The sequence below is a fragment of the Tsukamurella conjunctivitidis genome, assembly GCF_007858475.1.
GTDB classification, from domain to species: Bacteria; Actinomycetota; Actinomycetes; order Mycobacteriales; family Mycobacteriaceae; genus Tsukamurella; species Tsukamurella conjunctivitidis.
This window is the reverse complement of record NZ_VIGX01000001.1, coordinates 506155-733522: the sequence shown is the minus strand read 5'-3', so window position 1 is coordinate 733522 and position 227368 is coordinate 506155. Positions and strand designations below refer to the sequence as shown.

The window sequence follows — 227368 nt, the reverse complement described above, 5'->3', positions numbered from 1 at the left end:
ACTGCGGAAAGGCGCGCTGCGCGCACCGCGGACGGCTGCACACCTTGCACCCCGCCCCGATCGGAACGAAGGACTCGGGATCGTCGAGTGCGAGACCGCGCGAGTACACCAGCCGGTGGGCGTGCGCGAGGTCGCACCCCAGTCCGACCGCGAAATCCCTCCCCTGCCCGAGGTATCCGGCCGCGGCCCGGTCGGAGGTGGTGCGGGCGATCCAGAGGTAGCTGCGGCCGTCGGGCATCTGGGCCGCCTGGGTGCGGATCCGCCCCGGCGTGGCGAAGGCGTCGTGCACCACCCAGAGGGGGCAGCTTCCGCCCGCGCGTGAGAAGTGGAACGCGGTGGCCGACTGCCGCTTCGAGATGTTCCCGGCGCGGTCCGTGCGGACGAGGAAGAAGGGGACACCGCGCCGGCCCGGGCGCTGAAGGGTCGACAACCGGTGGCACACCGTCTCGAAGCCGACCTCGAACCGGGCACACAGGAGATCGATGTCGTACCGCAGTTCCTCGGCCGCCCGCAGGAACCGCTCGTACGGCAGCACGAGGGCACCGGCGAAGTAGTTCGCGAGTCCGATACGCGCCAGTTCCCGCGACTGCGTCGGTAGCGACGACGCCGTGCCGACGATCCGGTCCATCTCGGCGGCCTGCGTCAGGAAGCCGATCTGCGTGGCGATCTGGAACGCGCGCTGCCCGTGATCCAGCCGGCGCGCGAGCGTGAGCACGCGCGTCTCCGGATCGAAGGCGCGGCGCGGTCCGGGCCGGTCCGGCTCCCCTCCCGCGATCCGGACGGTGACGCCGTGCTCGTCGCGCAGCAGCCGGGCCAACTGGAGGTCCATGCCTCCCACGGTGAGCCCGTGGCCGTCGAACATCTCCTCCGCGGCGAGATCGAGCGATGCCACGTGGTTGCGCCGGTCGTAGAAGAAGTCCCGGACGTCCTCGTAGGGCGTGGGCACCGCTCCGCCCGCGCCGCCGGCGAGACCGCTGGACAGCCGCTCGACCTGTTCGGAGGCACCCCGCAGCTGCCGGTGCATCGCGACGACGGCCCGCGCGACGGCGGGCGAGCGCGCGACGATGTCGTCGAGTTCGGCGGCGCCGACCTCCCCGGCGTCACCGCTCTCCGCCAGGGCGTCCTGCAGATCGGCGACGAGCCTGGCGTCCGACTCCGGCGCGAAGAACGCCATGTCGAGGTCGAAGGTGGCGTTCAGCCGCATGAGCACCGGCACCGACAGCGGCCGCTGATCGTTCTCCAGCTGGTTGACGTAGCTGACCGACAGGTCGAGCGCCTTCGCCAGCGAGGTCTGGGTGAGGCCGCGCTCCTCCCGGAGACGCTTGATGCGCGCACCCACGTACAGCCTCTGCATGGGGCGAATCTAGCACCGGAGACTTTCACAACTTTCGCAAGATTGCCGTCCCGCTTTCACAGAGATCCGCATCTGCAAGTGGTTTCGTGTCCCGGAACCGATGCATAGCGTGTGAATCGACCCCGTTCCCGACTCCAGAGGAGCCCCCTCCCGTGCAGACGCACACCGTGCGCACCCGTCGCTCAGCCGAGATCTTCCCCCGCGAGGAGCACCTCGCCTGGAAGATCGCGCGGGTCGCCGCCGACCCCGTCGCCGTGCCGGACGACACGGCGGAGATGGTGATCAACCGGATCATCGACAACGCCGCGGTCGCCGCCGCGTCCGTGACCCGCCGCCCCGTCGCGAACGCGCGGGCGCAGGCCCTCGCGCACCCGGTCGTACCCCGCCCAGGAGACGTTCCCGGCATCGTCCCCGGCGCACCTTCCGACCCTGTCCAACGCCCCGGGAGTTCCGTCTTCGGCGTTCCCGGCCGGTTCTCCCCCGAGTGGGCGGCGTGGGCCAACGGCACCGCGGTCCGCGAGCTCGACTTCCATGACACCTTCCTCGCGGCCGAGTACAGCCACCCCGGCGACAACATCCCGCCGATCCTCGCCGCCGCGCAGCACACGGGGTCGACGGGCGCCGACCTGATCCGCGGCCTCGCCACCGGCTACGAGATCCAGATCGACCTGGTGCGTGCCATCTGCCTGCACGAGCACAAGATCGACCACGTCGCGCATCTCGGCCCGTCGGCCGCCGCCGGCATCGGCACGCTGCTGGGGCTGCCGGGCGAGACGATCTACCAGGCCATCGGGCAGGCGCTGCACACCACGACCGCGACGCGCCAGTCCCGCAAGGGCGAGATCTCCAGTTGGAAGGCCTATGCCCCGTCGTTCGCGGGCAAGATGGCCGTCGAGGCCGTCGACCGTGCGATGCGCGGCGAGGGCGCACCGTCGCCCATCTGGGAGGGTGAGGACGGCGTGATCGCGTGGTTGCTCGGCGGCCCCGAGGCCTCGTACGAGGTGCCGCTGCCCGGTCCGGGCGAGGCCAAGCGCGCCATCCTGGACTCGTACACCAAGGAGCACTCCGCGGAGTACCAGAGCCAGGCGCCGATCGACCTGGCCCGCCGGATGCGCGAGCGCATCGGCGATCTCGAGCAGATCGAGAAGATCGTCCTGCACACCAGCCACCACACGCACTACGTGATCGGCACCGGCTCGAACGACCCGCAGAAGTTCGACCCGCACGCCTCGCGCGAGACGCTGGACCACTCGGTGATGTACATCTTCGCCGTCGCGCTGCAGGACGGCGGGTGGCACCACGAGCGGTCGTACGCCCCCGAGCGCGCGCAGCGGCCCGACACCGTCGAACTGTGGAAGAAGATCTCGACCGCCGAGGACCCCGAGTGGACGCGGCGCTACCACTCGACCGATCCCGCCGAGAAGGCCTTCGGCGCCCGCGCCGAGATCACCCTGCGCAGCGGCGAGGTCATCGTCGACGAACTGGCCGTGGCCGACGCGCACCCGCTCGGCGCACGCCCGTTCGCCCGCGAGCAGTACATCGAGAAGTTCCGGATCCTCGCGGACGGCGTCATCGACAAGTCCGAGCAGGACCGCTTCCTGGACGTCGCACAGCGCACCCCGGCCCTCGCGGCCGGCGAGCTCGATCAGCTCACCTTCACGGTCTCCGACGAGGTGCTCTCCCGCACCCCGAAGCTGAACCCGGGGCTCTTCTGATGAGCGGCGGCGACACCGGCGTCGGCGGCCTGCTGGCCGCCCGCGCGTCGGCGAACGACAAGCGCAAGGCCTTCCGCGCCGCGCTCGCCTCGGAGCGGATCGCCCGGCTGCCCGGCGCGTTCAACCCGTTGACGGCGAAGCTGATCCAGGAGATCGGCTTCGAGGGCGTGTACGTCTCCGGCGCCGTGGTCGCCGCCGATCTCGCCCTGCCCGACATCGGCCTGACGACCCTCACCGAGGTCGCGGCCCGGGCCCAGCAGATCGCGCGGGTGACGGACCTGCCCACTCTGGTCGACGCCGACACGGGCTTCGGCGAGCCGATGAGTGCGGCCCGCACCGTCACCGTGCTCGAGGACGCGGGCCTTGCGGGCCTGCACCTGGAGGACCAGGTGAACCCCAAACGGTGCGGTCACCTCGACGGCAAGGCCGTCGTCCCCACCGACGAGGCCGTCCGCCGCCTCCGCGCCGCCGTCGCGGCCCGCCGCGACGAGGACTTCGTCATCTGCGCCCGCACCGACGCGGCGGGCATCGAGGGCGTCGACGCCGCGATCGAGCGGGCCCAGGCCTACGCCGACGCGGGCGCCGACCTGATCTTCACCGAGGCGCTGTACACGACAGCCGATTTCGAGCGCTTCCGTGCCGCGGTCGACGTCCCGCTGCTGGCGAACATGACCGAGTTCGGCAAGTCCGATCTGATCGACGCGGGCACGCTCGAGTCGATCGGCTACGACGCGGTGATCTACCCGGTCACCACGCTGCGGTTGGCGATGTTCGCGGCGGAGGAGGGGCTGCGCGAGATCGCGACGCAGGGCACGCAGAAGGAACTGCTGTACCGGATGCAGCACCGCAGCCGCCTGTACGAGCTCCTCCAGTACGAGCGTTACAACGACTTCGATTCCGGCATCTTCACCTTCGATCTGAGCAGGAGCCAGTGATGACACCTGAAACATCCCCCGGTCGGCCTGCGGCCTCCAGCTCTCCGGACATCAAGAAGGGCCTCGCAGGCGTCGTCGTCGATACGACCGCCGTGTCGAAGGTCGTCCCCGAGACCAACTCCCTGACCTACCGCGGATATGCCGTGCAGGACCTCGCCGAGCACTGCTCCTTCGAGCAGGTCGCCTACCTGCTGTGGAACGGCGAGCTCCCGACCGAACCGCAGCTCTCGCTGTTCACGCAGCGGGAGCGGGCCGCGCGACGCGCCGACCGCTCGCTGCTGGGCCTGGTCGCGAAGCTGCCCGAGAGCTGCCACCCCATGGACGTCGTCCGCACCGCCGTGAGTTATCTGGGCGCCGAGGACACCGACGAGTGGAACCGCGACCCCGTCGCGCTCCAGGCCAAGGGACTTCGCCTCCTGGCCGTTCTTCCCACGGTCGTCGCGGCGGATCAGCGCCGCCGGCACGGCCTCGAGCCGATCGCCCCCGACCACACGCTCGGCTTCGCGGCGAACTTCCTCACCATGTGCTTCGGGACGGTGCCGGAGCCCGAGTTGGTCAAGGCCTTCGAGGTCTCGCTGATCCTCTACGCCGAGCACGGCTTCAACGCCTCGACCTTCGCCGCGCGCGTCGTCACGTCCACCCTGTCGGACATCTACAGCGCCGTCACCGCCGCGATCGGCGCGCTCAAGGGCCCGCTGCACGGCGGCGCGAACGAGGCCGTCATGCACGACATGGAGGAGATCGGCGATCCGGCGCGCGCCGAGGCCTGGATGCGCGGGAAGCTCTCCCGCAAGGAGAAGGTCATGGGCTTCGGTCACCGCGTGTACAAGAACGGCGACTCGCGGGTCCCGACGATGAAGCATGCGTTCGTCGAGATCGCGGAGCGGACCGACGGCGGCCGATTCGTCGAGATGTACGACATCCTCGAGAAGACGATGGTCGACGCGACGGGGATCAAGCCGAATCTGGACTTCCCGACCGGCCCCGCGTACCACCTGCTGGGATTCGACACCGAGGTCTTCACGCCGATCTTCGTGATGTCCCGGATCACCGGCTGGACCGCCCACATCATCGAGCAGACCGAGGCCAACGCCCTCATCAGGCCGCTCAGCGAGTACGTCGGAGTGGCGCAACGCCCCGTCGTGGCCTGACACCGACACCGCGCCGCCGGTGATCCGCGAAACGCACCGATCATCCCGTTCGCGCGATCACCTGTGACACCGGCCGCGCGGTCAATATCATCGTCAGCAACGGCGGCGGGGCAGACAGTCCCGGCCGCCGATGAGTACGTCGTCCAGTCCCACGAAGACCGGTGGTAGCACAACATGTTCAATAAAGTCCTGGTGGCGAACCGCGGCGAGATCGCGATCCGCGGATTCCGTGCGGCCGTGGAGAGCGGCGCTCGAACGGTGGCCGTCTACCCGTACGAGGATCGCAACTCCCCGCACCGCCAGAAGGCGGACGAGGCCTATCAGATCGGGGTCGAGGGGCATCCGGTCCGTGCGTACCTCAGCGTCGACGAGATCATCCGGATCGCCGAGAAGGCGGGCGCCGATGCGGTCTACCCGGGCTACGGATTCCTCTCGGAGAACCCGGATCTGGCGGCGGCGTGCGCGGAGCGCGGCATCACCTTCGTGGGTCCCCCGACCGAGGTGCTCGAGCTGACGGGCAACAAGGCGCGGGCGATCGCGGCGGCCCGGGAGGCCGGCCTGCCGGTCCTGACGTCGACGGCGCCGTCGTCGGACGTCGACGGGCTGCTCGCCGCCGCGCAGGACATGCACTTCCCCGTCTTCGTCAAGGCCGTCGCGGGCGGCGGAGGCCGCGGCATGCGCCGAGTCGCCGAGATCGCCGAGCTGCGGGATGCGATCGAGATCGCCTCGCGGGAGGCGGAGTCCGCGTTCGGCGATCCGACGGTCTTCCTCGAGGAGGCCGTGATCGATCCGCGCCACATCGAGGTGCAGATCCTCGCGGACGGCGCCGGCAACGTGATCCACCTCTTCGAGCGGGACTGCTCGTTGCAGCGGCGGCACCAGAAGGTCATCGAGATGGCGCCCGCGCCGAACATCTCGGAGGAGCTCCGGGAGCGCCTGTGCACCGACGCGGTGAACTTCGCCAAGGCGATCGGCTACAGCTGCGCGGGCACCGTCGAGTTCCTGGTGAACCCCGAGGGCCGGCACGTCTTCATCGAGATGAACCCGCGGATCCAGGTGGAGCACACGGTGACCGAGGAGGTGACCGACGTGGACCTGGTCGCCGCGCAGCTCAAGGTCGCCTCGGGCTCCACACTGCCCGAGCTGGGCCTGACCCAGGACGCGATCCGGCTCAACGGCGCGGCGCTGCAGTGCCGCATCACCACCGAGGACCCGACGGACGGCTTCCGGCCCGACACCGGCCGGGTCAGCGCGTACCGCACGCCGGGCGGCGCGGGGATCCGCCTGGACGGCGGCACGTCGGTGGGCGCCGAGATCAGCCCGCACTTCGATTCGATGCTGGTCAAGCTGACCGCCCGGGGGCGCGACCGGGAGACCGCGATCGTCCGCGTCCGGCGCGCTCTCGCCGAGTTCCGGATCCGCGGCGTCGCCACCAACATCCCGTACCTGCAGGCGGTCCTGTCCGATCCGGCGTTCGTTGCGGGCGAGGTGACCACCTCCTTCATCGAGCAGCGCCCCGAGCTGCTCACCGCGCGCGGCTCGCAGGACACGGCGTCGAAGATCCTGCGCTACCTCGCGGACGTCACCGTGAACAAGCCGCACGGCACCCGGCCGACCAAGGTGTACGCCTCCGACAAGGTGCCCGCCCTCGACCTCGGCGCCGCTGCGCCCGACGGCTCCAAGCAGCGCCTGGCCGCGCTGGGCCCGGCCGGGTTCGCGGCGGACCTGCGGGCGCAGACCGCGCTGGCCGTCACCGACACCACCTTCCGCGACGCGCACCAGTCGCTGCTCGCCACCCGCGTGCGCACCTCCGCGCTCGCGACGATCGCGCCCTACGAGGCGCGGCTGATGCCGCAGCTGCTCTCGGTCGAGGCGTGGGGCGGTGCGACCTACGACGTGGCGCTGCGCTTCCTGCACGAGGACCCGTGGGAGCGACTCGCCACGCTGCGGGAGGCCATGCCGAACATCTGCCTGCAGATGCTGCTCCGCGGCCGGAACACCGTGGGCTACACCCCGTACCCGCAGCAGGTGACCGATTCCTTCGTGGCCGAGGCCGCCGCGACCGGTGTGGACATCTTCCGGATCTTCGACGCGCTCAACGACGTCGAGCAGATGCGGCCCGCGATCGAGGCCGTCCTCGCCACCGGTACCGCCGTCGCCGAGGGCGCACTCTCCTACACCGGCGACCTGTCGAACCCGGGCGAGCAGCTCTACACGCTCGACTACTACCTCGGCGTCGCCGAGAAGATCGTGCAGGCCGGTGCGCACGTCCTCGCGATCAAGGACATGGCCGGCCTACTCCGCCCGTCCGCGGCGACCACCCTGGTGACCGCACTGCGCAAGGAGTTCGACCTCCCCGTGCACGTGCACACGCACGACACCCCGGGCGGCCAGCTGGCCACCTACCTCGCCGCCTGGACCGCGGGCGCGGACGCCGTCGACGGTGCCGCCGCTCCCCTCTCCGGCACGACGAGCCAGCCCTCCCTGTCGTCGATCGTCGCCGCCACCGCGCACACGGAGCGCGACACCGGGATCGACCTCGACGCGGTCTGCTCGCTCGAGCCGTACTGGGAGGCCGTCCGCGGCGCCTACGCCCCGTTCGAATCCGGCCTGCGGGCCCCGACGGGCCGCGTCTACCACCACGAGATCCCGGGCGGGCAGCTGTCGAACCTGCGCCAACAGGCGGGTGCGCTGGGGCTCGCCGAGCGGTTCGAGGACATCGAGAACGCCTACGCCTCGGCCGACCGCATGCTCGGCCGCCTGGTGAAGGTGACCCCGTCGTCGAAGGTGGTCGGCGACCTCGCGCTCGCCCTCGTCGGCACGGGCGTCTCGGCGGAGGAATTCGCCTCCGACCCCGGCAAGTACGACATCCCCGATTCGGTGATCGGCTTCCTGCGCGGCGAACTGGGCACCCCGCCCGGCGGGTGGCCCGAGCCGCTGCGCACCCGCGCCCTGGAGGGGCGCGCCGGGGCGACGCCCGTCAGCGATGTCCCCGCCGACGAGGCCGCCGAACTCGAGGGCTCCTCGGAGCAGCGCCGCGCGGCGCTGAGCCGGCTGCTGTTCCCCGGCCCGATGCGCGAGTTCACCGAGCACCTGGCCGAGTTCGGCGACGTCTCCAAGCTCTCGACCAACCAGTTCCTGTACGGACTGCGGCAGGGCGAGGAGCACCGCGTGCAGCTGGCGACCGGCGTCGAGCTGCTGATCAAGCTCGAGGGCGTCGGCGAGCCCGACGAGCACGGTAACCGCACGCTCGTCTGCACCCTCAACGGCCAGCTGCGCACGGTCTCCGTGCGGGACCGCGCCGTGCAGGCCGAGGTGCCCGCCGCCGAGCGCGCCGACAAGAGCAACCCCGGCCACGTCGCTGCGCCCTTCGCCGGCGTCGTGACACCGACGGTGCACGCCGGATCGACGGTGGCCGTCGGCGATCAGATCGCCACCATCGAGGCCATGAAGATGGAGGCCGCGATCACCGCGCCGGTCGCCGGTACCGTGACCCGGGTGGCGCTCGCCGGCGCCACCCAGGTGGACGGTGGCGACCTCGTCGCCGTCATCGACGCCTGACCCGCGCGGACGGGCGGAGCGGGGCCGGGCGCACACTGCGCCCGGCCCCGCCGCTGTTCCACTACAGCGAGGCGCGTACCGCCTCCGCCGCAGCGACCATGTTCCGCAGCGCGGCCACCGTCTCCTCGGTACCGCGCGTCTTGAGGCCGCAGTCCGGGTTCACCCAGAGGCGGTCCGCGGGAACGGCGCCCAGGGCCGCGCGCAGCGAGGCCTCGACCTCGTCCTGCGTGGGCACGCGGGGCGAGTGGATGTCGTAGACGCCGGGCCCGACCTGGTTCGCGAAGCCCGCCCGGTTGAGGTCTCCGAGGATCTCCATGCGGGATCGCGCAGCCTCGATCGAGGTGACGTCGGCGTCGAGGTCGGCGATGGCACCGATCACGTCGCCGAACTCCGAATAGCAGAGGTGCGTGTGGATCTGGGTGTCGTCGTCGACGCCCGAGGTGGACAGCCGGAAGGAGGCGGTGGCCCAGTCCAGGTACGCCGGACGGTCCGCGGCAAGCAGCGGCAGGAGCTCGCGCAGCGCGGGCTCGTCGACCTGGATGATCCGCACTCCCGCCTCTTCGAGGTCGACGGTCTCGTCGCGGATCGCGAGCGCCACCTGATCGGCCGAGTCGGCGAGCGGCTGGTCGTCGCGCACGAAGGACCACGCGAGGATCGTGACCGGCCCGGTGAGCATGCCCTTGACCGGCCGGTCGGTGAGGTTCTGCGCGTAGGTGATCCACGAGACGGTCATCGGCTCGGCGCGGCGCACGTCGCCGAACAGGATCGGCGGCCGCACGCAACGGGTGCCGTAGGACTGCACCCAACCGTTGTCGGTGGCGAGGAAGCCGCCCAGGCGCTCGGCGAAGTACTGCACCATGTCGTTGCGCTCGGGCTCGCCGTGCACCAGCACGTCGATCCCGAGGTCCTCCTGCAGCTTCACCACATCGGCGATCTCGGCCCGCATGCGCCGCACGTACTCCGCCTCGTCGATCCGGCCGGCGCGCAGGTCGGCACGGGCCACGCGGATCGCCCCGGTCTGCGGATAGGAGCCGATGGTCGTGGTCGGCAGGGGCGGGAGCCCCAGTCGTTCCCGCTGTACGACAGCGCGTTCCCCCGCGGCCGCGCGGCCGGAACCGGTCGCACGGATGTCGCGCAGGCGGTCGCGCACGGCGTCGTCGTGCAGGCGCGGATCGCCCTCGCGTGCGGCGCGGACAGCGGCGCTCCGGCCGAACTCCGCCGAGACGGCGGGGCGGCCCTCGGTGAACGCGCGGGACAGGACGACGACCTCGGCGACCTTCTCCTCGGCGAACGCGAGCCACGCGCGCACGCCCTCGGCGCCGGTGGGCTCGGGTGCCGTCTCGGCGGAGACCGCGTACGGGACGTGGAGCAGCGAGCAGGACGTGCTCACGGCGAGTGCGGCGGCCGACCCGGACAGCGTCCCCAGCGTGGCGAGCGCCTTCTCCAGGTCGGTGCGCCAGACGTTGCGCCCGTCGACGACGCCCGCGAGCAGGAGCTTGTCCTGCAGCGCGGGCGCGGCGGCAACGGCGTCGACCGCGGCCGGGTCGGTCACGAGGTCGACGGCGACGGCCTCGATCCGGGTGCTCCCCAGGGCCTCCAGCGACGGCCCCGGCGAGCCGAAGTAGGTCGCGACGAGGATCGACGGGCGGTTCGCGGCCGCGGAGAGGTCGCCGTACACCCGGGCGACCTCCTCGGCGAGGCCGAGTCCGGCCTCCGTCACCAGCACCGGCTCGTCGAGCTGGACCCACTGCGCGCCCCGGTTCGCGAGCCGCCCGAGCAGCTCGCGGTAGAGGGGCAGCAGCTCGTCGACGCGGGCCAGCGGGTCGCCGGCGCCGTCGACCGCCTTGGACAGCGCGAGGAACGTGAGCGGGCCGACCACGACCGGGCGGGCGGGAACACCCTGCGCGAGGGCCTCGTCGAGGTCGCCGAGGACCTTCTCCGGGTGCAAAGCGAAGGAGGTGGCGGCCGAGATCTCGGGGACGAGGTAGTGGTAGTTCGTGTCGAACCACTTGGTCATCTCGAGCGGCGTGACGGTCGCGGTGCCCCGTGCGGCGGCGAAGTAGCGGTCCACCGGGTCGGCGATCTCCGCGACGCGGGGCGGCAGCGCCCCGAGCATCGCGGCGGTGTCGAGGATCTGGTCGTAGTAGCTGAAAGTATTGGTGGGCACTGAGTCCAGGCCTGCGCCGACCAGGCGCGCCCACTCTTCCCGTCGGAGGGCGGCAGCGGTGGCTTCGAGGCCGGCGCGATCGACGGCGCCCTTCCAGTAACCTTCGATCGCGCGTTTGAGCTCGCGGCGGGGGCCGATGCGGGGAACACCGAGGACGGTGCGGGAGAAGTTCGGTGCGGTCACGGTGGGACCGTTCCTTTCGTGCGTAGCCAGGGCGGGCCACCCGTCCGGACGCACGTACCATTCACGGATCGTCGACGAGCGAGATCCGTTCAGCGGTACGGTCGCACGCCCGGTCCGCGAGGCGGCACACCACCGGACGCGGCGCGTCCGGTACAGCGGGCAGGTATTCGGACTCGCAGGCCCCGTTCTCACTCCTACCGGTCGCTGCTTCCCGGACCGAGGGTCCAGTGCATTCGTCGCGACTTTCGTTCCTGCTCACCGCTGCGGGACAGTCCCGGATTCCCACCGGGTTCCCTCGAGGTGCCACGGACCACCGCGGCACCGAGATGCCGCGGCCCGAGGCTTCGGCGCGACATACCAGCTGCACCGTCCAGCATGCCACGCTCGTCCGTGCCCGGCGAACGGCACCTCAGGCGTCGACGGCGAACCGCTTGAACCGGCTCGTCTGCCCCGCGATCAGCCGCACGCGGGACTTCGGCACACCGAGGTGGGCGGCGAGCAGGGCTACGGCCGCCGTGTTCGCCCTCCCCTCGGTCGCGGGCTCGCGCACGAACAGGGTGAGGGCGCCGGCGTCGTCGACCTCCACCGCGGGCCCCTTGCGGCTCCCCGGCTTGATCGTGCAGGTCACGGTGCGCGAACTCATCAGCCCATGATGTCAGGTTCACCAGTGAGTACCATTGATTCATGGTGTTGAGGAAGACCGGACTCGTCGTCTCCGCGGTGCTCGCCGCCCTCATCGTGCTCGCAGGCGGGGCGGTATGGCTGTCCACCGCGTATCAGACGCCACTGTCCCGGCACCTGCCCGCGGAGCTCAAGCCGCGCGTCTTCCCGGCGGTCGAGACCACGGGACTCGACCCGGCCCGCGTGCGGATCCTCGAGAACGTGCGCCGGGAGTTCGACGCGAACCGGCCGGGCACCCATTACTCGGAGGGCGTCGACGAGCCGTGGTGCGCCGATTTCGTCTCGACGGTGCTCCGCGATTCGGGACTGCCGCTGCGTAATCCGAACTCGGGCACCTGGCGCATCCCGGGGGTGTACACGCTCACGGAGTACTTCCAGTCCCAGGGCCGGTTCCGGGGGCCGGAGCACGTCCCGACGGCGGGCGACGTCGCCCTGTACGCTCCCGGCCACCCGCTCGGTCAGCACACCAACTTCGTCGTCGCGGTGGCGGACGGTACCGTCAGCACGGTGGGTGGCAACCAACCGGGAGGCGTCTCGGCGTACACGTTCCGGCACTCCGACAGCTCCGGCGTCGTCGGCTACGGGGTGCCGGTCGGATGACGGTGCTCGGCGCACTGCGCGCCCGCATCGCCTCGGGCAGCGTCCCGGGTGAGCGATCCGACGGCCTGCGGATCGCCGTGTGCATCGAGGGCGGCGGGTCCCGCTCCGCCTATTCCGCGGGGATGGCGATGGCCATCGACGAACTCGGCCTCCTCCCCGCCGTCGATGCGGTGTACGGGACGTCGGGCGGCGGCCTGAACGCCGCGTGGCTCGTCTCGGGCGAGGGCCGGCAGTGGTTGCCCTCGTGGGGCTGGGAGGACGTCCTGGCGGAGCGGGTGGTGCATCCGCGCCGGGTGCTGCGCGGCGGGGTGGTCGTCGACACGCGTCACCTCGTGGAGCGCGTCTACTCCGATGTCACGCCGATGAACTTCGCGGCCATCCTCGCGAACCCGGTCACCCTGCACCCCTTGGCCGTCGACGCACACACCCGTCGGGTCGCGGACCTGGCGCCGTTCGTCACGGACGCCGCGAGCCTGCGGGCCGCGCTGCGCGCGACCACCGCCCTCCCCCTGCTCGCAGGCCCACCGGTGCGGCTCGCGGGCCGGGAGTTCCTCGATGGCGGCCTCGCCGAGAAGGTCCCGCTGGCGACCCCGATCGAGCAGGGCGCCACACACCTGCTCGTCCTGCGCACCGTCGAGGCGGAGGCCGCGCCCCGTTCGTCGCGCGCGGAGCAGTGGATCCTGGACGCCTATTTCACCGCGCGCCGGGCTGCACCCGCGCCGGATCCCGTGGCGCCGGGCGCCGCGGAGGTGCTGCAGGTGTGGGTCCCCGCCGGGAGCCCCGCCGTCGGTCGGCTCTCGAACGACGGCCCGCTGATCTCCCGCGCCGTCGAGATCGGCCGGGACGCTGCGTACGCCGCTCTCGCGTCGTGAAACCGGTCGTTGTCGGGCCGGCGGTCCGCTGAGCGGAGCGCGGCTCAGCGATCCGCCGACCTCTCGACGACCGTGCCCTGGTGGAACATCACGGACCACCTGTTCTCGCGGCGCCGCCAGACGGTGAGCCGGCGAGTGACGCGCCCGCCCTGCGCCAGCGTGTAGGTGAGGAGGTAGACGGAGGCGCCCATCGCCCGGACCTGGAACTCACTGGTCTCCCAGTCCGATTCGTCCGGCGGCGAGGTCAGGCGTTCCTCGATCGTCGCGCGGACGTGCTCGCGGCTGTACCGGCTCCCCGAGGCGCCGACCTCCCAGAAGTCCGGCGCGACAGCGTCGTCGAAGTCGGCGAGCGAACGCCACGCCGGGCCGTGGAAGACGGGTTCGCGGCGCCGGAGCTCCGCGAGCACCTCGCGCAGCTCCGGCGCCGTGGTGCGGTCCGGTTCGTACGCCTCCTCCATCACTTGCCTAAGGCTACCCTCACTGCCAATCCCGGGATCGCGAGGGCACCGACAGGTCCATCCGCTGCAGCCGGTCGGCGACGACGGTGACGGCGCCCTCTGCGTTCTGCAGCTTTCCCCGCACCAGGAGCGCCGGCGCCGACTGCGCCAGCCGGCGGTAGCGCGCCCACAGCCCCTGACTGCACACCACGTTCACCATTCCGGTCTCGTCCTCCAGGTTGATGAAGGTGACGCCGCCCGCCGTGGCCGGCCGCTGCCGATGTGTGACGGCCCCGCCGACCAGGACGCGGTCCCCGTCGGGCAACCCGAGCAGACGATCGGCCGGGACGACGCCGAGCTTCTCGAGCGTGGGGCGGAGGAACTCCGTGGGGTACTTGCCGACGGTGACCGACGTGGCCCACACGTCCGCGGCGGCGAGCTCCGTCTCGCTCATGCCCGGCAGGGCGGGCGGCGCCCCCGCGGTGGCGGTGCCGGGCAGCCGGCCGGGGCGCTCCCGCGCCGCGGCGCCGGCCTCCCACAGCGCCTGTCTGCGGTCCCGGCCGAAGCAGTCCAGGGCGCCCGAGGTGGCGAGGGCCTCGGACTGCGCCACGGTGAGCTCGACGCGGCCCGTGAGATCGGTCAGGCCCGCGTACGGGCCGTGGGTGTCGCGCTCGGCGACGATGCGCTCGGCCAGATCGTCGCCGATGGTGCGGATCGCGGCGAGCCCCAACCGAACCTCCGTGCCGGCGTTCTCCAGGTCCGCCCACGGCAGGCTGCGGTTCACGCACGGCCCGTGCACGGTGACGCCGTGCCGCCGCGCGTCGGCGACGAGGGACTGCGGCGAGTAGAAGCCCATGGGCTGGGCCCGCAGCAGCGCGGCGCAGAAGGCCGCCGGGTGGTAGAGCTTGAACCACGAGGAGTAGAAGACCAGCGACGCGAACGACTGCGAATGACTCTCGGGGAAACCGAAATTGGCGAACGCCGCGAGCTTCTCGAAGATCCGGTCGGCCACCGCCCCCTCGATGCCGTGCGTGTGCCGCGCACCGTCGTAGAAGCGCTGCCGCAGCTGTTCCATCTTCTCGGTGGAGCGCTTCGACCCCATGGCGCGGCGCAGCTGGTCGGCCTCCGACGGACTGAAACCGGCGACATCGGTCGCGAGCTGCATGAGCTGCTCCTGGAACAGCGGCACCCCCAGCGTGCGATCGAGCGCCTTGTTCATCGACGGGTGTTCGACGGTGGGCGCCTCCTGCCCGTTCCGGCGGCGGATGTACGGGTGCACCGAACCGCCCTGGATGGGACCGGGACGGATGAGGGCGACCTCGACGACCAGGTCGTAGAAGTTCCGCGGCTTGAGCCTGGGCAACGTGGCCATCTGGGCGCGGGACTCCACCTGGAAGACGCCGACGGAGTCGGCGCGGCAGAGCATCTCGTAGACCTTCTCGTCCGTGAGGTCGAGCTGCGCGAAGTCCACGTCGACGCCCTTGTGCGCGGCGAGGAGGTCCTTCGCGTAGTGCAGCGCGCTGAGCATGCCGAGGCCCAGCAGGTCGAACTTCACCAGGCCCGCGGCCGCGCAGTCGTCCTTATCCCACTGCAGCACACTGCGATCCTCCATGCGGGCCCACTCGGTGGGGCAGACATCGGCGATCGGGCGGTCGCAGATCACCATGCCGCCGGAGTGGATGCCGAGGTGCCGCGGCAGGTCCGCGATCTGCGCGGCCAACTCGACCACCCGTTCCGGGATCCCCTCGGGCACCGGATCGTCCCGCCATCCCCAGCTGGAGATCTGCTTGCTCCAGGCGTCCTGTTGCCCCTGCGAGTAGCCGAGCGCGCGAGCGGTGTCGCGCACCGCGGACCGGCCCCGGTAGGTGATGACGTTCGCGACCTGCGCGGCGTACTCGCGGCCGTACTTCCGGTAGACGAACTGGATCGCCTCCTCGCGGCGATCGGATTCGATGTCGACGTCGATATCGGGCGGGCCGTCGCGCTCGGGGGCGAGGAAGCGCTCGAACAACAGCTGATTGCGCACCGGGTCCACCGCGGTGATCCCGAGCGCGAAGCAGACCGCCGAGTTGGCGGCACTACCTCGTCCCTGACACAGGATGTCGTTATCCCGGCAGAAGCTCACGATGGAGTGCACGATGAGGAAGTATCCGGGGAAGGTGAGCGTCTCGATCACGTTCAACTCGTGCTCGATCTGCCGGTAGGCCTTCGGGTTCCGCTCCGGAGGTCCGTAGCGCTCCAGCGCGCCGCGCCGGGTCAGCTCACGCAGCCACGTGGCCTCGGTGTGCCCGGGCGGGACGTCGAAGGGCGGCAGGTTCGGCGCGATCAGCTTGAGACTGAAGGCGCACTCGGCGCCGAGCTCGGCGGCGGCGGCGATGGCACCGGGGTGCTCGGGCAGCAGGAGCGCCATCTCGTCGCCCGAGCGCAGGTGCGCCCCACCCGCGGCGGGGAGCCAACCGTCCAGCTCGTCGAGGCTGCGGCGGGCGCGGATCGCCGCCAGCGTCGACGCCAGGCGCCGCTGCCCGGGCCGGGCGAAGTGCGCCCCCGTGGTGGCGACGGTGCCGACTCCCATCCGGGCGGCCACGCCGGCCAGGAGGTGGTTGCGTTCGTCGTCCTCGGGGACGCCGTGGACGGTGAGCTCCATGCTCACCCGGTCCTCGCCGAACCGGTCGACGAGCTGCGCGAGGGCGGCGGCGGCACCGTCGGGCCCCCGGGCGGCGAGGCCGCGCCGCACCGCGCCCTTCCGGCAGCCGGTGAGGATCTGCCAGTGGCCGCCGGACCACTCGGCGAGCCGATCCGGATGGAACCGCAGCAGCCCCTTCTCCCCCGCCTCCATGTGCGCCTCTGCCATCGCGCGCGAGAGGCGGCGGTAGCCCTCCTGCCCGCGGGCGAGCACGAGCAGATGCTCGCCGGACGGATCCTCGGCACCGGTGCGTTCCGCGTCGTGCTCCAGGGACAGCTCCGCCCCGAAGACCGTGGGGACGCCCAGTTCCAGCGCGGCCTCGGCGAACCGGACCACCCCGTAGAAGCCGTTGTGGTCGGTGACCGCGAGGGCCTTGAGGCCGAGCGCATGGGCCTGTTCGACCATCTCCTCCGGCAGCGCGGCACCGTCGAGGAAGCTGAATGCGGTGTGCGCGTGCAGCTCCGCGTAGGGCACGCGGGAGGCTCCGGGGGCGCCGCCCGCCGGCGGGACGTAGGGCTCCCGCTTGCGGGACCAGGCCGGGGAGTCGCCCCCGTCGCCCGGCGGCTCCTCCGCCCGGCGCACCGGCGCCCGCCCGGAGAGCACCCGCTCCATCTCCGACCAGCTCGGCCCGTTACTCCATCCCACGCCCCGATTCTACGCGCATGTGTTCGATTGATCCATCGCGATCGAACGATCGCCGGAGCGCCCGCCGAGCCCGACTGCTCTGCGGCGGATCACCCCCGGCGGCGCAGAGCGTCGACAGTCAGGGCGAGCGCAGGGAGCGGATCGAAGGCCGGGTCGGGGAACGCGAGCTGGCGGGTGATCAGAGCGTCGGTGACGTCCATGAGCAGCGCCGACTCCGCGGCGCCGAGGCCGATCGCCGCGCCGATGGCCTCCCCCATCCGTTCGACCGCCGCGCGCCCGCGACGCAGCGGCTCCTGCAACTCGGGTTCGACGGCCGCGGCGGCGAACAGGTTGAGCCGAGCGACGCTGCGCACGCGCCCCTCCCCGACCGACCACCGCACATAGGCGGCCGCCCGCGGCAGCACGTCGGCGGCCGCACCGGGGTCCGCGGGGGCCGCACCGTCGAACCCGGCCCAGAAGGCGAGGTCCTGCTCCACCATCCGCTCGACGACACCCTTGACCAGCGCGGACCGCGAGCGGAAGTGGTTCGACGCGGTGCCCTGCGGGACGGCGGCGACCTCGTCGACGGCGCGATGGGTGAGGCCGCGGAGTCCGCGCGTGCCGAGCACCTCGATCGCCCCGTCGAGCACCTCTTCCCGCCGTCCCATGAGACCGGAGCCTACCTTTCACTACATTTGTAGTACGGTGGCCGGCATGACGACGGCAGCGATCATCGGCGGCGGTATCGGCGGACTCGCCACCGCCGCACTCCTCACGCGACAGGGCTGGGAGGTGGAGGTCTTCGAACGCGCACCGTCCCTGCCCACGACCGGGACGGCCCTCGGGATGTGGCCCGAGGCGATGGCGGTGCTCGAGCAGGTGGGCGCGGCGGACGCGGTGCGCAGGATCGGCATCGACCAGCGGATCGCGGAGATCCGCAGCGCCGGCGGGCACCGGCTCGGCCCCGAGATCCGGGCCAAGGGTGCGACCGTCCTCATCTCCCGCCCGCGTCTGCTTGAGGCGCTCGCGGCGTGCGCACCGGGGGTCCGGTTCGGCGACCGCCGCGCGGACCTCTCCGGCCTCGACCACGATGTGATCGTCGGTGCCGACGGCATCGGCAGCATCGCCCGCGCGCACGTCGTCGGGCACGACGTCGCGCCGCGGCCGCTGGGCGTCGACGTGCTCATCGGCCGCTGCCCGGGCGAGACCGACACCTTCACCGAGTACTGGGGCCCGGGAAGACTGTTCGGGGTGACGCCCCGCGACGGCGGCTGCATCAACTGGTACTCGGAGTTCGATCCGCGGGCGGTGCCGGCCGGCACGCCGGACCCGGACACCGATCCGCGCGGCTTCCTCCGCGCGATGTACCGCGGCTGGGACCCGCGGGTGACGCGGACCATCGAGGGCGTCGAGGTGGAGACGGCTCTGCACTACCGCTCGCGCGACCTGCCGCGACTACCGCGGATCGTGCGCGGCAACGTCGCTCTGATCGGCGACGCCGCCCACGCCATGGCGCCCAACCTGGGCCGCGGCGCGTGCGAGACGCTGCTGGACGCGGCCGCCCTTGCCGACGCCCTCGGCGCGGCAGCGGCTTTCGGCGGCGACGCGGGCCCCGCACTGCGGGCCTACGAGTCGGCGCGGCGCCGCGCCGGGCAGCGCACCATGCTGCTCTCACGGGCGATGCGGCACACGGCCCTCACGTCGCGACTCCGCACGCCGCGGGACCTGCTCCTGCGCGCCGTGGCCGCGGTGGCGTGACGCCACCGCGGGTCAGGCGTCGTCGCCGAGGCCCGGGGTGATCTTGGAGAGGGCGGCCCGCAGGGCCGTGACGTCGCGCGCCGTGAGGTGGTCGAAGACCAGGCGGCGCACCTCCTCGACGTGGCCGCGGGCCGCACCGTCGAGCGCGGCGAAACCCTCGTCGGTGAGCTCGGCGTAGGCGGAACGCCCCTCGGCGCGGCGCACCAGCCAGCCCCGCTCGCCGAGCTTGCGCAGCACGTGCGACAGGCGCGAGGGCGAGGAGTTGGCGGCCTCCGCGAGCGCCGACAGGCCGAGCGTCCGGTCGGGTGCCTGCGACAGCTGCGCGAGCACCATGAACTCGTAGTGGGTGATGCCGGCGTCGGCACGCAGTTGCGTGTCCAGCTTGGCGGGCAGCCGCATCGCGACGTGGATGAGGGGCAGCCACGCCGCCATCTCCTCGTCGGACAACCACCGGGTGCTTCCCGCGTCCACCGTCACACACCCCCGAACGTCACATCGCCCCTCGAGTTTACCGGCTCCGCATTTCGGTGAACGACGCCTCACCGACGTGGGTACATTGACCGGTATGAGCAGTCCGAGCACCACGACGGGACCGACCTCCGACGAAGAGATCCCGGCGTATCTTGAGGCCCTCGGAATCCCCGGCCTCGCCGACATCCACGTGCACTTCCTGCCCGAGCCGATGCTGGTCAAGGTGTGGGACTTCTTCGACCGGGCGAGCACCGAGTACGGCCGCGAGTGGCCCATCCGCTACCGGTTCGACGAGAACACCCGGCTGGAGCTGATCCGCGGCATGGGCGTGACGGCGATCCCCGCTCTGACCTACCCGCACAAGCCCGGGATGGCGGTGTGGCTCAACGAGTGGTGCACCGAGTTCGCCCGCCGCGTGCCGGACGGCATCCACTGCGCCACGCTCTACCCCGAACCCGGCGTGGGCGAGTACGTCGCGCGGGCCGTCGCCGACGGCGCGCGCCTGTTCAAGATGCACGTCCAGGTGGGCGTCTTCGCGCCCGACGATCCACTTCTGGATCCCGCCTGGGAGGTGCTCTCGGCCGCGCGGATCCCGGTGGTCATCCATGCCGGCTCCGGTCCCGTCGAGGGGCCGTACACGGGGCCCGACCGCGTCGCCGAGGTGCTGCACCGGCACCCCGAGCTGACGCTGGTCATCGCGCACCTCGGCATGCCGGAGTACGACCGGTTCGCCGACCTCGCGGAGCGCTTCCCGAACGTCCACCTCGACACCACCATGGCGGCGACCGACTTCACCGAGCGCACCGCGCCGATGCCGCCCGGGTACGTCGAACGGCTCGGCGCGCTCGCCGACAAGGTGGTGCTGGGCAGCGACTTCCCCAACATCCCCTACGAGTACGCGCACCAGCTGTTCGGGCTCGCGCGGTTGGGCCTCGGCGACGACTGGATGCGCAAGGTGCTGTGGCACAACGGCCGCGCCCTGCTGGAGCGCGCGGGCGCCTGAGCGCGGGCCGTACGATGGCCCTCATGCAGATCCGGCGCGCCGTGACGGCGCTGTTCGTCGCGGGAACCCTCGCGGCGTGCGGCGGCGCGCCGTCCGCACCGGAGACCCTCTCCCTCGAACGGTCCAAGACCGCCTTCGAGCAGGTGGGGATCGACGAGACCCGGGGCGACGTGACCGCACTGGTGTCCGCCGCCACCCGCCTCGGTGCACGGCTCGCCGCGGGCGATCCGCGGGCCGGGAGCACCGCCGTCTCCCCCTGGTCCGTCCTGAGCCTGCTGGGCATGCTCCGAGAGGGAGCGCAGGGCGAGACCGCCGCGCAGCTCGACGGTGCCGGACTCGGCGCCGCGAAGGACCTGCCGCGGGCGATGGCGGCCCTCACCGGCCAGACCGCGCAGTGGGCCGGCGACCCCGGCACCGTGCCCACGGGCACACCGCCCGCGACCCCGCTCTTCCAGTCGCAGGTCGCCCTCCTGACGGCGAAGCAGCCCGAGGACCGGCGCGTGCGCCCGGAGTACCTGGACGCGCTCGCCGCGAGCTACGACACCGGCGTCTACCCCGTGGACTTCGGCCTCGGCGTGGGTCGGCCGCTGGGCGAGTGGGTGGCGGTGAACACCGGGAGCAGCCTCACCTCCGCACCGCTGCGCACGGACTCCGGCACCCGCCTCGCCGCCGCGACCACCGCCTACCTCGCGGCCGCGTGGCGCATCCCGTTCGACGCCGCCCGCACCCGGCCCGCGCCGTTCACCGCCGCCGACGGTGCCGTGCTCGACCCGCTCACCATGCGGGGCACGGTGCCCGCGCGGGTCGCCGCGGGCGAGGGCTTCACGGCGCTGCAGCTCGATTACGGCACCACGCTCGCCCTGCAGATCGTGCTGCCCACCCCCGGGACGCCGCTCGCCGACGCGGCGAGCGAGGGCCGGTTCACCGCGGCCCGGATCGCACTGTCGGGAGCACCGTCGACCCCGCACGAGGTGAGCCTGCCGAAGTGGCGCACCGCCACCTGGACCGGGCTCGCGGATCCGCTCCGCGACGCCGGTCTGACGGCGCTGTTCGCCGGCCCGGGTCTCGACGGCGTGGCACCGGGCTCGCCGTTCCTGTCCGACGCCCGCGCCGCCGCCGTGCTCACCGTGGGCGAGAAGGGCACCGCGTCCGACACCGCCACCACGGCGCCGACGCCCGAACCCGCACCGGGCCCCGCCCCCTTCCTCGTGGACCGGGCATTCGCGTACTCGGTGGTGGACACGGCCACGGGGCTGCCCCTGATCATGGGTACCGTCAACCGCCCGGGTGGATAGGCTCCACCTCGACAGCGTGGCATTGCAATCTCGAATTCGTTCCGCCGGTGATCTTTTCACCAAAGTCTCGACTTCACGTTAAGGTTGAGGCATGACCTCGACGTTGACCCGCCCGCTCCGCGCGGCGGCCCGTTCGGCGTGGGCCCTCACCGGCACCGCGCTGCTCGCCGTGCTGATCGCGCTCGTCGCGGGCGGCGCCACCTTCCTCCTCGCCGCGGGGACCACTCCGCCCGCGCCCGCCCAGGAGCGGGAGAACGCCGAGAACACGCGCGTCGCCCTCACGGCCGCCGACGAATCGCGCGCGCTGTTCGGCCTGCTGTCCAACGCCGTGGTCTCGGCGGGGAACGGGCTGAACACCTCGGCGAGCTCCGTGCCGCAGATCTTCGACAGCGTCGACACCGCCAAAACCGGTGCCGAACAATTGGTCTCGGGCCTCGACGAGGCCTCCTCCCTCTCCGCCGCGCTGAGCCAGGTGAACCGGGCGACCGCGACCCTCGGCGGCGCGCTCGAACGCACTCAGGGCCTGCAGCAGGTGGCCGCAGGTACCCGCGCGGCGCTCGTGGCACTGCGGGGGCGGCTGATCGAGCACCCCTCGCCCGGCTCGGCCGAAGCGGTCGCGCAGCTCGATCGCGCGCTCGCGGGCTCGAAGGGTGTGGGTGCGCTCGACGACGTGGCGGGGCTGCGCGGCACGCTGTCGACCATGACGAGCAGCCTGAACAGCGCCTCGGCCAACGCCGACGCCTCGCTCACCTCCGCCCGCAGCGCCGCCCGGCAGCTGCGCGACGGGCTGACCAAGCTGGCCTCGGCGCGCAAGGACGTCAACGCCTCCGTCACCAACCTGACCACCGGTGTGGGACAGCTGAAGACGGCGCTCGGCGCCATCGACGGGCAGCTCGCCCTGACCCAGACCCGGCTGCGCTCCGTGACCAGCGCGCCCGCCCCGGCACCGGATCCCGGCATCGCGCGCCCGCTCGCCTGGGCGCTCGTCGTGGGCGGCGCGGCGGGCACCGTGACCTACCTGGTCTCGCTCGCGGTCGCGCACCGGCTGCGCCGGCGAGCGGACGCCGCTGAGGGCGCGATGGTCGCCGAGACGTCGGCCGAGGCCGTGGACGACGAGGCAGTGGGCACGGAGTCCGTGGACGCCGCTCCGGCGGAGACCGCCGAGACCGGGCACCGTCGCGTGCTGCCACCCCTCGCGGTGGAGGACGACGCGCCTGCCGAGGACGTCCCGGCCGACGAGTCCGGGGCCACCGTTCCGGCGGAGGACACGGCCGCGGCGCCGGCGGAGCCCGAGGGCACGGCGCTCACGCCCGGGAAGCGGGCGAAGCACCGTCGCAACCGGTTCCGTCCCGCCCCGGCGGACGACACCAATCCGTACCTCTCGGTCGCCTTCTCCGGCAGCGCGGGCTGACTCGCCGGGCCGCGCGCCTACTCGTACACGCCCTCCACCTCCCAGCTCCCGGCGTACTGCAGCAGCAGCGCCCGGCCGTCGTCACGGCCGGGCGCGGGCTCGAGCAGCACCTGCGCGCGGGCCCGGGGCTCGACGGCGCCGTCGGAGGCCCACCACCGCTCGTCGATCAGCCACGGCCCCGCCCACCAGCTGAGCGACCAATCGCGCGAGCCCCACGCCAAGTGCGTGGGCTCGCCGGTGAAGGCGCCCCGGTCGGTGACCCGCACGGCGACGCCCGCGGCGTCGGTCATCGTGACCGCGGCACCCGTGACCAGTACCGACGGCGCGGGCTCCGGCATCCGCCCCGGCCACGGCGCGGACGGATCGCGGTCCGCGAGCACCTCGTCGCCCAGCGGCACCCAGGTGACCCGCTCGGCCGGGCCGCGGCCGCCGCTGCGCACGCCCATCCGCACCGCCTCTCCCCCGAGCAGGCCCTGCACCCGGACCAGGGCCCGGCGGAACCGGGCGGCGGTGTCGGCACCGTCGCCCCACATGCCCGCCTGCAGCGCGCCGGCGTCGACCACCTCGACGGGTTCCAGCCGCAGCAGGGAGATCGGGGCGCCCGGGCCGCCCTCCCCGCCCCGCTTGGCGGACCGGCCGCCGGTGAGCCAGCCGTCGATCTGCCAGCGCACCCTGTCCGCGGTGCCCTCGGGGGTGAGCGGCTCGGCGCAGCGCCAGATCCGGCTGTGCCGCGCGCCGTTCTCCGCGATCGCGGAGACCTCCAGGCGCAGGCACGCGACGCCCGCCGCCGATAGCTTCGCGTGCAGCTCCGAGGCGAGGGCGCGACCGGCGAAGGCCGCCGCATCGACCCGGTCGAGGGGCGGGTCCGGTCGCAGTTCGACCTCCAGCCCGGGCGGTAGCGCCGCGGTGGACGGCGGACGGTCCGGCACTGCGCGGGCCTGCCGGTGCGCGGCGATCGCGTCGGTCCCGAAGCGGGTCGCCACGTCGGTCGCGGAGAGCGCCGCGAAGGCGCCGACGGTGCGCAACCCCAGCCTGTGCAACAGGTCGAGGAGCTCGGTGCGGTCGCCGCCGGCCAGCGCCGGCTCGGCCCCCAGTTGGCCGATGGGCTGCGGGGCGAGGAAGGCCGCCGACTCCCCGGGCGGAACGACGATGCCGCGGCGGGCGGCCAGGGCCGCGGTGAAGACCTCGTCCGCGATGCCGGCGAGCGACTCCGCGCCCACCGAGGAGGCCGCGTCCACGAGACGCTCGGCCGCCTGCTCCTCACCGCCGAAGAAGCGCGCAGCACCCCGCGCGGGGATCACCACGAGGCCCGGGCGCAGCACCTCGATGAGCGGGATCAGCGCGGCCACGGCGCTCGCCACGGGCTCGAAGAGCCGCGCATCGCGGCCCTCGTCGGCCTGGGCCACGTGCAAACCCGGGCAGCGGGCCTGCGATTCGCGGCGCTTCATGCCGCGGCGCACCCCGTCGGACCGGGCCGCGGCGTTGCAGGCGACCACCCGGTTGCCGTGCAGGACAGCGACGGGGCGGTCGGGCGGCAGGTCGACGTCCGCCGCCGCGGCCGCCGCCGGCCAATCCGGGCACCACAGCGCGAGGATGCGCTGCTCCTTCACGGCGGTCGCGGTCACCGGGCCACCGCCAGTCCGGTGTTCGACGGTGCCGCACCCCGGTAGGGGTTCACGCAACCGCGGCCGCGGGCGGAGAAGACCAGGTCGATCCCGCGGATCCGGCCGCGGCCCGGGCGCCCGCCCAGACCGGTGTACCCCTGCACGCGCGCGCCGAGGTGCAACGAGGCGCCCTCCCAGCGGCCGCCGGTGACGAGCAGCACCGAACCCCGGGAGCGGGCCCGGGCGGCGATGGCCCGGCCGCGGCTGGGCGGCACCGCGATGCCGCCGAGCTCGCACAGCACCACGTCGGCGCCGTCGAGCAGGATCGAGGCGACGGCCACCGGGTCCGCGAGCGGGCCCTCGATGAGCGCGATGCGCTCCGGATCGGCCCCCTGTTCGAGTGCGGCGGCCATGCCGAAGCCGGACACGCCGCACAGTGCGACGGTCGCCCCCGCCCGCGAGACGGTGGCCACCAGCGAGACCGCGAGCGAGCCGGCACCCGCGACCTCCGCGACCGTGCCGCGGGGCAGGCCGCCGCCCGGCAGCAGCCGGGCCAGCTCCTCGTGGACCGGGAGTACACCCATGCCGAGCTGCGCCGATTCGTCCTGCAGCGGCGCCTCCACAGGCGCCTGTGCCTTCGCCGGACGATGCTTTTCCGGCAGCGCCGCGAGCCGCTTGCGCAGCTCCGCCAGCTTCTCCTCGCGGCCCCCGGCCAGCGCCTGAACACGTGCGGACACTTGTCACACCCCTCCCCTACCTTCGGATCCCGCGTCACCGATCAGTGCGGAAGCCGAGTCACGGGGAAGACATGACTAGAACTTCTGTTCGATCTACTCTCAGCGTAGATCCGCGATCCTAACGCCGTCAAGCGTCGAGGTAGGAGAGGTTTCGGAACGGCGATGCACCCGGCGCATCACGCGATCGTCGCAGCTCACAGCCGTTTTCCGCGGTGAGGTGATGCGCCGTGCTCGGGCGACGACTATCAGCCCACGCGATCCGGATCGTGGTGCGCCGAGGCGGCGGCGACGGGCGAGAGGTCCGCGGTCGCCGGGTCGACGGTCGGCGCCTTGGTGATCAGCTTGTGCCCCCACCACAGCCCGACGAACAGGATCAGCGCGGCGTAGGTGGTGAGCAGCAGGCCGAGGCCGCCGCTCTCGCCGCCGCGGACCGCGACGTAGTACTGGCCCGCGATGACCGCGACGGACATCAGGAGCGCGACGATCGGTCCCGCGGGGTACAGCCACGCCTTGTAGGGCAGCTCGTCGAGCGAACGCCCCTGCGCATTCCAGGCCCGGCGGAACCGGTAGTGCGCCCACGCGATCCCGATCCAGGTGACGAAACCGGCCACGGAGGACGCCGCGACCAGCGCGGTGTACGCGGCGCCGTCGCCGACGAAGTTCGTCAGGAAGCACAGCGCACCGATGGCCACCGTCGCCGCCGTGGCCACGAAGGGCACGCCCGACCGGGACACCTTGGCGAAGACCCTCGGGGCGTTGCCCTCGACGCCCAGGCCGTACAGCGCGCGGGTGGCCGCGAACAGGCTGGCGTTACCTGCCGAGAGGATGGCGATGAGGATGACCGCGTTCATGATCGACGCCGCGGCATCGATGCCGGCCAGCTTGAAGACCAACGTGAACGGCGCCACCGCGACGTTCTCCTCCGAGGCGTCCAGCAGCTCGGGGCTGGTGTACGGGATGAGGAAGGCGATGATCGTCAGCGTGCCGATGTAGAAGACCAGAATGCGGAAGAAGACGGTGCGCACCGCGCGCGGGATGGCGCTCTTGGGCTCGATCGCCTCACCCGCCGCGACGGCGATCATCTCCGTGCCCTGGAAGGCGAAACCCGCGATGAGGAAGACCGAGAGCATGCCCAGCGGCCAGTCCACGAAGGGCGCGTCGCCGATGGTCCAGTTGGAGAAGCCGGGGGCCGGGCCGTCGCCGACCACGCCCAGCACCATGAGCACGCCGACGATGAGGAAGATCACCACGGCGATCACCTTGATCGAGGCGAACCAGAACTCGGCCTCACCGAAGGCCTTCACCGCGAACAGGTTCAACGCCAACAGGCCGGCGAGGAAGATCAGCGACCAGATCCACGAGGGCACGTCGGGCAGCCAGAACTTCATGATCAGGCCGGCCGCCACCACCTCCGCGGCCAGCGTGATCGACCAGTTGAACCAGTAGTTCCAGCCGGCCGCGAAACCGAAGGACTTGCTGACGAACCGGGTGCCGTACTCCTCGAACGGGTTGCTGCACGGCATGTACGCCGACATCTCGCCGAGGCTCTGCATGAGGAAGAAGACCATGACGCCCATGAGCGCGTAGGCCAGGAGGGCGCCACCGGGGCCGGCCTTACTGATCGTGGCGCCGGACGCCACGAACAGGCCGGTGCCGATCGCGCCACCGAGCGCGAGCATGCTGATGTGGCGACTCTGCAGTCCCTGGCGGAGGGAGTCGTCTGGGGTGATTCCAAGCGGGCTGGACACCCGATGAGAGTAGCGACCCCGACACCACTCCGGTTAGCATTCGCAGCGTCATGTTCTCCTACGACACCCGATCCGCCCTCGCGAGCGCCGCCGATCTGGTGAACACCGCTCCCGACACGCGCACGGAACGCCCCGAGCGGCTGCCCGACGTGGCCGCACTCCGTGCGTTCGTCGAGCGCTGGGGCTGGACCGGCCCCATCCCCCTGCGCGAGGACGAGCTGGATCGCGTGCACGCCGTGCGCCGCGTCCTGCGCGGCCTGTGGGATCTGGCGGGCGACGAGGCCGGCACCGTCGACCTGGTGAACCGGATGCTGCGCGACGCGGCGGTCCTTCCCCAGCTGGTGCGCCACGACGACTGGCCGTACCACCTGCACGGCTGGAACGACGCGACGCCGATCGCGGAACGCTTCCTCGCCGAGCCCGCGATGGGCATGGTCGACGTGGTCCGCGCGGGCGCCCTCGACCGGCTGCGGCGCTGCGCCGCGCCGGACTGCGCCGGAGTGCTCGTGGACTTCAGCCGCAACAGCTCCCGGCGATTCTGCGACGACGGTTGCAACAACCGCTTGAACGTGGCCGCGTACCGCGCGCGCCGGGCCTGACCCTTAGGATCAACGGCGTGGCGGAATCGACGGGTGCGGGCGGAGCGATCAGGGGCGTTCCCGGGCCCGATTACCTGGTCGCCGGGCGGTACCGCCTGACCTCCAAGATCGGCGGCGGCGGCATGGGCGCCGTGTGGCTGGCACGCGACGAGCGCCTGGAACGCGACGTGGCCGCCAAGCAGGTCATCTCCACCGAGGGCCTCTCCCAGGAGGAGGCCGACGAGCTGCGCCGGCGTGCCCTGCACGAGGGCCGGCTCGCGGCCCGGTTGCAGCACCGCAACGCCGTCGCCATGTACGACGTGGCCCTCGACCGCGGCGAGCCCTGGCTGGTGATGGAGTACCTGCCCTCGCGCTCGCTCGCCCAGGTGCTGCACATGACCGGCACGATGCCCGAGCGGCAGGTCGCGCAGATCGGTGCCCAGATGGCCGACGCCCTGGTCGAGGCGCACGAATCGGGGATCATCCACCGCGACATCAAGCCCGGCAACATCCTCATCGCGAACCGGGGCCGCGCGTCGGGCACCGTCAAGCTCTCGGACTTCGGCATCGCGCGGGCCAAGGGCGACGATGCGGGTCCGACCGGGATCATCACCGGCACGCCCGCCTACTTCGCGCCCGAAGTTGCCCGCGGCACCGAGCCCTCCGAGGCCTCCGACCTGTACTCGCTGGGTGCCACCCTGTACACCGCGCTCGAGGGCGCGCCGCCCTTCGGCGTCGACGAGGACTCGATCGCCCTGCTGCACAAAGTGGCTCTGGGGCAGATCAATCCGCCCAAGAGCGACGGCCCGCTGATCCGCGTGATCCTGGACATGCTGCAGCCGAGCCCCAAGCGGCGGCCCTCGCTCGCCGAGGCACGGGACCGGCTCGCCGCGGTGGCGGCGGGCGGCGGCAACCCCGCGGCGATCCTCACCGCACCGCTACAGGCGACCGAAGGGGCGCCCGCGGTATGGCTCCGACGGTCCGCTGGCGAGCGGTCCGCGGCCTCGCCCTCCGAGCGCGGTTCGACGGTGCGATCGGCCTCCGGTCCGATCGAACGCAAGCGCCCGATCCCGCCCGCACCACGGCCCAGCACCTACGTGCCGCCGCCGGTGGCGCCCCCGTCGGGGATGTCGAACACCGTTCTCGCGGCGTGGATCCTCGGCGGCTTCATCGTGCTCGCCGCGATCATCGCGGGCGTCATCATCGCGCTGGGCTGACGCCGGGCGCGGTCAGTCCGCGAGGTGGCGGGTGTGCGCCCACCGGGTGAGGGCGTTCCGGTTGCTCTGCTGCGTCTTGCGGAGCACGTTCGAGGCGTGCGTCTCGACGGTCTTGACCGAGATGAACAGATCCTCGGCGATCTCCCGGTAGGTGTAGCCGCGGGCCAGCAGCCGCAGCACCTCCAGCTCGCGCGGGGTGAGCGAGTCCAGCTCCGGGTCCAACGCGGGTTCGGGCACCGGCGAGCGGCCGGTGAAGGAATCGAGGACGAAACCGGCGAGCCGCGGCGAGAAGACCGCGTCGCCCTCCGCCACCCGGCGCACCGCATCGGCCAGCTCCTCGCCCGAGATGGTCTTGGTGACGTAGCCACGGGCGCCCGCGCGGATCGTGGCGATCACGTCCTCCGCCGCGTCGGAGACGCTGAGCGCGAGGAAGACCGGCGCCTTCTCCAGCTTCGCGCGCGGCGCACCGTCGGCCACACCGCGCAGGACGGCGACACCGCCTCCGTCCGGCATGTGCACGTCCAGCAGCACCACGTCGGGGGCGGCCGAGAGGATCCCCGCCACGGCCTCGCCGACGGTGCCGGCCTCGCCCACCACCTCGATGGAATCCTCACGGGCCAGTTCGGCGCGCACGCCGGACCGGAACACGCCGTGATCGTCGACCAGGAACACCCGGTAGCTCACGCACTCTCCTCCGCTGTCTCCGGCGCGACCGTCTCGTCGCCCTCGGCGAGCCTCGCCATCGACAGCCGCACCTCGGTGCCCCGGCCCGGGGCGGTACGGACCGCGACGCTGCCGCCGCGACGCTCCATCCGGGACCGGATCGACTTGGCCAGGCCCTGCCGGTCCGACGGTACCCCGTCCGGGTCGAATCCGACGCCGCGGTCACGCACGTAGACGCTCACCGAGGTGTCGTCGACCTCCGCGTAGGTGTCGATGCTCTCGCAGCCGGAGTGCTTGGCCGCGTTCACCATCGCCTCCTTCGCGGCGCCGAGCAGGGCGGTGAACCGATCGTCGACCCCGAGTTCGGCCCCCTCGATGTCGCCGACGGTGATGACGTCGACCGCCACGGAGTGCGCATCCTCGACATCGGCCGCGGCCGCCTTCAGCGCCGCGGCCAGGGACTGCGCGGGCGCCTCGGACCCGCCGAACAACCACTCACGGAGCTCGCGCTCCTGGCTGCGGGCGAGCCGCTTGACGGCGGCGCCGTCGGCGGACTGCTTCTGGATGAGGGCCAGGGTCTGCAGCACCGAATCATGCAGGTGCGAGGCGATCTCCTCGCGCTCGATGGTGCGTACGCGGGCGGCGCGCTCGGCGCCGAGATCGCGCCACATGCGCACCCAGATCGGCACGGTGAGCAGCGCGACGCCCACCAGGGTGAGCACGACGGCGGCCAGCGCCGTCGGGATCGCGGCCACGTCGACGCGGCCCAGGAAGACCACGGCGAGGCCCACGATCACCAGCGTGACGCCGCCGAGCATCCGCAGCCAGGTGATGAGCCGGGAGCCGGCGCCGATCGTGGCCGTCGGTGTCCGGGCGGAATCCGCCTCCCTCCAGACGAGAGCGGCGCCGATCCCGATGACGAGCACGGGGACCACGAAACCGGCGCTGGTACTGCTCGCGACGGAGGCGAGGGTCGCTGCGCCGACCACGCCGAGGACGGCGAGCGCGAGGCCCTGGCGGCGTTCGGCCGGGTCCGGGTGCTGCGTGTCGGTGCCCGGGCGGCACATGAACCACAGCAGTGCGTACATCACCACGCCCGCGCCGAGCAGCGCGAGCAGGGTGAAGGCGATGCGGACCTTGGTGGCGTCGACGCCGAGGTGATCGGCGATGCCGCCGCACACGCCGCCGATCACCGCGCCGCCGTTGCGGCGCTGCAGACGGGGATACGACGGTGCCGGGGCGGGCTGCACCGGCGGCGGGACGACCGAGGGACGGGTGACGGCGGGCCGGGCTGCGTTCACAGCACCGGGCGCGGGCGCGCGGAGGCCGGCGGCAGACGCCTGTTCCGCGCCCTGCTGCCACCCCTGCTGCCAGTTCTGCCAGCCCTGCTGCCACGCCTGCTGGCGAGCCTGCTGCCGCGCCCACCGGCGCTCCGCTCGTCTGCTCATGATCCCTCGATGGTGGCACGGATACCCGGCCGCCGGTATCGGGGAAGCCCCTGAAAGTTCACCCCGACCCCGAGGCCGCGCCCTGCGATTTCAGGGTAGATCCCGATGGACCGGGGCCGCCGGGGCCCGCAGGATCAAAGGCATGGATACGACAACCCTCTCCAGCCAGCTCCGGCAGATGTGGGAGACCAGGCCGCTCCGGGCCCGCAACGCGCCGATCGCCGGCGTGTGCACGGGCTTCGCACGCCGCTACCAGGTGGACGTCGCGCTGGTCCGCGCGGCCTTCATCGGTGCGACGGTGCTCGGCGGGCTCGGTTTCGTCGCCTACATCGTCGGCCTGTTCGTGCTCCCGAAGGAGTCCGAGTACGCCTACGGCACCCCCGTGCAGCGCTCGGGCCCGCCGACCTTCGTCCTCATCATCGCGGCGGTCCTCGCGGTGACCATGGGCAGCGGCATGAGTTCCTCCTGGCCCGGCGCCGGGCTCATCAGCCTCGCACTGCTCCTGGCGGGCTGGTACGCGCTGCATCAGCGCCTCCCCGTGCCCCCGCCCGGCACCGCCGTCTCCGCGCGGCTCGCGCCGCAGGCGCCCGTCGGGGCCTGGCAGCCGCCCGCGGCGCAGTTCCCGTGGCAGCCCGTGTGGTCGCCGCCCGCCGGCGCGGAGCCGACGGCGCCGCCGCAGGCGCCGGAGGGCGACGAGACGCCGAGGCCCGCACCGGAGCCCGGCCCCGCGACCGAATCGGCGGCACCGTCGACGCCCCTGAACCTGCAGAAGGCGCCCGCCCCCGAGCCCGCGCCGCGCGTGCAGACGCAGGTGACCGAGGAGATCCACCCGCCCCGCTGGGACCCGTTGGGCGCTGCGCCCTTCGCGTGGGACCTGCCCGAACCGGCGGCGGCGCACGCTCCGGTACCCGTGCAGCCCAAGCGCCGCACCCGGGTCACCCCCGTGACGCTCGGTATCGCGCTGCTCACGGCGGCGGCGATCGCCACCGTCAACCTCGTTCTCGGCGTATCGATCTCGCCCGTCGTGGCCGCAGCCATCGTGCTCGCCGTCGTGGGCGCCGGGCTCGTCGCCGGTGCCTTCCGGCGCAGCGGCTACGGCCTGCTCGCCGTCGCGATCCCCCTCGCGGGTTTCGTCGTCGTGGGCACGATGGCGCAGAACGTGATGAGCGGCTTCGCCGACGCGCCGCGGGGCGACCGGCAGTTCACCGTCGCCGACCCGAACTCCCTGCAGGAGCAGTACATCCTGCAGGCGGGCACGCTGTCGCTCGATCTGCGGGGACTCGCCCTGGACCACGACCGCACGCTGACGACCCGCGTCGGCGTGGGCGAGACCAGGATCCAGGTCCCGCAGGACATGAACGTCAAGGTGCGCTGCACCGTCACCGTGGGTGATGCGCAGTGTCCCGACGGCCTCAACGCGACGCCGAAGCCCGGCGCCCCGACCCTGACAATCGACGCCCAGAACAACGTGGGCAGTGTGGAGGTGGACCGTGTCCGCTGAGAAGACCACGGCCGGTAAGACATCCGCCTCACCCGCCCTGCTCGTCGCCGGGATCGCCGCGCTCGCCATCGCCGCCTGGGCGATCGTGGGCGGCCCGCGCCTCGTGGACGCGGGCACCCTGCTCGGGATCCTCGCGATCGGTGCGGTCGTGGTGGCCGGGGTGACGCTGATCAGGCCCCGAAGAGGCTCCGATTCCGCTCCGCCCACTGCGCCAGGCTCATCGGCGGACGGCCACTGAGTTCCTCGACCAGCGAGTTCGCCTCCTGCCGGTACCGGCGGGAGGCGTCTTGCAGGTCCAGGTACCAACTCGCCATGTCGCCCATCTCGGGCCGCAGCGCCTCCTCCGCCTCCTCGCGGCTGATCTGCTCGAAGGCCACCTCGCGGCCGATGCCCTCACCGATCTGCGCGGCCATGTCCACCCGGGTGAGGAAGCTCGGCCCGGTGAGCTCGTAGACCTTCCCGACGTGCGGCGCCCGCTCGTCGGCGGCGAGGAGGGCCGCGGCGACGGCGGCGATGTCCTGCATGGCGATCGGCGCGCTCCCCGCATCCGGGTAGGGCTCACGGACGACGCCGCCGGAGACCTGCCCCGCCCAGCCCGCGAAGTTCTCCATGAACTCGCCGGGGCCCAGCACCGTCACGTCGATCCCGCTCGCGAGGATGGTGTCGGTGAGCGCCTGCCAGTGGGCGCTGCCCGAGGTGGCGACCACGTACTGCACACCCGCGTCCTTCGCCCGCTGCAGCACCTCCGCCGCCGTCGGCTCGTAGGGCGCGAGGTACATCCCCGTCACGCCCTCGAAGGCACCGTCGAGCGTCTCGGGCTTGCCGATGAAACCGCAGAACGCCTCCACGCCGCTCGGTAGCGCCGCCTTCGCGGGGTCGTTGGTGAGCGCGCGGATGTCCGTGACACCCCTCGCCACCAGCTCGTCGACCACTTTCCGCCCGATGTTGCCCGTTGCACCCGTCACCAGAATCGTCATGGCGTCGACGGTACCGAGACCAGCGGTCAGAACGTGACCGTTATTCCCATTCGATGGTCCCCGGCGGCTTGCTCGTCACGTCGAGCACCACGCGGTTGACCTCCTCCACCTCGTTGGTGATGCGGGTCGAGATGATCTCGAGCGTCTCGTAGGGCACGCGCGTCCAGTCCGCCGTCATCGCATCCTCGGAGCTGACCGGGCGCAGCACGATCGGGTGGCCGTAGGTACGGCCGTCACCCTGCACGCCCACGCTGCGGACGTCGGCGAGGAGCACGACGGGGCACTGCCAGATCGTGCCGTCGAGCCCCGCGGCGGTGAGCTCCTCACGCGCGATCGCGTCGGCCTTGCGCAGCAGGTCGAGCCGGTCCTTGGTGACCTCGCCGACGATGCGGATCGCCAGGCCCGGCCCGGGGAAGGGCTGACGGCCGACGATCTCCTCCGGCAGTCCCAGCTCGCGGCCGACCGCGCGCACCTCGTCCTTGAACAGCAGGCGCAGCGGCTCGACGAGGGTGAACTCGAGGTCCTCCGGCAGGCCGCCGACGTTGTGGTGGCTCTTGATGTTGGCGGTGCCCGCGCCGCCGCCCGACTCCACCACGTCGGGGTACAGCGTGCCCTGGACCAGGAACTCCACCTTCGTGTCCGCGTTGCCGACGACCTCGCTGACCGCGCCCTCGAAGGACCGGATGAACAGCTCGCCGATGGTCTTGCGCTTGGTCTCCGGATCGCTGACGCCCGCCAGGCGGTTGAGGAAGGTCTCCTCGGCGTCGACGGTGACGAGGCGTGCGCCGGTCGCCGCGACGAAGTCGGTCTGCACCTGTTCGCGCTCGCCCTGGCGCAGCAGGCCGTGGTCGACGAAGACACAGGTCAGGCGGTCACCGATGGCCTTCTGCACCAATGCGGCCGCCACAGCCGAGTCGACGCCACCGGACAGGCCGCAGATCGCCAGGCCGGTCTCGCCGACCTGCTCGCGCACGTCGGCGATGAGCTGCTCGGCGATGTTCGCCGCGGTCCAGGTGGGGGTGAGCCCGGCGACCTCGTAGAGGAAGCGCGTGAGCACCTCCTGGCCGTGCGGGGTGTGCAGCACCTCGGGGTGGTACTGGACGCCGGCCATCCGCTTGTCGACGTTCTCGAACGCGGCGACCGGGGCGCCGGGCGTCGACGCCACCGTCGAGAAGCCCTCGGGCGCGACCTGGACCGCGTCGTTGTGGCTCATCCACACCGGCTGCTCGGCCGGAAGTCCCACGTGGAGGACACCGTCGCCCGTCGGCGTGAGCGTGGTGCGCCCGAACTCGCGGCCGCCCGTGTTGGCGACGGTGCCGCCCAGGGCCCGGGCCATCATCTGGAAGCCGTAGCAGATGCCGAAGACCGGGACGCCGAGATCGAAGACCGCGGGGTCGAGGTTGGGTGCGTCCTCCGCGTACACCGACGCGGGACCGCCCGACAGCACGATGGCGGCGGGGTTCTTGGCGCGCACCTCCTCGGCGGTGATGGTGTGCGGCACCACCTCCGAGTAGATCCGCGCCTCGCGGACGCGGCGCGCGATGAGCTGCGCGTACTGCGCGCCGAAGTCGACGACTAGAACGGGGTTGGGTGAGGAGTCCGTCACCCGGCTCAGTCTAGTCGCGGTCGGCGGCGCGCTCCGACATCAGGGCCGGTCGTCAGGGCACGTCCACCAGCTCCCACAGCGGCACGTGGGCGTACCAGGGGAACTCGTCGGGCGTCACTCGAACCGCACGCCCGGCGAGGATCGCCTCGTTCTCGCCCCGCGCATGCGGCGAGAGGACGTCGATCGCGGCCTCGGCGACGCGCTGGAGGTCCACCCCGTCGAACCGGGCCCAGAGCACCCGGCACCGTCGGTCCGCGGGCGGTGTGCCGGGGTGTTCGACCTCCCACTGCCGCAGCAGCGAGGGGTCCTCCGGGGAGCCGGCGAACTCGAACAGCGCCGCGCTCGCGCCGAGCCGCTCGCCGATCGACGCGGTGACGCGGTGTTCGTCGTCGGGCCGGATGAGGACGGTGACGAGGGGGAATCCTGCGGACATGCGATCACGCTACGGCGCAGGGGCCGCCCGGGTCATCAGGGTTTTTCCGGGTTCCGCCCCTGATGACGCCGGTTCTACGCCTCGCGGCGACGGACGATCTCGGCGATCCAGACCGGCGCGAAGGGCGAGGTGCACCCCTTCGACACCGGGTAGTCCGCGAGCACCCGCAGGTCCTCCCCGATCGCGATCGCGCGGGCGCGGCGGGCCTCGTCCTCGATGCCGATGGTCGCCAGGGTCTCGTTCATGGCCCACTGCAGCTTCGGCTCGGCGCCCCGCATCTCGCGCTCGATCTCGTCCAGGAGCTCGTCCCGGTCGAGGTCCGCGGTGGTCACCGCGTGCGTCGTGAGCGTCCAGCCCGCCGCCCGGACCCGCGGGTCCGCGTCCTCGAACCAGCGCGTCCGCAGCGCGGCGGCGTGCGGCGACTTCTTCACCAGGTAGTTCAGCAACCAGTCGTGCGCCTTGTCGCTGCGGGTGGAGCGCAGCATCGCGTCGAGCTCGTCGGCGGTGAAGGCCTTCGGCTTCGCGATGAGCAGGGCCACCAGCTGGGCCGCCACGTCGCCCGAGTCCCACAGCTCGCCGGCCAGCTCGCGGTCGGTGCCGAGCGACTTCGCGATCGCCCGCAGCTTCGTCAGGTTCACGCCGTGCGGGTCGCCGTGCCGCTCGTTGACGGCCCGCGCCCTCGGGTCCTCCAACGCAGCCAGCTCGGCCACGACCTCCTCGACTCGCGTCATGCCCCGAGGTTAGCGCTGCCGAGATTCGGGTTCCACGAGTGCTCGCGGCAAGATCCCGCCGCGAAGCGCAGTAGAACCCGAAACTCTGAAACCGCGCCGATCAGGCCTGCGAGTCGGCGTCCTGCGCGGCCCGCGCCGGCCGCACCGTGGGCAGGGGCAGCAGCAACTGGCCGGGCGCGCCCGCGGGCACCGCCGGCGACGTCGGCGCGACCGGCGCGATCCGCTGGTAGCCGGTGCCCTGCGCGGGGCGCGGGTCCTGCTCGCCCTTGTTCGGCCACAGCGACGCGGCGCGCTCGGCCTGCGCCGCGATCGACAGCGACGGGTTGACGCCGAGGTTCGCGGAGATCGCGGCGCCGTCGACGACGAACAGCGACGGGTAGTTGTGGATCCGGTGGTACGGGTCGATGACGCCGGTCTCCGGAGTATCCGAGATCGCCGCGCCGCCCAGGAAGTGGGCGGTCATGGGGACGTTGAAGATGTCGCCCCAGGTACCGCCGGCGACGCCGTTCAGCTTCTCCGCGCCGATCCGGGCGGCCTCGTTGCCCGCGGGGATCCAGGTCGGGTTCGGCGCGCCGTGGCCCTGCTTGGAGACCATGCGCCGCTTCTTCGACCCCGGAATCTTCTTGGTGTACGTGGTGATCGAGTTGTCGAGGCTCTGCATCACCAGCAGGATCAGCACCCGCTGGCCCCAGTTCTTCTGGGTGAGCAGCAGTTTGAGGTCCGAGGGCTTCTTCGCGAGCCCCTTCACGAAGCCGCCGAGGCGGGTGCGCCCCTCGCCACCGTCGACGAGCAGGGTCTGCAGCAGGCCCATCGCGTTGCGGCCCGGGCCGTACCGGACGGGCTCGATGTGGGTGTCGGGCGTCGGGTAGAAGGAGCTGGTGATCGCGACGCCGTGCGAGAGGTCCTGGGACGGGTCGGCGACCGTGCGCGCCGAGCCGAGGATCGACTCGGAGTTGGTGCGGGTCAGCACGCCGAGCCGGTCCGAGAGCTTCGGGAGCGCGCCGGTGTCCTTGAGCGAGTGCAGCAGCGTCTGGGTGCCCCAGGTGCCGGCCGCGAAGACCACGTTATCGGCGGTGTAGACGGTCCGGTTCTTGCGCGCGACGGCACCGGTGCGCACCGTCGAAACCTCCCAGACGCCCTTGCGGCCCTCGCGCAGCCCGGTCACCGTCGTCATCGGGATGAACCGCGCGCCGCCGGCCTCGGCGAGGTGGATGTAGTTCTTCATCAGCGTGTTCTTCGCGCCCACGCGGCAGCCCGACATGCACTGGCCGCATTCGGTGCAGCCCGTGCGGGCGGGGCCCGCGCCGCCGAAGAAGGGATCGGCGTCGGTGCGGCCCGGCTGGTTGAAGTACACGCCCACCGGGGTCTCGGTGAACGTGTCCGCGACGCCCATCTCCTCGGCGATCTGCTTGATCACCCGGTCCGACGGGGTCTCGTGCGGGTTCTTCACCACGCCCAGCATCCGGCGGGCCTGATCGTAGAACGGGCTCAGCTCATCGTCCCAGTCCGTGATGTCGCGCCACTGCGGGTCGTTGAAGAACGGCGCCGGCGGCTTGTACAGCGTGTTCGCGTAGTTCAGCGAGCCGCCGCCGACACCGGCGCCGGCGAGGACCACGGCGTCGTTGAGCAGGTGGATCCGCTGGATGCCGTACAGGCCCATCTTCGGCGCCCACACGAACTTCTTGAGGTTCCAGGTGCTCTCGGCGAAGTCCTCGTCCTCGAACCGCTGCCCGGCCTCGAGCACGCCGACGCGGTAGCCCTTCTCCGTCAGGCGCAGCGCCGTGACGCTGCCGCCGAACCCGGAGCCGATCACGAGCACGTCGAAGTGATCGCCCGACTTCTGCTTGACTGCCTTGGCCATCTGGCACCCCTCACCCGTCCGTGGTGGACATGTGTCACCGGGCCGCGGCTGAAGCGGCCCTACTGACGGGTAACGGTACTACTAAACTCCACTCAATAACAGGCCTTCGCGCTCAGTACGCGACGTTGAGGCCCACCTTCTGGAACTCCTTGAGCTCGCTGTAGCCGGCCTTCGCCATCGACCGACGCAGGCCACCGACCAGGTTCATCTGCCCGTTCGGCTCCGTCGACGGGCCCGTGAGGATGGTGGACAGCGACGGCGCGGTACCCGCGGCGGCCCCCTCGCCGGCGTCGAGCCCTCCGAGCTGCGCCGGTGCGACGGCGCCGCGCGGCATCGACGGGTGCGCGGCCACGGACGGCCAGTACCAGCCCTTGCCCGGCGCCTCGGCGGCGATCGCCAGCGGCGCGCCCAGCATGGTGGCGTCGGCGCCGCACGCGATCGCGCGGGCGACGTCGCCGGAGCTGTAGATGTCGCCGTCGGCGATCACGTGGACGTACCGGCCGCCGGTCTCGTCGAGGTAGTCCCGGCGGGCCGCCGCCGCGTCCGCGATCGCGGTCGCCATCGGCACACCGATGCCGAGCACCTCGCGGGTGGTGGTGGCGCCCTCCGCGGAGCCGTAGCCGACGATGACGCCCGCGGCGCCGGTGCGCATGAGGTGCAGCGCGGTGCGGTGATCGCTCACGCCGCCCGCGACCACCGGGACGTCCAGATCGCCGATGAAGGTCTTGAGGTTGAGCGGCTCCCCCGCCGAGTCCTCGGCCGAGACGTGCTCGGCGGAGATGATCGTGCCGTGGATGACCAGCAGGTCGATGCCCGCCTTCACCAGCACGGGCGTCAGCTCGCGGGCGCGCTGCGGCGAGACGCGCACGGCCACCGTCACGCCGGCGTCCCGCACCCGGCCCACGGCCGCGGCCAGCAGCTCGGGATCGAGCGGCGCGGCGTGCAGTTCCTGCAGCCGGCGGATCGCCGCGATGCCGGTGATGTCGGACGCCGCCAGGTCGACGACCTGCTCCAGCTGCGCCTCCGCGTCGCGGTGCCGCGAGAACAGGCCCTCCGCGTTGAGCACGCCCAGGCCACCGAGCTTGCCGAGCTCGATCGCGAAGTCGGGCGAGCCGATCGCGTCCGTCGGGTGCGAGAGGATCGGGGTGTCGAAGCGGTACGCGTCGAGCTGCCAGGCGGTGGACACCTCCTTCGAGGAGCGGGTGCGCCGCGAGGGGACGATGTTCACGTCCTGCAGCTCGTAGGTGCGCCGGGCCGTGCGACCCATGCCGATCTCAACCATGTCGCGCAACGCGCTCAGTCCTTCCGGTTCCGGAGCGGCCGCTCCGAATGTGCCTGTTCAGCAGGATGTGCCTGTTCAGCAGGTCTAGCGCGTGGTGTAGTTCGGCGCCTCGACCGTCATCGTGATGTCGTGCGGGTGCGATTCTTTCAGACCCGCGGCGGTGATCTGCACGAACTGGGCGCGGTTGAGGTCGGCGATGGTCTGGCTGCCGGTGTAGCCCATGGCCGCACGGAGGCCGCCGGTCAGCTGGTGGATCACCGAACCGAGGGGGCCGCGGAAGGGCACGCGGCCCTCGATGCCCTCGGGGACCAGCTTGTCCTCGGAGAGGACGTCGTCCTGGAAGTAGCGGTCCTTGGAGTAGGACTTGCCCTGGCCACGGCCCTGCATCGCGCCGAGGCTGCCCATGCCGCGGTAGCTCTTGAACTGCTTACCGCCGACGAGGATGAGCTCGCCCGGGGACTCCGCGGTGCCCGCGAGCAGCGAGCCGAGCATGGCCGTCGAGGCGCCGGCCGCGAGGGCCTTGGCCACGTCGCCCGAGAACTGCAGGCCGCCATCGGCGATCACGGGCACGCCCGCCGCAGCGCACGCCGCGGTCGCCTCGAGGATGGCCGTGATCTGCGGCGCTCCGACGCCCGCGACGACGCGGGTGGTGCAGATGGAGCCGGGCCCGACCCCGACCTTCACGCCGTCGACACCGGCCGCGACCAGGGCCGCCGCGCCGGCGCGGGTGGCGACGTTGCCGCCGATGAGCTGCACGTCGTCACCGATCTCGTGCTTGAGCTTCTCGATCATGTTGAGCACGCCGCTCGAGTGGCCGTGCGCCGAGTCGACCACCAGCACGTCGACGCCGGCGTCGCGCAGGGCCATCGCGCGCTCCCACGCCTCGTCGCCCGCGCCGACCGCCGCACCGACCAGCAGGCGGCCGTCGGAGTCCTTGGTGGCGTTCGGGTGCTGCTCGGTCTTGACGAAGTCCTTGACCGTGATGAGCCCGGTGAGCTTCCCGCTGCCGTCGACGATGGGCAGCTTCTCGATCTTGTGCCGGCGCAGCAGGCCCAGTGCGGCCTCGGCGGTGACGCCCTCCTGCGCGGTGATCAGCGGCGCCTTGGTCATGACCTCCGCGACCGGGCGGTCGAAGTCGACCTCGAAGCGCATGTCGCGGTTGGTGATGATGCCGACCAGCGTGCCCTTCTCGTCCGTGACCGGCAGGCCCGAGATCCGGAACCGGGCGCACATCTCATCGACCTCGCGCAGCGTGTTCGATGGGCTGCAGGTGACCGGGTCGGTGACCATGCCGGCCTCGGACCGCTTCACGGTCTCGACCTGCTGGGCCTGCGCATCGACGGAGAGGTTGCGGTGCAGCACGCCCATGCCGCCGTTGCGGGCCATCGCGATCGCCATCCGCGCCTCCGTGACGGTGTCCATCGCCGAGCTGATGAGCGGCACCTTCAGCGTGATCTCGCGGGTGAGCTTGGTGGAGATGTCGACCCCCGACGGGATCACGTCGGAGGCGGCGGGAACGAGGAGGACGTCGTCGAAGGTGAGGCCGAGCATGGCCACCTTGGCAGGGTCGTCGCCCCCGATGAAAACGTTGCCGGATGCGGGCGCGGAAGAGGCGGAGCGCGTCATGTATCCATGGTACGCGGCGGATTCCTGCGCTCGTACAGCGCGTGTGACTGGCCTTCCCCCGGCATTCCTGCGTACCGTGGGGGCGTGCGCAACAATCTTCCCCCCGGCCTCCCGCCGGACCCGTTCGCCGACGATCCGAGCGACCCGACGGCCGCGCTGGACTCCCTCGACCCCGGTCAGCCGCTCGATCCGGCCGAACGACTCGCCGTCGAGGAGGACCTCGCGGACCTCTCCGTCTACGAGGCCCTGCTCGCGCACCGCGGCGTCCGCGGCCTGGTGATCTGCTGCGACGACTGTCAGGAAGATCACTACCACGACTGGGACATGCTGCGCGCGAACCTGCTGCAGCTGCTCGTCGACGGCACCGTCCGGCCGCACGAGCCCGCCTACGATCCGGCGCCCGACGCGTACGTCACCTGGGACTACTGCCGCGGTTACGCCGACGCGGCGATGAACCTCGCGAACGAGGAGTGACAGGGCCCTAGCGCACCCGAAGACGACGAAGGCCCCCACCGCTGCGGTGGGGGCCTTCGTCGTGCGGTTGCCGCCTACCGGGGAAGGAAGTCCTCCGGCACGATCGTCAGCACCGACGTGGCCGCGGCCGTCGTCGTGGTGGCGGACGGCCGGGGCGGCGTCGTCGTGGTCGTCGTCGGCTCCGTCGTGCTCGTCGCCGACGTGGTCGTGGTCGGCGGCGTCGTCGTGGAGGTGGGCGACGGCGTCGTCGTCGTCGTGGGCTCCGGCGTCGTGGTCGGCACCGTCGTCGTCGGCGAGGTCGGGCGCGGCGTCGTCGGCCGGGTCGGCTCCGTCGTCGGCACCGGGACCGTGGTGGTCGGCTCCGGCGTCGTCGGCGGGACCGACGGCGACGGCACGGGACGGGTCGAGGTGGGCAGGTCGGTGGAGCCGACCGGCAGCCCGGCGCGCGCCTCCGCCGCCCGGATCCGCTCCTCGAGCGCGGCGCGGTCCTTCTCGTTCTTCACCTTCGCCGCCTGCTGCCGGGCGCTGACGAGCGCGGACTGCGCCGCCGACTGGTTGCTGGCGTCGATCTCCCGGTCCGCGTTCTCCAGCTGCTCGTTCGCCTCCGAAGTGGCGAGGGTCTGCGAGGCCGCGTCGGAGAAGACGACCTCCTTGACGCTCCACAGCGCGCCGTCGCCCGGGCTCGCCGAGTTCACGAGCACCGTGCCGCCGCCGAGGATCGCCACGGCCGCGGCGGCCGCACCGGCCACGAGGCCGAAGCGCCGTCCGCGCCGCGAGGGCGCGTCCCCGATGGGGGTGACGTCGCCGTCACCGTCGTCCGACGGTGCGCCGCCGGCCGCGGGGGCAGGAGGCGGGGACACCGGACGGGCCGGGCGGGAGGGACGGAAGCCGCGTCCGCGGCGCCCCGTCTCAGTGGCGGCCAGCATCGCATCGATCGAGGGGCCGGACGGGACCGGTGTGGTGACGATCTCGTCGCGCCAGTCCGCGAGGAGCGATGCCAGGGCGAACTCGGTCCGGTCCGCGGTCGTGACCGCGCCACCGGCGGCGAGCGCCTCGATCAGATCGTCGTCGCGGCGGACCGCGGCCACGTCGACGGGCGCGCCGTCGTCGGTGACCCGGTCGACGAACCCGGTGTCGTCGGCCCCCAGCTCGCGGGGTGCGCCGGGTCGCATCGGACGCATCGGCGGACCCAGACGGTGAGCGGCCGTCCGCTCGGAATCGTTCGGGTCGAAACGCCCTTGGTTGGCGCCCCGCTCGTCGTTGTCGTCGGCCATGTCAGTTCTCACCTTCTTTCGCGATCTGGTTCTTCAGCTTGGTCAGCGCGCGGTGCTGAGCGACGCGGACGGCACCTGCGGTACCGCCCACGGCCTCCGCGGTCTCCTCGGCCGACAGGCCGACGACCACGCGGAGGATCAGGATCTCGCGCTGTTTCTCGGGGAGCGTGCTGAGCAGCCGGGCCATGTCACGGCTCGCCTCAGTGGCGAGCGCGTGGCTCTCGGGCCCGCCTTCCAGCGACGCTCTCTCTGGAATCTCGCCCACGGGGTCGGATTTGTTACGCGAGGCGTTCCGGAAGCCGTCCGCGACCTTGTGCGCGGCGATGCCGTACACGAACGCCATGAACGGACGCCCCTGGTCCTCGTAACGGGGCAGAGCCGTCATCACAGCCATGCACACCTCCTGCGTGAGATCCTCAGCCGACAGCGAGTGACGCTCGCCGCCCCCGACCCGCGCGCGGCAGTACCGCACGACGAGAGGTCGGATGGTGTCGAGAACATCTGCGAGCGCAGACCTGTCCCCGCGCGATGCTTCGCGCACGGCTCGGTCGAGCTCCTCACCTGTCAGATTCATCGCCAGCCTGCATTCCGCCGTTACACCCCTGCCAGATCCGCGCCATCACGAATCCATTCCTCCTCCAGAGCGGCGACGATCCGCGCCGTCGCCACCCCCCGTTCCTCTCCTGACGTGCCGCTCATCATTTTCGCACCGGCCCACCTTAGAGGATTCAACACGGACTCGGTGGCGACCTGGTACGCCTTCCCGACAAGTTCCCCGGCCCGCTCGACCTCCCCGGACGCCATCGCCGCGGCGCCCGCGATGAGGAGAGTCTTCGCGTGGTGGCGCGGTCGCCCGGCGCCCGGATCGGCCGTGAGCAGCGCGTCAACGGCGGCGGCCGCGCCCGCGGTGTCCCCCGAGTACACGGCGAGCTCGGCCGCGACCCAGTCCCTCCGCAGGCGCGCGCGCGGCACCGTCCACCACGGTCCGCACTCCCCCGGATCGCCCGCTCCGGGGGCCTTCGCCGCCGTCGTCGCCGCCCCGGCGTCGTGCGCCGCGAGGTGGCCGTCGGCGCGCGCGAGCAGGCGCGCACTGAGTGCGAACCGTCCGGTCCCCAGGGCGTCGGCCGCGAGTCCCACCGTCGCATCGACCGTCAGGGCCACGCTCAGACCGTAGCCGGGTTCTTCGCGCTGTGCGGACGCAAGGGCGAGCGCGGCGCCGTCGGGGACGGTGGCGGCACGGTGCCGGCCCGACTGCCGCAGCATCGACGCCTCGAGACACCGGGCCGCCGAGGCGAACACGCCGTCGGTGATCCCCGCCGTCGCGGACCGTGCGGCGGCGAACCTGCCGGATCCCGCCAGCGCGACGGCCCGCAACCACGACCGCCCGGCCGCCCCCTCCAACGGCCCGACAGGACCACAGCCGGCACCGAACGCCGCGGCGAGGAGCTGCTCCGTGGAGGCACCCGATTGTCCAGTTTCCAAAGATTTAACCTTCCAGAATTTGCAGCCGTGACAATGGAGCGCCGGGGCCGTTCACGGGTGTCGACGTTACCGTCATGTAAGACGATTCCCGTGCACAGTTCGGCCTCGATCGCCTCAGCGTTACGGCGTACGATAATTCAAAACATAGCACTACCTGCATGGACGTCGGGACGGGTGTTGGATTCGCGGTCGCAATTCCTCAGGTGCACATCGACCCGATGAATGAACACGACGTTAATTCTCACGCTGATCGAATCACCCCCCGGATACCCCGGAACGGGTTGACCTTCGTCTAGCGAACTGCCTACGGTGAGGACGCGAGAGGAACAACGACGTTTCCACGCCCGCGAGAACGCCGAGTGTCTGGAGAATGCGCATGCCTCAACCCAACGAGCTCCCCGGTCCCAACTCGGACTTCTGGGATTGGCAGATGCACGGCGTGTGCCGCGGGGTCGACAGCTCGGTCTTCTTCCATCCCGATGGTGAACGCGGACGGGCACGCGCCCAGCGCGAACGTCGCGCGAAGGAGCTGTGCCGCACGTGCCCCGTTCTCACCCAGTGCCGCGCGCACGCCATCACCGTCGCGGAGCCCTACGGCATCTGGGGCGGCCTGTCGGAGTCGGAGCGCGCCGCGCTGGCCTCCAAGGCGCGGGTGAAGACGAGCCGCATCGCGGGCTGAGCGGCCCGGCGGCAGCTGGAACGCGGGAGCGCCCCCGACCGGATGGTCGGGGGCGCTCCGCATTGCTACGACGCTCGGGGCTCCTAGTGGGAGTGCCCCGCGTGCGCGTCCTCCGGCTCGTCGGCCGGCTTGTCGACGACGGTGGCCTCGGTGGTGAGGATCATCCGCGCCACGGACGCGGCGTTCACCACGGCGCTGCGGGTGACCTTCACCGGGTCGATGACGCCGTCGGCGATCAGGTCGCCGAAGGCCAGCGTGGCGGCGTTGAAGCCCTTGCCGGTCTCGGTCACCTGGTTGACGATGACCGCGCCGTCCTCGCCGGCGTTGGTGGCGATCCAGAAGAGCGGGGCGGTCAGCGCGCGACGGAACGCGCGCACACCCAGCTTGTAATCGCCCTCGGCGCCGTCCTCGAGGTCGGCCAGCTGCGCGCTGACCTTGACCAGGGCGGTGCCGCCGCCGGAGACGATGCCCTCCTCGACCGCGGCGCGCGCGGCGGAGACGGCGTCCTCGACGCGATGCTTGCGCTCCTTGAGCTCGGTCTCGGTGTGTGCGCCGACGCGGATCACGGCGACGCCGCCGGCGAGCTTCGCGAGGCGCTCGGAGAGCTTCTCGCGATCCCAGTCGGAGTCGCTGTTCTCGATCTCGGACTTGATCTGCGCAGCGCGCTGCTTGACGTCCTCCGAGGAGCCCGCACCGTCGACGATGGTGGTGGCGTCCTTGGTCACCTCGACGCGGCGGGCGCTGCCCAGCAGGTCGATCCCGGCCGTGGCCAGCGAGAGGCCCAGGTCCGTGTTGATGACGGTGCCGCCGGTGACGATGGCGAGGTCCTCGAGGAAGGCCTTGCGGCGATCACCGAAGAACGGCGCCTTCACGGCGACGGCGCGGATGGTCTTGCGCAGGGTGTTCAGCACCAGGGTCGACAGGGGCTCGCCCTCGACGTCCTCGGCGACGATGAGCACCGGCTTGCCGGTCTCGACGATCTTCTCGAGCAGCGGCAGGAAGTCGGGCAGCGACGTGATCTTGTCGCGGACCAGCAGCACCAGGGCGTCGTCGAAGACGACCTTGCGCTCCTCGAGATCCGTGACGAAGTTCGGGGAGATGTAGCCCTTGTCGAACTGCACGCCCTCGGTCACGACGACGTCGGTCTCGACGCCCGAGCTCTCCTCGACGGTGACGACGCCGTCGGCGCCCACCTTGCCCATCGCGGCGCCGATCATCTCGCCGAGCTCGGCGTCGCGCGAGCTGACGGTCGCGACCTGCGCGATCGCCTTCTCGCCGTCCACCGGGGTGGCCTGAGCGATCAGGATCTCAGCGGCCTTGTCGGCCGCGGCGCCGATGCCCTTGCCGAACTCCATCGGGTTGGCGCCGGCCGCGACGTTGCGCAGGCCCTCCTTGACGATCGCCTGCGCGAGCACAGTGGCGGTCGTGGTGCCGTCGCCGGCGATGTCGTTGGTCTTGGTCGCGACGGACTTGACCAGCTGGGCGCCCAGGTTCTCGACCGGGTCCTCCAGCTCGATCTCCTTGGCGATGGTCACACCGTCGTTGGTGACGACGGGGCCACCGAAGGCCTTCGCCAGCACCACGTGGCGGCCACGGGGGCCGAGCGTGACCTTGACCGCGTCGGCGAGCTCGTCGACCCCGGCCTCCAGGCTGCGGCGCGCCGACTCGTCGAATGCGATTTGCTTAGCCATGTTTCAAAGCTCCTCAGCTCTGCGGAAACGGCCGGACCGCCCCGACCCCGGTATCCCAGGGGGCGGGGCGGTCCGGAATTCGCACGTGTGCGCCGTTACTTGCCGATGACGGCCAGGACGTCGCGCGCGGAGAGCACCAGGTACTCCTCGCCGTTGTAGTTGAACTCGGTGCCGCCGTACTTGCTGAACAGCACGGTGTCGCCCTCGTTGATGCCGGTGGGAACCCGGTTGCCCTGCTCGGTCACGCGGCCCTCGCCCACGGCGACGACGGTGCCGGTCTGCGGCTTCTCCTTGGCGGTGTCCGGGATGACCAGGCCCGACGCGGTGGTGGTCTCGGCCTCGGTGGCCTTGACCAGGATCTTGTCGTCAAGCGGCTTGATGTTCACGCTCGCCACAGTTCGCCTCCATGTGTGGAATCTTCTGTCATGTTGGGTGGCCCGAAAGTCACAGCCGTCGTCGCGGGTGCCGGCGTCACCTTGTGCGCCCGAGTCACCCCGGCCGCACGAACCACTTAGCACTCTACCGATGGGAGTGCTAGCACTCAAGGGCGGCGTTGCGACAATTCAGTGAGTGAGGTGCTCCACCATCAGAACCTGCAGTTCACCGACCAGGAAGCCGAGGATCGCGCCCACCATGATGAGCGTCTTCTCGTCCGCCTGGAAGGCGGGCCGCAGCACGCCCTCGAACTCGTCGGGGGTCATCGCCGCCATCTTCTGCACCATCGTCGTGCGGATGTCGAGCTTGGCGTCGAGGTAGTCGTTCGCGTCGGCCAGCATGACCGGCATCGAGGCGACGAAGTCATCGGCACCCGCCCGGGACATCGGGCCGATCTGCGTCATGTCGAGGCCGCCCGCGACCTTCCCGACCTGCCCGCCGACGGCGCCGCCCACCTTCCCGACGGCGTCCGCGACCACGCCGACGAGGTTGCCCGCGGTCAGTGGCCCGAGACCGAGCCGGTCGAGCCCGAGGTTCTCGGAGTTGCTGCGCAGCGCCTTCTCGACGCTGGGGATCTCGTCCTCCATCGCCTCGCGCAGCACCCCCGCGACGACCACCACCAGCTGATCGCGCTGGGGACCGGTGAACAGCGACCGCACGAGTCGCTCCGCCGTCAGCACCCGGGTCGCGATGAGCGCGCCGTACTCCTCGGAGACCGGGAGGCGATGCTTCTGGAACAGGCCCTGCCACGGGAGGAAGCCGAGGTACTTCTTCGGCTCCTTGGGATTGAAGATCAACCGCAGCGCCGCCCAGTCGGTGAACCAGCCGGTGAAGAGGCCGAACAGCGGCATGATCCACGGATTGCGGAAGAGCGCCCAGCACGCCGCCTGCAGCAGGCCGATGACGAAGCCGAAGACCAGGCCGCTGTTGCGGATGAAGGCGAACTCGCGCCGGCCGACGTCGAGGAACATCCGCTCCAGCACGTCGGGATCGGCCAGCACCTCGCGCGTGACCATCTCCTTGAGATCGAAGACCTCGTCGATGTTCTCCCGGATCGCCGCGACGAGCTTCGGCACGAGGTCCCGCGCGATCACCTGCGCGCGCTGGATCACCAGGTCCCGGGCCGTCGCCGGGAGCAGGTTCCACAGGGCGGGCTGGTACTCGGCGGCGACCTCGGGCACGATGCGCGCCACCTCGCGCCGCAGCTGCCGCTCCATCCGGTCGCCCAACTCGTCGGCGTCGACCTTCTCGAGGATGTCCGACGCCGAGACCAGCCGGTCGGTGAGGGTGTCGCACAGCACCTCGACCATCTGCGGCGCCCGCTTGGGGATGATGCCCTGCCAGCCGAGCTTGCCGACCCCCTTGAAGGTGTGCGGCCGGAACATCATCCGGATGGCCACGACCTTGGTGCCGTAGCCGATGAGGGCCGCGATGATCGGCATGGACAGGTAGATGAGCCAGTTCCGCTGAACGTCTGCAGTGATCTCGGCCCAGGTCTGCATGGCGTCACACTACGCAGTGGGCACGGTCCGGCGGGGCCGATCCGCGCAGGTCATCCCACGGTGCGGCGGCCCCGCTCCGACCGGGCGGCGTAGGTCGCGCCCACCGCGAGGAGGGCGACACCGACCAGCAGGAAGGCGATCACGCGCACCGCACCGTCGAGCGCGGCGAGGTCGAACAGGAAGAGCTTCGCGACGGCGCCGCCGATGAGGGCCAGCCCCGCGACGGTCCCGGCGGTGCCCCAGTCGCGGCGGCGCTGCAACAGCAGGTACGCGCCCGTCGTGATCCAGGCGACGGTCGCGACGCCGTGGCCCCAGCGGGCGCCCTCCGCGCCGCCGAGGGCCCAGCCGACGTTCGCGAACAGCGCGGTGGCCGCGCCGAGGGCGGCGACACCGCAGACCACCACCACGAGGTTCCGCGCCTCCTCGGGAACCTGCGGCAGCAGGCGCCACACCGCGACAACGGCGAGGGTCAGGGCGAGCGCCGCGGTCGCGAGAGCCGGTGCAGTGCCCGCGCCGCGGCCGACGGCGGAGTCGAGCAGGGTCACCGTCGGGCGGTACTGCTCGAGCGCGATCGCGAGACCCACGCCGCCGAGGGCTGCGCCCGCCCAGCAGGCCGATGGTTCGCGGCCGGCCGCGAGGAGCGCGCCGATGCCGAGCGCGAGCACGACGGCCGGCAGCGACGCGGCGGGCGTGGACACGAGTGCGCCGATCAGGGCGGCGAAGGCTGCGAGGCCGAACCACACGCCGCGGACGGCGGGAACGGTGCCCGGCACCAGGCCGAGGGCGATCGTCGCCGCGACCAGCGCGAGGGCGGCGAAGGCCGCCGCCCAGTCGGGAGCGCCGATCGTCGCCAGCAGGACGGGCGCCGACGAGACGATACCGGCGGCGACCAGCGCCCAGGACCGGCCTGCGCGGGCCTCCGGATCGGCGGCGGCGAGCAGGCCGACGACGGCGCCGAGCACCGTCGCACCGAGGATCGGCAGGGCGTCGGCGGGGCCGGCTGCGAGGGTTAGCACTGCGAGGGTGAGCGAGGTGCCGGCCGAGCGGACCACGTGCAGCCGGGGCCAGGCAGCCGGGCGGGAGACGCCGATCGAGGCGATCGCGAGGATCAGGGTGAATCCGCCGAGCAGATAGGCGTTGTCGGCGAGCGGCGGCGCCAGCAGCTGGACGGGCGCGTACAGCGCGATCCCGAGCCATTGGCTGCGCCACCGCATCGCGAGCGCGAGACCGCCGAGGGCGATGAGCCCCGACAGCGTGAGGCCGACCACCGGGGGCACCCAGCCGTAGATCCCCGTGACGGCGACGGTGTCCAGGTAGGCAGCGGCGATGCCGGTGGCGGCGAGCGCCGCGGACCCGATGCGGCCGCCGGGGCGGCCGTGGAGCCACAGCGCGGCGCCGAGGAGGCCCGCGGCGAGCGCGGTGCCGAGGCCGACGCGGACCGCGGGCCCGAGCAGGCCGGCCTGCGCGGCGAGGACGAGGAGCAGCGCGACGCCGATGAGCGTGACGAGCACGCCCGCGCCGGCGAGCACCCGCGCGACGGTGAAGACCGGCGGCCGGGCGGGAGTCGGCCGGGCGGGAGCGGGGAACGGCACCGGCGCCGGCGGCACGGGCCGCGGGTGCTGCACCGGAGTGCGTGCGTACGCCGGCCGCTGCGCCTGGGTGAGGACGGGGGCGGCCACCGGCCGCTGCAGTGCACCGAGCTCGGCCTGCATCCACTGCAGCCGCTGGACGGTGATGGCGAGTTCGGTGGCGAGACGGGCGATCCGGGGATCGTTCTGCGGGGCTGTCGGAGGCATGCCCCTACGCTGCCGCGCCGGGGAACGGCGCGGCAGCGTAGGACTACTCAGTCGACGGCGGTACTTCCCACCTCGGCCTTCGCCCCGGGAACGGAAGCGACGGCACCGTCGGACTCGCGACCGCGGGCGAGGGCGAGCACCGAGACCGTGCCGGCGAGGCCGACGAGGGTGAGTCCGACGACGACGGCGATGGCGGTGGTCATGCCCGGCAGCAACTGCCCGGGCAGGGCCTGCGCCCCCGTACTGGTGGTGATCGCGGTGACGACGGCCATCATGACCGCGCCGCCGACCTGGATGAAGGTGTTGAGCAGGCCGGAGGCGAGGCCCTGCTCGTCGTCGTCCACACCCTCGGTGGCCTGCGAGTTCACGGCCGGGAATGTGAGGGCGAAACCCACGCCGAGCAGCAGGATCGTCGGGAACAGGAACAGCCAGTAGCTGGCCCCGGCCTCCGCGCGGAGGAACCAGACGTACGCGCCGAGGAAGGCGGTCAGGCCGATCGCGACGAGCACGGTGCTGTTCACGCGGTCGAGCACGGCGTCGATCTTGGTCGCCGAGGCGACGACGAGCAGACCGGCGGGCAGGAAGGCGAGCGACATGGCGACGGGACTCCAGCCCAGCGAGTCCTGCACGTACAGGGTCACCAGGAACTGGAAGGCCGCGTACCCGCCGAACATCACGAAGCCGGCGAGGTTCGCGTGCACCAGGCGGACCGAGCGAAGGATGCCCAGCCGGACCAGCGGGTGCCGGTGCTTGGCCTCGATGACGACGAAGGCCACCGCCAGCAGCGCGGACACGGCGAACAGGGTCAGCACGGTGGGCGAGGCCCAGCCGAGGTGGGGCGCCTGGACCACCGTGTAGACGAGGATCAGCAGCGCACCGGTCGAGGTGAGGGCCCCGGCCACGTCGAACCGCTTGAACGCGAAGGTCTCCGACGGTGCGGTGCGCGGGATGACCTTCCAGCCCAGGAGGACGAGCGCGAGCGCGACCGGGCCGGGGAAGAGCAGGGTCAGCCGGTAGGAGACCTCGGTGAGCAGGCCGCCGAAGACCAGGCCCATCGAGAAGCCGGAGGCACCCGCGACGGTGTAGATGGAGAAGGCCTTGTTCCGGGCCGGCCCCTCCGCGAACGTCGTGGTGATGATCGACAGGCCCGCCGGGACGGTGAAGGCCGCGGCGACGCCCTTGATGAAGCGCAGCGCGATGAGCGCAGTGGGCACGTCGACGAACGCGGTGGCGACGGAGGCCACGCCGAAGACGAGGACGGCGCCGAGGAAGACCGGGCGCCGGCCGATCAGGTCCGCCGCGCGGCCGCCGAGCAGCAGCAGGCCGCCGTAGCCGAGCACGTAGCCGGAGACGATCCATTGCAGCGCCGACGGTTCCATGCCGAGCGCGGATTTGATGGAGGGCAGCGCCACGCCCACCATCGAGATGTCGAGGGCGTCCAGGAACAGGGCGCCGCAGAGGACGAGCAGGAGCAGCCAGGTGGTCCGGGTCCAGCCGGACGCGGTGGTGACGTGGAGTTCTTCCCGCCCGGAGTTCGGGGTCGACGGTGCTGTCGGGGGTTCGTGTGTCGTGGTCACTCCGAGGACTCTATGCGCATGCATTAAATGTGTCTACATTTAATGCGCAGGAATATTTTGCGCCGGTCCGGTGTAGACTGCGGACATGAGCGCCCACGGCGACGTCGCGACGGCAACGAAGCCGCAGCCGACGACCTGCACCCCCGCCGACGACGCGTTGGCCGAGCAGTGGCACCGGCTGATGCGCGACTACTCCCGAATGACCTGCGCCCTCGACCGCGCGCTGTCGGCGCACGAGCTGACCTCGTCGGAGTTCGAGGTGCTCGAGCAGCTGGAACGGGCCCGCGCACACGAGGCCGACGGCGGCGGCAAGGTCCGCATGGCCGATCTCGCCGAGCACGTGCATCTGTCGCAGTCCGCGCTGTCCCGGCTCGTGGCCCGCCTCGAGAAGGACGGGCTCGCCACCCGCAGCATGTGCCAGAGCGACCGGCGGTCGGTGTTCACGGCGATCACCGACGAGGGCCGCCAGCGCTACGACGCGGCTCGGCCGACCCAGCGCGCCGTGCTGCGCGCCGAGTCGGCCGAGTGCGAGATGCGGGAGTACCTCTGCAGCGACGAGTGATCAGTCGGCGAGCGCGGCCACCGCACGGTCGATGAGGTCGGCGATCTCCTTCGGGTGCGACGCCAGCGAGGCGTGGCTCGCCTCGAGCTCGATCACCTCGCGCGCCTCCATGCGCTGCGCCATGCGGCGCTCGTTGTCCGGGTGGATCATCCGGTCCTGCGTGGAGACCTGGTACCAGCTGGGCTTGTGCCGCCAGGCCGGATCCGTCACGGCGTCACCGAAAGTCGAGCCGAGCGGCGCCTTCTGGGTGACGGCCATGACGAGCGCGGCGTCCTCGCTGAGGTCCTGGGCGAAGCTCTCCCGGAACCGGTCCTGCGCGATCCAGAGGTAGCCGTCGGAATCGGGCGCGATGGCATCGAACGCCGCGGGCGGGTGCTGCTCACTGATCGCGCCGGGGCTCTCGCCGGCGTCCGGGGCGAAGGCCGCGACGTAGACCAGGCCCACGACGTTGGGCTGATTCCCGGCCTCGGTGATCACTGCGCCGCCGTACGAGTGCCCGACCAGCAGCACCGGACCGTCCACCTGGGCCACCATCTTCCGCGTGCGCTCGGCGTCGTCGGCCAGCGAGGTGAGCGGGTTCTCCACCGCCCGCAGCTCGGGGTAGCCGCGGCGGCGGAGCTCGAGGATGAGCTCCCCCCAGTGGGCGGCGCCGCCCCAGAATCCGTGGACCAGGACGATCGTGGGCTTCTCCGTCATCGTTCGCGACCTTTCATGCAATGGCTTACCCTGACCTTGTCCACACTAAGAGGATGCAGAGTCAATTCCCATGCCTGAAACACTCGCTTTCTTTGCCGATCGTCCAACGGACAGGCCGGATGCTCTCAGCGCGCTGCTCCGCGCCGTCCGCCTGCGCGGCGACCGCGTGCGCCGCGGCTCCTCCGCGGAGCCCGTGACCCTGAGCGTCAGCGGCCGGCGCGTCGTCCACCTGGCGGTCTCCGGCGGGATGACGGTGCGCGTCGGCGGCGAGACGGTGCCGCTCGGCCCGTCCGACATGGCGCTCCTTCCCCGCGGCGACGACCACGTGCTGTCGGGCCCGGCGGGCGCCGACTGGGTCACCGGGGAGTTCACCGCCGATCACACCGCCGCGGACCCGGTACTCGCGGTGCTGCCATCGGTCATCCACTGCTCCGGTGCGGCTCCTGACGCGCACTGGCTGCGCGCCAGCCTGGAACTGCTGCTCGCCGAGACGGATTCGCCGAGCCCCGGCAGTCACGTCATGGCCGCACGGATCCTGGATCTGTTGTTCATCCACGCGCTACGACAGTGGGCCGCGGAGTCCGACACGGGCCCCGGCTGGCTCACCGCCGCGATGGACCCGCGGCTCGGCCCCGTACTCACCGCCGTGCACGCGCACCCCGAACACCCTTGGAGCATCGACGAACTCGCACGCGCCGCGAATCTCTCGCGATCCGCTCTCGCGGCGCGTTTCGCCCGCTCGCTCGGTATGCCCCCGGCGGCGTACGTCGCGGCGCAGCGCCTCGATCGGGCCGCGGAACTGCTGCGCGACACCGACTCCCCGGTCGCCGAGATAGGCCGCGCGGTGGGCTACGCCTCGGAGGCGGGCTTCAGCCGCGCCTTCCACCGCCGGTTCGGCGCACCGCCGCTGCGCTGGCGCGGCGCGGCCGGGTGAGACCGGTCCGGCGGGTGGCCGGGCCGCCTACTGCGCGTCGGCCGGTGCGGGCTTCGGGATCAGCAGGGCGATGACGCCGGCGAGCAGCGCAGCGACGGCGGCGACCACGAAGATCGTCTCGAAGGCACCCTGCGTCGGGATCACGTGGCCGGCCATGGTGACCGACTTGGCGGAGATGATCGCCGCGGCGACCGCCGAGCAGATCGTGGTACCGAGTGAGCGCATGAGCGCGTTGAGGCCGATGGCCGCGCCGGTCTCGTTCTGCGGCACCGAGGACATGATGATCGTCGGCATGGCCGCGTAGGCGATCGCGACGCCCACGGTGCCGACGATCGAGGCGAGCGAGAGCTTCCACGCCGCGTCCATCAGGAAGTAGGCGAGCACGTAGCCGCCGGCCACCACGAAGGCGCCGATCGCGAGGGTCACGGCGGGGCCGACCTTCTTGATCAGGATGCTCGACACGGGCGCGAAGATCATCATCATGATGCCGCCCGGCATCATCCACAGCCCCGCCTCGAGCATGCTCTTCCCCAGACCGAATCCGGTCGACGTGGGGTACTCCATGATCTGCGGGACGCACAGCATCATCGCCATCATGCCGAAGCCGATGGTGACGGTCGCGATGTTCGTGATGAGTACGCGGGGCCGCGCGGAGGTGCGCAAATCGACGAGCGGATCGTCGTGGCGGAGTTCGTAGGCGCCCCACGCCACCAGCACGACGAGCCCGCCGACGAGCAGGCCGAGCGTGGTGCCGGAGGTCCAGCCCCAGTCGTTGCCCTTGGAGACGGCCACGAGGGTCGCGACCAGGCCGACGGCGAGGCCGATCGAGCCGATCACGTCGATGCGCCCGCCCACGCCGGGGGCACCGTCGGGCAGGACGAACAGGACCGCGGCGAGGATGAGCCCGGCGAGCACCGTCGAGACCCAGAACAGCATGTGCCAGTCGTAGGTCTGCGCGATCCAGGCCGACAGGGGCAGGCCGATGGCGCCGCCGACGCCGAGCGTCGCGCTCATGGCGGCGACAGCGGTCGCGGTCATCGCCGGCGGCGTGACCTCGCGCATCATCGAGATGCCGACGGGGATGAAGGCCATCGCCAGGCCCTGCAGCACGCGACCGAGGAGCATGAGCAGCAGGCCGGTCGACAACGCCGCGGCGAGCGAACCCGCCACGAGCAGCGCCGCGCTGAGAACGAGGACGCGGCGCTTGCCGATCATGTCGGCGAGGCGGCCGCCGATGGGCATCGCGACGGCCGCGGCGAGCAGCGTGGCGGTGATCACCCACGAGGCGTTGGCCGTCGAGGTGTTCAGCAGCTGCGGCAGTTCGGGCTGGATCGGGATCACGAGCGACTGCATGAGCGCGGCGACCATGCCGCCGAAGCACAGGATGATCACGGTCACGAGTGGGTGGTTCCGGCGGGAGCCGCTCGGTGCGAGCGCGCCCTGCTCGGTAACAGTGCTGGTCACGAGGACCGCCTCTCTACGCGGGGGAACGACTGAATGTGTGTAACATACATATCGTTGAACTGTGCAACCATATGCCTCGGCCCCGCACCGTGCAACACGGACATTCCGCCGGCCTGACAGAATCGGCGGATCGATCCTCGAGGAGGAAGCATGGACGATGCGGCGCGCCGCCTCGAACGGGAGATCAACGCCCTCGGGCGGCACATGCGGGCGCGCCCGCGGTCGATGGAACTCCATCTCGACCGCTCGGCCTACCTCGTGCTCCTGCTCCTCGACTACGCCGGTCCCAGCACTCTCAAGGAGATCGCCACCGAGCTGGAACTCGAGCAGTCGACCGTGAACCGGCAGGTCAACAAGGCCATCGAGCACGGTCTCCTCGAGGCCGATGGTGCCGTGTCCGGCCCGAAACGCATCCGCGCGACCGCGGCAGGACGGGCCGCCTTCCAGCGCGACCGGGACGTGAAGCTGCGCGGGATCGGCTCCATCATGGCCGACCTCGACGAGACCGACCGCGAGGCGCTCATCTCCGGCCTCACCGCCCTCAACGCGGCGCTCGCCGCCCGGGCCGGGGAGGCCTGACGCTCGCGCCTAGAGCTTCGTCAGGGTGACCGACAGCCCCGGGTCGGTGGCCGCCCCGAGGTCGGTCGGCGTCGGGTCCGCATCGATCACGTGGGCGCCCAGCGCGGCGATCATCACGCCGTTGTCGGTGCACAGCCGCGGCTTCGGCACGCGCAGCTCGATCCCCGCCGCGTCGCAGCGCTCCTGCGCGAGCGAGCGGATGCGGGAGTTCGCGGTGGCGCCCCCGCCGAGCACCATCGTCTCGACGCCCACGTCCTGCGCGGCGCGGATCGCCTTGAAGGTCAGGACATCCGCGACGGCCTCCTGAAAGGAGGCGGCGATGTCCGGCACGTTCAGCGGGCGGCCGGCGGCGTTCTCCGCCTCGACGTGCCGCGCGACCGCCGTCTTGAGGCCGCTGAAGGAGAAGTCGTGCCGCGCATCCTGCTGCCGGGTCATGGCGCGCGGGAAGCGGATCGCGGTCGGATCGCCCTCGCGCGCCAGCTCGTCGATGACCGGGCCGCCGGGGTAGCCGAGCCCGAGGAGCCGGGCCACCTTGTCGAAGGCCTCGCCCGCGGCGTCGTCGACGGTGGTGCCGAGCTCGACGATCGGCGCGCCCAGGTCGGTGACGTGGAGCAGATGCGTGTGACCGCCGGAGACGAGCAGCGCCACGCACGGCGGCATCGGCCCGTGCTCCAGGGTGTCGACGGCGACGTGTCCGCCCAGGTGGTTGAGGCCGTAGAAGGGCACGTCCCACGCCGCCGCATAGGCTTTCGCGGCAGCGACGCCCACGAGCAGGGCGCCGGCGAGGCCGGGGCCGATCGTGACGGCGAGCGCGTCCGGGCGGTCGACGCCCGCGGCGGCGAGCGCGCGGTGCATCGTCGGGACGATCGCCTCGAGGTGCGCGCGCGACGCGACCTCGGGCACCACTCCCCCGTACCGGGCGTGCTCGTCCTGCGACGAGGCGACCTCGTCGGCGAGCAGCCGCGCCGTCTTCGTCTCCGGATCCCAGTCGACGATGCCCACGCCGGTCTCGTCGCACGAGCTCTCGACACCCATGACGATCATCGCTGTCCCTGCGCTTCCCGCTTCATCGTGTAGGCATCCGCCCCGGAGGGCCGGTAGTAGTTCTTCCGCACCCCGACGGTGGCGAATCCGTTCCGCTCGTACAGCGTCCGGGCCGTCTCGTTGTCCGTGCGGACTTCGAGGAAAACGGCACCGCCGTGCCGGTCGGCCGCGTCGAGCAGGGTGCGCAGCAGCGCGTACCCCACTCCCCTGCCCTGGTACTCGGGGTCGACGCCGATGGTGAGGACCTCGGACTCGGGGAAGAAGGTGTTGCCCAGCAGGCCGATCCCGGCGTAGCCGACGAGCCGGTCGCCGTCGCGCGCGGCGAAGAATCGGGTGTGCCGTTCGGGCGTGAACGCCGATGCGGGCCAGGGGCTGTCACCGTCGAAGAGGATCTTCTCCAGTTCGGCGCAGCGCCCGGCCTCGTCGGGACGCAGCGGTCCGATCGGGATGTCAGGCACGCGCGGCCATTTCGACGGCGTCGGGGCGGCGCAGGTACAGCGGCACGAGCGGCTGCGGCGCGGTGCCGAGCAGGCGCTTCCCGACCGCGACGAGGCTCGACGGGGTGGGCGAGCCCTCGACGACGCGCGCGCCGGCGGTATCCAGCTCGGCGGGCTTGATCACGCCGGGGCCGTCCGTGCGCACGCCGTCGGAGTACCGCGCCCAGTAGACCTCCTTGCGGCGGGCGTCGGTCACCACGACCACGTCGCCCGCCTCACCGTGAGCGATGGCGTCGAGGCTGCACACACCGTGCACCTCGATGCCGAGCGCGTCGCCGAAGGCCGCGCCGGTGGCCATGCCGACCCGCAGGCCGGTGAACGGCCCGGGACCGCAGCCGACGATGACGGCGCCCAGGTCCTCGCGGCGCAGTCCCGCCTCGGCGAGGCATTCGAGCAGGTAGGGCACGAGTACCTCGGCGTGGCCGCGGGCGTGCGTGCGATCGCGGCGGGCGAGCACGGCGCCGGTCTCGGAGTCGACGATCCCCACCGTGAGCGCCGGGGTGGCGGTGTCCAGGGCGAGCACGTACATACCTGCAGGTTACCGCCTCACCGGCGACCGCCCGAATCCGCTCGGGGCGGCCGCGCGACTACTCGGGCACGACCAGAGCGCGGACGAACTGCGCGATCACGGCGCGAACCTCGGCCAACGCCTGCGCGTGGTCGTCAGCACGAGTGACGTACAGCGCCGACTCGTCGAGCATGCCGAGGAGCGCGTGCGCGAGCGGGCGCACGGGCTGCGGCGCCATCGTCCCCTGCTCCACCGCCTGCGTGATGAGGCCCTCGATCACGGCCAAACCGTACTTCTCGCCACGCTCGCGCCAGGCGTCCCAGCCGAGGACCGCGGGCGCGTCGATCATGGTGATCCGGGTGATGCCGGTCGCGGCGATCGCCTCCATGAAGGTGTCGACCGCGAGCAGCATCGCGTCGACGGGCCCCAGCTCTCCCGCCTCGAGCACCGCCCGTGCCGCGCCGCCGATCGTCTCCTCCTCGACCGCGTCGAAGACGGCCTCGAAGAGGCCCCTCTTGTCGCCGAACTGGTGGTAGAGCGCGCCCCGCGTCACGCCCGCGGCCTCGACGATCGCCTGCGTGCCCACGCCTGCGTAGCCGTGCTCGGCGAACAGCTCGCGGGCCGCCCCGATCAGGGCGGCCCGGGTCGCGGCGGTGCGCTCCGCCTGCGTCCTCCGGCCGTGTCCGGCGGCACCGTTGACTTCCATACAGGTTGCACGTAACTTTCATACCGAGTGTTCGTAACTACGCTCCGACCTTAGCCCCCGACTCCCCGGACGGTGCGCCATGCGGTGGTTCTACCTGGTCATGATGGTCATCGGCACCGTGGTGCCGTGGGTCTTCTTCGGCGGCTTCTTCGCCGCCGAGGGACCCGATCTCCCCCTCTTCCTGACGAGCCTGTTCCCGAACGGGGCGGCGTCGGGCTTCACCGCCGACGTCCTGCTCTCGATCGTCGTCTTCCTCCTATGGTCGGCGACGGATGCGCAGCGGGTGGGAGTGCGGCGGTGGTGGCTCGTGATCCCGGCGACCTGCCTCGTCGGGCTGTCACTCTCATTGCCGCTGTACCTCTACCTGCGCGAGGCCCGTGCCGTTCGGCGGACCGCCCGCGACGCGGCGACCGCACCGTCAGGAGCGCCCGCATGAGTCTCGCCTCCCTCCCGTCCGGCACCGTCGACTTCCACGTCTACGGCCCTGAGACCTCCGACCACCCGCCGGTGCTGTTCGTGCACGGAGTGCTCGTCGACCTGCAGCTGTGGGACCGCGTCGCCGGCGCGCTGGGTGCTGCGGGGCACCGCTGCTGGTCGGTCACCTGGCCGCTCGGCTCGCACCGCATCGCCTGCCCGGACGCCGTGGCCGACGGTCCGCCCGGCGTCGCGCGCATGGTCGCCGACTTCATCGAGGACCAGGGCCTGCAGGGGTGCACGCTCGTGGGCAACGACACGGGCGGCGCGATCTGCCAGTACCTGCTGCGGGACCGGCCCGAACTGGTCGGGCGGGTGGTCCTCACGAACTGCGACGCCTTCGACACCTTTCCGCCGCAGCCCTTCGCCGCACTCTTCGCGCTGCTGCGACATCGCGCGCTGATCAAGCCGATCATGTCGACTCTGAAGTGGCCGGCGCTACGCCGCTCGCCGATCGGCTTCGGCCTGTTGGTCACCGACCCGGATCCGGCCCTCACCGCCTCCTGGGCGAAGCCGACGCAGGTGGCGGCGAAGATCCGCGCCGACCTCGCGACGCTGCTGGCCGGACTCGATCCGTCGGATCTCGCCCGCGTCTCGCCGGCCATGCGGGGCTACCCCGGCCCGGTGACGCTGGTCTGGGGTACGGCCGACCGCGCCTTCACTCCCGCACTGGGGCGCAGGCTGGCCGCCGCCTTCGGGCAGGACCGGCCGGGCGGCACGCGGTTCCTCGAGGTCGACGGTGCCCGCACCTTCGTCTCCCTCGACGAGCCGCAGGCCGTGGTGCGGGCGATCACCGAGATCGCCACGGTCCGCTGATCTTCCGTTGAGCCGCCGAGAGCACCGCCCGTGTTCGATCGCACAAGTGCCGGGTTCTACTGCACGAGCAGAACATGGCGGAACACTCGAACTTGTCGGCGCTGGGGAGCACGATGGAGTCATGAGCGAGAACACCGAAACCCACCCCGACTGGGCGCCGCTCGTCCGCGGCCTGCACACCCGGTTCCGCACCCGCGACTTCACCGCCGGCCTCGAGCTGGTGACGGCCTTCGCCGCCGAGGCGGAGGCCGCCAACCACCACCCCGATCTCACCCTGCGGTACGGCACCGTCGACGTCCTGCTCTACAGCCACGACGCCGGCGGAGTCACCGACCGGGACCGACGGCTCGCGGCGCGATTCTCGGAGATCGCCCGCGAGCGTGACGTGAGCGCCCACCCCGGCGAATCGTCGGTGGTCGAACTCGGCCTGGACACCGCGGACGCGGCGGAGATCGCACCCTTCTGGTCGGCGGTGCTCGGCGCCGAGGTCCAGGACGACGACGGCGACCTCGAGATCCGCTCGCACGGTGCCGACGCGATCCTGTGGTTCCAGCGCACCGAGCCCCACGAGACGCCCCGGCAGCGCTTCCACGTCGACGTCTGGGTCGACCCGCGCGAGGCACGGGGCCGGATCGACGCCGCGGTGGCCGCGGGCGGGCGGCTGGTCTCCGACGAACGAGCACCGAGCTTCTGGGTGCTCGCAGACGCCCAGGGCAATCACGCCTGCATCTGCACCGCGACCGGCCGGTCCTGACGATCAGGCCCCGTCGGCCCACTCCCAGGTGACGGTGCGGACGTCGGTCCCCTCGGCCCGCCGGAGCCGGACCATGAGGTGGCGGTCGGTGAGTCGCTCCGCGACGCCCTCGCCCCACTCCACGACGACGACGCAGTCCTCGAGGTCGGTGTCGAGGTCGAGGGCGTCCAGTTCGTCGAGGCCGCCGAGCCGGTAGGCGTCCACGTGCACGAGGCCGGGCCCGCCCGACGGGCCGGGGCGGTGCTCGCGGGCGATGATGAACGTGGGCGACGAGACGCGACCGACGACGCCGAGCCCCGCGGCGATCCCCCGGGTGAGCGCGGTCTTGCCCGCGCCGAGGGGTCCGTCGAGGATCACGAGATCACCGGCGGTCAGCTGAGCGGCGAGCTCGCGCCCGAGTGCCTCGGTGTCCTCGACCTCCGGCAGGACGCGCTCGCCGCGGGCCGGCCCGGCGCTCACGCGGGCACCGCCCGCGCCACGAGGTCGGCGATCGCCCGCGCGACCCGCGGGGCGGACTCGAGGATGAGCATGTGTCCGGTCTCGGCGAGCACGATGAGCTCGGAGTCGAGCTCCTCGGCGAGCGCCTTGGACTTGCGCAGCGGGGTCATCCAGTCGTGGTCGCCGCAGACCACCGACGTGGCGATGCGCCGCAGCACCGGCAGGGCGCCGCGCTCGTCGTAGTCCTCCAGCGCGGGCATGAATCCCGCGTACGTGCCGAGCGGCGCCGACAGGCTCATGGTCGACGAGAAGTCCGTCATCGTGGCACTGCGATCGCCGGGGGCGTACGCACCCGCGGTGACGAAGGGGGTCGCGAGCGGCGTGATCATCTCGCGGCCACGACCCACCACGGAGGGGAGGAAGCGGATCGCGGCCCGGACCACGTCGAGCACCGGATTACGCAGGGCTGCAGCCAGTCCCACATCGGTAAGCGCGTGCGACGCGGTTCCCAGCAGCGAGGCGCCCACCACGCGCGGACCGATCAGCTCCGGGTACCCCGTGGCGAACGCGCAGATCGCCATGCCGCCCATCGAGTGTCCGACGAGGACGACCGGCCCCTCGGGCACGAGGGCGCGCAGGACCGTGCCGATGTCGTCGCCGAGCAGTGCGACGGTGCTCTGCTCGGGCGTGCACGATCCGGAGTCGCCGTGGCCACGGCAATCGGGGAAGACCATCCGCACGTCGTCGCCCCAGCGCGCCCGCAGTTCGTTCCGCACCAGCACCCACGACGCGGTCCGCAGCGTGAAGCCGTGCACGAAGAGGACCGTCACGGGAGCGGTCCGGGGGCCGACCTCACGCACGTGCAGCGGCACCCCGTCGGGGCTCATGACGATGGACTCGCGGTCGGATCGGAAGACCAGGTCGGCGGGCGCGACGGGATCATCGCCCGCGCCGCGCACGCCGAGAACGCGTGCCGCGGCGGCGATCCCCGTCAACGCGGCGACCGCGACACCGGTGCCGAGCCCGGCGAGCAGCGCTGGGCCGGGAAGGCGTTCGGGAATGTGGACGCGGCCCCGGTTCTCGTCGTTCACTGCTCCCCCGTGTACGTCCGGACGGCGCGCCCGCGCACGCCGGTGAGGACCTCGTAGTCGATGGTGCCGAGCCGCTCCGCCCAGTCGGACGCGCGGTCGGCGGCGGGCGCGTCGCCGAAGAGGACGGCGGTGTCGCCCTCCGTCACGCCGCCGCCGTCGGGGCCGAGGTCGATCACGCTCTGGTCCATGCAGACCCGGCCAACCTGCGGGAAGCGCCGGCCGCCGATAGCCACCTCGATGCGGCCACTGAGCGGCCGCCAGACCCCGTCTGCGTACCCCGCGGGGATCAGCCCGACGACCGTGTCGCGCGGCGCGATCCAGCTGTGCCCGTAGCTGACCCCGTCACCCTTGCGGATCCGCTTGATCAGGATCACCGGCGCGGCGAAGGTCATCGCCTGCCGCAGCCCGAAGTCCCTGCCGGGCACCGGGATCCCGCCGTAGAGGGCGATCCCGGGTCGGACCAGGTCGAAGTGCAGGTCGGGGCGGGTGAGCGCGGCCGCCGAGTTCGCGGCGTGCACCTGCGTGGGCGCGAGGCCGTGCGACCGGGCGTCGGAGACGGTGGCCGCGAGCGCATCGCGCTGCACGTCGAGGAACGGGTGCTCGGGCTCGTCGCCGTGCGCGAGGTGGGTGAAGACGCCCTGCAGGCGGACGTGTCCGGCCCGCTCCGCGTCGCCGAGGGCGTCGCGGACCGCGACCCATTCGGCGGCGGAGACGCCGTTGCGACTGAGTCCGGTGTCGACCTTGACGTGCACCACCGCGGGTCGCCCGACGGCCCGCGCGGCGGCCACGACGGCCGCCAGCTGGCGCAGGGAACTCACGCCCAGGCGCACGTCGGCGTCGATGGCCCGCTCGTACCCGCTCGTGCTCAGCCAGCTCAGTAGCGGCACGGTGACACCGCCCTCGCGGAGCGCCACGGCCTCGTCGACGGTGGTCACGCCGATCTCGGTGGCGCCGCCGGCGAGCACCGCGCGGGCGACGGGCAGTGCGCCGTGGCCGTAGGCGTCCGCCTTGAGCACCGCCATCACCGAGGCGCCCGGCGCGTGGTCGGCGACGATCCGCGTGTTGTGCGCGATCGCGCCCAGGTCGATCTGCGCGGTGAGGCGCTCCAGGCCGGACGCGGGAATCGATGTCTTCATGGCGGTGCTCAGCCTAGCCGCGCAGCACGTCGCGCAGGACGCCCGGCACCGCCGCGCTGATCGCGGCCGCGTGGGTCGGGGCGCCGTCCGCGGCGCGGGCCGCGGCGAGGCCGTGGACCCGCGCGGCGCAGGCGGCGGCGTCGAGCGGGGCGAGACCCGAGGCGAGGAGCTTGCCGACGAGCCCCGTGAGCACGTCGCCCGAGCCGGGCGTCGCCGCCCACGGGGAACCGGCGGTATCGGCCACGACGGTGCCGTCGGGCGCCGCGATCACGGTCACGTGCCCCTTGAGCAGCACCGTCGCGTCGAGTTCGCGGGCCGCCTCGCGCGCCGCCGCGACCCTGTCCTTGCCCACGGGGCCCACGAGCCGGGCGAACTCCCCGGCGTGCGGGGTGAGCACCGTCGGCGCGGTGCGGCCCGCCAGCAGCCCCGGGTGCTCGGCGAGCAGCGTGAGCGCGTCCGCGTCGAGCGCCGTCGGCAGGTCCTGATCGAGGACCCGGGCCAGCCGGTCGGCGGCGGCACCGTCGACGCCCATGCCCGGCCCCGCGGCCCACGCCTGCACCCGGCCGGCGGTCGCGACGCCGTCGCTCGCCACGGTCTCGGGCCAGGCGGCGAGGACCGCGTCGCGAGCGGTGCCGGCGTACCGCACCATGCCCGAGGTCGCGCGGATCGCCGCGCCGGTCGCCAGCACCGCCGCGCCGGGGTACGCCTCGCTCCCGGCCACGACGCCGAGCACGCCGAGGCTGTACTTGTCGTCGACCGGGCCGGGGACGGGCCAGAGCGCGGCCAGGTCGGCGTCGTCGTAGGCGCGGAGCTCGCCGGGGCCGAGGGCGAGCCCGATGTCGATCAGCTCGATCCGGCCGCAGCGGGCCGGGGCCAGCGCGTGCACGGGCTTGAGGGCGCCGAAGGCGACCGTGACCGCCGCGGTGACCGCGGGACCGTGCACGACCCCGGTGCGCACGTCGACGCCCGACGGGGTGTCGGCGGCGACGATCGGCGCGGTGGTCGCGGCCACGAGGTCCGCCGCCGCGGGGCGGAGCGCGCCCCGGGCGCTGATCCCGACGATGCCGTCGACCACGAGTTCGGGGCGCGACGGTGCCGCGACGACCCGCCCGCCCGCGCTCCGCAGCGCGCGCAGCCCGGCGGCGTGGGCGCGATCGGGCGCGAGCAGCACCGCCTCGACGGCGACCCCCCGCCGGCGCAGGAACGCACCCGCGAACAGCGCGTCGCCGCCGTTGTCGCCGGAGCCGACCAGCAGGGTCACGCGGCGCCCCGCCGTTCCCCCCGTGCGGGCGGCGAGCTCCGCCGCGCAGACCTGCGCGAGGCCGTACGCGGCGCGGCGCATCAGCGCACCGTCGGGCAGCGAGGTGAGGAGCGGAGCCTCCGCCGCGCGCACGGAGTCGGGATGGTGATAGTGCCGCACGCCGCCACGGTACGGCAGAGCTCGCGCGCCCGGTGGGGGTCGCGGAGCGGCCGACCTCGGCGGGCGACGGCGGTCATCCGCTAACGTGAGCGGCGTGACGGATGCGAACAAGCAGGTGAAGCAGTTGCAGCGCCGCGGGCCGCACCGCGTGCTCAAGGGCGACCTGGGCGTCGCGGGCCTGCCCGGCGTGATCTACACGCCCGAGAGCGGCTCGAACCTGCCCGCGGTGGTCTTCGCGCACGACTGGCTCACCCCGTCGAAGCGGTACACCAAAACCCTGCAGCACCTCGCGTCCTGGGGTTTCGTGGTGGCGGCCCCCGACACCGAGGGCGGCGTGCTGGGCTCCGACGGCCGGCTCGCGATCGACCTCGGCACCGCGCTCGACGTGATCACCGAGGTCCGCCTCGGCGACGGCGACATCACGGTGAACAAGGCCAAACGTTCCGTCGTCGGCCACGGCTGGGGCACCGGCGCGGCACTGATCGCCGCCGCCGCCGATTCCCGTATCGAGTGGCTCGCGGCGCTGTTCCCCGCGCCCACGTCGCCGCAGGCCGAGAAGGCCGCCACCGGGACGCACGCGAACGCCCTCCTCCTGGGCGCACCCGGCGACGAGCATTCGATGACCTCGAACGCCGGCGTCCTCTCGCTGCGTTACGCAGGGCCGACGGAGCTGCGGATCGTGTCCGACGCCGAGCCCGGTGGGCTCGCGGAGGGGATCTCGCTGCGCGGCGCGCTCGGTGCCGGAGGCGCGGACAAGAAGACGCAGAAGGCGGTCCGCGCGCTGCTCACCGGCTATCTGCTGGGCGGGCTCGCCGACGACAAGGACTACAAGGCCTTCGCCGAGGTCGGCGCGGACCTGGGCGACAGCTCCTTCGTCTGGGACCCCGACGCCGAGCCCGAGCAGCCCAGCGCGCTGCAGCGCCTCCGCAGCCTGGCCTGATCCGCCGTTCAGCCGGCGCTGAGCCAGGACTGCGGCTGCTCCGTCCGCTCGATCACCGGGATCGGCCCGGTGACCTCCGCCGGCTCCGGGGTGGCGCCCGCGACCCGCAGCAGTTCGTCGAACAGATGCTGCCGGGCGGCGATGCGCACCGCGCGGGCGTGGTCCTCCGGACGGGGATCGATGCTGCTCATCGTGGCTCCTAGGTTCCGCTGACGGCGAATTCGGCTCCGGTGCCCGCTTCCGCGGGCGCCTCGGGCGGGCAGGGCTCCCCTGCCGGGGCGGGATTCTGCCCGCCGTCGTTCGACGGCCTGGACGGGGCGGTGGGGGCGACCGGGGGCGCTGCGGCCGACGGTGTCGCGCCTGCGCCCGGGCTCGCCCCGTCCGCGGACGAGGTGGGCGTCGCGGCCCCGGTTCCCGCGCCGGTCGGCGTGGCCGCGGCACCGGCGCCCGTCGACGGCGCGCCGCCACCGGCCGTACCGTTCCCGGCGCTCCCGTCGGCCTTGCCGTCGCCGTCCTGGCCGGCCCCGGCGCTGCCCGCTTCCTTACCGGCTCCGTCCTTACCCGCTCCGTCCTTACCCGCTCCGTCCTTACCCGCTCCGTCCTTACCCGCTCCGTCCTTACCCGCTCCGTCCTCACCGTCGACGGGGGTGAGCTTGCCGTCCTCGCCGACCTTGAGGGTCGCCTTCTCCACCGTCCCGTCGGGCTTCTTCGCGGTGACCTCCACCGTCTTGCCGTCCGGGCTGAGGGTCGCGGTCACGGTGCGGCCGAGAGCATCGGTGCCCAGCACCTTCTCGTCCTTCGCGTCCTTGTCGCCGTCCTTGTCGCCGGCCTTGTCGTCCTTGTCCGCATCCTTGCCGTCGCCGGCCTTGTCCTTGTCCCCCAGGCCGAGTTGCTCGGCGATCTTGGGCAGCAGCTGCGAGAGCCACGACGATCCGCTGTCCTTCCCCGTCCCCGTCCCCGTGCCCGCGCTGGGCGTCGCGCTCGACGGGGTGGTGCTCGCACCGGTCGTGGTGGGCGTCGTGGCGCCGGTCGTGGTGGGGCTGGTGGTGGTCGGGCTCGTCGAGGTCGGGCTCGTCGACGTCGGCGTCGTCGAGGACGGGGTCGTGGAACTCGGGGAGGTGGTGGACGGCGAGGACGAGGTGGGCGACCCGCTGCCGCCCCCTCCGCCACCGCCGCTCGTGACCGGGCTCGACGGTGCCGTCGGACTCTGGGTGGTGGTCGCCGTGATCGTGCCGAACGACGGGGCGGGGAACGGCGACGCGTCGATCCCCTTCCCCGCCGCGGGCACGGCGGCGTAGGCGGCGTGGATCGCGGAGCTCGCAGTCGTGCACGCGCTGGTGAAGGCGACCAGATCCGCTCCCAACTGGTTCTCGAATCGGATTCTGACCTCGTTGAGTTCGACCGCCGTCGCCGTACCCATCGTGAGCGCGCCGAGCACCGTCATCTTGAGCCCGCTCCCCCAGCCGATGTCGAAGTCCTTGGTCGTGAACTCGCTGAGCGCGGAGATCTTGGCCGCCACGGCCGCGACCACCGCGTCCGGTACCGCCTCCGCCGCGGTCGCGGTGCGCTCGAGCACGACCGCCGCCGGCTCACTGCGGGTCTGATGCGCGTTCAGGGTGGTGACGGCGGCGCGGCCGGCGGTATCGGGCCACGCCGTCTGCACACCGGTCCGCGCCGTCGCCTGATCGGTCACGGCCTGCCTGGCCGCCGTCGCCTGCTGCCGCAGCATGACCGCGTCGCCGCGGAGCGAAGCCAGGTCGATACCGCGTTCGTTGTCGTAGTTGCGGCAGACGTAGTCACGCCAGTCGGGCCACTGCCGGAACGAGAGCCACTTCGCGATGTCCAGCATGTCCTTGAAGTACTGCAGACACGCCGCGCCGCCGTCGAGCATCTCGTCGACGGTCTTCTCCGCCACGGATCAGGCTCCGTTGACGGCATCGGCGCCGCCGTTATCGGTGGTGACGTGGGCGCTCGCCGAATTCGTCAGGCCGCTGCCGCAGGCGCGGGAGCCGAGCTGCCAGGCGTCGACGCCCTTCGCGAGCCCCTCCATCGTGGCGGCGTAGGCGGCGCCGTCCGCCTGGTACTCCCGCCCGAAATCCCCGGCCTCCGCGGTGAAGCCCCGGATCCGGCCGGCGACGGTGCCGAGGTTGTCGGCCACCGTCGAATAGCCGCCCCCGGCCTTCGAGACTGCGGCCGCGTCGATCTTCGTGCCCATGCGATCCCCCTCGCTCAGACGTCCCCTTACTCATTGGACGCACCAGCGGGCGGATCGGTTCCCCCGCGGATCGTCAGATCGCGCCGGCGGCCCGCACCGCGTCGAGGAGCCCCGCGGGGCGGGCGTCGACGGGAAGCGGCTCGACCTGCGCGAAGCCGCAGCCGATGGCGCGCGAGGCACCGTCGGCCTCGGCGCTGTCGCCCACCATGAGGACCCGCTCCGGCGGGAGCCCGAGGGCTGCGGTGGCGGCGCGGAAGACGGCGAGGTCCGGCTTCGCGTGCCCCACCTCGAAGGAGAGGACGAACGCGTCGACCAGGGAGTCGATGCCCTCCCGCGCGAAGGCCGGGCGGATGTCGTAGCCGATGTTCGACAGCACGCCGATCTTGAGGCCGGCATCGCGCGCGGCGCGCAGCACGGCCGCCGTGTCCGGGTAGATCGTCCAGTTCAGCGGGTTCGAGAACTCGCCGTAGAGCCGCTCCCGTTCCCCCGCGTCGGCGACGCCCGAGTGCTCGAGGACGTGCAGGTACGCGCCGCGATGGTCGGCGGACGAGAGGTCGCGCGCGTGCGCCGTGCATCCTCGTCCATCGGCACGGGCTCCCCGACGGGCACCGTCATGCGGTGCAGGAGTTCGCGCTGGGCGGTGTCATCGAGGTCGCGCCCCTCGGCATCGGTGAGCCCGGCGAACCAGGCGGTGTCCGGCTCGAGCCGGAAGAGCGTTCCCGAGAAGTCGAACAGCACGCCGGCGTAGCCGGTCCCACCCGTTGTCATAGCCCACACCGTACCGGCTATGAAAACGTTTCGACAGGCAGTGTCAGGAGATGAGACCCGCGAGGCGCTCCGCGGTGCCGCGGGCCACCTCCTCGGTGGGCGCCTCGACCATGACGCGGACCAGCGGCTCCGTGCCCGACGGGCGCAGCAGGATCCGGCCGGCCTCGCCCAGCGCGGCCTCCTCGGCGGCCAGCGCGGCGACCAGGTCCGACGAGGCCATCGCCGCCGCCTTGTCGATCACCTTGACGTTGACCAGCACCTGCGGCAGGACGGTCAGCACCGACGCCAGCTCCGCCAGCGACGAGCCGGTCTGCGCCATCCGCTCCATCAGTTTGAGGCCGGTGAGGACCCCGTCGCCGGTGGTACCGAGGGCCGGCAGCACGATGTGACCGGACTGCTCGCCGCCCAGCGCGTAGCCGCCGGTCCGCAGCTCCTCGAGGACGTACCGGTCGCCCACCGCGGCGGTCCGCAGCGAGATGCCCGCGGCCTTCATCGCGAGGTGCAGGCCGAGGTTGCTCATCACCGTGGCGACCAGCGTGTGCTCGGTGAGCTCGCCGGCCTCCTCCATCGCGATGGCGAGGATCGCCATGATGGCGTCGCCGTCGATGGTGCGGCCGGCCGCGTCGATGGCGAGGCAGCGGTCCGCGTCGCCGTCGTGGCCGAGCCCCAGGTCCGCCTCGTGCGCCAGCACCGCCGCGCGCAGGCTCTCGAGGTGCGTGGAGCCGCAATCCCGGTTGATGTTGAGGCCGTCGGGATCGTCGTGGATGGCGATCACTTCGGCGCCCGCGTCGCGGTAGGCCCGCGCGGCCACCGTCGAGGCGGCGCCGTTGGCCGCGTCGACGACCACCTTCAGTCCGGAGAGCGAGACGTGCACCGCCGACTCGAGGTGCGCGACGTACCGGTCGACGGCGTCGAAGGCCCGCTTGACGCGGCCGATCGCGGCGCCCGTCGGGCGGGGCGGCGCGGGATCGTCGAGGGCGGCCTCGATGGCGTCCTCCTGCGCGTCCTCCAGCTTGTGGCCGCCCCGGGCGAAGAACTTGATGCCGTTGTCCGGCATGGGATTGTGCGAGGCGGAGATCATCACGCCGAGCGCGGCGTCGTACTCGGCCACCAGGTGCGCGACGGCCGGCGTCGGCATCACGCCGACGAGCAGCACGTCGACGCCCGCGCTGGTCAGGCCCGCGGAGACCGCGGCGGAGAGCATCTCCGACGATGCCCTCGGGTCCCAGCCGACGACCGCGAAGGGCCGCTCACGGCCTTCCAGTTCGTGCGCGCCGAGCACGGCCGCCGCTGCGGCGGACAGCCGCAGTGCCAGATCGGCGGTCAGGTCCTTGTTGGCCAGGCCGCGCACACCGTCGGTCCCGAACAGACGCCCCATGGGTCATACCTCGCTGAAGAAAGAAGAGGGAGGAGGCGAACCGGCCCCGCGGCCGGTCGCGCGTACCGCCATGACGGCGGCGAAGGAGGTGGAAACGAGACCAGGGCAGGCGCCCGCACGGATGCGGGTGCCTGCCCTGGTGAAAGCCTGCAATCAGCGCTTGCTGTACTGCGAAGCCTTGCGGGCCTTCTTCAGGCCGTACTTCTTGCGCTCGACGGCACGCGGGTCACGCGTGAGGAAGCCGGCGCGCTTGAGCGCGGGGCGGTCCTCGGGGGAGACCTCGATCAGCGCGCGGGCGATGGCGAGGCGCAGCGCGCCCGCCTGGCCCGACGGGCCGCCACCGGTGAGGTTGGCGGCGATGTCGAAGGACTCGAGGCGCTCAACGGTGTTCAGCGGGTCCTTCACCAGCTGCTGGTGCAGCTTGTTGGGGAAGTAGTCCTCGATGGTGCGGCCGTTCAGCACGAAGTTGCCGGTGCCGGCGGTCAGGCGCACGCGGACCACGGCCTCCTTGCGGCGGCCGACGGTCTGGACGGGGCGCTCGACGACGACCGGGCCACGGGGGGCGCGGGTCTCGGCGGCGGCCTCAGGGGTCTCCGAGGTGTACTCGTTGGGAACGACCTCGGCGTCGGACTCGTTGTTCTCGATCGTGTCGCTCACTGCTGCGCCACCTGCTTGATCTCGTAGGGAACCGGCTGCTGCGCGGTGTGGGGGTGGTTCGGGCCGGCGTAGACCTTCAGCTTGCCGCCGATGGCGCTGCCCAGCTTGTTCTTGGGGATCATGCCCAGAACAGCCTTCTGCACCACGCGCTCCGGGTTCTTGGAGCCGAGCACCTCACCGATCGAGCGCGAGCTCAGGCCGCCCGGGAAACCCGAGTGCCGGTAGTGCCGCTTGTCGGTGAGCTTGGCGCCCGAGAGGGCGACCTTCTCAGCGTTGATGATGATGACGTAGTCGCCGCTGTCCACGTTGGGGGCGTAGGTCGGCTTGTGCTTGCCGCGCAGCAGGTTGGCAGCTGCGACGGCGAGGCGGCCGAGCACCACGTCGGATGCGTCGATGACGTGCCACTGGTGGGTCACGTCACCCGCCTTCGGGGTGTAAGTAGGCACAGGAGATCCTCTGCTCGATGGTTCGGTGCCGGTCCTGCGTGCGGCAAGAGCACTCCCGGCGACCAACGGAGACCCGGGACCCGACTCCGCGTCACCCCCGAGAGGGCAGCGCGGTGCCACACACCAGCGGACCAGAGTACGCGGGTGCCCACCCGCAGGTCAAAACGTCGCCGACGGTACCCGCGCCCCCGCACTGGCCGCACCATCCGCCGCGGGCGCGCCGGCGGCCCTGCGCCGGTTTCAGGGTGCCGCCCCGGGTCTTCCCCGATGTGCTCGCGCACCGTCGGAAATTACCGTTTCGTTCCATGACGACCACGACTGTGGAGACGCCCGCGGCGCCCGCATCCGAGACCCCGCCCCCGCGCTGGAACACCGCCCAGCTGATCGGCTTCCGCCTGCTGTTCACCCTCGGTGGCGGCCTGACGATCCTGTCCGTCTTCGGCAGCCTGCAGTTCGCGCCCGTGATGTCCGTCGTGCAGGGGCCCTTCGCCCGCATCGGCGCGCTGGTCACCGGGACCCCGCTGGAACTGCCGGAGTTGTCCAACTCGGGCGATTCGATGAGCATCTGGCAGTACCACATCGGGTGGGCCGTGGTCGCCGTCGCGATCACCGCGCTCTGGACGCTCCTGGACCGGGGGCGCAGCGACTACCGCAGCCTCGGCGGCCTGCTCTGGCAGGTGGGCCGCATCGCGCTGGCGAGCGGGATGATCTTCTACGGTCTCGGCAAGGCGATCCCGACCCAGATGGCGAGCATGCAGCTGCCGACCTACGCCCTGCAGCCCGCGGGGGACATCAGCCGGATGAACATGCTGTGGGGCTTCATGGGAGCCTCCGACGGGTACTCGATCGTCACCGGCCTGGTCGAGCTGATCTCGGGGCTGCTCCTGCTGTCGCGCCGCACGTGGATCCTGGGCGCGCTCGGATCGATCGTCTCCATGGTGCAGGTGCTGCTCATGGACAGCTTCTACAACGTGCCGGTGAAGTTCCTCTGCTTCGAGTTCCTGGTGATCGCGATCGCCCTGCTCGCCCCGCAGTGGCTGAACCTGATCCGCGCCGGCTTCGGGCGCGCCACCGGGCCCACGCCGGCGATCTGGCCCGCCGCCGGCGCCGACCGCACCTGGCTGCGGCGCACCGGGAAGGGCGTGGCGGTGCTGGCGATCGTCGCGATCGCGGGGGTCGGCCTGGCCGCCGGGGTCATGATGAAGTCCGCGCTCTCGGAGACGCGCGGCGACGTCGACGGCACCTGGCACGCCACGTCCTTCCGCGTCGACGGCCGCGAGGCCGAGCTGTCCACCGACCCCGCGTGGATCAACGTCGCCATCACGTACCGCGGGCGCGGGATCTGGGAGGCCGCGGGCGAGACGTACAACGCCTTCGTCACGCAGGACTCCGCCGCGCGGGTGACACCGTGGCTGCTCGACGTGAGCGACTCCACCCTCACGATCAAGCCCCGCAAGTCCGGTCCGGAGACGGTGCTGCAGTACACCCAGCCCGACCGCGACCACCTGACGATCACCGGGCAGGTCGACGGCCGCGGGATCGCGGCGGCCTACGAGCGGCGCCCGATGAAGCGGGATTCCGAGCCCCTCCGCTTCACCCACCCGGAGCCCGACACCGACGCCCCGACGCTCGACTTCCCCTGATCCCGGGTTACATCTGTCACTAGGAGTGGTCATGAGTGAGCCATACGATCGGGGCATGAGCGCACCCCGGAACCCTGCGGGCCCGCCCGGCCCGGCACCGTCGACCTCGCCGTCCACCGTCACCGCTCTCCCGCCGGGTCGGCCGACCGGTCAGGGCGCGCCACTCCCGCCCGCCCCCTCCGCGCCGGAGCCGCGGTGGACGCGCGCGCAGATGCTCGCCTTCCGCCTGCTGTTCGTGATCGGCGGCGGGATCCTGCTGCTCTCGCTGTACGGCAACGCGGGGCTCGCCGTCCTGTGGAAATCGACCGGCATCTGGTGGCTGCTCGCCCAGATCGGCAGCTACATCAGCCGGGGCGAGGGCGTCGACATCGTCCTCTCCGCGGGCGGCGACAGCCTGTGGCAGTGGTGCATGCACCTCGGCTGGATCGTCGTGGGACTGGTGATCGTGGCGGTGTGGACTGCGCTCGACCGCGACCGCCCGAACTACCGCTCCCTCCTCGGGCTCCTCGCCGTGCTGGCGAGGTACGTGCTGGCGGTCTCGATGCTGTTCTACGGCATCGCGAAGGTGCTCCCCACGCAGATGGGCTTCATGTCGATGCCCGCGCACCAGCTGCAGCTCACCGGTGATACCAGCATGTTCGCGACGCTCTGGGGGTTCATGGGCGCGTCGATCCCCTACATGGTGGTCACCGGGCTCATCGAGATGACGGCCGGCGTCCTCCTACTGTGGCGGCGCACCGCCGTGCTGGGCTCGCTGGTGGCGATCGTCGCGATGGCCCAGGTCTTCCTGCTCAACCTGTTCTACGACGTGCCCGTGAAGATCGTGTCGGGTGAGCTGTTGCTCGTGGCGATCGCGCTCACGGCGCCCTACGTTCCGAACCTGTTGCGGGCGGCGCTCAATCGCCCGACGGCGACGCCCGTGGTCCCGATGCCCGTGGCGGGTGCGGGCCGGTCCTGGGCCCGGATCACCGGTCAGGTGGTGAAGTTCGGCATCGTCGCGGTGATGATGGCCGTGCTCGCCGCGAGCGGCGTCCTCATGACCTACATCATGCACACCCCCCGCTCCGACCTCGACGGGGTCTGGAGCGCAACGTCGTTCACGATCGACGGCGCTCCGGCCGGGGTCGTGCAGCGGGACCCGGCGCCGTGGTCGAACGTGGCGATCACGCTGCGCGGCAGCGACACCAACGCGACGATCAAGCAGTTCAGCACGGGGTAGGACAGCGTGGTGACGCAGGATCCCTCGGGCCGGACGACGCCGTGGATGCTCGAGGTCGACGGCGACGTGCTCGCGCTGCGCGCGAAGCAGGGCGACGCGCCCCTGCGCGTGACGGCCCGACTCGACGGCGACCGGCTTCGGCTGAGCGGCACCGTCGACGGCAAGAACATCGAGGGCGTCTACGAGCGCCGGGCCATGAAACGGGACGGTTCGCACTTCCGGTTCGTTCAGCCCGACGATCCCGGCGCCATCGGCCCGGAACAAGGAGGTTCATGACATGACCAGGCCCTTCCGATTCGCGGTGACCGCACTGCCGGTGCCCCAGCTCGGCGACTGGGCGACGTACGCCCGATCGGTCGAGTCCGACGGATTCGACGTGCTCGCGCTGCCCGAGAACTACCCGCTGCCGGACGGTTTCACGTCGGCGGCGGTGGCGCTCGGCGCGACCTCGACGCTGGAGGTGGCGAACTACGTGGTCGCCTCTCCCCTGCACGACCCGAAGCACGCGGCGTGGCAGGCGCATTCGCTCGCGACGATCAGCGGTGGCCGGTTCCGGTTCGGCATCGGCACCGGGCGGCCCGACGTGGCCGCCGACGCCGCGGCCCTCGGCGTGCCCTTCGGGACGGGCGCGGAACGCCTGGCCCGGGTGGTGGACACCCTCGACGCGCTCGCCGCGCTCGACGGTGCCGGCCACACCCCGGTGCTCATGGCCGCGGGCGGTCCGAAGGCCCTCGCGGTGGCGCGGGAGCGGGCGGACACGGTCGCCGTGGCGACCCCGCCGACGACCACGGCGCAGCAGCTCGCCGAACTCACGGCGCCGCTGCGGGACCGGGTGGAACTGGCGACCTCCATCTTCGCGGTGAACGGCGTCGCACCCGATTACGTGAACGCCTTCATCGGCACCGATCTCGACGCCCTGCGCGCGGTGGATTCCCCCGCGCTGGTGGACGGCTCGGTGGAGGAGATCTGCGAGACCCTGATCCGCCGGCGCGAGGAGTACGGTTTCTCGCTGATCGTGCTGGGCGGGCACACGCTGCAGGCGATGCGCCCGGTGGTCTCGCGCCTGGCGGGGACGTGATGCGCCGACGGTGCCCCTCCCCCACGATCTGGGCGCATGATGGAGGCATGCGCCCAGAACTGAGGTCCGTGCCCGGTGCCGCCCCGCGGGGCGTGGTCTTCGGGGATCCGCACGTCACGCCCGACGGGACGACGGTGATCACCGTCTCCCGGGTGCGGCGCCGACGCAGCGGCGAGGACCGGGTCTCAGCGATCGGCGTCTACACCGTCCGCGATGGGCAGGCGGTGTGGTCGCCGGCCGTCGACGCGGACCGCATCGCCCTGCTGGGCGTGGCGACGGGACTCATCGCCGCGACGCTGGCCTCGCTCGCCGTGCTGCGGAAGCCGCCGTGGCCGGCGATGACGGGGTCGATCACGGTGCACCGGGACCGGTAGCACTCTCCGGCTCGTCGACCATCGCGACCTGCACCAGCTCGACGCCACGTGCGCGGGAGACCCAGGTGCCGCGGCCGGGTGGTTGCGGCGACATCTTGACCGCACCGAGGACGGTGCCCTCCTCCCGGGAGCCGCTCATCACGAGGCCGTCGGCCGCGAGGTCGCGGATGCGAGCGAGGAAGCTCTCGTACAGGCCGCGGGCGAGACCGCCGCTGCGGCGGGCGATGATCACCTTGAGACCGACGTCGCGCGCCTGGGGCAGCAGCTCCAGCAGCGGCGCCAGCGGGTTACCCGCCGCGCTCGCGACCAGGTCGTAGTCGTCGACGATGAGGTAGATGTCGGGCCCGGTCCACCACGAGCGGTCCTTGAGCTGCTGCGGCGTCACGTCCGCGCCAGGGCAGCGCTCGCGCAGGACCCGCACGAGGTGCGTGACCATCGGCGTCAACGCGTCCGACGACGAGGCGTAGCCCGCGAGGTGATCCCCCTCGATCGCGCCGAGGAGCGTCCGGCGGTAGTCGACGAGCACGATCTTCGTCTGTTGCGGGGTGCCGCCGGCGACGAGGCCGGCGATGATCGTCCGCAGCGTCTCGGTCTTGCCGCACTCGCTGTCGCCCAGTACGAGGAAGAAGGGCTGCGTCTCGAACTGCAGCGTCGCCGCCGCGAGCTCGGACTCCCCCACACCGAAGACGGTGTGCGTCGGCGGCGCGTCCCGGCGCGCCGGGATCCGATCGCGGAGCACCAGGTCGGGCAGCATCCGTACCTCGGGCGCGTGGTCGGCGCAGCGCTCACCGATCTCGGCGACCAGGGCCTCCTGCGCCGCGGGCAGGTCCTCGGATCCGGCCCCGCAGGGAAGCGCCACGAGCATGTGCAACTGCTCCGAGGTGATGCCGCGGCCCGGGCGGCCGACGGGCACCGAACCGGCGACGCGGCGCCCCATCTCCGAATCCATCGGGTCGCCCAGCCGTAGTTCGATCCGGGTTCCGAGCTGGTCCTTCACGGCGGGGCGCACCTCGCCCCACCGCGACGCGGCGATCACCAGATGCACCCCGTAGGAGAGGCCCTGCGCGGCGATCGCGTTGACCTGCGGCTCGAGCGGTTCGAACTCGCTGCGCAGCACCTGCCAGCCGTCGATCACGAGGAAGACGTCACCGAACGGGTCGGTTCCGGCGGCCGGGTGTGCGCGGTACTGCTCCATCGAGGCGACGCCGTGCTCGCGGAAGGCGGCCTCGCGACGACGGATCACGCCCGTCACCTCCGCGACGGTACGTCGCACCCGGTCCGGGTCGAGGCGGCCCGCGACCGAACCGACGTGCGGGATTCCCGCGATGCTGGCGAGCGAACCGCCGCCGAAGTCCAGCGCGTAGAACTGCACCTGCCGCGGGGTGTGCGTGAGCGCCGCCGAGGCGATGAGTGTGCGCAGGGCCGTGGACTTCCCCGATTGCGGCCCGCCGACGACCGCGACGTTGCCCTGCGCGCCGTTGAGGTCCACGACCAGGAGGTCGCGACGCTGGTCGTAGGGCCGGTCGACGACGCCGATCGCGACCCGCAGCGGGGTGGAGTCGGTCCGCCGCAGGTGCTGTGCGAGTTCGCCCACGGCGGAGGACTCGTCGAGCGGCGGCAGCCAGACCTCGTGTGCCGGAAGGCCGTGACCGGCCAGTCGCGCGACCATGGTCTGCAGGAGCGACGGTGCGCCCACCGCCGGCCCGGCTGCGCCCGGCCGGTGCGACGTGGACGCGGGGTCCCCCGGCTGGGCGGGGATCCGCATGAGCCCCTCGGGCAGCCCGGACGAGCGGCGTCGCTCGATCGGGGCCGGGGCGTTGAGGTACTCCCGGACCGCGGCGCCGGCCGTCGTGCCCCGGCGGGCCGTCGACGCCGCGGAGGTGGGCGGCTCGTACTCGCCCGAGACGTAGCTGGCGTGGAAGCGGCGCGGTGGATCCGCGTCGAACTTGAGGTAGCCCGCGCCGGGCGTCGACGGCAGATGATACGCGTCCGGCACGCCGAGTACGGCGCGGGATTCGCTGGCGGAGAATGTTTTCAGCCCGATCCGATAGGACAGGTGCGAGTCGAGACCGCGCAGCTTGCCCTCCTCGAGCCGCTGCGAGGCCAGCAGGAGGTGGATGTGCAGCGACCGGCCGAGGCGGCCGATCGCGACGAACAGCTCCGCGAAATCCGGTTTCTGCGAGAGCAGTTCGGAGAACTCGTCCACGATGACGACGAGCGCGGGCAACGGTTCGAGCGGGGCGCCCGCGCGGCGCGCCTTCTCGTACTCGCCGACGTTGGCGAAGTTTCCCGCCCTGCGCAGCACCTCCTGCCGGCGGTTCATCTCGCCGGAGAGCGCGTCGCGCATGCGGTCGACCATCGCGATCTCCTCCTCGAGGTTCGTGATGACCGCGGCGACGTGGTTGAGCGTCTCGAGGCCGAGGAAGGTGGCGCCGCCCTTGAAGTCCACGAGCACGAGATTCAGCGCCTCCGGCGGGTGCGTCGCGACCATCGACAGCACCAGGGTGCGGAGGAATTCGCTCTTGCCGGAACCCGTGGCGCCGATGCAGAGGCCGTGGGGGCCCATGCCGTTCTCGGCGGCCTCCTTGAGGTCGATCTCCACCGGCTCGCCCCGCGGCCCCACTCCGATCGGCACCCGCAGCCGTTCGCGGGCGGTGCGCTCGCGCCACACGGTCTCGGGCGTGATCGCGGCGGCGTCGGTGATCCCGATCAGTGCGGGCAGGCCGGGATCGGTCGCGCCCGCGTCACCGTCGAAATCGAGGAGCTCCGCCATCGACGCCGGCCGGAACCGCCCGATCCGGCGCGCCGTGGCCTGCGCCGCACCCGCGGTGACCGCGTCCGGCTGCGCGAAGTACTCGACGCCGGCCGCGCTGCGTGCGCCGAGTCGCCGGGCGTCGTCGATCACGAGGTGCAGGCCGCCGCGAACGGCGAGAGCGTCGGGCTCGGGCGAGAGATCGAGCACCGTGACACCGTCGATCCCGACCGCGGCGTCGAGCGCGCCTCCGGGGGTCACCGCGATGCCACGGTCCAGCAGGATCACGACGTGCGTCCGGGTGGGATCGACGGGAGCGGAGCGCGCGAACGGACCGCGATCGGCGAGCTCCGGGGCGATCGCGTCCTCGAGTTCCGCGGCCGAGCCGTAGACCGTGCGCACCGGCCCCAGGCCGTCGCACTCCGTGGGATGTGCCGCGTGTGGAAGCCACTTCAGCCAGCCCCATTCGGCGGAGTCGACGTCGGGCGTGGCGGCGACGATCCGCACGTGGTCGGGGCCGTGCAGCGCGGCGAGGGAGAGGAGCATCGCGCGGGCCGTGTCGAAGACCTCGGCGCGTGGGCCGCTCAGCCCGACGGCGGGGAATCCGCGTAGGGCCACGGCGACGGGCAGTCCGGGCACCGAGGCGCCGTGCCGGACGAACCGGCGCAGCGCCACCGTCGACACCGGCTCGAGGTCCTCGAGCGGGCCGGTCTCCGGCGGGACGAGGCGGGTGGCGAGACGCTGGCTGCCGACCCCGACGCGCACATGGAGGAAGTCGGGATCGGCGGGCCTGCGCTCCCACATCCGGCGCGTGCCGACGCAGCCGGGGAGCGCGGCCGGATCGGGATGGATCCATTCGAGGGCGGCCCGCTGCTCGGTCCGGGTGCGGTCCACCTGGGAGCGGATCTGCCCCAGGTAGCGCAGGTAGTCCTTGCGGTCCTCGTTGAGCTCCGCCGCGGACGCGCCGTTGCCGCGGTTGTTCATGCCGTACATGCCGAACATCGACATGAGCATCATGATCGGGAACATCATCATGAACGGGCTCTGCATCATGGCGCTGCCCGAGGTGAACATCAGCGCGATCATGCCGATCACGGCGACCACCATGACCACCGGCAGGAGCTTGGCGAGCAACCCGCCCGGGACGGCGCGCGGGATCTCGGGCGGCGCCTGGAGCGCCACCTCGCCGCCCGGCGTGCGCGGCGGCGCGAGTCGCTGCTTGCGCGCGAAACCCTCTGTGACCGGCTCGAAAACCAGGTCGGTCGTGTCAGCCACGCTGGGCCTCCCCCGAGACTGCGGCGCGCCCCCACGCGCCGTCGTGGGCATCACTGTGCACCGTCCCGGCCGTGGGCGGAGGACTTTCGACGAACTTCGGCAGGAAGGGAACCGATCGCGACTCTGGTGCGTCCAATGAGTATCGGGCCCTGCTTCCGCGGGCGCGGGCGAGGGCATGGAGGGGGCGCTGTGACCGACGTGATGGAGGAGACGACCGCCGAGGTGGCGCGACTGAGTCGCGTCTCGGTGCTGTGCGGCGGGGCGCAGGTCGATGTCTCTCTGCCGCTGCTCACGCCGACGGAGGTGCTGATCCCGGAACTGGTGCGGCTCTTCGGCGACCGGATCGGTGGCTCCGCGGAGTCCGCGTGGTCACGACCGTGGCGCCTCGCGCCGGTCGGGGGCGAGCCGCTCCCGGGCCCGCAGACTCCCGCGGACGCCGGCATCTCCGACGGGGCGCTCCTGGTCCTGTTCGTGGCGGAGGCCCCGCCCCCGCCGCCGATCTTCGACGACGTCTTCGACCGCACCGCAGCAGATCTCGTCACCGGACGCCGCTGGGACGAACGGGCTGCCCTGATCATCGGCCTGATCGTGCTCGGCCTGGCGACGCTCGCCACGGGCGCGGTCGCGCTGCGGCTCGGCCTCGGTCCGCGGAGCGCCGACGGCGCGCGACCCGCGGTCGACCACGTCTTCGGGCAGTTGTGGTGCGGCGCCACTGCTCTGGCACTGCTCACCGGTGCGGTGCTGTCGAGCCGCCGGACGGCCGCACCGGGCCCCGTGCCCACGGCGCTCTCGATCTGCGCCACCGTCCTCGCCGGTGTGACCGGTGCGCTCGTCGTGCCTCTCGGCGCAGACGGTCGCTACGGCCCGCCGCACGCGCTCCTCGCCACCGCGACGGCCGCCGTCGCGGCGCTGGTTGCGCTGCGGTTCACCGGCCGCGGCACGGTGGTGCACACGGCACTCCTCACCGCCGCCGCCGTCGCGGGCCCGGCGATGTTCGCGGCCCTCTGGCTCCCCGGGCACCGGGCCGCGATCGGCGCCACCGTCGCCGTGGTCGCGTACCTCGTACTGGTCTTCGCCGCTCGGATCGCCGCCGTAGCGGCGCGCCTGCCGCTGCCGCACGTGCCGGCGGCGGGCGAGCGGATCGACCCCATCGACGACGACCCGCCGCCCACGGTGGCCGGTGTCGGCGCGGTCGCCGCGGGCCTCGACGACGAGCCGCAGGAGCGGGACGTCCCGCCGCGATCCGATCTCGCGCAGCTCATCTGCACCGGGATCACCGTCGGCGCCGCGACCGCCGGGGCGGTCGCCACGCTCGCCGTCGGCGCGGCCACGCGCGAACTGCCGGGCCATCACCTCGCTTTCGCGCTGGTCATGGCCGTGGCCTTCTGCCTGCGCGGCCGCACACACGCCGAACCCGTGCAGGCGAGCGCGGGCGTGCTGGCCGGTGCGACGATCGCGATCGGCACCGCCGTGAGCCTCGCGTGGGGATTCGGCTCGTGGCCGGTGGTGGGGCTCGTGGGGCTCGCGGCGATCGGCGCCCTCGCGCTCGCGTGCGGCGCCCTCGCCCCGGGGATCGTCTTCAGCCCGGTACAGCGCCGGCTGGCGGAGCTCGGCGAGTACCTCACGATCGCCGCGGCCGGCCCCCTGTTGGGCTGGGTCTGGGACGTCTACGCCACCGTCCGGAACCTCTGATGGGGCGGCGGATCCGGGCGGCGACCGCGGCGGCCGTCCTCAGCCTCGCGGTGCCCGTGATCCCCGGCGCGCCGGTGGCCGCCGATCCTCCGCCCGACGGTGCGCCGCGCGGCCCCGTCGGCCCGCTCGCGCCCACGGTGCAGCGTTCCCAGTGCAACACGCTCCGCACCCAACCCGGAACCGACTACGCGCGCCCGGACCACGTCGCGCGTTCCCTGCGCTTCGACCACGCCTGGAGATTCACGCGCGGGGAGGGCCAGAAGGTCGCCGTCATCGACACCGGTGTCACACCGCATCCGCGGCTCGGCGAGGTGATCGCGGGCGGTGACTACGTGGCGACGGGCGACGGCCGCGACGACTGCGACGCGCACGGCACGGCCGTCGCGGGGATCATCGCCGGCCGGCCCGCACCCGGCGACGCCTTCTCCGGGGTCGCCCCCGCGGCGACGATCATCGCGATCCGTCAGGCCAGCGCCGCCTTCGAACCGCAGCAGCGCGGCGTGAACAGCCACGGCAACGTGACCACGATGGCGTACGCGGTGGTGCGCGCCGTGGACCTGGGTGCCACCGTCGTGAACATCTCCGAGGTGGCCTGCGCGGGTTCGGAGTCCGCGCTCGGCGACGGGGCCCTCGGGCGCGCTGTGCGATACGCGGCCGACCGGAACGTGGTGGTGGTCGCGGCCGCCGGCAACGTCGCCTCGGGTACCGCCTGCGCGGAGCAGAACGCGAATCCCGCCGCGCCGGCGACTCTCGCCTCGCCCGCCCGGTTCGCCGATCACGTGCTCGCCGTGGGTGCGACGGAGCCGGACGGGCGGGCGGCCGAGTTCTCCCTGGCCGGGCCCTGGGTCACGGTCGCCGCGCCGGGTACCGACGTGACCACGCTGGAGCCCCGCGGAATCGGGCTCGCCAACGCCCAGGTCACCCGCGAGGGCACCGCCCCGCTCGCCGGCACCAGCTACGCGGCGCCCTACGTCGCCGGAGTGGCCGCCCTGGTGCGCGCCCGGTTCCCGCAGCTCACCGCGGCCCAGGTGCGCAGCCGGATCCTCGCGACCGCGCGCCGGTCCGCGGGAATGGGCGGGGCCGGGATCGTCGATCCCGTGGCGGCGGTATCCGCCGCTCTCCCCGGCGAGGCTCCCGCGCCGGGCCGGCTGGACATCTCGCCCGCGCCGGCACCGGACACCCGGCCACGCACCATCGCCCTCGGCGGCGTGGCTCTGCTGCTCGTGGCCGCCGTCGCGGCCTGCCTCGCTCGCCGCTGACCGGCCGCCCGGTTCACCGGTCCACGGTGACCGGCGTACCGTCGCGGGTCACCGACGCGGCGGCCCGGGTCAGATCGGGACCCGCCGGGATCGCAGCCAGCACGGACCAGGCCACGGGGCGCGGCTTGTGCTGCAGGCCCAGGATGCGGGCGGTCTCCGCATCCGGGATCCCATACCGGACACCCGAGTCCGAGACGTAGAACAGACCGTCGCGGCGCTCGCCGCCGGGCTCCGCGGCCACGACGTACTCGCCCGTTCCGGCCGGTACGGACGCCGCATCGAGCGCGTCCCCGGCACCGTCGGCGCCCGCCAGCGCGACGGGCGCTCCGGGGCCGGGCACGGCCCGGAAGGTACGCAGCTCGACGCCACCACCGCCCTCGCCGTCGGAGGCCGCAGCCGCACAGACCACCGGTGCGTCGCGGACCGCACGCAGCGAAGGCCGGCGATCGGGCAGGTCCGCGACGGGCACCACGCGACGCGTCGCGGCCGCGGCCACGGTGGCGGCCGACGCCGTCCCGATCGGCGCGCCCGTGGGATCGCCGGCGCGGATCAGATCGGCCGCCCACGCACCGATCGGCTGCACGCCGTCTGCGAGAACGAGGTACAGGCGGTCGCGGTCGGTGTCGGAGACGCGCACCACGTCGCCGACGCGGGCGCCGTTGACGGCGACCGACGGCTGGCCGCGCGCCGGGACCTGCGGAATCACGATCGGATCGATCTGATCGAAGGCGTTGAGCAGGGGCGCGCTGATCGCGCGGGCGGGGGCACCGTCGAGCCCGGCGAGCCTGCGCACCACCGGATCCGACGGGTCCACCGCGGCGCGGACGCCCCGGAACAGCAGGTAGTGGTCGCCGTCGCGGCGGACGAGCACGGCACCGTCGTCCGCGGCGCCCGAGTCGACCGACGAGACCATCGTGTCGAGGGCGTCGCGCGCAGCGGGCTTGTCCGACGGCGCCAGGCGGGTCCGGTCGCACAGCAGCCAGGGCGACGCGCCCTCGTTCCACGCCGAGGTGGGGCCGAGGATCTGTGCTGGCGCACCGACGATCCCGACCTCCGGCCCGCGACGGAAGTCGCTGAGCCGCTTGTCCTTCACGGATGTCGGTTGTGCTGCTTCGCCGACCACCAGGCGCGCGGAGGCGAGCCCGGTGACCGGATGGAGAACATCGTCCACCCGGACGTACAGTGCGCCGGACTCCTTGGCCAGCACGATCTTCGCGTCGCCCACCGCGCCCTGCGGGCGGAGCAGGGCGAGCACACCGCAGCCGCCCGTGATCACGAGCGCGAGCACCAGTCCGGCGATGAGCGAGCGCGACTGCGAGGCCATCGGATCCGAGATCATGCGGGGATCCCGCCGCAAGAGCGCATGATCCATCCGCCGCAGGATGAATCGGTACCCGCTCACCTGCGCGCGCGTGGTCAACTGCTTCCGCATGACGCCCTCCCCCAAGGTGCGTGTCGGCCGCTTCCCCCGAAGCGGCCGTCCTGACAGGGAGAATACGGTACTTTCGGCGCACGGCAGCGCGTTTCGGGGGAGACGTCCCGCCGCCCGAGGGGGAACGGAAATGGAACAAGCAACCGGATCGACCGGACTCGTCGCGCCCGGGCGCTGGCATCGTGCGGCGTGGCCCTCGAGCGGGGCGGTCCTCCTCGCGGAGGCCGCCGCGGCCGCAGCCGGCCTCGGCGCCGCCGCGCTCGATGCGCCGCACTGGGCGGCCGCCACCGCGGCGCTGGCGATCGGCGCGGGGGCACTCGTCCGGGTGCGCGGCACGTCGGGGGCGGAGTACGCGGCGGACCGGCTCCGCGGCCGCACCGCCGCGGCCGCCACCGTCGACACGGCGCCGTACCCGGGTGGCGGCGAGATCGGAGTCCGTCGATCCGGCCGCCGGTCCACGGCCTTCGTGCGGCTCGCCCCTGCGGCCCCTCAGCTGGTGGCTATGCTCCGCCAGGAGGACCCCGGCGTGCCGCTGGGCCTGCTCGCCGGCCTGCTCCGACACGCGGACACTCCGATCGCCCGAATCGACCTGCTGTTCGCGGGCGGGCGGGCGGCGGGCGAGCCGCCCGCACCGCGGGCGCGCTATCAGCAACTGCTCGGGCCGCTGCACCGATGGGCCACGACGGAGGTGTTGATCGCGGTGACGATCGACCCCGCCGACTGCGCGGCCGCCTGCGCGCGGCGCGGGGGCGGACCGTCGGCCGAGCTCCGGGTCGCCGCGCTCGCGGCGCAACGGACCGTCGACGTGCTCCGCGCGCAGGGGATCACGGCGGTCGCGCTACGCCCGTCGGAGGCCGTCGGTATCGACCCCGCGCCACCGGCGGACTCCGCACCGTGTGACCCGGAGGCCCTCGCCCGAGGCGAACTGACCTCCTTGTTCTCCAACGACGGGCCCGGCCGCGCCGGCGTCTCGGTGCGCCTCGACGACACCGGCGGTGTCCGACTCGGGGCGTGGAGATCCGCGCACGGAGCGGAGGAGCCCGCGCGACGCGGAGATCACGAGGTGAGCGGCCCCGCGCAGGCGATCGAGACACTGCACGTCCCACTCGGCGGCTGCGGACAGGTCCTGGGCTCGGACGCGACCGGCGGGCCCGTCGCGGCGCGCCTGCACGGTCGCGGCGTCCGCACCGTGTGGGCGGCGGTGGCCGACGACCCGGCGCGACAGCTCGTGGAGCGGGCGGTCGCGACCGGAGCACGGGTGCTCATCGTGACCGGTCGGCCGGCCGTCTGGCAGCCGCTGGTGAACTGGGTGGGTTCGCCACGCCACCTGTGGATCTCCGGCTGGCACCTTCCGCCGCAGTACGCGGGAATCGGCCCCGCGGACTACACGGTGACCGTCCTCGACGGCACCGCCGCGGGACTGACGCCGGGCTCGGTCGAGCCCGCCGGGACGGTGTGGCGCATCGAGCAGGCGGGGATCTCCCCCGTGACCGAGGCCGACGTGGTGCTCAGCCAGCCCCTGCCGGGAATGCTGACGGTGCGTACCGACGGGGGTGCGGCGACGCTGCGGCTCGTCGCCTGACCGGGACCGCCGCGACACGGCTCGGGCCCGGTAGCCGTCGCCGGCTGCCGGGCCCGAGTCCGTCGGTGCGACGGAGTGTCTACGTCCAGCCCTCCGCGGCCTTGGTGTTGGTCTGCTGCATGGACGCCACCGCGTTCTCGGCCGCGGTCCGCACGCGCCCGAGCAGGTCGTTGATGTCCTCGAAGCTGGTGTTCCAGCGGGTCTGCACCGCCTGATAGGCGGTCGCCGAGTCCGGGTCCTCCCACGCGCCCGCGAACTTGTTCTGTTCGGTGCGGATCGCGTCGGCCTGCTGGATCAGCACCGTGGTGCGCTGCGCGATGTCGTCGAGCGCTCCCCGGATGGTGGCGTAGTCGTAGCGGATCATGTCGCTCATGCTGTGGTCTCCCCCTGTGTCGTTCGGACGCGCTCTAGAGGCTGAGCGCGGTGATGTCGGAGGTGTTCTGGTCCTCCTGCGTGCGGTAGCTCGTCGTGTTGCCCGAGAGCATGGTGCTGATGTCGACGAGCGCGGTGTTCACCTTCGCCGCGCTCTCGTCCCACCGCGCCATCACGCCCAGGAAGGCGACCTGGGCCGCGCCGGCCCACACCCCCTGGGTGGCCTCGACGTCGCCGCGCAGCTGGTTCAGGGTCGTCTTCATCTGCGCCCCGAGGTCGTCCAGCGTGTCGGCGCCGGTCTTCATCGACGCGAGTTCGGCCCTGGTTCCGGTTGCCATTTCGTGCTCCTCCCCGCCGGACGTGCCGGCACCGTCGGCCCGCGCCCGGTTGGCGCGCACCGTTCCCGGTCACGGCGTCCAGCCGCCCCCCGGAAGTTCCTCGCAGGCGCGCCGCAGCGCCCTGCCGATGCGGTGTGCGCTGCCGTCGGCGACGGAGATCCACGCTCCCGTGCCCGGCTCGCTCGCCGTCCGCACCACGACCCGCCCGCTGGGCGCGTCGATGACCGCCACCACCACCGCACACCGGTGATCGCCTGCGTACAGCGTGAACTCGACGCTGCGCTGCGAGCGCGCGAAGATCCGCCCGATCAGGCGCGCGGCGTCCGCGTCCACGCCGGTCGCCCGCAGCGCGGCACCGATCTCGCCCGCGTCGCCGGCGCGCAGCGCCGCCCGCCCCGCCTCGGCCGGGAACGACGCCGCGACCGCGGGATCCGCCGGCCGCCCGCCTCCCAGAACCGGAGCGACGAGCGCCGCCAGCCGGTCCGCGGAGCCGTCGCAGTGCGGCAGGTCGACGGTGGCGGTGCCCGCCGCGCGCACCACCCGCGCGGTCAGATGCCCCGACCGGGCCAGGCACAGCCGCGCGTCCAGCGCGCCCGACGCGCGGGCCTCGATCCGCACCTGCGCGGCGGCCAGCACGCCCAGCGCGGTGGCTTCGTCGTCGTCGAGATCGTTGTCGGGCAGCGCATCCGGTGCGCGCAGGTCGGTGTGCCGCGGGTCGGGCGGCGTCCACAGCACGGGCGGCACCTCGGTACCGAACCGGGCGCTGAGCGCTGCTACCGCGTGCGCCGTCACGACGACTCCGCCAGCGACTCGCCGTGTGCGCCGAGCACCGCGGGAGCGGCGTGGACGACGAACGCATCGGGCTCGTCATCCGCACCGTCGGAGGGCACCGCGCCCGTGGTCTGCACTGCGTGCTTCGCCGCCGCAGCGGCGCCCGCCGCGCCCATCATGCCGGCGGGCATCATCGGGATCCCGCGGCCGGCGGCCGACGACGTGCCGGACGCCGACGCGGCCGTAGTGGCGCCGCCGCCGCCCTGTTCGCGCTGCAGTACCCCCACGGGGAAGGCGCCGAGAGGAGCAGCGGGCGCGCCGACCGCACCGGCGCCGCGGCCCGTTGCGGATCCGCCTCCGGCGCCCTTGTCCTTGGTCGTCCGGCTGCGGTCGACCGGAAGGCTCGGCGGCGCCGCGAACTCCCACGGTGCGCGGAGCGGTTCCGCGGCCCGCTCGAAGCCGGTCATGACCGCGGCGGCGGTGCCGTGCGCCTGCTGCTCGACGCGCTCGGAATCCGCCGCGGCGCCGACCAGGGCGGCGACCGCGGGCTCCGCGCCGCCCGCCGCGGCCGCCGCCTGGGCGTTCTCGCGATCCGTGCGGATCCGGGCTGCGTCGGCCACCGATGGCATCGCGCGGGCCGCGGTCTCGTACGCAGCGGCCTGCCCGGCGAGCTTCGCGGCGTATTCGGCGAGGTCGGCCGCGTGCCGCGCCAGCCAGCGCGCGTACTCGGGGAGCGGGCCGGTGCGCCGGACGTCGGATTCCCTGCGCCCCATGTCCACCGCGCCGTCGAGCCGCACGACGAGTCGGTCGAGCTGGACGGCGGCCGCGCCGTACGCCGAAGCGAGGCGCGCGGTCTCCTGCGCCGCCGTGGTGAGGGGCTGCGCGCCCGCCGCGCCCAACAGATCACCCGCCAGCCGCTCGGTGGTGCGGGTCGACCAGTCGACTCCGGTGAAGCCCGGATCGCGGGGCACCGTCAGACCACCAGGCCGAGGGTGGCGCCGAGTTCCGAGTCCCCGCGCTGCACCGCGGTGACGTGACCCGATACGGCGTCGCCGAGGCGGCGCAGGTCGGCGACCGCGGTCTCCGCGGCGCGGAATTGTGCCTCCCCCATGCATTGCGTCGTCCGCGCCACCGTGACCGAGACCTCGTCACGGCCCGTCGCCGCCGGCGCTGCGTGCGCCTCGAAGCGCTTCTGCGCGCCGCGCAGGTCCTCGACGATCCGATCGATGCCGCGGGCGATCTCCCGCGCCTCCTGCGGATCCATGCTCAGCTTGCTACCGGTCACGATCTGTACTCCCCCCGAAGTTCGTCCCTATCCATTAGACGCACCGGCTCCCGGTACGGTTCCGCCTCTCACAGGCGAAGTTCCACGTCCGGCTCGTCGTACTGTTCCGCGGGCAGCGCGTCGCCCACCACCTGCGGGCCGACGAGCGGCAGATCGCCCACCACGCGTTCGCCGTTGTCGCTGGTGACGAGGTAGTCGGGCACCGAATGGTCGCCCGCCGCCGCGCCGCGGGCCCCCGCCGCCCCCGCAGCGCCCATCGGCATCATCGGCGCCGCCATGCCGCCCCGGGTCACGACGTCCGACGAAGCCGGCACCGTCCGGGCGCCGCCCTCCACGACCGGCGTGCGGGACGCCGGGGTGGCCGACTGCGGCTGCGCGAGCGAGGCCGCGGCGGCGCCGGCGCCGCCGATCCCGCCGTACCCGCCTCCGCCGGCACTGCCGCCGCCCGTTCCCGCGCCCGTGCCGGTGACGGCCGTGGCCGCCGGGAAGTCACCCGGCGACGACGATTCCGTGTCCTCCGCCGCGTCCTCACCGGCGCCGGACTCCGCGAGCCCGCTCAGCGCCTCACCCGCCGCGGTCGCGGCGCCGACCGCGGTCTTGACGGCTCCCGACACGGTGTCCGTGGCGAGCTTGCCGACGGCCGTGACGGCCCCCGTCGCCGCCGAGACCACGCCGGGAACGATCGATGCGGCGGCCTGCGCCGCTGCGCTGGCGGCCGTCGTCGGCGGAGTGGCGACGGGGACCTTGCGGCCGGCCGCCCCCACCTGGGCGCTGAGCCCGGAGAGCTGGCTCTTGGTGCGCGACACGACCTCCGTCGCCTGCGCGAGGTGCTCCTGGGCTGCGGCGACGGCCGCAGCCTGGCCGGGCGGGAGCCACAGCGACGGGCCGAGCGCCGAGATTACCGCCATGAAGGAGTCGATGATCGCCTGCAGCTCCGCCTCGCCGGTGCCGACGACCGTCGCGGCCTCGCCGACCGCGGTCGACAGCTCGGCGCCCTGCTCGGCGACCAGCCCCGTGCCGGTCGCGGCCTCGAGCCCCTTACCCGTCGCGGCGGTGGCCGCGGGCCCCTGCCACACCGAGGAGAGTTGGCTGATCGCCTGCATCCCCATCGACACGCCCTGCTCCAACGCCTTCGACGCTCCCGAGAGCGCCGCCGACGGGTCGAGGCCCTCGAAGCTGCCGGATCCGAACGTCGAGAGCAGGTCCGTCATGGGTTTCACCAGCCCCGCCACGTCGAAGCCGGGCACCTGCGGGGCCTCCGGCACGCCCTTGGGTGCCGCCGGAAGCTCCTGCTGCGGCGGCGGTTCCGGGGCCGTGGGCACGGGCGGAAGCCCGAGCGCCGCCAGCACCTCGTTGACGGGCCGGTCGAGGAGCGCGCGGATGGCGGGATCCAGCACGGTGTCCGGGGCCACCGGCGCCCCGGCGGGGTCGGCCACCGTCAGATCCCCGCGGAGCTCAGCCCCGCGACGTTGCCCGCCTCGGTGAGGCCGTACGCGGCGACCGTGCCGGCGGACGACGCCGCGATCGCGCCGTACAGCACGGCAAGCTCGGCGACCGACTCCACGTGGACGGCCTGCGCGGCCGTGAAGGCCGCGAGGAAGTCCTGCCCGATCAGGCCGAGCGCCGGATTGAGGGCCGCGACGTTGGCCGCCGCGTCCACCGTTCCCGCCGTCGCGACCGCCGCTCCGATCCCGGCGTTCGCGGCCCCGAAGGCCGAGATCGCCGAATTCACCGCCATGAACATTGTTCTCCCCCGTCGTCTGCAGCGGGCCCGGTGCGCGAGGCCCTCATGAATTGGACGCACCAGCTCGGGATTCGGATCCCGATTCCCTGTCCGATCGCGCGGTCAGCCGGCCGCGAAGTCCGCGTGGAAGCGCTCCATGACCGCGGCGCGGCGCGCCTGCACCTCGCGTGCCGCCACCGCGCACACGTCGACGATGCGCCTCCCGAGAACGGCGCCGTCGGACCTGCAGGCCGCCGGGGTCAGCGTGAGCCCGACGAGGGCGCACACTCCGTCGAGCTCCACACGGATCGCGCCGTCCGGGCTCGAGACCGCGACGCGGACCCCGTCGAGCTCCGCGCTGGTGCGCCGCAGCAGGTGCAACTGCTCATGCGCGCGGGCCTCGATCCGGTCCATCTCCGCGCTCATCAGACCCTCCGCAGCCAGGTGCCGACGGTCTCGTCGCGGGCGGACGGAACCGGCGGCGGCTCCGGGAGCCGCATCGCGCGCAGCACCTCTGGCCCCACCCCCGCGCGCTCCAGTTCGGCGCGACGACGCAGGCCCGCAGTGGTCGCGGCCTCCTGGCAGAGCCGGACGACGGCGTCGGCCAGATCCTGCGGCTCGCGCCGCAGCTCCGTCCGCTCGATGGCGATGTGCAGCGGTGTCCCCTGCTCGTTGGCGCGTACCCGCACACCACCATTCGTGGATGTGGCGATGTTCATCCGTTATCCCCCTTCATGTGTCACTCCTCCCGCACGGTGCCGACGGCACGCTCGCACGCGCCCGCCAGCGGAGCCGCGGTGCGCCCCGCCTCGCAACCGACGCTGAGTTGCGCGGCGCCCGCGACCACGACGTACCAATCCACGAACCGCTCCGCGTCGATCCGCTCGCGATAGCCGATCACCTCGCGCCCGGCGACGAGCGTCCTGGGGTTGAGGTCGGTGATGCGGCGGTCGGAACGTCGCGCGAGGGCCGACTCCAGGTCGGCCGCGACGGCGACGATGTCCGACGGTGCCCGCAGCCGCGTGCGGACCACGGTGACGCGGCGGCCGTCGTCGGCCTGCGCCAATCGCCGGTCGGGTCCCGGCTCGGTGACCGCCCAGCCCTGCGGCAGATCGACGGAGGCGCCGTCGAAGGCGACGCGGACGAAGGTCTCCGCAGCCGGCGTGGGCCGTCCCGGGACGGACGGGGGCGCGCCGGGCAGACATGCGGCCGCACCCGCGGCGACCACCCCGACGGTGCCCGCGCCCGCCGCGATCAGCGGCCACCGCCGGCGCGGGCCCCGCTGTGCGGCGGACGGTTCCGGAGATTCCTCGGCCGCGCGACCGGGCGATGACGGCGACGGCGCCGCATCCGGTCGGAGCGCGAGCACCACCTCGGGATCGACGCGCACCACGCGCCACAGGTGCACCGTCGCCAGCGCGGCGCGGACCGCGCGGTAGACCTCGGGCGGACCATCGACGAGGGCCTGATCGACGTCGTCGTCGAAGACCTTGCGGGCGGCGCGGAGCGGGTCCGGGTGGGACGCGGATTTCACAAGGCTCCAGGCACCGTCGGCGAAGGCGAGGACATGCGCCTGCGCCACCGGGCGACGGCATTCGAGGACGAGCGCGCGGCGGCAGAAGAGCACGCCCTCGGCCCGGACGATGGCCTCGGCGCGCGAGAGGACGTCGGCGTCCACCCCCAGCGACGCCGCCGCGGCGGCGATCAGGCTGCGGCGCGGCGCGCCGAAGACGCTGGGTGCCAGCACCGTCCACGCCCGCGATGGGGCGCTCCCGCTGGCGGCATCGGCCAGCCACTGCGCCCATTGCCGCGTGGCGACCGCGGGCGCGACGAAGTCGTCCACGTCCGCCGGCGCCGCCGTCGACCGCACGGCACCGTCCGGCCCGCGTACGTACCATTCATCCCCCGCGCAATCGATGACGATGCGCTCCGGGTCCCCCAACCCGATCATGCGGGGGAGACTAGCGCGTGACGGGCTCTGCCGGGGCGGCTTCCGCGGATTCGCGCTTGCGGGCGCGGCGGCGGCTGATCACGGTGACGGCGATGGGGATGATGATCGTCAGCGCTGAGCCGATGAACAGGATCTCCAGGTTGTTCCGGAGGAACGGGATCCCACCGAGGAAGTAGCCGAGCAGCACGATGCCGTCGCACCACAGGATCGAGCCGAGCACGGAGAACAGCGTGAACTTGCGGTGGTCCATCTTCGAGAAGCCCGCGAGCACCGGCACCAGCGTGCGGACGATGCCGATGAACCGGGCGAAGAGCACCGTGAACGGGCCGTACTTGTCGAAGAAGGCGTAGGTCTTGTCCACCGGGCCCTGCCCGATGAAGTTCATGATCCTGCCGCGCATCACCTTCGGGCCGGCGTACCGGCCGAGGGCGTAGCCGCACTGGTCGCCGATGATCGCCGCGATCGGCAGGAACAGCAGCAGCTGCCACAGCTGCGCGAAGGGCTGCGGCTGCGCCGCGAAGATGCCCGCGGTGAACAGGATCGAATCCCCCGGGAAGATGAAGCCCACGAGCAGGCCGGTCTCGATGAAGATCAGCAGCACCAGGCCGATCAGGCCCGCGGAGCCGAGGAAGCCGGTGACGTCGAAGGGGTTCACATCACCCGAGTATCCACGCGACGGGCATCGCGATCATGAACTCCCGGCGAACGGCGGCTCAAGCTCCGTCAGTCGCCGCAGCAGCCGTCCGCACCCGACCCGGCACCGTCGACCTCGCGCTTCTCGCGGGTGACCCGGTTGCGCTCGGCGAGCTCGTCGTCGGCAGGGTAATCCACGCGCACCAGCGTGAGGCCGCAGGCGGCGGCGACGTTGATCGCGCTGGAGCGTTCGCGCTCGTCGAGGAGCCCGGCGACCCAGTCGGCGGACCGTCGGCCCTCCCCGACCGCGGCGACCGCCCCGACGAGGGAACGCACCATCGACCAGCAGAAGGCGTCGGCGGAGACCTGTGCCGTGCACACCCCGTCATCGCCCTGCGACCAGGAGAAGCGCTGCAGCTCGCGGACCGTCGTCGCGCCCTCGCGGCGGCGGCAGAAGGCGGCGAAGTCGTGCAGGCCCAGAAGCCGGTCGCTCGCCTGCTGCATGCGACCCAGGTCGACGGGCCGCCGCCACGGGGCGGTGTCGCGGGCGCGCAGGGGGTCGGCGCCGTAGGGCGCGTCGGTGAGGCGGTACTCGTAGTGTCGGCGCAGCGCCGAGAAGCGGGCGTCGAACTCCGCGGGCGCTTCGGCGATCGCCGTGACCCGCACGTCCTGCGGGAGCATCCGCGCGAGCCGCCGCACCAGGCCGTCCGGCAGGGCGACATCGGTGTCGAGGTGCGCGACCTGCCCCGTGGCGTGCACGCCGGCATCGGTGCGGCCGGCCACGGTGAGCTGCACCTCCGTGCGCAGCACGGTGCCGATCGTCTCCTCCAGCACGCCGCACACCGTGCGCCGTTCGGGCTGGCGGGCCCAGCCGCTGAAGTCGGTGCCGTCGTAGGCGATGTCGAGGCGATAGCGAGTCATATCGCCGTCAGACTCTACCGGGGCGAGGCCGGTGCCAGGCCCGCCGCCAGGCCGTCCAGGTAGCGCGTGAGGGCGGTGTCGAGCAGCACGTCGGCGTCGTAGGGGTAGCTGGTGTGCAGCATCTCCGCCATCACCGGGAAGCGGTCGGCGGGCGCCGCGGCGCGCAGCTCGCCCAGCTGGGTGTCGATCCACTCGTCCTCGGTGACGCCCGTGGCGGCGCGGTCGGCCAGTTCCGGCTCGATCGTCGCGCCCAGGCCGCGCACGAGGTTCAGCAGGCACAGGTACTCGGTGAACGCCGCGCGCGGCGGCAGTCCGGCGGAGCGGAGCGCGCCCAGCAGGTGCTCCGACATCGGCATCGCGCCGGGCATCACCGCGGGGCGGGTCATCGACATCGCCGCCGGCAGCCACGGGTGGGCCTGCATGGACTCCCACAGCGCGCGGAGGACCGCCTCGACGTCCTCCCGCCAGTCGGCGGTGCGGGGCGGCGGTTCCAGCTCGCCCAGCACCCGGTCCAGCATCGCCGCCTGCAGCTCGTCGCTGCTCGGCACGTACCGGTACACCGCCATCGTCGGGATCTCGAGGGCCGCCGCGAGCCGGCGCATCGAGACGGCCTGCAGCGACTCGGCGTCGGCGATCGCGACGGCCGCGGCGATCACATCGGCGGCGGTCAGCTCCGGGGCGCGCGGGCGGTCCGGAGCCAGCACGACGCTGCCACGGCCCGGGGCCGAGTCGATCAGCCCGTCGGCCTGGAGCAGAGCGAGCACCTTCGAGGCGGTGGCCATCGCGACACCGTGATCGCGCATGATCGCGCGGGTCGACGGTGCGCGGTCCCCCGGCCGCAGCCGGCCCGACGCGATGCGCTCGCGGAGCACCGCGGCGATCTCCTCGGCGCGGGTCACCGGAGGCCCGATGCACTAGTGCACTTTGCGTGAATAGCCACGTCAACACTGTAGCGGACAGCGCTTGATACGGCGTACGTTCGCTCTATGCATCAGCTTCGAATCCTCGTCAGCGGCGCATCCATCGCCGGTCCCGCCGCCGCTCTCCTCCTCGCCCGCCAGGGCCACCGCGTCACGATCGTCGAACGCGCACCGTCGTTGCGGGCGGGCGGACAGACCGTCGACCTGCGCGGCGCCGGCCGCACCGTGATCGACCGGCTCGGCCTCGGCCCCGCCAGCACCGAGCGGCTGCTCGACCAGCGCGGCATCGTCAAGGTCGACGCCCACGGGCGACGCGGCGCGGCCATGCCCGTCGAGGCCTTCGGCGGCAACGGCGTCGTCTCCACCCACGAGATCCTGCGCGGCGACCTCGCCGAGGTCCTCGTCGACGCCGTTCCCGACGACGTCGAGTACCTATGGGACGACACGGTGACAGCGATCGCGCAGGACGGGAACCGGGTGCACGTCGATTTCGAGTCCGCGCCGGCCCGGGAGTTCGACCTCGTCATCGGCGCCGACGGCCTCGGCTCCGCCGTGCGGCACGCGGCGTTCGGGCCCGACGGAGACGCCCTGCGCCCCATCGGCCTGCGGTACGCCTGGTTCACCGCCACCATCGACGAGGACACCCGCGGCTGGTACCTCATGCACACCGCGCGCCGCGGCCGCGTGGTCTCGGTCCGGCCGTCGCGCACCGACGGCACCGTCAAGGCCGGGCTCGCGATCCGCGGCACCGACGCCCGGCGACTGAGCCGCGAGGAGCAGTTCGCGCTGTTCGAGCGGGAGTTCGCCGACCTCGGCTGGGTCGCACCGCAGCTGCTGCGCGCCATGCGCACCGCCGGCGACTGGGCCTACCAGGACCTCGCGCAGGTGAAGCTCGACGCGTGGACTCGCGGCCGCGTCGCCCTCGTCGGGGACGCGGGCTACTGTCCCACCCCGCTCACGGGCCTCGGCACCACCCTCGCGCTCGTGGGCGCGTACGTCCTGGCCGGCGAACTCGGCCGCGCCGAGGGCGACGTGCCGCGCGCGCTGGCGCACTACGACGCGATCATGCGCCCGTTCGTCACCCCGGCGCAGGAACTCCCGCCCGGCAGCCCGTCCGGGTTCGCGCCGAGGGGCCGACTGGGCATCGCTCTGGGCGATCTCACCTACCGCACGGCCACGACGTGGCCGATGCGGCTGGTATGGGCGGCGCAGTTCGCGAAGGCCGACGGCATCGACCTCCCCGCGTACGCCTGAGACGCTTCACGATGTCGAGTTCTGCGGCGGTGCGCGTGCGCGGGCGCATCTCCGCGTGCACGGAACTCGATACCGTGAGCGGCGTAGCGTCGGGACGATGACCGTTACCGCACAGACCGTCACCGTGACCACCGACCTCCCGCCCGCCGTCCTGTTCGCCGCTCTCACCCGGCCCGCGGTGCACGCGGCCGCCGACGGCTCCGGGATGCTGCGCGGCGTCTCCGCCGACAGCCCCGAGACGATCTCCGGCGTCGGCGACGTCTTCGGGATGGAGATGACCGCTGAGGACGGTCGGGAGTACTCCGTGGACAACCACGTGAGCGCGTTCGAACCGGACACCAGGCTCGCGTGGCTGCCCGCCGGGCGCGGCAAGAAGCCGGTCGGCGTCGAATGGACCTGGGAGTTCACCCCCGAGGACGGCGGCACCCTCATCGCCGTGACCTGCGACTGGTCGCGCGTGACCGACGAGGCCTACCTCGCGCGGTTCACCCTGCCCCGGGTGTCGGCGGAGAAGATGCGGGCCACCGTCGACGCGATCACCCGCCTCGCACGCGAGTCCTGACCGCCAGACCGACGCCCCGCAACGAGAAGAACCCGCCGGACCATGCGGTCCGACGGGTTCTCCTGTGAGACGTGGGTGACTACTCCGAGTCGGAGTCGTCCTCCTGCTGCGACTTCGGCAGCGAGTAGCCCGCGGCCTCGGCCGAAGCCTCGTCGGCGAACCAGATCTCGGCGACCGTCGACTCGAAGAAGCGGGTACCGGGGCGGTGGTACAGCTTCGAGTCGGCGTTGCCCTTGATCGGGAAGCCCTCGGGAGCCTCGTTCACGTCCTCCAGCGGCGCGTGCGCACCGGCGGGAAGGTCGGAATCCGACTCCTCGACGATCTCCGCGGCCTCGACGGCGGCGGACTTGGCAGCGGCCTGCGAGGCGGCGACGCGGGTGGCGCGCGAAGCCTCGGTGGCGGCGAGCTGCTCGGTCACGATCTCGATGACCGCCATGGGGGCGTTGTCGCCCTTCCGGTTCTCGGTCTTGATGATCCGGGTGTAGCCGCCCTGACGGTCGGCGACGGCCGGAGCGATCTCCGCGAACAGCACGTGCACGACGTCCTTGTTGCGGATCTCCTTCATGACCTCGCGGCGATTGGCCAGCTTGCCGTGCTTGGCGTGGCTGATCAGCTTCTCCGCGTAGGGACGCAGGCGCTTGGCGCGGGACTCGGTGGTCTCGATGCGGCCGTGCTCGAAGAGCGCGGTCGCGAGGTTCGCCAGAATGTGCTTCTGGTGCGAGGCCGAGCCGCCCATGCGGGCGCCCTTAGTGGGCCTAGGCATTGTTTCTCCTGTGGGTGGTTAAAAGAAGAGCTCGGGTCAGAGCTGCTCGGTCTCGGCGTAGTCCTGATCGTCACCGTCGCCCGAGAACGACGGCTCGTCGCTCCAGGTGCCGGTGGCGGGGTCGTAGCCGTCGACCTGCGACGGATCGAACGACGCGGGGCTGTCCTTGAGGGCCAGACCCAGCGCGTGCAGCTTGACCTTGACCTCGTCGATCGACTTCTGACCGAAGTTACGGATGTCGAGAAGATCGGACTCGGTGCGGGCCACGAGCTCGCCCACGGTATGCACACCCTCGCGCTTGAGGCAGTTGTACGAGCGCACCGTCAGGTCGAGATCCTCGATCGGCAGCGAGAACGCCGCGATGTGGTCGGCCTCGGCCGGCGACGGCCCGATCTCGATGCCCTCGGCCTCGACGTTGAGCTCGCGGGCCAGGCCGAAGAGCTCGACCAGGGTCTTGCCGGCCGAAGCCAGCGCGTCCCGCGCGGTCATCGAGTTCTTGGTCTCGACGTCCAGGATCAGGCGATCGAAGTCGGTGCGCTGCTCGACACGGGTCGCCTCGACCTTGTAGGTCACCTTGAGCACGGGCGAGTAGATCGAGTCGACCGGGATGCGGCCGATCTCGGCGCCCGACGCCTTGTTCTGCACGGCCGGCACGTAGCCGCGGCCCCGCTCGACGACGAGCTCGATCTCGAGCTTGCCCTTGTCGTTCAGGGTGGCGATGTGCAGGTCGGGGTTGTGCACGGTGACCGACGCCGGGGGAACGATGTCGCCCGCGGTGACGGCGCCCGGACCCTGCTTGCGCACGTACATGGTGACCGGCTCGTCATCCTCCGACGAGACGACCAGGCCCTTGAGGTTCAGGATGATGTCGGTGACATCCTCCTTCACGCCGGGGACCGTGGTGAACTCGTGCAGCACGCCGTCGATGCGGATGCTGGTCACGGCCGCGCCCGGGATGGACGACAGCAGCGTGCGGCGGAGCGAGTTGCCCAGCGTGTAACCGAAGCCCGGCTCCAGCGGCTCGATGATGAACTTCGAGCGCGCGTCGGAGATGACCTCTTCGCTGAGGGTGGGTCGCTGCGAGATGAGCATTGAGTATTCCTTCTCTCTGGGCGTCCGCTATTTGACGCCCGTAGAGGGCCGCCGGCGATCTACCGGCGGCCCGTACTACTTACTTCGAGTAGTACTCGACGATGAGCTGCTCCTGGAACGGAACGACGATCTGCTCACGCTCGGGCACGCGGTGCACGAGGATGCGCAGGGTCGACGGGACCACCTGGAGCCATGCCGGAGCGGTGCGCTCGCCGACGGTCTCACGCGCGATCTGGAACGGCGTGGTGCCGAGCGACTTCGGGCGGACGTCGATGATGTCGTACTGCGAGACGCGGTACGAGGGCACATCCACGCGGACGCCGTTCACCGTGAAGTGACCGTGGGTCACCAGCTGGCGAGCCTGACGACGGGTGCGCGCCAGGCCGGCGCGGTACACGACGTTGTCGAGGCGGGTCTCGAGGATCTGCAGCAGCGCGTCGCCGGTCTTACCCGAAGCCGTCTTGGCCTCCTGGTAGTACCGGGAGAACTGCTTCTCCATCACGCCGTACAGGAAGCGCGCCTTCTGCTTCTCCTTGAGCTGCAGGAGGTACTCGGACTCCTTGATCCGCGCGCGGCCGTGCTGGCCGGGCGGGTACGGACGACGCTCGAACGCCTCGGAACCGCCGACGAGGTCGACGCCCAGACGACGGGACTTACGGGTGACAGGGCCGGTATAACGAGCCATGGTTTCTCTCTCCTACCTTCCCTAGACCCGACGCCGCTTGGGCGGACGGCAGCCGTTGTGCGGCTGCGGCGTCACGTCGGAGATGGTGCCCACCTCCAGGCCGGCGGCCTGGAGCGAGCGGATTGCGGTCTCGCGACCCGAACCCGGGCCCTTGACGAAGACGTCGACCTTCTTCACGCCGTTCTCCTGCGCCTTGCGGGCAGCGTTCTCGGCGGCGAGCTGCGCGGCGAACGGGGTGCTCTTGCGCGAGCCCTTGAAGCCGACGTGGCCCGAGGAGGCCCAGCTGATCACGTTGCCGTTGGGGTCGGTGATCGAGACGATCGTGTTGTTGAACGTGCTCTTGATGTGAGCGTGGCCGTGCGGGACGTTCTTCTTTTCGCGACGACGCGAAACGCCCTTCTTCGCGCCCGTGGCGCGCGACTTCGGAGGCATTACTTCTTCTTTCCGGCGATGGTCTTCTTCGGACCCTTACGGGTGCGAGCGTTGGTCTTGGTGCGCTGGCCACGCACGGGCAGGCCACGACGGTGGCGGATGCCCTGGTAGCACTGGATCTCGATCTTGCGACGGATGTCGGCCTGCACCTCACGGCGCAGGTCGCCCTCGACCTTGTAGTCCGTGCCCTCGATGAAGTCACGGAGCTTGGTCAGGTCCTCGTCGCTGAGGTCCTTGCTGCGCAGATCCGGGCTCACACCGGTCTCGGCGAGAATCTCAGTCGCGCGGGTACGGCCGATGCCGTAGATGTAGGTCAGTGCGATCTCCATGCGCTTCTCGCGCGGGAGATCGACACCCATGAGACGTGCCATTCTTGGCGTTTCCTTCTTCGTAGTCGGAGGTCTGCTCCCCGCCCGTCCTCGCTGGTTCCGGCGCTTTCACGCCGGCCGAGGCCCCGGCCTCCGAGCCGGGGGTCCTACGGGGGCTCGAGTGCCCCCGCTGGTGCGGAGAGGTCATCGTGTGTTCAAGCGGCGAACCGCTCGAAGCGCAGTGACTAGCCCTGACGCTGCTTGTGGCGCAGGTTGTCGCAGATCACCATGACCCGGCCGTTACGGCGGATCACCTTGCACTTCTCGCAGATCGGCTTGACGCTGGGGTTGACCTTCACGTCAGTCCTATCCAGTTGTGTTCAGTGTTTTCCCGCACCGCCACCGGTAACCGGAGGGGTGCCACGGCACGCGCGACGAAGCCGCGCACGCACGCGATGATCCAGTGTACGCTTCGCGCCCGTCCACCCCAAATCAGCCGCCGTCCACGCGCGGAGTCCGCGCGTGAGCGGGCTCTCATGCTAGCCTCAGGAACGACCGGTGATGCACTATTCACCACTCTCGATTCCCGAGATCTGATACTCGATCACAAAGGACCCGCGATGCGCCTGTCCCTCTCCCGCCGCTTGACCGTCGCCGCGACCGCCGCACTCGGCGTGACGACCTCCGTCCTCGTCGCCGCTGCGCCGGCGTCCGCCGCGCCGCGCGTCGTCGTGGGCCCCGGCTCGGAGATCGACATCGTGCAGAAGGAGACGGCCGACGGCATCGAGGTCGCCGCCTGCACGCTCGGCGTTCTCGCCCTCACCCCGGACGGCCGCCGCGTGGGCGTCACCGCCGGCCACTGCGGCAAGGCCGGCCAGGAGGTCACCGTCCCCGCGCCCGGCCAGGCCCGCGCGCTCATCTCCGTCGGCAAGTTCGAGAAGTCCTCGAACCCGCCCACCAAGATGATCGACGGCCGCGAGGTGTCCACCGACGTGGCGCACCCCGACTGGGGCACCGTCTCGTTCAAGGCGGGCGTGCCGCTGGTCAACCGCCTCGGCAAGGCCGCCCCGCGCTCGCTCGGCAAGGCGCGGATCGGCGACAAGGTGTGCAGCCAGGGCCGCACCAGCGGCTGGGTCTGCGGCTCCGTCACCGACATCACCGCCAACCGCTTCCGCACCGACCTCAAGCTGCGCTCCGGCGACAGCGGTGCCTCGCTGATCCGGCTCTCCGACGGTGCCGCGCTCGGCATCCACGCCACCGGCTCGTCCGAGCCCGGCCGCGACGGTTCGGAGGTCTCCGACTACTGGGACCTGGGCTTCGTCCTCGGCCAGGCCGGCGGCCTGCGCCTGGCCGTCTAGCGCCCGGACCACGAAGAAGACCCACCCCGCGGGGTGGGTCTTTCTCGTATCCGGATGCGTCGTACTACGCGGTCACTTGTACCGGTAGACGATGCGCCCGCGCGTCAGGTCGTACGGAGACAGCTCCACGACGACCCGGTCCTCGGGCAGAATACGAATGTAGTGCTGCCGCATCTTGCCGCTGATGTGTGCGAGCACCTTGTGCCCGTTCTCCAGCTCGATGCGGAACATTGCGTTGGGGAGCGGCTCGACGACGCGGCCCTCCACCTCGATGGCTCCGTCCTTCTTCGCCATACCCTCCACGATCCTGTTGTCTTCAGCGGACGCCGTGTGCGACCTGTGCCCCTCCTGAGCGGACGAGCATGCGGCCGAACGCCGCGCTACCCACCTATTCTACGCGCTCAGGACTCGACCGACGAATCCTGCCCGGAACCGCCCCCACCGCTGACGAGGTGCAACGCGAGTTCGACGGAGTCGGGGACGAAGTCGCCGGGGTCCGCCGCGACGTCCGCCAACAGGTCGGCCGGCGCCATCCAGCCGCCGCTCTCGACCTCCTCCGGCTGGTGGACGACGGCACCGTCGTACGTGCAGACGTACTGGAAGCACAGGAACCGGGTCCGCGCGTCGGCGTACGCGCGCACCCCGACGGGCCGCAGCTCCACCCCGTGCACCCCGAGCTCCTCGAAGGCCTCGCGCGCGGCACCGTCGTCGGGCGACTCCCCCGCCAGCAGCACCCCGCCCGCGCAGAAGTCCCGCAGCCCCGGGTAGACGTCCTTGATCGGGGTGCGGCGGTGCACGTAGATCCGGCCGTCGGAGTCGAAGACGAGGATGCCGGTGGTGCCGTGCCGCAGGTTCTCGGCGCGCACGCGCGACCGCGGCGCGGAGCCCGACGGGCGCCCGGCGTCGTCGTACAGGGCGACGATCTCCTCCAGTGTCATGCGCCTCCTCGTTTCCCACAGTATGAGCCAAACTCTGGACATCGTGGCGCACGTGCACTTGTATCGGGGCCATGAGCAACCCGGACAGCCCGAACTGGCATTTCGAGACCACGCAGATCCACGCCGGGCAGACGCCCGACGGTACGACCAACGCCCGTGCGCTCCCGATCTACCAGACCACGTCGTACACGTTCGACAACACCGATCACGCCGCCGCGCTGTTCGGGCTGGCCGAGCCGGGCAACATCTACACCCGCATCATGAACCCGACGCAGGACGCCGTCGAGCAGCGGATCGCCGCGCTCGAGGGCGGCGTCGCCGCACTGCTCGTCGCCTCCGGGCAGGCCGCCGAGACCCTCTCGATCCTCAACGTCGCCGAGTCGGGCGACCACATCGTCAGCTCGCCCTACCTGTACGGCGGCACCTACAACCTGCTGCACTACACCCTCGCCAAGCTGGGCATCGAGGTCACGTTCGTCGAGAACCCGGACGATCTGGAGCAGTGGCGCGCGGCCGTCCGCCCCAACACCCGGGCCTTCTTCGCCGAGACCATCTCCAACCCGCGCGGCCACGTGCTCGACATCGCCGGCGTCTCCGGCGTGGCGCACGAGAACGGGCTGCCGCTCATCGTCGACAACACCGTCGCGACGCCGTACCTGCTGCGGCCGCTCGAGCACGGCGCCGACATCGTCGTGCACTCGGCGACCAAGTACCTCGGCGGCCACGGCTCCGCGATCGGCGGCGTCATCGTCGACGGCGGCAACTTCGACTGGACGCAGGGCCGGCACCCGAACTTCACCACCCCGGACCCGTCGTACCACGGCGTCGTCTTCGCCGACCTCGGCGCGCCCGCCTTCGCGCTCAAGGCCCGTGTGCAGCTGCTGCGCGACCTCGGCCCCGCGATCTCGCCGTTCAACGCCTTCCTGCTCTCGCAGGGCATCGAGACCCTGAGCCTGCGCGTGGAGCGGCACGTGGAGAACGCGCAGAAGGTCGCCGAATTCCTCACCGGCGCCGGGGGCGTGACCGACGTGATCTACGCCGGCCTGCCCTCGTCGCCCTACCACGAGCGCGCGAAGGCACTGCTGCCCAAGGGCGCCGGCGCCATCGTCGCCTTCGAGCTGGCCGGCGGTGTGCCCGCGGGCAAGGCCTTCGTCGACGCCCTGCAGCTGCACAGCCACGTCGCGAACATCGGCGACGTCCGCTCGCTGGTCATCCACCCCGCGTCGACCACGCACAGCCAGCTCACCGAGCAGGAGCAGCTGGAGGCCGGCGTGACGCCGGGCCTGGTGCGCCTCGCGGTGGGCATCGAGCACATCGACGACGTGCTCGCCGACCTGCGGCTGGGCCTCGCCGCCGCGGCGGCGGCGAGTGTTCCCGCGACGGCGAACGCCTGACCGGAACGAAGCGATGCGCGCGCTGCGGTGGTTGCGACGGGCGGTCCGCTCCGCCCTCCAGGACGACGGTGCCTGGACCGCGGCCGTGCAGCGCGGCTGCACCTAGCCCGTGCACGACGGGTGCGCCCCCGAGTCATCGGCTCGGGGGCGCACCCGTCTGCGCGTCGGCCCGGCCTAGCGTTCCAGGGCCGCGCGGACCTGGTTCTCCAGGGCGACGGTGGCGGATCTCGGCAGGTCGATGAGGCCGTCGAGCTCGGCGCGGGCACGCTGGTAGGCCTGCTGGCGTTCGGGCCCGGTGGCGGAACCGTCGAGCGCGACGGCGAGCAGGCGCTGCGCCTTGGCGAGGCGCTCCTGCTCGATCGGCGAGAAGTCGCCGCGGCGGCGGCGCTTCGCCTCCTGCTCCGCGACCTCGAAGGCCGCGGCGTAGGCGTGCACCGCGTCGCGGTACTGCTCGACGTCCGCCGCCGGCGCATCGTCGGGCGCATCCGGGCGGAGCAGGTCGGCCCGGCGCTTGGCCTTGTGGAAGTCGACGGTGAGCGGCTCCCGCATGTCGACCATCATCGGGTGGTCGAGGATGGTGGCGAGATCCGTCTCGTAGCCGAACCAGCGGGTGTCGACGGCGTCGTGCTCCGCGATCGCGCGCTGCAGCTCCCGCTGGACCTGCGCCGCGTCGATCCGGCCCATGCCCTTGGCCTGCGCGAGGGCGACCTTGGTCTCCTGCTTGATGCGGTACCGCTCGAGCCGGCGGGTGGCGCGGCGCTCGTTCCACGCCGCGACCGCCCGCGCGCCTCCCGCGAGAGAACCTCCCAGGGGGAACACCAACCACCAGAAGTTCCTGGCGAACTCGAGCACCTGGTCCACACGACCAGCGTACTGACCCTCCCGGAGGACCGAGGGACTACGACTGCTGCTCGGCGTTGGCGGTGACGATGTCGACGACGTACTGCGCCAGGCCCGGCGCGATGTCCTCGTAGTGCTTCCGGAACCGGGGATCGCTCACGTACATCTGCGCCACGCACACCTGCATCGCGTGGTCGCAGTCGTACCAGCGGTCGATCCCGGCGCGGTGCCGCTCCGCCAGCTCGTTCGCCTCGGGGCTCCCGGGCGCGACGCCGCGGGCCAGGCCGTCCGCGAGGGCGGCCTCGAGCGCGTCGCCCTCGGCCTTGAGCTGCTTCCAGTCGTCCTTGCTGAGCTTCGCGGTGCGCTCGGCGCTCTGCTTCCAGGCGTCGGTGTCGCCCCAGCGCTCCTGCGCCTCCTCGGCGTAGCCCTCGCCGAGCCAGTCTGCGCCGAAGATCTCGGTCTGCTCCTCCGCGGTGAGCTGGACGCCACGTCGCTTGCTGTTCATCATGTCCTCCACAGCCGCGACCATCCGGTGCAAACGGTCGATCCGCTCGGTCAGCAGCTTCCGTTGCTGCTCCAGGTGCGCCATGGCATCCGCCGACGGGTCGTCGAGCAGGGTCGCTATCTGCTCGAGCGGGAAGCCCAGCTCCCGGTAGGTCAGCACGCGGTGCAGCCGCTCGACGTCGTCGTCGGAGTAGGCCCGGTAGCCGGCGCTGGTGCGCGCCGACGGCGGGACCAGCCCGATCTCGTCGTAGTGGTGCAGCGTGCGGACGCTCACCCCGGTCATCCGCGCGATGGCGCCGACCGTGAGAAGGGCTTGACGTTCGTTCACAGCGACCACACTCCGGCCTCACGTCGCGTGAGGGTCAAGCCGGATTCCATCGGCGCAGGTCAGGGACGGAGGGTGAGGATGCGCGGGCCGTCGGCGGTGACGGCGACGGTGTGCTCCCAGTGCGCCGCGCGGGCACCGTCGTCCGTGACGACGGTCCAGTCGTCCTCGAGGACGGAGGTGTCGGGGGTGCCGAGGCTGAGCATCGGCTCGATCGCGAGGGTGGAGCCGACGACGAGCAGCGGGCCCTTGCCCGGATCGCCCTCGTTGGCGAGGAAGGGCTCCATGTGCATCTCCCGGCCGATGCCGTGGCCGCCGTAGCCGTCGACGATCGCGAGCTCGCGGCCGAGCCGCGCGGCCTGCGCGTAGGTGGCGGTCTCGATGGCGTGCGAGACGTCGGTGAGGCGGTTGCCGTCGAGCATGGCGGCGATGCCGGCCTCCATCGCGAGGCGCGTGGCCTCGGAGAGGTCCTCGTCCTCCGCGGACAGCTCGCCCACGCCGAAGGTCCAGGCGGAGTCGCCGTGCCAGCCGTCGAGGATGGCGCCGCAGTCGATGGAGACGAGGTCGCCCTGCGCCAGCACCGTCGCGCGGTCGGGGATGCCGTGCACCACGACCTCGTTGACCGACGAACAGATCGAGCCCGGGAAGCCGTGGTAGCCCTTGAACGAGGGCACCGCGCCGGCCTCGCGGATCACCGTCTCCGCGACCTCGTCGAGGTCCAGGGTGGAGACGCCGACGCGGGCGGCGTCGCGGACCGCGACGAGCGCGCGGCCCACGACGGCGCCCGCGGCGGCCATCGCGTCGAGCTCTCCCGCGGAACGGAAGGGCACGGTCTTCTTGCGGCGGAAACGACTCACTTGTCGAGCTGCGCGGTCACGCGGCCCAGCACCTCGTCGACGGTGCCGACGGCGTCGACGTGCGTGACGAAGTCGCCGTAGTACTCGAGCAGCGGCGCGGTCTGGTTCGCGTACACCTGCATGCGGTTGCGGATGACCTCTTCGGTGTCGTCCGCACGGCCGCGGGCGAGCATGCGCTCGACCACGGTGTCCTCGGGGACCTCGAAGGAGACCACGGCGTCGAGCTTCTCGCCGCGCTCGGTGAGGATCTCGGCCAGCGAGTCCGCCTGGTCCGTGGACCGGGGGAAGCCGTCGAGGATGAAGCCGTTCTTCGCGTCCGGCTCCGTCAGGCGCGAACGCACCATGTCGACGGTGACCTTCGACGGGACGAGCTCGCCCGCGTCCATGTACTTCTTGGCCTCGACCCCGAGCGGGGTGCCCTCGCTGATGTTGGCGCGGAACAGGTCGCCGGTCGAGATGTGCGGGATGCCGTACTTCTCCGACAGTCGTTCGGCCTGCGTGCCCTTGCCCGCGCCGGGAGGGCCGAGAATAACAAGTCTCACTTGAGGAATCCTTCGTAGTTACGTTGCATCAACTGGCTCTCGATCTGCTTCGTAGTGTCGAGCGCCACGACCACGATGATGAGAACCATCGTGCCGCCGAACGGCAGGTTACTCATGTTCGAGCCGCTACCGGTGAGTTCGATGAAGAGGTTCGGGAGGATCGCGATGATGCCGAGGTACAGCGAGCCGGGCAGCGTGATCCGCTGCAGCACGTAGTTCAGGTAATCCGCGGTCGGCTTGCCGGGGCGGATGCCCGGGATGAAGCCGCCGAACTTCTTCATCTCGTCCGCGCGCTCCTCCGGGTTGAAGGTGATCGCGACGTAGAAGTAGGTGAAGAAGATGATCAGCGCGAAGTAGATCACGATGTGCCAGGTGCTGCCCGGGTTCACCAGGTTCGTCTGGATCCACTGCACCCAGCCGGCGGTCGAGCCGTTCGCGACGAGCTGGATGACCAGCTGCGGCAGGTACAGCAGCGACGAGGCGAAGATGACCGGGATGACGCCGGCGGTGTTCACCTTGAGCGGCAGGTAGGTCGACGAACCGCCGTACATCTTGCGGCCGACCATGCGCTTGGCGTACTGCACCGGGATGCGTCGCTGGCCCTGCTCGACGAAGACGACGGCGACGAGGATCAGGAAGACCGCGAAGCAGACGAGGCCGAAGGCGAGGCCGCCCTGGCTCTGCAGGATCTGCTGGCCGTCGGCCGGCAGGCGCGAGGCGATGCCGGCGAAGATGAGCAGCGACATGCCGTTGCCGATGCCGCGCTCGGTGATGAGCTCGCCGAACCACATGACCAGGATCGCGCCGGCGGTCATGGTCGCGACGATGACGGACAGCGAGAAGATGCCGTTGTCGTCGAGGATGCCGGGGCAGTCGGGCAGCAGGTTGCCGCGCGAGGCCATCGCGACGATCGCGGTGGCCTGCAGCAGTGCCAGCGCCACCGTGAGGTAGCGGGTGTACTGCGTGATCTTCGCCTGGCCGGCCTGGCCCTCCTTGCGGAGGGTCTCGAAGCGCGGGATGACCACCATCAGCAGCTGGATGATGATCGACGCGGTGATGTACGGCATGATGCCGATCGCGAACACCGACAGCTGCAGCAGCGCGCCGCCGGAGAACATGTTGATCAGCGAGTACACCTGCCCGCTGTCGCCGCTCGTGGCCTTATCGACGCACTCGGTGATCGTCCCGAAGTTCACACCGGGCGACGGCAATGTGGCGCCGAGCCGGTAGAGCACGAGGATGCCCAGGACGATCAGGATCTTCCGCCGCAACTCCGGGGTCCGGAAGATCGGGACTAGGGCCGAAAGCACACATCCTCCTGGCAGCCGGGCGGCCCGGACGGGCCGCCCCACGCTCGTGGACACCTGCTCCGCGCGCGGCGGAGCACGACGTCCTCATGGGTAATCCTGCAAACGTAAGAACTCTAACAGCCGCCGTCATAGGGGCTGTTCAAGGTAGGTGGCCGAACGCATTCCGCGGCCACCCGCGCGGGCGCGGGTCCGGGGCGCACCGTCCGGCAGGAGGCGGGCGGCGCACCGTCGGGCCCGCGAAACGAGAGCCGCGGTAGGCACCGGTGACCGGCGCCTACCGCGGCGTCCACGATTCGCGCAGCGCGAGGACTAGGCCTCGGCCGACGGCTTCAGCTCGGTGGCCGAGCCGCCCGCGGCCTCGATCTTCGCCTTGGCGGCGCCGGTGACCTTGGTCGCCGTCACGTCCACCTTGACGCTGATCTCGCCGTCGCCCAGCACCTTGACGACGCGGTTCTTGCGAACCGCACCGGCGGCGACGAGCTCGTCGATGCCGATGGTGCCGCCCTGCGGGAACAGGCGAGCGATGTCGCCCACGTTCACCACCTGGTACTCGACGCGGTTGCGGTTCTTGAAGCCCTTGAGCTTCGGCAGCCGCATGTGCAGCGGCATCTGACCGCCCTCGAACGCCACGGGGACGTTCTTGCGCGCCTTGGTGCCCTTGGTGCCGCGACCGGCGGTCTTACCCTTCGAGCCCTCACCGCGACCCACACGGGTCTTGGCGGTCTTCGCGCCCTTAGCGGGACGGAGATCGTGCAGCTTGATAGCCATTGCTTACACCTCCTCCACTTCCACGAGATGCGATACGACCTGGATCAGGCCGCGGTTGACGGGGGTGTCCTCACGGACGACCGACTTGCGGATGCCCTTGAGGCCCAGGGTGCGCAGGCTGTCGCGCTGGTTCTGCTTGAGCCCGACGAGGCCCCGCACCTGGGTGATCTTCAGCTCTGCCATGACTTACGCTCCCTGACCTGCACGGGCGCGGAGCATGCCGGCCGGGGCGACGTCCTCGATGGGCAGGCCGCGACGAGCCGCGACCTCCTCGGGACGCTGCAGCTCCTTGAGAGCCGCCACGGTCGCGTGCACCACGTTGATGGCGTTGTCCGAGCCCAGGCTCTTGGCGATGACGTCGTGGACGCCGGCCGCCTCGAGCACGGGGCGCACGGCGCCACCGGCGATGACACCGGTACCCGGGCTGGCGGGACGCAGCAGCACGACGCCGGCCGCGGCCTCACCCTGGACCGGGTGCACGATGGTGTTGCCGATCATCGGGACGCGGAAGAAGTTCTTCCGAGCCTCCTCGACACCCTTCTGGATGGCCGCAGGAACTTCCTTGGCCTTGCCGTAGCCGACGCCGACCATGCCCTGGCCGTCGCCCACGATCACGAGGGCGGTGAAGCTGAAGCGACGACCACCCTTCACGACCTTCGAGACACGGTTGATGGTGACAACCTTCTCGATGTAGTTGCTCTTCTCGGCCTCGTTGCGGCCACCGCGCTGATCGCGGTCGCGGCCACCACGACCGCCGCGGCGGTCGTTCGAGTTCTCGTTGTTCCCGGCGGGGCCGTTGCTACCGCCGTCACGACGCTGACGTCCGGGCATCAGGCGACCTCTCCTTCGATGGAAAACATGCTGGTGTGAGTCATTAGAACGTCAACCCGCCTTCGCGAGCGGCGTCCGCGAGCGCGGCGATCCGGCCGTGGTACTTGTTGCCACCACGGTCGAAGACGACGGCGTCCACACCGGCGGCCTTGGCGCGGGCGGCGATGAGCTCGCCGACCTTCTTGGCCTGGGCCGACTTGTCGCCGCCCGCAGCCTTGACGTCCGCCTCCAGCGTCGACGCCGCGGCCAGCGTGTGGCCCTTGAGGTCGTCGATCAGCTGGACGTGGATGTGCCGGCTGGAGCGCTTGACCGCGAGCCGCGGACGGACCGCGGTGCCCTCGATCTTCTTGCGCAGGCGGAAGTGGCGACGGGCCTTCGACGTGCGACGGCGCGTCGAGACGTCCTTGCCCACCGGGATGCGCTTCTTGTTCTCAGTCTGAGTTGCCATGAGTTACTTACCCGTCTTTCCGACCTTGCGACGGATCTGCTCACCCTCGTACCGCACGCCCTTGCCCTTGTAGGGATCGGGACGACGGAGCTTGCGGATGACCGCCGAGACCTGGCCGACCTGCTGCTTGTCGATGCCGGACACGGAGAACTTGGTGGGGCTCTCCACCGCGAAGGTGATGCCCTCGGGCGCCTCGATCGGCACCGGGTGGCTGAAGCCCAGGGCGAACTCGAGGTCCTTGCCCTTGAGCGCCACGCGGTAACCCACGCCGTAGATCTCCATCTTCTTGGTGTAACCCTCGGTCACACCGGTCACCATGTTGGCGACCAGGGTCCGCGACAGGCCGTGCAGCGCGCGGTTGCGCCGCTCGTCGTCGGGACGGGCGACCACGATGGCGCCCTCATCGTTCTTCGACACCGAGATCGGCTCCGCGATCGTCAGCGCAAGCTGGCCCTTGGGCCCCTTGACGGTGACGTCCTGGCCGGCGATCTGCACGTCGACGCCCGCGGGAACGACCACGGGGTGCTTACCAATACGCGACATAGTTGTTGTCCCCTTACCAGACGTAAGCGAGGACTTCGCCGCCCACGCCCTGCTTGGCTGCCTGGCGATCCGTGAGGAGGCCCGAGGACGTGGAGATGATCGCCACGCCCAGGCCACCGAGGACCTTCGGCAGGTTGGTGGACTTCGCGTACACGCGCAGACCGGGCTTCGACACGCGGCGCAGGCCGGCGATCGAACGCTCACGGCTGGGGCCGTACTTCAGCGAAACGACGAGGTTCTTGCCCACCTCGGCGTCCTCGGTACGGAAGTCGGTGATGTAGCCCTCACGCTTGAGGATCTCGGCGATGTTCGCCTTGATCTTCGAGTGCGGGAGCGTCACCTCGTCGTGGTACGCCGAGTTGGCGTTGCGCAGACGGGTCAAGAAGTCTGCGATCGGATCAGTCATGGTCATGACAGATTCGTCTACCTTTCTCGCAGCGGTTCCCATACATCGCCGGCGGTCTGGTGCCCTCCTCTCGACAGCGCGAGACGGGCCTGGAACGTCCGACGGTGGGCCTACTACGAAGCAAACCGTCCTGCAATACCGTTGCACTGCAGGGATTCCGGACCGGCGAACCGGTTCGGGGAAGTGCGCCGGCCATGCTCGAAGCACGACAGGCAACCTCACTAGTGTAGAGAAAGTGCCGGTCAGAGTCGAATCGGCGGGGAATCCGGGCCTTGTCCCCCGCACCCGGGAGGCCTAGCGTGAGGGCCATGCCCTCCGTGCACGATCTCGTCCGCGATCCCCGGCTCTATCGGGCGGCCGCCGCCGGACAGGCGACCGACGCCGCGATGTGCGTCCAACCCATCCCGTACGTCGCGAGATGCCTCGACGACGTCGGCTGGCCCGACGGGGGCCGCTGGTTCTTCCCCGTGGTCAAGGGCGCGTCGGCGCTCGGGCTCGCAGCGGCGCCGCGCTGGCCGGGCCTGGCCCGGCTCACCGCGATCATGCTGACGCTCTACTTCTGCGTCGCGGTCGGCCTGCACGTGCGGGCCCGCGACCTGCGACTGAACTTCGCGGCGGCCACCTCGCTGCTGGTCTTCTACGGCGCGCTCGCCGTGACGGGGCCGCCGCGACCCGCTAGTTGACCCGCAGGGTGGTGGTGACCGGCGTCGGGTTCTGGGTGAGGTCCAGGACCGGGCAGTGCGCGTCGACGACGGCCGTCAGCTCGCGGTAGCGCTCCTCGGTGTCCGGTCCCGTGATGTCGACGGTGACCCGCACGGCCGTGAAGCCCGGGCGCACGGACTCGTCGAGGCCGAAGAACCCCCGCACGTCGAGGTCGCCCTCAGCGCTGAGCTTCAGCTCGTCGATCGTGACGCCCAGCTTGTCGGCGTAGAAGCGGTAGGTCACGACCTGGCAGGAGAGCAGCGCGCCGAGGTAGGCCTCGACGGGGTTGATCGCGGTGTCGTCGCCACCGAGCGTCGGGGGCTCGTCGACGGCCAGGGTGTGCTGGCGCGCGGTGGTGACGCTGCCGACGGTGCCCTGCGGCACGGCAGTCGCCGAGAAGACCACGTGCGCGTTGGCGGTATTGCGCGTGACGGCCTGGTCGGTCGCGTCGATGATGGCGGCGAGGGAGCCGGTGGCGGATGCGGTCATTGATCTCTCCTGACGGGGACGGATGCTTCCTTCGCGGAACATATGTCCGTTCTCGCGGTGGCACAGCGGTTGCGTTCAGCGTGATTCGCGGCCGCTACCCTGAGTCGGTGTCCAGTTCCGTGACGGTCGCCCTGCTCGCCGTGCTCACCACCGCGGGCCTGGTCGCGGCCGCCGTCACCGACGGTCCGCTCTCGATCGCTCTGGCCGTGGCCACCGTCGCGGTCGCGGCCGGGCTGGCCTGGCGGCTACGGTCCGCTCCCCCGGGCGCCGCTGCGCTGGGCGCCTTCGTCACCGGCATCGTGATCGTCTCCGCCGGACTGCCCGCGCTCGCGATCGCCGGCGACTGGTCGCAGATCACCTCGTCGAGCTCGCCGTCGGGACGCGGATCGGTGGACCGATCGGCGGAGCTGCGCAGGGCGCTGGACAGGGCCGCCGAGGCGCTCCCCGGAGGGGCCGACGCGATCCGGTCGATCGACATCGACGGGATCTCGACCCAGGTGACCGTCCTCGACCTGCAGAAGGGCGAGCAGGTGTCCACGAGCTACTCACAGTCCGGCGGCGAGTGGTCCGCACCGAGCCGCACCCGGGTCAACGACCGCGCCGATGCGGTGTTCCGCCGCACCGACGTCGCCGGCCTCGATCTCTCCGCCTCGTCGGCGAAGGTCGACGCCGCGGCGACGGGCGCGGGTCTCGACCTCTCGAAGCGCTGGGAAGCGGACGGCGTGTCCATCGCCCGCCGCAGCTCCGACAAGAAACTGGTGGCCACGTACGACCTCACGTCTCGGTTCAGGTTCGAGACCGACGCGGCCGGCAATCTCCCCGACAATCTCGCGCTGGCGACGGTCGACGGCCTGCTCCCCGTCGCGGACCGCCTGCTGCGAGCCAACGGCTTCGATCCGACGAAGCAGCACCTCGAGCAGATCAGCTATCACGCGATGGCGGAGAGCTCGTCGGCGGTCGGATTCCCGCACCTGGGCACGGTCGAGCTGGAGGTGACACGCCCCGGTAAGCGCGGCACGCTCACCGAAGCGATCGGCCGGTTCCCCGAGGTCCGGCTCTACGACTCCGACGGGTCGGGATCGGGTCGCTTCGCCCTCACCGCACTGTCGGCCGCGGCGATCGAGAAGGCGCGCACCGACGTCGAGCAGCGTTCCGCCGTACCCGCCGTCGACGCACACGCGGTCTCCCTCGAGGTGGATCGCGACACCGGCTCGCCGGGTTGGACGCGCGGAGACCTCCCTCCCGTCCTCCAGCTGGGCCTCGGCCCGAACTCGAAGGACAGCGCCTACTACCGGCTGGACGGGACCTTCCTGCGTGCCGACTAGGTCCGCGCGGCGGTGAGCCGGCGGACGGTCGCGACCTCGGCGTCGCGGTAGGGGCGGCCGTCGGGCCAGAGCAGGTCGTGGAACCACTGCTGCGGCTGGCGCACTCCGACGTAAGGCTGCTTCCACGAGTCCCACGGGTAGTAGGTCTGGCTACGGCCGGCGACGAAGCCCCACTGGTAGGCGTCGATGCCGAGTTCCTTGCAGATGGGCAGGATCGTTTCGATGGTGCTGCCCTGCGGGCGGGCCATGTACTCGGTGAGCAGCATCGGCCGCCCCTGCTTCGCGAGGTCTGCGGCCATGGCGCGGAACTTCTCCGGCGGGTCGTAGCTGTGGAAGCTGATCACGTCGGACTGCTCCAGCTGGATGGTGCGGATCTCGGGCCGGGTGTCGGCCCAGACACCGGAGGTCAGCGGCTGCGTCGGATTGCCGGCGCGGGCCCACGCGAAGGCCTGGGGAAGCAGCTGCGCGACGCGGGCGACCTTGTCGGGCGGGCTCAGCGGGTAGGAGTCCGCGAGGTTCTCCGGCTCGTTCCACACGTCCCATGCGACCACGCGCGGATCGTTGGCGAACGCCTTGACCACGCCGGTCGCGTAGGCCTGCAGCGCCGCGGTGTCGGCGTTCGTCAGGCCCGCGGCGCCGGGGCTCTGCACCCAGGTCGAGTTGTGCACGCCGGGCGTGGGCTCGCGCTGCACGCCGGGCTTCGGATTCGGGTCCCAGCACGAGTCGAAGAGCACGAACATCACCTTGATGCCGTTGTTGTTGGCGACGGTCAGGAAGGCGTCGAGGCGCTGCACGAACCCGGTGGGGTCGGCCGTCCACAGCTGATCCTGCAGGAAGACGCGCATCGTCGTCATGCCCAAGCCGCGCGCCCAGCCGAGCTCCAGGTTCATCCGGTTCGGGTCGAAGGTCTGTGCCTGGAACATCTCGAACTGGTTCCCGGCGTTGGCGTTGATGTAGTTCGCGCCCACCATCCAGGGATTCTGGGCGCGCCACTGCTGCGCACGCTCGGGCGTCCACCGCGTCGCGGGCCCCGCCGGAGCCGCACCCGGCGTCGTCGGCCCGACGGTGCCGCCCGCCCCGGTCCCGGAGCCCGGGTCGGCGGCCGCCCGCGCGGCCAGCATCACGGCCGGCAGCGCGGCGGCAGTCCCCAGCAGAACCCGTCGAGTCACAACAGTCACATCATCACCATACGCAACATCGGTCACAACTCGATGAAGGCGCCGCGCGGCCGCGCGTCGTGAAACGGCGTCAGCTCTCGATGGCCTTGCGGGCCTCGGCCTCCAGCTCGGCGCGGAAGCGGGGCGGCGCGGGCAGGACGCCCCGATCGACGAGGCGGTCGACGGTGCTGACGACCTGGTTCAGGTAGGCGGCCCGCTCGGCGGCAACGGCGGACGTGGCGTGGCGGTACAGCTTGAGGCCGCGGTCCAGGTCGCGCACGTCCTCGTCGGCGAGGCCGGCGGAGCCGGTGCTGCGGGCGTGCCTGTCCGCGGCGTACCAGCTGGTACGGAGGTCGGTGACGGCGTCCGTGTACTCCGCACCCGACTCCGTGCCCGGGTACTCGTCGGTCCGCAGGGCGCTCGCGTGCTCCAGCGCGTCATGGAAGGCGATGACCTTCGGCGAGCTGAGATCCCACATCGCGGGGAAGCGCAGCAGCATCTCGGGGTCGAGCTCGTACGCGGCGTACTCCGAGAGCACCTCGTCGTGCCGGCCGGTCGCCCGCTCCCAGAGTGCCCGGCCCGACGGTGCCGGCTCGGGGCGCGGCCGGGCCTTCGCGCGAGGCTCCGGCCGTGGCGGCGCGACGAACTGCAGCGGATCCTCCCGCCGGGCCTTCGACGGGTCGCCGTTGCCACCGAGGAACAGGATCATCACGACGACGAGCGCGCCGCCGATGAGCAGCATGCCGTACGGGCCCGCGAACCTCAGGGCGAGCAGCCCGATGGCCGCCACGCCGAGCGCTCCCGCGATGGCCGTGTTACGCATCGGAATCACCCACGACGGACAGCCTAGACGTCAGGCCGCGAGCGCCCGTTCCCCCACCGGAGCGGTGACGACGGCACCGTCGGGCGACGGGCCCCGGGCGATGCGCGCGTAGGCGACGACCATCGCGCCGGCGGTGCCGAGCAGGGCGACGGCGGCGAGGTGGCCGCTCTGCGCCATCGGCACGCTGAGGTAGCGGATCGACAGCAGGATCGCGACGAAGGCGAGGGCCCCGCCCGCGACGGTCGCGATGCGGCGCGGATGCCAGCCGTCCTCGGGGCGGATCATCGCGGCCTCGAGGGTCAGCGCGAAGACGAACCCGGCGACGAGGTCGACGCCGTAGTGCGCGCCGAGGCCGAGGGTCGCCGAGATCGTGCAGACCCACCAGAAGACGCCGAACAGTTTGAGCAGCCGGGGCCCGCGCAGAGCGTGCAGGAGGATCGCCGTGGCCCAGGCCGTGTGCAGGCTGGGCATGCAGTTGCGGGGCGCCGCCTGGCTGAAGTACGCCGAGACGGGCTCGAGCGAGGTGGGCACGAGGTGCGGCCAGACGTTCATCCAGCCCGCGCCGGCCACCTCGTCGCCGAAGGCGTACGCCGGCCCGACGACGGGGAACAGGAAGTAGACGATGGGCCCGATCGCGCCGATCAGGATGAAGGACTTCACGATGTGGTGCCGCGGGAAGCCCTCGGTGGAGCTGCGGCGCAACTGGAAGAACGCGACGACGGCCGCGCCGACCGGGAGGTAGGTGTAGACCTTCGTGATCAGCCACAGGTACCAGCCGTGCTCGTGCACGAGCCGGCCCATCACCCACGACGGGCTGCCGAGCGCGCGGTCCGCCACCTCGACGAAGTGGTCGGCGACGTAGGGCAGCGCCTCCATCGTGAGCCCCAACCAGACGGACGAGACGGCATTGGCGACGATGAGGATCGCCGCGACACCCGCGGCCTTGAGCGCCGCGGACCGCTCGGGGCCGGTCAGGCGCAGGCCCGCGTAGGCGGCGAGGGCGACGAGTCCCCACATCACGCCGTTGCCGAAGTGCAGGGGCGAGCCGACGACGAGGCGCTCGGCGTTGAACAGCACCTCCGCGCCGACCACGACGCCGGTGAACGGCAGGCGCAGGCGGGCGGGCATGCACATCAGGGCCAACGCGAGCGCGGCGACCTTCACCTCGCCGGTGACGGGCCGGCCCACGAAGTCCTTCACCAGCCCCTCGACGGGGCCGGCAAGGCCGTAGGCCATGGCGGCCGCCTGGATCACGGCGACGAAGACGACGACCGCGAGCACGGCCCAGACCCAGGGGCGGTCCTTCGGACCGCGGCGGGGGCGCTCACCGCGTGGACCCCGCGGGAGCGCGAAGTCTGCACGCACCAACATGAGATGACAGCATAGTTAACACAGCGGTAACTCTGTGAATCCGATCCGCGTTTCGTGACGCGCATCGCCCTGCGCACAGCGCCGCGGGGGTGCCCCCGCCACGACGCCCGGGCCGGCCGAGGAACGACGAAGGCGCGCACCCCACAGGTGGGATGCGCGCCCTCGCGCGTGGATCTAGTCCCGGGTCAGACCCGGGCGGGACTCACCAGCTGCTCTTGTGCACACCGGGGAGCTCGCCGGCGTGCGCCATCTCGCGCAGGCACACACGGCACAGGCCGAACTTGCGGAACACCGAGTGCGGGCGGCCGCACTTGTTGCAACGGGTGTACGCGCGAACGGCGAACTTCGGCTTCTTGTTGGCCTTGTTGACCAGCGCCTTCTTTGCCATGGCTCAGTTCTCCTTGAAGGGGAAGCCGAGGTGCTTGAGCAGTGCGCGGCCTTCCTCATTGTTGGTGGCAGTGGTGACGACGGTGATGTCCATACCGCGCGGGCGGTCGATCGAGTCCACGTCGATCTCGTGGAACATCGACTGCTCGTTCAGGCCGAACGTGTAGTTGCCGTTGCCGTCGAACTGGTTGCCGTTGAGGCCGCGGAAGTCGCGGATACGGGGCAGCGCGATCGAGGTGAGGCGATCGAGGAACTCCCACATGCGGTCGCCGCGCAGCGTGACGCGCGCACCGATCGGCATGCCCTCACGCAGCTTGAACTGCGCGATGGACTTGCGGGCCTTGCGGATCTCCGGCTTCTGGCCGGTGATCAGCTCGAGGTCCTTGACGGCGCCGTTGATCAGCTTGGCGTCGCGGGCGGCGTCGCCGACGCCCATGTTCACGACCACCTTGACGACGCCGGGGATCTGCATGACGTTGTCGTACTGGAACTCGCTGTTCAGCGCGTCCTTGATCTCGGCGCGGTAGCGGGCCTTCAGCCGGGGCTGGGTCTTCTCAGCGGTGCTCATATCAGATGTCCTTCCCGTTCTTGCGGGAAATCCGCACGCGCTTGCCGGTCTCCTCGTCGGTCCGGTAGCCCACGCGGGTGGGGTTACCGTCCGAGTCGACGACCATGACGTTCGAGACGTCGATCGGGGCCTCGCGGACCTCGATGCCGCCCTGCGCGGTGGCGGAGGTGCTGGTGTGCTTCTTGATCCGGTTGACGCCCTCGACGAGGACCTTGTCAGCCTTCGGGAAGGACTCGACGACCTTGCCCTTGGCGCCCTTGTCGGGACCCGAGATCACGATGACGGTGTCGCCCTTGTGCACCTTCATGTCAGAGCACCTCCGGAGCCAGCGAAACGATCTTCATGAACTTCTTGTCGCGCAGCTCGCGGCCGACCGGGCCGAAGATGCGGGTGCCGCGAGGGTCGTTGTCGTTCTTGATGATGACAGCGGCGTTCTCGTCGAACTTGATGTACGAACCGTCCGGACGACGGCGCTCCTTGGCGGTGCGCACGATGACGGCCTTGACGACCTCGCCGCGCTTGACGTTGCCGCCGGGGATGGCGTCCTTGACGGTGGCGACGATGATGTCGCCGATTCCGGCGTAGCGGCGCGAACTGCCACCGAGCACGCGGATGCAGAGGATTTCCTTAGCACCCGTGTTGTCGGCGACCCGCACCCGCGATTCCTGCTGAATCACTGTTGCAGTCTCCTCAGACCTGGATTTTCATGCGCGTCGGATACCGACCCGAACGCGCGCGGTCCGCCGCCCGTGGCGCAGGGCCGCAGGCAACCCGTCCATGATAGGGGAAGTCGCAGGTAGATGTCGAATCGCGCCGGTTCTCCCCGGCCGGCGGTCGCCGGGGTCCGACGGTGCGCCACCGTCCGATCGGATCCGCCCGGACGAGGCCCACCCGGCGCGATCGCGATGCCGTAACTTCATTTTCGTGCAGCTCTCCGATCTGCCCGTGGGCGGCGTCGCGCGACTGCGGGGCACCTCCGCCGCCGCGCTCGCCTCCGCCGCCGCGCGGCGGGGACCGCAGGACCCCGTCGTGGTCTTCCCGGGCCTGACGCTGCCGCTCCCCTCCTCCCCCGGCGCGATCATCGACGACGTGCTGACCCGGGCGGTCGCGGTCGCACTGGAGGTCTTCCCGGCGTGGCTGCCCGACCCCGCCCTCACCCCCGGCCCCGGCGGGACCCCCGGCCGCACCACCGCCCACGAGCTCGCGCAGCGCCACGGCGGCACCCCCGGCATCGGCACAGCGCTGGGCGCGCTCGCCACCGCGGCGCTGCGACCCGAGGCGATGACCGGCTTCGCCGACCTGCCCGCGGCCGACCGTCGTGGCGCCCTCGAGCACGTCCTGACCCGCAGCTACCACGCTCCGGGGATCGCTCTCGCGCTCGACGTGGACCGGCCGCTGGCCCCGCACCTCGGCGACGCCCTCGCCACCGCGGCGCAATGGCTCGCACGCGGCGACGGCACCGTCTGGCTCCTCGGACCGGGCGCGGCGCCGCTGGACCGGTTCCCCGCCGTCGACGGTCCGCCCGCGATCCCCGACCCGCGCCCGCAGCCGTCGGAGTTCACCGTCGGCCTCGACCCGCTGCCCGCGTTCCCGCCCGTCGCCGGCAGGCCGCACCCTGCGAGCGCGGCGGAGCAGCACCTCGAGCGGGGGCTCGTGGATCAGGCGTGGGCCGCGGCGCGGCACTGGAACTACGCCGTCGACCTGGGGCCGCTGGCCCGGCCGGTCCGCGTCGACCTGCTGTTCCCGCGACCGCGCCTGGTGGTGGAAGTCGACGGGCCGGACCACCGCGCGAACGACGCGTACGAGGCCGACCGGCGCCGCGACGCCGACCTCATGCTGGCCGGATTCCGGGTGCTGCGGCTGACCAACGCGCGGATCCTGGGTGACCTCGCAGAATCTCTGGCGATCATCCGTACATTGGTGACTGCAACGGGATCCGGCCACGGGAGGGGTGCGTGATGGGCGAGTCGATCGCGGGGCTCACGGGCACGGAATCGACTGTGCTGCTGGTGCTCGCGTCGGCGGTGGAACCGGTGCGCAATCCCGACCTCAAACTGCTGGGCCCCGCGCTGGAGGCGCCGTCGCGGCGGCGGCTGGTCGAGCGGGGCCTCCTGGACGTCGAGGTCGGGGAGCGCCGCACGCTACTGCTCTCGCTCACCGACCGCGGCTGGGCCGCCGCCGCCGCGCTGCTCGAATCCCCTCCCCCGCCGCGCGCGACGCCGCAGCTGCGCGCCCTGTTCACCTTCGCCGCCGGGATCGGCCGCTACCTGCGCCGCGAATCGCTCGCGCTCGGCGAGGTGGTCACGCCCGCCGCCGGCCCGGCACCGTCGGCCCCGGCCCCCGTGCCCGACGGTCCGCTCCCGCCCGACGGTCCGCCGGCCGCGCAGCTCCGCGCGGCGTACGCCCGGATCGCGGCGCCCGGCGCGTGGGTGGCACTGCGCGATCTGCGCGCCGCACTTCCCGGCGTGCCGCGCACCGTCGTCGACGAGGGCCTGCGCGCCCTCTACCCCGAACCCCGCGTGCACATCGTCGCCGAGGACAATCTCAAAGCCCTCACCCCGGACGATCACGCCGCTGCGCTGCAGCTCGGCGGTCGCCCCCTGCACGCGATACGGATCACTCGATGACGCTCTCCGATGTGCAGCGCACCGCGCTGCGTTCCGTCCGCCTGAGCTGGGCACCCACGTACGAGGAGGTGTGGGACGCGGCGTCGGAGGACACGCACGTCGACGGCCTGCACACCGACGTCTGGGAGGATCTGGAGGACGCCCTCGGCGACGCCGTCGCGTCGACCGGTGCCTCCCCCACCGGCCTGGTCATCACCGGCAACGCGGGCACCGGCAAGACCCACCTGCTCACCCGGTTCCGGTCCGAGGTGCAGGCGGCGGGCCACTACTTCGTGCTGCTGGAACTCCTGGACGCCACGGACTTCTGGCGCGCGGCGCTCACCTCGCTGCGCAGCTCGTTGCTGCGGCCCGCGCGCGATCACGAGACCCAGCTGGCCCAGCTGCTGTGGCTGCTCTCGGACGAGGTCGGCCTCTCCCGCGCACACCGCCGCGAGTTCTCCGGCGACGCGGTGCCCACCCCCGAGGGCCTGGACGCGCTGGTCGCGGCCATGAGCAAGCGCCGCCCGCAGGTGCGGCAGTACCACGGCGTGCTGCGCGCGCTGGTGCTGCTCGGCTCCCCCGACAGCCGGCTCGCCGACCTCGGGTCCGCCTTCCTCGAGGACATCGAGGTCGAGGAGACCGCTGCCGAGCGACTGCACTGGGGCCTGCCCGCGCACGGCTTCCCCGCCGTGGAGACGGTGCGCGCGATCTCGGCGTTCATGGCCGAGACCGCCGCGACGGTCTTCGCCGTCGACCAGATCGACACCCTGCTCGCGCAGTCCGCGGCGACCCTCACCGCGCCCGACGCCGCGGAGAGCGAGGTCATCGAGCAGGTCGGCCACGGCCTCATGTCGCTGCGGCAGGGCCTCTACCGCACGGTGACCGTCGCCTGCATGCTCCCGACGGCCTGGGAGACGCTCGCCGGCCGCGCCACCGCCTCGGTCGCCGCGCGGTTCCGCGTCGTCGGCCCGCTGAAGTCGCTGCCCGACGGCGCCATCGCCCGCGCCATCGTCGAGCGGAGGCTGACCGCGGCGTACCGCGCGAAGGAGTTCGCGCCGCCGCATCCCACGTGGCCGGTCGCGCCCGAGGCCTTCGCCTCCGCGGTGCACCACACCCCACGCGACCTGCTCACCAAGGTCGACGCGCACATCCGGGCGTGCGTCACCACCCGCACGGACTTCGAGCTCGCGTCCTTCGGGTCGTTCGACGGGGACGCGCCGCGCACCGTCTCCGCCGCGGCCCCGGCCGCGGCGCCCGCCCCGGCACCCGAGCAGCCCGCGCTGCCGGAGACCACCCCCGCCGAGGCGCTCGCCCGCATCGACGAGCAGTTCGACGCGCTGCGGATCCGCGCCCGGGTCGGCGATATCGCGACCGATCAGGTCGCCGCGGACAAGCGGATGGGCGCGCTGATCGAGGCCGGCCTGCGGGCGTGGACCCGCGAGGACGGCGGCGACGGCTTCCAGATCGAGCGCGGCAACAAGCAGCTCGACGGCCGGCTGCGGCGCCGGCTGCCCGGCCGCGTCGAGGACGAGCAGCACTGGGCCTTCCGCGCGATCCCGGCGTCCAACGCCGTCGCGACCACGAACCGCGTGCAGAGCGCGGCGACCGCGGCCGGCGTGGCCGCGGGGATGGACCGCCGCAAGCTCTTCCTGCTGCGTTCCACGCCCTGGCCCACCAGCCCGAAGGCGTCGTCGGTGATCGCCGACGCCGTCGAGCGCGGGGCCGAACTGCTCCCGCTCGACGAGGCCGATCTCGCCACGCTCGACGCGCTCGGACACATCATCGCGAACTCCCCCGACGGTCTCGACGAGTGGCTGACGGCACGCCGTCCCGCGCACGGTCTGCGGATGTTCGCCGGACTCGATCACGCGCCGGCCGACCGGCCCGCACCGGCCTCGCGGCGCGCGCGCGGCCTCATCCCCGGCGACGCCGTGGGCCGCGTCGGCGGGCTGTCGAGCTCCGTCGCCGACGTCATGTTCGGCGGGCCGCCCGTGCCACGACCGGCACCGGCACCGCCCGCTGCCGCACCGTCGGGCGACGGTGCCGTCGTCGTCGGCCTCGGGCCGGACCGTGCGCCCGTCACCGTGGACCCCGTCGAGCTGCGTAAGCACACCGCGATCTTCGCCGGTTCCGGCTCGGGTAAGACGGTGCTGATCCGCCGGCTCATCGAGGAGTGCGCACTGCGCGGCGTCTCCGCGATCGTGCTCGACCCCAACAACGACCTCTCCCGGCTCGGCGAGGCATGGCCGGAGGCGCCGTCGGGCTGGTGGGAGGGCGACGCCGAGCGGGCGCGCACGTACCTCGCCGACACGGACGTGGTGGTGTGGACGCCCAACCGCGCATCCGCGCGACCCCTGGTGCTGCAACCGATCCCGGACTTCGCGGCGCTGCGGACGGGCATGGACGGCGAGGGCCTGGAGGCGCAGGAGGCGCGCGAGGGCTTCGCGATGGCCGTCGAGGCGAGCGCGAGCGCGCTGGAGCAGCACGTCGGCGTGGGCGGAGCGCGCCGCGAGCAGCAGCGCGCGATCCTGCGGGAGGCGCTCGACGCCTACGGTCGCCAGGTGGGCCGCGCGGACATCCGCGGCTTCGCCGACTTCCTCGCCGAGTGGGATTCGACGCGCAGCAGCCTCGGCAGCGCCGACAAGCTGTCGCCCGAGCTGGCGGCGAACCTCCAGGCCGCGCTGATCAACAATCCGCTGCTCGGCGGCCGGGGCGAGGCGGTCGACCCCGCGACGCTGCTAACCCCGGCGGACGGCAAGCGCGCCCGGGTCTCGGTGATCAGCCTCATCGGCCTGCCCGACGAGACGCAGCGGCAGACCTTCGTCGCGCAGCTGCAACTCGCGCTGTTCTCGTGGGTCAAGCGTCACCCCGCGGGCGAGACGCCGCTGGGCGCCCTGCTGGTGATGGACGAGGCCCAGCAGATCGCGCCCTCGGGCGCGGTGAAACCCTCCACCGAGTCGACGCTCCTGCTCGCCTCGCAGGCCCGCAAGTACGGGCTGGGGCTGGTCTTCGCGACGCAGGCGCCGAAGGGCCTGCACGACAAGATCGTCGGCAACAGCGCGACGCACTTCTACGGCAAGCTCAACGCGCCCGTGCAGATCCAGGCCGCCAAAGACCTGGCCGCCGCGCGCGGCGGTCGGCTCGACGGGATCGGCGGGCTGGGCGCCGGCGACTTCTACCTGGGGTCGGGCGCGGCGACGGTCCGCCTGCACTCGCCGATGTGCCTGAGCCACCACCCCGCCAGCCCGCCCACGGAGGACGAGGTCCTCACCATCGCACGGAGGAGCACGACATGAGCCCGAGGAACAAGGTCGGCTGGGGCGAGCTCTCGCCCCGCGCGAAGACGACGATCGTCGCGACCGCGGCCGTCGACGCGGGACTGCGGGCCTGGGCCCTTGCCGACCTGGCCGGACGCGACGACGCCGAGGTCCGCGGCCCCAAGAAGCTCTGGGGCCTCGGCCTCGGCGTGGTCACCTCCGCGGGCGTGCTGCCCGCGGCCTATCTGCTGTTCGGCCGCGCCTCCGCGACGGCCTGACGCGGATCAGCCCGCGGGGCGGGTGGCGCGGCGGCGGGGCTGCTGCGCGCGGCCCTGCCCCTGAGGGCGCCCCTGGCCCTGCGCCCGTCCGCCGGACGGTGCCTGACGGTGCTGACCCGAGCGCTGACCGCCCTGGCCGCGACCGGCGCCCTGGCCCCGCGCGGTGCCGTCGCGGCCGGCGCCGTCGGAGCGCTGGCCGGTGCCCTTGCCGCGCCCCGCACGACCCCGGCCCGGGGCGTGGCCGCCGCCCGCGCGGCGCTGCTGCTGCGGCGGCGCGACCGGCTCGGGCTCGACGTACGGGGCGACCTCGCCGACGAGGTCGACGACGACGGGCGAAGCGGCGGTCACCGCGACGGGCCGCGCGGTGATGGCGGCCTTCTTGAGCAGCGTCTGGGTGTCCTTGCGCTGCTCGGGCGTCATCACGGTGACGACGGTGCCCTCGCTGCCCGCGCGGGCGGTGCGGCCGCTGCGGTGCAGGTAGGCCTTGTGCTCGGCGGGCGGGTCGACGTGCACGACCAGCTCGACGTCGTCGACGTGCACGCCGCGGGCGGCGATGTCGGTGGCGACGAGAACGCGGGCGGTGCCGGCGCTGAACGCCTCGAGGTTGCGGTCGCGCTGCGGCTGGCTGAGGTTGCCGTGCAGGTCGCGCGCGGGGATGCCCTGCGCGGTGAGCTGCTTGGCGAGCTTCTTCGCCTGGTGCTTGGTGCGGGTGAACAGGATGCGGCGGCCCGTGCCGGAGGCGAGGGCGCGCACCAGCTCGTTCTTGTCGTCCTTGCCGCTCACCTCGAAGAGGTGGTGCGTCATCGCGACGACCGGCGAGTTCTCGGGATCGACCGAGTGCGAGACCGGGTCGGTGAGGAACTTGCGGACCAGCTTGTCGACGCCGTTGTCGAGCGTGGCGGAGAACAGCATCCGCTGGCCGCCCGCCGGCGTCGCGGCGAGGATGCGGGTCACGACGGGCAGGAAGCCGAGGTCGGCCATGTGATCGGCCTCGTCGAGCACGGTGACCTCGACGCGCGACAGGTCGACGATGCGCTGGCGCATGAGGTCCTCGAGGCGGCCGGGGCAGGCCACCACGATGTCGACGCCGTGGCTCAGCGCCTGCTCCTGGCGGGTCTGCTTCACGCCGCCGAAGATCGTGGTGACGCGCAGGCCGGCGGCGCGGGCCAGGGGCTCGACGGTCGCCGTGATCTGGGTCGCCAGCTCCCGCGTCGGGGCGAGGACCAGGCCGGACGGCTTGCCCGCCGGAGCGCGGTGCCCGGCGATGCGCGCGACCAGCGGGATCGCGAAGGCCAGGGTCTTGCCCGAGCCGGTCTTACCGCGGCCGAGAACGTCGCGGCCGGCGAGGGTGTCGGGCAGGGTGTCGGCCTGGATGGGGAAGGGAGTGCTGCGGTCCATGTCGCGGAGGGCGGCGACGAGGTTCGAGGGGACGCCGAGGTCGGCGAAGGAACGAGCGGACACAGGGGTGCTCACGGTGCGGAGATACCTAACGGTGGTGGGTGGCGAAGGCGGCGGTGGCCGCATCCGTTCGCCGCAAGAAAAGAACCGGGAAATGGTCTCGAGCCGAATTCGGCGAGTCAGGGGCCCGGGTGCCCTACGACGGCGCGGGACGTGACCGTCCCGCATCTTCCACATCCTAGCAAACCTGTTCGCATCATCGTTCATACTCGAGGAGGAAGTGCCGACGCTCACACCGTGGACGTCGGCCCCTCGTGAAACGCGGAGGCGGCGAATGAGCGACAATGCAGTCATACGGCGTGCACGTCGACGCGCGCCAGGGGGAGGCAAGATCATGACCGCAGGTACGAGGACCCGTTCGTTCCGCCGCCGTGGGGGCGCGGCCCTGGCCGCCGGGGCGGCGCTGCTCACGCTGGCGGGCTGCGGCTCGGTGGCCGGCACCGGCTCGGCCGATCCGCAGGACGTCGCCGCCTACCAGAGCACCATCGCGTCCTCGCGCGCCGCCGCGGCGGCCGCGGCCGGCAAGTCCGCGTGTGCGTCCTGGCAGTCCGGGTACGACACCCGGGTCGTCGCCACCCGCGCGACCGCCGCCTTCACCAAGGACCCCAAGTGGAACTGGGACACCATCACCGGCGTCATGAACGCGGAGTTCGCCGCGCTCGAGACGGAGACGGGCAAGCTGCCGTCGATCATCGCGACGGCGCAGCCCTCCGCGACCGTGCACACCGCGATCGTCGAGTACAAGTCCAAGCTGGACGCCTACACCGCGGCCATGCGCTCCGACCAGGCCGCGCGCGCGACCGGCGAGGCCACCTGGGAGAAGACCAACCCCGCCGCCAAGGTCCTCGACACCGCCGTCAGCGGCGTCCGCCGCGTCTGCGCCTGACCCAGCGCCTGACCGTCGTCCGCGCCTGATCCGCGGAACTCGGGTCCGTGGCCCGCGGACAGAGCAGAACCCCCGGATTCCTCGTACGAGGAATCCGGGGGTTCTCTGCTTCCGGGGTGGAGAGGGCCTTACTTGGCCTTCTCCAGCACCTCCACCAGACGCCAGTGCTTGCTGGCGCTCAGCGGACGGGTCTCCATGATCCGGACGCGGTCGCCGACACCGGCAACGCCTTCCTCGTCATGCGCCTTCACCTTGGAGGTGGTGCGGATGATCTTGCCGTACAGGGAGTGCTTCACGCGGTCCTCGAGCTCGACGACGATGGTCTTCTCCATCTTGTCGGACACGACGTACCCGATGCGCACCTTGCGGCTGTTGCGAGCCTCAGTGGTCACGTTGCTTCCATTCTCGCTCATGCGGCGTCACCCTCCGGACCCGAGGCCAGGCCGAGCTCCCGCTCGCGCAGGATCGTGTAGATCCGGGCGATGTCGGTACGCACGGTACGCAGGCGACGGTTGTTGCTCATCTGTCCGGTGGCCATCTGGAAGCGCAGGTTGAACAGCTCCTCCTTGGCCTCGCGCAGCTTCTCCACCAGCTCGTCCGCGGTGAGACCGCGGAGATCAGCGGCGACGGTGTTCGACATCAGAACTGCTCCTCTCGGGTCACGATGCGGGTCTTGCAGGGGAGCTTGTGCTGCGCGCGGCGCAGGGCCTCGCGAGCGATCTGCTCGTTGGGGTAGGTCATCTCGAACATCACGCGACCGGGCTTGACGTTCGCCACCCACCACTCGGGCGAGCCCTTACCGGAACCCATGCGGGTCTCGGCGGGCTTCTTGGTGAGCGGGCGGTCCGGGAAGATGTTGATCCAGACCTTGCCGCCACGCTTGATGTGGCGGTTGATGGCGATACGAGCGGACTCGATCTGTCGGTTGGTGATGTAGGCGGGCTCGAGAGCCTGGATGCCGTAGTCACCGAAGGTCACAGCGGTGCCGCCCTTGGCAGCGCCGGAGCGCTTGGGGTGGTGCTGCTTGCGGTGCTTGACGCGACGGGGGATCAACATGGCGTCAGCCCTCCTGGTTCGTTGCGGCAGGCGCCGCCGCCACCGGAGTCTCCTCCGTTGCGGCCCGGCCGGCCTCGGTGCTGGTGGCGGTCGTGCCCGACGCGCCGCTGCGACGCGGGCGCTGCGGGCGCTCACGACGCGGGCCACGACGGTCGTCGTTCGACGGTGCCGCCAGCTCGCGCCGGCCGCCCACGACGTCGCCCTTGTAGATCCACACCTTGACGCCGATCCGCCCGAAGGTGGTCTTCGCCTCGTGCAGGCCGTAGTCGATGTCGGCGCGCAGCGTGTGCAGGGGCACGCGGCCCTCGCGGTAGAACTCGCTGCGGCTCATCTCCGCGCCGCCCAGGCGACCCGAGCACTGGACCCGGATGCCCTTGACGTTCGGCTGACGCATCGCCGACTGGATCGCCTTGCGCATCGCGCGGCGGAACGCCACGCGGTTGCTCAGCTGCTCGGCGATGCCCTGCGCGACGAGCTGGGCGTCGGCCTCGGAGTTCTTCACCTCGAGGATGTTGAGCTGCACCTGCTTCTTGGTGAGCTTCTCCAGCTCGGACCGGATGCGATCGGCCTCGGCGCCGCGGCGGCCGATGACGATGCCCGGACGCGCGGTGTGGATGTCCACCCGCACGCGGTCCCGGGTGCGCTCGATCTCGATCTTGCTGATGCCGGCGCGCTCCAGGCTGTCGGTCAGACGCTTACGGATCGCGACGTCTTCCTTGACGTACTCCGAGTACTGCTTATCGGCGTACCAGCGGGACTTCCAGTCCGTGGTGATGCCGAGGCGGAAGCCGTGGGGATTGATCTTCTGACCCATGCTTACGCTCCCTTCCGGCTGTTGCGGCTGGCGGCGGGCTTCTTCGACTCCACCGACTCCACCACGACGGTGATGTGGCTGGTGCGCTTGCGGATCCGGTACGCGCGGCCCTGGGCCCGCGGCTGGATGCGCTTCATGGTCGGACCCTCGTTGGCGTACGCCTCCGAGACGACCAGGGTGCGCGGGTCGAGGCCCAGGTTGTTCTGCGCGTTGGCGATCGCCGACGCGAGGACCTTGGCGACGGGCTCGCTCGCGGCCTGCGGCGCGAACCGCAGGATGGCGAGCGCCTGCTCGGCGTCCTTGCCGCGGACCAGGTCGATCACGCGACGGGCCTTCATGGGCGTGACGCGCACGAAACGTGCGGTCGCCGACGCCGAGGTCTGTGCTGCTGTGTCGTTGCTCATTAGCGGCGCTTCGCCTTCCGGTCGTCCTTGATGTGGCCCTTGAACGTCCGCGTCGGGGCGAACTCGCCCAGCTTGTGACCCACCATGTTCTCCGAGACGAACACCGGCACGTGCTTGCGACCGTCATGGACGGCGAAGGTGTGACCGATGAAGTCGGGGATGATGGTGGAACGACGCGACCAGGTCTTGATGACCTGCTTGGTGCCCTTCTCGTTCTGGACGTCGACCTTCGCGAGGAGGTGGTCGTCGACGAACGGGCCCTTCTTGAGGCTGCGTGGCATTCTCTAACTCCCTCCTAGCGCTTGTTCTTACCGGACTTGCGGCGACGCACGATCAACTTGTCGCTCGCCTTGTTCTTGCGGGTGCGGCCCTCGGGCTTGCCCCACGGGCTCACCGGGTGGCGGCCACCGGAGGTCTTACCCTCACCACCGCCGTGCGGGTGGTCGACCGGGTTCATGACGACACCACGGACGGTCGGGCGCTTGCCCTTCCACCGCATACGGCCGGCCTTGCCCCAGTTGATGTTGCTCTGCTCGGCGTTGCCGACCTCGCCGACGGTGGCGCGGCAGCGCACGTCGACGCGACGGATCTCGCCGGAGGGCATACGCAGGGTCGCGTAGGCGCCCTCCTTGCCCAGCAGCTGGATGCTGGCACCGGCCGAGCGGGCCATCTTGGCACCGCCGCCGGGGCGCAGCTCGACGGCGTGGATCACGGTGCCGGCGGGGATATTGCGCAGCGGCAGGGCGTTGCCCGGCTTGATGTCGGCGTTGGGGCCCGACTCGACCACGTCGCCCTGCTTCAGGTCCTTGGGGGCGAGGATGTAACGCTTCTCGCCGTCCAGGTAGTGCAGCAGTGCGATCCGCGAGGTGCGGTTGGGGTCGTACTCGATGTGCGCGACCTTGGCGTTGATGCCGTCCTTGTCATGGCGACGGAAGTCGATGACGCGGTACGCACGCTTGTGACCGCCACCCTTGTGCCGGGTGGTGATACGACCGTGCGCGTTGCGGCCACCACGGCCGTGCAGCGGGCGGATCAGCGACTTCTCCGGGGTCGAACGCGTGATCTCGTCGAACGTCGAGCCCGACGAGCCACGGCGACCCGGAGTGGTCGGCTTGTACTTACGGATAGCCATTTAGCTCGCGCCTCCGAAGATGTCGATGGGCTTGCTATCGGCGCTCAGGGTCACGATGGCGCGCTTGGTGCTCTTGCGCTGACCGTAACCGGCACGGGTGCGCTTGCGCTTGCCCTGGCGGTTCAAGGTGTTGACGCTGTCGACCTTGACGCCGAAGACCTTCTCCACGGCGATCTTGATCTGCGTCTTGTTCGCGTCCGGGTGCACCACGAAGGTGTACGTGTTCTCCTCGATGAGGCCGTAGGCCTTCTCGGAGATCACCGGCGCGAGCAGGATGTCCCGCGGGTCGGCGGGGATGGTTGCGGTAGCCATCAGGCGTTCGCCTCCTCGGTCTTCGTGGCGCTCGCGATGAACGAACCCAGAGCCTCACGGCTGAACACCAGGTCATCGGCGTCGAGGACGTCGTAGGTGTTGAGCTGGTCGGCGTAGATCCACTTCGCGTTCGGCAGGTTCTGGACGCTGCGCTGCGCGGTCAGGTCCTCGCGGCCGACGACCACGAGGAACTTCTTGCGCTCCGACAGCGCGGCCAGGAACAGGCGGGCGGTCTTGGTCGACGCCTCCTGGCCGGCCACCAGCTCGGTGACGACGTGGATACGGTCCTCGCGAACCCGGTCGGTGAGGGCACCGCGGAGAGCGGCGGCCTTCATCTTCTTCGGGGTGCGCTGGCTGTAGTCGCGCGGCTGCGGGCCGTGGACGGTGCCACCGCCGGCGAACTGCGGCGCGCGGGTCGAGCCCTGGCGAGCCCGGCCGGTGCCCTTCTGGCGGTACGGCTTACGACCACCGCCGCGGACCTCGCCGCGGGTCTTGGTGGCGTGAGTGCCGGCGCGCGCAGCGGCGAGCTGCGCGACGACCACCTGGTGCATCAGCGCGATGTTGGGCTCCACGTCGAAGATCTCGGCGGGGAGATCGACGGTGCCGTCGACCTTGCCGTCGGCGGTCTTGACATCAAGAGTCAGCTTGCTCATGCGCGAGCACCACCCTTCACAGCGGTACGGACCATCACGAGGCCGCCCTTGCGACCGGGGATGGCGCCCTTGATCAGCAGGACGCCGGCGTCGGCGTCCACCTTGAACACGGACAGGTTCTGCGTGGTCACCTTGTCGGAGCCCATGCGGCCGGCCATGCGGACGCCCTTGAAGACGCGGCCCGGGGTGGCGCAGCCACCGATGGAACCGGGGGCACGGTGCACGGCCTGCGCGCCGTGGCTGGCGCCGAGACCGGCGAAGCCGTGGCGCTTCATGACGCCGGCGTAGCCCTTGCCCTTGCTGATGCCGGTGACGTCGACGAAGCTGCCCGCCTCGAAGACATCGGCGCCCAGCTCCTGGCCCACCTCGTAGTCGGCGGCGGCGTCGGCGTCGGCGAGCCGCAGCTCGGCGATGTGGCGACGCGGGGTGACACCGGCCTTGGAGAACTGGCCCGAGACGGGCTTGTTCACCTTGCGGGGGTCGATCGCGCCGAAGGCGAGCTGGACGGCGTCGTAGCCGTCGGCGGCCTGGGTACGGATCTGGGTGACCACGTTCGGCCCGGCCTTGACGACGGTGACCGGGACGACCCGGTTGTTCTCGTCGAAGACCTGGGTCATGCCGAGCTTGGTGCCCAGGATTCCCTTGATCTTGTTCTCAGTCATATCGTTTCTCCGCAGCCGCTTACTGGATGTTCACGTCGACGCTGGCCGGCAGGTCGATGCGCATGAGCGCGTCGACCGTCTTCGGCGTCGGGTCCAGGATGTCGATCAGCCGCTTGTGGGTACGCATCTCGAAGTGCTCGCGCGAGTCCTTGTACTTGTGCGGCGAACGGATGACGCAGTACACGTTCTTCTCCGTCGGCAGCGGCACGGGACCGACCACACGGGCGCCGGTGCGGGTCACGGTCTCGACGATCTTCCGAGCAGACGCGTCGATCGCCTCATGGTCATAGGCCTTGAGCCTGATGCGGATCTTCTGTCCCGCCACGCTGTGTCCTCTTCCGTCAAGTGTTCAAACGTATTGCCTGACACACGGACAGCTGAATCATCTACGGGACGCATCCCGGCGTGGGACGCATCCCACCTGAAGTCGATCGACGCTGTTCATGTGTCAAATTGCTCCGGTCCACGCGGTCGGGCGTGTCGCGCTGGCGCTCATGCTCCGCCGTGTGTTCCGGTGGCTCCCGCGAGGGGTGCCGGGTCGATACCGTCGTCGGAATCGGCCCTGCCCCCTGTCACAGGGAACCGCGCCGCCCGACAAGGCAACCCGACCAGTATGCACTGCTCGGGCCGCATCTTCAAATCGAACCGGTCGATCCCGGCGCTGCGATTCGCGTCACACCCGCCCCGGGGCGCGCTCTGGAAGAATATGCGACATGACCGAACGGAGCGTCGCGCCGAGGCCGGGCGCGCTGCTCCTGGCCGTGCTCCTGTGCGCCGGTGTCCTTCTCAGCGCGGGCTGCGCCGCCGGCCCGACCGGCGGCGCCGCGGCGCTGTCCTCGTCGGCGGCCTCGAAGTCCCGCGCCGTGCCGCGGCCCGTCGCCGCCGTGCGGGACGACGCGATCCGCTACCTCTACCCCGCGCCGAAGGCGGACCCGCGCCAGAACTACGGCAACCTGTACCTCCCGCGCGGCGCCCATGCGCCGCGCAGCCTGCCGGTCGTGGTGCTCATCCACGGCGGCGGCTGGAAGAACCGCTCGAGCGCCGGGTACATGGCCGATGTCGCGCGGGCGCTGCAGTCGGCGGGCCTCGCGGTGTGGAACATCGAGTACCGCCGGGTCGGCTCCGGCGGGGGTTGGCCGACGACCTTCACCGACGTCGGGTACGCCGTCGACTTCGTGCCGACCCTCGCCGAGTCCGCACCGGCGCTGGACCCGACGAACGTGATCCTGGTCGGGCACAGCGCGGGCGGCCAGCTCGCCGCGTGGGCGGCCACCCGGCGCACGCTCCCCGCCGGGTCGCCCGGCGTGACCTGGCCGGCAGGCGGCGGCCCGACGGTGACCCCGCGCGCCTTCGTGTCCATGGCGGGGGTCCTCGACATGCGCACCTCCTCACGGCTCAACGACCACGTGCGCAAGGCGCTCGGCGGGATGCCCGACCAGGTGCCGCAGCGGTACGCCCTGGCGAACCCGGTCCAGCGGATCGACCCGCTCATGCCGTCGGTCGCGATCCACGGCTCGGAGGACTCGATCGTCCCCGCCGGGGAATCGGTCGACTTCGTGGCGGCCGCGCGGGCGCTCGGCGCGCCGTCGCTGCTGGTCGAGCTCGACGGGGCGAACCACGGCACCCCCGTCAACGTGCGCTCGCCGTACTGGCCGCGGATCCGCGAGACCATCGTGAAACTGGCCCGCGAGGGCTTCGACGCCCTCGCCGCCACCCCGCCGCGCTGACCGGGCGGGCGACGGCGGACCGTCGAACTTACCGTGGAGTAAGATAACGGCCATGACCGATACCTCCACGTACAAGATGTGGCGCACGCTCAGCGACAAGCCGCTCGGCAAGCTGGCCTTCTCCGCCGCCGCGTCGCTGAAGGCGCCGTACTTCGCCTCCGTCACGCCGTACATCTCCGAGATCGAGTACGGCCGCGCCGTGGTCCACGGGCCGAAGTGGTGGTTCGTGCAGAACCACATCGGCACCTTCCACGCCATCGCGGCCTGCAACCTCGCCGAGGTGGGCATGGGCATGGTGATGGAGGCGTCCACGCCGGGCACGCACCGCTGGCTGCCGAAGTCGATGACGGTCGACTACCTCGCCAAGGCCGAGTCCTCGCTGGTCGCAACGGCGACGCTGGCCGAGGAGATCGACTGGGACGCGATCACCACCGGGCGCGACGTGGTCGTCGACATCGCCGTCCGCGACAAGAAGGGCACCGAGGTGGTGCACGCGAAGATCACGACCTGGGTCACACCCAAGCCCTCCAAGTGAGCCAATCCATCACCTCTGGTCACTTGAGTTAACCTGCGCATCATCGATCACTCGGTTTACAGGCGGTGTGGCGTGTGGCACGCTACCGTCGCACAGTCTTGCGCCGACCCGAGGAGGATCATGCGCCGCACCATCACGTCGATCATGAGGACCACCGCCGCATCCGCGGCCGTCCTCGGCGGCGTCGTCGCGCTGCTCCCCGCCGCCGCGCAGGCCGAGCCCGTCGCGACCGTCACCCCCGGGAGCTCCGTGCTGACCGTCACCAAGCTGGTCGGCAATGTGGCGGACGGCCGCGGCTGCACCGTCGGCTTCGTGGGGCAGCGGCCCGACGGCACCCGTGTGGGCCTGTACGCCGGGCACTGCGGCGCGCAGGGTCAGCAGGTCGTGGTCGACGGGCGGATCGTCGGCGTGAACACCGGCTCGTCGGCGCCCGCGCTGACCAAGACCGACACCTTCGTCGTGCCGGACGCCCCCGACTGGGGCGTCTTCACACTGGATCCGAAGCTCGCGAAGGCCGCCCCCGGCGGCCGCGTCCGGCCCACCTCGGTGGGGACCGCCCGCCCGGGCGACGCGGTGTGCAGCCAGGGGGTCTCGTCCGGCTGGCGCTGCGGTTCCGTGGTGAGTGTGGACGGCGGCTACATCGCGACCACGATCCCCGTGCAGGTCGGCGACAGCGGCGGCCCGCTGATCCGCTCGTCGGACAACGCCGCGCTCGGCATCGCCAGCCGCGCCGCCACCTTCGACGGTCCGCTCGCCCGGAACGGCTCGCTGTTCTACGACCTGGGCTCGACGCTCCGCGCGACCGGCACCACGCTCGTCGTCGGCTAGCGGCCCCGTCCCCCGGGAGAACGGCCGATTCCCGGCCGGCGCCGCGAATATCCGGCGCCACGGCGGAATCGGCCGGTTTCTCCTGTTCTCAGGCGCTGTACCAGGCGCGGACCGGCGTGGGTAGCCACAGCAGGATCGGGACCGCGACGGTCGCGATGAGGCCGAAGCACGTGGGGCCGAGGATCACGGCCGCCGCGGTCGCGACGATGACGGCCGTGCGCGTCCGCGTCGCGAACAGCGCCACCGCCCCGACGAACCCCGCGGCCGAGCAGACCAGCCACAACACGCTGAGCGCGGCTCCGACCTCGGGATTCGAGAGATTCGTGGCACCGAGTAGAACCCCGAAGACGCTCACGACGATGAGCACGATCGCCGCCGTGATCGCCTGCCACGGCCGCTTCGCCGGGATGGGCGCGGACGCGACGGCGGGGAACGAGGGCTGCGAATCGTAGTGCGGTACCGGCGCGGAGGGCCGGATCTGCGTCGCCTGCCCATACGGCGGCGGGGTCTGCGCGGTCGGCCGCGCCGGCGGATACCCGGGTGCGGGGGCCTGCGTCGTCCGCGGCATCGGCCCGGACCCCACCTGCCGGGCCTGCGCCTCGAGCGCGCGGGCGAAGTCGGTGCAGGTGCGGAACCGCCGGTTCGGGTCGGCGGCCATACCGGTGGCGAGCGCGCGGTCGAGCGGCGCGAGCCGCGGGTCGGCCTCGGCGGCGCGCGGCACCTCGCCGCGCATCTTGCGACTGATCACCGCGCCGGGCGTGGTGCCGGCGAAGGGACTGCGGCCGGTCAGCAGGGTGAGCGCGGTGGCGGCGAGGGCGTACTGGTCGGTGCGGCCGTCGACGGCCTCGTCGGCCAGTTGCTCCGGCGCCGCATACGTGACCGTGCCGACCGCGGTGTTCGTGGCGGTGAGCCCGGCGTCGTCGTCCATCCGGCGGGCGATGCCGAAGTCGGCGAGCAGCACGCGGCCGCTCGCGTCCGCACCGGATTCGGCCAGCAGGATGTTCGCGGGTTTCACGTCGCGGTGGATCAGCCCCTTGCCGTGGGCGTGATCGAGCGCGGAGGCGACCTGCGTGATCACCGAGACCACGTCGGCGACGGGCAGCCCGCGCGGGTGCCGGTCCCGGATCAGCTGATCGAGATCGACGCCGGCGACGTAGTCCATCGAGAGCCACAGCTTGCCGTCGGATTCGCCGCGGTCGTGCACGCCGACGATGTTCGGGTGGAAGAGCGTGGCCGCGAGGTCCGCCTCGCGGTTGAACCGGACCCGGTAGGACTCGTCGGTGGAGAGGTCCTGCGGGAGGATCTTCAGCGCCTCCTCGCGCGGGAGCCGCGGATGCGCGACGAGGTAGACCTCGCCCATGCCACCCGCGCCCAACCGGCGGACCACCCGGAACCCGGCGAATTCTGCACCGGCCTGCATCGACATGCGCGAATCCTAGCGGCCCCGGCCGCCGCTTTCCGCGCACCTCCCGAAACCGGCGACATGTGCGATCGCGCCGCGAATACTGCGCTGTGACCGCTTTTCCGCCGGTTTCGGGAGCAGCTACCGGACGGTCAGTCCCGCCAGAGCGTCGCCGGGTCGACCGCCTCGGGGTTCGGCGCCTCGGGCGTGCCCGCGGGGGTGCGGGAGAAGCGCGGCGCGGGCATCGGCGCCATCGCTCCCCCGACCTCCTGCAGGTTCCCGCGCGCCGCCATGTGCGGGTGCTTCGACGCCTCCTCGAAGGTGAGGATCGGCGCGACGCAGGCGTCGGAGTCGAAGAAGATCTCGGCCCACTCGTCGCGGGTCTTCGTCTTCAGCGCGGCCTCCAGCGCGGCGCGCAACTCGGGCCAGCGGGCCTGATCCAGCTGGAAGGGCAGGTCCTCCTGCTTGAGTTCGAGCTTGGCGAGCAACTCGGCGAAGAACTGCGGCTCGATCGCGCCGACGCTGACGTACTTGCCGTCGGACGTCTCGTAGGTGTCGTAGAACGGCGCGCCACCGTCGAGCGTGTTCACGCCGCGCTCGTCGCTCCAGATGCCCTGGCCCCGGAAGTCCCACTGCATCTGCCCGATGAGGGAGGCACCGTCGACCATGGCGACGTCGATGACCTGCCCCTTGCCCGACGTGGTGCGCTCGTAGAGCGCCGCGAGCACGCCGAAGACGAGGAACATCGAGCCGCCGGCGAAGTCGCCGACGAGGTTGAGCGGCGGCACCGGGCGCTCACCCTTGCGGCCGATCGCGTGCAGCAGGCCGGTGAGGGAGATGTAGTTCATGTCGTGGCCGGCGCGCTGGGCGAACGGCCCGTCCTGGCCCCAGCCGGTCATCCGGGCGAAGACGAGGCGCGGGTTGCGCTCGAGCACCACGTCGGGGCCGAGGCCGAGGCGCTCCATGACGCCGGGCCGGAAGCCCTCGACGATCACGTCGGCGCGGTCGATGAGCTCGAGGATGGTCGCGATGTCGTCGGGGTTCTTCAGGTCGGCCTCGACGATGGTCCGGTTCCGCTTGACGCCCGACGGGACGCCCGTGAGGCCGGCCACTCCGACGCCGGGGCGCTGCACCGAGACCACGTCGGCGCCCTGGTCGGCGAGGAGCATCGCGGCGTGCGGGGCGGGGCCGAGACCGGCGAACTCGACCACCTTCAGTCCGGCGAGGGGACCCTGCTTCGAATCAGTCATGAATGCACGTTAACTTGCCCGTACGCTGGACGGGTGACCTGGCTCTCGATTCACGACCCCGAAGGCGACACCCGCGCAACGTTGATCCTCGCGCACGGCGCCGGCGGCAACCGCGACCAGGCGATGCTGCGGCTGCTCGGCGACGAGCTCGCGGGGCGCGGCGTGCGCACAGTCCGTATCGACCTCCCGTTCCGGCGCAACCGCCCGAAGGGGCCGCCGTCACCGTCGGGCCAAGCCGCCGACCGGGCCGCCTTCGCCGAGACCGCGCGACTGCTGGACGTGCAGGGTCCCATCCTCTGGGGCGGGCACAGCTACGGCGGCCGGATGGCGTCCATGGCGGTCGCCGAGGGCCCGGAGCGGCCCGACGGCCTGCTGCTGCTCTCCTATCCCCTGCATCCGCCGGGGCGGCCGGAGAAGGCCCGCACGGCGCACCTGCCGGGCATCGCCGTCCCGACGGTGCTGGTGCACGGCCGGCGCGACCCCTTCGCCTCGCCGGAGGAACTGGCGGAAGCCGCCGCCCTCATCGCCGGCCCCACGACGACCGTCGAGGTCGCGGCGGCGCACGACCTCGCGCCCGCGAAGTCCGGTGCGCCCGCCAAGGCCGCCGACGCCGTGATCGCGTTGCTCGATCAGGCGAAGGCGTAGTCGCCGATCGGGAAGCTGCGGGCGTCGCGGCGTGCCCCGAGTACGGAGCTGGGGCGCAGCAGCGTGGCCTCGCCATGGGGGTCGAAGTAGTAGCTGCGGCTGCCCTCGCAGGAGCCGAGTTGGAAGACCGAGCGCTGCAGCCGATGGCTCATGCGCTCGAGGAAGCGGGCGTTCGCCTGCTCGGTGACCTCGACGGTGCGCGCGCCGGTCCGGTCGATCTCGTCGAAGACGCGGCGCAGGTGCACCATCTGGGCCTCGATGGTCCAGAAGTAGCTCAGCCCGGTGTAGCTGTACGGGCTGTGCAGGCTGAAGAAGTTGGGGAACTTCGGCACCGCCATGCCCTCGTAGGCCTGGAAGCGGCCCTCGCGCCAGAACTCGCCGAGGTCGCGGCCGTCCCGGCCGGTCACCTCGATCGCCGGGAAGTTCTTCTCCCACAGCGAGAAGCCGGTGGCGAGCACGAGGGTGTCGAGCCGGTGGACCGTGCCGTCGGTCATCTCGATGCCGTCGGGGAGCACCCGCGCGATCGACGAGGCCTCCAGGGTCACGTTGTCCCGCGCGAAGGTCGGGAAGTACGTGTTGGAGAACGTGGGCCGCTTGCAGCCGAAGGAGTACGACGGGGTCAGCTCGGCGCGCGTCTTCGGGTCGCGGACCTGCGCCCGCAGGTGCGCCTTGGCGAGCAGCGCCGCGATGTCGTTGAACCGGTGTCCGTACTTGTAGTTCAGCACCCCGACGGTGTTGAGCACCTCCAGCGCCGTCGAGTTCGCCAGCCGCGCGGCGCGCTGCGTCGCCGGTAGGCGCGCGAACAGGGACTTCACCGGCCCGGGGACGGAGAAGTCGACCTTGGGCACCACCCAGATCGGGGTGCGCTGGAAGACGGTCAGATGCCCGGCGACCTTCGCCAGCTCCGGTACCAACTGCACGCCGGTCGCGCCGGTGCCGATGACGCCGATCCGCTGACCGGCGAGGTCGGCGTCGTCGTCCCACTTCGCGCTGTGGATGACCGTGCCGGCGAAGTCGTCGATGCCCTCGATGTCGGGGAGCTTGGGCTGGCTGAGGAAGCCCGTCGCCGTGATGAGATACCGCGTGCGCAGCTTCTGCTCGAGGCCGCCGTCGCGCACGACGGTCACCTCCCACTCCGCGGCCGCCGGATCCCAGCGGGCACCCGTGACGTCCACGCCGAACCGCATGAGCGGGCGCAGTCCGTACTTGTCGGCGACGCGGCTCGCGTAAGCCTTGAGCTCGGCGCCGGGTGCGTAGAGCCGGGACCAGTCCGGGTTGGGTTCGAAGGAGTACGAGTAGGTGACGGAGGCGATGTCCACGGCCAGGCCCGGATAGTGGTTGACGTGCCACGTCCCGCCGAGGTCGTCCTCGCGTTCGAGGATGAGGATGTCGCTGCGCCCGCGCCCGAGGAGCTCGATCGCCGCCCCCATGCCGCCGAACCCCGCGCCGACGATGATCACGTCGTGAGTCATGTCCACTCCCTTTCGGTGAACCGCGTGTCAGTTCCTGCCCCGAAATCTACACCAATGTAGGACCGGCCTCTCGCCGCCACATCCTGCTCAGGGAGGAAGCAGCCCCGCCCGCGCGGCGAGGAGCAGCACGCCCAGTACCGCTCCCCCGCTGGTCGCCAGCGCGAACAGCGTCACCCACAGGCCGCCGGGGATCCCGGTCAGCTGCGCGAGCTGGTCGGCGTCGCTCTCCCGACCGCGCCCGCGGCGCCGCAGCCGCTGCAGCTCGACGACCGCGCGGGGCGCCCCGAACAGGAGGTACCAGGTGCCCAGGTGCGCCAGCGCGACCTTGGCCTCGGGCGGCGCCCACCAGGAGACCGCCACGACGACGGCGGCCGCGAGGAGCACCACGTACAGGCCGAAGAAGTTGCGGATCCACACGAGCAGCAGCGCCAGCAGGAGCACCGCGGCCCACAGCGCGGCCAGGGCGTAGCCGCGGGACAGGAGCACGGCGGCGATGAGGCCGACCACCGTCGGCGCCGGGTAGCCGGCCGCGACGGTGGCGACCATCCCGGGCCCGCTCGGTCGGCCACGGGAGACCGTGAGCCCGGACGTGTCGGAGTGCAGGCGGACGCCGCTCAGTCTGCGTCCGCACGCCACGGCGATCACCGCGTGGCCGCCCTCGTGAGCGATGGTCACCACATGCCGCGCCCGACGCCACGCCGGCCGCCACAGCACCAGGACCAGCGCGGCGACGGCGGTGCCCATCAGGACGGCGGCGCCGGGCGCCGGCGACCGGGCCGCGACATCGGCGACGACGCGGTCCCACGCGTGGGCGAGGACATCGGGAAGCGTGTGATCCACCGGGTGCACGGTAGTCCCGACCGCTGAGTGATCACTGAACGCGGCCGGCCTCCGTCCTGTGTGCGATCGTGTCCGCTGGGCGGGCAGAATTCCACCCACGCTCGGCCGATAACCTGGACGCATGAGCCTCACCCCCCATTCGAGCCGCAGCCAGATCGTCACCGTCACCGAGGTGATCGACGAGACCGCGCTCGCGAAGTCCTTCGTCTTCGACGCGGAATGGGACTACCGGCCCGGCCAGTTCGTGACGGTCCGCGTGCCCTCGGAGCGGACCGGTTCCGTCGCCCGGTCGTACTCGCTCTACACCTCCCCGTTCGACGCCGGGAAGCCCGGCGTGACGGTCAAGCGCACCGTCGACGGGTACGCCTCGAACTGGCTCTGCGACAACATCACCGCCGGATCGGAGCTGGAGGTCCTGCCGCCGTCGGGCGTCTTCGTGCCCGAGAGCCTCGACGTGCCGCTGCTGCTGCTCGCGGCCGGTAGCGGCATCACGCCGATCATGTCCATCCTGTCGGCGGCGCTGACGGCCGGCACGCAGCCGATCACGCTGCTCTACGCCAACGCCGATCCGGAGGCCACGATCTTCCGCGCGGAGATCGCCCGGCTCGAGGCCGAGCACGAGCGGCTCACGGTGATCTGGTGGATGGAGTCCGAGCGCGGTGTCCCCGACGCCGACATGCTCTCCGCGCTGCTCACGCCGTACCACTCGCGCAACACCTACCTGTGCGGCCGCGACGAGTTCATGGCCGCCTGCAAGGAGGCCTGCACGGTCATCGGCACCCCGCGCGAGCAGGTGCACCAGGAGATCTACGCCTCGCTCACGGGCGACGCCTTCGCCGACATCGTGCCGCACGAGGTGGAGGTCACCGCGGATTCGCCGGAGGTCACCGTGCACAACCTGGGCGCGACCTTCACGGTGCCGTGGCCCGAGGGCGAGACCCTGGTGGACGTGCTCATCAACAACGGTCACGACGTGCCCTACTCGTGCCAGTCGGGCGAGTGCGCCACGTGCCTGTGCAAGCTGACGAAGGGCACCGTCGAGATGGCGGTGACCGACGGACTCGACCCCGACGACGCCGAGGACGGCTACATTCTGGGGTGCCAGGCGAAGCCGACGTCGCCCGAACTGGAGGTCGAGTACTGATGCGGATCCGTGGAGCGGTGCTGGAGGAGATCGGTCGCGCGCGTCCCTACGCGCAGTCGTCGCCGATCTCGGTGGGCGAGCTGGAGCTCGCTGAGCCCGATCCCGGCGAGCTGCTGGTACGCATCGAGGCTGCGGGACTGTGTCATTCGGACCTGTCGGTGGTCGACGGGAACCGCGTGCGCCCGGTGCCGATGCTGCTGGGCCACGAGGCGGCGGGCATCGTCGAGACCCTGGGTGCGGGTGTCACGGGTCTGCAGGTGGGCGATCGCGTCGTCATGGCCTTCCTCCCCCGCTGCGGCGAGTGCGCCAACTGCCGCACCGACGGCCAGCTTCCGTGCACGCCGGGCAGCGTCGCCAACAACGCAGGCGAGCTGCTCGGCGGCGGCCGGCGCCTCTCCCGCGACGGCGCGGAGGTGCACCACCACCTCGGCGTCTCCGGTTTCGCGACGCACACCGTGGTGGATGCCCGCTCCGTGACGCGCGTGGATTCCGATGTGCCGCCGGAGATCGCGGCCGTCCTCGGCTGCGCGGTCCTCACCGGCGGCGGCGCGGTGCTCAACGCCGGCGCCCCCTCGGACGGCGACGACGTGATCGTCGTCGGCCTCGGCGGGGTCGGCATGGCCGCCGTCCTCACCGCCCTGTCCCTGAAGGCCGACGGTGCCGTCGGCCGCGTGATCGGCGTCGACGCGCAGCCCGCGAAGCTGGAACAGGTCCGTGCGCTCGGCGCCGACGCCGCGTACACCCCTGACGAACTGGCCGAGGCCGGCGTGCGCGCCCCCGTCGTGATCGAGGCCGCGGGGCATCCGAAGGCCTTCGAGGCCGCCGTCGCCGCCACCGCCGTCGGCGGGCGGACGGTCACCGTCGGGCTGCCGAATCCCGCTGCGCGCTCGGAGATCAGCCCGCTCGTGCTCACCGCCGAGGCCCGCACGATCATCGGCAGCTACCTCGGATCCGCCGTCCCGCAGCGCGACATCCCGCGGTACGTCGAGATGTGGCGCGCCGGCCGGCTGCCCGTGGAGAAGCTGATCTCGGGCGTCATCACGTTGGAGCAGATCAACGAGGGCATGGACGCGCTGGCCGACGGCACCGCGGTCCGCCAGGTCATCCGCTTCTGATCAGTCCTGCTCCGGGGCCGGCGCGGGGCGGGGCCAGTCGGTGGGCCGCTGCTGCGCGTCGAGGCCACCGTCGGCGAAGACGACGGAGCCGACGCAGTACCCGGAATCCGGGCCGAGCAGGAACTGCGCGAGCGCGGCGATCTCCTCCGGCCGCCCGGCCCGGCCGGCGGGGATGAGCTCGAGGAAGGCGTCCATCGCGGCGCCGAGCTGCGGATCGGCGCGGCCCGCCTGCGTCATCGGAGTGTCGATCAGCCCGGGGGCGATGGCGTTGAGCCGGATCCCCTGCCGCACGTACTCGGCGGCGTGCGTGCGGACGAAGTACGCGAGCGCCGCCTTCGTGGCCGGGTAGGCGAGGATCGAGGCGTACTCCCCGTAGGAGTCGGCGAGGTCGGCGGCGGCGTGCTCGTCGCCGCCCAGGCAGGTCTCGGCCAGCTCCACGGGCCACCCCGGCTGCGTGGTCGTGGAATTGGAGCTCACCAGCAGCGCCGCCGACGGCCCGCGCGCCAGCAGGGGCCGCAGCCCCACCAGCAGGTCGACGGCCCCGAAGTAGTTCACCGCGACGACGGACGCACCGGACCGGCCCGTGGCGGGGCCGAGCCCCGCGAACGCGGCGAGGCCGGCGAGCGGCGCGTCGCCGACGAGCTCCCCGATCCGCGCGACCGCCTCGAACCGTCCCCCGGGTGTCCCGAGGTCGGCCTCGACGTCGGTCCCGTGCAGGTCGACGCCGATGACTCCGTGCCCCGCCGCGTGCAACCGCTCGGCGGTCGCCGCCCCGAGTCCCGACCCCGCCCCCGTCACCACGTACATGCTCATGATCCCTATCCTTCCCCCTGCGAACGGCCTCTCGGCAAATCGGGTGACATCCACTCCTGTCCGGTTTAGCGTGAACGCACGCCGACGAGAGGAGACACCATGACCGCCGACGGTATCGCCGACAAGTTCAAGGAAGCACTCGAACGCAAGAACGCGTCGAATCGCCAGGGTTCCGCCCACCTGGACGGGGCAGCCAAACCGCAGACCCCGCACGGGTCGGAGAGCCATCAGCAGCAGTTCCGCCGCAAGAGCGGCTAGCCGCACCGCGCGCCCCGGCGTCCCACCCGGGAGCCGGGGCCGCCGGTGGGCACCGCGACGGGCGGCAGCGTCATCCGATAGACTTGCGATCGCATCACGACGGTCGCAGGAGGAGGCGTCATCGACCTGCCGCTGCTCGTCCCCGTTCCGGTGGGCCGGCCACCCGCGCCCGGCGCCCCACCGCCGGAAGATCCTGCGATCCAACAGGTTCGCGGCGTCGTCGCCTCGATCCTGGGTTCGCTCCGCGGCGGCCCGCACCTCCCCGAATCCGGCCTGAACTGGGCGGTCGCCTACCTCACCCGCGGCGCCGAGCCCCTGCTCGTCGCCACCACCACCGACGCCGGCTGGTTACCCCTCGGAACGATCGTTCCCGCCGGCGTGCGCGTGCTGTGGAACGTACCCACCGCGGCCGCGTGGGCCACCGTCGACGACCCCGTCCGCCAGTTGGTCGAGTTCGCCGAGGCCGAGGGCTACACGATCCGCGCCGTCGCCACCACCCACCCGAGCCGCGCGCACCACATCCCGAACGGCCCGTGGAAGCTGGTGGGCGAGCGGCACCCCGGCCAGGTGCTGCCGCATCGCCTCACCCGCTTCGAGCTCGTGGCCTCCACCGCGCGCGTCGCCCACATCCGGACCCTGCAGCCCGACGAGGCCGATCGTCAGGCCCGCGCCCTGCTCCGCGACCTGGAGCGCGTCACCGTCGAACCGGAGTACGCGATCGGGGTGGACGAGGCCCGGACGGAGGCCCGCCGGTATCTCGGGGCGGGGCGCGAGGTGCCGCCCGCCGTCCTCGATCAGCTGCTGCTCGACCAGGACGCGCTCGCGGACGCCCTGAGCCTCGCGCGCACCCCGCCCCGGTCGCTGACCGCCGGCAGCGGCCCGCCCGACGGCGCCGCGCTCCGCTCGCGTCTCGTCGAGCGCGCGCTGGTGGAGGTCGCGATCTCGGCGGCCCGACACGACCTGGAGTCCGCGATCTACGGCTGGACCTTCGTCCGCTACCTGGCCCGCTGAGCGGTCCCGGGGCACGTCACGGGTAGGTCTTGTACCGATCCCAGTGGCGGTTGCACAGGTACTGGGCGGCGTAGAAGACGAGCTGCTGCCGCTCCCACAGCGGGAAGGCCCGCTCGTCGTTGTAGAGATCGCGGGTCGCCCCGGCGGTACTCGCCGGGTTCCGGTCCAGCGCGGCGCAGGCGCGGTAGCCGAAGCGCACCATCTGGCCGTCCGTGGTCCGGTCGCCGAAGGGCTTCGTGAAGTCGTGGAGGTTCTTCGTCGCGATCACGAACCGGCCCTCGTCGAGCCGGCCGTCCGCCTGCGCGGGGGCCTGCACCAGCGCGGCGCACCCCAGCGCGACGATCCCCGCCATCAGCACCCTCATCAGCTTCGGCATCCGTGGTTCTCCTTGCTCCCGGCGGGGATCCGCCCTGCGTGTAGACGGATTATCCACCGAAGCCCGTCATCCGCGCACCGGTCTCCCGGAATCACCGGGCCGGGCGACGGGAGCGGCGGCCGCGCCATGAGAATCCGCCGTGGAATCGGTCTCGATTCGGCGTCGAACACCTTCTCGCAGTGGCGCGAACGCGGCGCGACCGCCAGTCTGAGCGCAGACGACGCCGAGGAGGATCCCCATGACGCACCGCCCGCTCGCGAGCGACACGTGGGGCATCCCCAGCGGCGACTTCCTCGGCGGATACCTGCTGCTCTGCGGGCTCACCGTGCTTGCGGTCCTCATCGCCCGCAGTGGACCGCGCCGGCCCCCGCGCCGCATCGCGGTCCTCAGCCCCGCCGAGACCGGAATGATGATCGCGGACGGCAACGCCGTCGTCGCCGCCCTCGCGCAGCTGCGCGCCGCCGGCGTGATCGACGCGGACGGGCGCACCGTCCGGCCCGTCACGCGCGAGGACCGCGCCACCCTCGACTGGTTCGTTCGGAGCGTCGCGGACCGGCTCGAGAAGCGGTCGACGTCGCTGGTCCGGGACCTCGAGGCGCCGCTCCGGCAGCTCCGCTCCGGGCTCGTCCGCGACGGTCTGCTGCGGGCGCGCCCGAGCTCGCCGGGTCCGGCCCTGCTGCTCCTGCCGGTGATCGCGCTCGGCGCCGTCCGCATCGTCGCCGGCGCGGTCGGCGCCAAGCCCGTCGGCTTCCTCACCGTCGCCGTCGTCGCCGTGACGGCGACGTTCCTGGTCCTGGCACTCCGGACGCGCAGGCTCACGCCCGCCGGTCGCCGCGAGCTCGCGGCGGCGCGACAGCGGCACGCCCACCTGCACCCGCGGCTGAAGCCGTCGATGCGGACCTACGGCGCCGTCGCCGCGGCGTACGCGGCGGCCCTGTTCGGCGCCGCGGGCCTCGCCCAGCTCGATGCGACGCTCGCGGCGGGGACGTACGCGGCGCAGGCCGGGGCGCTGACGCCGCCGTTCGTGATCGGGGGCGGGGGCGGCTCGTCCAGCTGCGCCTCACCGAGTTCGAGCACCTGCGGTGCGTCGTCGAGTTGCTCCTCGTCGTCGTCGAGCAGCAGCTGCGGCGGAGGCGGCTGCGGCGGGTGAGTCCCGCACCGTCGGGCCGCAGATCGACCCCGGACATGCGAAACGGCGCCCCTCCCTTCCGGGAGAGGCGCCGTTCACGGCTGACTACCTAGATCAGGCGATGATCTTGGTGACGCGGCCGGCACCGACGGTGCGGCCACCCTCGCGGATCGCGAAGCGCAGGCCCTCGTCCATGGCGACCGGCTGGATGAGCTTGACGCTCATCTCGGTGTTGTCGCCGGGCATGACCATCTCGGTGCCCTCGGGGAGGGTCACGACGCCGGTCACGTCCGTGGTGCGGAAGTAGAACTGCGGACGGTAGTTGTTGAAGAACGGGGTGTGGCGGCCGCCCTCGTCCTTCGACAGGATGTACGCCTGGCCCTCGAACTCCGTGTGCGGGGTGGTGGTGCCCGGCTTCACGACGACCTGGCCGCGCTCGACGTCCTCGCGCTTGAGGCCACGGACCAGCAGGCCGACGTTGTCGCCCGCCTGGCCCGAGTCGAGCAGCTTGCGGAACATCTCGATGCCCGTGACGGTGGTCTTGGTCGACTTCTCGCGGATGCCGACGATCTCCACCTCCTCGTTCACGTTGATGATGCCGCGCTCGACGCGACCGGTGACGACGGTGCCACGACCGGTGATCGTGAAGACGTCCTCGACCGGCATCAGGAAGGGCTTGTCGGTCTCACGCTCGGGGTCCGGGATGGACTCGTCGACGGCGTTCATCAGCTCGACGATCGAGTCGACCCACTTGGCATCGCCCTGGAGCGCCTGGTAGCCCGACACGCGGACGACGGGGGCGTCCTCGTCGAACTCCTGCGAACCCAGCAGCTCGCGGACCTCCATCTCGACGAGCTCGAGGATCTCCTCGTCGTCGACCATGTCGCACTTGTTCAGGGCGACCAGGATGTAGGGCACGCCGACCTGGCGGGCGAGCAGCACGTGCTCGCGGGTCTGCGGCATCGGGCCGTCGGTGGCGGCCACGACCAGGATCGCGCCGTCCATCTGGGCGGCACCGGTGATCATGTTCTTGATGTAGTCGGCGTGACCCGGCGCATCGACGTGAGCGTAGTGGCGCTTCTCGGTCTGGTACTCGACGTGCGAGATGTTGATCGTGATGCCACGAGCCTTCTCCTCGGGCGCCTTATCGATCTGATCGAACGCCGAGGCCTCGTTGAGGTCCGGGTACTTCTCGGCCAGAACCTTGGTGATGGCAGCCGTCAGGGTGGTCTTGCCGTGGTCGACGTGACCGATGGTGCCGATGTTCACGTGCGGCTTGGTCCGCTCGAACTTCGCCTTCGCCACTTTGTGTCCTCCTGGACGTAGTGCTTGCCGGGCCGGTTGCCCTGCAAGGGTGTTTATCTTTCGGTTGTTTTCGACGCCACGGCTGGGCCGTGTGTCTGACGCCGCGGCGGAGCCGGGAAGCGCCACGCTCCGGAGAGCGGGGAGATTACTCCCCGTTCACCTTCGCGATGATCTCCTTCGACACGTTCGCCGGAACCTCGGCGTACGAGTCGAAGACCATGGAGTAGTTCGCCCGGCCCTGGGTCTTCGACCGGAGGTCGCCGATGTAGCCGAACATCTCCGACAGCGGGACCTGGGCCTTCACGAGGCGGGCACCGCTGCGTTCCTCCATGGCCTGGATCTGGCCACGGCGGGAGTTGAGGTCGCCGATCACGTCACCCATGTAGTCCTCGGGGGTCGTGACCTCGACAGCCATGATGGGCTCGAGGATGACGGGACCGGCCTGACGTGCTGCCTCCTTGAAGGCCTGCGCGCCGGCGATCTTGAACGCCATCTCGGACGAGTCCACGTCGTGGTACGCGCCGTCGAGCAGCGTGACCTTGACGTTCACCAGCGGGTAGCCCGCGAGCACGCCGTACTGCATCGCGTCCTGGGCGCCGGCGTCGACCGAAGGGATGTACTCCTTCGGGACGCGGCCACCGGTCACGGCGTTGACGAACTCGTAGGTGGCGCCGTCCTCGGCGTCCTCCAGCGGCTCCAGCTTGATGATGACGCGCGCGAACTGGCCCGAGCCACCCGTCTGCTTCTTGTGGGTGTACTCGTGCTTCTCGACGGGACGACGGATCGTCTCGCGGTAGGCCACCTGCGGCTTGCCGACGTTGGCCTCGACCTTGAACTCGCGACGCATGCGGTCGACGAGGATGTCGAGGTGCAGCTCGCCCATGCCGCCGATGACGGTCTGGCCGGTCTGCTCGTCGAGCTCGACGGAGAAGGTGGGGTCCTCCTCGGCGAGCTTCTGGATCGCGACGCCGAGCTTCTCCTGGTCGGACTTGGTCTTCGGCTCGATCGAGACGTTGATGACCGGGTCCGGGAAGGACATGGACTCGAGGACGATCGGGTTCGCCGGATCGCAGAGGGTGTCACCGGTCGTGGTGTTCTTCAGACCGATCATCGCGTAGATGTGACCCGCGGTCGCATCCTCGACGGGCATCTCCTTGTTGGCGTGCATCTGGAAGAGCTTGCCGATGCGCTCCTTGTTGCCCTTCGTGGCGTTGAGCACGCCGGTGCCCGAGTCGATGTGACCCGAGTACACGCGGACGAAGGTCAGCTTGCCGAAGAACGGGTGCGCGGCGATCTTGAAGGCCAGGGCCGCGAAGGGCTCGTCCTTGCTGGGCTTGCGCGAGAGGATCTTCTCCTCGTCGCCCACGGCGTGGCCCTCGATGGAGGGCACGTCGAGCGGGCTGGGGAGGTAGTCGATCACGGCGTCGAGCATGGGCTGCACGCCCTTGTTCTTGAACGCCGAGCCGCACAGCACCGGGTAGAGCTCGCGCTCGACGGTGAGCTTGCGGATCTGCGCCTTGATCTCGTCGATCGAGAGCTCCTCGCCGGCGAAGTACTTCTCCATCAGAGCCTCGTCGGACTCGGCGACGGTCTCGAGCAGCTTCTCGCGGTACTCGGCGGCCTTGTCGGCGAGGTCGGCGGGGATCTCCTCGATGGTCGGCTCGGCGCCGATCTCGACGACGCCGCGCCAGGTGATGGCCTTCATCTCGAGCAGGTCGACGACACCGTCGAACTCGTCCTCAGCGCCGATCGGCAGCTGCAGGACCAGCGGCTTCGCACCGAGGCGGTCCTCGATGGTGCGCACGGTGAAGTAGAAGTCGGCGCCCAGCTTGTCCATCTTGTTGACGAAGCAGATACGCGGGACGTCGTACTTCTCAGCCTGACGCCACACCTGCTCCGACTGGGGCTCGACGCCCTCCTTGCCGTCGAACACGGCGACGGCACCGTCGAGCACGCGGAGCGAACGCTCCACCTCGACGGTGAAGTCGACGTGCCCGGGGGTGTCGATGATGTTGATCTGGTTCTTCTTCCAGAAGCAGGTCACGGCCGCGGAGGTGATGGTGATACCCCGCTCCTTCTCCTGCTCCATCCAGTCGGTGGTCGAGGCACCGTCGTGGGTCTCACCGATCTTGTAGTTCACGCCGGTGTAGAAGAGGATGCGCTCGGTCGTGGTGGTCTTACCGGCATCGATATGCGCCATGATGCCGATGTTGCGGACCTTCGTGAGGTCGGTAAGCACTTCCTGTGCCACGGTGGTAAGCCTCGTTCTCGTTAAAGGATGGTTGGAACGCCGCCGCGGGAGCGGCAACAACTACTCCGGTGTCCCGCGGGCCGGCCGGAGAGGACCGGCCCGCGGGATCAGATCACCAGCGGTAGTGCGCGAACGCCCGGTTGGCCTCGGCCATCTTGTGGGTGTCCTCGCGGCGCTTCACCGAAGCGCCCAGACCGTTGCTCGCGTCGAGGATCTCGTTGGCGAGACGCTCGATCATGGTCTTCTCGCGACGCTGCCGCGTGAAGGTCACCAGCCAGCGCAGCGCGAGGGTGTTGGCGCGACCGGCCTTCACCTCGATCGGCACCTGGTAGGTGGCGCCACCGACGCGGCGGCTCTTCACCTCGAGCGACGGGCGCACGTTGTCGAGCGCCTTCTTCAGCGTGAGAACCGGATCGGTGCCGGTCTTCTCCCGGGTCGCCTCGAGAGCGCCGTAGACGATGCGCTCGGCGGTGGACTTCTTGCCGTCCAGGAGCACCTTGTTCACCAGCTGGGTGACCACGGGCGAGCCGTAGACGGGGTCGTTGACGACGGGGCGCTTGGGCGCCGGTCCCTTACGAGGCATCAGCCCTTCTCCTTCTTCGCGCCGTAGCGGCTCCGCGCCTGCTTGCGGTTCTTGACACCCTGGGTGTCGAGCGAACCGCGGATGATCTTGTAGCGAACACCCGGGAGGTCCTTCACACGACCGCCGCGGACGAGCACCATCGAGTGCTCCTGAAGGTTGTGGCCTTCGCCGGGGATGTACGCGGTGACCTCGACCGAGCTGGTCAGGCGGACGCGGGCGACCTTACGGAGAGCCGAGTTCGGCTTCTTCGGGGTCGTGGTGTAGACGCGGGTGCACACGCCGCGACGCTGCGGCGAGCCCTTGAGGGCGGCCACCTTCGTCTTGGACGCCTTGTCCCGGCGGCCCTTACGGACCAGCTGGTTGATAGTTGGCATAGAAGCGCTGTTTCCTTCGTTTCGGCTGTCGCCGACCGCACGGCCGGCTTGTTCCTACTGCTGCGGTTGTAGCTCCGGGCAAGTCGCGCGCTCCGCGAGGAGTGAACGACTTCCGCAGCGCGGCCCCACCGGCTTCGACGACTCGCGTCGTTTCCGCTGGTCAGTCCCGTTTCCGGGAAGTAGCTACCCGCCTCGCACGTACCCCGAGGTCGGGCGTGTCGCGTGTCCGTGGGCGGTTCCGGAGGTCCGGCCTAGCCATGGGCACGTGAGAATAGTCCTGGTTACCCAGGCACGGCGACCAAGCTTACCCGCCTGAACTCACACTGGTCAAAATGCAGTGCTCTAGAGGCCACGATAGTCGCGCACCGACACCCGCGGTCCGCGCCGTTCGCGGTCGACACCCGCGCGGACCAGCAGCCGGATGACGCGGCCGCGCTGGCCGCGGTAGGGCTCGAGCACATCGAGCATTCCGGGATCGTCCAACGCCTCGCCCGCGAGCGCTATTCCCACGATGCGCGGCAGATGGTAATCGCCCACCGGCACGGCGTCCGGATCGCCGCAGGCCCGGCCGAGCAGGTCGCCCACGGTCCAGGGCCCGATACCGGGGAGGGCCCCGAGCTTCGCGGGCCGGTGCTCGACCTCGACGGCACTGGCTCCGACGATCGTGCGCATCCGCACGGGCTCGACTCCCGCCCGGTGCCACTCCCAGGCGGGGATCGCCGCCCACTCGGACCGCGCGGGCGGAACCCGCAGGTCGGGCCCGCCCGCCGGCCCCGGCGCGACGGTGCCGAACCGGCGGACCAGGTGGCGCCAGGCCCGGAACGCCTCCGCGCCGACGACCTTCTGTTCGAGGACGGTCGGCACGAGGGCCTCCCAGACGCGGTTCGACCGGGCCAGGCGCAGGCCCGGCGACGCCGCCACGGCCCGCTCGACGACGTCGTGACGCGGGACCAGGGCCGACGGATCGTCGGCCGCGCCGACCAGGTCGGGCGCGTTGTCGAGGAGCCACGGCGCCCCGCTCCCCCACGCCTGCGCGGTGACCGTCCCGTCGGCGAGGCGCAGGCGGACGGTCCCGGGGCCGTCCGGGGTGTGCACGGCGCGCCACAGCGCGCCGTCGGGAGTGCGCGCGTAGGCCGGATCGCCCGCGCCGCGACGGAGCACGCCGACGGTGCCGTGCAGGTCGAGGACGTGCCCCGGGGCCCATGAGCGTTCTGCCGTCACCCGGCGAGGCTACGCCGCCCGGTGCCGGTACTTGTCCTCGTACACCCGGGTGCGCCGCCGGTGTTCCTCCAACTGCCTGCCGCTCTCGGTGTGCGGGTCGATGCCGTTGTCGGCGAGCAGCTCCTGCAGGTAGATCGACCGCAGGCCGCCGACGAAGACGATGGCCGGCAGAGCCATCATCGCGACGAGCGCCAGCTTGACCCACAGCGGCGAGGGCAGGACCAGAGCGACGACGAGGAAGGGCACGAACATCAGCGCACCCCGGATGAAGAAGCGACGGTTGTGGCCGGGGCCGGTGGCGTCGTTGACCACCCAGTCGTGCATGGAATCGGGCAGGCGCATCCCCATGAGGTACTTCACCCGCTCGAGGAGGTTCGGTGTGGTGCGAGGCGTGTGCGTGGACATGCCCTCAGGCTACGCTCGTGTGATACCGGTCACAATCTCCGGGAAAGGGCTCACCGTTCGGCGCTGCGACGGTAGGCCAGCGCGGCGGCGCCGGCGAAGATCGCGAACCACACGACCACGTTGACGGCGGCCCCGAGCAGCGAGGTGTGGCCGCCGGTGAGCGTCTCGCCCCCGGTGAGGGGGTACCGGGCCAGGGCCGTGATCCCGTACATCGGCGTGAACTGCGCGAAGGTCAGCATCCCGCCCGAGAGCGGGAAGAAGACGTTGCCGCCGAAGGCGAGCACGGTGAGCAGCAGCCCCGGGACGTGCATCACGATCTCGGGGCGCAGCGCGAGGCCCAGCGCGAGCCCGAGCGCCCCGAACAACGCGGATCCGAGCCACGAGATGAGCAGCGACAGAACCCAGACCTGCGGTTCCGCGTGCGCGCCGGTCACCGCGGAGAGCACCGCGAGCACGACGACGGGCAGCGCGGACATGGTCAGGGCGCTCACCACCTTCGAGGCGATGTAGCCGGGCGGGCGCAGGGGCGTGAGCCGCAGCGTGCGCACCCAGCCCGTCGACCGCTCGGCCGCGACCTGCGCCGCCGTCGTGGTGGCCGCGGCCGCGGAGCCGTACAGGGCGAGCCCGATCATCATCCATGCGGCGAAGTCGCCGTGCGCGAAGTGCGCGTCCGGGCCCGCTTGGGCGTGCAGCGCCAGGTACAGCACCACGGGCAGGACGGTCGTGATGATGAGGGTCTGCCGGTTGCGCAGCTGGCGGCGCACGTCGAGCAGGAGGAACCGGGGCGTGAGACCCCAGGCCGTGCCGGTCGCCGTGGTGGTCGTCGCGGTGGTGGTCATGCCTTCTCCTCGGTGAGCTGCAGGAACGCCTCTTCGAGACCGTGGGTGAGGGTCTCCACGTCGCGGGCGTCGGTACGGGTGAGCAGGAAACGGAGCGCATCGTCCGACGCACGCGGGTCGCCGTCGACGGCGAAGACGGTGCGCTCGCCGCGCACCTCCGCCACCCGGAGCCCGGGCACGGCGGCGACGACGGCGGCCGCACCGTCGGCGCCGAGGACGGCGGAGACCCGCCGGCCGGTGGCGGCGGCGCGGACGTCGGCGGTCGCGCCGTCGGCGACGATCCGCCCGCCGGCGATCATCACCACCCGGTCGGCGAACTGGTCCGCCTCCTCGAGGTAGTGGGTGGCGAAGAGGACCGTCGTGCCGCGGCGGGCGTCGGCGCGGACGGCGGCCCAGAACCGCCGGCGGGCGTCGACGTCCATGCCCGCCGTGGGCTCGTCGAGGACGAGCAGGTCGGGCTCCGCGAGCAGCGCCAGCGCGAACCGCAGGGCCTGCTGCTGCCCGCCGGAGCACTTCCCGACGGTGCGCCGCCGCAGGTCGTCGAGGCCCGCGCGGGCGATCGCGGCGTCCGGGTCCGAGCCGGGGTGCAGCGCGGCGATCAGCTCGACGGTGTCCTGCACGGTGAGGGTGGGCAGGAGGCCGCCCGACTGCTGCACCGCGGCGACGGTGCCGGTGTGCGCGGCCGCGCCGGAGTCCGGGGTGATGAGACCGAGGATCATGTCGATCGTGGTGCTCTTCCCCGCCCCGTTGGGGCCGAGGAAGGCGACGACCTCGCCCTGCCGGACGGTGAGGTCGACGCCGTCGACGGCGGTGAAGCGCTCGCCCGTCGCGCTCGCATAGGTCTTGGTCAGGGATCTCAGGGTCAGTGCCGGTGTCATGACGTCGACGATGCCCGTGACCTGCGACGATCGGATCCACCCAGGGGTGGAGGTGCGGGTGGAGATCGATGCTGTGATCCACATCACAAGCGGAGTAGATTCTCTGCCATGCGCCTGCGACTGTCCCTCCCCCTCGCGGCGGTGGCCGCCCTGTGCGCGGCCGCTCCGGCCGTGGCTGCGACACCTCCGACCGGCGCCCTGCTCGGCGAATTCACGCAGAATCAGCTGGAGAACTGCGCCGCGATCTGCCCGTACGCCGTACAGGGCGCGGCCGGGGTACCCGCGGGCGTGCTCGCGGCGCCGGCCGCGGCCCTGGTGGCCGCCCCGGGTGGACCGTTCCGCGCCCTCGGCGCGGGGGCGGCCGCCGTGACCGGGCCCGCGGACGCCGCGATGACCGGCATCATCGGCAACGACCTCAATCAGGTGGTGCCGCGGTTCCAGAACGGGGTGGTCATCGGCCTGCTCGACCTGATGCGGATCGGCGGTGGCACCGGGTCGATCGGGGCGCTGCGTACCGATCTGTTCGCCGCGCTGCAGGAGCCGCTACCGCCGGTGGCCCCGACACCGCCTCCGCTCACGACACCCCCGCCCTTCGGCATCACGCCGGCGCCGCAGGGCCCGGCCGAGACGGCGCTCGTACAGGGGACGAACGCCTTCTTCGCGGCGGCGTTCTACGTTCCCGAACTGTCGCTGCTCGGGGCGACGCAGACCGCGAACGCCACGGCGACGACGCTCGCGCGGTCGGACGACCCCGTCGCGGCCGTCCAGGCCGGATTGGAGGCCGCGGGCGCCGTGGCCGCGGAGAACGGGCGGATCCTGGCGGACGCACTGGCCGCGCCCACGGCGAGCACCTCCCGCGAGCGCCCCTCCGGGAGCGAGCCGACCGCGAGCGAGCCCGCCGCTGTCGCGAGCACACCGACGGACGAGGCCGGGGCGGCGGCCACCACCGGATCCGACGGGGCCGGCGAGCACGCCGGTCCCCCGGACGCCACGGGAGCGACGGAATCCTCGACCGGCGCCGCGGACGCCGACGGATCCGCGGACGGCGGCGACTGAGAGGCCGCGCCCCAGGCGGGATCAGGCTCCGGCTGCGGCGGCCCTGGCCTCGATCCGCGCCCGCACCTCGGGCCGGCGCAGCGGCGGGACCGTCTTCGGCGGCTGACGGCGCGCGGGCAGCGCGTCGAGCAGTTCCTCGGTGGCGGCGGTGACCTTGGCGACGGCCTTCTCGAAGGCGTCGCGATTGGCGTCGCTCACCTTCTGGACGCCCGAGACCTTGCGCACGTACTGGCGCGCGGCGGCCTCGATCTCCTCGTCGGTGGCGGCGGGCTCGAGTCCTCGCAGTTCAGTGATGTTCCGGCACATGCTCCGACGTTACCGCCGGTCGCGGGCTAGCGGAAGTCGTAGTCGACCAGCGGGAACCGATCCTGCGTTCGAACGGCGTCCCGCACTGTGGTGGGCCGGAACAGCGCGGCCTCGCCGCGACCGTTGATCCAGTACGAGTTCGACGAGACGCAATCCCCCAACCGGAACACCGAGTCCTCGAGGAGGCCCTCCATCCGCTCGAGGAACCGAGCGTTCGCCGTTTCGGTCACCTCGAAAACGGCGGCGCCGCGCCGATCGAGCTCACCGAACAGCCGCCGGATGTGTCGCATCTGGTACTCGACGGTGTTGAACCAGGACAGGCCGACCCACGAGTACGGGCTGGCGAGAGTGAGGAAATTGGGGAAGCCCGGGACCGAGACTCCTTCATAGGCCTGGAACCTGGTCTGGCGCCACCACTCGCCCAGGTTCTTACCGTCCCGCCCGATCACCGTCACCGCGGGCAGGTTGGTCTTCCAGACGTCGAAGCCCGTGGCCAGGACCAGGGTGTCGATCTCGCGTCGGGTGCCGTCGACTCCGATCACCGCCCCCTCGTCGATCCGGTCGATGCTCTCGGTATCGAGCCGGACGTTCGGGCGCGCGAGAGCGCGGTAGTACGAGTTCGACACCGTCGGCCGCTTGCACCCGTAGTCGTACGACGGGGTGAGGGCGGCCCGAAGACGGCGGTCACGCAGCGACACGAAGCGGTGCACGCCCGCGGCGCGCGCGGCCGCGCTGTTGAGCCGGCGGAACCAGCGATAGCGCCACATCGCGACCACCATGAGGAACTCCATGAACGAATCGGTCACCAACCGCACCGCCCGCTGGGTGACGGGATAGCGCGCGAACACCGACCGCACCGGTCGCGGGAAGGGAACATCCAACTTGGGCATCACCCAGATCGGGGTCCGCTGGTAGACGGTGAGATCGGCGGCCCGTTTCGCCAGTTCCGGGATCACCTGCACTGCGGTGGATCCGGTGCCGATGACCGCGACCCGCTCGCCGTCGAACGCGTGATCGGGGTCCCAGCGCGCCGTGTGGACGACGGCACCCTCGAAACGCTCGATCCCGGGGATGTCCGGCGTCGCCGGCTGCGACAGGAAACCCGTGGCGCACACCAGGAAGCGGGTCCGCACCGGGTCTCCCTCGGCGAAGTGGACCGTCCACCGGCCGGACTCCTCGTCCCAATCGGCGCGGCGTACGTCGAGACCGAAGCGCATGTGTCGCCGCACGTCGTACTTGTCCGCGACGCGGCCGGCGTACGCCTTCAACTCGGGACCGCGCGCATACATGCCCGACCAGTCGGGGTTGGGTTCGAACCAGTACGAGAACGTCGTCGACGGGACGTCGACGGTCAGCCCGGGGTACCTGTTCACGTGCCATGTGCCGCCGAGATCGTCCTCCCGGTCGACGATCAGGAGTCGCTCGAATCCCAGTTCCTTCAGCGCGATCGCGGCACCGATCCCGCCGAATCCCGCGCCGACGACGACGACGTCGACGTCCTCGGTTCCGTTGCCGCTCACGTGCACGCACCTCCTCGTGCGACGCGCGCGCCGCGGGTAGCCTCCGATGTATGGAATTGCAATCGGCACGGGTCCTGATCACCGGCGCCACAGGCGGACTGGGCGGCGCACTCGCGTCCGCGTTCGCCGCGCACGGCGCGCACCTGATCCTCAGCGGCCGCCGAGCGGACGAGCTGGGCCGCCTCGCCGCCGCGGTGGACGGCCGGGCGGTGCCGGCGGATCTCAGCGATCCCGCGGCACCGGCCGCGCTCCTCGCCGAATGCGGCCCGATCGACGTGCTCGTCGCCGCGGCCGCTCTCCCGGCATCCGGCGAACTCCGGGACTACACCACCGAGGAACTCGATCGCGCGTTCGCCGTGAACCTGCGTGCGCCGGTACTCCTGGCGAAGCTGGCTTCCGAAGCGATGCGCGAGCGCGGGACGGGCGGGCATGTCGTGTTCCTCTCGTCGCTGTCGGGTAAGTCGGCGTCGGCGCGGATGTCGCTGTACAACGCCACCAAGTTCGGGCTCCGTGGATTCGCCCTCGCTCTCCGCGAGGAGCTGCGTCCCTACGAGATCGGCGTCTCCTCGGTCCTTCCCGGGCCCGTCCGGGACGCGGGAATGTTCGCCGACAGCGGTGTCCGGGTCCCGCGCGCGGCCACGTGCACGGCAGCGCAGGTGGCGCGTTCCACCGTGCGTGCGGTGGAACGCAACCGCGGTGAGGTCGTGGTCGCCCCCTTGCCCCTGCGGATCATCACCACGCTCGGCGCGCTGGCCCCCGGGGCGGCGGCCGCGGTGTCCCGCCGGACCGGGAATGACGAGCTGATGGCCGCCGTCAGTGCGGGACAACGTCGCAAGCGGTGATCACCCCACCGCGGCGGCGGGTGCGGCGAGACCCGTAGCGGCGGCCGCGTCGCTCACCATCTTCTTGAACGAGACCATCCCGCCCTGCTGCTTGGCAGGAGCCGTCGAGCCGGAGTCGCGCACCTGCGGGGTCGCGGACGGAGCCCCGTTCACCTCGGACGGCTTGACCTGCTGCGCCGCGACCGGCGCGACCCGCTCCGCCGCAGGCTTGACCCACTGCTGCATCGCAGGCTTGACCTGCTGCGCCGCGACCGGCGCGACCCGCTCCGCCGCAGGCTTGACCCACTGCTGCACCGCAGGCTTGACCTGCTGCGCCGCGACCGGCGCGACCCGCTGCTGCGACACAGGCGTGATCCTCTGCGGCGCAGCCGGCTTCACCCGCTGCTGTGCCGCAGGCGTGACCTGCTGCACCGCGACCGGCGCGACCCCCTGCTGCGACACAGGCGTGATCCGCTGCGGCGCAGACGGCTTCACCCGCTGCTGCGACACAGGCGTGATTCGCTGCGGCGCGGGCGGCGTGATCCGCTGCGCCGCAGCCGGGGTCGCAGCGGGCACCGGCTGCTGCAGCCCGGGGATCACGCCCGGAATCTGCAGATTCGGCACGACGGGCGCGATGGTCTGGACCACCTGCTCGACCACGTTCTGCGGCGCGACCGGCTGCTGCACCACCGCCGTCCGCTGCGGAGCGGCCGCAGCGGGTGTCACGGGGGGCCCGCCGAAGAGGCGGGACACGGCCGCGGTTGCGGAGCCCGGAACCGGCCGAGCGGCAGTCGCACTCGCGGCTCGGGCGCGCGGCTTCGCCGGCGACTGCAGCGACGCCGCCGCGACGTCATCGGCCAGGCTCCGGTAGTCCCTGTCCACGGATGCTCTCGCCGCCCCGAGGTCCGCCGGCGTGGGATCCGGCGGCCGGACGCCGGCCACGATGCCGTCGATCGCCTTCTGGATCTCCGTACCGAGGTCCGTGGGCCGGCTGCGGCCGCTCGCCTGATCCGCCTGGGCCTTGGCGATGGACTTCTTCAGGCGGGCCTGCCCCGCCTCGCTCCACAGCGAGAGCGCATCGACATCGGGGGCCAGCGGGACGCCGGGGCGGCGGTTGTTCCAGTTGTCCGACGTGAACCGCTGCCCCAGGTCGGTGATCGTGTACCAGTTGCCGAGCAGCGGGATCCGCGAAAGCGATCCCGGGGCCCCCTTCGGGCCTCCCTTGACGAACTGGCAGGGCAGGCAATAGGTCCCATCGACCATCGGGTCGAGAGAGGCGCCCGCCTCCTTTCCCAACCGGCCGTAGGTGCTCGAGATCATCCCGGCCGTGGGCACGGGCTTGATGCCCTCCGGCGTCTTCGTCAGGGTGTACCAGATGGCGCGCGGCACGCCGAACACGTCGATCCGCTGCGTGGTGTTCGACCACGGCATGATGATCGACGGATCGATGGTGTTCCGCACGGTGCCGTAGGAAACCCCCTGGACCAGCTGCCAGGGCATCACCTTGAAGTAGTCGGTCCAGTACGTCGGGTCGTCGCACGGGGCCGGGGCTCCCGTGCAGTCGGCCGTCATGGGGAAGTTCGCCTGCATGGTGACGTTGATCGGATCCGCCAACGCCTGCGCGACCGCCGGGAACGGCACGAGCCAGGACGCGAGCCCGTTGACCTTCGCGAGGTCCGCGTGGTCGAAGCCGAGAACGTTGCTGGGCATGTAGAGCCACCAGTTGCCGCTCAGCTTCAGCGCGTCCGCGACTCGCCCTGCGCCGGCCACCTGGTTCGCGGGAATGTTGGCGATCGCCTCGACGACGTTCTGCGGGATGTTCGCCACCGAGCCCTCGTACGTGGCGGGCACGGACGGCGAGGAGGCCGCGGGCGGCGTGGCCGACCTCCCGACGGCCCTGGCGGGCGGCGTGGCCGACCTCCCGACAGCCCTGGCGGCGGGCGCCGTCGCGCGGGCCGGAGGAAGCGCAAGGGGCGCCGGGGGGACGAAGGCAGCCGGTACCCCGGCGCGCGCAGGCGGAGGTGCTGGGGCGGCCGGCGGTGTGGCCCCGGCCGGGGCGGCGAGGACTCCGGTAGCGGCGGCGGTCGCCGCGGCGATGACAGCGGCGGTGGACTTCGACGAAACCACGATAGGTGACCCTCTTCGCATCGGTTCTGCTACAGCATCCGAGGCGGACTATACCCGCACCTTTGCAATCGCACACAGTGAACGGTTCGCGCCCGCGCGCCGCGCCACGCCGCAGGTCACGACCCGGGATCCAACCAGTACCGACGGCCGTATCCGTCGCGGTGCGTGACGTCGCCGACGGCCTTGCGCGCCGACGGTCCGTACCTGCCGCGCGGCCAACCGAGGGGCACCACGCAGACCGGCGTCACGTTCGACGGGAGACCGAGGATCCGCCTGGCCGCCACCAGGTTCCAGAGCGGCATCGTGACCAGCGAGGCCCCCAGCCCCATCGCGCGCGCCGTCAACAGCAGGTTCTGGACACCGGGATAGATCGACCCCCAGTAGCCGCTCTCGGCGACGTGCGGCATGCGGAACACCGGCACGCGCCCCTCGGCGACACCGAGCCGCAGGCAGGCCACCACGAGGACGGGAATGTCGGCGAAGTGGTCCACCTGCCACTGCACCGCCTTCGCCATGCGCGCCTTCGCATCGTCACGCGCCGCCACTCGCCGGTAGACCGTGCGCCAGTACACGCCCCACGACCGGCGGTACTGCCGCGCCAGGCGTTCCTTGATCGCGCGGTCCTGCACCACGACGAACTCCCACTGCTGGCCGTTCTGGCCGGTGGGCGCACGCTGCGCCGCCTCGATGCAGCGCAGCACGAGGGCATCGTCGACGGGGTCCGGCAGGACGCGACGGATCGCCCGTTGCGTCGCCATCGCCTCGACCAGGGGCATCGCCGCCAGGCGGGCGAGCGCCTCCTGCGTGGTGGGTATCGGCTCGGCCATCTCAGGCGTCCTCCGCGATCCTCGCGGCGAGGCCGCGCGCGGCTTCGAGGTGTGCGGGCTGCACGTTGGTCGGCGGGATCGCGACCCCGAGGTACTTCTCGCGCTGCTCTCCCGAGCCGAGGAACGAGGTGAGCGAGAGCATCGACGTGAGCTGATCGCCCGGGTACGTGGCATGCACCTCGCCCGCGTACCGTCCGCCCTGCCACTGCGCCAGGTCGCGCACCTCGTCGTGGTTGCCGCGCCACCGATCCCGGCACGCCACGAACACCGCGAACCGCCGGCCGGCCAACAGGCGCCGGGCATCGTCGGAACGCAGGAACGAGCGGACGGGGATGCTCGCGCGATCCCACCACGTCGGGGAGCCGATGCAGATCAGGTCGTACGGGCCGTCGTTGACCTGCGGCGGCACGCGCACCTCGCCGACGGCGCCGCGCGCCTGCGCGGGCACCAGCGACAGCATCGTCCGCCACACGTGCCGCAGCGGGAACCGCGACAGCCTCGGGGCGTATCGCCGGTCGGTCAGCTCCAGCCGGGCGTCCACGACCTCCCAGCCGCGCTCCACCAGCGCGTCACCCGCGGCCCGCACCAACCGCTCCGACTGCCCGGTGAAGCTGTAGGACAACAGAAGCGCCCGCGGGCGTCGCCGCTCATCCGGCACCGTCTCCCCTTTCGAGGTCATTCCCGCATCACCCACTTGCATGTGCAACTCTAACCGAGCTTTCGCGCACTATCGCGCGACATCGCAAAGCGGGTGACGTACCGTGTCATCCATGCCCCCCAAGGCCACGGTCGACCTCAGTGGCGCCGCACAGACGATGCTCACCACGCTCTATCTGAAAGCGCTGGACGCGGATTCGGACCGGCCGGTGCTCGGCGACCGGTTCGCGCTCGACGCGGTCTCCGGCATCGACTACGACTGGGACTCGCTCGGCGTGTCCGCCCGGTGGGCACCGCTCGCGACGGTGCGGACCGCGCAGTTCGACCGGTGGACGCGCGAGTTCCTGCAGCGGCACCCGGAGGCCACCGTCGTGCACCTCGGCTGCGGTCTCGACAGTCGCGTCTTCCGCATCGACCCGGGCCCGCAGGTGCGCTGGTTCGACGTGGACTTCCCCGGCGTGATCGACCTTCGCCGCCAGGTGTACCCGGAGCGCGCCGGCTACCACCTGCTGGCCAGCTCGGCCACGGATCACGATTGGCTGCAGAGCATTCCGGCGGACCGCCCGACGCTCCTGGTGGCCGAGGGCATCAGCATGTACCTCACCGCCGCCGAGGGCACCGGCATCCTGCGCGCGTTCACGGACCGCTTCCCCGAGGGCGAGGTGCAGATCGACTTCTACAGTCGCCTGGCGATCCGCAGCCAGCGGATGCACAAGCTCAACCGCACCACCGGCTCGGTCCTGTACTGGGGTGTCGACGATCCGGCGGAGGTCATCGCGGAGGTGCCCGAGCTGCGCCGGGTCGACCGTCGCGGCTTCTTCGACGCCGATACCTTCGCCGGTAGCTCGCGGGCGTTCGCAGCGCTCGACGGCGTGAGCCGGATCGTGCGGCCCCTGCGCCGGGCACTGCAGTACCACCGCTACGCCTTCGGCCCCACCACCTGAGCCTCCAGCAACTCGGCCACCACGTCGAGCGAGCGCGCCGGATCGACTCCGTGCGTGTGGTACTCGAGCTGCAACCGACCGGCGAAGACCTTGCTCGTGTACATCTCGATCCCGGAGGCGACCTGGAAGTACAGCTCGCCGTGCACCGCGCTCAGCTCGACGCCGGGCGGAGTCCGCACCGGGGGCACGACCCCGTTGTCGGTCACCATCACCATGTCCGGCAGCCCCGGCGGATTCCCCACGTAGGCGGGGCGGAAGTGCAGCAGCGACTGCTGGATCACGCCCTCCGCCAGGTCCGCCCGGAAGGTCTCGGCGATGTCCCGGGCGAGCGTGAGCACTTCCGTGGTCGCGTCGATCTCCGCGAGATAGGTCGCGATGCCCACCGGGTTCGTGACCCCGGTGGCGGACACCGCCGGGGTCAGCACGTAGCGCAGATCCACCGGGTAGATGTACGGGACCGGAACCGCGGTGGCGCCGCGGAGCCGCCACTCGGCGAGCAGCACCGCGGCGGAGACGATGCCGTTCACGCTCACCCGCTCCGCCCGCGACAGGGCGAACAGCGCATCGGTGGTCGCGGCGTCGAAGGTGTGCTGCGCCATCGGTACCCGGATGGGCCGGTCGGGGTGCTCGCCGGTGACCGCGCGGTGCGAGGGCGGCAGGTCGTACGCGTACATCGCGGGCATGAACCGCTCCAGTCCGGAACGCCGCTGCTTGACCACGTTCCGCTCGGCGAGGACCGTCTCCAGCGGCGGGGGCGCCGGGCGCAGCGGCCCGGGCCGGCAGTCGCCGGTCGTCACCAGATCGGTGTAGATGCCGAACAGTTCCTCGATCAGCGCGAACTGGTGGTGCCCGTCGGCGAGCGCGTGGTGCACGTACAGCGTGGCGCCGATCTCCTCCCCGCTGGTGTCCACCACGAGCCGCACCAGGGACTGCGCCTGGTCGAACCGCTGCTCCTCGTCGGCGCCGGACGCGAGCACGATCCCCGCCGGGAGCAGCTCGTCGGCGACGATGCGGAAGCCGTCCTCGCCGTCGGGTTCGATCCGCGCCGCGAGGACGGGATGCACCTCGAGCAGGGTCTCGAACGCCTCGTTCAACAGCTCGATGTCCACCGGGCCGCGCAGGTGGGCACCGAGGCCCACGAAGTTGTGCGTCTCGGCGAACATCTTCTCGCTCTCCGCCAGCGGGCGCAGCACCGAGGAATCGAACATCGCTTGCCTCTCGTCGGGGATCGTCGGGGATCAGTCTCGGGTGCTCGCCCGGCGGTAGCCGGTCGCGAGCGGAACGGCGCAGACGGCGATGATGCCCGCGGACCACGCGATCAGCTCGAGCAACGGCGCCGCCACCGGCCCGCCCACGGCGAGGCCGCGCATCGCGTCGACGGTGTTGCTGAAGGGCTGGTGCTGCACCAGCGGCTGCAGCCAGCGCGGGTACTGCTCCAGCGGAACGAAGCCGGTGCAGAAGAACATGAACAGGCCCGAGACCAGGGCCGTGGCCTCGACCACGATCGTCTTGGCGGCGTACACCGCCACGGTGAGCACGGCGGTCGCGAAGGCCACGCCGAACACGGCCGGCACCAGCAGCCACGCGGCCAGCGCGGCGGGGCCGTTCTCGAACCGCAACCCCAGCAGCACACCGGTGATGGTGAGCACCGCCGTGGCGGCGACGATGCGCAGTGCCTCCGCGAACAGCCGGGAGGTGATCCCCGCGGCGCGATGGATGGACGTGACCCACAGGCGCGCGAGGAAGCCGCCGTCCCGTTCCGCCATCAGCCCGAGGCCGCCCACGGTCGCTCCCTGCGTCGCGGCCACCAACGCCACGAGCGGCACACTGCCCACCAGCGCGCTCGTCCCGGTGATCTCCGAGATGCCATCCCCCAGCACGACGTTCAGCGTGACGAGGAAGGCGACGGGTACCAGCACCGTCTCCGCGAGGGTGGCGGGGTCCCGCACCCAGCGCGAGATGATCCTTCCGGCGAGCACGCCGGTCTGCCGGGCGAGCGCTCCCGCGGACCTCTCGCCGAAATGCGCCGCGCTCACCGGCCCGTTCGCGGGCCGCGGTACCGCCGTCATCGGCCCCTCCTCGCCGCCACCAGGGCGTGCACCGGCCCCGCGACCGCGATCAGCCCGACCGCCCAGTACACCGCGGGACCGACGACCGCCCAGGAGGCCTCGCCCGCGGCGCCGGGAACGGAATCCCCGGCCAGCGCGCGCAGCGCGAACACGAACTGCGAGATGGGCTGATCGCGCACGAAGCCCTGGATCCATTCGGGGAACCGCGCGACGGGCTGCACCCCGACGGACAGCAGGCCCAGCGTGAGCTGCGGCAGCATCATCAGGTGGGTGGTGGCATCGGGGTTGCGGGTCGCGGTTCCCACCAGGTCGCTGACGAGGGCCAGCATCAACCCGAGCAGCAGGGCCAGCACGACGAATCCGGCGGTGTGCGCGAGGCCGCCGTAGAAGCGGAAGCCGATGACGTGCCCGCAGACCAGTGAGATCACGAGCGCGATCGCGCACCGGTACATGCTCGCGGACATCCGGGCCGCGAGCGGCGCCAGCCGGGCGATGGGCATCGACCGGAACCGTCGGTCGATGCCCTCGAGGGAGTCGGTGGCCGCCCGGAAGCCGCCGGATATCGCCGCGAAGGAGATCGCCTGCAGGACGATGAGCGGCGTGAGGTACTGGCCGTAGCTGCTCATGGTCATCGCAGAGGAGCCCATGAACTGCTTGAGCGGCACGTAGAAGCCCACGGTGAACATCACCGAGGCGGCCACCTGGGTGGCGAGCTCGCCGGTGCGCAGCGTGGGCGCCACGGCGCGGGTGGTCAGCACCCACCACTGTTGCGCGAGCGAGGTGTCGGGGCGCCGCGTCACACCACCACGTCCTCGTCGGAACGGCGGGCGGAGTCCCCGGTCAGCGCGAAGAAGACCTCGTCGAGCGACGGGCGGCGCAGCGCCACGTCGCGGATCTCCACGCCGGTCGGCTCGATGTACGCCACCGCGTCCACCAGGGTCCGCATCCCCTCGGGTGCCAGGATGGTGACCCGGTCCGCGTCCGCGCCGTTCGCACCGTCGGCCACCATGCCGAGCGCGGCGAGGATGCGCGGCACGTCCGCGCGGTGCCGCGGCACGATCTCGCAGACCGTCGCGCCCGTCCGTTCCTTGAGCTCGTCCGCCGTGCCCTCCGCGATGACGGTGCCCCGGTCGATCACGGTGATCCGGTCGCTGAGCGCGTCCGCCTCCTCCAGGTACTGGGTGGTGAGCAGGGTCGCGATCCCGTCGTCGCGCAGCCGTGCGACCAGATCCCACACGCCCTGCCGGCTGCGCGGGTCGAGGCCGGTCGTCGGCTCGTCGAGGAACACGACCTCCGGCCGGATCACCAGCCCGCAGGCGATGTCGATGCGCCGGCGCATGCCGCCGGAGTACGTCCCCACCCTGCGATCGGCGGCGTCCTCGAGGTCGAAGCTCGCCAGCAGCTCGGCGGCGCGGACGCGGGCGTCCGCCTTACGGAGCCCCTGCAGGCGGCCGAACAGGACGAGGTTCTCCCGACCGGTGAGCAGGTCGTCGAGGGCCGCGTTCTGTCCGGTGAGCATGATCGCGCGGCGTACCGCCGCCGGGTCGGTCGCCACGTCGTGCCCGGCGACGCGGACGGTCCCTCCGCCGGGCCGCGACAGCGTGGCCAGGATGTCCACCGTGGTGGTCTTCCCCGCCCCGTTGGGACCCAGGAGCCCCGGGATCTCCCCGGCGCGGACCGTGAGGTCGACGCCGCGGAGCGCGTCGAAGTCGCCGAACCGCTTGGTCAGGCCCTCCACCACGACGGCCGGCTCGGAACCGCGCATCACGCCTCACCTCCTGACAGGTCGACGAGGTCCCAGTCGTCGTCCTCGGCCTCCGGGGCGCAGCCGCGGGCGAGTGCGGCGAGCGCGTCCGGCACGGCGACCGCCAGCGCGTCGATCCGCCCGGCGTCGACGCGCCGGGCGTCGTACCACCAGTCCAGGTGCAGCCTCCCGGCGCTGCGGTGGACCCGCAGCTCCACGGGATGCCCGAGCCCGGGCACCACGTCCCGCACCGGCATGGCCGCGTCGGCGGCGAACCACACCTCGGTCGGGCCGTGCTCCGCGTCGGGTGCGTCGGCGACGGTGCCCGCCACCACGAGGTGCACGTCGGCCTCGCCGGCGGCGGCCAGCGCGGCCGCTGTGGGCGCATGCAGGTGCCGCAGCAGCCCGTATCCGACGCCCTGGTGCGGGATCGCGCGCAGCTCGCCGCGAACCCGGTCGAGGAGCTCGGCGTCACCGGCGGGCGAATCCGGTGAGGCCGGGGCCGCGAACGCGACGGGGTGCACGGCGGTGAACCAGCCCACCGTGTCCCGCGCGTCGAGGGCCGGCTTGAGCACCGGCCGCGTGTCGCCGTCGAGGTCGATCACGACCCGGCCCGGCTCCGGTCCGGTCGGCCCGGCGGCGGTCGCGGTGACCGCGCGCACCAGCGCGGCGGTGACGAGTTCCTCCAGGCGGATCCCCGTGCGGCGCCGAGCATCGTCGATCTCCGCGGCCTGCGCGATCCCCAGCGTCGTGGGCACGCGCACGTAGTCTCCGGCGGCCGGACCGGCCTGCGCATCGGCGTCGGCGTTCGCGACCCGGAGCACCGGCCCCGAGGTCGTCTCGCGCCAGCGGCTCCGGGTCTCGAGGACGGCCGGATGTCCGACGAGGCCCGCGAGTTGCTGGCACCACGCAGCCCAGCCGGTCGCGGGCGGCGCGAGCCACGCCTGCATCCCGGCCGCCCGCTGCCCGAAGCCGGTGAGCAGGTCACCCACGAGGAGCTCGCGGGAGCGGGCGTCGCCCACGTGGCCGGGCACGCCGAGCGCGAGCCGGGCCGGGCCGCCGCCGTCCGGGCGGAGCAGCAGTGCGGTCAGCGGGGGCGCGTCGGCGTCGATGGTCTCGGCCAGCCGCTGCGCGGCGACGCGGTCCAGGTCGGGATCGGCTGTGCTCTCCTCGGTGACGCGGAGGTACTGCGCGGCGGCCTCCACCGCGCCGATCACCTGTTCCCACAGGCCGTCCCGATCCCGCTCGAAGCGCAGTCGCAGTGCCTCGTGCCGCTGCACGAGCGCCGTGAGGACGGCTTCGACGTCGTCGGCGCTCACCTGTTCGCCCACCCCCAGCACCAGCGGGATCCGCCAGCGGCCGGGCTCCCGCAGGCCGCTCTCGGCGAGCCGGGCGAGCACGGGCGGCAGCGGCGGGCGGTCCGACGGTGCCGCGGGCCCACCGAGGCCGCCGGCGCTCTCCCGCTCCGCGACGGCGCGGGCGAGTCCCGCGACCGTCGGATGGTCGTAGAGGTCCTGCGGCGTGAGCTCGATCCCCGCGTGTCCGGCGGCCATGGAGACGCCGATCGCGATGAGCGAATCACCACCCAGGTCGAAGAAGTCGGCGTGCGGGTCGACGATGTCGGCGCCGAGGCACGCCGCCCAGACCCGGCCCAGGGCCTCCTCGACACCGGCCTCGGTCGTCCTGTCCGGGGCGCCCTCCACGGCCTGTTCGGGCAGAGCGCCGGGCGCGCCCGCCGACCGCGTGCGGGGTGCGGGGTCGATCCAGTGCCGTTCCGGCAGGAAGGGGTACCCGGGGAGCAGTATCGAACGACCTTCCGGGGCACCGGTGTCCACGTCGAGTCCCGCCGCCCAGAGAGCGCCGATCCCCTCGAGGAGGACCTCGTGATCGTCGCGGTCCTGCGCGGGGTGCCGCACGAGCCGCACGGCGCGGTGCGAGTCGAGGAACTTCGGGTGCCGCTTCGCGGCCGAGGTCAGCGTCCCGCCGGGGCCGACCTCCACGAGGATCCGGTGCGGATCGGCGAGCACCACGTCGAGTTCGTCGGCGAACCGGACGGTGGCCCGCATCTGCCGCGCCCACGTCGCCGGGTCGGTCGCCTCGGCGTCGGTGAGCAGGGCGCCGGTCACGTTGGAGGCCATGGGGATCCGGGGTGCGCGCAGATCGACGCCGGCGAGGTGCTCGGCGAACTGCGCCGCCGCCGGCTCCATCAGCCGCGAGTGGAAGGCGTGCGAGGTGCGCACGCGGCGCGCGGTGATCGAATCGGCCGCGAGCTTCGCGGTGAGCTCGTCGATCGCCGGTCCGGCGCCCGCGACGACGCAGGCGCCCGGCTCGTTGATCGTCGCCACGTCGATGTCGGCGGCGAGGTACGGCGCGAGCTCGGCGGGGCCCAGCGGCACCGCGAGCATGACGCCGTGGGGCGCGGCCTGCATGACCCGACCGCGTTCGGCGACGACGGCGATCGCGGTGGGCAGGTCGAGGACGCCGGCGACCGCCGCGGCCACGTACTCGCCGACGCTGTGCCCCACCAGCAGCGAGGGCCGCACGCCGCGCTGCTCGAGCAGGCGCGCCAGCGCGTACTCGACGGTGAACAGCGCGGGCTGGGAGCGGTCCGTGCGCTCGAGCTCCCGGCTGCGGCCGGAGAACATCAGGGCCTTGAGGTCGATCCCCAGCGCCGCGTCGAAGCCGGCGGCGCACCGGTCCACGTTCTGCGCGAACACCGGTTCCGCCTCGTACAGCCCGCGGGCCATGCCCACGTACTGTGCGCCCTGCCCCGGGAACAGCAGCGCCACCCGGTCCCGGGCGTCCTCGGCTCCGTCGGGAACATCCCCGGCGACGCCGGCGCCGGCGCGCAGGGCGGCCACGGCGTGCGCGCGGTCGCGCACCACGGTGACGCCGCGGGTGACGTCGGCGGGACGCGCGGCCAAGGTCGCGGCCACGTCGGTCATCTCGATGCGCTCGTCGGCCTCCAGCGCGTCCGCGAGCCGCGCCCGGGCCACGCCGAGCCGCTCGGTGCCCCGCGCCGAGAGCCGCAGGGGGAAGGGCCCTCGTGGCTGTGCGGGCGGTGCCGGCTGCGGCACGGGCGGTGCCTCCTCCAGCACCAGGTGCACGTTGGTGCCGCCCACGCCGAAGGAGCTGACGCCGGCGCGGCGCGGGCCCGCGCTCGTCCATTCGACGAGCCCCGGGTTGATCTCGAAATCGCCGCCCTCGAGCCGCAGCTCGGGGTTCGGCGACGTGTAGTGCAGGGTCCCGGGAAGCTCCCGGTGCTTGAGCGCCAGGATCGCCTTGAGCAGCCCGGCGATCCCGGAGGCCACCTCGAGGTGCCCGATGTTCGCCTTGACCGACCCCAGGCGGCACGGCCCGCTGCGCTCCCGTTCGGCGAGTTCGAAGGCCTGCCGCAGCCCGTCGATCTCGATCGGGTCGCCGAGCGGCGTGCCGGTGCCGTGGGTCTCGACGTAGCCGATGTCCGCGGGGTCGACGCCGGCCACGGCGTGCGCCTCGGCGATCGCGGCGGCCTGCCCGGCGGCGGTCGGGGCGGCGTAGGTCATCTTGGCGGCGCCGTCGTTGTTGATGGCCGAGCCGCGGATCACGGCGTGCACCCGGTCACCGTCGGCGCGGGCCCGCTCGAGGGTCTTGAGCACGACGACGCCGACGCCGCTGCCGAAGACGGTGCCGTCGGCGCGCACGTCGAAGGGGCGGCAGTGCCCGCTGGGCGAGGTCATCGCACCGTGCGTGTGCCAGTAGCCGGCGCGATTGGGCACGCGGATCGACGCGCCACCGGCGATCGCCGCATCGACCTCCCCGGCGATCAGCGCCTGGCAGGCCAGGTGCACGGCGACGGCCGACGACGAGCACGCCGTCTGCACCGACAGCGCCGGACCGTGCAGATCGAACTGGTGCGCCACCCGGGTGGCGATGTGGTCCTTGTCGTTGCGCAGCGACAGGTCGATCATCTCGAAACTCGCGCCGTCGCCGATGGTGCGGCCCACGTCGATCCGCGACATCAGGTTGTTGAGCAGGTAGCTGCTCGCGGAGGCCGTCCCGTAGACGCCGACGGCGCCGTCGAGCTCCGTCGGCCGGTACCCGGCGTCCTCGATCGCGTGCCACACGCTCTGCAGGAACAGGCGCTGCTGCGGGTCGAGCCCCTCGGCGACGGCCGGGGTGAACCCGAACAGGTCCGCGTCGAATTCGTCGATCCCGTCGAGCGGGGCGCCCGCCCGGATGTAGCCGCGGTCCTTGAGGGCCTCGGCCCCGACGCCCGAATCCCGCAGCTCCGCCTCGGGGATCGGGACGATCGATTCGACGCCGTCGCGGAGGTTGCGCCAGTACTCGGCGAGATCGCGCGCGCCGGGGAACCTCCCGGCCATGCCGACGACCGCGATCATCTCGGCGTCACCGGGTCCGTCGCCGGCTCCGTCGTCACGGACCGCGTGCAGGGTGCTCTCCGTCGAGGTCATGCGATGTGGCCTGCCTTCCGTCGTGCCGCGCCGCGGCGGCGGGCGGCGGCGCGCTGCGCAGCGCGGTCGCGGAGCCCGCCGGGCGCCGCTACGGTGTCGTTGCCGTCGTCGTCGATGCCGAGCCGGCGCACCAGGTCGGTCGCGAGGCCGGTGAGGTCGGCGCCCTGGAGCAGCAGCGCCACCGGCGGCTCGATGCCGAACTCGGCGCGGGCGGCGTTGCGGATCCGCACCGCCATCAGCGAATCGAGCCCGAGTTCGGTGAGGGGGCGGTCGGTGGGGATGCCGGCGCCACCGGTGTATCCGAGGACCGCGCCGATCCGCGCGCGCAGCCGGCCCTGGACCGCCGCCACCGCGTCGCCGAAGGGCAGTGCGCGCAGCGACTCCGGGTCGATCGCGCCCGGTTCCTCCTCGGGTTCGAGTTCCGCCATCAGGTGGGTGAAGTAGCCGAGCCCGGCGAGCTCCGGGAACGCCGAGGCGGCGCGGTCGAGCCGTAGCCGGGCGACGCCGACCCGGGTGTGTGCGCCGCCGAGGATCGCATCGAGCGCCTCCGCGCCCTCCGCCGGGGAGATCGGGTCCAGCACGCCCATCTCGAGCGAACGGGCGAGACCGACCTCGGACCACTGGCCCCAGCAGATCGACGTGGCCGCCTTCCCGCGCGCACGGCGCCGCTGCGCCAGTGCGTCCAGGTAGGCGTTCGCCGCGGCGTACGCGCCCTGGCCGGGCGAGCCCAGCAGCGAGGCGGCGGAGGAGAACAGCACCCACCAGTCGAGGTCGCGGTCCGCGGTCGCCGCGTCCAGCCGGGCCGCGCCGGTCGCCTTCGGCCGCCACACGCGGGCGAGTGCGTCCTCGGACATCGCCGCCACCAGTTCGTCGTCGAGGACGGCCGCGGAGTGGATCACCCCGCGCAGCTGCAGGCCCGTCTCCTCGGCCGCCGCGACCAGCGCCTCCGCGACCCCGGGCTCGGCGATGTCGCCGCGCACGTAGGTCGCGCTCTCGCCCAGCGCGTCGAGGGCCGCCGCCGCCTCGGCGGAGGGCTCGCCGCGACCGGAGAGCACCACGCGGCCCGCCCCGGCCGCCACCAGGCGCCGGGCCACTACGAGGCCGATGCCGCCGAGGCCGCCGGTGACCACGTACGCGCCGTCGTCGCGCACCGTCGGGACGGCGGACCCGGCCGGGTCGGGATCCGCCCGCACCAGCCGTTGGACGAACCGCTCGCCGTCGCGCCACGCGACGAGGTCGTCGCCGCCGGCGCCCTCCCGGTCCAGGGCCACCGTGAGGCCCGCGCCGGCGGGCAGGTCGACGAGCGTGGCCCGCAGGTCCGGGTGCTCGTACGCGAGGACGCGGACGAGGCCCGTGAGCGCGCCGGCTGCTGGGCTGCCCGGCTCGCCGTCGCGCACCGCCAGGCCGTCGCGGGTGACGAGCAGGAGCCGCGGCGGGCGGCCGTGCCAGCCGGTGGTCACCGCGCGCACCACGGCGGCGACGCGCCGCACCGTCTCCCGGGCCGCGTCGGCCTCGGTGACGGGCTCCTGGTTCGACGGTGCGTCGAGCAGCAGGAGCACCCCGGCGAGGGGGTGGTCGGGGTCCGCCGCGGCCCGCGCGACGGCGTCGGCGAGTCCCTGGTCGTCGAACCCGGCCGTGACGATCCGCCGGTCGGGCCGGGCGAGCTCGGCGGCGGCGTCCGCGGTCGCCGCGGCGTCCGCCGCGAGCACCAGCCAGCTGCCCGCCCCCGCGCCGGGTGCCGCCGCGGCGGCGGGCGCCGCCTCCCAGCGGTGCCCGAACAGCTTGCGCTCCAGGGGAAGCGGCACGGTGCCCCGCTGGATGCGGCGCAGGAAGACGCCCCGCACCTCCGCGGCGACGGCACCGGACGGGGCGAGGATCGTGACGTCGCCGGTGATGCCCTCCGCGCCGACGGAGGTGATCCTCGCCCGGCACAGGGCGCGCCGCCCGACGGGGCCGGACAGCCGGATCGCTTCGACGGCGACGGGCAGGTACGCGGCGTCGCCCGCCACGGCCTCCGCGGGCAGCGCCGCCGCCAGCGTCTGCAGTGCCGCGTCGAGAGCCACCGGGTGCAGTGCGAACTCCGGGTGCGCGGCGGCCTCCGCGGGCAGGGCGATGTCCGCCTCGGCGGCGCCCGCCGGGTCCTGCAGCACCCGCTCGAGGGCGACGAAGGCCGTGTCGTGATGGGCTCCCGCACGCCGCAGTGCGGCGTAGATCTCGCGGGGCGAGACCGGGGCGCCGCCGGACGGTGCACCGACCGGCGCGCCCGCGCTCGAGGCCGGGACCCCGGCTCCCACGCGCCCGGTCGCGTGCCGGATCCACTCCCCCGCCGGACCCCGGCTGAACACCTCGACCCGAGCGGTGCCGTCGGTGCTCTCGGGATCGTGGATGAGTTGCGTGGTGAGCGGGACCGAGTCCGTCAGCGGCAGCATCTGCTCGACCTCGAGCCCGGCCAGCCCGGCCGCCGCGTCGCCGAAGACCGCGCGGCCCGCGGCCAGGACGATCTCGGCGAAGCCCGCCGCGGGCATGATGGGCTGGCCCTGCACGCGGTGATCGCGGAGCCATGGGATCAGGTCGAGCCCGGCGTCGGCGTGCCACAGGACTCCGGTGCCCGACGGCAGGTCGACGCGGTCCCCGAGCAGCGGATGTGCGGCGGAGGCCGCGCGGCCGGCGTTCGGGGCGGTGGCGGTCGTCCAGTACCGCTCGTGCTGCCACGTGTGCGGGGGCAGGTCGATGATGCGGCCGGCGGGCGCGTCGCCGCCGAGGCGGGCGCGGTGCGCGCGGAAGACGACGGTGTCGTCCTCGTCGCGCAGGAGCGTGGGCAGGACGACGACCTCGCGGTCCGCGGGGCGGTTCTCGGCGAGCGCGTGGGTGAGCACCGGGTGCGGGCTCACCTCGATGAGCGTGCCGAACCGCGCGGCCGCGCCGGCGGCGACCGGGGCGAACCGCACCGGCTGCCGCAGGTTGTCCGCCCAGTAGTCGGCGTCGAAGACCGGGGCCTCCTCGCCGGCCCGCACGGTCGACAGGACGGGGATCGTGACGGCGGTGGGCCGCAGGCCGGACAGCGCGGCGCGCAGCTCGTCGAGGATGGGGTCCACCGTCGCGTGGTGCGAGGCCACGTCGACCTCGACGCGGCGCGCCAACAGGTTCCGCGCCGACACCGCGGCGATCACGTCGTCGATCCGCTCGGGCGGACCGGCCACGACCGTCTGCCGCGGCGAGGCGACGACCGCGACGGACACGCCCTGGTGGTCGGCCAGCAACTCCTCCGCGGCGGCGGCCTCCATCTCGAGCAGTGCCATCGCGCCCTGGCCCGAGAGTTCGCGGCGCATGAGGGCCGACCGGGTGGCGATCACCCGCAGGCCGTCGGCCACCGACAGTCCGCCGGCCACGACCGCAGCGGTCACCTCGCCCATGGAGTGGCCGATCACGGCGTCGGGCACGATTCCGTGGGCGCGCCACAGGTCCGCCAGCGCCAGCTGCACGCCCACCAGGACGGGCTGGATCCGGTCGATGCCCGTGACCGGCTCGCCGGATGCGAGGGTATCGCGGAGCGAGAACCCCACCTGCGCCGCGAATTCCGGCTCGATGCGGTCGACGGCGGCGGCGAACGCCGGCTCCTCGGCGAGCAGCCTGCGCCCCATTCCCGGCCACTGCGAGCCCTGACCGGAGAACACGAACACCACGCCCGGCTTCGGCCGGGCGCCCACGGGCGTGACCCCGGCGCGGCCGTCTCCGGCCGCGAGCGCCCGCAGCGCGTCGACGACGCCCGCGCGGTCGCGCGCGGTCGCGGCCCCGGTGACCGGGGCACCGTCGGCCTGCCGCGCGACGGTGTGCGCGACGTCGCCCAGGTCGGCAGCGGCGCCCTTGCCCTGCAGCCAGCCGGCAAGCGCATCGGCCCGCGCCGTGACGGCGCCGGGCGAGTTGCCGCCGATGCGGACGACGTGCGGCCCCGCCGGTTCCGCCCCGCCCGTCTGCGCGGTGGGCACCGCGTCCGGCCCCTGCTCGAGCACGATGTGGGCGTTCGTGCCGCCCAGTCCGAAGGACGAGACGGCGGCGCGCCGCGGGCCCCCGGCCGACGGCCACGGATCGGCCTCGGTCGGCACGTACAGCCGGGTCCCGGCCGGGTCGATCGCCGGATTCCACCGCGTGAAGTGCAGGTTGGGCGGCACCTGCCCGCGGTGCACAGCGAGCACCGCCTTGATGAAGCCCGCGATCCCCGCTGCCGCCTCGAGGTGGCCCATGTTCGTCTTGACCGCGCCGAGCGCGCACCGCCCCTCGCCGGATCCGTAGACCCGGGACAGCGCATCGAATTCGATCGGATCGCCCAGCGCGGTCCCGGTGCCGTGCGTCTCCACGAAGTGCACCGACGACGCGGGAACCTCGCCGAGGGCGCGGGTGATCACCTCGCGCTGCGCGGGCGCGTTGGGGGCGGTCAGGCCGTTGCTGCGACCGTCCTGGTTGGTGGCGGTACCGCGGACGACGGCGAGCACCCGGTCACCGTCGCGCACCGCGTCGGTCAGCCGCTTGAGCACGACAACGCCGCAGCCCTCGCCGCGGACGAAGCCGTCGGCGGCGGCGTCGAAGGTGTGGCACCGGCCGCGCGGGGAGAGCATCCCCCACTTGCCCAGGGCGAGCTGGGTCTCGGGGCGCAGGATGAGGTTCACGCCGCCCGCGAGGGCGAGGTCGCTCTCCCGCGAGCGCAGGCTCTGGCAGGCCAGGTGCACCGACACCAGCGACGACGAGCACGCCGTGTCCACCGCGATCGCCGGGCCGCGCAGGCCCAGCAGGTAGGCGATGCGGCCCACCGTGACGCTGTGCGCGTTGCCGGTCGCCGCGTAGGCGTCGATGGCGTCGAGATCGGCCATCGATGCCGACTGATACTCGTTGTAGTAGACACCCATCAGCACGGCGGCACGGATGCCCTCGGCGCTCTGCGGCGCGATCCCTGCGTGCTCGAGCGCCTCGCACGCGACCTCGAGCAGCACCCGCTGCTGGGGGTCCATCGTCTCCGCCTCGCGCGGCGCGATGCCGAAGTGCGCGGCATCGAATCCCGCGATCTCGTCGAGGAAGCCGCCCCACTTGGACGGCATGCGCCCGGGCACGGACGGATCGGCGTCGTAGTACTCGTCGGCGGCCCAACGGTCCGCCGGGACCTCGACGATCGCGTCCTGCCCGCGCATCAGCAGATCCCAGTACTGCTGCGGGGAGTTCGACCCGCCGGGGAAGCGGCAGCCGACCCCGATCACCGCGATCGGCTCCGCCGCGGCCACCCGCGCCGACTTCGCGAACTGGTCGGTCAGCGCGTCCCGCTGCGCGTCGGTCATGGCCCGCACGCGGGCGTACGTCGAGCCCTTGGACGCCGCGGGTGCGGCGGGCGTGGTCCGGTTCGTATCGGCCATCAGATCTCTCCCTCGGCGGCGGCGAAGCTCTCCGCGCTGTCGAACAGTTCGTCCAGCAAGCCGGATTCGTCGGCGGCGGTATCGAATTCTGTCCCCGGATCGGGTTGCACGGCAGCGGGATCCGCGACCACCGAGCCGGCGATATGCGCGGCCAGGAGCGTCACGGTCGGGTTGTCCCACAGCATGGTCGCCGAGAGGTCCACGCCCAGAACCTCCTTCGCGTCGCGCAGCATGGCCATCGCCATCATCGAGTCGAGCCCCAACTCGGGGAAGGGCTGATCGACGTCGATCGCGGCCGGCTCGGTGCCCAGCTCGCGCGCCAGCACGTCCGTCAGCACCCGCGCCACCGTGGCGCGCGCCTCGTCCGCGGTGAGTGCCGCCAGATCCGGCACGGCCTTGAGGGATCCGGCGCCGCCGGGCTCCGGCGCCCCGGCACCGCCGGACCGGGAGACCTCCACCCGGGCGGCCTCCGCGACCGGGTCGACGGCGGCGAACCGGACGCCGCGCAACTCCAGGAGGAGCCGGCCGGCCGGTGCCTCCACGCGGGCATCGACGACCAGGTCGTCGGCGGCGTCCGCGCGCCGCGTCACCGCCACCTCCACGTCGGTGCCGAGGGCCGCGTCCGCGAGCGTCATCTCCTCGATCGCGGCGGGCAGCAGCAGCCCGTCGCCGGTCCGCCCGCTCAGGCGGGCCAGGTGCACCGCGGCGTCGATCGCGGCGGCGGGCGCCGCCTCGCCGGGCAGTCGCACGCGGGCGCGCAGCGCACCCGGGCCGGCGTCGTGCCCGGTGATCTCCCAGCGGAAGGGCACGCCGTCCACGCCCCACCGCCGGCTCAGCTCCCGCGCGGTCGCGGCGTCGTAGACCGGCGTGTCGTAGTCACCGTCGGGCGCGGACGGGGCGGCGGGCGCCGGCTGCGCCGCTGCTGTTCCGAGGCTCGCGCTCGCGTGCCGGATCCACCGGTCCTCGGGCGCGCCCGGGTCGGTGCTCGAGCGGACCGCGACCCCGTCCGGGCCGGTCGTGACCCGGACGGCGCGGGCGCGATCGAGGACGATCGGGTACTCGAAGCGGACGCCGCTCGCCCGCGGCGCCACGCTCAGCAGCGATGCGGCGATCACCGACACGGGCACCACCTCGACGCCCCGGACCCGGTGCGCGACGGGGTGCGGCCGCGCCGCCGCGGACACGCCGACCGGCCCCGAACCGTCTGCGCCCAACAGGGTTCCGGCCACGGGTGCGGGGAGCGCGTCGACGGTGTCCGTGCCCTCGGCGAGCAGGTCGTCGACGACGGCCAGGGCGGTGCGGGTGCGGAAGTTCTCGGCCAGCCGGGGCCAATCGGCGCCCACGACGACGCTCCGGGTGGGGGCCTCGGGGCCCAGCACCGACGGCAGGCAGCGGACCGCGGCGTCGTTCGGCATCGGGGTCAGGCCGCCGGAGGCCATGTCGGGCTGCGCCTGCGCCCACGACGCGAACAGCCCCCAGTCGACCACGCGCGCGGGCAGCCCCAGGTGCCGGCGGGCGGCGGCCACCGCGTCGGCGTACGCATTCGCGGCGGTGTAATGGCCCAGCCAGCGGGAGCCGAGGATCCCGGTGATCGACGAGAAGATCACGAAGTCGCGCACCGGCGTGCCGAGGCTCAGCTCGTGCAGGTTCGCCAGCACGTCGACCTTCGATCGGAACATGGCGTCCACGTCGTCGTCGCTGAGCTCCGCCAGCAGCCCACCCCCGCCGGACAGCGCGGCCGCGTAGATCCCGCCGAGCGGCGGGAGATCGTGGCCGAACCGGGCGAACAGCGCGCCCATGGCCGCCGGGTCGGCGGCGTCCGCGGCCACCGGGATCACCGCCGTGCCCTGGGCGGCGAGCTCGGCGGCGCCGTCGGGCAGGCCGCCGCGGCGCGAGAGCGCCACCACCGTCGTGGCGCCCATCCGCGCGAGCTGCCGCACCACGTCGCCGCCGATGTTGCCGGTGGCGCCCACCACGAGGTGGGTGCGGTCGCGGTCCACGTCCGCGCGGGCGATCGGTGCGGTGGCGCGGCGCAGGCGCGGTACCCGACGCACGCCGGCGCGGTAGTAGGCCTGATCGTCGGCGCGGCGACCGCTCGCGTCGGCCGCGGCGGCCTCGGCGCGCAGGACCGGCGCCACCAGCCGCGGCGGGAGGTCGGCGTCCACGTCGACGAGCCCGCCCCAGAACTCCGGGTGCTCCAGGGCGAGTGTGCGCCCGGCGCCCCACAGCACGGCGTGCACCGGATGGGCCCGCTCCCCCTCGGTGATCGCCTCCGCGTTGCGGGTGAGCACGGTCAACCGCGGGGGCTGCGGCAGCGCGGCGAGGATCCGGGTCAGTGCCGCCAGCTCGCCGATCACCCGTCGGGCCGCGGCCGGGTCGAATCCGTCGCCCGACCCGTCCGGGGCGTAGACCACGTGGTCCGTCCCGGTCAGCGCGGCGCGCACGGCGTCGGGGTTCGCCCGGAGCGCCGCCGCGGGCAGTCCGCTCGCGGGCGCGCCGAGTGCGCCGGCCAGGGCCGCGCCGCCGTCGTCCGCGAGGACGAGAGCGCGCAGGCCGTCCGCCGGGGCGACGGTCAGCTCGCGGACGGGGTGCTCGAGCCGCAGGAACCAGCCGTGCGGGCCGCCGTCGGCCACCGGGGCCTCGCCGCCCGTCTGCTGGGCGACCGCACGCGGGACGACCCAGTGCCGGCGCCGCAGCCACGGCACCGTCGGGAGGGACACGCGCGGCCGCATCCCGTCGGCGGGGGCGGGGCCCGCCGGGTACGACGGTCCGCCGACGGCCACCAGGTTGGTCTCGAAGATCACCGGCTCGGCGGCGTCGCGCAGGAGCGTGCCGACCACGAGGTGCTCGTCGTCGACGCCGTCGGCGATCGCGCCGGTCAGCAGCGGGTGCGGGGCTACCTCGATGAACGTGCCGTTGCCGGCGGCAGCGGCGGCCACGGCGTCCGCGAACCGCACCGGCCGGCGGAGGTTGTCGGCCCAGTAGTCCGCGTCCACGTGGGGCGCGGTGTCGCCGGGGCGGACGGTGGAGTGGAAGGGAATCCGGGGCGCGGTGGGCCGCAGGCCCGCGAGCGCCGTGCGCAGCTCGCCGAGGATCGGGTCGACGGTGGCGTGGTGCGAGGCCACGTCGACCTCCACGCGGCGCGCCAGCAGATCGCGCGCGGAGACCTCCGCGATCACCGCGTCGATCCGGTCGGGATCGCCGGCGACGACGGTCTGCCGCGGCGAGGCCACGACCGCGACGGACACGCCGTCGTGGCGTGCGGCCACCTCGGCGGCGCCGTCGGCGTCGAGTTCGAGCACCGCCATGGCGCCGCGCCCGGCGAGGTCGCGGCGCATGAGCGCCGACCGGGTGGCGATGACGGTGAGTCCGTCGACCACGGACAGCGCGCCCGCGACCACCGCGGCCGCCACCTCGCCCATCGAGTGCCCGATCACCGCGGCGGGCTCCACTCCGCGGGAGCGCCACAGGGCGGCGAGCGCGAGCTGGACGCCCACGAGCACGGGCTGAATGCGGTCGATGCCGCTGGTCACGTCGCCGTCGAGGAGCGCGGACTCCAGCGAGAAGCCGACGATCCGGCGGAAGTCGGGCTCGAGCTCGCGGACGGCGGCGGCGAACGCCGGCTCGGTCCGCAGCAGTTGCTGCCCCATTCCCGCCCACTGGGCGCCCTGGCCGGAGAAGACGAAGACCGTGCCCGGCCGCCGGCCGCCCGGCTGCGGCGCCACCACCGACGGTGCCGGCCGCCCGGCGGCGAGCGCCCGCAGGCCCGCCACGGCCCCGTCGTGATCGGCGGCGAGGACGGTCGCGATGCGCGGGAACCGCGGCCGGCGGTACGCGGCCTCGTACGCGACATCGGCGAGGGGCACCGCCCTGCCCGGGCCGGTGAGCCAGTCGGCGAGGTCCGCCGCGGCGGCGCCCACCCGCTCGATCGACTTGCCGGACACGATGATCCGGTGCACTGCGGCGCCGTCACCTGGGGTGGGCGCGGGCGCCGATGGAGAGGGTGCCTGCTCGAGGACCACGTGGGCGTTGGTGCCGCTGACCCCGAACGACGAGACGCCGGCCCGGCGCGGGCGGTCCCGCCCGGGCCAGTCGACGGTGCCGCCGGTGGGGAACGCGAAGCGGGCGGCGCCCTCGCAGGCGTGCGGGGTGAGGGCGTCGAAGTGCAGGTTCCGCGGGATGCGGCCGCGCTCCAGGGCGAGCACGGTCTTGATGAATCCGGCGATGCCGGCGGCGGATTCGAGGTGGCCGAGGTTCGACTTCACGGCGCCCACCACGAGCGGCGCGGCGTCGCCGCGGTCGCCGAAGACGCGGTCGAGGGTGTCGAGCTCGATCGGGTCGCCGAGCGCCGTTCCGGTGCCGTGCGATTCGACGAAGTCGATGTCGCCGGGTTCGAGGCCGGACACCCCGAGCGCCTGCCGCAGCAGGGCCTGCTGGGCCGGGCCGTTGGGCACCGTCTGGCCGCTGCTCGCACCGTCCTGGTTGACCGCGGTGCCTCGGACGACGGCGAGCACCCGGTCGCCGTCGGCGAGGGCGTCGGAGAGGCGCTTGAGCACGACGACGCCGCAGCCCTCGCTGCGCACGTAGCCGTCGGCGGCACCGTCGAAGGACTTGCACCGGCCGTCCGGGGCGAGCATGCCCCAGCGCGAGCACGCGATGCTGTTCTCCGGGGTCAGCACCAGGTTCACACCGGCGACGAGCGCGGCGTCGCTCTCGCGGCGGCGCAGGCCCTGGCACGCCAGGTGCAGCGCGCTCAGCGACGACGAGCAGGCCGTGTCCAGCACCACCGCCGGGCCGTTCAGCCCCAGGAAGTACGACACGCGGCCGGCGGCGAAGTTGTGGGCGCTGCCGAACGGGATGTACGGGTCGATCTCGTCGTGCGCCAGCGTCCCGGCCAGCGAGTTCGAGTAGTCGGCCGTGGTCAGGCCCACGTACACGCCGGTGCGGGTGCCGCGCAGCGCGGCGGGCACGATCCCGGCGTGCTCGATGGCCTCCCACGCGACCTCCATGAGGAGCCGGTGCTGCGGGTCCATCCCCGCGGCCTCGCGCGGGGAGATGCCGAAGAACTCGGCGTCGAACGCGGCCGGGTCCCAGTCGGTGAGGAATCCGCCCTCGCGGTTGACGATGGTCCCGGGCACGGTGTGATCGGTGGAATGCAGCGCGTCGGCGTCCCAGCGGTCGGCGGGGACCCGCACGACGGCGTCGCGGCCCTCGTCGAGGAGCTCCTAGAACTCGTCCGGGCCGGTGACCCCGCCGGGCAGGCGGCAGCCGATGCCCACGACGGCGACCGGTTCCCGGTGCCCGTCCTCGGCGACGGCGAGGCGCGCGGTCAGGTCGTCGATCTTGCGCAGCGCGTCGGTGATGACAGACCGCCGGTCGGGGGTGGATGACGTCATGATCAGCCCAGCCTCTCCGCGAGGCGGGCGAGCAGCTCGTCCTCGCTGAAGTCGTCGTACTCGTCGGTGCTCTCCGCCTGCTCCTGCGCCCGCGCCGCGATGAGCTCGGGCAGCACCCCGGCCAGGTGCTCGGTGAGGCCGTCCGCGCTCGGGTAGTCGAAGACCACCGAGGTCGGCAGGTCCTCGCCGACCTCCCGCGCCAGGGTGCGCGCGACGGTCACCACGGTCAGCGAGTCCATGCCCGCCTGGAAGAAGCCGGCGCCCCGGTCCAGCAGCGCCGGCGATTCCAGCCCCAGCGCGGCGGCCACGATCGCGGCGACCGCATCCCCGAGGATCGCGAGCCGCTGTTCCGGTGGGGCGGCGCGCAGCTCTTCCCGCAGTGCGGTGTCACCGGGTTCGGCGGTGCCGCCCGGCCGGATGTCGAGCTCGTCGACGATGCGCAGCGCGGCCCGCACCCGGTAGGCGGCGGCGAGCTGGGGCCAGTCGGCGTCGACGATCACCGACCGCACCGGCGCGCCGGGCGCGAGCGCCTGCGACAGCGCCCGGATCGCGGTGTCGTCGTCCATCGGGACCAGGCCGGAGCCGTCCGTGGTCGCACGCAGCGCCTCGTCCTGGCTCTCGTGCAGCGAGCGCCACAGGCCCCAGTTGATCGCCGTCGCCGGCAGTCCGGCGGCGCGGCGCGCGAAGGCGAGCGTGTCGAGGAGGGTCGTGGTGGCGGCGTAGTGCCCGAGCCACCGCGATCCGGTCAGGCCCGAGATCGACGTGAACAGCACGAAGTGATCGAGATCGGTGCCGCGGGAGAGCTTGTCGAGCACCGCCGCCGCGTCGAGCTTCGGGCGGAACATCGCGGCCACGTCCTCATCGCGCATGTGCGCCAGGGTCACGGGGCCGCCGCCGAACGCCGCGAGGTAGATCCCTCTCAGCCGCGGCAGGTCGTCGCCGAACCGCTGCAGGAGCGCCGCCATCGCGGTCTCGTCGGCGGCGTCCGCGGCGACGGTCACGAGCCTCGCTCCGCGGCCGGCGACCTCCGCCGCGAGCGCGTCCAGCCGATCGCCCGGGTTGCGGGACACCGCGACGACGGTGCCGGCACCGGCCCGCACCAGCTCGCGGATCACCGCCGGACCGAGGTTGCCCGTGGCGCCGACCACGAGGTGCGCACCGTCCGGGTCGAGCGGCGGGGGCGCCGCGACCGGGGCGGCGGGCCGCAGCCGCGGGACGTGACGGACGCCCGCGCGGTAGACCACCTGGTCCTCGACGGGGCGCTCCCCGGGCTGCGCCGCCTGCGCCACCTCGGCACGGAGGTAGCGGGCGAGAACCTGCTCCGGCACGGTCTCGTCCACGTCGAGCAGGCCGCCGAAGGCCTGCGGATGCTCCAGCGCGAGGGTGCGTCCGAGGCCCCACAGCACCGCCGGCGCCGGGGCGGCGCGGTCGCCCTCGTCGGCGGGCTGCGCGTTGCGCGTCACCAGGTGCAACCGCCCGGTGCCACGCGCCAGGAGTGCGGTCACCACGGCCCGGCCGACGGCGAACAGCGCGTAGCCGGGCCGCGGGTCGAGCGGGTCTCCCACCGCCGCGGGCGCGAGCACCACGCGCTCCGCCGCCGCGATCGCGGCCACCGCCGCATCGCTGGGAACCGTGGCCGGCGTGGCGAACTCCACGGTCGGGATCGTCGGGGTGCCGGCGCCGAGGGCGGCGGCCAGCGCGGTCGCGTCCGGGCCGTCGCCCACGACGACCCACGACGATGCGGCCGCCTCCTGCGCGGCCGGATCCTGGAGAGGGATGGACTGGGGGACCCAGTCCAGGCGGTACCGCCACGCCGCGGGCACGGCACCGTCGGACCCGCCGGTCGCCACGGTCTCCCCCGGCCGGACGACGGTGCCCCCGGCCAGCCAGTGCCGGCGGTGCTGCCACGGGGTGGTCGGCATCCGCCCCGCGACCCCGGCCGCCCCCGTGGCGGGCGCCGGCCGCGGCGGGCGGACCGCGGCGACGGCGCGGAGGAACGCGACGGCGTCGTCGCCGTCGCGGAGGAGCGTTCCCACCACGGCGCGTTCCGCCGGCAGCGTCGCGGCGATCGCCTGCGACAGAACGGGATGCGCGCCCACCTCGACGAAGCTCGCGTACTGCGCCGCGGCGGCGACGGCGCGGTGCAGCCGCACCGGCCGTCGCACGTTCGCGGTCCAGTAGGCGGCGTCGGTGCGCGGCGCGGCGCTCTCCTCGACGGTCGAGAAGAAGGGCAGCACGGGTGCCGCGGGCGTGATGTCGGACAGGGCGGCGGCGAGCCGGTCCAGGATCGGATCCATGTGCGCGGTGTGCGAGGCCACCCGCATCTCGACCCGCCGGGCGAACACGTTCTGCGCCACCGCGTCCGCGATCACGGCGTCGATCGCCGCCGGCGGACCCGCGACGCCGGTCTGCGCGGGCGCCGCGTGCACCGCGATCTCGACCCCCGGGTGGGGGGCGATGAGCGCGGCCGCCGTCTCCGGCGCGGCGCCGAGCATCGCGACGGCGCCGCCGTCGAGCTCGGCCATGAGCCGGCCGCGGGTCGCGACGACCCGCAGGCCCTGCGCGGGCGTGAGGGCGCCGGCGACGATCGCCGCCGTGACCTCGCCGACGGAGTGTCCGATCACCGCATCGGGCACGACGCCGTGCGCCCGCAGCGCCGCGACGAGGGCGAGCTGCAGTCCCACGAGGACGGGCTGCAGGCGGTCGTCGCGCTCGAGCGGCAGGCCCGCGGCGAGGGTCTCCTGGAGCGAGAAGCCCACCTGCGCGGTGAATTCCGGGTCGAGCTCGGCCACCGCGGCGGCGAACGCGGGCTCCTCCGCGAGGAGCGCCCGCCCCATGCCGGCCCACTGCGCGCCCTGCCCGGAGAAGACGAAGACGGTGCCCTCCGGTGCCGTTCCCTCCGTCGGCTCGGCGCCCTCCGTCGCTACGGGCTCGGCGCCGCGCACCGGGGTCACAGCGGGGTGCGGCTCGCCGGCGGCGAGGGCCCGCAGCCCGGCAGCGACGCCGGCCGCGTCCCGGGCGACGACGCTCGCGGACATCCCGTAGCGCGGGCGGCGGGCGAGGGCCGCGGCCGCCGCGGGCAGCGCGACGTCCGCGCCGGCACCGTCGAACCACTCCGCGAGGCGCGCCGCCCAGTCCTGCAGGCGCGGGGACGAGCCGGCCGAAACGGTCAGCACGGTGGGCCCGCCCGCCTCGGACGAGGGTTTCGGGGCGGGCACCGGCGGCGCCCCTTCGAGCACGACGTGCGCGTTGGTGCCGCCGAACCCGAACGACGAGACGCCGGCGCGGCGCGGCCGGTCCGTCTGCGGCCAGGGCCGGTTCTCGTGCACCACGGACAGGCGCAGCTGATCGAACGGGATGTGCGGGTTGGGCTCGGTGTAGTGCGGCGTGGCCGGGAGCATCCCGTGCCGCATCGCCAGCACCGTTTTGATCAGGCCGGCGAGGCCCGCGCCGCCCTCGAGGTGCCCGAGGTTGCCCTTCACCGAGCCGATCAGCAGCGGCGCGTCGGCCCGCCGGCCGCGGCCGAGGACACTGCCCAGCGCGCGGGCCTCGATGGGGTCGCCGAGCGGGGTGCCCGTGCCGTGGGCCTCCACGTAGTCCACGTCGCGCGGTGGCACGCCGGCGCCGGAGTAGGCGCTCCGCAGCACCGCCATCTGCGCGGCCGGGTTCGGTGCGAACAGGCCGTTCGACAGTCCGTCCTGGTTCACGGCACTGCCGCGGATCACGGCGAGCACGTCGTCGCCGTCGCGCTGCGCGTCGGTGAGCCGCTTGAGAACGACGACGCCGCACCCCTCGCCGCGCACGAATCCGTCCGCGGCGGCGTCGAAGGCGCGGCACACCCCCGAGGGCGAGAGCGCCCCGGACGCGTCGAAGCCCTGGAACACGCCCGGCGACAGCAGCAGGTTGACCCCGCCGACCAGGGCGGTGTCGGACTCGCCCAGCCGCAGCGACTGCGCGGCCAGGTGGACGGCGACCAGCGACGACGAGCACGCGGTGTCCACTGTGAGCGACGGGCCGCGGAGGTCGAGCAGGTACGACAGGCGGTTGGCGATGATGCTCAGCGCGCCGCCGGTGTTGCTCCACGCGTCGACCGTGGTGAGGTCCGACGACGCCAGGTGGCCGTACTCGCCGACGCACGCACCGACGAACACGCCGGTGCGGCTGCGGCGCAGCGCCTCCGGCGCGATGCCCGCGCGTTCGAGCGCCTCGTGCGCCACCTCGAGCAGGAGCCGCTGCTGCGGGTCCATGGCGGCCGCCTCGCGCGCCCCGATGCCGAAGAACTCCGCGTCGAACCCGGCCACGTCGTCGAGGAAGCCGCCCCACCGGGTGGTACGGGCGAGCACCGCGCCGACCTCGGCGCTGCCGTCGTCCCAGGGCGCCCACCGCTCGGCGGGCACCTCGCGGATCCCGGTGCGCCCCTCGGTCAGCAGCTCCCACAGCCGGTCCGGGTCATCGGCGCCGCCGGCGTACCGGCAGGACAGCCCGACGACGGCGATCGGCTCATCCGCGCGGCCGGCGGTGGCAACCGCCGCGTCCCCTCCTGGGTCGGCGGCGGTCTCCGGGGCACCGGTGAGGTGCGCGACGAGTCGATCGACGGTGGGGTGCTCGAAGAACTCGACCGGCGAGACCGGCCGACCGATGAACTCGCCGAGCTCGCCGGCGAGCACCACGGAATCCTTCGATCCCAGCCCGAGGTCCACCAGCGGCGAGCCCGGGTCGACGACGGACCGCTCGACGCCGAGGTGCTCCACCAGGTGATCGACCATCCACGCGCGGATCTGACCAGCATCCCGATGCACCGGTGTCATACGGCGTTCTCCTCCGCACTGTCGAACAGGCTGTCCAGCAATCCCTCGTCGGCGAACTCGTCGCCGCCGCGGTCCGCCGGCGGGGCCTCCACGGCGACACCGACCCGCTCCGCGAGGTGCCCGGCCAGGGAGCCGATGGTCGGGTGGTTCCACAGCATCGTCACCGACAGGTCGGTGCCCACGAGGACCTCGGCGTCGCGCCGGATGGACATGGCCATCACGGAGTTCAGCCCGATGTCGGCGAACGGACGATCCGCGGTCAGCTCGGCGGGATCGAGTCGCAGTTCCCGGGCGACGATGCCGCGCAGACCGTCCTCGATCAGGGAGAGCGCCGCCGCCGGTTCCATCGCGGTCCAGGCGGTGCCCGTCCCCGTCTCGGCGGCCGCGGTCGTATCGTCCGACGGTGCCGCGGGCCGCGGCATCATGACGACCTGCGTCGTGGCGTGCGCCGCCGCGTAGTCCCAGGCGGCGAAGGCCTCGCCCGCGCGGACGGGCCGGGAGCCCCTGCGTTCGAGCTCGTTCCGCACGACCTCGGCGTCGGCACCGAAGCCCATCGAGTCCCACGCGACCCAGTCCAGCGACAGGGTGTCGTCGGCGCCCTCGTTCTGCCGCCACCGGGCGAGCCCGTCGAGATAGGCGTTGGCCGCCGCGTACGCACCCTGCCCGGGAACGCCGTGCACCGCACCGGCGGACCCGACGAAGTGCAGGAAGTCGACGGTGCCGGGCGGGAACGCCTCGACGACGGCCCGCGCGCCCGCGACCTTCGGCGCGAGCACGTCGTGCACCTCGGCGGGCCGCAGCTCGGTGAGCAGCGTCGCCGACTGCACGCCCGCGGCGTGCACCACCCCGCGGATCGGCGGAGCGCCCCGCCGGTTCCGTTCCTCGACCAGATCCGCAAGGGCACCCGGCCGGCCGACGTCGAGCGCGACGGTGTCGACCGCAACGCCCCGGCGTTCGAGTGCGACGACGGCGTCGATGCGGCGGCGGGTGTCGGCATCGGTCACCTCGGCCCAGGTGTCCCGCTGCGGCAGTGCCGTCCGGCCCGCGAGCACGAGGCGGCGGGCGCCGTGGTCGGCGAGCCAGCCCGCGATGGCGGGTCCGAGCCCGCCCATGCCGCCGGTCACCAGGTACGCGGCGTCGGGGCGGCAGCGCAGCGGATAGCCCGCGCCGGAGGCGACGAGCGGCACGGGTGCGGCGGCCGCGACCCGGCCGGCCCGCAGGCGCAGCGGCTCGCGGACCCCACTGGCGGCCAGGACGTCCGCGATGACCGGGAGGTCGCCGGAGCCGGGGGATTCGAGGCCGGGGGCTTCGAGATCGAGCAGGCCGCCCCACAGCTGCGGGTGCTCGGCCGCGATCACGCCGGCCAGGCCCCACAGGACCGATTGCGCGGGGGCATCCGGCGCGGCGCCGTCGGCGGCGCCCGCGGTCACCAGCCAGAGGCGGCCGGGGCGCGGCGCGGCGGCCAGCTCTCGCACCAGCTCCAGCACGTCGCCGGTGTAGCGCTGCGCCGCAGCGAGATCGGTCTCGCCCGGGCGCGGCGCGGCCGCGTACACCACCCGGTCGACGGTGCCGCTCTCCTCCTCCGGGCGCACCCGCAGGCCGGCCGCTGCGAGGGCGTCCGCGAACCCGCGGGGGCCGCACACCGCCACCGTCGGCACCTGTTCCGGTCCGGCGCCGGGGGTCCAGGGTGACCACTCGAGCACGTGCACGATCTCGGAAGGGAGCGCATCGGGCACCTCGGCGGCGCCGTCGAGGGCGGCGAACCGCAGCCCCCGGACGGCGGCGATCGGAGCACCGTCGGGCCCGATGACGTCCAGGTCGACGCCGTCGAGAAGGGGCTCGGCCCCCTGCAGCGGTCGCCCGGGGCGGCTGGCCCGGACGATGATCCGCGCGCCGCCCGGCCCCGGTGCGCCGGGGGCGTGCAGCGAGCGCACCGCCGCGGGGACCAACAGCCCGGGCTCGTCCGGAGCGATCAGCCGCGCCACGGACACGGCCGCGTCGAGCAGTGCGGTGAGCGGCGCACGCTCGGCGTCGACGGTGACCTCGAGCACGTCGGCCTCCCCGCGCGCGGCCTCCGCGGTCCACGGGTACGGGGTGCCGGAGACGCCCCACTCGGTGGGCGGGCCGGCGAACGCGGCCCGCTCGTCCGCAGCGGGTCCGGCGGGCGCGAGCGGCGTGGGCGCGGAGCCGGCGGCGAACGCTGCGACGGCGTGCGTGGTCCACGGGCCCGCGGCGTCGGGGGCGCTCGCGAGCGTGAGCGCGTCGTCCTCGGCGAGGACCTGGATCACGAGCTCGCGGTCGAGGACGAGGGGCCGTTCGAAGGCGAGTCGGGTGACGCCGGCCGCGCCCACATCGGCGGCCGCGGCGGCGAAGGTGTGCAGCAGCACCGACATCGGCACCACCTCGACGTCACGGATCCGGTGGTAGCCGGGGTACGGGCGGGCCGCGGGCGCGATCCGGGCCCGCCACAGGTGCGCGGCGTGTGCGCCGGCGACCGGGATGTGCCCGCCGAGCAGCGTGCCCGGGCGCGGTACGAGGCCCGGACCGGCGGTGCGGCGGGCGGGACGGACCCAGTACCGCTCGTGCCGCCAGGGCGTGACGGGCAGGTCGATGTGGCGGCCCGCCGAGGTGGCCGCCGCAGGCCGGCCGACGACGGCGAGCGCGGTATGGAAGTCGAGCGTCTCGTCGCCGCCGCGCACGCCCGTGCCGGTGATCCGATGCTGCGGCCCCGCCGCGGGTGCTGCGAGGGACTCGGCGAGCGCGTGCGTCAGGAGCGGGTGCGGGGAGACCTCGACGAACGAGCCCCAGCGGTCGCCCGCGGCGCGCACCGCGTCGACGAAACGGACCGGGGCGCGCAGGTTCTCGACCCAGTAGTCGGAGTCGAAGGTCGGCGCCTGGGCACCGGGCCACACGGTGGACAGCACGGGGATCGACGGTGTCCTGGGGGTCAACCCGGCCAGTTCGGCGCGCAGCTCGGCCAGGATGGGGTCGACGGTCGCATGGTGCGAGGCGACATCCACCTCCACCCGGCGGGCCAGCAGGCCGCGCGCGTCGACATCGTCGATCAGCTCGGCGATCCGGCGCGGCTCCCCCGCGACGACGGTCTGCCGCGGCGACGCGATCACGGCGACCGAGACCCCGGCGTACCCCGCGACGAGCTGCTGCGCGGCGGCCTCGTCCATCTCGATGAGCGCCATCGCGCCCCGGCCGGACAGCTCGCGGCGCATGAGCCGCGAGCGGGTGCAGATCACCCGCAGGCCGTCCGCCACCGACAGCCCGCCCGCGACGACCGCCGCGGTGACCTCGCCCATCGAGTGGCCGATCACCGCGTCGGGCACCACGCCGTGTGCGCGCCACAGCGCGACGAGCGCGAGTTGCATCCCGACGAGGAGCGGCTGGATCCGGTCGATCCCCTCCACCGCGTCACTCGATCGGAGCGTGTGTTCCAGCGAGAAGCCCGCGTGCTCGCTGAAGACGGGGTCGAGCTCGGCGACGGCCGCGGCGAAGGCGGGCTCGGCGGCGAGCAACTGCCGGCCCATTCCCGCCCACTGCGAGCCCTGGCCGGAGAACACGAACACGGTGCCGGACATGGGCGCGGCTTCGCGCGGCGGGACCACGCCCGCCCCGAGGCCGGTGCCCGCGGCGAGGGCGCGCAGGCCGCCGACCGCGGCGGCGCGGTCGCTCGCCACGACGGTGCCGGTGTACCGCCCGCGTGCGCGCCGCGTCGCGAGCGCCGCCGCGAGCGCGGCCGGATCGACGTCCGCGCCGGCGGTCCCGAGCCAGTCGGCGAGCGCGCCCGCGTAGTCGTACACCCGCTCCGGGGAGGCTGCCGACACGTCGAGCCGGGCCGGGCACGCCGGACTCCGGGCGCCGTCGTCCACCGCCGCCCCGGCGACGGGAACCGGTGCCGCGGGCGCTTGCTCGAGCACGACATGCGCATTGGTGCCGCCGAAACCGAACGCCGACACCCCTGCTCGGCGCGGGCGGTCGACCGCGGGCCAGGCCGTGTGCTCCGCCACGACGCGCAACCGGTGCGCGTCGAACGGGATGTGCGGGTTGGGCGTGGTGAAACCGGCGTCGCCCGGGATGCGCGCGGAGCCCAGTGCGAGCACGGCCTTGATGAATCCGGCGACACCCGCCGCAGCCTCGAGGTGGCCCAGGTTCGATTTGACCGCGCCGAGCAGCAGGGGCGCGTACGGCGGCCGGCCGCGGCCGAGCACGCCCCCGAGCGCGCGGGCCTCGATCGGGTCTCCGAGCAGCGTTCCGGTGCCGTGGGTCTCCACGTAATCCACCTCGCCCGGTGCGATGCCCGCGTCCGCGTAGGCGGCGCGGAGCACCGCGGTCTGCGCGGCGGGATTCGGCGCGGTGAGGCCGTTCGATCGACCGTCCTGGTTGACCGCCGAGCCGCGCACCACCGCGAGCACGCGGTCACCGTCGCGCTGGGCGTCCGCGAGCCGCTTGAGCACGACCGCGCCGCAGCCCTCGCCGCGCACGTAGCCGTCGGCGGCGGCGTCGAAGGAGTGGCAGCGGCCCGTCGGCGACATCGCCGAGAGCTGGTCGAAGCTGCGGGTGATGGCGGGCGAGAGCAGCGTGTTGACGCCGGCGGCGATCGCGAGATCGGTCTCGCCGGTACGCAGGCTGCGGCAGGCCAGGTGGATGGCGACCAGCGATGACGAGCACGCGGTGTCGACCGTCACGGAGGGGCCGCGCAGATCGAGCGTGTACGAGACGCGGTTGGCGATCACGCTGAGGGCGCCGCCCGTGCCGGACCATCCGTCCACCGCACTGAGATCGCCGGTCACGAGGGAGCCGTACTCGGCGGAGCATGCGCCGGCGAAGACACCGGTGGCCGATCGGCCGAGCGCATCGACCGGGATGCCGGCGTGTTCCAGCGCCTCGTGCGCCACCTCCAGGAGCAGGCGCTGCTGCGGATCCATCTTCTCGGCCTCGTTCGGCGAGATACCGAAGTGTTCGGCGTCGAAGGCGGCGACATCCGTCAGGAAGGCACCCCACCGGGTGGTGCTGCGCGCGGCCTCGGCGGTCCGGGGGTCGTCGCCCACGAAGTCGTCCCAGCGACCGTCGGGCACCTCGCCGACCGCGCAGACCCCGGATTCGAGGAAGGACCAGTAGGCGTCCGGACCCGAGATACCCGCCGGGAAGCGGCAACCCAGGCCGATGACCGCGACCGGATCGTTGCCGTGGGCCGACCGACCGGCGGCGCCCGCGGCCTCGGGCACGGTGGCGCCGGCCAGCGCGGCCGCGAGCGCGTTCACGGACGGGTGCTCGAACAGCTCCTCGACCCCGACGCTGCGGCCCAGCAGTTCGCCGAGCTCGCCCGCGAGGACGACGGCCTGGGTCGACCCGACACCGAGGTCGCGCACGGGCGTGTCCGGGTCCACCCGGTCGCGTTCGCACCCGACCACATCGACGAGGTGATCGATCAACCACCTGCGCAGTGCGGCCTCATCGGGCGCGGACGTCATTCGGACCCACCGAACCGCTCGAGGGCCCCGGATCGGTACAGGTTCGCGGTTTCCCGGCGCCGCGGCTTACCGCTGGTGGTGACGGGGATGGCCCCCTGCGGGACCAACGCCACCTCGGCCACCCGGAGGGCGTGCTTGTGCGAGATCGCCGCGGCCACCTCGGTACGCACCTTGTGCTGCAACGCCGCCAGCTCGTCGGGGTCGGCGGGCGGCCGGCGCAGTTCCGCCACCACGACGAGCCGGTCCGTTCCCTCACCGGGTACGGCCAGCGCCGCCGTACGGGCTCCGCTGTGCACCGTGACGGTGGCCTCGATGTCGTCCGGGTAGTGGTTGCGTCCGTCGATGACGATGAGATCCTTGATCCGGCCCACCAGGAACAGCTCGCCCTCGAAGAACACGCCGAGATCACCGGTGCGCATCCACGGCCCCTCCGGCGTCCCCTCCGATGGTGCGTTCAGCACACCGTGGAAGACCTCGGCGGTCCGAACGGGATCGCGCCAGTACCCCTGGGCCATGCTCTCGCCGTACGCCCAGATCTCGCCGACCTGCCCGTCCCGGCACTCGGTGCAGGTCTCGGTGTCGACGATGCGGTAGGTCGTGTTCCGGGGATGGCCCAGCCCCACCTGTTCGCTGGCCCGGTCCACGGCATCGCCTTCGACGCGCAGGGCGTATCCCGCGGCGAGCTTCTCCAGATCGAAGGGGACGACGGAGAGTTCTCCTCCGGGGACGAGCGAGGAGACGTACAGGGTCGCCTCGGCCAGACCGTACCCCGGAATCTGCACGCCCTCGCGCAGTCCGAAGGCGGCGAACCGCTCGTTGAACCGGCGGGCGGTGCCGGCCTGCACCCGCTCCGCCCCGTTGACGATGCCGTGCACGCCGGCCAGCGACAGTCCGTCGAGGTCCTCGTCGCGGGTGCGGCGGACCGCGAGATCGAAGGCGAAGTTGGGTGCCGCCGATTGCGCGGACGGGTGGCTCGCGAGCAGCTGCATCCAGCGGGCGGGCTTCTGCAGGAAGGACATCGGACTCGTTACGACGCTGCGCACGCCGAGACCCAGCGGCGCCAGGATCCCCACCATCAGGCCCATGTCGTGGAAGAGCGGCAGCCAGGACACGTACGTCGTGTCGGGCGAGGGCGTGCCGCCGACGTCGGCGTAGTGGTCGGCTCGGATCTGCTCGATGTTCGCGGTGATGTTCCGGTGCGAGACGATCACGCCGGACGGGGTCCCGGTCGATCCGGACGTGTACTGCAGCAGCGCCGGTCGGTCACCGTCGTGCTCCGTGCGGTACGGCGGTGCCGGACTGTCGTAGTCGAGAGCGTCCAGCTCGATGACGGAGATGCGCTGCCCTACCACCGCGTTCACGGACGGCAGGACCGCGTCGATCGCGCTGGTGGTGGTGAGCACCGCGACGGGCTCGCAGCTCTCGAGGACACGGGAGGCGCGCTCGTCGTGGGCTCCGAAGAGCGGAACGGACAGCGGAACGGCGATGAGGCCCGCCTCGAGCGCTCCGAGGAAGCCGACGATGTAGTCCATCGACTGCGGCGCGAGAATCGCGACGCGATCGCCGGCGGCGCCGAAGCGCAGCAACTCGGCCGCCACCACCTGGACGCGGGTGTAGAGCTCCGACCAGGTGAGCGTTTCGGCGTAGCCGTCCGGATCGACGTCGTAGTCGACGAAGGTGAAGGCGGGCTCATCGGCCTCGGTCCGCGCTCGGCGCTCCAGGACTACCGGGATCAGATCGATCGAGTCAGGGGTCAAAACCACTTCGTCATCACACCTTTCGTGCCCGTCAGCGCAGGAAGTACGCACCCGACAGTGCCGAGGGATTCACCTTCGCCGGCACATCGGCTTCCCCATCTTTTGCAACTGCGAAGAGTATGACACGGATCCCATCGACGGGCATCGCGATCACCGCCTCGCCTCATCTTTTTCGGCGGCGGATCGCTTCCGACCTGCACGGCACGCGAATCATGTTCGCTGCCAGATCAAGTCGAAACGGTCGTCAGATCGCCCCCGCCGCAGGCGGCCGCGACACGGCGAGACAGTGCTCAACATCCGCGGCCACCTCGGCGCCGTGGTCCTCGAGATAGAAGTGGTGCCCGTCGAAGATTCTCAACTGGAAATCGTTCGTGGTGCGCGATGCCCACGGTTGAATATTGTTCTCGTTCGCAATGCGATCATCCGATCCGCCGTACGCACGGATCGGACAGGCCAGGAGCGCATCCTCCGGCACCCGGTACCGGGTGATGGCGTGGAAGCCGCGCAGCGTGGGCAGGATCCGCGCCGCGAACTCCTCGTTCGCGAGCGCTCTCGCGTCGATCCCGGTCATGTCCGCGGCCGCCGCCAGCAGAGCATCGTCCGAATCCGCGAGGTCACCGAACCCACTGTGCCCGGGTGCCGCGCACGCCGAGACGAACAGAGCGTCCACCGGCCGGCCCGCGGCGGCGAACCGGCGCGCCATCTCGAACGCCACGAGGCCACCCATGCTGTGCCCGAAGAACGCCACCGCACCGTCGCCGACGCGTTCCGGCGAGAGCTTGCGCCACAGCCTGTCGGCCAGCGCCTCGATGCTGCTCAGGCCCGCCACGTCGTGCGTCCCGCCCCGCCCGGGGTACGGCACCGCGACCCTCGTGACCGCCGGCGAGAACCGCTGGGCGAACGGCGCGTAGTACGCGGGCGCGCCGCCCGCGTGCGGGAAGATGAACAACGTCGCTTCACTCATCACTGCAACTTAACCACGACGAGTGCGCGCGCGCCCGGACCACGGGCGCGCGCGGAGATGCGGTCAGAGCAGCGACACCACCTCGTCCGCGCAGCCCCAACTCAGCGTCACGCCGGCGCCGCCGTGGCCGTAGCAATGGACCACATCGCCCTCGCGCTCGAGGCGCACCGTCGGGCGCGAGGGCCGCAGGCCGATGTTCCGGCCGATCACCTTCGCATCGGCGAGCTCGGGCACGAGTGCGCGCGCCCGCGCCAGGATCGCGTCCTCGGTGGCGGGGTCGACAACGAGATCCTCGGCGGCGTGATCCTCGGTGCCGCCGACCACGATGTCGCGCGATCGCGGGACGACGTACGTCGGGTTCCGGAGGTCGTTGTCGTCGATCCACCAGCGGTCGACGCCCACCTGTTCGAGGTAGACGACCTGACCCCGCACCGGCTTCATGGTCGTGTCGCCGACGAGCTCGCGGGCGCCGAGCCCGGTCGCGTTGACGACGATCCCGTCCAGCTCCGCGAGTGAGGCCACGTCCCGCTGCGCGATGGTGCCGCCCAACTCGCGCACGCGCGCGACGAGCCACGGCAGGTAGACCGGCATCTCGATCACCGGCGAGACGAAGCTCCATCCCTCGGCGTAACCGGGGCGCGGTTCGACGATCCGGTCCACCGCGGGGACGGCGGAGGTCCACCACGGCTCGGCGACGCGCTCGCGGAAGATCTCCGTGCCGGGCGTCATCACGACGCCGTCGGCGCCGCGCGCGGCGAGGGCGGTGAACTCGGCGAGCGTCGCGGCGGACCAGCCGGTCACGCGGTCGCGGGGCTCCGCCAGGTACGGGTACCAGACGGCGGCGGCCACCGCGGAGGTCAGGTCGGGGGTGAGGTTCCGTCCGACGACGCGCACGCGGTGACCGGCCTCCAACAGACGCACCGCGCACGACAGCCCGATCACGCCCGCACCGACGATCGTCACTTCAGCCATGCGTCCACCCTGTCATGCGCAACTCCGGGCGCGACGGCGGTTCCCGTGATGCCGCCGCCTCTTCACGATTGCAGCGTAGGCTTTGCGGTGGCATCACCCGATCGAATCACCCACTGAGACAAGGACCTGCCATGAGCGAATACGTCGCCGTCATCTCCCTGCCCACCCGCGCCGCCACGTACGAGGAGTACTCCGAGCTCAAGAACACCGCGGACACGTACGGCGTCATCTCGTCGGCGATCGTCGAGCGCAACGCCGACGGCACCTACGACATCCCGGAGACCACCGACGGCACGACGGGCACCGGCACGCTCAGCGGTTCGCTCATCGGCATGCTCGTGGGCGTTCTCGGCGGCCCGGTGGGCATGCTGCTCGGCATGTCGGTGGGTACGGCGACGGGCGCGCTGGTGGACGCGAGCAACCTCGACGACAGCGACGACGTGATCTCGCTCTTCGCGCAGCAGCTCCCGCCCGGCAACAACGCGATCATCGTGCAGACCGAGGAGCCCACCACCGACGCGCTCGACGCGCAGGTGGCCCGGGCCGGCGGCCGTATCGCGCGCCGTCCGCTCGACGAGGTGATCAGCGAGCTCGAGGCGCAGCAGGACGCCGCGGACGCCGCCGCGAAGGCCGCCCGCAAGGCCGCGCACGAGCAGAAGAAGCAGGAGCGCCACGAGAAGAACGAGGAGCGGATCAGCGCCCTCAAGGCGAAGTTCCAGCGCGACTGATCGCCCATCTCGTTAGGCTCGCCATGTGAGTGATTACCAGTTCCTGCAGGCAGCGCCCCCCGGTCCCTCCTTCGAGAGGAGCTGGCCCGTCCGCACCGGCGACGTCGACCCGGCGCGGCGGGTCCGGCTCGACGGGATCGCGCGCTACCTGCAGGACATGGCGAACGACGAGATGTTCCACCGTGGATTCGACGCCACCGACCCGTACTGGCTGGTGCGCCGGAGCATCATCGACGTGCACGCGCCGCTGCACTGGCCGTCGGACGTCACCCTGCTGCGCTGGTGCGAGTCCACCAGCTCCCGCTGGTGCAACATGCGGATCACGCTGCGCGGCAGCGCGGGCGGACACGTGGAGACCGAGGCCTTCTGGATCCGGTTCAGCGCGGACTCCGGTATGCCCACGCACATCAGCGACGGCGGCATGGAGTACCTGCAGCAGTACGTGACCGAGACGCGGCTGCGCTGGAAGGCGCTCAACACCGCGACGCCGCCGGAGCCGTCCGCCGCCGACTACACGGTGAAGCTGCGTGCCACCGATTTCGATCCGTACCAGCACCTCAACAATGCGGCGTACCTGCAGCTGGTCGAGGACGACCTGAACGGCGATCCCCTGCTCGCGGCCCCGCACCGCGCCGTCATCGAGTACCTGGCGCCGATCCCCCTGGGCTCGAGCGTGCAGGTGCGCTTCGAGCGCGACGACGCCGGCTACCGGCAGTGGCTCTACCTGCTGGACGGCGACGGCGCGCCCGCCCGGAAGCCGGCCTCCGCCGTGTCGGTGGTCCCGCTGCCCGGCGAGCCCTTCGCGCCGCCCGCGCCGTGGCCGCCGGAGCAGGTCGACCGCATCGAGTGGCGGGCCTGACCGCGAGAACCGGTCGAAACGGCGCATCGCCCCGGGGCGGCGTAGCGCCATTCCGTTCGCAGGCCTAAGCTCCTTGAGGTAGATAGCTACGATCTTCTAACCTTAAGGACGGAACGTTTTGGCGCCGGCCCTGCTCGACACGCCCGCATCGAGGCCGCACAGCGACTCGTACAAGTGGATCGCCCTGTCCAACACCACGCTCGGGATGCTGATCGCGACGATCAACAGCTCGATCGTGTTGATCGCCCTGCCCGACATCTTCAAGGGCATCCACCTCAATCCCCTCGAGCCGGGCAACACCAGCTACCTGCTCTGGATGATGATGGGCTTCCTCGTGGTGACCGCCGTGCTGGTCGTCGCCTTCGGCCGGCTCGGCGACATGTTCGGGCGCGCCCGCATGTACAACATGGGCTTCTTCATCTTCTCGGTCTCGTCGGTCTTCCTGGCGGCGACCTGGTTCGACGGGCACCCGGCCGCGCTCTGGCTGATCGGCTGGCGCGTGGTGCAGGGGATCGGAGGCGCCTTCCTCATGGCGAACAGCTCGGCGATCCTCACCGATGCGTTCCCGGCCGATCAGCGCGGCCTCGCGCTCGGCATCAACAGCGTGGCGGCGATCGCCGGATCCTTCCTCGGCCTGATCATCGGCGGCGTCCTCGCGCCGATCAACTGGCACCTGATCTTCCTGGTCTCCGTTCCCTTCGGCGTGGCCGGCACGGTCTGGGCGTACCTCAAGCTGGAGGACCGGGGCGCCCGCGTCCCGGCGAGCATGGACTGGTGGGGCAACCTGACCTTCGCCGTCGGCCTCATCGCGGTCCTCGTCGGCATCACGTACGGCATCCAGCCCTACGGCGGGCACGCGATGGGCTGGACCTCGCCGTTCGTCCTCGCCTGCCTCCTGGGCGGCGCCGCCGTCCTCGCGGTCTTCTGCCTCGTCGAGCTCAAGGCCGAGTCGCCGTTGTTCGACCTGCACCTGTTCCGGAACCGGGCGTTCCTGTGGGGCAATGTCGCGAACCTGTGCGGTTCGCTCGGCCGCGGTGGCCTGCAGTTCATGCTCATCATCTGGCTGCAGGGCATCTGGCTGCCGCAGCACGGCTACGACTACACGCAGACGCCCCTGTGGGCGGGCATCTACATGGTGCCGATGACCGTCGGTTTCCTGCTCTCCGCCCCGATCTCGGGTGCCCTCTCGGACCGGATCGGCGGCCGCGCGCTGAGCTCGGCCGGCCTGATCATCACCGCCCTCACCTTCCTCGCGCTCATCGCGCTGCCGGTGGACTTCGCCTACTGGGCCTTCGCCGTGATCCTGTTCGTCAACGGCGTCGGCATGGGCATGTTCGGCTCGCCCAACCGCGCAGTGGTGATGAACTCGCTGCCCGCGACCTCCCGCGGGTCGGGCTCGGGCATGATGACCACCTTCCAGAACTCCGCGATGGTGCTCTCGATCGGCCTGTTCTTCTCGCTGATGATCGCGGGGCTGTCGAGCTCGCTGCCGGGCGCCATGTCGACGGGCCTGCAGGAGGGCGGGGTGCCGGCGCAGTACGCGTCGGAGATCGCGGCCCTCCCGCCGGTGGCGGTGCTGTTCGCGGCCTTCCTCGGTTACAACCCGGTGCAGGAACTGCTCGGGCCGCACCTGGCGCAGCTGCACCTCACCGCGGAGCAGTCGCAGCACCTGACGGGCCTGCAGTTCTTCCCGCACCTGATCTCCGAGCCCTTCCGCTCGGGCCTGGAGCTGGCGTTCACCTTCGCCGCGCTGGTGTGCCTCCTCGGCGCGGTCGCCTCGCTGCTCACCGGCGGGACGAAGTCCGAGGGTACGCCCGACGCCGACGCCGAGACGCTCGAGTCCGAGGCCGACGAGGTCGAGACGATCGCCCGGTACTGATCCCCGCCGGGGCGACGCTATGACGACGCCGAACCGATCGCGGGAGTCGACCGTGCCGCGCCCACCGCACCCGCGACCCGGTGGGCGTGGGTGTAGACGTTCATGTGGTCGCCGCGGACGAAGCCGATGAGCGTGAGACCGGCCTCGTCGGCGAGCTCGGCCGCGAGCGACGAGGGCGCCGACACCGCGGAGAGCACGGGTAGGCCCGCCATCACGGCCTTCTGCACCAGTTCGAAGCTGGCGCGCCCCGAGACCTGGAGGACGGCGCCGCGCAGCGGGAGGCGGTCCTGCAGCAGGGCCCACCCGATCACCTTGTCGACGGCGTTGTGCCGGCCGACGTCCTCGCGGAGCACGAGCAGCTCACCGGAGGCGACGTCGAAGAGGGCGGCGGCATGCAGGCCACCGGTCTTGTCGAAGACGGCCTGTTCGGCGCGGAGCCGGTCGGGCAGGGCCGCCACCTCCTCCGGTCCGACGGTGACCGGATCCTCACGGACGTCGAACCGGGAGACGGTGCGGACCGCGTCGATGCTGGCCTTGCCGCACATCCCGCAGGAGCTGGTGGTGTAGAAGTTGCGCGTCACGTCGGGTGCGGGCGGACGGACGCCGGGCGCGAGCGCGACGTCGAGCACGTTGTACTGGTTGATCTCCCCGCCGCTGCCCGGCCCGCCGCAGTGGATGGCGGAGCGGAACTCCTCCGCCGCGGCGATCACGCCCTCGGAGACGAGGAACCCCGCGGCGAGTTCGACGTCGTGCCCGGGGGTGCGCATCGTGACGGCGAGCGGCGTTCCCGCGACACGGATCTCGAGCGGCTCCTCGACGGCGAGCGTGTCGATGCGGCGCACCGGATCCCGGTCGACGGTCACCCTGACGACCGGTCGACGCACCGTGATCCGACCCATGCCCCCGACGCTACACCCGCGGCCCGTGCGGGTTCGCGGCATCGTCGGGCAGCCGGCGCGGGCCGTCAGGCGGGATCGCCGTCGGGGCCCGTGCGCCCCTCCACGGCGACCTTGTGCGCCTGCAGCTCCTGGTCGAGGGCGGCGTCGAGGGCCCGGTCCAGGGCGGCGTGCGCGTTCTCGGTGCCCGCGCGGCGCATGGCCCCGAGCAGGCCGACGGCCCAGGCGACGTCCTCGTCGGAGGACGGCAGCCAGCCGGGGCCGCGGCGGCGGTCCACCTCGTCGTGCGCGGCGGTCATGAGGATCTCGGCCGCCTCGGTCATCTTGGCGACGAAGCGCTGCTGCACGTCGACCAGGACGGCGAGATCCATGCCCTTGGCCACCAAGCGCGCGAGGTTGCCGATGATGTGCCGGTCGGCCGCCTCGTACCGCCCCGGTTCCGCGGTCTCCGTGACGATGCCCGCGGCGATGAGCGAGGCGAGCGCGTCCTCGTCCAGCGGTCCGAGCCTCGACTCGAGTTCCTCCCGCCCGAGCACCGGGCGGTTCGCGGACGCCCAGGGCTCGTCGAGGATGTCGTTCAGGTCGAGCGCGTCGCCGATCCGGGCGCCGGGGTTGGTGAGGAAGGTCGCGATGTGCCCCAGCGTGAAGCCCTTGCTGAGCAGTTTGTTGATCGCCAGCAGGTTCCGCACGTGCTTCTCGGTGTAGATCGCGACCCGGCCCCGGCGCAGCGGCTGCGGGAGGAGGCCGCGCTCCTGGTAGCCCCGGATGTTGCGCGTCGTCGTCCCGGACACCCGGGCCAGGTCGTCGATCCGGTACTCGGTCATGCCCGCATGCTATCCGGCGGCGACGGCGGCGTTCGCGTCCTCGTGCACCAGGATCCGGTAGTCCTGCAGGTCGACGGTGCGCAGCTGGCCCACGTACTGCGAGGCGAAGCCCGGGTACATGGTGGCGTTGAAGCCGTCGTCGGTGAGGTACCAGCTGCTGCAGCCCGAGTTCCACGTGGTCGCGGTGAGCCGCCGCTGGATGTCGCGGTTGTACTCCTCCTGGACGTCGGCGCGCACGTCGAGCGCCTTCCACCCGTTCCGCAGGAGCTGACCGATCGCGTCGGTGATGTAGTCGATCTGCGCCTCCATGTACACCAGCGCGGAGCTGTGCCCGGGGCCCGAGTTGGGGCCGAAGGTGACGTACAGGTTCGGATACCCCGAGACCGCGACGCTGCGGTAGGCGTAGGCGCCGCCGCTCCACTCGTCGGCGAGGACGCGCCCGTCGAGCCCGGTGACGGGGATCGGCGAGCCGGTCTTGGAGACGTCGAAACCGGTGGCGAAGACGATGCAGTCGAACTGGTGCTCCACGCCCTCGACGGTGCGGATCCCCTTCGGTGCGATGCGTGCGATCGGCCAGGTCACGAGCGTGCAGTTCTCGCGCTGCAGCGCCGGGTAGTAGTCGCTGGTCATCAGGAGCCGCTTGCAGCCGGCCGCGAAGTCGGGGGTGAGCTGGCGGCGCAGCCACGGGTCCCGCACCTGCAGCCGCAGGTGCAGCTTGCTGACGGCCTCGACCACGCGCGTGAGCGGGGTGTTCCAGACGACGCCGAGCGCCACCGATTCGTGGCCCCAGAACCACAGGGCGCGGGCCAGCTGCTGGGCGCCGGGAATCCTGCGGTAGATCGACTTGGTGAATTCGCCGGTCTCGGTGTTGATCCGGGGCAGCACCCAGCCGGGGGTGCGCTGGAAGACCTTGACGGAGGCGGCCCGCTGCACCAGCTCTGGCACGATCTGGACGCCGCTGGCCCCGGTGCCGACGACGGCCACCTTCTTGCCGGTGAAGTCGTAGTCGTGGTCCCAGCGCGCGCTGTGGATCTTGTGCCCCTCGTAGTCCTCGATGCCGCGGATCGCGGGGAAGGAGCAGTTCGCGAGAGGTCCGGAGGCGATGATCACGGCGCGCGCCCGCTCGGGCTCGTGGCCTTCGAAGGAGATGGTCCACTCCCCCGCGTCGGCGTCGTAGACCACGCCGGTCACGGTGTGCTCGAACCGGATGTGCGGTGCGACGCCGGACGATTCGACCATGCCGTCGATGTACTCGAGGATCTCGGCACTGCCCGAGTAGGTGTGCGACCAGTCGGGGTTCGGGGCGAAACTGTAGGAGTACAGGCGCGACGGGATGTCGCACGCCGCGCCCGGATAGGTGTTGTCGCGCCAGGTGCCGCCCACGCGGGTATCCCGCTCGAAGACGACGTAGTCGTCGATCCCCTTGTCCTGGAGGCGGATGGCGGCGCCGATGCCGGCGAAGCCGGCGCCGATGATGGCTACGGAATGAGTCATGGCTGGGGCGTCCTCGTCAGGCGGTGGGCTCGTAGGTCAGTTCCTGCGACCACGTGGGCGTGCGGTGCACCAGGGGGAAGGGGATCAGCGACGTGGCCTTGACCAGCGCGTCCGCGGGGACGTGGTAGAGCTTGTTGCCGCGATCGATGACGCGGCTGCCGTGCCAGGCCACCATGCGGAACATGGGGAGCCGCTGGATGTACTCGCTGCGCTCGCCGGCGGCGCGGTAGCGCTTCATCGCGCCGTAGAGCCGCTCCTCGTCGACGCCCATGTCGACGATGTTGTCGCGCATCTTGTTCAGCAGCGGGACGTAGCTCAGGAAGCCGATGAGCAGCGAGGGCTTGATCCAGCCGCCGACGAAGTCGATGGTCCGCTTGCGCAGGTCGGCGTGGCCGAGCATGTCCATGACCTCGAAATCGACGGCCAGATGCCGGGACTCGTCGGCGTTGATCCGCTTGAAGACCTCCTGCGCGATCGGATCCTTCACCTCATCGGTGATGAACTTGATCAAGGCGCCGTCGAGCGCGACCTCGAGCATCGGGATGACGGTGCCGAGGAAGGAGAGCGACATGCCGTCGGAGTACTGGTCGAGCCAGTTGATCACGAGCTGCACGTTGACGTTCGGCGACGGGATCTCGTCGTCCTCGAGCATCCCCCACCGCCGCATGAGCGCGAGCTCGGCGTTGGCGTGCTTCTGCTCCTCGGCATGGAAGTGCTCGTAGATGCTCTTGAGGGTGGGCGTGGGCGCCTTGCGCGCCATGGCGGCGAAGCCGCGGGCGCCGACGTTCTCGATCCACATCAGATCGGAGAGGAAGGGCTTGAGCTTGGCGTGCAGCTCCGGATCGATGAGCTCCGCGCCCGGTGCATCCCAGTCGATGTCGGCGAGGGCCCACTGGCGGTCCTTGATCATCTGCAGCATGTTGTCCAGATCCATGGCCATGACGGCTGTTTCCTTTCGGTGGCGGTGGCTGTGGCGGTCGGCGTCAGGAGGGCAGGACGCGGCTGAGCAGCCCGAGCCCCCGGACGTACGGTGTGGGGAAGTGCCGCTTGAGGTGCCAGATGACGTTCGCGTCGAACTGCGGCACCACGTAGAGGCGCCCGAGGTCGAGCGCGTCGAGGGTCTGGGCGGCGACGCCGTCGGGCGAGATTCCGGTGAGCTTCATCAGGGTTCCGGCGAGGTTCTTGCTGCCCTGGGTGATCCGGCCGTCACGCGCGACGTTGGTCTTGACGAAGGTCGGGCACAGCACCGTGACGTTCACGCCGGATCCGGCGAGCTCGGCGGCGAGCGTCTCGGACAGCGACATGACGCCCGCCTTGGAGACGTTGTACGGCCCCATCGAGGGCGCGGCGGCGAAGCCCGCGGCGGAGGCGACGTTGATGATGCCGCCGCGGCCGGCCTCGCGGAGCATCGGCGCGAACAGCTCGCAGCCGTGCACCACGCCCCACAGGTTGATACCGAGGGCCCAGTTCCAGTCGTCGAGGCCGATGTCGCCGACGACGCGGCCGCCGATGCCGACGCCGGCGTTGTTGATCACGAGGGTGGGCGGGCCGTCGAAGACGGTGCGCGCGAAGGCGGCCAGGGTCTCGACGGCGGCCCGGTCGGCCACGTCGACAGGGACGGCGTGCGCCGTTCCGCCCCGGGCCTCGATGAGCGCGACGGTCTCCTTCGCGCGGCCCTCGTCGATGTCGGCGCACACGATCTCCCCGCCGCGGCGGGCGAGTTCCAGCGCGAAGGCGCGGCCGATGCCGCTGCCGGCGCCGGTGACGACGGCCTTGGCGTCCGAAGTGATCGGGTCGCGGACGAGGTGGTGCAGCAGGCGGTCGATGCCGAACATCAGGAGGCCTCCGAATCGGTACGGGTGGTGGCGGCAGGAGCGCTGTCGAGCCCCGCGAGGAAGTCACGCACCCGCAGGAGCGCGGCGTCGGCCTCCGGCGCGAGCCGGGGCAGCGCCTGGAAGACGTGCATGAGACCGGGCCAGATCTCGAGCGTGCTCGCGCCGCCGTGCGCGCGGAGCTCCTCGTCGAGGTGGCACGCGTCGGCCGAGAGCATCTCGGCTCCGCCGGCCTGGATGAGGAAGGGCGGCAGCCGGTCCGAGCGCCAGAAGTCGAGCCGCAGTCGCGGGTGCTCCGGGTCCACGCCCGCGGTGTAGAGGTCGACGAGGCGCTTCGCCGCCGCGGCGGAGATGGCCGGGTCGCGCCGCACGCGTTCCTGCCGCGCGGCGAGCGCGAACGTGAGGTCGATGAGCGGGGAGAAGAGCACGGCCCCGGCGGGCTGCGGGCGATCGGCGGCCGCGCGGTGCAGCAGAAGGTCGCAGATGAGGTGGCCGCCCGCGGAATCGCCGGCGATCACCAGGTCGTGGGCCTCGTACCCCTGGGTGAGGAGCCACTCCCACCCGGCCGCGACGTCGCCGGCGGCGGTCGGGAACGGGTGCTCGGGGGCGAGCCGGTAGTCCACGACGAACACCGGCAGCCCGGTGGCGGAGGACAGTCGCGCGGCGAGGCTGCGGTGGGTCCGCGCGGAGCAGATCACGTACGCGCTGCCGTGCACGTAGTAGATCGCGCCTCGGCCGTACGTGACGCCGGGGCCGAGGACCCACTCGCCGCGGACGGGGGCCCGCACGGCCGTGACGCTGGTGCCCCGCGGCGTCGAGCCGAGTGCGCCCATGATCGTGGCGACGAGTCCGCGGGCGACGCGGACTCCGGGGGCGTTCATCGGGATCATCCCGCTGGCCACGCCCAAACCGCAGCGCGTCAGGGCGGCGGCGACGTCGGACCGGGTGGTCGACGTCGTCGGGACCGGCGGTGCCGGTGTCGGGTATCGCATGCCTTCACACCATCAGCAATCGTGCCATTTGTCAATGGCACAGTATGCGCGGTAGCGTCCGGGTCCCCGACGAAGGAGCAGAACACGTGGATTCACCGACGCCCGCGCAGTCGCATCCGCTCGAGATCATCGACGTCATCGAGGAGACCGCCGACGCGGTCTCGCTGGTGTTCGCGCGCCCCGCCGGGGAGCACTTCGACTACCGCCCCGGGCAGTTCCTCACACTGCGGGTGCCGGGCACGCCCGAGGACGGCACCACCTGGGCACCCCGCTGCTACTCCCTCTCGAGCACCCCCGGTCTCGACGACCACCTGCAGGTCACCGTCAAGCGGACCGCCGGGGGCTACGCCTCGAACTGGCTGTGCGACAACGCTAAGCCGGGCATGACACTCGAATCCCTCCCGCCCGGCGGGCGCTTCACCGTACGGGACGAGCCCGACGGGCTCCTGCTGTTCGCCGCCGGCAGCGGCATCACGCCGGTGCTCTCGATCCTCCGGGCCGCCCTGAGCGGCGGCACGGCACCCGTGACTCTCATCTACGCCAACCGCGATCGCGAGTCGGTCATCTTCGACGCCGCGCTCACGGAACTACAGGAGGCGCAAGGTGATCGGTTGACGGTGATCCATTGGCTGGAATCGGAACGAGGACTCCCCGCCGCGGCCGCCCTTGCGTCCCTGCTGCCACCGCCGACGGCTGCGACGTCCGCATACCTGTGCGGCCCCGCCCCCTTCATGGACTGCGCCACCGAGGCCGCCGGGGCCGCGGGGGTCGACGGTGCCCGCATCCACCGGGAGGCCTTCTCCTCGCTCACGGGCGATTCGTTCGCCGCCGTGCCCGCCGCCGCCCCGGCGTCGTCGGACTGCGCCGCGACGGTCACCGTCGACCTGAACGGCGCCACGACGACCCTGGCGTGGCCGCGCGAGCAGGTCCTCCTCGACACCCTCCTCGCCGCGGGTCTGGACGCCCCGTACGTGTGCCGCGAGGGCAATTGCGGCGGCTGCGCCTTCCGGCTGCGCCGCGGGGAGGTCGAGATGCTGGTCAACGACACTCTCGACGACTACGAGCTGGGCACCGGCGTGCGCCTCGCGTGCCAGTCGCTCCCCCGCGCCGACGACCTCGCCGTCGAGTTCGACTAGCGCAGGCGCCGCGTCCCCGGGGCGCGCACCGCGCCTAGTCGGCGGCGTTCGACGTGACGTTCTCCGAGATCCGGGAGATCCGCGCAAGGGGAACGCGGATCGCCCTGCCGTCGTCCAACCGCACCGAGGCCTCGCCGTCGTAGGGGACGGACAGCAGCGTGCCGAACGCTGCGAGTTCATCGAGGTAGCGAACCCGGTCGCCCGGGTACAGTCGAACAGTCACCACGCGTGTTCCTTGTCTGTACGGCGTGCGCGATTCGCACGCCGAGACGCGAGCACCGGCGGTCGGCCGGCGGCGTCGGACCCACATGATTGCAGCGTGCACGAATGGGTTGCAACCGTACGTGTACGCAACAGAACCTCTGTTTCACTTCAACGGATCGTGTCGGGTCGACCGAGCAGGCCGTTGACCTGGGACGACGCGGCACCGCTCGGGATTCGTCGGCGACAACCCCCGTTCTCACCGAGCGCCTGTGCGGTCTGTCGTCGTCGCTACGCCGGGCTCACACCGGCGAGCTGCCCGAGCGCCGCCGCGAGCAGGGCGACCTGGACCGCCCCGCCGAGGATCGGCAGCCAGAACGCGGGCCTGCCCCGCACCAGCAGCACCACGCCGACGACGAGGGTGATCGGGTAGACGATGATGCCGCAGACGTCGTTCAGGACGTACGCGGTCGTGAGTTTGTCGTAGTCGCAGCCCCCGGCCCCGCACGAGTCCGTCGCCATCACCCAGAAGACGCTGAAGTACAGCACGGCCAGCATCTCGACCGCGTAGACCATGAACAGGGAGATCGTCGCGACCAGATCGATGATGCGCCAGACGGGCCAGCGGGTCGGTGCGGAGGGCCGCGTCGGGAGCGGGCCTGAGAATCCGGGGTGGGCCTGCACCGCGCCGTACCAGTTCGAAGTCGCGTCCATACGTCGATCCTCGCCGTTCACGACGCGCCGCGGATCGGTAGCAGTGCTCGTCCCGCTAGGGGGAACTACTCACCCGGCGGGGGGTCGGTCACTCCCGGCCATCCCGGCCTTGGAGACAAGAAGACCCCCTGCGAACAGGGGGTCTTGCTTGTGGCCAGAGCCGGGATCGAACCGGCGACCTACCGCTTTTCAGGCGGTCGCTCGTACCAACTGAGCTACCTGGCCGTGCCGGTAAAACCGTCACCGCCGAGTTCATAGAACTCGGATGGCGACCCTGACGGGACTCGAACCCGCGACCTCCGCCGTGACAGGGCGGCGCGCTAACCAACTGCGCCACAGGGCCATATGCAATTTTTCGTCTTGCGACGTACCCCCTACGGGATTCGAACCCGCGCTACCGCCTTGAAAGGGCGGCGTCCTAGGCCACTAAACGAAGGGGGCTCGCTTCGGGCGACCTGAAGCCGCTCTCCGCACCGCTTCCGTGTTCCGTTGGGAGCTGGGATAGCTTATGGCACATTCCACCCAGTTCCCAAATCGCCAGGTCAGGGGCTGGAAATCCGGCCGATCCGGTCCGCCGGGCGAACAACCGCTGAACAGCTCGGGAGCGGTCACCGCGCGGGCAGATCCATCCTCCCCAATCGCGCGGCGTCCAGGATGGAGACCACATCCACGATCCGTGCACCGACGACGGTGCACGCCATCAGTGCGACCGGCCTCCCCGTCGGGCCCCAGACCAGGATCCCGGCCGCGCCGTTCACGCTGACGCGCCGCGCCTCGATCCGGCTCGGATCGCCCCGTCGAACCGCGTCGAGCACCGCGTCAGCACCGATCGTGACCGTCTCACCACGGGATGTGCGACGGGTCCACGTGAGGTCCGGATCCAGCACCGCCAGCAAAGCCTCGAAATCGCCCTCGCGCGCCGCGGCCAAGAAGGCGTCGACGACCGCGCGCTGTTCCCGACGCTCGGCGACGGGGCCGCCGCCGGCCTGCACGCGGCGCCGGGCCCGGCTCGCCGCCATCTTCGCCGCGTCGGAGGACCTGCCCACGATGGCACCGACCTCGGCGAAGGGCACCGCGAACAGGTCGTGCAGGACGAACGCGAGTCGCTCCTCCGGGCCCAGGGATTCGAGCACCATCATCAACGCGAGCCCGACGGCGTCCGCGGCGATCGCGATGTCCTCGGGTCCGTCGTCGTCGGTGACCACCGGGTCCGCGTCGTCGATGTCGACCACGGGGTGCACGGCGCGGGACCGCAGGACGTCGATGCAGATCCGCCCGACGACGCGCGTGAGCCAGCCGCCGAGGTTCTCGATCGGCGCACCGTCGTACCGATCCAGCCGGAGCCAGGCCTCCTGGACGGCGTCCTCCGCGTCGGCACGGCTCCCGAGGGCGCGCGTCGCGACCGCGATGAGCCGCGACCTGTGCTGCTCGAACTGCTCGGTCCGGGTCGTGCGATCCATCTCGTTACCTTTCCCCGTGGTGATCCGTCAGCACTATGACGAGCCCGCACGGGCGAAGGTAACGAGAGGACACCGTCATGAACACCGCACTGTGGATCATCACCGCGATCCTTGCCCTCGGCTTCGCCGCCGGAGGCCTCAGCCTGATCCTGCTCCCCCGGGCGCGCTACCGGGCCCTCGGCGCGAATCAGCACTGGGTCGACGACTTCGGCGACGGTCACCTCACGGCCATCGGGGCGATCAAGGCGACCGGCGCGCTCGGGCTGATCCTGCCCGCCGTCACGGGGGTGGCGACGGTGCTCTCCCCGCTCGCCGCGTGCGGCCTGGCGCTGTTCATGTCGGGCGCCGCGACGACCCGGTTCCGGCGCGACGAGTGGGCGTACATGGCCGGCGACGTCGTCTTCATCTCCGCGTTCGCGTTCGTGGCGTGGGGGCGGTTCGCGCTCTCCCCGTACGGCGCCTGACCATTGACGACACAATGCGTAAGTAGTAACTTACGCATTGTGTCCGTCGTCGCCGATCCCTGGTCCGCCCTCGCCGATCCCACCCGGCGAACCGTCTTCGCGCGCGTGGCCGCCGGGCCCTGCTCCGTCACCGAGATCGCGCGGGACCTGCCGGTCAGCAGGCCGGCGGTGTCGCAACACCTTCGCGTGCTCCTCGACGCGCGCCTGGTCGACGTGCGCAAGCAGGGCCGCGAACGCCTCTACCGGCCCCGGCCCGACGGGCTCGCGGCGATGCGCCGCGAGCTCGAGGGCTACTGGACGCAGACGCTGACCACGTTCAAACACCTGGCCGAGCAGGCCTACGCCGAAGAAGGGAACCCACCGTCATGAGCACCGCATCGCCCGACGGCACCGCACTGGAGGTCTCCACCACCGTCGACGTGCCCGTCGACTTCGCCTATCGCGTCTTCACCGAGCGCTTCGACGAGATCAAGCCGCGCGAGCACAACTTGCTCACCGTGCCGATCGAGAGGACCGTGCTCGAACCGCGCGTTGGCGGCACCGTCTACGACGTGGGAATCGACGGCACCGTCTGCACCTGGGCACGCGTGCTCGCCTGCGATCCGCCGAACTCGCTGACGATCAGCTGGGACATCGACCCGCGGTGGCAGATCGAGACCGATCCCGCCCGGACGAGTGAGGTGGAGATCCGGTTCATCGAGGAAACGCCGTCGCGCACCCGGGTCGAGATCGAACACCGGCACCTCGACCGGCACGGCGAGGGCTGGCAGCAGGCGTCCGCCGGGATCGGGGGCACGAACGGCTGGCCGCTCTACCTGGACCGCTTCCGCGCGGCCGCCGCCCGGTAGCGGCGGGGCGCCTCAGGATGTCGACTCCTCCGGCCATGCACGTGCCCCTGTGCACGTCTCCGTGTCGTGAGACCGAAATCCTGAGGCCCCGCCGCCGCACAGCTCGCAGCGAGGCAGGGCGGGAGGACGGACCGTGGGCTGCATACGACCATCGTTACCACAGCGGGGACGCCCGGCCGGCACGTTGCGGATCGTCTCGCTCCCGCACGTCCGCGCATGTGCCGCAGCGATCACGGGCGCAGCGGAAGAGTTGTACCCCCCGTGGGACTCGAACCCACAACCAATGGATTAAAAGTCCACTGCTCTGACCAATTGAGCTAGAGGGGCGCCGCAGAGGAGAATATCAGCGGCCCACGGCTACGCGCCCGCGGCGTTGACCATCCAGTGCACGCCGAAGCCGTCGACGCACATGCCGAAGGTGTCGCCCCACGGGGCCTGCACGAACGGGACGGTGACGGAGCCGCTGGCGGAGAGCTTCTCCCACCACCCGGTGAGCGTGGCGAGGTCGTCGCCGGACAGGGAGACGGAGACGTCGTCACCGACGTTCCGCGGCATCCCCGTCGGCGTATCGGCGCACATGAGGGTGAAGCCGTCCGGCGTGGTGAGCTGTCCGTGCATCACCTTGGTGGCGTCGTTCGGGTCGGTGAGCATCTCGGGCGGCATGCCCTCGAAGGTGGAGATCTCGAGCTCGCCACCGAAGACGTCCCGGTAGAACTCGAGCGCCGCGCGGGCGTTGTCGGAGAAGCTGATGTAGGGGTTCAGGCGTACGGTCATGCCCCTGATTCTGCTCCCGCGGACCGACAAGTTCATACAGTTCGTCCAGCGGATTCCGCCCGTTCACCCCCGCGACCGCCCCCGCGGGCAGCCTGGCGGGATGCAGCCGATGCACATCGTCCAGCTGGCGAACTTCTACGGGCCACGATCGGGCGGCCTGCGGACCGCCGTCGATCAGCTGGGCGCGGGCTACGTCGCCCACGGGCACGCCGTCACCCTCGTCGTGGCCGGCCGCGAGCACGCCGACGAGGTGCTCGACTCCGGCGTCCGCCGGATCACCGTCCCCGGCCGCAAATTCTTCAAAGTGGAGGGCTACCGCGCCGCGAGCCCCGTCCTCATCCGGCGGCTGCTCCCCCGCCTCGGCGCCGACAGCCTCGAGGTCTCCGACCGGCTCACCCTGCGCGGCATGGGCCCGTGGGCGAAGGCGCACGGCATCGGCTCGATCATGATCAGTCACGAGCGCCTCGACCGGATGATCGAGCTGGGCGCGCCGCCCCGCGTGGCGACCTGGGCGGCGGACGTCGCGAACCTGGGCACCGCCCGCAGCTACGACACGGTGGTCTGCACCACCGCCTTCGCCGGCGAGGAGTTCGCGCGAGTGCAGGCGCCCAACGTCGAGACGGTCCCGCTCGGCGTCGACCTCGCGACCTTCCGCCCGGATCGAGCCACGCCGCAGATTCGGGACCGCTGGGCCACCGGCGCCGACGTCCTCCTCGTGCAGTCCTGCCGGCTGTCGATGGAGAAGCACCCGGCGCGCGGCATCGAGATCGTCCGGGCCCTCGTGGCCGACGGGGTCCGTGCCCGCCTCGTGATCGCGGGCGACGGCGCGATGGCCGACGAGCTCCGCCGGCAGGCCCGCGGCCTGCCGGTCACCTTCACCGGGCACCTCACGGACCGCGATGCACTCGCCGGCCTCCTGGCGTCCGCCGACGTCGCGATCTGCCCCGGGCCGCACGAGACCTTCGGCCTCAGCGCGATGGAGGCCCTCGCATCGGGCACCCCGATCGTGGTGTCCCGCAACAGCGCCCTCGCGGACGTGACCCGCGACGGATGTGGACTGCCGGCCGCGGACACCGGCGCCGCCTTCACCGCAGCGGTGCGGGCGGTGCTGGACGGCGACCACCGCCGATCCGCGCGCACGTGCGCCGAGCAGTACACCTGGGACCGCGCCGTGGACGCGATGCTGGAGCTGCACCGCGCGACGGCGCAGCGTCGGGTGTTCCTGCGCGCCAGGCGATCAGCGCAGCCGGTCGCCCGACTCCGCGTGGAAGAACAGCGCCTGCTCCGCCGCCGGGACCAGGCCGGTCTCCTCGCCGGCTCGTAGCGTCGACGCGCGGTCGGCGCGAGCCACGACCGGCTTGTCCTGACCGTCGATGTTGACGTAGACGAGCGCCTCGGCGCCCAACTCCTCCACCAGAGCGACGGTGCCCTTCGCCGCCCCCGGCGTGCCGGCCGGGACGACGTCGAGCCCCTCGGGACGCAGGCCGACGGTCACCGTCGCACCGGATTCGACGGTGCGCGGCACCGGGACCACGGCGCCGCCGAGATCCGCTCCCGCGTCGGAGCGGGGCACGGTCAGGAGGTTCATCCCGGGCGAGCCGAGGAAGCCCGCGACGAACGTGTTGACCGGGTCGTCGTACAACTCGCGCGGCGGCGCGACCTGCTGCAACAGGCCGTCTTTGAGGACCGCGACCCGGTCGCCCATGGTCATCGCCTCGACCTGGTCGTGGGTCACGTACAACGTGGTGACACCGAGCCGGCGCTGCAGTGCCGAGATCTGCGAACGGGTCGAGACGCGCAGGCGCGCATCGAGGTTCGACAGCGGCTCGTCCATGGCGAAGACCTTGGGGTGGCGCACGATGGCCCGCCCCATGGCGACGCGCTGCCGCTGCCCGCCGGACAGCCGCGCGGGCTTGCGGTCGAGCAGCGGCTCCAGCTCGAGCATGGCGGCGGCCTCCGCCACCTGCTTCGCCGTGTCCTCCTTGGAGACACCGGCGTTGCGCAGCGCGAAGCCCATGTTCTGCGCCACCGTCATGTTCGGGTAGAGCGCGTAGTTCTGGAAGACCATGGCCACGTCGCGCTTCTTCGGCGAGACCGCCGTGACGTCCACGTCGTCGATGAGGATCCGGCCGTCCGTCACCGCCTCGAGCCCCGCCAGCGCCCGCAGGCTGGTGGACTTGCCGCAGCCCGACGGGCCGACCAGCACCACGAACTCGCCGTCGGCGATGTCCAGGTCGAGCGAGCTGACCGAGGGCCGCTCGGCGCCCGGGTACTGGACGGACGCACCGTCGAAACGCACCGTTGCCATGGTCTTCCTTGACTCCTCGTTCTTACGGAACCGATACGGCCCGGGCCTACTTCGGCAGCTTGGGCGTGATCTGCGAGTCGATCTTGCCCTGGATGGTCTTCTGCAGCGCGCCGAGCACGGCCGCGGCGTCACCACCGGTCGCGATCTGCTGCAGGGCCTGGCCGATGTCGCGGCCGCCGCCCGGCACGAAGACGCGGGCGTTGTCCTGCACGCGGGTGAGCGGCAGCTGCTTGACGGCGGTGCCGAAGTTCGGGTTCTTCTCAATGAAGGCCTTCATCGACGGATCGTCGACGGCCGCCTTGCGAACCGGCATGTAGCCCGTGGCCTGCGAGAACTTCGCGGTGTTCGCCGTGTTGGTGAGGAACTCGACGAACTTGACCGCGGCGGCCTTGCGCTCGGCCGAGATGCCCTCGGCCACCGCGACGCCCGCGCCGCCGGTCGGGCAGGACTTGCCGGCCGGGCCGGGCAGGAAGGCCGTGCCGAGCTCGAACTTGGCCGTGGTGCTGATCGTCTTGAGCGAGCCCGTGGACTGCAGGGTGACGGCGGCCAGGCCCGCGCCGAAGTCGTTCTCCGGCTTGCTGGTCAGGCGGCCCCACTTGCCGATCACGTCCTTGAGCTGGTTCGCCGCCGCGATCGACTCCGGGGTGGTGAACTTCAGGTCCCAGCCGTCGGAGTAGGCGCCGCCCTTGGACCAGTTCCAGCCCTCGAAGACCCAGTCGATGTAGTTCGCCGAATCCGCGAGCACGATCGCCTTCTTATCGCCGCCGATGGCCTCCTGGATACGGGGCGCCCACTGCGCGAACTCGTCCCAGTCCTTCGGGCCGCGGTCCTCGAGACCGGCCTTCTTCCACACGTCCTTGTTGTAGTAGAACAGCGGCGTCGAGCGGGCGTAGGGCACGGCGTAGTGCTTGCCGTCGAACTTCGTGTCGGCGAGCAGCGAGTCGACGTACTCCTCGGGCTTGAGGCCGGCGCCGGCGAACAGGTCGTCGAGCGGGGCGATCTGCTTGTTCAGAGCGAAGTTGAACCACGTGACGTCGGAGACGACGATGACGTCGGCCTTGTCGCCGCCCGAGAGCGAGGTCTGGAACTTCTGGGCGACCTCCTCGTAATCCTTGCCACCGTCGAGCAGCTCCACCTTGATGCCGGGGTTGGCCTTCTCGAAGGCGGAGATCAGTTCCTGCTCCGTGGCCTTCGAGCTGCCCGGGTGGTTGGTGAGGAAGCGCAGCGTGATGTCGCCGCCGCCCCCGCCGCTCCCCGAGTTCGACGCGCCGCCGCCCGAACCCGAGCCCGCGCACGCCGCCGCCACCGCCGCGGTCGCCGCGAGGCCGGTGACGAGGAATCCGCGCCGTGTGAAGTCGCCCATGAGTTTCTCCCTTGGTGTTTCTTCTGTGGTGGTCCCGGTCAGCCCTTGACGGCGCCGGAGGTCAGGCCCTTGATCATCTGCCGCTGCAGGATCAGGAAGACGACGAGCATCGGCAGAGCGGTGAGCAGGGTGGCCGCCATGACGGGCCCCCAGTTCACGCCCTGCTCGGTGTTCTGGAGCAGGGTGAGGCCGACGGGCAGCGGCGCCACGGCGGCGTTGTCCGACATGAGGAACGGCCACAGGTACTCGTTCCACTCGTTCACCAGCGTGATGACCGCGAAAGCCACCATGGTGGGGATCGAGACGGGCAGGATCACCCGGAACAGCAGCCGCAGGTGGCCCGCCCCGTCCATGCGCGCCGCCTCCACGAGCTCCTTCGGCAGCGAGAGGAAGTGGTTGCGCATGAGGAAGGTGCCGAAGGCCACGCCCGCCAGCGGCAGGATGATGCCGAGGAAGGTGTTGCGGTAGTCCGCCATCAGCGCGTAGTTCGAGATCACCGTGATCTGGTTGGGCACCATGAGGGCCGCGATCACCACGAGGAAGAGCAGCTTCTTGAAGGGGAACCGCAGGAAGACCAGCGCGTACGCGGTGCTCACGCCCAGCACGAACTTGATGGTCCCGGTGACGAGCGTGATGATCGCCGAGTTCCGCAGGTACTGCCAGTACGGGATCTCCTGCGTGACGTAGCTGTAGTTCTCCGGGTACCAGGTCGGCGGCCACCAGGTGGCGGGCGAGACGAAGATGTCGGGCCGGTCCTTGAAGGAGGTGATGACGATGAAGTACACCGGCACCGCCACCAGCAGCAGCGTGGCCAGCATGCCGACGTATCCGAGCACCTTCATGCCGGTGCTGCCCGTGGGCGATCCGCTCACTTGTCGTCCCCCCGGTCCATCATCCGCACCTGCACCACGGTGACGATCAGCAGCACGAGGAACATGATCGTCGCGATCGTCGCGCCGTACCCGGCGCGCTGGTTCCGGAAGGTCTGCCAGTAGATGTCGAAGACCATCGTCGTGGTGCCGCTCTGCGGCCCACCGTCGGGGAACATGATGTTGAGAATGTCGAAGACCTGGAGGCTGTTGAGCAGCACCGTGATCGACAGGAAGTAGGTCGCCGGCCGCAGCTGCGGCAGCGTGACCCGCCAGAACTTGCGCCACACCGGCGTCCCGTCGATCGCGGCCGCCTCGTCGAGGTCCTTGTTGAGCCCCTGCAGCGCGGCGAGGTAGATGACGAAGGTGTAGCCCAGGTTCTTCCAGATGTAGGTGAAGGTCACCAGGAACAGTGCCCAGCCCGGGCTCTGGTAGAAGTCCGGGCTCTCGATGCCGAACCAGGACAGGATCGAGGCGGCCGCGCCGAACTGCGGGTTGAAGACGAAGTAGAAGGCCGCACCGATCGCCGCACCCGAGATCACGAAGGGCGCGAAGACGGCGGAGCGGACCAGATTGCGGCCCTTGAGGTTCTGGTCGAGGAGCATCGCCAGGGCCAGCCCCAGGACCATGGAGAAGACCACCGCGCTGATCGTGAAGACCAGCGTGACGGTGACGACCTGCCAGCTCTCCGCCTTGGTGAAGAACTCTCGGTAGTTGTCCAGGCCGATCCACTTCGCCGGCTCCGAACTCGCGAGCGACCAGTCCTGGAAGCTCAGGCGCACGTTGTCGATCAGCGGGCGATAGGTGAAGACGGCCAGCAGCACCAGGTTCGGCACCACGAACAACAGGAACAGCAGGTTGTCCTTGGGCACCAGGTTGGCGGCCAGCCCCGTCTTGGGTGATGGCTCCACCCGTTCGGTCGCGGCGGTCACTGCCGTAGCGTGCTGCACTTCCCCGTCCGGCGGACGAAAACCGGGAAAAGATTCGGTAACGAATTCATGATCGCACGGGGCGCGGCCACGCCGACGGACATGACAGATGTCATCGGGATCCGGTGACAACCAGCGGAAATCTCCTGACAGCGGGCACTACTGGACGGCCCGGATCCCCGCGAAGCTGGATCACATGAACGCCAACGACCTGCACACCGCCCACCGCCCCGACCACCCGCCCGCGGCACCGTCGCCCAGCGGACTGCACGACTTCCTCGTCGACGTCTGCCGGCTCGGCCCCGCGCCGACCCGGGCCCGCGAGGGCGCCGTCATCATCGCGACCGTCGTCCTCATCGCGCTCGTCGTGATCGTCCTGCAGCCCCCGCTGCTGCTGGCGTCGATCCTCGCCGCCGTCGCGGCACTGCACCTCGCGGTCCGCTGGGTGCTCGGCACGCGGAAGTGGGACCGTCGATGAGCGCCCCCGCCGTCGCCACCGCCGGCCCCGTCATCGAGGCGACCGGCCTGCGCCGCACCTACGGCACCGGCGCGAGCGCCTTCGAGGCCGTGCGCGGCATCGACCTCACCGTGCACCCCGGCGAGGTCTTCGCCCTCCTCGGCACCAACGGCGCCGGCAAGACGTCGACGCTCGACCTGCTCGAGGGGCTGGCCGAGCCCACCGCCGGCGAGCTCGCCGTCTTCGGCCTCGACCCCCACGCCGACCGCCGCCGGGTGCGCCCGCTCTGCGGCATCATGCTGCAGTCGGGCGGACTGCCCGCCGAGCTGACCGTGCGCGAGACCCTCGAGATGTGGCGCGGCACCTGCAGTAATCCCACCACCACCGACGCCGTGCTCGACCGCGTGAACCTGCGCGAGCGCGCCGACGTGCGGGTGCGCGCCCTCTCCGGCGGCGAGCAGCGCCGCGTCGATCTGGCGTGTGCTCTGATCGGGCAGCCGCGGCTGCTGTTCCTCGACGAGCCGACCACCGGCCTCGACCCCGAGAGCCGCCGCGCCACGTGGCGGCTGCTCGACGAGCTCAAGCGGGACGGCGTCACGATGGTGCTCACCACGCACTACCTCGACGAGGCCGAAGCGCTCGCCGACCGCATCGCGATCATGCACCGCGGCGAGATCGCGCGGCTCGGCACGCTCCGCGAGATCGTCGGGGGCCACCCCGCCGAGATCGCCTTCGACGACCCCGGCGTCCCGCTGCCCGCGCTCTCGGGCGACTGGGTCTCCGGGGCCGACGGTGCCGGCCGTGTCGCCCTGCGCACCCACCGCCTGCAGGACGATCTGCACGCCCTGCTCGACTGGGCCGCCGACCGCGGCCTCGCGCTGTCCGGGCTGCAGGCCCGGCACCCCTCCCTCGAATCCGTCTTCCTCACCGTCGCGAGCGTGGACGAGCCCGCCGCCGACCCGATCGGAGCCCCCGCATGACCGCCACCACCGCCCCCACCGCGGCCCCGCCCACCGTCGGCTACGGCCGGCACCCGCTGCGCGCCCTCGCGCACGCCGAGTTCCTCCAGTTCCGGCGCAACAAGACCCTGCTCTTCATGGGCACCGTCTTCCCCATCGGCACGCCTCTGCTGCTCTTCTTCCTGGCCCGCGGCGATCAGGCGCCGAAACCGCTGGGCGTCGCGATCACGATGGAGATGTTCGCGGTCTTCGCGCTGCTGTTCGTCCAGTACTACTCGGTGCTGTCGATGGTCACGACCCGGCGGTCCGAGGGCGTGCTCAAGCGGCTGCGCACCGGCGAGTCCTCCGACCTGCAGATCCTGACCGCCCCCGCGGTGCCCGGCGTCGCCCTCACCGTGCTCGGCGCGGTGATCGTCGCCGGCGCCGTGTACGGAGCGGGCGGGCCCCTGCCGGTGAACGCGCTGCTCATGGTGTTCGCCCTCGCCGCGGGCCTGGTGATCTTCACCCTGCTGGCCCTCGCCACCAGCGCGATGACCAAGAACGCCGAGGCCGCGCAGATCACGTCGATGCCGGTCATGGTCGTGTCCATGGTGGGCATGGCGAACATCCGGCAGATCCTGCCCGACCGCCTCGCCCTCATCGCCGACTGGACGCCCTTCGCCGCGATCTCCGACCTCATCCGGTTGGGCCAAACGGGTCTCGCGCCGGGCGCACCCGACGACGCCGCCACGCTCGGTTTCGCCGCCACCTTCGGCGAGACCGGTCGTCCGCTTGCGACACTGGCGGTATGGACCGTGATCGCGCTCGTGCTGGCCAAGCGGTGGTTCCGCTGGGACGATCGCGGTTGATCCCCACCCCGGTGCGCCGCGCCGTGGCGTGGTGGCGGGACATGCCGGGCGTGGAGAAGTACCGCCTCTACACCCGGCTCGTCCTGCAGAGCGTCATGGTCGGCGTGGTCGCGATGCTGCTCGTCAGCGGCACCCGCACCTGGCCGACCATCGGCATCATCATCGCGGGCCTGGCCTCGATCGCGGGGATCGAGGCGCAGCCCGACCTCGCGATCCGCGCCACGGCGCGGCAACGACGCCTGGCGTGGCGATTCGCCGTCGCCGGCGTCACCGGGGTGTGGCTGGTCACCGTGGTCGTCACCCTGCTGAGCGGAGCGGTGGACGATCGCGAGGCCGCGGTCACCGCGTCGATGACCCTGCTCATGGCGTCCGCCGGCGTGATCCCGTTCCTCCGGCACCGCTGGCTCGTCCTGGTGGCGGGCGCGATCCTGACCCCGCTGCTCACGCGCGGGCTCGACGCCTGGCAGATCACCCTGCTGCTCCTGCTGGTGGGCACGGCGCTGATGTGGACCTCGCGGAGCACGGTGTGGGGCATGCAGGTCCTCAACGAGCTGGAGAACGGCAAGCGGCTCGCCGCCGAGCTGGAGGTCGCCGAGGAGCGCCTGCGGTTCTCCCGCGACCTGCACGACGTGGTCGGGCGGGCGTTCTCCGCGATCTCCGTCAAGAGCGAGCTGGCGGCGACGCTCGCGCGCGCGGGAGCGGTGGACCGCGCCGCCGGCGAGATGGACGAGGTCAAGGCCCTCGCGGTCTCCTCGATGGAGGATGCCCGGACCCTGGTCCGCGGCTACCGCGCGATCGACCTCGCCACCGAGGTCGCCGGTGCCGGATCCCTCCTGTCCGCCGCCGGCTGCGAGCTCCGCCTCATCGGCGGGCCCGACGCTGTCCCGCCCGGCCTTCACGAGGCCGCCGCCTGGGTGGTCCGCGAGGGCACCACCAACATCGTCAAGCACTCCACGGCCACGCAGGCCGTACTGACCCTGCGCCCGTCGGGCCTGGTTCTGCGCAACGACGGTGCGGGCCTCCCGGCCGGGAACGACGGCGCACCGTCGGGCATCGACGGACTGCGCGGGCGGCTCCGGGCGGTGGGCGCGGACCTGGACGCCGCGCACGTCGGCGACGAGTTCACCCTGACCGCTACCTGGGAGGCGACATGACCGCGACACCGGCGATCGAGGTGGTGCTCGCGGACGACGAGCACCTGATCCGCACGGCCGTGGCCGCGCTGCTCGACCTCGAACCGGACATCACCGTGGCCGCGGAGGCGGCGTCCGGCACCGAACTGATCGCGCTCTGGGAGCGCCGTACCGCCGAAGGGCGGGAGCCCGCCGTCGCGGTCATCGACCTGCAGATGCCCGGGCCCGACGGCATCGACACCGCCGCGGAACTGCTGCGCCGCACGCCCGGCGCCGCGACGCTCATCGTCACCAGCCACGGACGGCCGGGCTACCTCAAGCGCGCGCTCGCCACCGGGGTCCGCGGCTTCCTGCCGAAGACCGCCCCCGCGGCGACGTTGGCACAGGTCATCCGCACCGTCCACGGCGGCGGCCGGTACGTCGATCCGGAGCTCGCGGCGGAGGCCATCAGCGCCGGCGACTCCCCGCTCACCGCCCGGGAGGCCGACGTCCTGGAGTTCGCGGTCGACGGGGCCTCGGTCGACGAGATCGCCAAGCGCGCCCACCTGAGCGCGGGCACCACGCGCAACTACCTCTCCTCCGCGATGGCGAAGCTCGGCACCGCGAACCGGTACGAGGCCGCCGTGCGGGCGCGCGAGCTGGGATGGATCCTGTGACCCCCGTCTCGGTGTAACGTACCCACGTCCCGCGGCGATGCACGGTGTGCATCCCTACACGAAAGCGTCACTTTCCGCTGGGGACGTTGAGTACAAGGACCGAAGTGCGTAGACTTTCGGGATAATCTGGAACCGATCCAAACGTCGAAAGAGGAATGATGTCGACCCGCCAACTGACCCAGCTGGAGCTCCTGAAGGAGCTCTCCGGTGTCGCCGAGGACAACGTCAACCGCCATCTCTCGATGACGAAGGACTGGAGCCCCCACGACTACATCCCGTGGTCGGACGGCAAGAACTACGCGGCGCTCGGCGGGACGGACTACGACCCCGAAGAGAGCCAGCTCGACGAGGTCGCCAAGGCCGCGATGATCACCAACCTCCTCACCGAGGACAACCTCCCGACGTACCACCGCGAGATCGCCGCGAACTTCTCCATGGACGACGCCTGGGGCCACTGGGTCGGCCGCTGGACCTCCGAGGAGAACCGCCACGGCATCGCGATGCGCGACTACCTCGTGGTCACCCGCGGCGTGGATCCGGTGAAGCTCGAGCAGGCGCGCATGATCCACATGACCAACGGCTGGGACCCGCAGGGCAAGGTCGCGCAGCACACCGAGCAGAAGATGACGATGCTCCACTCGGTGGCCTACGTGACCTTCCAGGAGCTCGCCACCCGCGTGAGCCACCGCAACACCGGCAAGGTGTGCCAGGACCCGATCGCCGACAAGATGCTGCAGCGCATCGCGGCCGACGAGAACCTGCACATGATCTTCTACCGCAACATCTCGGCCGCCGGCCTGGACCTGGTCCCCGACCAGGCGATCCGGTCGATCACCGACACCATCAAGCACTTCGAGATGCCCGGCGCCGGCATGCCCGACTTCCGTCGCAACGGCGTGCTCATGGCCAAGCACGGCATCTACGACCTCCGCCAGCACAAGGACGAGGTGGTCATGCCCGTCCTGCGCAAGTGGAAGATCTTCGAGCGCGAGGACTTCGGCCCCGAGGGCGAGCGCACGCGCGAGGAGCTCGCGGGCTTCCTCGACGAGCTCGAGGCCGCGGCCGTGAAGTTCGAGGAGATGCGCGACCGTTCGCTGGCCCGCGAGGCCGCGAAGCGCGAGAAGGCCGGCCTGGCCGTCTAGCACCGACGCACCGGAACCCGCCGCGCCTCCCGGAGGCACGGCGGGTTCTTCTCGTTCGTTCACGCGCACGCGCGCGGATCCGCCGCGCGGTTTGCCACCGCACGACGGGGCGGCGATCATGGAGGGCGGCGAGCGACCGCCGCACGACCACGGGAGATCTCTGATGACCACAGCCACCACGACGCAGCCCAAGCTGCGCATCGGGCGGTTCGAGCTCGACTCGCCCGTCGTGCTCGCGCCGATGGCCGGTGTCACCAACGTGGCCTTCCGCAGCCTGTGCCGCGAGCTGGAGCGCGCGCGCACCGGCACCGTCGCCGGGCTGTACGTGTGCGAGATGGTCACCGCCCGCGCCCTCGTCGAGCGGCACCCGGTCACGATGCACATGACCACCTTCGCACCCGACGAGGACCCGCGGAGTCTGCAGCTCTACACCGTCGACGCGAAGTGGACCTACGAGGCCGCGCGGATGATCGCCGAGGAGGGCCTGGCCGACCACCTCGACATGAACTTCGGCTGCCCCGTCCCCAAGGTCACCCGCCGCGGCGGCGGCTCGGCGCTGCCCTACAAGCGGAACCTGTTCGCGAGCATCGTCGACGCCGCCGTCCGCGGGATCGCGGACGGCTCCCCCGCCGGTGCCCCCGAGATCCCCGTGACCGTGAAGTTCCGCGTGGGCATCGACGACGAGCACCACACCCACCTCGATGCCGGCCGGATCGCCGCCGAGCAGGGCGCGGTCGCCGTCGCGCTGCACGCCCGCACCGCGGCGCAGCGCTACTCGGGCCAGGCCGACTGGGACGAGATCACGCGGCTCAAGGACCACGTGCACCACCACTTCGGCGATACCATCCCCGTGCTCGGCAATGGCGACATCTTCGCCGCCGAGGACGCGGTGACGATGATGGAGCGCACCGGCTGCGACGGCGTCGTCGTCGGGCGCGGCTGCCTCGGCCGCCCGTGGCTGTTCTCCGAGCTCTCGGCCGCGATCAACGGCACCCCGATGCCGACACCGCCGCACCTCGGCGAGGTCACCGAGATCATGTACCGGCACGGCGAGCTGCTCGCGGCGCACCACGGCGAGGACAAGGGCATGCGGGAGATCCGCAAGCACGTGGCCTGGTACCTGCGGGGGTTCCCCGCCGGCGGCGAGCTGCGCACGCGACTCGCGACCGTGAAGACCCTCGCCGACCTGCGCGCACTGCTCGACACGCTGCCGCGGGACGTGCCCTTCCCCAAGGACGCCGAGGGCCCGCGCGGGCGCCAGGGCACCCCCGGCAAGGTGGTCCTCCCCGAGGGCTGGCTCGACGATCCGTGGGAGTCGGACGCCGCCGCGATGCCGGGCGCCGAGGAGGAGACGAGCGGCGGTTAACCGTCGTTCACGCGGCGTTCATCCAACGCTGCGGCCGCGTATGAAAAGGCCGATATACTGCGCACATGCGTAATGCGTACATCCAGCAGATGGCTGCTTTCAACGACATCCTCGGCGACATCTGCGACAAGTCGGGCATCGCCATGGAGAAGGCGACCAACTCGCTGCTCCAGGCCGACCTCGCCCTCGCCGAAGAGGTCATCACCGAGCACGACGAGATCGTCCGGCTGAGCCGCCGCGCCGAGGAGGAGGCCTTCTCGCTCCTCGCGCTGCAGGCGCCCGTCGCGAGCGACCTGCGCGTCGTGGTCTCCGGCTTCCAGATCGTCGCCGACGTCGACCGGATGGGCGCCCTCGCCCTGCACGTCGCGAAGGTCACCCGCCGCCGCTTCCCGAACAAGACCCTCCCCGAGGAGGTCAACGGCTACTTCGCCGAGATGGGCCGCCTCGCGGTCGAGCTCGCGAACTCCGCCCGCGAGGTGCTGCTCACGCAGGACCCGAAGCAGGCCGCGGAGATCGAGGAGCAGGACGACGCGATGGACGACCTGCACCGCCACCTGTTCACCGTGCTCATGGACCGCGAGTGGAAGCACGGCGTCGCCGCGGCCGTCGACGTGACCCTGCTGGGCCGCTACTACGAGCGCTTCGCCGACCACGCCGTGGAGATCGGCCGCCGCGTGATCTTCCAGGCCACCGGCAGCCCCGAGCCCACCGCGGACATCTCCAAGTAGGTCCGCCGCACCGCCCGGCCGTCCCCTCGGGGACGGCCGTCGTGCTCTCCGAGGTCAGGCCCCGACGCCGTCCTGCAACTGCAGGATCCGGCCGCCCAGGTGGATGTCCGAGCCCACGCCGAGGGGCACCGGCTGTCCCGGCGGAAGACGCAGCGGCTGCGCCGCGCCCGGCGGACGCACCCACGTGCCGTTGGCCGAGCCCACGTCGACGGCGAGCACCTGCCAGCCGTCGATCCGGATCTCCAGGTGGGCGCGCGACAGGGCGCCCGTGCGGTCCGGCAGGACGATGGGAACGAGCCGCCCGGCCCCGCTCTGCGCACGGCCCGCGCGCTGCGCGACGAAGGCGGCCGGATCGCGGCCGATCACCATGTCGTTCTCCACGACGAAGGCGGTGCCGTCGTCGGCCACCAGCAGCCCCAGCGGGGGCCGCGGTCCGCTCTCCAGCGGCAGTCGCCGGTCGACCAGGGCACCGCAGCGCGTGCAGTAGGCGGCGACGGGCGCGTTGAGGTGCCCGAAGGCGCAGCGCCGGCCCTCGACCATCGGCCCCGCGACCACGGCCGCGTTCACATCGCCGACCTCCACGTCGTACTCGGTGGCGGCGAACAGGGGGCTCACGCCGGTCGGCTCCTCGTTGGTGGGCGCGTCGGCGGGGAAGACGTCCGTCGCGATCTCACCCTCACCGGCGGGAGCCAGCGAGGCGTCGGACCAGAGCACGACGCCCGCGCCGGGCACGGCGCCGCTCTCGAGACGCAGCGCAGCGGGGCCGCACGCGGGCGCCGGCGGCGGCGGGGGCCCGACGGTGACCGTGACCACCGAGCCCGGCGCCACGGGCGCGACGCGCTCCGCGAAGTCGGGGCCGGCGTGGAGCACGTGGTCGGGGGCGGCGGCCGTGGCCGACGGGAAGATCGCGACGGTGATGGACCGTTCCTCGTCGGCGGCCGCGACGCCCCGGAGCAGGGCCCGCGCCGTGCCGTCCCGGAGCTCGATCACGGCGAAGGCCGTCCCGGTGCGGCCGCGGAGGGCCGGGGCCGGGTCCCCGTCGACGTCGAGGGCGGCGCGCAGCTCGGCGACGTCGGCGGGCCCGCCGACGGCCGGCGCGTCCACGAACAGGATCGCCCCGCGCACCCGCGCGACCACGCGGTCGCCGGGCAGCACGGTGCTGTACCGGTCTCCGCTCGGGGTCTGCGATGTCATCCCCATAGGATACGGCTGATATCCGACAACCCCGAGACGGTGTGACGTCAGCCGAAGCGGCCGGAGATGTAGTCCTCGGTGGCCTGCTCCTCCGGGTTGGAGAACATCTTCTCGGTCGGGTTGATCTCGATGAGCTTGCCCGGCTTGCCGGTCGCCTCGAGGTTGAAGAAGGCGGTCTGGTCGGAGACGCGCGCCGCCTGCTGCATGTTGTGGGTGACGATGACGATCGTGTACTTCTGCTTGAGCTCGCCGATCAGGTCCTCGATGGCGAGGGTCGAGATCGGGTCGAGCGCCGAGCAGGGCTCGTCCATGAGCAGCACGTCGGGGCTGACGGCGATGGCGCGGGCGATGCACAGGCGCTGCTGCTGGCCGCCGGAGAGACCGCCGCCGGGCTTGTTGAGCCGGTCCTTGACCTCGCCCCAGAGGTTCGCCCCGCGCAGCGACTGCTCCGCCACCTCGTCGAGCTTGGCCTTGCTGCGGATGCCCTGCAGCTTGAGCCCGGCCACGACGTTGTCGCGGATCGACATGGTCGGGAACGGGTTGGGCCGCTGGAAGACCATGCCGATGGTCTTGCGCACGCCCACCGGGTCGACGCCGGCGCCGTAGATGTCGGCACCGTCGAGGGTGATGTGCCCGTCGACGCGGGCGCCGGGGGTCACCTCGTGCATGCGGTTGATCGACCGGAGCACCGTCGACTTGCCGCAGCCGGACGGCCCGATGAACGCCGTGACGGAGTTCGGCGGCACCGTCAGCGAGACGTCCTGCACCGCGTGGAAGGCGCCGTAGTAGATGTTCAGGTCCTTGATGTCCAGGCGCTTCGCCATGGCAGATCTCCTCTTACTTACTTCGTCTTGGGGGCGAGCAGCCGGGACATGAGGGCGGCGAGGCCGCTCGCGATGCCCACGAGGATCACCAGGGTGAGGGCGGCGCCCCACGCCCGGTACTCGCCGACGGCGCCGGGGTTGTTGCGGTACTGGTCGTAGATGAACAGCGGCAGCGACGACATGTTGCCGTTGAAGAGGTCGTAGTTCATCCGGTCGCTGATGCCCACGAGGAGCAGCACCGGCGCGGTCTCGCCGACCACGCGGGCGATGGCGAGGAAGACGCCGGAGACCATGCCGGACGCGGCGGTGGGCAGCACGATCCGCACGATGGTCTTCCACTTCGGAACGCCGAGCGCGTAGGAGGCCTCGCGCAGCTCGTTGGGCACGAGTTTGAGCATCTCCTCGGTGGAGCGCACCACCACGGGCACCATGAGCAGGATCAGGGCGAGGCTCACTGCGAAGGCGGACTGGGGCATGCCGAAGGTGGTGATCCAGATGCCGAAGATGAACAGCGTGGCGACGATCGACGGGATGCCGGCGAGCACGTCGACCATGAAGGTGGTGATCCGGCCCAGGCGGGTGCCCTCGGCGTACTCGACGAGGTAGATGCCGACCATCACGCCGATCGGCACGGAGAACAGGGTGGCGATGCCGGCCTGCACGAGGGTTCCGTAGAGGGCGTGGCGGATACCGCCGGCGTACGAGTCGGGGGCCACGCGGACCATCGACTTGGTCCACCACTCGGGTTCGAGGATCGCCGGGAGGCCGTTGGCGATCACCATGTACAGCAGCGAGACCAGCGGCGCCAGGGCCAACAGGAAGCAGGCGCCGAAGAGGATCGCGGCGGCGTTGTTCTTGATCCGCCGCGAGGTCGACGTGCGGTGGAAGACGGTGCCGCTCTTGGCGACGTCGTCGAGCTCGGTGGCGGTCATCCGTTCACCCGTCCCCCGCCGATCCAGCGGGCGATCGCGTTCACCACGAAGGTGAGCACGAACAGCACGAGGCCGGCGGCGATGTAGGCGCCGCGCTGGTCGACGTTGTCGAACTCAGCGGCGGCGGAGGCGATCTTCGAAGCGAAGGTGTAGCCGCTGTCGAACAGCGACCAGATGGAGGTCTTGGTGGCGGCGAACAGGATGATGAGCACCGCGATGGTCTCGCCCAGCGCGCGCCCGAGGGCCAGCATGGAGCCGGCGACGATGCCGGAGCGGCCGTAGGGGAACACCGTGAGGCGGATGACCTCCCACTTGGTGGCACCCAGGGCCAGCGCCGCCTCCTGGTGCGCGACGGGGGTCTGCCGCAGGGCCTCGCGCGTGATCGACGTGATGATCGGCAGGATCATGATCGCCAGGACGATGCCGGCGGTGAAGACCGTCGAGCCGAGGGAGAGCTCCACGTTGCCCGTCTTGAACAGGAAGAACCAGCCGAGGTTCTCGTTGAGCCACTTCTGCAGCGGCACCAGGAAGGGCGCGAGCACGAAGATGCCCCACAGGCCGTAGATGATCGACGGGACCGCGGCCAGCAGATCGATCACCGCGCTGAGCGGCCGCGAGAGCCGCTGCGGCACGTACTGGACGAGGAAGGTCGCGATGCCGACGGCCACCGGCACGGCGAGGATCAGCGCCATCACCGAGGAGAGCACCGTGATCTTGAGCAGCTCGAGGATGCCGAACCGCATGTCGGACGGGTTCGTCTGCCACTCGGAGCTGGTGAGGAAGTTGGCGTTGTTCTTGGTGAGCGCCGGGATCGCCTGGATCACGAGCTGCAGGAAGATCAGCGCGATCACGACCACGAGCAGGACGCCCGAGGCGTACGCCGCCCACTTGAAGATCTTCTCCATGCGGTCGTGACCGCCGGCGAAGGTCGTGCGGGTGCTCCCCGCGTCGGTGGCCGCGGAGGCGTTCACCGCGCCGTCGGCGTCGCGGTCCGTCGAATCCTCAGTCGCCATGTTTCCCCGTTGTTCGGCCACGGATGAGTCGTCCTTCCGGCTGAGCGTGAGCCGGACGTCGTGCGAGTGCCATTGTGCCTGGCCGCCCGCACGACGCCCGGTGCTTCAGCAGTCTCTTCTACTGGATGGAGTCGATCGACTCGGTGAGCGTGGTGCGGAAGGACTCGGGGATCGGGGCGTAGCCCTGGCCCTCGAGCTGGTCCTGCGCCTGCTTGCTCGCCGCGACCTTGAGGAAGGTCTTCAGGCCCTTGCCGACCTCGGCGTCCGCGTACTTCGAGCACACGATCTCGTAGGTCGCGAGCACGATCGGGTAGGCGCCCGCGGCCGACGGCTTGTAGAAGCCCTCGGTGTCGATGACGAGGTCCTTGCTGCCCGGGGTCTTGAACTTCGCCGACTCGATGGTCTTGCCCACCGACTCGTTCGACAGCTTGACGGCGTCGGGGCCGGCCGAGGTGATGATGTTCGCGACCTGCAGCTTCTGCGCCTTGGCGAAGCTCCACTCGGCGTAGGTGATGGTGCCCTCGGCCTTGTTCACGGTCGCGGCGACGGCGGCGTTGCCGCTCGCGCCCTGGCCCGTGCCGCCCTTGAAGGCCTTGCCCTTCTTATCGGCCGACCACTCGGCCGGCGCGGCCGAGCCGAGGTACTTCTGGAAGTTCTCGGTCGTGCCCGACTCGTCGGAGCGGAAGACGACGGTGATCGGCAGGTCCGGCAGCGTCGCGCCCTTGTTCTCGGCGGCGATCTCGGGGGCGTTCCACTTGGTGATGACGCCGCTGAA

216 protein-coding genes, 4 tRNA genes, 2 pseudogenes and 1 riboswitch (2 of these 223 running past the window's edge) are annotated in these 227368 nt (G+C 72.0%); of the genes and pseudogenes, 70 read left to right on the top strand and 152 right to left on the bottom strand.

What is annotated here, in order from left to right; genetic code table 11:
- On the bottom strand, nt 1-1354 hold the 5' portion of the coding sequence (locus FK530_RS03495; RefSeq protein WP_146485540.1) for a short-chain fatty acyl-CoA regulator family protein. The gene continues 86 nt to the left of window position 1, outside the view; only the first 1354 of its 1440 coding nucleotides appear in the window; its start codon is at nt 1352-1354; its stop codon lies beyond the left edge, outside the window.
- A 152-nt stretch (nt 1355-1506) separates the two neighbouring features.
- Between FK530_RS03495 and prpD the strand changes: the two genes are divergently transcribed.
- From prpD to FK530_RS03475, 4 genes are all read left to right on the top strand, one after another.
- Nucleotides 1507-3069 (top strand): 2-methylcitrate dehydratase PrpD, encoded by a 1563-nt coding sequence (gene prpD, locus FK530_RS03490; RefSeq protein WP_146485539.1) that lies wholly within the window; start codon nt 1507-1509, stop codon nt 3067-3069.
- Complete coding sequence (prpB, locus tag FK530_RS03485) at nt 3069-4004, top strand: methylisocitrate lyase (protein ID WP_146485538.1); 936 nt, start codon at nt 3069-3071, stop codon at nt 4002-4004. Before prpD ends, prpB begins: the two co-directional genes overlap by 1 nt.
- Nucleotides 4004-5155, top strand: a complete 1152-nt coding sequence (locus tag FK530_RS03480) for a bifunctional 2-methylcitrate synthase/citrate synthase (RefSeq protein WP_146485537.1) — start codon at nt 4004-4006, stop codon at nt 5153-5155. The genes prpB and FK530_RS03480 overlap by 1 nt, the downstream gene beginning before the upstream one ends.
- 174 nt (nt 5156-5329) lie before the next feature.
- Entirely contained in the window at nt 5330-8716 is a 3387-nt protein-coding gene (locus tag FK530_RS03475; protein WP_146485536.1) for a pyruvate carboxylase, read from the top strand.
- 61 nt (nt 8717-8777) lie between these two features.
- On the opposite strand, the gene metE is transcribed toward FK530_RS03475, so the two are convergent.
- Nucleotides 8778-11066 (bottom strand): 5-methyltetrahydropteroyltriglutamate--homocysteine S-methyltransferase, encoded by a 2289-nt coding sequence (gene metE / locus FK530_RS03470; protein WP_146485535.1) that lies wholly within the window; start codon nt 11064-11066, stop codon nt 8778-8780.
- A gap of 141 nt (nt 11067-11207) precedes the next feature.
- Nucleotides 11208-11398, bottom strand: a riboswitch (cobalamin riboswitch).
- A 77-nt stretch (nt 11399-11475) separates the two neighbouring features.
- Entirely contained in the window at nt 11476-11709 is a 234-nt protein-coding gene (locus FK530_RS03465) for a DUF167 domain-containing protein (RefSeq protein ID WP_146485534.1), read from the bottom strand.
- A 41-nt stretch (nt 11710-11750) separates the two neighbouring features.
- Between FK530_RS03465 and FK530_RS03460 the strand changes: the two genes are divergently transcribed.
- Nucleotides 11751-12347: a CHAP domain-containing protein gene (locus FK530_RS03460; protein WP_146485533.1), complete on the top strand. Its 597-nt coding sequence runs from the start codon at nt 11751-11753 to the stop codon at nt 12345-12347.
- Entirely contained in the window at nt 12344-13219 is an 876-nt protein-coding gene (locus FK530_RS03455) for a patatin-like phospholipase family protein (RefSeq protein WP_146485532.1), read from the top strand. The genes FK530_RS03460 and FK530_RS03455 overlap by 4 nt, the downstream gene beginning before the upstream one ends.
- Before the next feature lie 44 nt (nt 13220-13263).
- Here FK530_RS03455 and FK530_RS03450 read toward each other — a convergent pair whose 3' ends face one another.
- The 3 genes from FK530_RS03450 to FK530_RS03440 form a co-directional block, all read right to left on the bottom strand.
- Entirely contained in the window at nt 13264-13677 is a 414-nt protein-coding gene (locus FK530_RS03450) for a nuclear transport factor 2 family protein (protein ID WP_146485647.1), read from the bottom strand.
- A 19-nt stretch (nt 13678-13696) separates the two neighbouring features.
- Nucleotides 13697-16984 (bottom strand): error-prone DNA polymerase, encoded by a 3288-nt coding sequence (locus FK530_RS03445; protein WP_146485531.1) that lies wholly within the window; start codon nt 16982-16984, stop codon nt 13697-13699.
- Nucleotides 16985-17073: 89 nt separating this feature from the next.
- A complete protein-coding gene (locus tag FK530_RS03440) occupies nt 17074-17631 on the bottom strand; it encodes a TetR/AcrR family transcriptional regulator (RefSeq protein WP_146485530.1) in 558 nt (185 codons plus the stop codon).
- 46 nt (nt 17632-17677) lie between these two features.
- Between FK530_RS03440 and FK530_RS03435 the strand changes: the two genes are divergently transcribed.
- A complete protein-coding gene (locus tag FK530_RS03435) occupies nt 17678-18721 on the top strand; it encodes an FAD-dependent oxidoreductase (protein WP_158645018.1) in 1044 nt (347 codons plus the stop codon).
- A 12-nt stretch (nt 18722-18733) separates the two neighbouring features.
- Here the strand turns inward: FK530_RS03435 and FK530_RS03430 are convergent, their stop codons facing one another.
- The gene (locus tag FK530_RS03430; RefSeq protein ID WP_231706477.1) at nt 18734-19192 is read right to left on the bottom strand and encodes a MarR family winged helix-turn-helix transcriptional regulator; all 459 of its coding nucleotides are present in this window, start codon (nt 19190-19192) and stop codon (nt 18734-18736) included.
- Nucleotides 19193-19286: 94 nt separating this feature from the next.
- Here FK530_RS03430 and FK530_RS03425 point away from each other — a divergent pair, with 94 nt between their 5' ends.
- From FK530_RS03425 to FK530_RS03415, 3 genes are all read left to right on the top strand, one after another.
- A complete protein-coding gene (locus FK530_RS03425) occupies nt 19287-20195 on the top strand; it encodes an amidohydrolase family protein (RefSeq protein WP_146485528.1) in 909 nt (302 codons plus the stop codon).
- A 23-nt stretch (nt 20196-20218) separates the two neighbouring features.
- Nucleotides 20219-21490 carry a serpin family protein gene (locus tag FK530_RS03420; RefSeq protein ID WP_158645017.1) on the top strand — a complete coding sequence of 424 codons (1272 nt, stop codon included), beginning with the start codon at nt 20219-20221 and terminating at the stop codon, nt 21488-21490.
- 91 nt (nt 21491-21581) lie between these two features.
- Complete coding sequence (locus FK530_RS03415) at nt 21582-22901, top strand: YhgE/Pip domain-containing protein (RefSeq protein ID WP_146485526.1); 1320 nt, start codon at nt 21582-21584, stop codon at nt 22899-22901.
- A 17-nt stretch (nt 22902-22918) separates the two neighbouring features.
- Here FK530_RS03415 and FK530_RS03410 read toward each other — a convergent pair whose 3' ends face one another.
- The 3 genes from FK530_RS03410 to FK530_RS03400 all read right to left on the bottom strand — a co-directional run bounded on the left by FK530_RS03410 (nt 22919) and on the right by FK530_RS03400 (nt 26990).
- A complete protein-coding gene (locus FK530_RS03410; protein ID WP_231706476.1) occupies nt 22919-24526 on the bottom strand; it encodes a DNA polymerase Y family protein in 1608 nt (535 codons plus the stop codon).
- Nucleotides 24523-25242 (bottom strand): DnaE2-dependent mutagenesis accessory factor ImuA', encoded by a 720-nt coding sequence (gene imuA', locus FK530_RS03405; protein WP_146485525.1) that lies wholly within the window; start codon nt 25240-25242, stop codon nt 24523-24525. The genes FK530_RS03410 and imuA' overlap by 4 nt, the downstream gene beginning before the upstream one ends.
- 245 nt (nt 25243-25487) lie before the next feature.
- Nucleotides 25488-26990 carry an amino acid permease gene (locus FK530_RS03400; RefSeq protein WP_146485524.1) on the bottom strand — a complete coding sequence of 501 codons (1503 nt, stop codon included), beginning with the start codon at nt 26988-26990 and terminating at the stop codon, nt 25488-25490.
- A gap of 50 nt (nt 26991-27040) precedes the next feature.
- Here FK530_RS03400 and FK530_RS03395 point away from each other — a divergent pair, with 50 nt between their 5' ends.
- Entirely contained in the window at nt 27041-27589 is a 549-nt protein-coding gene (locus FK530_RS03395) for a CGNR zinc finger domain-containing protein (protein WP_146485523.1), read from the top strand.
- A 17-nt stretch (nt 27590-27606) separates the two neighbouring features.
- Nucleotides 27607-28785, top strand: a complete 1179-nt coding sequence (locus FK530_RS03390; protein WP_146485522.1) for a serine/threonine-protein kinase — start codon at nt 27607-27609, stop codon at nt 28783-28785.
- 12 nt (nt 28786-28797) lie between these two features.
- On the opposite strand, the gene FK530_RS03385 is transcribed toward FK530_RS03390, so the two are convergent.
- Both FK530_RS03385 and FK530_RS03380 read right to left on the bottom strand, forming a co-directional pair.
- Entirely contained in the window at nt 28798-29469 is a 672-nt protein-coding gene (locus FK530_RS03385; RefSeq protein ID WP_146485521.1) for a LuxR C-terminal-related transcriptional regulator, read from the bottom strand.
- A complete protein-coding gene (locus FK530_RS03380) occupies nt 29466-30896 on the bottom strand; it encodes an ATP-binding protein (RefSeq protein WP_231706475.1) in 1431 nt (476 codons plus the stop codon). The genes FK530_RS03385 and FK530_RS03380 overlap by 4 nt, the downstream gene beginning before the upstream one ends.
- A gap of 142 nt (nt 30897-31038) precedes the next feature.
- Here FK530_RS03380 and FK530_RS03375 point away from each other — a divergent pair, with 142 nt between their 5' ends.
- Together FK530_RS03375 and FK530_RS03370 are read left to right on the top strand one after the other, a co-directional pair.
- Complete coding sequence (locus tag FK530_RS03375; RefSeq protein ID WP_158645016.1) at nt 31039-32397, top strand: PspC domain-containing protein; 1359 nt, start codon at nt 31039-31041, stop codon at nt 32395-32397.
- The gene (locus FK530_RS03370; protein WP_191834197.1) at nt 32387-32635 is read left to right on the top strand and encodes a hypothetical protein; all 249 of its coding nucleotides are present in this window, start codon (nt 32387-32389) and stop codon (nt 32633-32635) included. The genes FK530_RS03375 and FK530_RS03370 overlap by 11 nt, the downstream gene beginning before the upstream one ends.
- Here the strand turns inward: FK530_RS03370 and FK530_RS03365 are convergent.
- The 7 genes from FK530_RS03365 to guaB all read right to left on the bottom strand — a co-directional run bounded on the left by FK530_RS03365 (nt 32568) and on the right by guaB (nt 40913).
- Complete coding sequence (locus FK530_RS03365) at nt 32568-33374, bottom strand: SDR family oxidoreductase (protein WP_146485519.1); 807 nt, start codon at nt 33372-33374, stop codon at nt 32568-32570. The genes FK530_RS03370 and FK530_RS03365 overlap by 68 nt on opposite strands.
- Before the next feature lie 40 nt (nt 33375-33414).
- Nucleotides 33415-34980 carry a glutamine-hydrolyzing GMP synthase gene (gene guaA / locus FK530_RS03360; RefSeq protein ID WP_191834196.1) on the bottom strand — a complete coding sequence of 522 codons (1566 nt, stop codon included), beginning with the start codon at nt 34978-34980 and terminating at the stop codon, nt 33415-33417.
- A 52-nt stretch (nt 34981-35032) separates the two neighbouring features.
- Nucleotides 35033-35413: a hypothetical protein gene (locus FK530_RS03355; RefSeq protein WP_146485517.1), complete on the bottom strand. Its 381-nt coding sequence runs from the start codon at nt 35411-35413 to the stop codon at nt 35033-35035.
- Nucleotides 35414-35487: 74 nt separating this feature from the next.
- Complete coding sequence (locus tag FK530_RS03350) at nt 35488-36144, bottom strand: DNA alkylation repair protein (RefSeq protein WP_146485516.1); 657 nt, start codon at nt 36142-36144, stop codon at nt 35488-35490.
- A 100-nt stretch (nt 36145-36244) separates the two neighbouring features.
- Nucleotides 36245-38005: an FAD-dependent oxidoreductase gene (locus tag FK530_RS03345; protein ID WP_146485515.1), complete on the bottom strand. Its 1761-nt coding sequence runs from the start codon at nt 38003-38005 to the stop codon at nt 36245-36247.
- Nucleotides 38006-38117: 112 nt separating this feature from the next.
- Nucleotides 38118-39296 carry a GuaB3 family IMP dehydrogenase-related protein gene (locus tag FK530_RS03340; RefSeq protein ID WP_146485514.1) on the bottom strand — a complete coding sequence of 393 codons (1179 nt, stop codon included), beginning with the start codon at nt 39294-39296 and terminating at the stop codon, nt 38118-38120.
- Between the two features lie 75 nt (nt 39297-39371).
- The gene (gene guaB / locus FK530_RS03335; protein WP_146485513.1) at nt 39372-40913 is read right to left on the bottom strand and encodes an IMP dehydrogenase; all 1542 of its coding nucleotides are present in this window, start codon (nt 40911-40913) and stop codon (nt 39372-39374) included.
- Between the two features lie 84 nt (nt 40914-40997).
- On the opposite strand from guaB, the gene FK530_RS03330 reads away from it, so the two are divergent.
- Nucleotides 40998-41387: a DUF5319 domain-containing protein gene (locus FK530_RS03330; protein WP_068522523.1), complete on the top strand. Its 390-nt coding sequence runs from the start codon at nt 40998-41000 to the stop codon at nt 41385-41387.
- Nucleotides 41388-41461: 74 nt separating this feature from the next.
- Here FK530_RS03330 and FK530_RS03325 read toward each other — a convergent pair whose 3' ends face one another.
- From FK530_RS03325 to FK530_RS03315, 3 genes are read right to left on the bottom strand one after another with little or no spacing between them, the layout of a single operon-like run.
- Nucleotides 41462-42661: an anti-sigma-D factor RsdA gene (locus FK530_RS03325; protein ID WP_146485512.1), complete on the bottom strand. Its 1200-nt coding sequence runs from the start codon at nt 42659-42661 to the stop codon at nt 41462-41464.
- A 1-nt stretch (nt 42662) separates the two neighbouring features.
- A complete protein-coding gene (locus FK530_RS03320) occupies nt 42663-43235 on the bottom strand; it encodes a sigma-70 family RNA polymerase sigma factor (RefSeq protein WP_146485511.1) in 573 nt (190 codons plus the stop codon).
- 20 nt (nt 43236-43255) lie between these two features.
- Nucleotides 43256-44143, bottom strand: a complete 888-nt coding sequence (locus tag FK530_RS03315) for a hypothetical protein (RefSeq protein ID WP_146485510.1) — start codon at nt 44141-44143, stop codon at nt 43256-43258.
- Between the two features lie 376 nt (nt 44144-44519).
- Between FK530_RS03315 and FK530_RS03310 the strand changes: the two genes are divergently transcribed.
- Nucleotides 44520-44822: a WhiB family transcriptional regulator gene (locus FK530_RS03310; protein ID WP_146485509.1), complete on the top strand. Its 303-nt coding sequence runs from the start codon at nt 44520-44522 to the stop codon at nt 44820-44822.
- Between the two features lie 83 nt (nt 44823-44905).
- On the opposite strand, the gene groL is transcribed toward FK530_RS03310, so the two are convergent.
- The 5 genes from groL to FK530_RS03285 all read right to left on the bottom strand — a co-directional run bounded on the left by groL (nt 44906) and on the right by FK530_RS03285 (nt 51847).
- Nucleotides 44906-46513, bottom strand: a complete 1608-nt coding sequence (groL, locus tag FK530_RS03305) for a chaperonin GroEL (protein ID WP_146485508.1) — start codon at nt 46511-46513, stop codon at nt 44906-44908.
- A 95-nt stretch (nt 46514-46608) separates the two neighbouring features.
- A complete protein-coding gene (groES, locus tag FK530_RS03300; RefSeq protein WP_068522534.1) occupies nt 46609-46908 on the bottom strand; it encodes a co-chaperone GroES in 300 nt (99 codons plus the stop codon).
- A 168-nt stretch (nt 46909-47076) separates the two neighbouring features.
- A complete protein-coding gene (locus FK530_RS03295) occupies nt 47077-48450 on the bottom strand; it encodes a DUF445 domain-containing protein (RefSeq protein WP_146485507.1) in 1374 nt (457 codons plus the stop codon).
- A 50-nt stretch (nt 48451-48500) separates the two neighbouring features.
- Nucleotides 48501-50246: a DUF2339 domain-containing protein gene (locus FK530_RS03290; protein ID WP_146485506.1), complete on the bottom strand. Its 1746-nt coding sequence runs from the start codon at nt 50244-50246 to the stop codon at nt 48501-48503.
- A 47-nt stretch (nt 50247-50293) separates the two neighbouring features.
- Entirely contained in the window at nt 50294-51847 is a 1554-nt protein-coding gene (locus FK530_RS03285; protein WP_146485505.1) for an MFS transporter, read from the bottom strand.
- Between the two features lie 61 nt (nt 51848-51908).
- On the opposite strand from FK530_RS03285, the gene FK530_RS03280 reads away from it, so the two are divergent.
- Nucleotides 51909-52385, top strand: a complete 477-nt coding sequence (locus FK530_RS03280) for a MarR family winged helix-turn-helix transcriptional regulator (RefSeq protein WP_191834210.1) — start codon at nt 51909-51911, stop codon at nt 52383-52385.
- On the opposite strand, the gene FK530_RS03275 is transcribed toward FK530_RS03280, so the two are convergent.
- On the bottom strand, nt 52386-53081 hold the full coding sequence (locus tag FK530_RS03275) for an alpha/beta hydrolase (protein WP_146485504.1): 696 nt from the start codon (nt 53079-53081) through the stop codon (nt 52386-52388).
- A gap of 70 nt (nt 53082-53151) precedes the next feature.
- Between FK530_RS03275 and FK530_RS03270 the strand changes: the two genes are divergently transcribed.
- Complete coding sequence (locus tag FK530_RS03270; protein ID WP_146485503.1) at nt 53152-54015, top strand: AraC family transcriptional regulator; 864 nt, start codon at nt 53152-53154, stop codon at nt 54013-54015.
- A gap of 27 nt (nt 54016-54042) precedes the next feature.
- Here the strand turns inward: FK530_RS03270 and FK530_RS03265 are convergent, their stop codons facing one another.
- Nucleotides 54043-55479: an MFS transporter gene (locus FK530_RS03265; protein WP_231706474.1), complete on the bottom strand. Its 1437-nt coding sequence runs from the start codon at nt 55477-55479 to the stop codon at nt 54043-54045.
- 150 nt (nt 55480-55629) lie between these two features.
- Here FK530_RS03265 and FK530_RS03260 point away from each other — a divergent pair, with 150 nt between their 5' ends.
- Nucleotides 55630-56058 carry a MarR family winged helix-turn-helix transcriptional regulator gene (locus tag FK530_RS03260; RefSeq protein ID WP_146485502.1) on the top strand — a complete coding sequence of 143 codons (429 nt, stop codon included), beginning with the start codon at nt 55630-55632 and terminating at the stop codon, nt 56056-56058.
- A gap of 9 nt (nt 56059-56067) precedes the next feature.
- On the opposite strand, the gene tsaD is transcribed toward FK530_RS03260, so the two are convergent.
- The 4 genes from tsaD to FK530_RS03240 are packed head-to-tail and all read right to left on the bottom strand — an operon-like array spanning nt 56068 to nt 58813.
- A complete protein-coding gene (gene tsaD / locus FK530_RS03255; RefSeq protein ID WP_146485501.1) occupies nt 56068-57102 on the bottom strand; it encodes a tRNA (adenosine(37)-N6)-threonylcarbamoyltransferase complex transferase subunit TsaD in 1035 nt (344 codons plus the stop codon).
- The gene (gene rimI, locus FK530_RS03250) at nt 57099-57560 is read right to left on the bottom strand and encodes a ribosomal protein S18-alanine N-acetyltransferase (RefSeq protein ID WP_191834209.1); all 462 of its coding nucleotides are present in this window, start codon (nt 57558-57560) and stop codon (nt 57099-57101) included. The genes tsaD and rimI overlap by 4 nt, the downstream gene beginning before the upstream one ends.
- Nucleotides 57553-58128, bottom strand: a complete 576-nt coding sequence (gene tsaB / locus FK530_RS03245) for a tRNA (adenosine(37)-N6)-threonylcarbamoyltransferase complex dimerization subunit type 1 TsaB (RefSeq protein ID WP_146485500.1) — start codon at nt 58126-58128, stop codon at nt 57553-57555. Before tsaB ends, rimI begins: the two co-directional genes overlap by 8 nt.
- Before the next feature lie 58 nt (nt 58129-58186).
- Nucleotides 58187-58813: a TetR/AcrR family transcriptional regulator gene (locus FK530_RS03240; RefSeq protein ID WP_146485499.1), complete on the bottom strand. Its 627-nt coding sequence runs from the start codon at nt 58811-58813 to the stop codon at nt 58187-58189.
- 79 nt (nt 58814-58892) lie between these two features.
- Here FK530_RS03240 and FK530_RS03235 point away from each other — a divergent pair, with 79 nt between their 5' ends.
- The 3 genes from FK530_RS03235 (at nt 58893) to FK530_RS03225 (ending at nt 60857) form a co-directional block, all read left to right on the top strand.
- Complete coding sequence (locus tag FK530_RS03235) at nt 58893-59249, top strand: DUF2834 domain-containing protein (protein ID WP_146485498.1); 357 nt, start codon at nt 58893-58895, stop codon at nt 59247-59249.
- Nucleotides 59246-60103, top strand: coding sequence for an alpha/beta fold hydrolase (locus FK530_RS03230; protein WP_146485497.1), 858 nt, complete (start codon nt 59246-59248; stop codon nt 60101-60103). Before FK530_RS03235 ends, FK530_RS03230 begins: the two co-directional genes overlap by 4 nt.
- A gap of 121 nt (nt 60104-60224) precedes the next feature.
- Entirely contained in the window at nt 60225-60857 is a 633-nt protein-coding gene (locus FK530_RS03225; protein WP_146485496.1) for a 4a-hydroxytetrahydrobiopterin dehydratase, read from the top strand.
- Between the two features lie 3 nt (nt 60858-60860).
- Here the strand turns inward: FK530_RS03225 and tsaE are convergent, their stop codons facing one another.
- Genes tsaE through FK530_RS03205 form a run of 4 tightly spaced genes read right to left on the bottom strand, consistent with a single transcriptional unit; the run spans nt 60861 to nt 64942 of the window.
- The gene (gene tsaE, locus FK530_RS03220) at nt 60861-61316 is read right to left on the bottom strand and encodes a tRNA (adenosine(37)-N6)-threonylcarbamoyltransferase complex ATPase subunit type 1 TsaE (RefSeq protein ID WP_146485495.1); all 456 of its coding nucleotides are present in this window, start codon (nt 61314-61316) and stop codon (nt 60861-60863) included.
- On the bottom strand, nt 61313-62386 hold the full coding sequence (locus tag FK530_RS03215) for an alpha/beta fold hydrolase (RefSeq protein WP_146485494.1): 1074 nt from the start codon (nt 62384-62386) through the stop codon (nt 61313-61315). The genes tsaE and FK530_RS03215 overlap by 4 nt, the downstream gene beginning before the upstream one ends.
- Nucleotides 62383-63522 (bottom strand): alanine racemase, encoded by a 1140-nt coding sequence (alr, locus tag FK530_RS03210; RefSeq protein ID WP_146485493.1) that lies wholly within the window; start codon nt 63520-63522, stop codon nt 62383-62385. Before alr ends, FK530_RS03215 begins: the two co-directional genes overlap by 4 nt.
- A 13-nt stretch (nt 63523-63535) precedes the next feature.
- Nucleotides 63536-64942, bottom strand: a complete 1407-nt coding sequence (locus FK530_RS03205; RefSeq protein ID WP_146485492.1) for an NAD(P)H-hydrate dehydratase — start codon at nt 64940-64942, stop codon at nt 63536-63538.
- 94 nt (nt 64943-65036) lie between these two features.
- Here FK530_RS03205 and FK530_RS03200 point away from each other — a divergent pair, with 94 nt between their 5' ends.
- Nucleotides 65037-65882 (top strand): dienelactone hydrolase family protein, encoded by an 846-nt coding sequence (locus tag FK530_RS03200; RefSeq protein ID WP_231706473.1) that lies wholly within the window; start codon nt 65037-65039, stop codon nt 65880-65882.
- 8 nt (nt 65883-65890) lie between these two features.
- Here FK530_RS03200 and FK530_RS03195 read toward each other — a convergent pair whose 3' ends face one another.
- The 7 genes and pseudogenes from FK530_RS03195 to rplM all read right to left on the bottom strand — a co-directional run bounded on the left by FK530_RS03195 (nt 65891) and on the right by rplM (nt 71346).
- Nucleotides 65891-66073 carry a hypothetical protein gene (locus tag FK530_RS03195; protein ID WP_146485490.1) on the bottom strand — a complete coding sequence of 61 codons (183 nt, stop codon included), beginning with the start codon at nt 66071-66073 and terminating at the stop codon, nt 65891-65893.
- An 8-nt stretch (nt 66074-66081) separates the two neighbouring features.
- On the bottom strand, nt 66082-67797 hold the full coding sequence (locus FK530_RS26305; RefSeq protein ID WP_146485489.1) for a hypothetical protein: 1716 nt from the start codon (nt 67795-67797) through the stop codon (nt 66082-66084).
- A gap of 3 nt (nt 67798-67800) precedes the next feature.
- Nucleotides 67801-68097 carry a hypothetical protein gene (locus FK530_RS03185; protein ID WP_146485488.1) on the bottom strand — a complete coding sequence of 99 codons (297 nt, stop codon included), beginning with the start codon at nt 68095-68097 and terminating at the stop codon, nt 67801-67803.
- A gap of 73 nt (nt 68098-68170) precedes the next feature.
- Nucleotides 68171-68865: pseudogene (locus FK530_RS03180) on the bottom strand (HAD family hydrolase).
- 43 nt (nt 68866-68908) lie between these two features.
- A complete protein-coding gene (gene glmM, locus FK530_RS03175) occupies nt 68909-70243 on the bottom strand; it encodes a phosphoglucosamine mutase (protein WP_146485487.1) in 1335 nt (444 codons plus the stop codon).
- A 153-nt stretch (nt 70244-70396) separates the two neighbouring features.
- Complete coding sequence (rpsI, locus tag FK530_RS03170) at nt 70397-70900, bottom strand: 30S ribosomal protein S9 (RefSeq protein ID WP_146485486.1); 504 nt, start codon at nt 70898-70900, stop codon at nt 70397-70399.
- Complete coding sequence (gene rplM, locus FK530_RS03165; RefSeq protein WP_146485485.1) at nt 70897-71346, bottom strand: 50S ribosomal protein L13; 450 nt, start codon at nt 71344-71346, stop codon at nt 70897-70899. The genes rpsI and rplM overlap by 4 nt, the downstream gene beginning before the upstream one ends.
- Nucleotides 71347-71651: 305 nt before the next feature.
- Between rplM and FK530_RS03160 the strand changes: the two genes are divergently transcribed.
- From FK530_RS03160 to FK530_RS03140, 5 genes are read left to right on the top strand one after another with little or no spacing between them, the layout of a single operon-like run.
- Nucleotides 71652-72989 carry a hypothetical protein gene (locus FK530_RS03160; RefSeq protein WP_146485484.1) on the top strand — a complete coding sequence of 446 codons (1338 nt, stop codon included), beginning with the start codon at nt 71652-71654 and terminating at the stop codon, nt 72987-72989.
- A gap of 55 nt (nt 72990-73044) precedes the next feature.
- Entirely contained in the window at nt 73045-74208 is a 1164-nt protein-coding gene (locus FK530_RS03155; RefSeq protein ID WP_146485483.1) for a hypothetical protein, read from the top strand.
- Between the two features lie 9 nt (nt 74209-74217).
- Entirely contained in the window at nt 74218-74484 is a 267-nt protein-coding gene (locus FK530_RS03150; protein WP_146485482.1) for a hypothetical protein, read from the top strand.
- A gap of 1 nt (nt 74485) precedes the next feature.
- Nucleotides 74486-75286 (top strand): LLM class flavin-dependent oxidoreductase, encoded by an 801-nt coding sequence (locus FK530_RS03145; RefSeq protein WP_146485481.1) that lies wholly within the window; start codon nt 74486-74488, stop codon nt 75284-75286.
- Nucleotides 75287-75333: 47 nt separating this feature from the next.
- Entirely contained in the window at nt 75334-75660 is a 327-nt protein-coding gene (locus FK530_RS03140; RefSeq protein WP_146485480.1) for a hypothetical protein, read from the top strand.
- Here the strand turns inward: FK530_RS03140 and eccCa are convergent.
- Nucleotides 75638-79687, bottom strand: a complete 4050-nt coding sequence (eccCa, locus tag FK530_RS03135) for a type VII secretion protein EccCa (RefSeq protein WP_231706472.1) — start codon at nt 79685-79687, stop codon at nt 75638-75640. The two genes, FK530_RS03140 and eccCa, sit on opposite strands and share 23 nt — an antisense overlap.
- Before the next feature lie 189 nt (nt 79688-79876).
- On the opposite strand from eccCa, the gene eccD reads away from it, so the two are divergent.
- Entirely contained in the window at nt 79877-81379 is a 1503-nt protein-coding gene (eccD, locus tag FK530_RS03130) for a type VII secretion integral membrane protein EccD (RefSeq protein ID WP_158645015.1), read from the top strand.
- Nucleotides 81379-82638: a type VII secretion-associated serine protease mycosin gene (gene mycP, locus FK530_RS03125; RefSeq protein WP_146485477.1), complete on the top strand. Its 1260-nt coding sequence runs from the start codon at nt 81379-81381 to the stop codon at nt 82636-82638. The genes eccD and mycP overlap by 1 nt, the downstream gene beginning before the upstream one ends.
- A gap of 13 nt (nt 82639-82651) precedes the next feature.
- On the opposite strand, the gene eccB is transcribed toward mycP, so the two are convergent.
- Nucleotides 82652-84070 carry a type VII secretion protein EccB gene (gene eccB, locus FK530_RS03120; RefSeq protein WP_146485476.1) on the bottom strand — a complete coding sequence of 473 codons (1419 nt, stop codon included), beginning with the start codon at nt 84068-84070 and terminating at the stop codon, nt 82652-82654.
- Nucleotides 84071-84200: 130 nt separating this feature from the next.
- Between eccB and FK530_RS03115 the strand changes: the two genes are divergently transcribed.
- Nucleotides 84201-85652 carry a type VII secretion protein EccE gene (locus tag FK530_RS03115; protein WP_158645014.1) on the top strand — a complete coding sequence of 484 codons (1452 nt, stop codon included), beginning with the start codon at nt 84201-84203 and terminating at the stop codon, nt 85650-85652.
- A gap of 79 nt (nt 85653-85731) precedes the next feature.
- Here FK530_RS03115 and FK530_RS03110 read toward each other — a convergent pair whose 3' ends face one another.
- The 13 genes from FK530_RS03110 to FK530_RS03050 all read right to left on the bottom strand — a co-directional run bounded on the left by FK530_RS03110 (nt 85732) and on the right by FK530_RS03050 (nt 94545).
- A complete protein-coding gene (locus FK530_RS03110) occupies nt 85732-86025 on the bottom strand; it encodes a WXG100 family type VII secretion target (protein WP_146485474.1) in 294 nt (97 codons plus the stop codon).
- Between the two features lie 34 nt (nt 86026-86059).
- The gene (locus tag FK530_RS03105; RefSeq protein WP_146485473.1) at nt 86060-86362 is read right to left on the bottom strand and encodes a WXG100 family type VII secretion target; all 303 of its coding nucleotides are present in this window, start codon (nt 86360-86362) and stop codon (nt 86060-86062) included.
- A 69-nt stretch (nt 86363-86431) separates the two neighbouring features.
- Complete coding sequence (locus tag FK530_RS03100; protein ID WP_146485472.1) at nt 86432-87154, bottom strand: ESX secretion-associated protein EspG; 723 nt, start codon at nt 87152-87154, stop codon at nt 86432-86434.
- Nucleotides 87151-88104 carry a PPE domain-containing protein gene (locus FK530_RS03095; RefSeq protein WP_158645013.1) on the bottom strand — a complete coding sequence of 318 codons (954 nt, stop codon included), beginning with the start codon at nt 88102-88104 and terminating at the stop codon, nt 87151-87153. Before FK530_RS03095 ends, FK530_RS03100 begins: the two co-directional genes overlap by 4 nt.
- Before the next feature lie 2 nt (nt 88105-88106).
- Nucleotides 88107-88418 carry a PE domain-containing protein gene (locus FK530_RS03090; protein ID WP_146485470.1) on the bottom strand — a complete coding sequence of 104 codons (312 nt, stop codon included), beginning with the start codon at nt 88416-88418 and terminating at the stop codon, nt 88107-88109.
- 68 nt (nt 88419-88486) lie between these two features.
- Nucleotides 88487-89854, bottom strand: coding sequence for a WXG100 family type VII secretion target (locus tag FK530_RS03085; RefSeq protein WP_146485469.1), 1368 nt, complete (start codon nt 89852-89854; stop codon nt 88487-88489).
- Nucleotides 89855-89856: 2 nt separating this feature from the next.
- Nucleotides 89857-90156: a hypothetical protein gene (locus FK530_RS03080; protein WP_316250499.1), complete on the bottom strand. Its 300-nt coding sequence runs from the start codon at nt 90154-90156 to the stop codon at nt 89857-89859.
- Between the two features lie 108 nt (nt 90157-90264).
- A complete protein-coding gene (locus FK530_RS03075) occupies nt 90265-90567 on the bottom strand; it encodes a YbaB/EbfC family nucleoid-associated protein (RefSeq protein WP_146485467.1) in 303 nt (100 codons plus the stop codon).
- Entirely contained in the window at nt 90567-90860 is a 294-nt protein-coding gene (locus FK530_RS03070) for a hypothetical protein (protein WP_146485466.1), read from the bottom strand. Before FK530_RS03070 ends, FK530_RS03075 begins: the two co-directional genes overlap by 1 nt.
- 20 nt (nt 90861-90880) lie before the next feature.
- Complete coding sequence (locus tag FK530_RS03065; RefSeq protein WP_146485465.1) at nt 90881-92092, bottom strand: type VII secretion-associated protein; 1212 nt, start codon at nt 92090-92092, stop codon at nt 90881-90883.
- 10 nt (nt 92093-92102) lie between these two features.
- Complete coding sequence (locus FK530_RS03060; protein WP_146485464.1) at nt 92103-92747, bottom strand: DedA family protein; 645 nt, start codon at nt 92745-92747, stop codon at nt 92103-92105.
- Between the two features lie 68 nt (nt 92748-92815).
- Nucleotides 92816-93646: a tRNA pseudouridine(38-40) synthase TruA gene (gene truA, locus FK530_RS03055; RefSeq protein WP_146485463.1), complete on the bottom strand. Its 831-nt coding sequence runs from the start codon at nt 93644-93646 to the stop codon at nt 92816-92818.
- Nucleotides 93647-93660: 14 nt separating this feature from the next.
- The gene (locus tag FK530_RS03050) at nt 93661-94545 is read right to left on the bottom strand and encodes a GntR family transcriptional regulator (protein ID WP_146485462.1); all 885 of its coding nucleotides are present in this window, start codon (nt 94543-94545) and stop codon (nt 93661-93663) included.
- A gap of 87 nt (nt 94546-94632) precedes the next feature.
- On the opposite strand from FK530_RS03050, the gene FK530_RS03045 reads away from it, so the two are divergent.
- Both FK530_RS03045 and FK530_RS03040 read left to right on the top strand, forming a co-directional pair.
- The gene (locus FK530_RS03045; protein ID WP_146485461.1) at nt 94633-95820 is read left to right on the top strand and encodes an FAD-dependent monooxygenase; all 1188 of its coding nucleotides are present in this window, start codon (nt 94633-94635) and stop codon (nt 95818-95820) included.
- 97 nt (nt 95821-95917) lie between these two features.
- Nucleotides 95918-96382: an SRPBCC domain-containing protein gene (locus FK530_RS03040; RefSeq protein ID WP_146485460.1), complete on the top strand. Its 465-nt coding sequence runs from the start codon at nt 95918-95920 to the stop codon at nt 96380-96382.
- Nucleotides 96383-96461: 79 nt separating this feature from the next.
- Here FK530_RS03040 and rplQ read toward each other — a convergent pair whose 3' ends face one another.
- From rplQ to rpmJ, 6 genes are all read right to left on the bottom strand, one after another.
- Entirely contained in the window at nt 96462-97145 is a 684-nt protein-coding gene (gene rplQ, locus FK530_RS03035) for a 50S ribosomal protein L17, sunset domain variant (protein WP_146485459.1), read from the bottom strand.
- 36 nt (nt 97146-97181) lie between these two features.
- Nucleotides 97182-98237, bottom strand: a complete 1056-nt coding sequence (locus FK530_RS03030; protein ID WP_146435043.1) for a DNA-directed RNA polymerase subunit alpha — start codon at nt 98235-98237, stop codon at nt 97182-97184.
- A gap of 79 nt (nt 98238-98316) precedes the next feature.
- The gene (gene rpsD / locus FK530_RS03025) at nt 98317-98922 is read right to left on the bottom strand and encodes a 30S ribosomal protein S4 (protein WP_126196472.1); all 606 of its coding nucleotides are present in this window, start codon (nt 98920-98922) and stop codon (nt 98317-98319) included.
- A 21-nt stretch (nt 98923-98943) separates the two neighbouring features.
- A complete protein-coding gene (gene rpsK, locus FK530_RS03020; RefSeq protein ID WP_068532990.1) occupies nt 98944-99354 on the bottom strand; it encodes a 30S ribosomal protein S11 in 411 nt (136 codons plus the stop codon).
- The gene (rpsM, locus tag FK530_RS03015; protein WP_068522639.1) at nt 99354-99725 is read right to left on the bottom strand and encodes a 30S ribosomal protein S13; all 372 of its coding nucleotides are present in this window, start codon (nt 99723-99725) and stop codon (nt 99354-99356) included. Before rpsM ends, rpsK begins: the two co-directional genes overlap by 1 nt.
- Nucleotides 99726-99907: 182 nt before the next feature.
- Nucleotides 99908-100021, bottom strand: a complete 114-nt coding sequence (gene rpmJ / locus FK530_RS03010) for a 50S ribosomal protein L36 (protein ID WP_013127970.1) — start codon at nt 100019-100021, stop codon at nt 99908-99910.
- 261 nt (nt 100022-100282) lie between these two features.
- On the opposite strand from rpmJ, the gene FK530_RS03005 reads away from it, so the two are divergent.
- On the top strand, nt 100283-101020 hold the full coding sequence (locus FK530_RS03005) for a chymotrypsin family serine protease (RefSeq protein ID WP_146485458.1): 738 nt from the start codon (nt 100283-100285) through the stop codon (nt 101018-101020).
- A gap of 72 nt (nt 101021-101092) precedes the next feature.
- Here FK530_RS03005 and infA read toward each other — a convergent pair whose 3' ends face one another.
- Together infA and FK530_RS02995 are read right to left on the bottom strand one after the other, a co-directional pair.
- Nucleotides 101093-101314, bottom strand: a complete 222-nt coding sequence (gene infA, locus FK530_RS03000; RefSeq protein ID WP_005140011.1) for a translation initiation factor IF-1 — start codon at nt 101312-101314, stop codon at nt 101093-101095.
- Between the two features lie 107 nt (nt 101315-101421).
- The gene (locus tag FK530_RS02995) at nt 101422-101958 is read right to left on the bottom strand and encodes an NUDIX hydrolase (RefSeq protein ID WP_146485457.1); all 537 of its coding nucleotides are present in this window, start codon (nt 101956-101958) and stop codon (nt 101422-101424) included.
- 71 nt (nt 101959-102029) lie between these two features.
- Between FK530_RS02995 and FK530_RS02990 the strand changes: the two genes are divergently transcribed.
- On the top strand, nt 102030-103352 hold the full coding sequence (locus FK530_RS02990; RefSeq protein WP_146485456.1) for a bifunctional o-acetylhomoserine/o-acetylserine sulfhydrylase: 1323 nt from the start codon (nt 102030-102032) through the stop codon (nt 103350-103352).
- Between the two features lie 174 nt (nt 103353-103526).
- Here the strand turns inward: FK530_RS02990 and FK530_RS02985 are convergent, their stop codons facing one another.
- The 11 genes from FK530_RS02985 to rpsH form a co-directional block, all read right to left on the bottom strand.
- Nucleotides 103527-104213, bottom strand: coding sequence for a hypothetical protein (locus tag FK530_RS02985; protein ID WP_146485455.1), 687 nt, complete (start codon nt 104211-104213; stop codon nt 103527-103529).
- Between the two features lie 37 nt (nt 104214-104250).
- A complete protein-coding gene (locus FK530_RS02980; protein ID WP_146485454.1) occupies nt 104251-105024 on the bottom strand; it encodes a MerR family transcriptional regulator in 774 nt (257 codons plus the stop codon).
- 59 nt (nt 105025-105083) lie between these two features.
- Nucleotides 105084-105878, bottom strand: a complete 795-nt coding sequence (gene map, locus FK530_RS02975; protein ID WP_146485453.1) for a type I methionyl aminopeptidase — start codon at nt 105876-105878, stop codon at nt 105084-105086.
- The gene (locus FK530_RS02970; protein ID WP_146485452.1) at nt 105875-106420 is read right to left on the bottom strand and encodes an adenylate kinase; all 546 of its coding nucleotides are present in this window, start codon (nt 106418-106420) and stop codon (nt 105875-105877) included. Before FK530_RS02970 ends, map begins: the two co-directional genes overlap by 4 nt.
- Nucleotides 106417-107730: a preprotein translocase subunit SecY gene (gene secY, locus FK530_RS02965; protein WP_146485451.1), complete on the bottom strand. Its 1314-nt coding sequence runs from the start codon at nt 107728-107730 to the stop codon at nt 106417-106419. Before secY ends, FK530_RS02970 begins: the two co-directional genes overlap by 4 nt.
- A gap of 309 nt (nt 107731-108039) precedes the next feature.
- Nucleotides 108040-108498, bottom strand: coding sequence for a 50S ribosomal protein L15 (gene rplO, locus FK530_RS02960; protein ID WP_146435019.1), 459 nt, complete (start codon nt 108496-108498; stop codon nt 108040-108042).
- Between the two features lie 3 nt (nt 108499-108501).
- Nucleotides 108502-108681, bottom strand: coding sequence for a 50S ribosomal protein L30 (gene rpmD, locus FK530_RS02955; protein WP_068522648.1), 180 nt, complete (start codon nt 108679-108681; stop codon nt 108502-108504).
- Between the two features lie 3 nt (nt 108682-108684).
- Entirely contained in the window at nt 108685-109329 is a 645-nt protein-coding gene (gene rpsE, locus FK530_RS02950) for a 30S ribosomal protein S5 (RefSeq protein ID WP_068533010.1), read from the bottom strand.
- Between the two features lie 43 nt (nt 109330-109372).
- Nucleotides 109373-109777 carry a 50S ribosomal protein L18 gene (gene rplR / locus FK530_RS02945; RefSeq protein WP_146485450.1) on the bottom strand — a complete coding sequence of 135 codons (405 nt, stop codon included), beginning with the start codon at nt 109775-109777 and terminating at the stop codon, nt 109373-109375.
- Nucleotides 109778-109780: 3 nt separating this feature from the next.
- Nucleotides 109781-110320: a 50S ribosomal protein L6 gene (gene rplF, locus FK530_RS02940; RefSeq protein WP_146485449.1), complete on the bottom strand. Its 540-nt coding sequence runs from the start codon at nt 110318-110320 to the stop codon at nt 109781-109783.
- Nucleotides 110321-110333: 13 nt separating this feature from the next.
- Nucleotides 110334-110732, bottom strand: a complete 399-nt coding sequence (gene rpsH, locus FK530_RS02935; protein ID WP_068533016.1) for a 30S ribosomal protein S8 — start codon at nt 110730-110732, stop codon at nt 110334-110336.
- Between the two features lie 302 nt (nt 110733-111034).
- On the opposite strand from rpsH, the gene FK530_RS02930 reads away from it, so the two are divergent.
- Nucleotides 111035-111409 (top strand): DoxX family protein, encoded by a 375-nt coding sequence (locus tag FK530_RS02930; RefSeq protein WP_146485448.1) that lies wholly within the window; start codon nt 111035-111037, stop codon nt 111407-111409.
- Here the strand turns inward: FK530_RS02930 and FK530_RS02925 are convergent.
- Nucleotides 111402-111917 (bottom strand): OsmC family protein, encoded by a 516-nt coding sequence (locus FK530_RS02925; protein ID WP_146485447.1) that lies wholly within the window; start codon nt 111915-111917, stop codon nt 111402-111404. The two genes, FK530_RS02930 and FK530_RS02925, sit on opposite strands and share 8 nt — an antisense overlap.
- Before the next feature lie 107 nt (nt 111918-112024).
- Between FK530_RS02925 and FK530_RS02920 the strand changes: the two genes are divergently transcribed.
- Complete coding sequence (locus FK530_RS02920) at nt 112025-113242, top strand: hypothetical protein (protein ID WP_146485446.1); 1218 nt, start codon at nt 112025-112027, stop codon at nt 113240-113242.
- On the opposite strand, the gene FK530_RS02915 is transcribed toward FK530_RS02920, so the two are convergent.
- The 7 genes from FK530_RS02915 to rplN form a co-directional block, all read right to left on the bottom strand.
- Nucleotides 113239-114363, bottom strand: coding sequence for a cellulase family glycosylhydrolase (locus tag FK530_RS02915; protein WP_146485640.1), 1125 nt, complete (start codon nt 114361-114363; stop codon nt 113239-113241). The genes FK530_RS02920 and FK530_RS02915 overlap by 4 nt on opposite strands.
- A gap of 127 nt (nt 114364-114490) precedes the next feature.
- Nucleotides 114491-115222 (bottom strand): hypothetical protein, encoded by a 732-nt coding sequence (locus FK530_RS02910; RefSeq protein ID WP_146485445.1) that lies wholly within the window; start codon nt 115220-115222, stop codon nt 114491-114493.
- Nucleotides 115223-115252: 30 nt separating this feature from the next.
- On the bottom strand, nt 115253-116593 hold the full coding sequence (locus FK530_RS02905) for a phosphatase PAP2 family protein (RefSeq protein WP_146485444.1): 1341 nt from the start codon (nt 116591-116593) through the stop codon (nt 115253-115255).
- 202 nt (nt 116594-116795) lie between these two features.
- On the bottom strand, nt 116796-116981 hold the full coding sequence (locus FK530_RS02900; protein ID WP_068522657.1) for a type Z 30S ribosomal protein S14: 186 nt from the start codon (nt 116979-116981) through the stop codon (nt 116796-116798).
- 3 nt (nt 116982-116984) lie between these two features.
- Nucleotides 116985-117548 (bottom strand): 50S ribosomal protein L5, encoded by a 564-nt coding sequence (gene rplE / locus FK530_RS02895; RefSeq protein WP_146485443.1) that lies wholly within the window; start codon nt 117546-117548, stop codon nt 116985-116987.
- 1 nt (nt 117549) lies between these two features.
- On the bottom strand, nt 117550-117855 hold the full coding sequence (rplX, locus tag FK530_RS02890) for a 50S ribosomal protein L24 (RefSeq protein ID WP_146485442.1): 306 nt from the start codon (nt 117853-117855) through the stop codon (nt 117550-117552).
- 1 nt (nt 117856) lies between these two features.
- A complete protein-coding gene (rplN, locus tag FK530_RS02885; RefSeq protein WP_013128004.1) occupies nt 117857-118225 on the bottom strand; it encodes a 50S ribosomal protein L14 in 369 nt (122 codons plus the stop codon).
- A 247-nt stretch (nt 118226-118472) separates the two neighbouring features.
- Between rplN and FK530_RS02880 the strand changes: the two genes are divergently transcribed.
- Genes FK530_RS02880 through FK530_RS02865 form a run of 4 tightly spaced genes read left to right on the top strand, consistent with a single transcriptional unit; the run spans nt 118473 to nt 123689 of the window.
- Nucleotides 118473-119507 carry an endonuclease domain-containing protein gene (locus tag FK530_RS02880; RefSeq protein WP_158645012.1) on the top strand — a complete coding sequence of 345 codons (1035 nt, stop codon included), beginning with the start codon at nt 118473-118475 and terminating at the stop codon, nt 119505-119507.
- Nucleotides 119507-120175, top strand: a complete 669-nt coding sequence (locus tag FK530_RS02875) for a hypothetical protein (protein ID WP_146485440.1) — start codon at nt 119507-119509, stop codon at nt 120173-120175. The genes FK530_RS02880 and FK530_RS02875 overlap by 1 nt, the downstream gene beginning before the upstream one ends.
- Entirely contained in the window at nt 120172-123450 is a 3279-nt protein-coding gene (locus tag FK530_RS02870; RefSeq protein WP_146485439.1) for a helicase HerA domain-containing protein, read from the top strand. The genes FK530_RS02875 and FK530_RS02870 overlap by 4 nt, the downstream gene beginning before the upstream one ends.
- Complete coding sequence (locus tag FK530_RS02865; RefSeq protein ID WP_146485438.1) at nt 123447-123689, top strand: hypothetical protein; 243 nt, start codon at nt 123447-123449, stop codon at nt 123687-123689. The genes FK530_RS02870 and FK530_RS02865 overlap by 4 nt, the downstream gene beginning before the upstream one ends.
- 6 nt (nt 123690-123695) lie before the next feature.
- On the opposite strand, the gene FK530_RS02860 is transcribed toward FK530_RS02865, so the two are convergent.
- Nucleotides 123696-125087, bottom strand: a complete 1392-nt coding sequence (locus FK530_RS02860; RefSeq protein ID WP_231706487.1) for a DEAD/DEAH box helicase — start codon at nt 125085-125087, stop codon at nt 123696-123698.
- A gap of 394 nt (nt 125088-125481) precedes the next feature.
- On the opposite strand from FK530_RS02860, the gene FK530_RS02855 reads away from it, so the two are divergent.
- Complete coding sequence (locus FK530_RS02855; protein WP_146485436.1) at nt 125482-126033, top strand: hypothetical protein; 552 nt, start codon at nt 125482-125484, stop codon at nt 126031-126033.
- A 128-nt stretch (nt 126034-126161) separates the two neighbouring features.
- Here FK530_RS02855 and rpsQ read toward each other — a convergent pair whose 3' ends face one another.
- Genes rpsQ through rpsJ form a run of 11 tightly spaced genes read right to left on the bottom strand, consistent with a single transcriptional unit; the run spans nt 126162 to nt 131391 of the window.
- Nucleotides 126162-126446: a 30S ribosomal protein S17 gene (rpsQ, locus tag FK530_RS02850; protein ID WP_068533044.1), complete on the bottom strand. Its 285-nt coding sequence runs from the start codon at nt 126444-126446 to the stop codon at nt 126162-126164.
- On the bottom strand, nt 126443-126673 hold the full coding sequence (gene rpmC, locus FK530_RS02845) for a 50S ribosomal protein L29 (RefSeq protein ID WP_013128010.1): 231 nt from the start codon (nt 126671-126673) through the stop codon (nt 126443-126445). The genes rpsQ and rpmC overlap by 4 nt, the downstream gene beginning before the upstream one ends.
- Nucleotides 126673-127089 (bottom strand): 50S ribosomal protein L16, encoded by a 417-nt coding sequence (gene rplP / locus FK530_RS02840; protein ID WP_019202331.1) that lies wholly within the window; start codon nt 127087-127089, stop codon nt 126673-126675. Before rplP ends, rpmC begins: the two co-directional genes overlap by 1 nt.
- A 4-nt stretch (nt 127090-127093) precedes the next feature.
- Complete coding sequence (gene rpsC / locus FK530_RS02835; RefSeq protein ID WP_068533046.1) at nt 127094-127903, bottom strand: 30S ribosomal protein S3; 810 nt, start codon at nt 127901-127903, stop codon at nt 127094-127096.
- Nucleotides 127904-127905: 2 nt separating this feature from the next.
- Nucleotides 127906-128307, bottom strand: coding sequence for a 50S ribosomal protein L22 (gene rplV, locus FK530_RS02830; RefSeq protein ID WP_146485435.1), 402 nt, complete (start codon nt 128305-128307; stop codon nt 127906-127908).
- A complete protein-coding gene (gene rpsS / locus FK530_RS02825) occupies nt 128307-128588 on the bottom strand; it encodes a 30S ribosomal protein S19 (protein WP_068522670.1) in 282 nt (93 codons plus the stop codon). The genes rplV and rpsS overlap by 1 nt, the downstream gene beginning before the upstream one ends.
- A 14-nt stretch (nt 128589-128602) precedes the next feature.
- Entirely contained in the window at nt 128603-129439 is an 837-nt protein-coding gene (gene rplB, locus FK530_RS02820; protein ID WP_068522671.1) for a 50S ribosomal protein L2, read from the bottom strand.
- Complete coding sequence (gene rplW / locus FK530_RS02815) at nt 129440-129751, bottom strand: 50S ribosomal protein L23 (RefSeq protein WP_068522672.1); 312 nt, start codon at nt 129749-129751, stop codon at nt 129440-129442.
- The gene (rplD, locus tag FK530_RS02810) at nt 129751-130404 is read right to left on the bottom strand and encodes a 50S ribosomal protein L4 (protein WP_068522673.1); all 654 of its coding nucleotides are present in this window, start codon (nt 130402-130404) and stop codon (nt 129751-129753) included. The genes rplW and rplD overlap by 1 nt, the downstream gene beginning before the upstream one ends.
- Nucleotides 130401-131066 carry a 50S ribosomal protein L3 gene (gene rplC, locus FK530_RS02805; protein ID WP_146485434.1) on the bottom strand — a complete coding sequence of 222 codons (666 nt, stop codon included), beginning with the start codon at nt 131064-131066 and terminating at the stop codon, nt 130401-130403. The genes rplD and rplC overlap by 4 nt, the downstream gene beginning before the upstream one ends.
- 19 nt (nt 131067-131085) lie before the next feature.
- Nucleotides 131086-131391 (bottom strand): 30S ribosomal protein S10, encoded by a 306-nt coding sequence (rpsJ, locus tag FK530_RS02800; RefSeq protein ID WP_003938093.1) that lies wholly within the window; start codon nt 131389-131391, stop codon nt 131086-131088.
- A gap of 388 nt (nt 131392-131779) precedes the next feature.
- On the opposite strand from rpsJ, the gene FK530_RS02795 reads away from it, so the two are divergent.
- The 3 genes from FK530_RS02795 (at nt 131780) to FK530_RS02785 (ending at nt 134156) form a co-directional block, all read left to right on the top strand.
- Nucleotides 131780-132793 carry an alpha/beta hydrolase family protein gene (locus tag FK530_RS02795; RefSeq protein WP_158645011.1) on the top strand — a complete coding sequence of 338 codons (1014 nt, stop codon included), beginning with the start codon at nt 131780-131782 and terminating at the stop codon, nt 132791-132793.
- A gap of 52 nt (nt 132794-132845) precedes the next feature.
- Nucleotides 132846-133328 carry a hotdog fold domain-containing protein gene (locus tag FK530_RS02790; RefSeq protein WP_146485432.1) on the top strand — a complete coding sequence of 161 codons (483 nt, stop codon included), beginning with the start codon at nt 132846-132848 and terminating at the stop codon, nt 133326-133328.
- 120 nt (nt 133329-133448) lie between these two features.
- A complete protein-coding gene (locus tag FK530_RS02785; RefSeq protein ID WP_146485431.1) occupies nt 133449-134156 on the top strand; it encodes a chymotrypsin family serine protease in 708 nt (235 codons plus the stop codon).
- A gap of 88 nt (nt 134157-134244) precedes the next feature.
- Here the strand turns inward: FK530_RS02785 and FK530_RS26835 are convergent, their stop codons facing one another.
- A complete protein-coding gene (locus tag FK530_RS26835; RefSeq protein WP_146485430.1) occupies nt 134245-135582 on the bottom strand; it encodes a serine/threonine-protein kinase in 1338 nt (445 codons plus the stop codon).
- Nucleotides 135583-135710: 128 nt separating this feature from the next.
- Nucleotides 135711-136808, bottom strand: coding sequence for a CaiB/BaiF CoA transferase family protein (locus FK530_RS02775; protein ID WP_146485429.1), 1098 nt, complete (start codon nt 136806-136808; stop codon nt 135711-135713).
- 33 nt (nt 136809-136841) lie between these two features.
- On the opposite strand from FK530_RS02775, the gene FK530_RS02770 reads away from it, so the two are divergent.
- Entirely contained in the window at nt 136842-137453 is a 612-nt protein-coding gene (locus tag FK530_RS02770; protein ID WP_146485428.1) for an alpha/beta hydrolase family protein, read from the top strand.
- Here the strand turns inward: FK530_RS02770 and FK530_RS02765 are convergent.
- Together FK530_RS02765 and FK530_RS02760 are read right to left on the bottom strand one after the other, a co-directional pair.
- The gene (locus tag FK530_RS02765) at nt 137438-138925 is read right to left on the bottom strand and encodes a flavin-containing monooxygenase (protein ID WP_146485427.1); all 1488 of its coding nucleotides are present in this window, start codon (nt 138923-138925) and stop codon (nt 137438-137440) included. The two genes, FK530_RS02770 and FK530_RS02765, sit on opposite strands and share 16 nt — an antisense overlap.
- An 87-nt stretch (nt 138926-139012) precedes the next feature.
- Complete coding sequence (locus FK530_RS02760) at nt 139013-139765, bottom strand: M50 family metallopeptidase (RefSeq protein WP_231706470.1); 753 nt, start codon at nt 139763-139765, stop codon at nt 139013-139015.
- A gap of 121 nt (nt 139766-139886) precedes the next feature.
- Here FK530_RS02760 and FK530_RS02755 point away from each other — a divergent pair, with 121 nt between their 5' ends.
- Nucleotides 139887-140909 (top strand): ferredoxin--NADP reductase, encoded by a 1023-nt coding sequence (locus FK530_RS02755; protein ID WP_146485426.1) that lies wholly within the window; start codon nt 139887-139889, stop codon nt 140907-140909.
- The gene (locus FK530_RS02750) at nt 140909-142024 is read left to right on the top strand and encodes an alcohol dehydrogenase catalytic domain-containing protein (RefSeq protein ID WP_146485425.1); all 1116 of its coding nucleotides are present in this window, start codon (nt 140909-140911) and stop codon (nt 142022-142024) included. The genes FK530_RS02755 and FK530_RS02750 overlap by 1 nt, the downstream gene beginning before the upstream one ends.
- Here FK530_RS02750 and FK530_RS02745 read toward each other — a convergent pair whose 3' ends face one another.
- Nucleotides 142025-142837 carry an SDR family oxidoreductase gene (locus FK530_RS02745; protein WP_146485424.1) on the bottom strand — a complete coding sequence of 271 codons (813 nt, stop codon included), beginning with the start codon at nt 142835-142837 and terminating at the stop codon, nt 142025-142027.
- 99 nt (nt 142838-142936) lie between these two features.
- Between FK530_RS02745 and FK530_RS25745 the strand changes: the two genes are divergently transcribed.
- Together FK530_RS25745 and FK530_RS02740 are read left to right on the top strand one after the other, a co-directional pair.
- A complete protein-coding gene (locus FK530_RS25745) occupies nt 142937-143095 on the top strand; it encodes a DUF5302 domain-containing protein (protein WP_158645010.1) in 159 nt (52 codons plus the stop codon).
- A gap of 150 nt (nt 143096-143245) precedes the next feature.
- A complete protein-coding gene (locus FK530_RS02740) occupies nt 143246-144106 on the top strand; it encodes a hypothetical protein (RefSeq protein WP_146485423.1) in 861 nt (286 codons plus the stop codon).
- Between the two features lie 16 nt (nt 144107-144122).
- Here the strand turns inward: FK530_RS02740 and FK530_RS02735 are convergent, their stop codons facing one another.
- On the bottom strand, nt 144123-144482 hold the full coding sequence (locus FK530_RS02735) for a DUF732 domain-containing protein (protein ID WP_146485422.1): 360 nt from the start codon (nt 144480-144482) through the stop codon (nt 144123-144125).
- Nucleotides 144483-144720: 238 nt separating this feature from the next.
- Between FK530_RS02735 and FK530_RS02730 the strand changes: the two genes are divergently transcribed.
- On the top strand, nt 144721-145632 hold the full coding sequence (locus FK530_RS02730; protein WP_146485421.1) for a TIGR04222 domain-containing membrane protein: 912 nt from the start codon (nt 144721-144723) through the stop codon (nt 145630-145632).
- Nucleotides 145633-145725: 93 nt separating this feature from the next.
- On the opposite strand, the gene tuf is transcribed toward FK530_RS02730, so the two are convergent.
- From tuf to FK530_RS02690, 8 genes are all read right to left on the bottom strand, one after another.
- Nucleotides 145726-146916 (bottom strand): elongation factor Tu, encoded by a 1191-nt coding sequence (gene tuf, locus FK530_RS02725; protein ID WP_068522689.1) that lies wholly within the window; start codon nt 146914-146916, stop codon nt 145726-145728.
- A 145-nt stretch (nt 146917-147061) separates the two neighbouring features.
- Nucleotides 147062-149167 carry an elongation factor G gene (gene fusA, locus FK530_RS02720; protein WP_146485420.1) on the bottom strand — a complete coding sequence of 702 codons (2106 nt, stop codon included), beginning with the start codon at nt 149165-149167 and terminating at the stop codon, nt 147062-147064.
- Nucleotides 149168-149279: 112 nt separating this feature from the next.
- Entirely contained in the window at nt 149280-149750 is a 471-nt protein-coding gene (gene rpsG, locus FK530_RS02715) for a 30S ribosomal protein S7 (RefSeq protein WP_068533086.1), read from the bottom strand.
- The gene (gene rpsL, locus FK530_RS02710) at nt 149750-150124 is read right to left on the bottom strand and encodes a 30S ribosomal protein S12 (protein WP_068522692.1); all 375 of its coding nucleotides are present in this window, start codon (nt 150122-150124) and stop codon (nt 149750-149752) included. Before rpsL ends, rpsG begins: the two co-directional genes overlap by 1 nt.
- A gap of 342 nt (nt 150125-150466) precedes the next feature.
- Nucleotides 150467-151345 (bottom strand): DNA-3-methyladenine glycosylase family protein, encoded by an 879-nt coding sequence (locus FK530_RS02705; RefSeq protein WP_146485419.1) that lies wholly within the window; start codon nt 151343-151345, stop codon nt 150467-150469.
- A gap of 9 nt (nt 151346-151354) precedes the next feature.
- Complete coding sequence (locus tag FK530_RS02700; protein WP_146485418.1) at nt 151355-151750, bottom strand: DUF5313 family protein; 396 nt, start codon at nt 151748-151750, stop codon at nt 151355-151357.
- Nucleotides 151751-151800: 50 nt separating this feature from the next.
- Nucleotides 151801-152589, bottom strand: a complete 789-nt coding sequence (locus tag FK530_RS02695) for an ABC transporter permease (protein ID WP_146485417.1) — start codon at nt 152587-152589, stop codon at nt 151801-151803.
- Nucleotides 152586-153467, bottom strand: a complete 882-nt coding sequence (locus tag FK530_RS02690; RefSeq protein ID WP_146485638.1) for an ABC transporter ATP-binding protein — start codon at nt 153465-153467, stop codon at nt 152586-152588. Before FK530_RS02690 ends, FK530_RS02695 begins: the two co-directional genes overlap by 4 nt.
- A 108-nt stretch (nt 153468-153575) precedes the next feature.
- Here FK530_RS02690 and FK530_RS02685 point away from each other — a divergent pair, with 108 nt between their 5' ends.
- Nucleotides 153576-154523, top strand: a complete 948-nt coding sequence (locus FK530_RS02685; RefSeq protein ID WP_146485416.1) for a hypothetical protein — start codon at nt 153576-153578, stop codon at nt 154521-154523.
- A 21-nt stretch (nt 154524-154544) separates the two neighbouring features.
- On the opposite strand, the gene FK530_RS02680 is transcribed toward FK530_RS02685, so the two are convergent.
- Together FK530_RS02680 and FK530_RS02675 are read right to left on the bottom strand one after the other, a co-directional pair.
- Nucleotides 154545-154829 (bottom strand): DUF2277 domain-containing protein, encoded by a 285-nt coding sequence (locus tag FK530_RS02680; RefSeq protein WP_146485415.1) that lies wholly within the window; start codon nt 154827-154829, stop codon nt 154545-154547.
- A 26-nt stretch (nt 154830-154855) separates the two neighbouring features.
- Nucleotides 154856-156349: a flavin-containing monooxygenase gene (locus FK530_RS02675; protein WP_146485414.1), complete on the bottom strand. Its 1494-nt coding sequence runs from the start codon at nt 156347-156349 to the stop codon at nt 154856-154858.
- Nucleotides 156350-156399: 50 nt separating this feature from the next.
- Here FK530_RS02675 and FK530_RS02670 point away from each other — a divergent pair, with 50 nt between their 5' ends.
- Nucleotides 156400-157191, top strand: coding sequence for an SDR family NAD(P)-dependent oxidoreductase (locus FK530_RS02670; protein WP_146485413.1), 792 nt, complete (start codon nt 156400-156402; stop codon nt 157189-157191).
- Here the strand turns inward: FK530_RS02670 and FK530_RS02665 are convergent, their stop codons facing one another.
- From FK530_RS02665 to FK530_RS02655, 3 genes are all read right to left on the bottom strand, one after another.
- Nucleotides 157192-159297, bottom strand: a complete 2106-nt coding sequence (locus tag FK530_RS02665) for a hypothetical protein (protein WP_146485412.1) — start codon at nt 159295-159297, stop codon at nt 157192-157194. It lies immediately after the preceding gene.
- A 116-nt stretch (nt 159298-159413) separates the two neighbouring features.
- Nucleotides 159414-160124: a nitroreductase family protein gene (locus FK530_RS02660; protein WP_146485411.1), complete on the bottom strand. Its 711-nt coding sequence runs from the start codon at nt 160122-160124 to the stop codon at nt 159414-159416.
- A 1-nt stretch (nt 160125) separates the two neighbouring features.
- Nucleotides 160126-160803, bottom strand: coding sequence for a flavodoxin family protein (locus FK530_RS02655; protein WP_146485410.1), 678 nt, complete (start codon nt 160801-160803; stop codon nt 160126-160128).
- A gap of 91 nt (nt 160804-160894) precedes the next feature.
- On the opposite strand from FK530_RS02655, the gene FK530_RS02650 reads away from it, so the two are divergent.
- Complete coding sequence (locus FK530_RS02650; RefSeq protein WP_146485409.1) at nt 160895-161725, top strand: class I SAM-dependent methyltransferase; 831 nt, start codon at nt 160895-160897, stop codon at nt 161723-161725.
- Here FK530_RS02650 and FK530_RS02645 read toward each other — a convergent pair.
- The 12 genes and pseudogenes from FK530_RS02645 to FK530_RS02590 all read right to left on the bottom strand — a co-directional run bounded on the left by FK530_RS02645 (nt 161701) and on the right by FK530_RS02590 (nt 194771).
- On the bottom strand, nt 161701-162933 hold the full coding sequence (locus tag FK530_RS02645) for a phthiocerol/phthiodiolone dimycocerosyl transferase family protein (protein WP_146485408.1): 1233 nt from the start codon (nt 162931-162933) through the stop codon (nt 161701-161703). The two genes, FK530_RS02650 and FK530_RS02645, sit on opposite strands and share 25 nt — an antisense overlap.
- Nucleotides 162934-162963: 30 nt before the next feature.
- Nucleotides 162964-163794: an ABC transporter permease gene (locus FK530_RS02640; protein WP_146485407.1), complete on the bottom strand. Its 831-nt coding sequence runs from the start codon at nt 163792-163794 to the stop codon at nt 162964-162966.
- Complete coding sequence (locus tag FK530_RS02635; protein ID WP_146485406.1) at nt 163791-164594, bottom strand: ABC-2 transporter permease; 804 nt, start codon at nt 164592-164594, stop codon at nt 163791-163793. The genes FK530_RS02640 and FK530_RS02635 overlap by 4 nt, the downstream gene beginning before the upstream one ends.
- Nucleotides 164591-165559, bottom strand: a complete 969-nt coding sequence (locus FK530_RS02630; RefSeq protein WP_146485405.1) for an ATP-binding cassette domain-containing protein — start codon at nt 165557-165559, stop codon at nt 164591-164593. The genes FK530_RS02635 and FK530_RS02630 overlap by 4 nt, the downstream gene beginning before the upstream one ends.
- The gene (locus FK530_RS02625; protein WP_146485404.1) at nt 165559-169992 is read right to left on the bottom strand and encodes a type I polyketide synthase; all 4434 of its coding nucleotides are present in this window, start codon (nt 169990-169992) and stop codon (nt 165559-165561) included. Before FK530_RS02625 ends, FK530_RS02630 begins: the two co-directional genes overlap by 1 nt.
- Nucleotides 169989-175391, bottom strand: coding sequence for a type I polyketide synthase (locus tag FK530_RS02620; RefSeq protein ID WP_146485403.1), 5403 nt, complete (start codon nt 175389-175391; stop codon nt 169989-169991). Before FK530_RS02620 ends, FK530_RS02625 begins: the two co-directional genes overlap by 4 nt.
- Nucleotides 175391-180787, bottom strand: a pseudogene (locus tag FK530_RS02615) (SDR family NAD(P)-dependent oxidoreductase). The gene FK530_RS02620 and the pseudogene FK530_RS02615 overlap by 1 nt, the downstream one beginning before the upstream one ends.
- A 2-nt stretch (nt 180788-180789) precedes the next feature.
- On the bottom strand, nt 180790-185595 hold the full coding sequence (locus FK530_RS02610) for a type I polyketide synthase (protein ID WP_146485402.1): 4806 nt from the start codon (nt 185593-185595) through the stop codon (nt 180790-180792).
- A complete protein-coding gene (locus FK530_RS02605; RefSeq protein ID WP_146485401.1) occupies nt 185592-191078 on the bottom strand; it encodes a type I polyketide synthase in 5487 nt (1828 codons plus the stop codon). The genes FK530_RS02610 and FK530_RS02605 overlap by 4 nt, the downstream gene beginning before the upstream one ends.
- Nucleotides 191075-192841: an AMP-binding protein gene (locus FK530_RS02600; protein ID WP_231706469.1), complete on the bottom strand. Its 1767-nt coding sequence runs from the start codon at nt 192839-192841 to the stop codon at nt 191075-191077. Before FK530_RS02600 ends, FK530_RS02605 begins: the two co-directional genes overlap by 4 nt.
- Before the next feature lie 238 nt (nt 192842-193079).
- A complete protein-coding gene (locus FK530_RS02595; protein WP_146485400.1) occupies nt 193080-193799 on the bottom strand; it encodes a thioesterase II family protein in 720 nt (239 codons plus the stop codon).
- A gap of 63 nt (nt 193800-193862) precedes the next feature.
- On the bottom strand, nt 193863-194771 hold the full coding sequence (locus FK530_RS02590) for an FAD-dependent oxidoreductase (protein WP_146485399.1): 909 nt from the start codon (nt 194769-194771) through the stop codon (nt 193863-193865).
- Between the two features lie 131 nt (nt 194772-194902).
- Between FK530_RS02590 and FK530_RS02585 the strand changes: the two genes are divergently transcribed.
- From FK530_RS02585 to FK530_RS02575, 3 genes are all read left to right on the top strand, one after another.
- Nucleotides 194903-195499 carry a DUF1269 domain-containing protein gene (locus FK530_RS02585; protein WP_146485398.1) on the top strand — a complete coding sequence of 199 codons (597 nt, stop codon included), beginning with the start codon at nt 194903-194905 and terminating at the stop codon, nt 195497-195499.
- Nucleotides 195500-195524: 25 nt separating this feature from the next.
- On the top strand, nt 195525-196358 hold the full coding sequence (locus FK530_RS02580; protein ID WP_146485397.1) for an acyl-[acyl-carrier-protein] thioesterase: 834 nt from the start codon (nt 195525-195527) through the stop codon (nt 196356-196358).
- A 118-nt stretch (nt 196359-196476) separates the two neighbouring features.
- Nucleotides 196477-198237: an MFS transporter gene (locus FK530_RS02575; RefSeq protein WP_231706468.1), complete on the top strand. Its 1761-nt coding sequence runs from the start codon at nt 196477-196479 to the stop codon at nt 198235-198237.
- A 17-nt stretch (nt 198238-198254) separates the two neighbouring features.
- Here FK530_RS02575 and fdhD read toward each other — a convergent pair whose 3' ends face one another.
- The 6 genes from fdhD to FK530_RS02545 form a co-directional block, all read right to left on the bottom strand.
- Nucleotides 198255-199136, bottom strand: coding sequence for a formate dehydrogenase accessory sulfurtransferase FdhD (fdhD, locus tag FK530_RS02570; protein WP_146485396.1), 882 nt, complete (start codon nt 199134-199136; stop codon nt 198255-198257).
- A gap of 65 nt (nt 199137-199201) precedes the next feature.
- Nucleotides 199202-199957: a MerR family transcriptional regulator gene (locus FK530_RS02565; protein WP_146485395.1), complete on the bottom strand. Its 756-nt coding sequence runs from the start codon at nt 199955-199957 to the stop codon at nt 199202-199204.
- A 9-nt stretch (nt 199958-199966) separates the two neighbouring features.
- The gene (locus tag FK530_RS02560; RefSeq protein ID WP_146485394.1) at nt 199967-201451 is read right to left on the bottom strand and encodes a flavin-containing monooxygenase; all 1485 of its coding nucleotides are present in this window, start codon (nt 201449-201451) and stop codon (nt 199967-199969) included.
- A gap of 16 nt (nt 201452-201467) precedes the next feature.
- Nucleotides 201468-202391: a ferritin family protein gene (locus FK530_RS02555; protein WP_146485393.1), complete on the bottom strand. Its 924-nt coding sequence runs from the start codon at nt 202389-202391 to the stop codon at nt 201468-201470.
- A gap of 43 nt (nt 202392-202434) precedes the next feature.
- Entirely contained in the window at nt 202435-203286 is an 852-nt protein-coding gene (locus tag FK530_RS02550; RefSeq protein ID WP_191834076.1) for an SDR family NAD(P)-dependent oxidoreductase, read from the bottom strand.
- Nucleotides 203286-204275 (bottom strand): alpha/beta hydrolase, encoded by a 990-nt coding sequence (locus FK530_RS02545; RefSeq protein WP_158645009.1) that lies wholly within the window; start codon nt 204273-204275, stop codon nt 203286-203288. Before FK530_RS02545 ends, FK530_RS02550 begins: the two co-directional genes overlap by 1 nt.
- 44 nt (nt 204276-204319) lie before the next feature.
- Here FK530_RS02545 and FK530_RS02540 point away from each other — a divergent pair, with 44 nt between their 5' ends.
- Nucleotides 204320-205411: a ferredoxin--NADP reductase gene (locus tag FK530_RS02540; protein WP_146485391.1), complete on the top strand. Its 1092-nt coding sequence runs from the start codon at nt 204320-204322 to the stop codon at nt 205409-205411.
- Nucleotides 205412-205445: 34 nt separating this feature from the next.
- Here the strand turns inward: FK530_RS02540 and FK530_RS02535 are convergent, their stop codons facing one another.
- The 6 genes from FK530_RS02535 to FK530_RS02510 all read right to left on the bottom strand — a co-directional run bounded on the left by FK530_RS02535 (nt 205446) and on the right by FK530_RS02510 (nt 207786).
- The gene (locus tag FK530_RS02535) at nt 205446-205634 is read right to left on the bottom strand and encodes a hypothetical protein (RefSeq protein WP_146485390.1); all 189 of its coding nucleotides are present in this window, start codon (nt 205632-205634) and stop codon (nt 205446-205448) included.
- A gap of 269 nt (nt 205635-205903) precedes the next feature.
- Complete coding sequence (locus tag FK530_RS02530) at nt 205904-206326, bottom strand: hypothetical protein (RefSeq protein WP_146485389.1); 423 nt, start codon at nt 206324-206326, stop codon at nt 205904-205906.
- A gap of 151 nt (nt 206327-206477) precedes the next feature.
- Nucleotides 206478-206551, bottom strand: a tRNA-Phe gene (locus FK530_RS02525).
- Between the two features lie 41 nt (nt 206552-206592).
- A tRNA-Asp gene (locus FK530_RS02520) sits at nt 206593-206669 on the bottom strand.
- Between the two features lie 25 nt (nt 206670-206694).
- Nucleotides 206695-206767 (bottom strand) — tRNA-Glu (locus FK530_RS02515).
- A gap of 167 nt (nt 206768-206934) precedes the next feature.
- A complete protein-coding gene (locus tag FK530_RS02510; RefSeq protein ID WP_146485388.1) occupies nt 206935-207786 on the bottom strand; it encodes a sigma-70 family RNA polymerase sigma factor in 852 nt (283 codons plus the stop codon).
- A 77-nt stretch (nt 207787-207863) separates the two neighbouring features.
- On the opposite strand from FK530_RS02510, the gene FK530_RS02505 reads away from it, so the two are divergent.
- Genes FK530_RS02505 through FK530_RS02495 form a run of 3 tightly spaced genes read left to right on the top strand, consistent with a single transcriptional unit; the run spans nt 207864 to nt 209098 of the window.
- Nucleotides 207864-208250 carry a DoxX family protein gene (locus FK530_RS02505; RefSeq protein WP_146485387.1) on the top strand — a complete coding sequence of 129 codons (387 nt, stop codon included), beginning with the start codon at nt 207864-207866 and terminating at the stop codon, nt 208248-208250.
- A 39-nt stretch (nt 208251-208289) separates the two neighbouring features.
- Entirely contained in the window at nt 208290-208619 is a 330-nt protein-coding gene (locus FK530_RS02500; RefSeq protein ID WP_146485386.1) for an ArsR/SmtB family transcription factor, read from the top strand.
- Nucleotides 208616-209098, top strand: coding sequence for an SRPBCC family protein (locus FK530_RS02495; RefSeq protein WP_146485385.1), 483 nt, complete (start codon nt 208616-208618; stop codon nt 209096-209098). The genes FK530_RS02500 and FK530_RS02495 overlap by 4 nt, the downstream gene beginning before the upstream one ends.
- 253 nt (nt 209099-209351) lie before the next feature.
- Here FK530_RS02495 and FK530_RS02490 read toward each other — a convergent pair.
- Together FK530_RS02490 and FK530_RS02485 are read right to left on the bottom strand one after the other, a co-directional pair.
- A tRNA-Lys gene (locus tag FK530_RS02490) sits at nt 209352-209425 on the bottom strand.
- Between the two features lie 30 nt (nt 209426-209455).
- Nucleotides 209456-209872: a VOC family protein gene (locus FK530_RS02485; protein ID WP_146485384.1), complete on the bottom strand. Its 417-nt coding sequence runs from the start codon at nt 209870-209872 to the stop codon at nt 209456-209458.
- A 109-nt stretch (nt 209873-209981) separates the two neighbouring features.
- On the opposite strand from FK530_RS02485, the gene FK530_RS02480 reads away from it, so the two are divergent.
- Nucleotides 209982-211196, top strand: a complete 1215-nt coding sequence (locus FK530_RS02480; protein ID WP_146485634.1) for a glycosyltransferase — start codon at nt 209982-209984, stop codon at nt 211194-211196.
- Here the strand turns inward: FK530_RS02480 and FK530_RS02475 are convergent.
- From FK530_RS02475 to FK530_RS02460, 4 genes are read right to left on the bottom strand one after another with little or no spacing between them, the layout of a single operon-like run.
- The gene (locus tag FK530_RS02475) at nt 211110-212180 is read right to left on the bottom strand and encodes an ABC transporter ATP-binding protein (protein WP_146485383.1); all 1071 of its coding nucleotides are present in this window, start codon (nt 212178-212180) and stop codon (nt 211110-211112) included. The genes FK530_RS02480 and FK530_RS02475 overlap by 87 nt on opposite strands.
- A gap of 46 nt (nt 212181-212226) precedes the next feature.
- The gene (locus tag FK530_RS02470; RefSeq protein ID WP_146485382.1) at nt 212227-213543 is read right to left on the bottom strand and encodes an ABC transporter substrate-binding protein; all 1317 of its coding nucleotides are present in this window, start codon (nt 213541-213543) and stop codon (nt 212227-212229) included.
- 38 nt (nt 213544-213581) lie between these two features.
- Nucleotides 213582-214385 (bottom strand): carbohydrate ABC transporter permease, encoded by an 804-nt coding sequence (locus FK530_RS02465; RefSeq protein WP_223120243.1) that lies wholly within the window; start codon nt 214383-214385, stop codon nt 213582-213584.
- 26 nt (nt 214386-214411) lie between these two features.
- Nucleotides 214412-215344, bottom strand: a complete 933-nt coding sequence (locus tag FK530_RS02460) for a carbohydrate ABC transporter permease (RefSeq protein ID WP_146485380.1) — start codon at nt 215342-215344, stop codon at nt 214412-214414.
- A gap of 193 nt (nt 215345-215537) precedes the next feature.
- On the opposite strand from FK530_RS02460, the gene FK530_RS02455 reads away from it, so the two are divergent.
- The 8 genes from FK530_RS02455 to phoU all read left to right on the top strand — a co-directional run bounded on the left by FK530_RS02455 (nt 215538) and on the right by phoU (nt 222630).
- On the top strand, nt 215538-215819 hold the full coding sequence (locus tag FK530_RS02455; protein ID WP_146485379.1) for a hypothetical protein: 282 nt from the start codon (nt 215538-215540) through the stop codon (nt 215817-215819).
- Nucleotides 215816-216778, top strand: a complete 963-nt coding sequence (locus tag FK530_RS02450; protein ID WP_146485378.1) for an ABC transporter ATP-binding protein — start codon at nt 215816-215818, stop codon at nt 216776-216778. Before FK530_RS02455 ends, FK530_RS02450 begins: the two co-directional genes overlap by 4 nt.
- Nucleotides 216775-217605 carry an ABC transporter permease gene (locus FK530_RS02445; protein ID WP_146485377.1) on the top strand — a complete coding sequence of 277 codons (831 nt, stop codon included), beginning with the start codon at nt 216775-216777 and terminating at the stop codon, nt 217603-217605. The genes FK530_RS02450 and FK530_RS02445 overlap by 4 nt, the downstream gene beginning before the upstream one ends.
- Complete coding sequence (locus tag FK530_RS02440; protein ID WP_231706466.1) at nt 217602-218759, top strand: sensor histidine kinase; 1158 nt, start codon at nt 217602-217604, stop codon at nt 218757-218759. The genes FK530_RS02445 and FK530_RS02440 overlap by 4 nt, the downstream gene beginning before the upstream one ends.
- Nucleotides 218756-219394: a response regulator transcription factor gene (locus FK530_RS02435; protein WP_146485376.1), complete on the top strand. Its 639-nt coding sequence runs from the start codon at nt 218756-218758 to the stop codon at nt 219392-219394. The genes FK530_RS02440 and FK530_RS02435 overlap by 4 nt, the downstream gene beginning before the upstream one ends.
- 155 nt (nt 219395-219549) lie before the next feature.
- Nucleotides 219550-220536, top strand: a complete 987-nt coding sequence (locus tag FK530_RS02430) for an acyl-ACP desaturase (RefSeq protein ID WP_146485375.1) — start codon at nt 219550-219552, stop codon at nt 220534-220536.
- A gap of 163 nt (nt 220537-220699) precedes the next feature.
- Nucleotides 220700-221902 (top strand): tRNA dihydrouridine synthase DusB, encoded by a 1203-nt coding sequence (gene dusB, locus FK530_RS02425; RefSeq protein ID WP_146485374.1) that lies wholly within the window; start codon nt 220700-220702, stop codon nt 221900-221902.
- Between the two features lie 65 nt (nt 221903-221967).
- Nucleotides 221968-222630 carry a phosphate signaling complex protein PhoU gene (gene phoU, locus FK530_RS02420; protein ID WP_146485373.1) on the top strand — a complete coding sequence of 221 codons (663 nt, stop codon included), beginning with the start codon at nt 221968-221970 and terminating at the stop codon, nt 222628-222630.
- Between the two features lie 54 nt (nt 222631-222684).
- On the opposite strand, the gene FK530_RS02415 is transcribed toward phoU, so the two are convergent.
- The 5 genes from FK530_RS02415 to pstS all read right to left on the bottom strand — a co-directional run.
- Nucleotides 222685-223824, bottom strand: a complete 1140-nt coding sequence (locus FK530_RS02415) for an FHA domain-containing protein (protein WP_146485372.1) — start codon at nt 223822-223824, stop codon at nt 222685-222687.
- A gap of 47 nt (nt 223825-223871) precedes the next feature.
- On the bottom strand, nt 223872-224648 hold the full coding sequence (gene pstB, locus FK530_RS02410) for a phosphate ABC transporter ATP-binding protein PstB (protein ID WP_146485371.1): 777 nt from the start codon (nt 224646-224648) through the stop codon (nt 223872-223874).
- Nucleotides 224649-224665: 17 nt separating this feature from the next.
- Nucleotides 224666-225580, bottom strand: coding sequence for a phosphate ABC transporter permease PstA (gene pstA, locus FK530_RS02405; RefSeq protein ID WP_146485370.1), 915 nt, complete (start codon nt 225578-225580; stop codon nt 224666-224668).
- Nucleotides 225577-226593, bottom strand: a complete 1017-nt coding sequence (gene pstC / locus FK530_RS02400) for a phosphate ABC transporter permease subunit PstC (protein ID WP_146485369.1) — start codon at nt 226591-226593, stop codon at nt 225577-225579. The genes pstA and pstC overlap by 4 nt, the downstream gene beginning before the upstream one ends.
- A gap of 118 nt (nt 226594-226711) precedes the next feature.
- Nucleotides 226712-227368 carry the 3' portion of a phosphate ABC transporter substrate-binding protein PstS gene (gene pstS / locus FK530_RS02395; protein WP_166443249.1) on the bottom strand. 471 nt of this gene lie beyond the right edge of the window, so 657 of the gene's 1128 nt are visible here — the last part of the coding sequence; the start codon falls outside the window, past its right edge; its stop codon occupies nt 226712-226714.

Coding starts and splice junctions, on each gene's coding strand:
- prpB (WP_146485538.1), top strand. CDS start 3,069: ATGAGCGGCGGCGACACCGGCGTCGGCGGCCTGCTGGCCGCCCGCGCG.
- FK530_RS03480 (WP_146485537.1), top strand. CDS start 4,004: ATGACACCTGAAACATCCCCCGGTCGGCCTGCGGCCTCCAGCTCTCCG.
- FK530_RS03475 (WP_146485536.1), top strand. CDS start 5,330: ATGTTCAATAAAGTCCTGGTGGCGAACCGCGGCGAGATCGCGATCCGC.
- FK530_RS03465 (WP_146485534.1), bottom strand. CDS start 11,709: ATGAGTTCGCGCACCGTGACCTGCACGATCAAGCCGGGGAGCCGCAAG.
- FK530_RS03460 (WP_146485533.1), top strand. CDS start 11,751: ATGGTGTTGAGGAAGACCGGACTCGTCGTCTCCGCGGTGCTCGCCGCC.
- FK530_RS03455 (WP_146485532.1), top strand. CDS start 12,344: ATGACGGTGCTCGGCGCACTGCGCGCCCGCATCGCCTCGGGCAGCGTC.
- FK530_RS03450 (WP_146485647.1), bottom strand. CDS start 13,677: ATGGAGGAGGCGTACGAACCGGACCGCACCACGGCGCCGGAGCTGCGC.
- FK530_RS03440 (WP_146485530.1), bottom strand. CDS start 17,631: ATGGGACGGCGGGAAGAGGTGCTCGACGGGGCGATCGAGGTGCTCGGC.
- FK530_RS03435 (WP_158645018.1), top strand. CDS start 17,678: ATGACGACGGCAGCGATCATCGGCGGCGGTATCGGCGGACTCGCCACC.
- FK530_RS03425 (WP_146485528.1), top strand. CDS start 19,287: ATGAGCAGTCCGAGCACCACGACGGGACCGACCTCCGACGAAGAGATC.
- FK530_RS03420 (WP_158645017.1), top strand. CDS start 20,219: ATGCAGATCCGGCGCGCCGTGACGGCGCTGTTCGTCGCGGGAACCCTC.
- FK530_RS03415 (WP_146485526.1), top strand. CDS start 21,582: ATGACCTCGACGTTGACCCGCCCGCTCCGCGCGGCGGCCCGTTCGGCG.
- FK530_RS03395 (WP_146485523.1), top strand. CDS start 27,041: ATGTTCTCCTACGACACCCGATCCGCCCTCGCGAGCGCCGCCGATCTG.
- FK530_RS03380 (WP_231706475.1), bottom strand. CDS start 30,896: ATGAGCAGACGAGCGGAGCGCCGGTGGGCGCGGCAGCAGGCTCGCCAG.
- FK530_RS03375 (WP_158645016.1), top strand. CDS start 31,039: ATGGATACGACAACCCTCTCCAGCCAGCTCCGGCAGATGTGGGAGACC.
- FK530_RS03365 (WP_146485519.1), bottom strand. CDS start 33,374: ATGACGATTCTGGTGACGGGTGCAACGGGCAACATCGGGCGGAAAGTG.
- FK530_RS03355 (WP_146485517.1), bottom strand. CDS start 35,413: ATGTCCGCAGGATTCCCCCTCGTCACCGTCCTCATCCGGCCCGACGAC.
- FK530_RS03350 (WP_146485516.1), bottom strand. CDS start 36,144: ATGACGCGAGTCGAGGAGGTCGTGGCCGAGCTGGCTGCGTTGGAGGAC.
- FK530_RS03345 (WP_146485515.1), bottom strand. CDS start 38,005: ATGGCCAAGGCAGTCAAGCAGAAGTCGGGCGATCACTTCGACGTGCTC.
- guaB (WP_146485513.1), bottom strand. CDS start 40,913: ATGACGCGCTCCGCCTCTTCCGCGCCCGCATCCGGCAACGTTTTCATC.
- FK530_RS03325 (WP_146485512.1), bottom strand. CDS start 42,661: ATGGCCGACGACAACGACGAGCGGGGCGCCAACCAAGGGCGTTTCGAC.
- FK530_RS03320 (WP_146485511.1), bottom strand. CDS start 43,235: ATGAATCTGACAGGTGAGGAGCTCGACCGAGCCGTGCGCGAAGCATCG.
- FK530_RS03310 (WP_146485509.1), top strand. CDS start 44,520: ATGCCTCAACCCAACGAGCTCCCCGGTCCCAACTCGGACTTCTGGGAT.
- groL (WP_146485508.1), bottom strand. CDS start 46,513: ATGGCTAAGCAAATCGCATTCGACGAGTCGGCGCGCCGCAGCCTGGAG.
- FK530_RS03295 (WP_146485507.1), bottom strand. CDS start 48,450: ATGCAGACCTGGGCCGAGATCACTGCAGACGTTCAGCGGAACTGGCTC.
- FK530_RS03290 (WP_146485506.1), bottom strand. CDS start 50,246: ATGCCTCCGACAGCCCCGCAGAACGATCCCCGGATCGCCCGTCTCGCC.
- FK530_RS03285 (WP_146485505.1), bottom strand. CDS start 51,847: ATGCATGCGCATAGAGTCCTCGGAGTGACCACGACACACGAACCCCCG.
- FK530_RS03280 (WP_191834210.1), top strand. CDS start 51,909: ATGAGCGCCCACGGCGACGTCGCGACGGCAACGAAGCCGCAGCCGACG.
- FK530_RS03275 (WP_146485504.1), bottom strand. CDS start 53,081: ATGACGGAGAAGCCCACGATCGTCCTGGTCCACGGATTCTGGGGCGGC.
- FK530_RS03270 (WP_146485503.1), top strand. CDS start 53,152: ATGCCTGAAACACTCGCTTTCTTTGCCGATCGTCCAACGGACAGGCCG.
- FK530_RS03260 (WP_146485502.1), top strand. CDS start 55,630: ATGGACGATGCGGCGCGCCGCCTCGAACGGGAGATCAACGCCCTCGGG.
- tsaD (WP_146485501.1), bottom strand. CDS start 57,102: ATGATCGTCATGGGTGTCGAGAGCTCGTGCGACGAGACCGGCGTGGGC.
- tsaB (WP_146485500.1), bottom strand. CDS start 58,128: ATGTACGTGCTCGCCCTGGACACCGCCACCCCGGCGCTCACGGTGGGG.
- FK530_RS03240 (WP_146485499.1), bottom strand. CDS start 58,813: ATGGAAGTCAACGGTGCCGCCGGACACGGCCGGAGGACGCAGGCGGAG.
- FK530_RS03235 (WP_146485498.1), top strand. CDS start 58,893: ATGCGGTGGTTCTACCTGGTCATGATGGTCATCGGCACCGTGGTGCCG.
- FK530_RS03230 (WP_146485497.1), top strand. CDS start 59,246: ATGAGTCTCGCCTCCCTCCCGTCCGGCACCGTCGACTTCCACGTCTAC.
- FK530_RS03225 (WP_146485496.1), top strand. CDS start 60,225: ATGAGCGAGAACACCGAAACCCACCCCGACTGGGCGCCGCTCGTCCGC.
- alr (WP_146485493.1), bottom strand. CDS start 63,522: ATGAAGACATCGATTCCCGCGTCCGGCCTGGAGCGCCTCACCGCGCAG.
- FK530_RS03195 (WP_146485490.1), bottom strand. CDS start 66,073: ATGAGCAGCATCGATCCCCGTCCGGAGGACCACGCCCGCGCGGTGCGC.
- FK530_RS03185 (WP_146485488.1), bottom strand. CDS start 68,097: ATGGGCACGAAGATCGACGCGGCCGCAGTCTCGAAGGCCGGGGGCGGC.
- glmM (WP_146485487.1), bottom strand. CDS start 70,243: ATGGGGCGTCTGTTCGGGACCGACGGTGTGCGCGGCCTGGCCAACAAG.
- FK530_RS03160 (WP_146485484.1), top strand. CDS start 71,652: ATGACGACCACGACTGTGGAGACGCCCGCGGCGCCCGCATCCGAGACC.
- FK530_RS03155 (WP_146485483.1), top strand. CDS start 73,045: ATGAGCGCACCCCGGAACCCTGCGGGCCCGCCCGGCCCGGCACCGTCG.
- FK530_RS03145 (WP_146485481.1), top strand. CDS start 74,486: ATGACCAGGCCCTTCCGATTCGCGGTGACCGCACTGCCGGTGCCCCAG.
- FK530_RS03140 (WP_146485480.1), top strand. CDS start 75,334: ATGCGCCCAGAACTGAGGTCCGTGCCCGGTGCCGCCCCGCGGGGCGTG.
- mycP (WP_146485477.1), top strand. CDS start 81,379: ATGGGGCGGCGGATCCGGGCGGCGACCGCGGCGGCCGTCCTCAGCCTC.
- eccB (WP_146485476.1), bottom strand. CDS start 84,070: ATGCGGAAGCAGTTGACCACGCGCGCGCAGGTGAGCGGGTACCGATTC.
- FK530_RS03115 (WP_158645014.1), top strand. CDS start 84,201: ATGGAACAAGCAACCGGATCGACCGGACTCGTCGCGCCCGGGCGCTGG.
- FK530_RS03110 (WP_146485474.1), bottom strand. CDS start 86,025: ATGAGCGACATGATCCGCTACGACTACGCCACCATCCGGGGAGCGCTC.
- FK530_RS03105 (WP_146485473.1), bottom strand. CDS start 86,362: ATGGCAACCGGAACCAGGGCCGAACTCGCGTCGATGAAGACCGGCGCC.
- FK530_RS03080 (WP_316250499.1), bottom strand. CDS start 90,156: ATGGCGGTGAATTCGGCGATCTCGGCCTTCGGGGCCGCGAACGCCGGG.
- FK530_RS03075 (WP_146485467.1), bottom strand. CDS start 90,567: ATGAGCGCGGAGATGGACCGGATCGAGGCCCGCGCGCATGAGCAGTTG.
- FK530_RS03070 (WP_146485466.1), bottom strand. CDS start 90,860: ATGAACATCGCCACATCCACGAATGGTGGTGTGCGGGTACGCGCCAAC.
- FK530_RS03065 (WP_146485465.1), bottom strand. CDS start 92,092: ATGATCGGGTTGGGGGACCCGGAGCGCATCGTCATCGATTGCGCGGGG.
- truA (WP_146485463.1), bottom strand. CDS start 93,646: ATGACTCGCTATCGCCTCGACATCGCCTACGACGGCACCGACTTCAGC.
- FK530_RS03045 (WP_146485461.1), top strand. CDS start 94,633: ATGCATCAGCTTCGAATCCTCGTCAGCGGCGCATCCATCGCCGGTCCC.
- FK530_RS03040 (WP_146485460.1), top strand. CDS start 95,918: ATGACCGTTACCGCACAGACCGTCACCGTGACCACCGACCTCCCGCCC.
- rplQ (WP_146485459.1), bottom strand. CDS start 97,145: ATGCCTAGGCCCACTAAGGGCGCCCGCATGGGCGGCTCGGCCTCGCAC.
- FK530_RS03030 (WP_146435043.1), bottom strand. CDS start 98,237: ATGCTCATCTCGCAGCGACCCACCCTCAGCGAAGAGGTCATCTCCGAC.
- rpsD (WP_126196472.1), bottom strand. CDS start 98,922: ATGGCTCGTTATACCGGCCCTGTCACCCGTAAGTCCCGTCGTCTGGGC.
- rpsK (WP_068532990.1), bottom strand. CDS start 99,354: ATGCCTCCGAAGTCGCGCGCCACGGGCGCGAAGAAGGGCGTTTCGCGT.
- rpsM (WP_068522639.1), bottom strand. CDS start 99,725: ATGGCACGTCTCATGGGTGTCGATCTCCCGCGCGAGAAGCGCATGGAG.
- FK530_RS03005 (WP_146485458.1), top strand. CDS start 100,283: ATGCGCCTGTCCCTCTCCCGCCGCTTGACCGTCGCCGCGACCGCCGCA.
- infA (WP_005140011.1), bottom strand. CDS start 101,314: ATGGCGAAGAAGGACGGAGCCATCGAGGTGGAGGGCCGCGTCGTCGAG.
- FK530_RS02995 (WP_146485457.1), bottom strand. CDS start 101,958: ATGACACTGGAGGAGATCGTCGCCCTGTACGACGACGCCGGGCGCCCG.
- FK530_RS02990 (WP_146485456.1), top strand. CDS start 102,030: ATGAGCAACCCGGACAGCCCGAACTGGCATTTCGAGACCACGCAGATC.
- rplO (WP_146435019.1), bottom strand. CDS start 108,498: ATGGCTATCAAGCTGCACGATCTCCGTCCCGCTAAGGGCGCGAAGACC.
- rpmD (WP_068522648.1), bottom strand. CDS start 108,681: ATGGCAGAGCTGAAGATCACCCAGGTGCGGGGCCTCGTCGGGCTCAAG.
- rpsE (WP_068533010.1), bottom strand. CDS start 109,329: ATGCCCGGACGTCAGCGTCGTGACGGCGGTAGCAACGGCCCCGCCGGG.
- rplR (WP_146485450.1), bottom strand. CDS start 109,777: ATGGCAACTCAGACTGAGAACAAGAAGCGCATCCCGGTGGGCAAGGAC.
- rplF (WP_146485449.1), bottom strand. CDS start 110,320: ATGTCGCGTATTGGTAAGCACCCCGTGGTCGTTCCCGCGGGCGTCGAC.
- rpsH (WP_068533016.1), bottom strand. CDS start 110,732: ATGACCATGACTGATCCGATCGCAGACTTCTTGACCCGTCTGCGCAAC.
- FK530_RS02930 (WP_146485448.1), top strand. CDS start 111,035: ATGCCCTCCGTGCACGATCTCGTCCGCGATCCCCGGCTCTATCGGGCG.
- FK530_RS02925 (WP_146485447.1), bottom strand. CDS start 111,917: ATGACCGCATCCGCCACCGGCTCCCTCGCCGCCATCATCGACGCGACC.
- FK530_RS02915 (WP_146485640.1), bottom strand. CDS start 114,363: ATGCTGGCCGCGCGGGCGGCCGCCGACCCGGGCTCCGGGACCGGGGCG.
- FK530_RS02910 (WP_146485445.1), bottom strand. CDS start 115,222: ATGCGTAACACGGCCATCGCGGGAGCGCTCGGCGTGGCGGCCATCGGG.
- FK530_RS02905 (WP_146485444.1), bottom strand. CDS start 116,593: ATGTTGGTGCGTGCAGACTTCGCGCTCCCGCGGGGTCCACGCGGTGAG.
- FK530_RS02900 (WP_068522657.1), bottom strand. CDS start 116,981: ATGGCAAAGAAGGCGCTGGTCAACAAGGCCAACAAGAAGCCGAAGTTC.
- rplE (WP_146485443.1), bottom strand. CDS start 117,548: ATGAGCACCGCTGAGAAGACCCAGCCCCGGCTGAAGGCCCGCTACCGC.
- rplX (WP_146485442.1), bottom strand. CDS start 117,855: ATGAAGGTGCACAAGGGCGACACCGTCATCGTGATCTCGGGTCCCGAC.
- FK530_RS02875 (WP_146485440.1), top strand. CDS start 119,507: ATGGGCGAGTCGATCGCGGGGCTCACGGGCACGGAATCGACTGTGCTG.
- FK530_RS02870 (WP_146485439.1), top strand. CDS start 120,172: ATGACGCTCTCCGATGTGCAGCGCACCGCGCTGCGTTCCGTCCGCCTG.
- FK530_RS02865 (WP_146485438.1), top strand. CDS start 123,447: ATGAGCCCGAGGAACAAGGTCGGCTGGGGCGAGCTCTCGCCCCGCGCG.
- FK530_RS02860 (WP_231706487.1), bottom strand. CDS start 125,087: ATGGACCGCAGCACTCCCTTCCCCATCCAGGCCGACACCCTGCCCGAC.
- FK530_RS02855 (WP_146485436.1), top strand. CDS start 125,482: ATGACCGCAGGTACGAGGACCCGTTCGTTCCGCCGCCGTGGGGGCGCG.
- rpsQ (WP_068533044.1), bottom strand. CDS start 126,446: ATGAGCGAGAATGGAAGCAACGTGACCACTGAGGCTCGCAACAGCCGC.
- rpmC (WP_013128010.1), bottom strand. CDS start 126,673: ATGTCGAACACCGTCGCCGCTGATCTCCGCGGTCTCACCGCGGACGAG.
- rplP (WP_019202331.1), bottom strand. CDS start 127,089: ATGTTGATCCCCCGTCGCGTCAAGCACCGCAAGCAGCACCACCCCAAG.
- rpsC (WP_068533046.1), bottom strand. CDS start 127,903: ATGGGTCAGAAGATCAATCCCCACGGCTTCCGCCTCGGCATCACCACG.
- rplV (WP_146485435.1), bottom strand. CDS start 128,307: ATGAGCAACGACACAGCAGCACAGACCTCGGCGTCGGCGACCGCACGT.
- rpsS (WP_068522670.1), bottom strand. CDS start 128,588: ATGCCACGCAGCCTCAAGAAGGGCCCGTTCGTCGACGACCACCTCCTC.
- rplB (WP_068522671.1), bottom strand. CDS start 129,439: ATGGCTATCCGTAAGTACAAGCCGACCACTCCGGGTCGCCGTGGCTCG.
- rplW (WP_068522672.1), bottom strand. CDS start 129,751: ATGGCTACCGCAACCATCCCCGCCGACCCGCGGGACATCCTGCTCGCG.
- rplD (WP_068522673.1), bottom strand. CDS start 130,404: ATGAGCAAGCTGACTCTTGATGTCAAGACCGCCGACGGCAAGGTCGAC.
- rplC (WP_146485434.1), bottom strand. CDS start 131,066: ATGACTGAGAACAAGATCAAGGGAATCCTGGGCACCAAGCTCGGCATG.
- FK530_RS02795 (WP_158645011.1), top strand. CDS start 131,780: ATGACCGAACGGAGCGTCGCGCCGAGGCCGGGCGCGCTGCTCCTGGCC.
- FK530_RS02790 (WP_146485432.1), top strand. CDS start 132,846: ATGACCGATACCTCCACGTACAAGATGTGGCGCACGCTCAGCGACAAG.
- FK530_RS02785 (WP_146485431.1), top strand. CDS start 133,449: ATGCGCCGCACCATCACGTCGATCATGAGGACCACCGCCGCATCCGCG.
- FK530_RS26835 (WP_146485430.1), bottom strand. CDS start 135,582: ATGTCGATGCAGGCCGGTGCAGAATTCGCCGGGTTCCGGGTGGTCCGC.
- FK530_RS02775 (WP_146485429.1), bottom strand. CDS start 136,808: ATGACTGATTCGAAGCAGGGTCCCCTCGCCGGACTGAAGGTGGTCGAG.
- FK530_RS02765 (WP_146485427.1), bottom strand. CDS start 138,925: ATGACTCACGACGTGATCATCGTCGGCGCGGGGTTCGGCGGCATGGGG.
- FK530_RS02755 (WP_146485426.1), top strand. CDS start 139,887: ATGAGCCTCACCCCCCATTCGAGCCGCAGCCAGATCGTCACCGTCACC.
- FK530_RS02750 (WP_146485425.1), top strand. CDS start 140,909: ATGCGGATCCGTGGAGCGGTGCTGGAGGAGATCGGTCGCGCGCGTCCC.
- FK530_RS02745 (WP_146485424.1), bottom strand. CDS start 142,837: ATGAGCATGTACGTGGTGACGGGGGCGGGGTCGGGACTCGGGGCGGCG.
- FK530_RS25745 (WP_158645010.1), top strand. CDS start 142,937: ATGACCGCCGACGGTATCGCCGACAAGTTCAAGGAAGCACTCGAACGC.
- FK530_RS02735 (WP_146485422.1), bottom strand. CDS start 144,482: ATGCCGAAGCTGATGAGGGTGCTGATGGCGGGGATCGTCGCGCTGGGG.
- FK530_RS02730 (WP_146485421.1), top strand. CDS start 144,721: ATGACGCACCGCCCGCTCGCGAGCGACACGTGGGGCATCCCCAGCGGC.
- rpsG (WP_068533086.1), bottom strand. CDS start 149,750: ATGCCTCGTAAGGGACCGGCGCCCAAGCGCCCCGTCGTCAACGACCCC.
- rpsL (WP_068522692.1), bottom strand. CDS start 150,124: ATGCCAACTATCAACCAGCTGGTCCGTAAGGGCCGCCGGGACAAGGCG.
- FK530_RS02700 (WP_146485418.1), bottom strand. CDS start 151,750: ATGTCCACGCACACGCCTCGCACCACACCGAACCTCCTCGAGCGGGTG.
- FK530_RS02695 (WP_146485417.1), bottom strand. CDS start 152,589: ATGACCACCACCGCGACGACCACCACGGCGACCGGCACGGCCTGGGGT.
- FK530_RS02690 (WP_146485638.1), bottom strand. CDS start 153,467: ATGACACCGGCACTGACCCTGAGATCCCTGACCAAGACCTATGCGAGC.
- FK530_RS02685 (WP_146485416.1), top strand. CDS start 153,576: ATGCGCCTGCGACTGTCCCTCCCCCTCGCGGCGGTGGCCGCCCTGTGC.
- FK530_RS02680 (WP_146485415.1), bottom strand. CDS start 154,829: ATGTGCCGGAACATCACTGAACTGCGAGGACTCGAGCCCGCCGCCACC.
- FK530_RS02670 (WP_146485413.1), top strand. CDS start 156,400: ATGGAATTGCAATCGGCACGGGTCCTGATCACCGGCGCCACAGGCGGA.
- FK530_RS02660 (WP_146485411.1), bottom strand. CDS start 160,124: ATGGCCGAGCCGATACCCACCACGCAGGAGGCGCTCGCCCGCCTGGCG.
- FK530_RS02655 (WP_146485410.1), bottom strand. CDS start 160,803: ATGACCTCGAAAGGGGAGACGGTGCCGGATGAGCGGCGACGCCCGCGG.
- FK530_RS02650 (WP_146485409.1), top strand. CDS start 160,895: ATGCCCCCCAAGGCCACGGTCGACCTCAGTGGCGCCGCACAGACGATG.
- FK530_RS02645 (WP_146485408.1), bottom strand. CDS start 162,933: ATGTTCGATTCCTCGGTGCTGCGCCCGCTGGCGGAGAGCGAGAAGATG.
- FK530_RS02640 (WP_146485407.1), bottom strand. CDS start 163,794: ATGACGGCGGTACCGCGGCCCGCGAACGGGCCGGTGAGCGCGGCGCAT.
- FK530_RS02630 (WP_146485405.1), bottom strand. CDS start 165,559: ATGCGCGGTTCCGAGCCGGCCGTCGTGGTGGAGGGCCTGACCAAGCGG.
- FK530_RS02625 (WP_146485404.1), bottom strand. CDS start 169,992: ATGACCTCGACGGAGAGCACCCTGCACGCGGTCCGTGACGACGGAGCC.
- FK530_RS02620 (WP_146485403.1), bottom strand. CDS start 175,391: ATGGCCGATACGAACCGGACCACGCCCGCCGCACCCGCGGCGTCCAAG.
- FK530_RS02610 (WP_146485402.1), bottom strand. CDS start 185,595: ATGACACCGGTGCATCGGGATGCTGGTCAGATCCGCGCGTGGATGGTC.
- FK530_RS02605 (WP_146485401.1), bottom strand. CDS start 191,078: ATGACGTCCGCGCCCGATGAGGCCGCACTGCGCAGGTGGTTGATCGAT.
- FK530_RS02595 (WP_146485400.1), bottom strand. CDS start 193,799: ATGAGTGAAGCGACGTTGTTCATCTTCCCGCACGCGGGCGGCGCGCCC.
- FK530_RS02590 (WP_146485399.1), bottom strand. CDS start 194,771: ATGGCTGAAGTGACGATCGTCGGTGCGGGCGTGATCGGGCTGTCGTGC.
- FK530_RS02585 (WP_146485398.1), top strand. CDS start 194,903: ATGAGCGAATACGTCGCCGTCATCTCCCTGCCCACCCGCGCCGCCACG.
- fdhD (WP_146485396.1), bottom strand. CDS start 199,136: ATGGGTCGGATCACGGTGCGTCGACCGGTCGTCAGGGTGACCGTCGAC.
- FK530_RS02565 (WP_146485395.1), bottom strand. CDS start 199,957: ATGACCGAGTACCGGATCGACGACCTGGCCCGGGTGTCCGGGACGACG.
- FK530_RS02560 (WP_146485394.1), bottom strand. CDS start 201,451: ATGACTCATTCCGTAGCCATCATCGGCGCCGGCTTCGCCGGCATCGGC.
- FK530_RS02555 (WP_146485393.1), bottom strand. CDS start 202,391: ATGGCCATGGATCTGGACAACATGCTGCAGATGATCAAGGACCGCCAG.
- FK530_RS02550 (WP_191834076.1), bottom strand. CDS start 203,286: ATGTTCGGCATCGACCGCCTGCTGCACCACCTCGTCCGCGACCCGATC.
- FK530_RS02545 (WP_158645009.1), bottom strand. CDS start 204,275: ATGCGATACCCGACACCGGCACCGCCGGTCCCGACGACGTCGACCACC.
- FK530_RS02540 (WP_146485391.1), top strand. CDS start 204,320: ATGCGCGGTAGCGTCCGGGTCCCCGACGAAGGAGCAGAACACGTGGAT.
- FK530_RS02530 (WP_146485389.1), bottom strand. CDS start 206,326: ATGGACGCGACTTCGAACTGGTACGGCGCGGTGCAGGCCCACCCCGGA.
- FK530_RS02510 (WP_146485388.1), bottom strand. CDS start 207,786: ATGGATCGCACGACCCGGACCGAGCAGTTCGAGCAGCACAGGTCGCGG.
- FK530_RS02505 (WP_146485387.1), top strand. CDS start 207,864: ATGAACACCGCACTGTGGATCATCACCGCGATCCTTGCCCTCGGCTTC.
- FK530_RS02495 (WP_146485385.1), top strand. CDS start 208,616: ATGAGCACCGCATCGCCCGACGGCACCGCACTGGAGGTCTCCACCACC.
- FK530_RS02485 (WP_146485384.1), bottom strand. CDS start 209,872: ATGACCGTACGCCTGAACCCCTACATCAGCTTCTCCGACAACGCCCGC.
- FK530_RS02480 (WP_146485634.1), top strand. CDS start 209,982: ATGCACATCGTCCAGCTGGCGAACTTCTACGGGCCACGATCGGGCGGC.
- FK530_RS02475 (WP_146485383.1), bottom strand. CDS start 212,180: ATGGCAACGGTGCGTTTCGACGGTGCGTCCGTCCAGTACCCGGGCGCC.
- FK530_RS02470 (WP_146485382.1), bottom strand. CDS start 213,543: ATGGGCGACTTCACACGGCGCGGATTCCTCGTCACCGGCCTCGCGGCG.
- FK530_RS02465 (WP_223120243.1), bottom strand. CDS start 214,385: ATGAAGGTGCTCGGATACGTCGGCATGCTGGCCACGCTGCTGCTGGTG.
- FK530_RS02455 (WP_146485379.1), top strand. CDS start 215,538: ATGAACGCCAACGACCTGCACACCGCCCACCGCCCCGACCACCCGCCC.
- FK530_RS02450 (WP_146485378.1), top strand. CDS start 215,816: ATGAGCGCCCCCGCCGTCGCCACCGCCGGCCCCGTCATCGAGGCGACC.
- FK530_RS02445 (WP_146485377.1), top strand. CDS start 216,775: ATGACCGCCACCACCGCCCCCACCGCGGCCCCGCCCACCGTCGGCTAC.
- FK530_RS02435 (WP_146485376.1), top strand. CDS start 218,756: ATGACCGCGACACCGGCGATCGAGGTGGTGCTCGCGGACGACGAGCAC.
- FK530_RS02430 (WP_146485375.1), top strand. CDS start 219,550: ATGATGTCGACCCGCCAACTGACCCAGCTGGAGCTCCTGAAGGAGCTC.
- dusB (WP_146485374.1), top strand. CDS start 220,700: ATGACCACAGCCACCACGACGCAGCCCAAGCTGCGCATCGGGCGGTTC.
- phoU (WP_146485373.1), top strand. CDS start 221,968: ATGCGTAATGCGTACATCCAGCAGATGGCTGCTTTCAACGACATCCTC.
- FK530_RS02415 (WP_146485372.1), bottom strand. CDS start 223,824: ATGACATCGCAGACCCCGAGCGGAGACCGGTACAGCACCGTGCTGCCC.
- pstB (WP_146485371.1), bottom strand. CDS start 224,648: ATGGCGAAGCGCCTGGACATCAAGGACCTGAACATCTACTACGGCGCC.
- pstA (WP_146485370.1), bottom strand. CDS start 225,580: ATGACCGCCACCGAGCTCGACGACGTCGCCAAGAGCGGCACCGTCTTC.
- pstC (WP_146485369.1), bottom strand. CDS start 226,593: ATGGCGACTGAGGATTCGACGGACCGCGACGCCGACGGCGCGGTGAAC.